The sequence below is a fragment of the Afipia sp. DC4300-2b1 genome, assembly GCF_049895725.1.
GTDB classification, from domain to species: Bacteria; Pseudomonadota; Alphaproteobacteria; order Rhizobiales; family Xanthobacteraceae; genus Afipia; species Afipia broomeae.
This window is the reverse complement of record NZ_JAFCSX010000005.1, coordinates 1-227,342: the sequence shown is the minus strand read 5'-3', so window position 1 is coordinate 227,342 and position 227,342 is coordinate 1. Positions and strand designations below refer to the sequence as shown.

Below are 227,342 nucleotides of genomic sequence, written 5' to 3'. Positions count from 1 at the left end.
TGCGGTCGCGACCGTTCCGTGATCGGCGGTCGCTGTCACGGTAAACGTATCAGCACCTGCATCGACATCGGACAAGGCGATACCCGTCACCTTTGTGACTCCGCCGCCCAGTTCGAGGGTCGACACGTTGTCCCCGTTCAAGACCGGATCATCGTTGGTGCCGGTCAGCGTCACCACGATGGTCTGGGTGGCCGGCGTGCCGCCGTGCTGGTCGTCGATGGTCACCGTATAGGTCTGCGTCACTACCTGCCCGACGGCGAGCTGCTGAAGCAGCGCATTGTTGGCCGCAAAGCTCCAGCTCACCGTGCCGGTGTTGTCGGTATCGGTGGTCGATTCGGATTTGGTCAGCGTCAGCGTGCCGAACTGGTCGTGCGCCGGATCGAAACCCGGCAGCGTCGAGCTGATCGATCCCGACGTCAGGGCCTGGGTAACCAGGTGACCGTCGGTCAGATCGACATCCTTGAACGTGATCACACCGCTGGCCGACAGCGTGCCGTCTTCCGTCAGGGCCGGATGATCGTTGGTCGAAGCCGTGATGAGAGGATCATCGTTGGTGCCGGTCAGCGTCACCACGATGGTCTGGGTGGCCGGCGTGCCGCCGTGCTGGTCGTCGATGGTCACCGTATAGGTTTGCGTCACTACCTGCCCGACGGCGAGCTGCTGAAGCAGCGCATTGTTGGCCGCAAAGCTCCAGCTCACCGTGCCGGTGTTGTCGGTATCGGTGGTCGATTCGGATTTGGTCAGCGTCAGCGTGCCGAACTGGTCGTGCGCCGGATCGAAACCCGGCAGCGTCGAGCTGATCGATCCCGACGTCAGGGCCTGGGTAACCAGGTGACCGTCGGTCAGATCGACATCCTTGAACGTGATCACACCGCTGGCCGACAGCGTGCCGTCTTCCGTCAGGGCCGGATGATCGTTGGTCGAAGCCGTGATGAGAGGATCATCGTTGGTGCCGGTCAGCGTCACCACGATGGTCTGGGTGGCCGGCGTGCCGCCGTGCTGGTCGTCGATGGTCACCGTATAGGTCTGCGTCACTACCTGCCCGACGGCGAGCTGCTGAAGCAGCGCATTGTTGGCCGCAAAGCTCCAGCTCACCGTGCCGGTGTTGTCGGTATCGGTGGTCGATTCGGATTTGGTCAGCGTCAGCGTGCCGAGCTGGTCGTGCGCCGGATCGAAACCCGGCAGCGTCGAGCTGATCGATCCCGACGTCAGGGCCTGGGTAACCAGGTGACCGTCGGTCAGATCGACATCCTTGAACGTGATCACACCGCTGGCCGACAGCGTGCCGTCTTCCGTCAGGGCCGGATGATCGTTGGTCGAAGCCGTGATGAGAGGATCATCGTTGGTGCCGGTGATCGTGATGGTGACGGTTTGTGTCACAGGGACGCCGTTGTCGTCCTTGATCGTGATCGTATAGATCTGCGTGATCGTCTGACCTTCAGCCAGCGATTGCAGCGTGGGATCGTTGTCGTCCAGCGAGAAGTGCCAGCCAACCGAGCCCTGATTGTTGGTGTCGGTGGTGCTCTCGGAGACCGGATCGATGGTGAATGTTCCGATCTTGGTCGTTGTCGGGGCATTTCCGACGCCGCTGACAAAACCTGGCAGAGTTGAGGACGTCGATGTCAATTCGGCGGTCGCCGTGTGTGCATCGGTCAGATCGACGTCCTTGAACGTGATCGTCCCGTTCGTCTCGATATGGCTCGACGCGACCTGTACGTCTTCCTTGACCATGCCGGTGATGGTCGTCACAGCGCCTACCACGATCGTCGGCGCGTCGTTGGCGCCCGTAATCGTGATCGGGATTTCGACCAAGCCGGTATCCGGCCCCGATGTCGCGGTCACCTGAATCTTGAAGGTGACGGTCTGGCCGTCATCCAGGAAATTAAACTGCTCGCGGTCAAAGGAGACGACGCCCGTCGTCTGGTTAATGTGAATCAGCGGCTTTAGAAAGCCTTCGGTGAGATATGGAATCGTGCTGACCGCGCTCTTGATGATGGCGCTGCCGGCGACGAACGGAACTCCAACATCGTAGAACGGTGCATTGCCGACATCCGGATCGTCGATCTGGACAACATCCTTGAAGAAAAAAACTCTGATCGTTGGATCAAATGCCTGATCCGCGAAGACAGGGAGTGCCGAGAACTGCGCCTTGGTATTGTAGAAAGTCCTCGGAGGATTTGGCTGCCCGGTAACGGGATCGTAGCCGACACCCGGGATTGTAATGACCTTGGGCGGCCCGAGGTCCTGTAGCGGCTTGTAGAATGCGAAGGGATTTAAGTTGTCGCCGGGAGAGCCAAATCCGTTTTTCTGCGACTTCGGATTGGCGTTGTCCGGATTGTAGTTCGGGAAGTAAAGCTTGAAGACTTCCTGAATCAGTGTCTTCGCGGATTCCTGATCCGCAAGCGTCTTGAGCTGTTCGATCGCTGTCGGAGGCTGGCCAACGCCGCTGACCGACACGTAGGTCACCTGCCCGGCCTGCGATACCGTTCCGATCAACTGGCCGGTTGTCTTGTCGTAGAGATTGTATGAGCCGGTATGCCCGTCCGGCTCGACCAGCACCGAGAACTTGGTTGGTCCGTCGTTCGCGCCGATTTCCACCAGTACGGCGGTGCCGCGAATACCCATCGTGGCAACCGGCGTCTCGACGCGCATGTTGCCGTTCTTGGCGGTCTGTCCCGCAACGAATGTAATGGTGCCCTGAACCAGGCTGATCAGCGATGAATTCGACGATCCGTTCGGATCGAAGATCATTTCGTTGAGCACCATGCGCGCATTCGCGCTCATGCCGAACGCGCTGCCATCGACGAACGTCATGCCGACCGACGAGTTCGATCCGGTCTGGACCACGTCGCCCTTTTGCACGGGATCGCCGATATTCAGCTCAACCGACACGCCGTTCCGGATCACGGAGGCGCTCCCGGACATCTTCAGGACGTGTCCGATCACTTCTCCGGCCTGTGCCGGCGCGGTAGCCTGCGCGTAGTGGACGTGACCGGTCAGCGCATCCACGATGTGACCGGAAAGGGTTGCCCCGTCCTTGGTGGTAAGGACTGGCCTTGCTTCGCCCTTGAAGTAATTGCCGATCACAAATTTCTGGCCGTTACCCGAAATGATCAGGTCGCTGCCGATCCGCATATAGTCGCCGGAAAAAAGCAGATGCGCGTCAGGTACGACGACTTGGTTGTCCGACACATGATGCTGGACGAAATTCGGTTTCGAATCGAAAGAGAAACGCTCCCCACCCAGTGAAACTGGGGAGTCGTGCATCAGCCCGGCATCAAATGGTCCGGAAAAATTCAAACCCCTGCCCGCCCGTCAAAAGTTATTATTAAGAAATTCAGAATTCGCAATTCATAGCATCAAAGACCGTGGGCCCATAGTGAATTGAACCACACAGCGTGGTTTTACATGCCCTCGTTAAGTACAATTGGACGGCGATGACTTGGTTATTCCGCTACTGCTTCCTAAGACTATGGGACAAAATCGATAATCCGTGCTGCTCCGCAAAATGATCGGCCGATTAACGGAAGCGAATTGAGCCTAAAAGCCGCCGAAAGGGTGCATTCGAAATCGATCAATAACCAATCTATACAGTCTATTCATCCAGCTATATTTGATAATCCATCACATAGTTCGACCGAATACTTAAATCTTAACCTTTTATACATCAGCGCCTGCGCATTAGCCCTATCTACAATTTTAGACAATGTGGTCAGCGCTAGTTCCACATATTTGAATCCAAATGGCTGATTAGCCGCCGCTTTAAGCGGTCAAAAAGGGGACGCGCCTAATCCTTGTGGCCAGATGATCTGGTCACGAGCCTGCATACGTTGCGAGCCGATGTCCGGACAAGGGGCGTCAGATGTCGGCTTTCAGCGTTCTGCGCGCGGGCGCAGTGTCATTTATGTTCACTCTCAATGTCTTGGGCGGAGCGGCTCATGGGGCAGCTCACTCGCCGAGCGATCCAGCCATCGGGGCAACCGAGGGCCCGCAAAGTCCGGCTTCCGAGCCGTTCGGGCTTGCGACCTCGATGCTGGCCGACGGCCCTCTTCGCGCCAAATGGCAGACCGTCGAGCGCGCCATTACGGCCGAATCCGAGATCATCGCCGCCTGCGCCAGCGATCCCGGACATTGCACGTCCCAGCCAGCCCAGCGTTTCCTGGAAATCGTGAAGACGGCCTCCGCCCGCGAGGGCATTGCCCGATTCGGCGAAATCAACCGCGCTTTCAATCTTGCCATACGGCCGGTCAGCGACCGTGCGCAATACGGTGTCGAAGATTACTGGTCGTCACCTCTGGCCACGCTGGCGGCAGGCGCCGGCGACTGTGAAGATTATGCGATTGCCAAGCTCGTTGCGCTGCGCGCCGCCGGCGTTGCGCCAGCCGATCTTCGCCTCCTGATCATTCGCGAAACCGCGACCGGAGACGACCACGCCGTGGTCGCAGCCCGGTTCGAGGGCCATTGGCGGGTGCTCGATAACCGCACCTTCCTGATGCTCGAGGACAACGGGTTCGACAAATACCGCCCTCTCTTCGCGATCGATGCGGAAGGCGCGAAACGCTTTGAACAGCCGATGTTCGCGAACACCGCGCAGATCACACAGGCCCGCCCTGCCGAGATCACTCCGCGTGAGGCCGTCGCCGGCGCCGGAACTTCGGCGGCCACGTTGGGCATGGACAGTTCTGCGTTCGACGCGTTCTGTCAGACCCTCGCGATGTAACCGACATCTGACAAGGTTCGGCCGGATTGGTTCACGGTCCGACGAACTGATCTGTATCCACCGCTCAGATCTTGGCGATGGTTTGAATGGTCGCGACGAACAACAAAGCCGCGATCGTAACGAGCACCCAGCCGGGGTTGTCGCACAGCACCGTTCCCTGGCGGCATACTTCGTCGGCCAGGGACCAGCCGCGGTTCCGGGTGGCGCCGGCGAGCAGGAAGATCCCGCCCGCGCCCGTGATTGCGAGAATAAGCTGACGCATGGGTCCACTCCTTTCCACTGCCGATGTTCGGCGCGAAGGAGTGAATCAATGCTTGTCCCGATTGCTGAAACCCGGGTGCTTCGTGCGAAAATCACCCCACATCCATGGGCCGTCGCCTTGTCCATGGCCGCTCCGATGGCAGCAAACCGCTCCTCAGCACGCTCGCCGCTGGCAGCGTCGGTGACGTCGCAATCGATGCCGCGCACATCCGGGCCGACGTTATGAAGGCTTTTGATACCGGCCGCTCATGCGTCTTTCTCGATGTCGGCGAGCATCACCTTCGCCCGTCACAAATGCCGTCTTGCCGGCGAGGTCCTGCATGCTTTTCCCCAATGATTGTTCTTGTTGTCGATGCATCGTCTCACAATCGGGTGAGCCAGAACCAGCGATGACGAACGATCATCGCAAATACCGATTCAAACGAGAAATGTGAATTTGCGAATGTCTTAAAATGGACACGCGCGAGCGTCTTAATTTGATTGTTATCCGTCGCGTCCGGATGGAACCGCTGAACACGCGTTGCAGCCGGAACATTTTTATCGCGGAAGGATTTTTGCCGATGGCAACACGTGTCCAAAGACTTGCAGAATTTGACGGCAATGGCGAACCGTCCCCCGATGAGGCGGTTCAGGTTTTATGCGAGGACAAGAGCGGGACCTATCAGCTTCCCTTTGCATGCCGCCGGGTCAACGGTGAATGGCGCAACAGCGAATCCGGAAGTCTCGTTGAAGCAATGGTGGTCGGCTGGCGGCGGCCCAGAGAAGCACGATCCTGATCCGAAGAGCCGCATTTGCATAAAGCGCAAACCGGTCTCCGGATCAGATCATGCCTGACAGAGTTGGTGCTTACTTCTTCGTCTTGGATGCGGCGTAACGTGCCTTGGTCTCGGCATTCATCGGATAGAGGCCGGGCAGTTCCGCGCCGTTGTTGACCTCGTTGACGATCCAGCCCTCCATTGCCTCCTGCTCCGGACCTTCCGTCAGGATCAGTTCAAGGAATGCCTGCGGGATCAGCACCGCGCCGTCCTGATCGGCCACGATCACGTCATCGGGAAACACGGCAACGCCGCCGCAGCCAATCGGCTCGCCCCAATTGACGAACGTCAGCCCGGCGACTGACGGAGGGGCAGCCGCGCCGTTGCACCACACCGGAAGTCCGGTGCCGAGCACGCCCTCCAGATCGCGCACCACGCCATCCGTCACCAGCGCGGTGACGCCGCGCTTTGCCATGCGCGCGCACAGAATGTCGCCGAAGATACCTGCATCGGTGATGCCCATCGCATCGACCACGGCGATGCAGCCTGCCGGCATCGCCTCGATGGCGGTACGGGTCGAAATCGGCTTCGACCACGATTCCGGCGTCGCAAGATCTTCCCGTGCGGGAACGAAGCGCAGCGTGAACGCCGGACCGACCAGACGCTCCTGCCCCGGACGCAACGGGCGTGACCCGCGCAGCCAGACGTTGCGAAGCCCCTTCTTGAGAAGGATGGTCGTAATGGTGGCGGTCGTGATCTTCTTGAGCGTTGCGATGGCTTCGGGCGAGAGCGACATAAGGGAAACTCCGGGTGTGGTTGCCAGCCTTTTTGCGAAAGCGCGGCATCGCGTCAAGGCGGCAATCGCGTGACCGGTAATGTCCGCTTATGCGTTGCGATAACGCCAACTTATTTGCCATTTTAGCGGGAGTGTCGGACAAAGGGAGTGTCCATCCTGAGATCTCCGGCCTGCCGATGACCACCCCGCCCCGCATCCTCCCGTCCGGAGACACTGCCCTGGCGGTCGAATTCGGCCGCAGCATTGATCCAGCGGTCAACCGGCAGGTCCTGGCGCTCGATCGCGAAGTCGCGAGCGCAGCCATTGCGGGAGTCCTGGAAACCGTTCCGACCTATCGCTCGCTGCTGGTTCACTACGATCCCTTGCTGATCGACTTCGCGACATTGTCGCAAAAGCTGCTGGCGCTCGCGGAGCGGCCTGTTCCAGCACAAACCAACATCCGGCGCTGGCGCGTGCCGGTGGTCTATGGCGGCGAATACGGCATCGACCTCGACGACGTGGCGCGCGCGCACAGTATCTCGACGGCTGATGTCATCGCAAAGCACACCGGCAGCGAGTATCGCGTCGCGATGATTGGCTTCACACCCGGCTTCGCTTATCTGAGCGGCCTCGATCCCGCCATCGCCACGCCGCGGCGCGAGAACCCGCGAACCGAAACACCGGCCGGCACCATTTCGATCGGTGGTGTGCAGGCGTGCGTGCAGTGTCTTGCCGCGCCGAGCGGCTGGCATCTGCTCGGGCGAACGCCAGTCCGCACCTTCCATCCGCATCGCGATCCGGTGTTTCTGATGGAACCCGGCGATGCCGTCACCTTCCATGCCATTGCGGCCAGCGAGTTTGCTTCGCTTGATCGCGCCGCTGAACGCGGCGAAGCTGTCGCAGAGTTGATCGCGTCATGAGCAAGCTTGTTGTCGTCACAACCGGGCCCGCGACATCAATTCAGGATGCCGGCCGGTTCGGCGCGCAACGCTATGGTCTCACCACCAGTGGTGCGATGGATCGCACGTCGCTGGCGATGGCTAACACCCTTGCGGGCAATTCTCCGCTCGCCGCCGCGATCGAAATCGGACCATTCGCGACCGCGTTTACGGCACGCAACGGGGCCGTGCGCGTTGCCCTTTCGGGCGCAGCACGTGTTGCGGATGTTGCAGGCTCGCCGCTGCTTATGAGCGAAACGGCGTTGATTGCGGACGGCGAAACGCTCAGGCTCGGCGCGGCCCGCAGCGGCGTGTTCACTTATCTCGCCATCGAAGGCGGCATCGCGGGAGAACCCGTGTTCGGAAGCCTGTCGGTCAATGCGCGCGCCGATCTCGGCAGTCCCTTCCCCCGGCCGCTGCAAGCCGGCGATGTACTCGACGTTGGAACCGCGCAATTCACTTCGCATGAGCGCGCGCTGGACACCTTCGATCAGCCGCAGTCCCCGATCCGCGTCGTCATGGGACCGCAGGACGACGAGTTCGGCGCGGCATGCGATGTATTCCTTACCAGCGAGTGGCGCATCTCGGCGACCAGCGACCGGATGGGCTATCGGCTGGAAGGCCCGAAGGTTGTTCACCCCGGCGGCCATAACATTGTTTCTGACGGCGCGGTCCACGGCAGCATTCAGGTGCCGGGCAACGGCCAGCCTATCGTGCTGATGGCGGATCATGGCACGACCGGCGGCTATCCGAAGATTGCGACCGTCATCAGCGCCGATCTGGGACGGTTCGCGCAGATGCAATCAGGTGCGATAGTCCGCTTCAAGGCAGTCACCGTTGAAGAAGCCCAGAACGAGGCGCGCAAGCTGGCCGAATTCATTCAAGCGCTGCCGGGCCGCATTCACATCGCGGGCGGCTCGAGCCTCAATCTCGTCGAACTGCAAAAGGCCAATGTCGCGGGCGTTGCGGTAAACGCCATCGACGACCCCTGAATCTTCAAGAGGCGCATCCATGACTATCGATCTCAACAGTGATCTCGGCGAAGGTTTCGGTGCGTGGGACATGGGCAACGACGACGCGATGCTTGGCCTCGCCAGCAGTGTCAACGTCGCGTGCGGCTTTCATGCGGGCGATTCCGACATCATGCTGAAGACCGCGAGGCTCGCGAAAGAGCGCGGTGTCAGCATCGGTGCGCATCCCGGCTATCGCGATCTGCACGGGTTCGGACGGCGGCCGGTCCCCGGACTGAAATCATCCGAAATCGAGACCATGGTCGCCTACCAGATCGGAGCGTTGCAGGCGGTCGCGTCTTTGGCCGGTCACAAGGTGACCCACGTCAAGGCGCACGGTGCGCTTTCAAATGTTGCATGTGCCGACGACATGACCGCACGCGCCATCGCGACCGCGATCAAGGCTGTCGATCCCAATCTGTATTTCGTGGTGCTGCCGAACACGGCGCTGGTACGTGCCGGTGAAGCCGCCGGGTTGAAACTGATCCATGAGGTGTTCGCCGACCGAGCCTACGAGGATGATGCGCAACTGGTGGCACGCAGCAAACCCGGGTCGGTGCTTCATGACGGCGACCAGATCGCGCAGCGTGTGATCCGTATGGTTCAGGACAACGCTATCACTGCCGCTTCCGGGAAGGTCATCCCGGTGAAGATCGACACCGTCTGTATTCACGGCGACACGCCCGGCGCGGTCGAGATCGCGCGCAAGGTGCGGGCGGGGCTTGAGAGCAGCGGCATTACCGTCGCGCCGTTCAGCTCGCGGCGCTAGCTTCCATCGGTTGCGCGACGCCGGTCTGCGCGATCAGCCGCTTCAACTCCGGAATGCAGGAGCCGCAGTTGGTGCCGGCCTTGAGCTTCGCGCCGATCTCGGCAACGGTTCGCGACCCTTCCGCAATCGCGCCGCAGATCGCGTTGCGTCCGACGCCGAAGCACGCGCAGACCACGGGGCCGTCGTTCGCTACGCCATCGGCGGACTTGCCCGACAGCAACAGCCCGCGCTGCTCGTCGCTGATCGTCTCTGCAGCGAACGCCATCTTCACCGCTTCCCAGCTGGGTGTGTCCTTCGCCGGCCCGATGAACACGCAGGCTTCAAGCCTGTCGCCGGAGAACTGCGCTGCGCGATACACGCCGCGGGCGGCGTCTTCGTACTCTGCGATGTGTCCTGCTTCTCCTTGCGGCGACAGGAAGGTTCTCCAGGCAGCAACGTCCAGATTGCTGGCGATGAGATAGCCATAGCCGCCCGTAACAGCGACGCGCGACCACCCCACGTCCTTCGGAAACGACATCGGCCTGCGCGAGAGAACGAAACCACGCTGCCCGAACGTAACCGCCTCAATGGCAACAGGCGTGGCCTTGTTTTCCGGCTGCCCGGAGAACGGATCGGTGAATGGCGCGACCAGCGCTCCTACCCGCCCCGATGCCGAGTTTTCCTGGCTCCAGTGAATCGGCGCGAACAGCATGCCGCGCTGCTGGCGCTCGCTGACGACAACTTTGAGAATGCACTGGCCGAGATCGGTCGCAAGCCGCGCATAACCGCCATCGACAACGTCCGCCTGGGCGGCGTCGGCCGGATGAATCTCCACATAAGGTTCAGGCAGATGCTGGCCGAGGCGCGGACTGAGACCGGTGCGTGTCATGGTGTGCCACTGATCGCGGATGCGCCCGGTATTGAGCCGCAGCGGACGTGCCTCCGAAACAGCGCCGCGCAGCATCGGAACGTCAGGCGCAACGAAATGACCCTTGCGATCCGATGTATAGTAGCGGCCCTCGGCGAAGAAACGCTGCGCCGCTTCGCGTTCGCCCCTCGGCATCGGCCACATGAACGGCGGCATTGAATCGAATTCGTCGTCGGCTACTGATGCCATCGCGCCGATATCAAAATCCCGGCTACCGCCGTTCTCGAACGCAGACAGTTCGGCATGCTCGCGGAAGATGTCGGCGGCAGAATGATAGGCGAATGCCGCGCCGTAGCCGAGGCGCTCGGCGACTTCGCTCATGATCCACCAATCCGGCTTCGCCTGACCGGGTGGCGGCAGGAATGCGCGCTGCCGGGAGATGCGCCGCTCGGAATTCGTCACGGTGCCGGACTTCTCGCCCCACGCGTGCGCAGGCAGCAGCACGTGCGCGCCGGAATTGATGCTGTCGTTCGACTGCACATTTTCCGAGATCACCAGCAGATCAAGCTTGCGCATTGCCGCGCGCACAGCATCTGCGTTCGGCAGAGACACGGCGGGATTGGTGCCCATCACCCACAGGGCCTTGATCTCGCCGCGGCCGATCGCCTGGAACATCTGAACGGCCTTGAGGCCCTCATGGGTGGCGATGTGAGGCGCCTTCCAGAACCGGCGAACGCGGTCGATGTCCGGCGGTGTGAACCCCATATGTGCCGCAAGCTGGTTGGCCAGGCCACCGACCTCACGCCCGCCCATCGCATTCGGCTGGCCGGTGAGAGAGAACGGCGAAGCCCCCGGCTTGCCGATGCGGCCGGTCGCGAGATGACAGTTGATGATCGCGTTGACCTTGTCGGTGCCCTGCGCCGACTGGTTGACGCCTTGCGAATAGAGCGTCACCACGCGCGGCGTTTTCGCGAACATCTGGAAGAACGTCGCAACATCCGTTTCCGCAAGACCCGTCGCGAGCGCCGTCACGGCAACGCTGCCCGCGATGCTGCGCGCTTTCGCCAAACCGTCGGCGAAGCCGCTGGTATGTTTATCGATATAGGAGTGATCGAGCGCACCGCTGTCTGCGAGGTAGGTCAAAAGCCCGCTGAACAGCGCCGTGTCGGTTCCGGGTTTAAGGCCGAGAAACAGATCGGCGTCGCCCGATGTCTCGGTCTGTCGCGGATCGATCACCACGATGCGCGCGCCGCGCTTCTGCTTGTTGGCTATCATCCGCTGGAACAGGACCGGATGACACCACGCCGCGTTCGATCCGACCAGCACCAGCAGGTCGGCGTGATCGAGATCCTCATAGCAGCCCGGCACCGTGTCGGAGCCGAAGGCGCGGCGATGCCCCGCGACCGACGAGGACATGCAGAGCCGCGAGTTGGTGTCGACATTCGCCGTGCCGATGAAGCCCTTCATCAGCTTGTTGGCGACATAGTAGTCCTCGGTGAGCAACTGCCCCGAAAGATAGAAGCCGACCGAATCGGGTCCATACTTTGCAATGATGTGTTGAAGCCGGTTGGCAACGTGATCGAGCGCATCGGTCCACGCGACCTCTTCGAACTTGCCGTTCGAGCAGCGGATCATGGGATGCAACAATCGTTCGCCCAGACCCAGCGTCTCGCCGAGCGCCGACCCCTTGGAGCACAGCCGCCCGAAATTGGCCGGATGCTCGGGATCGCCCGCGATGGTCGCGCCGCCCTTGCCGTCTGGCGTCGCGATGACGCCGCAGCCGACGCCGCAATAGGGACAGGTAGTCTTTGTGGGAGCGACGGATGGATCGACGTTCGTCATGCGGTCCCCCGCACGACGAACGGACCAGATATCAGAACGGATGGTAGGAGAGCGTGCCGAACACGATGGCGGCGATCAGCGCGAAGGCGCCATAGACGGCGAGCGTGTGCATGCGATCTTCCGCTTGGGCGGAAGTCACCCGGGCATGGGCTTCTGACACAATATCGCTCATCGCCGATCTCCAATCGATCACGTGATGGGATATTGAAGTGCTTCGTCAGTGACTTACAAGGCGCCCCGGAAAAAGACGATAAAGTTGCCCCCGTCCGCATCGGGAGAGAGAAATATCCTACCCGGGACCCCTGCGGAGAATGAACAGCCTCCGGCGAAACCGGCGATTTGCGCCCTTCCCGCATCAATAGACGTCCTGCTGGTAGCGGCCCTTCTTCTTCAGATCGGCTACGAACGCGATCGCCTCATCCGTCGACCGCGCGCCGAACTGGGCGGTGATATCCACGAGCGCGCGCTCGACATCCTTCGCCATCCGCTTGGCATCGCCGCAGACATAGACGTGCGCGCCGTCGGCGAGCCAGTTCCACAACTCGCGGCCAACCTCGCGCATGCGGTCCTGCACGTAGAACTTCTCTGTGCCGTCGCGTGACCATGCCAGCGACAAACGCGTCAGCAGACCGGATGCCTTCATCGCGTTCAGTTCGTCTGAATAGAAGAAGTCATACGCGCTGCGCTGATGACCGAAGAACAGCCAGTTGCGGCCCGGCGCCTTGGTGGCCTGACGGTCGTGCAGGAACGCGCGGAACGGCGCGATGCCGGTGCCCGGGCCGATCATGATGATCGGCGTGTTCGGATCCTGCGGCAGCCCAAAGCCGTGCGCCTTCTGCACATAGACGGAGAGCTGTTCGCCGGGTTTGATCCGTTCCGCGAGAAAAGTCGACGCAAGACCGAGCCGCTTGCGCTTGCCGATCACGTAGCGCACCGTATCGACGGTGAGCGACAGCTTGCCCGGCGTGGCGTTGTGCGAAGATGAAATCGAATACAGGCGCGGCTGCAATGGTTCAAGCGCCTCGATGAAAGCTTCCGGATGCGGGCGCACGCCGGAGAACTTCTGCAGCGCCGCCAGCACGTCTAGGTTGGCGGCATCGCCATCCGGATCGTCGCCGGACGCCAAGGCCCGTGCTTTCTCGCGTTGTGCGCCGCCAGTGACGAACGAGATCAGTTCAAACAGGGTGTCCGGCGCGGGCGACAGCGACACGTCGTTGAGCAGCACTTCACGCAGCGTCTTTCCGTTGACTTCGGTCGTGTGCGACGCGCCGAGCATGGCGATGATCTGATCGACAAGGCCGAGATCGTTGGCGGCAAACACCCCGAATGAATCGCCGACGACGTAATCGAGACCAGCCTGCTCCAGATCGAACTCGATATGCCAGGTCTCCTTCTCCGAGCCGGGCTTGGTGACCTGACGGCGCGAGAGGAACAAGGCTTTCGCGGGATTGTCGCGCGAGCGGCCGGGCTCTGTTGCCGGAGCCGCAGCAACAGGCGCGGTCGGCGCGATGGCGGGTGATGAAACAGCAGCAGGTGCTTTTTCAAGGTCCTCATAAAGAGCCTTCAGCATCCGCGCGGTTTCCTTGCCGCCCGGAACGCAGAGATTGAGCCGCGCCTCGGACTTGTCGGCAATCGCCTCGGAATAGTCGTGGCAGTTGTAGCCGCACTGGCCGCAGTCCTGCTGCGCCATCGCCGCCATCATCTTGCGGCGGATCGGGCGGCCTTCGGCCAGTTTCATGCGCTCCGCGATCGGCATGGTCTGGTCATGCCATGGCGCTTCGCCGTCATCACCGTCGCCGGCAGCGCCCTTCATCACGGCAGCGCCCTGCTCTGGCGACAACGGCGTCACGGCATTGTCGAGCGAGACGAGACCGGCGAAGAAGCCGTTGAGCCACGAGCGCTGCTCCTGCGAGAACGGCGCGGTTTCCGGGATGATCTCAATCTGTCCGGGCGGAGTTCTCTGGTTCATCACACAGACTCCATTTCGGTCATGCGCTTGAGGGCATCGATCTCGGTTCGCTTGGCGAAAGCGATGAAGGTCTCATCTTCCGATGAGCGATGATTGACATAGGCCTTCAGGACGCGCTCGACGATGCGCGGCGCATCTTCGGCCTTCACGTTCTGGAACAGTTCGCGTCCCATGGTCGCTTCGGTGCCGAAGCCGCCGCCGACCAGCAGGTGGTAGCCATCGACGGTGTCGCCATCGTCGTTGATCGGAACGCGCGCGCCGATCAGGCCGATGTCGCCGATGTAATGCTGGGCGCAGGAATGATGGCATCCGGTGAGATGAATGTTCACCGGTGTCTCAAGCGGCACACGCTCCTCGCACCAGGCAGCGATCTCGTCGGCATTCTCCTTGGTGTGAGCCGCGGCGAAGCGGCAGCCGGTTGCGCCTGTGCATGCGATCAGGCCGGCGCGGAGCGCTGAAGTTGTCGTTGAAAGTCCCAGCGCCTCGATGGCGGCGGTGACGGTCGCGACGTTGGCATCGGCCACGCCGGAGATCAGCAGGTTTTGCCAGACCGTGAGACGGATATCGCCATCGCCGAAATCTGCCGCGAGCTTCGCAAGTCCACGGATCTGCTCAAGCGACAACCGGCCCAGCTTGAGCGCGACGCCGATCCAGTTCAGGCCGGCCTGCTTCTGCGGATGCACGCCGATATGGGCAAAACGGTCATAGACCGGACGTGGCGCAATGGCTTCAGCCGGCACGCGCGCCAGCTTGCGGCCGAGCTTCTCCTCGACGGCGGCGAGAAACTTGTCGAAGCCCCAGGAGTCGAGCACATACTTGAGCCGCGCCTTGTTGCGGTTGGTCCGGTCGCCATTCTCGATGAAGACACGGATAATCCTGTCGGCAACTTCGGTCGCTTCCTGCGGCGTGAGAATGACGCCGGTATCGCGGGCGAAGTCCTTGTGGCCGGTGATGCCGCCCAGCGCCAGCCGAAAGTAAATTCCCGGCTCGACGTCATGCCCCTCAAGGACCTCGACAGCCTGAAAGGCGATGTCGTTGGTTTCCTCGAGTGTGGCGATGCGCCCTGCTCCATCGAACGCCACATTGAACTTCCTCGGCAGCCCGTAGAGCGAGCGGTCATTCAGAATATGGAAGTGCCATTCGCGGGCATAGCGTCGCGTATCCAGAATTTCCTGCGGATCGATGCCCGCGGTCGATGTGCCGGTGACGTTGCGGATGTTGTCGGCGCCGGACCCGCGCGAACACAGTCCGAGATCCTGAAGGCCCTCGATGACGTTGATGGCGTTCTTCGGCTCGATCTCGCGAAGCTGAAGATTGGCGCGTGTCGTCACGTGGGCATAGGGACCGCCGAAATTCTCCGCGAGGTCGGCGACGCCTGCGAACTGCCAGTGCTTGAGGATGCCGTTCGGAATCCGCAGGCGGCACATATAGGACGTCTGCGTCGGCGCCACGTAAAAAATGCCGTAATAGCGCCAGCGGAAATTGTCCGGCGGCTTCGGCGCCTCGTTGTTCTCCGCCTGCTTGACCAGCCGCGGATAGGCATCGAACGGATGCTCGTCGCGCTTGAACTTCTCCTGATCGTTGAGCTTGCCGCCCGCAGCAACCGTTCGATCCTGCGCTTTCAGGTGAATGGCATCAGGTCCAACGGGCTCCGACTTCGAAGGCGCGTTGGTGCGTGCGACACGCGAGGCCGAAAGCCCCGACACGAATCCTTCGAGATATCGCTTCTGGTCCGGAGAAAAATCGCTGGACATGTCTCATGCGGCCTTCGGTTGTGCGAGAGCGCGGCCGAACATCATGTCGCCGCGGATCGCTTCGATGGACGCCGTTGTCCTGATCAGTTCGAGGTACCAGAGCGCATCCTGCGTATCGCCGACCAGGACCGCTCCCTTGAGGCGGCCGTCGGCCACCACAAGTTTCTTGTAAGTGCCACGCCGTTCATCATTGAACACCAGCGTGTCGGTGTCGGTTTCACCGAGAAAATCGCCAGCCGAAAACACGCTGACGCCCGAGACCTTGAGATTGGTGGAAACGACACTGCCGTCGTAAAGCGCCGGACGCCCTGCGAGATGATCCGCCAGCACACGGGCCTGCTCATAGGCGGGCTCGACGAGCCCGTAGCACGTGCCACGATGTTCGGCGCATTCGCCGAGCGCAAACACATCGGCGCTGCCCGTCCGCAATTGATCATCAACGACGACGCCGCGATTGACCGGAACGCCGGCATCCTTCGCCAGCGCGACATTCGGCCGGATACCTGCAGCGAAGACCACAGCATCGGCGGCGATCACCCGCCCATCCGACAGTTCGACGCCCTGTGGCGTGTCTTCGCCGAGGATCTGTTTGGTATTGGCGCCCAGTAAAACCTCAATGCCCTTGCTCTCGACCAGCCGCTTCAACAGCGACGCTGCCGGCGCATCGAGCTGCCGCTCCATCAGGCGGTCCATCAGATGCAGCAGCGTCACCTTCGATCCCGCCTTGGCGAGGCCGTAAGCGGCCTCGAGACCCAGCAATCCCCCGCCGACCACAACGACACGTTTTTTCTCGCGGGCGAGTTTCAGCAGCAGGTCCACATCGCGGCTGTCGCGAAACGTGTGGACACCCCGCAGGTCCGCGCCGGGCACGTTCAGCCGGATGGCCGTCGAACCGGTGGCAATGACCACCTTCGAGAATGGAACGTCAGCGCCGTTCGCGAGATGGATCGTACGGCCGTTGAGGTCGATCGAATTGGCGGCGCAGCCGTAGGTCAGCGTTACACCGCGGTCGCGCCACCACGACGCCGACCGCAGCTCTATATCCTGTGAGGTGGTCTCGCCCGCCAGCACCGAGGACAACAGCACGCGGTTGTAGGCCAGCCGCGGCTCGTCACCGATCACGGCGATGGCGTAACGGCCGAGTGCGCGCTTCGCCAACTCCTCGACGAAGCGAGCGGCGGCCATTCCGTTGCCGATGATGACAAGAGGTTCGCTCAATGCCGCTGTCCTATTCCGCTGCGGCCTGCTGGCCGTAGGCTTCCGCCACCATGAATCCGGACAGTGTGCCGTAGGCATCCGTCCACGCCGCCGCGACGTCGGGCGTCCAGGCCTCGCCGAGGCCCTTTTCCAGCGTCCACAGCAACGCCGCGCCAACGATCGGATAGTGCGCAGCCTCGACACCGTAGTTGACGTGCTTCTTGGCTAGCGCACTTGCCGCTGGCAGCACCGACGGCAGGTTCGACAGTCCGTTCACCACGACACCGAGCGTGCCCATCAGCGCGCGGCGCTGCTTCGCCATGTCTCCCCTGAACAGCGGCTTGACCTGCGGTGCGATGTCAAAAAGACGGTCGTAGAAAATCACGGCTGCTTGATCGGCGATTGGAACGACCTTCGCAAAGCTGTCCTGAACAAGTGAAACCTGAGAGGGAGTCATGGTGTCCGCTCCTTTCGCTTCAGTCCTGGTTAAGCCGCCTCGACGAAACGATGACGCTCATAGAGGAACTCAAGCACGCGCTGCCGGCACTTGAGGTAAATCGGGTTGGACGCCAGTTCGAGCCGCTTGCGCGGGTGCGGCAATGGCACCTCCAGCACTTCGCCGATCCGTGCGCTAGGGCCATTGGTCATCATCACGATGCGGTTGGAGAGCAGCACAGCCTCATCGACGTCGTGCGTGATCATCATCACCGTGTTGTTGAGCTTCTGGTGCAGCGCCATCACCGAGTCCTGGAGATGGGCGCGGGTCAGTGCGTCGAGTGCGCCGAACGGCTCGTCGAGCAGCAGCACCTTCGGCTCCATCGCCAGCGCGCGGGCGATGCCGACGCGCTGCTTCATGCCGCCGGAAATTTCGGACGGACGCTTGTCCTTGGCGTGGGTCATCTGCACGAGGTTGAGGTTGTGCAGCACCCATTCATCGCGCTCGGCGCGGGTTTTGGTCGATCCGAACACCTTGTCGACGCCAAGACGCACGTTGTCATAGACCGTCAGCCAGGGCAGCAGGCTGTGGTTCTGAAACACCACGGCGCGATCCGGGCCCGGCGAATTCACTTCGCGGCCTTCGAGCAGAACGCCGCCCTGGGTCGCATTGGTCAGCCCGGCGACGATGTTAAGCAGTGTGGACTTGCCGCAACCGGAGTGACCGATGATCGAGACGTAATCGCCCTGCTCCACAGTAAGATTGATGTCTTTCAACACCTCGCTCTGAGTAGAACCGCGGGTGAAGACCTTATCGACATGATCGAGCTTGAGATAAGCCATTGTCATTCTCCCTCAGCTTGCCTGAACGCCGCGGGTCGCGATGTTACCGACGAAGGCAACCATGCGATCGAGCACAAATCCGACGATGCCGATGTAGGCAAGCGCCACGAAGATGTCGGACAGCCTTGATGAATTCCACGCGTCCCAGATGAAGAAGCCGATGCCGACGCCGCCGGTGAGCATTTCAGCCGCGACGATCGCGAGCCATGACAGGCCGATGCCGATGCGAAGACCGGTGAAGATGTAAGGCGCCGCCGACGGGATCATGATCTTCCAGAAGAACTCGATCGGATTCAGCCGGACCACAGCGGCGACGTTGCGGTAGTCCTGCGGAATATTGCGGATGCCGACCGCGGTGTTGATGATGATCGGCCAGATCGAGGTGATGAAGATCACGAAGATCGCCGATGGATTGCTGTCACGGAAGGCCGCGAGCGAAATCGGCAGCCACGCCAGCGGCGGAACCGTGCGCATCACCTGGAAGATCGGATCGAGGCCGCGCATCGCCCAAACTGATTGGCCGATAATTGCGCCGACCAGCACTCCGACCACGCTTGCAAGACCGAAGCCGACAGCGACGCGCTGAAGTGATGTGAGGACGCGCAGGCCGAGCCCGATGTCCTGCGGTCCGGTGACAAAGAACGGATCGAGGATGAGGTCCTTGGCATCGGCCCAGATGCGGGACGGCGACGGCAGCGTCGCGCCCGGCTTCATGCAGAGGATCTGCCAGACGCCGAAGATCAGGACGAGCATGATGAACGGCGGGACCACACGGGCCGCCAGCGCACGTAAATTCGGAAACAGCTTGTCCGTCAGAAAACTGCGTGATGACTTCGGCAGCGGGACGACCGCTGCGGTCGCAGCCGGCGACGGCGCCGGTGCCGGGAGAGTGCTGGTTGTTTTTGCGAGCGGCATGTTCATGAGATCGCCTCGGTTGTGTTAGGTGCGGGGCCGCCCCTGCGTGGGGCGGCCCGCAGGGTCTCAGGCATCGATACGCTTGATCGACAAACTCTTGAGGTACGCCGACGGATTTTCAGGATCGAAGACCTTGCCGTCGAAGAAGGTTTCCTTGCCGCGCGACGTGCTGGCCGGAATATCGGCCGCGGCGACGCCGAGCGCCTTGGCTGCCGACTTCCAGATGTCTTCGCGATTGACCTTGTCGACCAGCGCCTTGACGTCCGTCGTCGGCTCGAACTTGCCCCAGCGGATGTCTTCGGTGACGAACCAGGCGTCATGACTCTTGAACGGGTAGGACGCGTGGTCCTGCCAGAACTTCATGAACTGCCTGGTGCCCTTCTCCATCCGGCCGTTGCCGTAATTGATGTCACCGTTGGCGCGGCCGATGATGTCGGCGACCGGAACGTTGAACCACTGACGGCGGCCGACGATCTCGGACATTTCGGCGCGGTTCGCGGGCTTGTCGCACCACTGCTGCGCTTCCATCACGGCCATCAGGATGGCCTGCGTCGCCTTGGGATATTTGTCCACGTAGTCGGCGCGCAGGCCGAGCGCCTTTTCCGGGTGCTTCGACCAGATTTCGCCGGTCGAGCAGGCCGTGTAACCGATGCCCTGGTTGACGAGCTGTTCGCCCCACGGCTCGCCGACGCAGAAGGCGTCCATGTTGCCGACCTTCATGTTCGCCACCATCTGCGGCGGCGGAACGACGATGGTCGAAACGTCCTTGTCGGGATCGATGCCGCCGGCGGCGAGCCAGTAGCGAATCCACAGGTCATGGGTGCCGCCGGGGAAGGTCATGGCGACCTTCACTTCCTTGCCTTCGGCCTTCTTCTTGGCAAAGGCTTCCTTCAGCGCGGATGCGTCCGCGGTGACCTTGAGATCCTTGTAGTCGTTGGAGACCGAGATCGCCTGCGCATCGAGATTGAGGCGCGACAGGATGTACATCGGCGTCGGCACGTTGTTCTGCGTCACCTTGCCCGCCGAAATCAGATACGGCATCGGCGTCAGGATGTGTGCGCCATCGATGCCGTTCTTCTCGCCGCCGAGGACGAGGTTGTCGCGCGTCGCGCCCCAGGACGCCTGCTTGGTGACTTCAACGTCCGGCACGCCGTGCTTCGCGAAAATTCCCTTTTCCTTTGCGATCACCAGCGGCGACGCGTCCATCAGCGCGATGTAGCCGAAGATCGCCTTGGTCACTTCCGGTCCGGCGGTCTGCGCGAATGCGCCGCCGGGAAAATTCAGTCGCGCCGCAGCCAGCAGCGCCGCCGTTCCCGCACCGGCCTTGAGCAGCGCGCGGCGGCTCATCTTGCGGTCCGCCAGTCCCTGTTTGGTGGTCTTGGTCATCGTGTCTGTCGTCCTTTCGACCGTGTCGCTGTTTGACTGCCGTTCAATCGCCCTACGCACAGGTTTCCTGCTGCCCAAAAACAAAAAAGCCGCCAGCTCGAGACCCACCCATGAGGCTCTCGAGACAGCGGCATTGCTGTTTGGGCCATCGGTGGACCCGGCAGGCCTTCGTTCGGCCTGCCCTAGCTATTCAAGGATCGTGCCAGCCGCGTGCGACGCAGCAAGTTCATATTTTTCAATGAGTTGGAGAGGTGCCTTGATATGAAGCAGGCTGCCGTCGCGGCCTCTCCAAACGGCAAATGCACACTTCTTGCGCGGCGCACAAGAATTGGGCAGGCGTCAAAATGAACCGGGAATCGCTATTAGAGCTGACGCCGCTTGATGGTCACGGAAGCAAGATGCGCCGGGATGTCATTAGGATCGAACAAGGGGCCGTCAAAGGCGCCCACGCTGTCCTGAATAGCCCGTACGGGCGTCTTCGGTGCGCCGAGCGCGGCGTCATAGAGATCGGGCCGGAAGACCTTCCTGGCGGTCTCCAGCGCCTCCCGTGAATAAGCCGCCTGCCCCCAGCGAACCATCTGGGCGTAAAGCCAGGCCGCCTGCACGGGATCGGGCCGCGCGGCACCTTCCCGGCCGATCAGCAGATAGCGCCCGCTTTCGCGGATTGTCCCGCCAGGAGAGATTTTCAGGCGACCGTCGAGGGTTCGCCGGATCACCTCGGGATCGACCCCGATCCGTTCCGGGGCCCCGAGGATGCGGGACACTTCGGTCCGATTGTCCGGGTTCTCGATAAAGTCTGCCGCGTGGCCATGCGCGCGCGTCAGCCGGGCAAGGACTTCCGAATTCTTCAGCGCCCACGTCTCGCGCACCGCGAGCACCTTTTCAGCCGCGCGCTCGAGAATGTCCGAGACGTAATGCAGAATGTGTCCGACGCCGAGATCGACCGCGACCGAGTTCCACGGCGCACCGACGCAGAAGGCATCGACATGGCCGTTGGCGAGACTGTCCACCATGTAGGGCGGCGGCAGCACCACAAGCCGCACGTCCTCGTCGGGATCGACGCCGCCGGCGGCCATCCAGAACCGGAGCTGATAGTTGTGGGTCGAGAACGGAAACGTCATGCCGAAGGTTAGCGGTTCGCTGCCGCTCTTGCGCCTCGCCGCCACGACCCGCGCCAGCGCTTTCGCCGTCACCATCGGATTGGCCGGATCGCCGTCAGCCTCTCCTGTGATTGCCGCGTACAGAGCGGGCGAGACCGTGATCGCGTTGCCGTTCAGCCCGAGATTAAAAGGCGCGATGATCGGCACCTTGACCTGCGACAAGCCGAGTGTCGATGCGATGGCGACCGGCGCCAGCAGATGTGCGGCATCGAACAGGCCGATATTGAGCTTGTCGCGAACGTTCGACCACGACACCTCACGCACGAGTGTCACGTCAAGCCCTTCAGCGGCGGTGAAGCCCTTGTCTACGGCGACCAGCAGCGCGGCCGCGTCCACCAGCGGAATAAATCCAATCCTGAGCGGTGTACCTGTCATTTCAACAACTCCGCCGCAGTAATGATCGATTGGGCGATTTCGCCGATCTTCTTCTTCTCGCGCATCGCGGTGGATCGGATCAGCACATAGGCCTCTTCTTCTGTCAGCCCCTTTGCCTTCATCAGCAGGCCCTTGGCGCGATCGAGGATCTTGCGGTCTTCCAGCGCCGATCTGGTGCGGTCCAGTTCGTCCTGCAGTTTGGAGAAGGCGTTGAACCGCGAAATGCACAGGTCGAGGATCGGCTTGATCCGTTCCTTTTTCAGGCCATCGACGATGTAGGCTGAGACACCGGCCTCGACCGATTGCTGGATCGAGGCTGCGTCGCTCTGGTCCACGAACATGGCGATCGGCCGCCGCACCGCGCGGCTGACCTGGAACATCTGCTCCAGAATGTCGCGGCTGGGGTTTTCAAGATCGATCAGGATGACGTCGGGATCGATGCGATAGATCCGCGCGAGGAGATTGTGCATCTCCGTAATGTGCTCAACGCTGGTAAAGCCCGCGTCGCGCAGTCCCTCCTTGAGGATTGCCGCTCTGATCGGGCTTTCGTCGACGATAACTATCTTGAACGACGAATCCGCAGCCATTCAGTACTCGCATTCCGGCAAATCAGTCCTAGCATAACCGCCAGCACTGCTTAAAGCCTTGTAATTGGGGCTGATCAGGGATAGCTCCTGCATTCTCCCAACAGGTGTGGTCGTATGGAACAGGGCGTCGCCCCAAAAGTCAGTTTTGTGTCGCTTGGATGCCCTAAGGCTTTGGTGGATTCCGAGCGGATCATCACGCGCCTGCGCGCCGAGGGTTATGAACTGGCGCGCAAGCATGACGGCGCCGATCTGGTCATCGTCAACACCTGTGGCTTCCTCGACAGCGCCAAGCAGGAGTCGCTCGGCGCCATCGGCGAGGCCATGGCCGAGAACGGCAAGGTGATCGTCACCGGTTGCATGGGCGCGGAGCCCGAGCAGATCGAGAAAGCCTACCCGAACGTGCTCTCGATCACAGGGCCGCAGCAGTATGAAAGCGTGCTTGACGCCGTGCACCGCGCACTGCCGCCGCTGCACAATCCGCACATCGATCTGGTGCCGCCGCAAGGCATCAAGCTGACGCCCCGCCACTACGCATATCTGAAAATTTCAGAAGGCTGCAACAACCGCTGCACCTTCTGCATCATTCCTAAGCTGCGCGGCGATCTGGTCTCACGTCCCGCCAGGGAGGTTCTGCTCGAAGCCGAGAAGCTTGTCGCGGCCGGCGTCAAGGAATTGCTGGTGGTGTCGCAGGACACCTCGGCCTACGGTGTCGACATCAAATATGCGACCAGCATGTGGAAGGACCGCGAGGTCCTCGCGAAATTCTTCGACCTGTCGCGCGAACTCGGCGAACTCGGCGCGTGGGTGCGACTGCAGTACGTCTACCCCTACCCGCATGTCGATGAAGTCATCAGCCTGATGACCGAGGGCAAGGTGCTGCCCTATCTCGACATCCCCTTCCAGCACGCCTCACCTGAAGTGCTGAAGCAGATGCGCCGCCCGGCGTCGCAGGACAAGACACTCGGCCGCATCAAGAAGTGGCGCGAGGAATGTCCGGATCTCACGCTGCGCTCGACCTTCATAGTCGGCTTCCCCGGCGAGACCGATTCCGATTTCCAGTATCTGCTCGACTGGCTCGATGAAGCGCAGATCGATCGCGTCGGCTGCTTCAAGTACGAGCCGGTCGCGGGCGCGACCTCGAACACCATCGAGAACCCGGTGCCGGAAGAGATCAAGACCGCGCGCTGGAATGCGCTGATGGCACGGCAGCAGAAGATTTCCGCGCAGCGCCTCAAGCGCAAGGTCGGCACCCGCCAGCAGGTCATTATCGATGAAGTCGGACCGACCGTGTCGAAGGGACGCTCGAAGGCCGACGCACCTCAGATCGACGGCGCGGTTTACGTCTCAAGCCGCCGGCCGCTGAAAGTCGGCGAAATCGTCACCGCGAAGATCGACCGCGCGGATCAATACGACCTGCACGGGACCGTGGCGGGGTTCTGATTTCTCTGTCATTCCGGGGCGCGAGCTTTTGCGAGCGAACCCGGAATCCAGCAGTTATTTCCGATGAACTCTTCGGGATTCCGGGTTCGCGCGAAGAGCGCGCCCCGGAATGACCGCGATAATTTACGGCTTCAAAATCCCCGATCCCGTCGTGACGCGGCTCTCGAGATCGCGATGCGCCTTCTGCGCATCCTTCAGTGCGTAAGCATGATTGATCGGCACATGCAGCGTGCCGCTGATGACCGCCGCGAACAGCGTATCCGCCCCCTCCATCAGTTCCTTGCGCGTCCCGACATAATCGTTCAGCTTCGGCCGTGTCGCGAACAGCGAGCCATGATTGTTCAACTCGGCGATGGAGAACGGCGGAACCGGTCCCGACGCGTTACCGAACGACACGAACAGGCCTCGCTTCCTGAGTGACTTCAGCGATCCGGCGAACGTGTCCTTGCCGACGCCGTCATAGACCACGTCGCACAATTCGCCGCGGCTGATCTGCTTCACGCGCTCAGCAAAATCTTCCTGCTTGTAGAGAATGACGTGATCGCAGCCGTTGGACAGCGCCAGCTTCGCCTTCTCCTCGGTGCCGACAGTGCCGATGACATTCGCGCCCAGCGCCTTGGCCCACTGGCATGCGAGCAGACCGATGCCGCCGGCTGCGGCGTGGATCAGCACGCGATGGCCGGGCTCGACCTTGAAGGTTTTGTGCAGCAGGTACCAGACCGTCAGTCCCTTGAGCATCAGCACCGCCGCCTGCTCGTGCGAGATGTGGTCCGGCAGCTTCACCAGCTTGTCGGCGGGAATGTTGCGCTCGGTCGCGTAGCCGCCGAGATTGAAGTAGTACGCCACGCGGTCGCCGGGGTGAAAATTGGTCACGCCCGGCCCTGCGGAGATCACTTCGCCGGAGGCCTCGTTGCCGACAACGAACGGCAGGCCCGGCGCTTTATAAAGACCGGTACGGTAATACGTGTCGATGAAGTTCAGGCCGATGGCGTGCTGGCGGATGCGGACCTCGCCAGGACCGGGCGGAGGCACCTCGACGTCCTCGTAGATCATCACTTCCGGACCGCCCACCTGGTGGACGCGCACAGCCTTGGTCATGGTTTCTCCCGGCCTTTTCTCAAGCAATCTCAACCGGGAGCCAAGTCCATCGGCAGCAAATTGTCAACGCGGACCAAAGCCGCGTCCGATCAGCCCTTTTGCAGGCTCGTCCGCTTCTTGCGGTTGCGCTTGGCGAGAATGTTGAAGAACTCGACTGCCGCCGAGAAACAGATTGCCACATAGATAAACGCGCGCGGAATGTGGAAGTGGAATCCGTCAGCGACCAGCGCAACGCCGATCAGCACCAGGAATGCAAGCGCCAGCATCTTTGTCGTCGGGTGCTCCTTCACGAACGCGGCAACAGGCCCGGACGAGACGTACATCACGCCGACGGCGATGATGACAGCGGCGACCATGATCTTGATATCGTCCACCATACCGATCGCGGTGATGATGGAATCGATCGAGAACACCAGATCGATAATGATGATCTGGATGATGACCCAGAAAAACGCGCTGGGTGTGGCCTTGGCGGTTTCCTCGACCTCCTTGGCTTCAACCTCGGCATGAATTTCATGGGTCGCCTTGGCGATCAGGAACAGGCCGCCGACGATGAGGATAATGTCGCGCCACGACAGTGCGAACTTGCCGACAGTGATCACCGGCTGGGTAAGACCGATCAGCCAGACCAGGATGCTCAGCAGCGCGATCCGGAAGATCAGCGCAAGCGCGAGACCGATCTTGCGGGCGCGCTCTGCCTGTTCGGGCGGAATGCGCGAGACGATCACCGACAGGAAGATCACGTTGTCGATCCCGAGCACGATTTCAAGCGCGGTGAGTGTCAGCAGCGCGGCCCAGGCTTCGGGGCTCGTCAATAATTCCATCATGTGCGGTTTCCACCAAACAGTCTGATCAACACGTCACTCAGAAGAATGTATGCGCCGATGGCGCACAGCCCGGCTGTGACCCACCACGACACCTCGAAATTGGCGGCGATCGCGATCACTGCCAGTACCGCCCAGATGACCAGCAACGCGATGTTTAGCTCGCGGAACCGGGTGGTCCGCAGCGGATGCATCACATTGAACGGCACGAAGGTCAGCGCGACCAGAATGGCGAGCGCGATGCTGCCGACTGCCGCCGGAGGCTTGAGCAGGAACAGGTAAAACGCTGCTGCATTCCACAGCGCCGGGAAACCGCGGAAGTGATTGTCGTCGGTCTTCATCCGCCGGTCGGAAAAATACAGCGCACCGGAAATGACGATGGCCGCGCCAAGCACATATGTCGCCAGCGGTATCAGCAAGCCGCTGGCGGTGATTGCATAGGCGGGAACGAACACGTAGGTCAGAAAATCCACGACCAGATCGAGCGTGTCACCGGACCAGTTCGGCAGCACGTCGCCGACATTGAGCCGCCGCGCCAGCGGCCCGTCGAGACCGTCGATCAGCAGCGCCAGCCCCAGCCAGCCGAACATCCCGGCCCAGTGTTCCCTCACCGCCTCCAGCATGGCGATCAGCGCGACCGCGCCGCCCAGCGCGGTGAATATATGAACCCCGAACGCGCGCATGCGCATTCTGGCGGGAAACGGGGGCTGGTCCTGCGGGCTGGGCGCGCTCATGTGTTCACGTGACTAACAGGATTCCCGGCATTTTGCATATCCGGTGTTGCCTCCTTACTTTGTGACAAAGCGCGAACCGGATTTGCCTAAAATGCCCCTTAGGAAGACAACCCGAAATCCATTGTGACGCCGGAAAATTCCGGCGATAGATACCCGATGACCGAAACCCGACCTGCATCGCAAAACTATCACACCGCCGTTGTGGGCGGCGGACCTGCCGGGCTCGCCGCAGCCATCGCGCTGGCCCAGGCCGGCGTCGACACAGCCCTGATCGCGCGGCGCTCGCCCTATGCCGACAACCGAACGACCGCCCTGCTCGGCGGCTCGGTGGATTTCCTGCAATCGCTGGACGTCTGGCGGCGCTGCTGCGATGACGCGGCCGCGCTGCGCACCATGCGTCTGGTGGACGACACGCGACGCCTGATCCGCTCGCCGGAGGTGAAGTTCTCGTCGGATGAGATCGGCATGGAGGCGTTCGGCTACAACATCGAGAATCGTTTGCTGATGGTCGCGATGGAAGCGCGCGCGGCCGAATTGCCGAACCTCGTTCGTATCGATGACGAAGCAGAGACCATCGCTACCGGCGAATCGTCAATCGCGATCACGACGAAACAAGGCCAGACGCTCACCGCGGCTCTGGTGGCCGGTGCGGACGGCCGGCATTCGCTCTGCCGGGAGGCCGCGGGCATCGGCGTCAAGCGCCGCGACCTTGGCCAGTCGGCGCTGACCCTGAACGTGACCCACACACGTCCGCACGGAAACTGCTCGACTGAATTTCACACCGAGTCCGGCCCGTGCGTTTTCGTCCCCCTACCCGGCGAGAGATCCAGCATCGTCTGGGTGCTGAAGCCGGACGAGGCCGAGCGGCTGAAGAGCCTCGATGACCAGGCGCTCGCGATCGCCGCCGAGAAGCAATCGCATTCGATCCTTGGAAAACTCACCGTCGCCCCGGGCCGTCATGTGTTTCCCCTGGCGATCGAGAACCCCGATCATCTCGCAGCGAAACGCATCGCGCTGGTCGGCGAAGCCGCGCATGTGCTGCCGCCGATCGGCGCACAGGGTCTCAATATGGGACTTCGCGATGCTGCCGATCTGGCGGAGATCGCGCGGGATGCACTCTTGACGGGTACCGATCCCGGCGATGACGCAGTGCTGCAACGCTACGCCCGCGCACGGCGCGCCGATGTCTTCAGCCGGACCTTCGCGGTGGACATGGCGAACCGCACGCTGCTCAGCGATTTCCTGCCGGCGCAATCGCTTCGCGCCGCCGGCATGCATATGCTGAATTCGGTCGGCCCGCTCCGCCGGCTCGCAATGCGCGAGGGCTTATCGCCGTCGTGGCGCGGACGGTAGTGGCCGCGAGGTATCGGCCTTACCGGACCGGCACCAGATGAACGCGATCGATCGTTCCGCCGCTGGCGGCGAAACTCTTCATCGCGGCTTCGATCAACGCATCGACCTTGGCAACATCAAAAGCCGGAGCCGCAGCATTCAGTTCGAGATCGGTTTCGACAACCAGCACCGTCTCCACACCGTCCTTGTCGATTTCAATCGTCGTCCGGATGCTTTTGGCATTGGGATGATTAATCGTCATTGGAGCGCTCCTGCGTTCCGCCGCAGCCTATCACAGCCGCGGCGGTTACGGGGCGCCGATGTCTTCGGCCGTACGCGCCGCGACGGACTATCGCCGTCCCGGCGGGAGCGTCAGGGGTTAGCTGTCGAAGCCCACGAACACCGTGGCTTCTTCGACTGACTTTCGCTCAGACACCACCGCATTTGCCGGGAAAGTTTCATCCGGCCATCCCAATGCGATGCTTTTCATGATGATTTGATCGTCGGCTATACCGGCATGCTCACGGACCACCGGTGACTGCATGATGCCCTGGCTATTGATCACAGCTCCCAGTCCGCGAGACCAGGCGGCATTGACCAGGGCGGTCGCCACCGCGCCGCAATCGAACGGCGTATCGTCGCTGCCGTCCAGCACGCGATCGTAAGTCACGATGATGCAGACAGGCGCGTCGAACTGACGGAATCCGCGCAGAACCCAGTCCTGGCGCATATCCTTGTCATCGCGTGCGATCCCCATTGCGGAGAACAATTGCTTGGCGACGCCAACCTGCCGGTCGCGGTGCGCGCCTGAGAATGCTTGGCCTGTCCGGAATTCGCGCGACTGCGGTACGCCTGCCAGCATTCTCTCGGTATTTCCGGCCCGGATTCGATTGAGCGGCTCGCCGGTGACGACGTAGAAATTCCAGGGCTGGGTATTCATCGACGACGGAGCCCGCATCGCCAGATTGATGATTTCCTCAATCAGTTTTCTCGGCACAGGATCCGGTTTATAGCCGCGAATGCTCCGCCTGCCGAGGATAACGTCATCGAACTGCATTGGCCTGAAATTCCCTGGTGGTGATTGAAGGAACTTCATTACTTGCGGTTCAGCAGCCGTCAAGCAAGACGCAGGATGTGGCACATAGGCGGTATGCCCGGCGCGGAAACCGCCTGCGCAAACCGGCCTCAACATCCCTTGCAGATGCTTTTCACCTTCTTGTCGACGTCCCTGTCTTTCTTGTCGACCTGAGGATCGCCGGTGCCCGTCGCGGCCGAACCTGTCGTGCCAGATCCTGACGGCGCCGCCGTGCCCAGCGAGTTTGTGCCGGGCGAACCTGCGCTGGTGCCGAGCGATCCGCCGCTTGCTGCGCCGGGCGACGATGCACCGGTTGATCCGCCGGAACCACCGCCAACTCCGCCTGATGCTTGCGCGAGAACAGCGGTGCCGCCGCCGACCTGCGCCAGCACCAATACAACTGCGATCAATCTCATTACGACCTCCGATGTCTGAACTCAGCAGTCAATCGGCGGATCGCAAAGATGTTCCGCAATCATGGAACCTGAAGTTTCGTTGCCGGTTGTCGGAACGTAACGCTTCAAGGACCTCGTCATGTCAATTCTGAAATGGGCTTTGATCTTCTTCCTGATCTCCGTCGTCGCAGGTGTCTTCGGTTTCACCGGCATTTCAGCCGCGTCGGCCGACATCGCACGCGTGCTGTTCTACATCTTCGGCGTGATCTTCCTGATCCTGCTGATACTCGGTTTCACGATCTTTCGAGCGTGATGCTCACTGAAATATCACGCCGTTCTTGATCATCCACATCACGCTGGTGAGTGTCACCACGGACACGAACGTGCCGATCAGGACCAGCGTCGAGGCCGGTTCGATCCAGGTGTCGTACTGGCGCGCGATCACGAACACGTTGAGCGCCGGCGGCAATGAGGCCAGCAACAGCGCGGTCGCCGCCCACTCCATCGGGAACGGACCGAGCAGCAGCAGAAGCCCGAGCACGATCAGCGGGTGCAGGATCAGCTTGACCGCGATGACACCCGGCACTTCCCATGGCACCCGCTCGAACGGCCGCAGCGCCACGGTTACGCCAAGCGCGAACAGCGCGACGGGCGCCGCGGCGCTTTGCAGAAACTGAAACGTGTTGTCCAGCGCCACGGGTACCGGAACATGGAATGCCGCGACCAGCACGCCGAAATAGGATGCAATGATGAGCGGATGCAGCAGAATTTGTTTGACCACGAGGGCGATGGTCGGCAGTACGGGCCGGCGCTCGCCGTCGGTCAGCACCATCAGCAGCGGCACCGTGGTGAACAGAAAGATGGTGTCGAAGCAGAAGATCAGGGCCACGGGTGCTGCGGCCTTTGCGCCGAGCGTCGCGAGCGCCAGTCCCGGTCCCATATAGCCGATGTTGCCATAGCCGCCGCCGAGGCCCGCCATCGCAGACTCGCGCGTCGACAGCTTTGCGATGAATTTCGTGCCGAACATCGACAGGAAGAAAGCGCTCGCGGTCGCCAGCGTGGTGGCGATCACGAACGGCGGATTGTTCAGTTGCTCGAACGGGGTCCTTGCAAGCGTTCTAAAGAACAGCGCCGGCAGCGACACGTAGAGCAGGAAAAAATTCATCCACTCCAGGCCGGCTTCCGGCAGGCGTTTGTACTTCCCGCAGGCGTAGCCGATGAAGATCAGCCCGAAATACGGAAGGGCGAGATTCAGAATATCGATCATTGGGATACGCTTATTATGCCGCGCGGCACCAGAGAACCGACTGCGGCGCAGAGGAGACCCTCACCCGCCCGATTCAGGCGTAAACCCCTAGCATCGGCCACAATCATGGTCTATTCGACGGAGGATGATTAAAGCACGCACCGCCAAGTTTCAGATCGGCCAGATCGTCCGCCACCGGATTTTTTCGTTCCGGGGCGTGATTTACGATATCGATCCGGAATTCAACAACACGGAAGAATGGTGGCTTTCGATTCCGGAAGAGATGCGGCCCCACAAGGACCAGCCGTTCTACCACTTGCTGGCCGAGAATTCGGAATCCGAGTACGTCGCGTACGTGTCGGAACAGAACCTGCTGCCTGACGAGTCAGGTGAGCCGATCCGCCATTCGCAGGTCGCCGAAATCTTCGTCAAGGACAAGTCCGGCAGCTATCGTCCCCGCAATCCGTCACTGAACTGACGGTTGGCTTCGGCCTAGCCCCGCTTCCGCCCATCCCTCTCCTTCACCAGCGCTTCAAGCTCCTCGGTCTGCTGCGCGATGCGATCGGCATTGCGCTCCTCGTTCTGACCGCCGGACACAGCCGCCGCCTGCTCGATCAGTTGCCGGATATTGTCCCGCACGATGGCGATGCGGTCTTCGAGTTCGGAAAGCGAGAGTGCACTGTAGTCGGACATGAAGTTCTCCTGTGGCGGTGCGCAATGCATCGCTCATTCTGCAACGCGCAGGGAACTATGCCCGTTCCGTAGCCAACAAAAAAGGCGCGCATTGCTGCGCGCCCTTTGTTCGTCTGCGAAAGACCGCGTTACTTCGCGGCGGGATTGGCGGGCGGAGCCGCGTTTTCCAGCTTCTGGCGGGCTTCCGCCGCGCGCTTCTGAAGCTCTTCCTGCAACTTCTTCTGGGTCTCTTCGAAGACCTTCGGATCGGTCGGCGGACCGTCGTAAGCCTTGGGGAATTCGGCAAGCGGAAGCGCCAGCGTCAGCGGCGCGCCGTTGGCATTGATCGCCTGCACGACCAGGTTCTGGCCCTTCTTCATCTGGCCGAGAAGGTCCGGGGTCACTTCGTAGTCCGACATACAGCCGTTGGCGAAGCAGATCACGTACGGGCTCTGCAGCGGCGCATTGGCGTCGACGATGATGCGGGTGCCGTGCACGAGCTGCATGCCGAGCGGCAGGGTGACGCGAAGCAGCTTCTTCGGCTCGCCTTCCGGCTCGATGATCACGGCGGCGACGACAGGCTGCCCGGACTCGATGCGGCCGTCCTTGCCGGTGAAACACACCTGCTTGGCGTTGGCGTCCTGGCCCTTCATGCAGAACTTGGTCCAGGGCTGATAGATCAACTGGACCTGCTGGTCGGCAGGAGGCTGCTGCGGAGCACCGTTGGCGGCGGGAGCCTGCTGCTGGGCAGCGGGAGCCGGGGCTTTCGGCGCAGCCTTCGGAGCAGCCTTGGGCGCAGCGGCCTTCGGAGCCGGAGCGCCGGGCGCTGGCGCGGGTGTCTGAGCCTGGGTGCCGGTAATGGTAGCAGCAGCCAAAAAGGCGCCGGCGGTCAAAGCGGCGAACACCCGGCCGCGCGGCGAGGCCTGCGCGGCCAAGATACGGAAATTCATTGTGGAAAACCCTTTCTGAACCTTAACGCCCGCTCCCGCTCGGGGCCCGGACGCCTGTTTGTTCGGCGGCTGTCTCGGAGCCAATTGAGGCGGATACGTGACAGTGCCCGCAGCCTCCCTCGAATAGCCCGCCTTCAATACAACGGCGGACGAAAAGATCAATGCCAACAGTGATATTTGCGGGTTGCAACCCGCATTATCGTGGCCAGACGTGGTAAATTTTCGCGTGAAGTCAGCCGAATCAAACCGGGTGCCATCCGCGGTGCGCCGCAGCGGTCAAAGCTGGGCGCGGAAACTCCGCTGCGTGGCCTTGGTCTGGACGGGACTGACGGCAACGCAGGTCCAGGCCCAGCCAAGTGCTCAACCGGAACGCCACGCGCCGGTTCCGCTCCACGGTATCGCCATGCACGGGACCCCCGCCCTGCCTGCGAACTTCGCGCAGATGCCGTACGTCAATCCCGACGCCCCTAAAGGCGGCCGGATCATCTTCGGCCTGCTCGGCGCGTTCGACAGCCTCAATCCATTTATCGTCAAAGGCATCGCGGTTCAGCAAGTCCGCGGCTACGTGACCGAAAGCCTGTTGGCGCGCGGCCACGACGAGCCGTTCACGCTGTACGGCCTGCTCGCACAGACGGTCGAGACCGACAACGACCGGACCTACGTCACGTTCCGGCTCAATCCGCTGGCGCGGTTCTCGGACGGCAAGCCGGTGCTGGCCGCTGACGTGCTGTTCTCGTGGCAATTGATGCGCGACAAGGGCCGCCCCAATCACCGCCTCTACTACGCAAAGATCGAAAAGGCCGAAGCGCTGGATGAGCGCACCGTGCGGTTCGATTTCGGCGGCGCGAAAGACCGCGAATTGCCGCTGATCCTCGGTCTGATGCCGGTCTTCCCGAAGCATGCCATCGATACAGCGACCTTCGAGGAGACGTCCCTCACCGGCCTGATCGGCTCGGGGCCCTACCGGGTCACCGTCGTCCGCGCCGGTCAGAGTGTAACGTTGACGCGCAACCCGGACTATTGGGGCCGCGACCTGCCGATCAACCGCGGTGTGTGGAATTTCGACGAGGTCCGTCTGGACTATTACCGCGAAGCCAACGGCGCGTTTGAAGCGTTCAAGCGCGGCCTCTACGATTTCCGGATCGAGAACGAGCCGCTCCGCTGGCACGAGGGTTACGATTTCGCGGCGGCCCGCAACGGCGAAGTGGTGCGGGATACGGTCAAGCCCGGCACACCGCAGCCGTCGGAGTATCTGATCTTCAACACGCGCCGCCCCGTGTTCGCGGACATCCGCGTGCGGCAGGCGCTTACACTGCTGTTCGACTTTGAGTGGATCAACCGCAACTACTTCTTCGACCTGTACGCGCGCTCTGCGGGCTTCTTCGCAGGGTCCGAACTCTCCGCCTATACCCGTCCGGCGGACGCACGCGAAAAGACACTGCTTGCGCCTTACGCCGCCAGCATCCGCCCCGACATCATGGACGGCAGCTATCGCCTGCCGGTCACCGATGCGTCCGGCCGCGACCGGGTGTCGCTGCGCGCGGCACTCACATTGCTGGCGCAAGCCGGATACCAGCTCGATGGAACAGTGCTGCGGCAGAAAGCCAGCCGCAAGCCGCTGACATTCGAGATCCTGGTCACCACCCGCGATCAGGAGCGCATCGCGCTGGCCTATTCCCGCGATCTCAAGCGCGCCGGTATCGATGTGTCGGTGCGCGCGGTGGACGGCGTGCAGTTCGACCAGCGCCGGCTCGCCTTCGATTTCGACATGATCCAGAACCGCTGGGACCAGTCGCTCTCGCCGGGCAACGAACAGGCTTTCTACTGGGGCAGCGCCGCTGCCGACAATCAGGGCACCCGCAACTACATGGGCGCGAAATCCCCAGCCGTCGACGCCATGATCGCCGCGCTGCTCAAGGAGCGCGAGCAAACCGCCTTCGTGTCCGCCGTCCGCGCCCTCGACAGGGCGCTGATCTCGGGCTTCTACGCTATCCCGCTTTATAACGTACAGCAGCAATGGCTCGCACGGTGGAATCGGATAGAACGGCCAAGGGTGACCGCGGTCTCGGGCTTTCTGCCGGAGACGTGGTGGTCCAAGCCGGGCACGAAAGCGCCGTAAGCCCAAGATCGATACAGTAACGCAGTGAGCGAGACCTTGCAGACCGCACCGACCTCAGCAGCGACCTCGTCCGGCGCGCCGCTGACGCTCGACGATCTGTTCCGGCGCACGGTGCTGCGTCAGCCCGATGCCATTGCGTTGATCGATCCGCCGAACAAGCATCGCGTCACCGGCACCCAGCCGCAGAAATTGACCTTCGCGCAGGCTGATCAGGCGGTCTCAGCCATCGCCGCACGTTTTGTCGAGGCAGGGTTGCCCCCGGGCTCGATCATCGCCTTGCAGATGCCGAACACCGTCGAGTTCGCGCTGACGGTACTGGCGGCGCTTCGTGCCGGTCTGGTGGCGGCATTGCTGCCGCAGCTCTGGCGGCAATCGGAACTGACCGGGGCGCTGAACCGGATCGGTGCGCGTGCCATTGTCGGCGTCAGCCGCATCGAGATCGTCGATCATGCCGAACTGGCATTGAACGCAGCCGTTGAAGCCTTTTCGATCCGCCATGTGTTCGGCTTCGGCAACGATCTGCCCGAAGGCATGTCGCCGCTTGAAATCACAACGAGCGGCATGAACGGCTGGCTGCCGCCCGCGGCGCCGGATGCGCGCAGACCGGCGATCGTTACGTTCGACGTCACGGCGGACGGACTTCGCGCGATCCCGCGCAACCATCTGCAGTTGATTTCCGGCGGTCTTGCGATTTTTCTCGAAGCGGGCCTCCCGCAGGGCGCGCGACTGTTGTCCGCCATTGCGCCGGCCTCGTTCGCCGGTTGCGTCTCGTCCGTGGTGACCTGGCTCCTGAGCGGTGGATCGCTCGCGCTGCATCACCCAGCTGATTTGCAGGTTCTCGAACAACAGATCGTCGACGAGCGTCATGACACCCTGATCGCGCCTGCCCTGCTTGCGATCCGTCTGGCGGAGAGCGGCACGCTCGCGCGGCCCCAGGTTGCGATCAGGAATGTCGTCGGCCTGTGGCGCACGCCGGACCGCGTGATGGCGAGCGAGGACTGGCAAGACACCGGCACAACGCTCACAGACGTCTACCTGTTCGGCGAGGCCGGATTGTTCGCCGCGCGCCGTCTCAGCGATGGTTCGCCCGTGCCCATCAAGCCCGGATCGTTCAGCGCACCACGTGGTGCGGCAAGTTCGAAAGCCATCGGCGAGATCATCGTCACGCCGAAGGCGACGCTCGCGCTGCGCGGAACGATGGTGCCGGTCGCAGCCTATCGTCCAGCGCCGGGAGAGTCTCTTGTGGAGACTGCCGCTCCCGACTACGTCGATACAGGATACGCTGCGCATCTTGATCGCACGACAGGTGCCATCGGCATCACCGCACCGCCTGTCGGTCTCGTCGGCGTCGGCGGCTATCGCTTTCTCGCGCAGGATCTTGAGTCATGGGCGAAGCGGCTCGCGGCTGGCGCGATGCTGACCGCATTGCCTGATCAACTCAACGGCTTTCGCCTCGCCGGACGCGCCGGCGACAACCGCCGCGCGCGCGAAGCGCTTGGCCAGCTTGGACTTAATCCGCTCATGGTCGATGCGTTTCGCGACCGGTCCAGCGGAACCTGAGTCCGCCGTTTCATCGGTCGTATTGACCTGCCATTAACAGCCGCGGCCTAGGGTGACGGTTCGCGGGTCCGCTCAGTTTGCGGCGCTGTTCCACGGTTTCTGTGAGTCACTACGCTATGTCACAGCAAGGCCCGATCGTCACTGTCTCAAATCGGGAAGGCCGGACCCTCGCCGACGCGATCGCGCAGGTGAAGACGTTTCCGCTGGTGGATGTCTCCTGGGCTGACGCAGCCGACGCCGTCGCAAGGCTGCGGCCGGCGGCCGTGCTTGCCGCGGATACCGGCGGTCACGAGGCCGCATTGGCGCATCTGGCAAAACAGGCCGCGCAGGCTGATCCCTACGTACCAGTCATCGCCGTCGATCCCGGCAACGTGTTGCCGCAAAATGTTCTCCCGTTCACGCAAACCGGCCACAACGCCGAGCGGCTGGTCAGCCGTCTCAACGCTGCGTTGCGCGTGCGCGCCCTGCACGTCACGCTGCTGCGCCGCATGGCCAATGACCGTTCCACGTCCACCCGTATGCCGACGAGCGATCCGATCAACGATGCGACGGTCCTGCTGATCGGACGCGGCGCGGGGTATCCCGCCCTGTCGGTCGCGCTCGGCGAACAGATGGGCGTCGTCGGCGCGCTCAGCATCGAGGCTGCCGCCAAGCATCTCAATGCACGCGAGCTCGACGGCATCATCATCGGTGACGGTTTCACGCTGCGCGTGCTCGACGCCTTTCTGACTGTGCTGTCGGAAGATTCCCGGTTCCGCAATCTTCCGGTTCTGGTCGGAAGCGGATCGGGGCTGACCACGGGCTACGACCTGCCCAATCTTGAAATCTCCAACGGCGATCCGCAAACGGTCGCGGCCCACGCCGTTCCGCTGATCCGGCAACAGGCGTTCGAGTCCCGCATCGGGCGCGCGCTGAAATCGATCGATGTCGGCGGCCTGCTCGATCCGCGCACCGGATTGCTCAACGAAGACGCCTTCACCCGCGATTTCGAGACTGCCGTGACCGACACCCAGACGCGCGGCGCAGGATTGTCCGTCGCCCGCATCACCTTCGCGCACGGTTCGATCTCCGAACGCATGCGCCTCGACGCCGCGCGGATACTCAGCCGGCTGATGCGGCGGATGGATTTCGCGACGCTGGACGAAGAAGGCGCAATCGTTGTCGTCTTCGCCGAAACCGACCTGCGCAACGCACACGCCATCGCGCGGCGGCTGACCAGCGTTCTGAAGCACACCATGTACAGCACCAAACGCGACCAGCGGCTCGATCCGCAGGTGACGCTGGCGACGCTGATGCCCGGTGACACGGCGGCCGCGATTCTCCGCAGGCTTCGGGCCGAGGCACACCGGGTCGCGTCCTAAAGAATTTTACTTTCGATATCGTCAGGAACAATCGCACCGGCTTTGCATTGGTGAGCCTCTATTCCCTTTGGAGGATACCATGAAGAAGATTGCACTCGTCGCCGCGTCGCTGGCCGTTCTCGCCGGTCCGGCACTCGCCCAGACCAGCGGAACTGCTCCCGCTGAAGCCAAATTCTCGACCGTCGCGAAGGACGAGATGTTCAGCTCGAAGCTCAAGGGTCTGAACGTCTACAACCAGAAGGATGAAAAGGTCGGCGAAATCACCGATCTTGCCATCGGCAAGGGCGAGCAGATTCAGGCCATGATCCTGTCCGTCGGCGGGTTCCTCGGCGTCGGCGAGCATTACGTCGCTGTGTCGCCCTCGTCCGTACGTGTGAGCTACAACAAGGACAAGGACACCTGGACTGCGAAGATGAACACCACCAAGGAGGCGCTGAAGGCAGCGCCTGAGTTCAAGTATCCGAAGTAACGGTTCCTGCCAGATAGCTCTTCGTCATTGCGAGGAGCATTTGCGACGAAGCAATCCATTCCTTTGTTATGCAAAGATGGATTGCTTCGCTTCGCTCGCAATGACTGTATGACGCTGTCGTTCAAATCGCGCTGTCTTTTGCCACCTAGGCCGCCTTCTTGCCCTCGGCCAGATTGGCGAGATCGCGCAGGATCGTGGTCGTGCCTTCGACGCGCTCTTCCGCCGTCTCCCACTCCTGGAAGAACACTACCTTCATGTCCGGGCGGACCTTGGCGGCCTTGCCGTGGCGGCTGATGAAGAACATGAGCCGGTCCGGATGCGCGAATGAGTTGTCGCGGAACGTAATGACCGCGCCCTTCGGCCCGGCATCGACCTTCTCAATATTGGCGCGGCGGCAATAGGCCTTGATCGCTGCAATCTTGAACAGCCAGCGCACCTCGTCCGGCAGCGGACCAAAGCGATCGCGCAGCTCCGCGCCGAAATTCTCGATCGCGTCGTCTGTATCCAGATCCGCAAGGCGGCGATACAGCGACAGCCGGATTGACAGATCCGCAACGTAGTCCTCAGGAATGAGCACCGGCATACCGAGCGTGATCTGCGGCGACCAGCGATCCGCCACCGGCTCGGAGATGCCGGCCTTGAGCGACAGGATCGCCTCCTCCAGCATCGATTGATACAGCTCGAAGCCAACTTCCTTGATGTGACCCGACTGTTCCTCGCCGAGCAGATTGCCCGCGCCGCGAATGTCGAGATCGTGCGACGCAAGCTGGAAGCCCGCGCCGAGGTTGTCCAGCGACTGAAGCACCTTGAGGCGGCGTTCGGCCTGCACGGTGATCTTGTGCGTGGACGGCAGTGTGAACAGCGCATAGGCGCGCAGCTTGGAGCGGCCGACGCGTCCGCGCAACTGATACAATTGCGCAAGGCCGAACATATCGGCGCGATGCACGATCAGCGTATTCGCGGATGGAATGTCGAGACCGGACTCGACGATCGTCGTCGAGAGCAGCACGTCGTACTTGCCGTCGTAGAACGCGGACATGATGTCCTCGATCACGGTGGGCGGCATCTGGCCATGCGCAACCGCGACCTTCATTTCCGGCACATGCTTGTCGAGGAAGTCCTTCACTTCGGCGAGATACTCGATGCGCGGCACGACATAGAACGCCTGACCGCCGCGATACCGCTCACGCAGCAAGGCCTCGCGTATCATCAGCGGATCGTGCGGCGCGACGAAGGTGCGCACCGCAAGGCGATCAACCGGCGGGGATGCGATGATCGACAATTCGCGGACACCGGTCAGCGCCAGTTGCAGCGTGCGCGGGATCGGCGTTGCGGAAAGCGTCAGCACGTGAACTTCGGCGCGGAGTTGCTTCAGCCGCTCCTTGTGAGACACACCGAAATGCTGCTCCTCGTCGACGATTAAGAGGCCGAGGTCCTTGAACTTGATGCTCTTGCCGAGTAGCGCATGGGTACCGACGATGATGTCGATCTTGCCCTCGGCGAGGTCCTTCTTGACCTGCGTCATCTGCTTTGGCGCGACGAGGCGCGAGGCCTGAGCAACGTTCACCGGGAACCCCTTGAAGCGCTCGGTGAAGGTTTTGGTGTGCTGCCGCGCCAGCAGCGTGGTCGGCACCACGACCGCGACCTGCTTGCCGTCCAGCGCCACGGCAAACGCCGCACGCAGCGCCACTTCCGTCTTGCCGAAACCGACGTCGCCGCAAATCAGGCGGTCCATCGGACGTCCGAGATCGAGGTCATGCAGCGCGGAATTGATCGCGCCGAGCTGGTCCTCGGTTTCCTCGTAGGGGAACCGCGCACAAAATTCGTCGTAGGTGCCCTGATGCACCGGGAATTTCGGCGCCTCGTGGATATGCCGCTCGGCTGCGATCTTGATCAGTTCGCCCGCGATTTCGCGGATGCGGTTCTTGAGCTTGGCCTTGCGCGCCTGCCATCCGCCGCCGCCGAGCTTGTCCAGTTCGACATTTGTCTGGTCGGAGCCGTAGCGCGACAGCAGTTCGATGTTCTCGACCGGGAGAAACAGCTTGGTCTCGTTGGCGTAGTGCAGTTCGAGGCAGTCATGCGGTGCACCGCCCACCTGCAGCGTCTGCAAGCCGACGAACCGTCCGATGCCGTGCTCGACGTGAACGACGATGTCGCCGGTCGCCAGCGACGTCACTTCGGAAATGAAGTTGTCGAGTTTGCGGCTCGCCTTGCGCGGACGCACCAGCCTGTCGCCGAGAATGTCCTGCTCGGTGATGAGCGCGATGTTCTCGGTCTCGAAGCCGGATTCGAGGCCGATCACCGCCAGCATGGTCTCGTTGCGTGGCGTCGCCTGCACCGCGCGCCAGGAGTTGACGCTGGTGGTGTTGAGCAGCTTGTGGTCCTTGAGCATGCTCGCCATACGGTCGCGCGACCCCTCCGACCACAGCGCGACGACGACTTTCTTGCGCGCGGCCTGCAGGCCGTTGATATGCGCCACCACGCCTTCGAACACGTTGACCTTGCTGTCCCCGCGCTCCGGCGCGAAGTCGCGTCCCTGCCGCGCGCCGACGTCGATCACGCCCTCCCCCTCGGGCAGCGCGAACGGTGTCAGCCGCGCCAGCGAGCTATCGGCAAGCAGCGAAGTCCATTCGGGTTCGGTGAGATAGAGCCGGTCCGGCGGCAGCGGGTTGTAGATCGCGCCGCCACCCGGCGTGTCCATCGCCTCGCGCCGCGCTTCGTAATAGTCGTTGATCTGGGTGAAGCGTTCACGTGCGGCATCCTCGGCCAGCGGCTCCATCACGATGGGCGCCGCGCCGAGATAGTCGAACAGCGTGTCCATCCGCTCCTGAAACAGCGGCAGCCAGTGCTCCATGCCCGGATGCCTGCGGCCTTCGCTCACCGCCTCATAAAGCATGTCGTCGCGGTCCGGCGCGCCGAACTGCGCGACATAGCCCATGCGGAAACGCTTGATGGTTTCCGTGACCAACTGGAATTCCGAAACCGGCACCAGATCCAGTCCGCGCATGTCGAGCAGCGTGCGCTGGGATTCCGCGTCAAAGGTGCGGATCGATTCCAGCGTGTCGCCGAAGAAGTCGAACCGCACCGGCTGGTCGAGCCCAGCCGGAAACAGATCGAGGATACCGCCACGCACGGCGTATTCACCCGGCTCGCGCACCGTCGACGTGCGGTTGTAGCCATTGTGCTCGAGCCAACCTGCGATGTTGTCCATCGGGACCCGATGCCCCGGCGCGACCGACAGCGCCTGTGCTGCGACCACCTCCCGCGCCGGCACGCGCTGAACGATGGCGTTGACCGTGGTCAGCACGATCAGCGGCTTCTCGCTGCCCTGAAGGCGTGAAAGTCTGGCCAGCGTGGTCAGCCGCTGCGCCAGAATGCCGCCGTGGGGCGAGACGCGGTCGTAGGGCTGGCAATCCCATGCCGGAAACTGCATCACCGACAGGTCGGGCGCGAAAAACTCCAGCGCGCGCGCCAGTTGCGCCATGCGCGGGCCGTCGCGGCAAACCACGGCAAGGCTGATCGCGGGCGGATTCGGCTTGGCCGCGACCGCGCGCGCCATATCCGAGACGACCAGACCTTCCGCGCCCTCGGCAACGTTCGACAGCGTCAGCGCGTGGCCGGCGCGAAGCAGTTGCGCGGGCGATCGCGTCGGTGACTTCATGAGCGCTGGCCTGCGTCGAGGAACTGCTTGATGCGCACGAAGATGCCGTTTGCATAGTCCCCCGGCAGCGACTGGCTGCCGCTGAACGCCGCATACAGATCGGGATCGGGCAGTTCGATCAGACGTTCGAGATCGGCAATGTCCCCGTCGCTCAGATCGGCAATCCGGGCATCGGCGAAGCCGCCGAGGATCATATCCATCTCGCGCGTGCCGCGATGCCAGCAGCGAAACAGCAGCCGCTTGCGCCGATCATCGAGGCCATCGCTCGATCGTGTCGTTCCCGTCATGTCCGTCACTTTCTCCAACGCAAAAAGCCCGGACGGTGCCGGGGAGGCTGATATAGCTGTCAGAATTGATGCTGTCAGTAATTTCCTGCGCGTGCGTGTTGCGCTTGGACGTCATAGCGGGGCGGCGGGCCCTCGTGGCCGTCATTGCGAGGAGCTCTTGCGACGAAGCAATCCAGTTCTTCATGTATGATACAAGGGAATCTGGATTGCTTCGCTTCGCTCGCAATGACGTGGGGCGGCGATTCGGACTGAAATTCCGCTTTAGGTTCTTTAATGCGCCCGTCCCTGCTCAATCCCCTGTTCGCGCCGGTCACGAGCCTTACAGGCGTGGGGCCGAAGCAGGACAAGCTGTTTCGCTATCTGCTTGACCGCAGCGAGACACCGCGGCTGGTGGATCTGCTGCTGCATCTGCCGACCAATGTGATCGACCGCCGCACGCGGCCGACCATCGCCGAAGCTGTTCCTGGAACCGTGGTGACGCTGGAAGTTACCATCGATCGTCACCGCCCCGCGCCGCCCGGCCGCTCGCGCGCGCCGCATCTGGTCTACGCCAGCGACGAGACTGGCGACGTGGTGCTGACCTACTTCCGCGCAAAGCCCGAATACATCGAGAAGCTGCTGCCGAAGGGCGAGAAGCGTTTCGTGTCCGGCACCGCGCAGATGTTCGACGGCACCTTGCAGATCGTGCATCCCGACCGGGTGGTGGACGAGGAAGGCCTCGCCAAACTGCCGCAGATCGACACGGTGTATCCGCTGACCGAAGGCCTCGCCATCGGCTCGATCCGCCGCGCCATGGCGCAGGCGCTGCAAAAACTGCCCGACCTGCCGGAGTGGATCAGTCCCGAAGTGCTCCGCCGCTGCAAGTTTCCGCCGATCGCAGAAGCGCTGCACCGTGTTCACGAGCCTGTAGAACTTACCGACATCCTGCCGCAGAACCAGTTCTGGTCACGGCTCGCGTTCGACGAACTGCTCGCGGGACAACTCGCGCTGGCGCTGGTGCGTGCGCAGCTTCGCCGTCCTGCCGGCGTGCGCAATGCCGGCGACGGACACCTGCGCCACAAGATCATCGATGCCCTGCCCTACGCGCTGACCAGTTCGCAGCAGGAAGCGGCGAAAGCCATTGCCAGCGATCTCAACCAGCCGGTCCGCATGTTGCGTCTGCTGCAAGGCGATGTCGGCTCCGGCAAAACCGTCGTCGCGCTGCTTGCTGCCGCTGCCGTGGCGGAAACCGGCAAGCAGGCGGCGCTGATGGCGCCGACGGAAATCCTTGCGCGGCAACACATCAAGACCATTGCTCCGTTGGCGGAGCGGGCCGGACTACGCGTCGCTATTCTCACGGGGCGCGAGAAAGGCAAGGAACGGCGCGAGATCATCGCCGGACTTGCGGACGGCGAGATCGATCTGCTGGTCGGCACCCATGCGCTGATCCAGGACGACGTGATCTTCAAGGATCTGGCGCTCGCCGTGGTCGATGAACAGCATCGTTTCGGTGTGCGCGAGCGTCTGGCGCTCACCGAGAAAGGCGATGCCGTCGACGTGCTGGTGCTGAGCGCCACGCCGATCCCGCGCACGCTGGTGCTCACCTACTTCGGCGACATGGATATTTCGGAACTACGCGAGAAGCCCGCAGGCCGCCAGCCGATCGACACCCGCGCGGTCGCCAAGAGCCGCATTCGCGAAGTCGTCGATGGCCTCGACCGCGCCCTGGAGTCGGGCAAACGCGCCTACTGGATCTGTCCGCTGGTCGAGGAATCCGAGGCGGAAGGCCACGATCACCTCACCAACGCAACGCAACGGTTCGAGAGTTTGCAAAAGCGGTTCGGCGATCGCGTCGGGCTGGTGCACGGCCAGATGAAAGGCGCCGACAAGGATCGCGTCATGGCGCAGTTCGCAGCCGGTGAAATCCAGCTTCTGGTGGCGACAACGGTGGTCGAAGTCGGCGTCGATGTCCCGCAGGCAACCATCATGGTGATCGAGAACGCCGAGCGCTTCGGGCTGGCGCAACTTCATCAGTTGCGCGGGCGTATCGGCCGAGGCTCGGAAGCCTCGACCTGCATCCTGCTCTATCATGAACCGCTGACGGAAATGTCCGGCGCCCGGCTCAAGGTGATCCGCGAGACCACGGACGGTTTCCGCATCGCCGAGGAAGATCTGCGCCTGCGCGGCGAAGGCGAAGTGCTCGGCACGCGGCAGAGCGGCCTGCCCGGTTATCGGATCGCGCGGCCCGAAGTCCACGCGCAATTGATCGCACAGGCGCGCGACGAGGCGGTGCGGATCATGCAGGATAACCCGAAGCTCAAGGGCGAGCGCGGTGAAGCGCTGCGATGCCTGCTGTACCTCTATGAACGCGACGAAGCATTGCCGTTGATCGGCGCGGGTTAGTCGACCTTCGCCGGGTCCGGTGTTTGCGATGCCGTCGCCACGCGCGCGGCATTAGCCATCTCGGCCAGCGCGTTGACCTTCTTCTGCGCGTCGCTGCCCGGTTGCACCACGCCCGCCGACATAATCAACGTCGCAGCAGCATCGGTGCTCATGTCGACTTCGATCAGCTTCGACTTCGGAACGTAGAAGAAGAAGCCGGTGGTCGGGTTCGGCGCGCAAGGCAGAAACACCGAAATGAACTCATCGTTCTGCGGAAGCTTGTTCGCGATCTCCACACTTGGCGGCTGGGAGATCAGCACGATCGACCACATGCCCGGCGACGGGAATTCCACCAGACCGACCTTGCGGAAGCTGGAGCCGTTCCCTGAGAACAGCGTTTCGAACACCTGCTTGAGGCCGCGATAGATCGCGCGCACCACCGGCATGCGGCCGAGCAGCCCCTCGCCGAATTCGACCAGCGTTCGCCCGATCAGGTTGGCGGCGAGAAATCCGAGAAAGGTCAGCGCAAAGAACGCGACGATCAGGCCATAGCCCGGCAGGCCGAACGGCAAATAGGTCTCCGGACGGTACGCAACCGGCACAAACGGCCGCACGATCCCGTCCACCCAGGTTACGAACCACCAGATCAGATATATCGTGATCGCGATCGGGCCGGCGATGATCAAGCCGGTCAGAAAATAGCGGCGCAGCCGCGCCATGGCACCACGCGGCACGTCTGGCGGCGGCACGGGCGGAAGGCCTCCCGGAAGCATGTTGGGCGAAGTCTCATTCATCGCAAAACCGAGCCATCTTCATCCAGAATGGTGGAACACCATCGCAAATCATTGCGACAGCACTGTATCAGACTTTTCCCGGTGCAACCGGCTCGCGTTGCGACCGATTGTCTGATCGGTTGCCTATTCGACAGTCACCGACTTCGCGAGGTTCCGGGGCTGGTCGACATCCGTGCCCATCACCACAGCGGTGTGATAGGCCAGCAGTTGCACCGGAATGGCGTAGACCAGCGGCGTCACAGTGGCCGGCATGTCCGGCAGGATGATCGTCACCAGCGAGTCCACGGTCGCATTCTTCGCGCCCTGCGCGTCGGTCATCAGGATGATCCGGCCGCCCCGCGCCGCGACCTCCTGCATGTTCGAGACCGTCTTCTCGAATACGCGATCGTAAGGCGCGATCACGACCACGGGCATCTTCTCGTCGATCAGCGCGATCGGGCCGTGCTTGAGTTCGCCGGCGGCGTAGCCTTCGGCGTGAATGTAGGAGATTTCCTTGAGCTTGAGCGCGCCTTCCAGCGCCAGCGGGTAGTTGGTGCCGCGGCCGAGATAGAGCACGTCTTGGCTCTTGGCGATGTCGCGGGCGAGCTTTTCGATCTGCGGCTCGAGGGCGAGCGCCTGCGTCATCAGGCGCGGCACTTCAATCAGCGCGTGGACGAGTTTGGTTTCATCGGTCTCGGAGAGTTCGCCGCGCGCCTTGCCCGCAGCAATCACCAGCGCCGCAAGCGCGGCAAGCTGACACGTAAAGGCTTTTGTGGAGGCGACACCGATTTCAGGTCCGGCCAGCGTCGGCAGCGCGGTCTCGCTTTCGCGCGCGATGGTCGATGTCGGCACGTTGACGATCGAGATGGTGTGAAGGCCTTGCGACTTGGCGTAACGCAGCGCAGCCAGCGTGTCGGCGGTTTCGCCGGACTGCGAAATGAAGATCGCAAGATCGCCCTTGCGCAGCGGCGCTTCGCGGTAGCGAAACTCGGAAGCGACATCGAGTTCGACCGGCAGCCGCGCGAGGCGCTCGAACCAGTACTTGGCAACGAAGCCCGCATAGCTTGCCGTGCCGCAGGCCGTGATCGACACCCGCTGAATGTCCTTGAAATCGAACGGCAGCTTGACCGGCATCGACACCTTCTCGGTGGCCATGTCGACATAGTGCGCCAGCGTGTGGCCGACGACTTCGGGCTGCTCGTGAATTTCCTTCGCCATGAAGTGGCGGTAGTTCGCCTTGTCCACCAGCGCGGATGCGGTGTTGTGCTTGACGATCTCGCGTTCGACCACGGCGTTCTTGTCGTCATACACGGTCGCATCGGCACGGGAGAGAACGACCCAGTCGCCGTCATCGAGATAGCTGATAGTGTCGGTGAACGGACCGAGTGCGATGGCGTCCGAGCCAAGGTACATCTCGCCGTCGCCGTAGCCAACCGCGAGCGGCGAGCCCTTGCGGGCGCCGATCATCAGATTTTCTTCGCCCTTGAAGATGAAAGCCAGCGCGAATGCGCCGTGCAACTGCGGAAGCGTCGCCTTCACGGCATCCACCGGAGACAAACCCTTGGCGAGGTACGAACTGACCAGATGCGCGACGACCTCGGTATCGGTCTCGCTGGAAAACTTCGCACCCTGCGCTTCGAGTTGCGTGCGCAGGTCGCGGAAATTCTCGATGATGCCGTTGTGAACCACGGCGACGTTGTCGGTCGCATGCGGATGCGCGTTATTCTCGGTCGGCTTGCCGTGCGTGGCCCAGCGCGTATGTCCGATGCCGATGTGCCCCGCCAGTGGCGAGGTCTTCAGCACCGCTTCCAGATTCTTCAGCTTGCCCTTCGCACGGCGGCGATCGAGCTGGATGCCTTCCAGCGTCGCGACGCCCGCGGAGTCGTATCCGCGATATTCAAGCCGCTTGAGGGAATCGACCAGTTGCTCCGCAACCGGCCCACGTCCAAGAATTCCGACAATTCCGCACATGCGGTTTGTGATCTCCAGCCGCCCCAATGCGGCCTTATGTACCGAGGAATAACACGGTTCTGCCTCAACAATTGTTGCGGATTGAGACAGGGTAAACCGTTAACGAAATCAGTCCGGTAAACGGAATCGCCCTACTTCGGGCTTTTCGGCTTCCGATTGAGCATTTTCATGTCCCGGAAGCGCTTTGCCCAGCCCTCACGAACGGTCTGATCGCTGCGTTCGATGGCCAGCGAATCGTCCGGCACATCCTTGGTGATGACCGAACCCGATCCGATAAAGGCGCCCGCGCCGATCTTCACCGGCGCCACCAGCGACGAGTTTGAGCCGACAAAAGCCCCCGCACCGATCTCGGTGCGGTGCTTGTCGAACCCGTCGTAGTTGCAGGTGATCGTGCCCGCGCCGATGTTGGCATTCTGGCCGATATGGGTATCGCCGATATAGGTCAGGTGATTAACCTTCACCCCGGCCTCAAGATCCGCGGCCTTGGTCTCGACGAAGTTGCCGATGCGAACACCTTCGCCCAGCACCGTGCCTGGCCGCAGCCGCGCGTAAGGACCGACAGATGCGCCCTTGCCGACGCGCGCGCCGACGATGTTCGAGAACGAATGGATGACCGCCCCATCGTCGATCGCAACGCCCGGGCCAATGACAACGAACGGCTCGATGGTGACATCCTTGCCGAACGTTGTATCCGCCGACAGGAAAACCGTCTCAGGTGCGATGAGGGTGACGCCGGCATCCAGTGCCGCCCGCCGCAGCCGCTGCTGCATCACCTGTTCCGCTTCGGCAAGCTGGGCCTTGGTGTTGATTCCGCGCACTTCGTCCTCACCGGTTTCGATCACGGCGGCGCGCAGACCGAGCTCCCGCACGATCGTCACCGCATCGGTCAGATAGTACTCGCCCTTGCTATTGCCATTGCCGATGCGATCCAGAATCTTCAGTGCAGTGCTGCCCGCAAAAGCCATGACGCCTGCGTTACAAAGGGTGACGGCGCGTTCGGCTTCGCTGGCATCGGCCTGCTCGCGGATCGCAACCAGTTGTCCATCCTCTACCAGCAATCGTCCATAACCAGTCGGATCGGCGGCACGAAAGCCGAGTACCGCCATTGCTGCGCCGTCCTTCAACGCGGTCCGCAAGCGCTCGAATGTCACTGCATCGATCAGCGGTGTGTCGCCGAAAGCGACCAGGATGTCGTCCGCTCCATATGCAATGGCTTCCCGCGCCGCGAGCACCGCGTGGGCGGTACCGAGCCGCTCCCGCTGCACAAAGGTTTTGGCCTCGGGGCGTGAACGCTTGATCTCATCGACCACCGCCTGGTGGTCAGGGCCGACAACGACCGCAATCGTATCGTTCTTGCCGCCCGGCGCGGCCGCAAGCACATGCGCGATCAGCGGCTGTCCCGCGATCGGATGCAGCACCTTCGGCAGGCTGGAGCGCATTCGCGTGCCCTCGCCGGCTGCAAGTACGATCGTAAGGGTTGTTCTGCCGGACATGCGCTTTTCCTGTACCGCACGCGAAGTCGCGCCGGCGTCGTCTTACCCGAGAGCACCGAGGGACAAAAGTGTTTTGGACACGCCCACCGCGCGCACAAACCCTAGCTTCTGTTAATCTTTACACAATGATTCGCAGGGCCGCGGGAGGGCCCGACAGTCCCATGGCCAAGGATCGCAACCAATTCCGCGATGATCTGACGGACGATGACGGTGCCGGCTGGATCAATCGCTTTCTCGCGGAAGAGGACGAATTCGGCGGACCTTCGATGTGGCGTCTGGCGTCCTGGGGCGTCGGCACGGTCGGAGCGCTGATCGTTGCGATCCTCGCGACGCGGTCACCGGCAGCGATGAACCGCGATCAATTGGCATCCGCCGAACTCGCCCGGCAATCCCAGCAGGTTCAGTGGATCGCAAAGGAAAGCCAGAACAAGGCGCGCGAACTTGCAGCGGCGGTCGATACGCTCAACGGCGATCGGGATCGCCTGTATGCGCGCTTGACGATGCTCGAACAGGGTCTGGACTCGGTGACTGGCGCGCTGGCACGGCCAGCGGCTTCCTTACCACCTGCAACGCAACCGGCATCACCTGCGGCCTCAGCTCCCGCACAGACGTCCCTCCCACAGGCGACCGAGGCTGATCCCATCGGTCCGGTCAAACCAACGGAGGCGAAAGCCGAATCCGTCACCCAGCTTCCCAAGATCGCGCCGGTCGCCACCGCCCCGGCAGCAACCTCTCCGCCCGCCAAACCGGTTGAGCAGAAAGCCGAAACGTCCACGGCCGATCAACCTCCCGCTCCGACCCTGACGGCGGCTATCGCCCCGCAGAACCCGGCGGCGGTTGAAACGCCACCAGCAGCGATCGTGCGGAAGACGGAGTTTGGCGTAGACCTCGGCGGCGCGAATTCGATCGAGGGTCTGCGCGCTCTTTGGCGCGGTGTGATCAAGGGCAATCTGCAACAACTCGCATCGCTGCAACCGATCATCGTGGTGAAAGAACGTCACGACGGTTTGGGAATGCAACTGCGGCTTGTTGCCGGACCGCTGTCAGATGCCGCGGAAGCTGCGAAAGTCTGTGCGGGCGTGCTCACCGAGAGCAACCGCGCCTGCGAGACCACCGTGTACGAAGGTCAACGCCTCAGCATGTTCAGCGAAAAGCAGCCGGAGGCAAAGAAGCCTGAAGGCCAGGGTTATCGTTCGAAGCGGCGAAGCAGGCAGCGCAGCGAGCCCGTTGCTGAAGAACGGCCCAAGACGTCGGCCTTCAGCTCCTTCTTCGGTAACAAATAACCGATCAACTTTTGTGCCATTCGGGTTGTGTCGCAATCCGTTCCGAACCATATTCGGCGCATGAAAAAAGAGCCGTTCAGACTGACCCCCTACCAGGTGCAATGGATCCTGATCGTGGGATTTCTCACCATCGGATACGCACTCTATCTGCGTTACATGGCCATCGAGTTTGCGCAGGTTCGGCTCGAATGCGAGGCTGGTCTGCAGACCATGTTGTGCAAGACCCGACTGACGATGACCTATCTGTTCAAGAACTATGTTTTCGGAATAGCCGCGCTGGTGATTGCCACCTTGCACTTCATCCGGCCGTCGATCGTCACCCTTACCGCCGGGCTGATCGCCGCGTGTTTCGGCATCGTGCTCTACAATATCGGTTTGTCGGGCGTCGCGATCGCGCTGCTTATTCTTGGATTTGCGCGACCCGCGCCCGCGACAGCGTAAGCGCCAGAAGCAGATACAATCCGCATGTCCAGAGCGACTGCCAGTTCGCCGGTCCCTCGTTGAACCCGATATAGACCGCCGAGAGCGCCAGCGCGCCCGCAAAAACAGACTCGGTAATCGGGCGCGTGCCCTTTGCCGGCCTGTTAAGCGCCGTCAGCAGCACAAACGGCACAACGGCCATTGTCAGTGCCGCAAACTGAAAATCGCGATAGCGCGGGTCGAACACGAATCCGAGCGCGGTCTGAGTGGCGAGCACCGTCGTGATCAGCAGCACGATTCCAAGAATGGTCTGCATGCGTGAACCGGTGCGGTATTCCCGCGGCCCGACAAGCTCCATGAATGTCGGAAGGCTGCGCCCGTACATCACAGTATTGGCGACGACCAGCGGCGACAACACCGCGGCGCCGAACAGCAGGATGCCGACGGTCCATCCGCCGATGCCGAGGCTTTCGACGATCAGCTTGTCGTACGCCACGCCCAGGAGCGCACCGCCCGCAGTGGCACAGATCGCCACCGTGACCCACGAACTCAAATGCGGTGACCACGGCCTGCGGCGCAGCGTCAGCAGCGCCACACCAAACACGAGCGCCGAGAAAACCATGCCTGCGCCGGCGTAGATCTTTGCACGCGGGAAGTTGGTGATCGGCTCGCCCGCTGGATATTTAAGATCTCGGCCGCCGGCAGCGTCGAACAGACCCCAGTGACCTCCGACAGTGCCCTCCCACATCCGCTTCCAAGGCTGGTCATAGGCCTCGATCAGGTTGACCCGGAATTTTTCCTGACGAGCAAGCTGGAGGATTTCAGAGACCACACGGGCTTGATTGGCCCGCGACGGCAGCGCGCCTTCGCGCATGCGGCCCGCGCTTGGCCAGCCAGTTTCGCCGATCAGGATTTCCTTGTTCGGAAATGCGACCGCCATCCGCTTACGGATTACGTCCACGTGGTTCGCCGCATGACGCGCGCGAATCGGGAAGTCCTCCCAGTACGGCAGGATGTGAATCGTGACGAAATCGACGGCGTCATAGACGTCGCGGTTCTTGAGCCAGAACTCCCAGACGTCGGCATAGGTGACCTGGATCGTACCGACTTTCGATTTTACGTAGCGGATATTAGCCGTCAGGTCGGCTGCGGTCATTTCGCCGCGCAGGAGCACCTCGTTACCGACAATGACCGCGCTGATCACGCCTGGATATTTCTTGGCGAGCGCGATGGCTGTTTCCATCTGCGCGCGATTGTCGATTCGGTTGGTGCCGATCCAGATCCCGAGCATCACCTTGAGCCCGGCCTTTTCGGCGAGCTCCGGGACCCTGTCGAGGCCGTTGCCGACCGAATAGGTGCGGACGCAATCGGTAACCTTGGCCAGTTGCGCGAGGTCCTGCGTCATCTGCTCCGGCGAGATCACCAACCCCGGCTGCAAAGGATTCTGACCATCCCGGAATGGTGCATAGGAGACGCATTCCAGCTTGGCCGCAGGGTCGATCGGCGCGCGCGCCAAAACGATTGGCGTGGCTAACCACCACCAAATTGCAGCAATAGCGCTCAGGGATATGACCAGAAGGGCCAGGGGCGTACGAAGCGAAATGGGTTCCGTCCTCCAGGAGGCACGTCGATAACCGGTCCGCGCCGGTCTGCCAAGACCCCAGCGCGCGGCTACCCCCGGTCTTCTCGTCGCACGCCTTTACCACAAGGCCATCAAACTTCCGCCTTGCTGGACAAAAACGTAAATGTCCTTCATGTGAATCAGGCAGTTGCGGTAGAGGCAATCTTCTGCCGCATTAGCAGGGCACCTGTGCAGGCGCGGCGAGCGGCCGGCTGGCACGCCATCAATCGGGGATTTCATGCTTCGGGTTCGTACCGGGTTTCGAGTTGCGGTTTTTCAGCGAGTGGCCGTTCCGGCCCTCGCTTTGTTTGTCGGGATCGGAGCCGCAATCGCTCAAAGCGGCGACCTCCGGGCTCAGGACACGGCCCCTAAACAGGCGGCTCCCGCTGACGCAGCCAAGGAAAGCAAGCGCAAGGCCGACGAGTTCGTCGAGGCGGCCCAGGCAATCAACGGCCCCGCCGGCAATCCCGAATGCGTCTGGCTGGGACGGCGGGTGGTCGGGCTGATGTGGCGCGACGATCTCGATACGGCCTTCCGCCATCTTGACCTGTACGAACGCTTCGGCTGCCCCGGCGGGCACATCCAGGCGACTTTCCGCTGTGTCGTGCGGTTCGGCGCCACGATCGATCCCAAGGTGGCCGAGACCCTCAACGGCCGCGTGCACGCCTGCTGGATCAATCCGGCTTCCCAGCCGCAAGCAGCAGCCGCGCCACCGCCGCCACCGGCCCCTGCGGCAGCGACACCGCCAGTACCCGCTCCGGCGGCGCCGACACCTGCAACACCTGCCAAGTAAGTGCCAAAGCGCTGGCGGAACAGGAACGAACCGCTCCCGCATTCATTGGGTATTCATTCGGTCTCGGCTACGCCCTCAAAAGGCCATGTCGCCGTATGAGTTGTTAAGCCGCGCAGCATAGATAAGCTGCCATTAACGCTGACGAACCGAGGGGACAGGTTCGCGATCCTGCCACGTTTGGCCCCGTATGGTTTTCCTTGATGCGCGCCATCGTTGCTGTCCTCCTCTGCGTTACTGCTGTCCACGCGGCCATCTGGGGCCTCCTGAGGGATGAGCAGAAGGCACCCGATTTCAACGGAATGTTGCCCAGCTTGTCCTACGCCCCGTTCGAAGGCGCGGGGCACCCGGACGTCGACAACATTCCGAACAAGGAAAAAATCCGCGCGGACCTCAAGAAACTCGCGACGATGACCAAGGCCATCCGCCTGTACTCGTCGACGGGCGGCGTTGAGCTGGTTCCCCCGATTGCCGCCGAATTCGGCCTCAAGGTCACGGTCGGCGCCTGGATTGACAAGAACGCGGAGCGAAACGAACGCGAAATCGCCGCCGCCCTGGATCTCGCCAAACGAAACAGCAACGTCATCGGCATTGTTGTCGGCAACGAAACGATCTACCGCGGCGAACAAAAGGCCGCTGACCTGATCGAGCTAATCCAGCGCGTTAAGAGACAGACTAATGTTCCAGTTACGACTGGTGAAATCTGGAACATCTGGCGAGACGATCTCGAACTGGCAGCCCAAGAGGGCCGCCCATCGCTCGCGTCGTCCGTCGATTTCATCGCCGCACATATCCTGCCGTACTGGGAAAATTTCACCGACAGGCAGGCTGTCGATCAGGCCATGTATATCTATGGCCTGCTGCGGGATACCTTCCCTGGCAAGCGTATCGTGATCGCCGAATTCGGCTGGCCGAGCGCCGGCTACAACCTCAAGAATGCCAACCCTGGCCCATTTGAACAGGCATCCGTGCTGCGGAACTTCGTCACCCGCGCCGATGCGATCGGCATGGACTACAACATCGTCGAAGCGATCGACCAGCCGTGGAAGTTTTTCGAAGGCGGCGTTGGACCCTACTGGGGCGTTCTTAATGCTTCACGCGAACCGAAGTTCGCCTGGACCGGTCCCATCGTCGATCCGGACTACTGGAAAATAGCAGGCATTGCCCTGCTGATCGGTGTGCTGCTGTCATTACCGATTCTGCGTCTGGCACATCCGACGGTGATGCAGTCCATCATGCTGGCCGCTGCGGCCAATGGCGTCGGCGCGTGGTTCGCAACCGTGTTCGCCTACTGGAACACGCACTACTTCGTCTTCGGGTCTGCCTTTGCGCTGACGCTGGGTCTCATCCTGCTGGTGCCGCTGGTCCTGATCGCGATGGCCCGGATCGAGGAGATTGCGACCATCGCGTTCGGACGCAAGCCAATGCGCCTTATCTCTGAAGCTGTACCCTCGCCCTCTGAAGGCTACGCGCCAAAGGTCTCTATTCACATCCCGGCGTATTTCGAGCCGCCGGAGATGCTGAAGCTGACGCTCGATGCGGTCTCTCGCCTCGATTACCCGAATTTCGAATGCGTGGTGATCATCAATAACACGCCTGACCCGGCCTTCTGGCAGCCGATCCAGGACCATTGCCGCGCACTCGGCGAACGATTCATCTTTATCAACGCCGAGAAGGTCGAGGGCTTCAAGGCCGGCGCGCTGAAGATCGCGATGGCGCGCACCGCCGCCGACGCCGAAATCATCGGCATCATCGATGCCGACTATGTGGTCACGCCGGATTGGCTCAAGGATCTGGTCCCGGCTTTCGCCGACCCGCGCGTGGGTCTCGTGCAGGCCCCGCAGGACCATCGCGACGGCGACCGCTCGCTGATGCACTACATCATGAACGGCGAATACGCCGGTTTCTTCGACATTGGCATGGTGCAGCGGAACGAAGCCAACGCCATCATCGTCCATGGCACGATGTGTCTGATCCGCCGCGCGGCGATGGACATGGCGGGCGGTTGGGCCGGCGATACGATCTGCGAGGATACGGATCTGGGCCTCGCCGTGATCGAACACGGCTGGATCACCCACTACACCAACAGGCGGTATGGATACGGCCTGCTGCCGGACACCTACGAGGCCTTCAAGAAACAACGCCACCGCTGGGCCTATGGCGGCTTCCAGATCGTCAAAAAGCACTGGCGGCGGTTTCTTCCCAATGCGAGCCGGCTTTCACCCGATCAAAAGCGCGAGTTCGCACTCGGCTGGCTGAACTGGCTCGGCGCGGAAAGTCTCGGCGTGGTCGTTGCGATCCTCAATCTGATCTGGGTACCGATCGTTTCGTTCGCCGACATCGCCATTCCCGACAAGATCCTGACCCTGCCGATCATTGCAGCGTTCATCGTGTCGCTAGCCCACTTCCTGACGCTCTACAGGCTGCGCGTACCCGTAAAGGTCGGCCAGATGCTCGGTGCAATGGTGGCGGCGATGTCGGTGCAATGGACCGTGTCGCGCGCCGTCGCCAACGGCCTGATAACCGACCATCTCCCCTTCGCCCGCACCTCGAAGGGCGGCCTGTCGCGGATGTCGGTGGAATTCCAGGCCTTCTGGGAGGCCGTGATCGGCATCCTCCTCATCATCGGCGCTATCGTGCTGGTTGCGTTCAACCAGAAGGAAGTTCGCGAGATCAACATCTTTGCCGGCGTGCTTGTGCTCCAGAGCCTGCCGTTCCTGTCGGCTGTCGCGATCGCAATCCTTGAGAACTCGCGGATCAACGCCTTTGGCTTCTGGAGTTCGTCAACGGTGCGCGCCGCCGAGTTGATCGGTCTTCGCCGGGAAACGACGCCGACGAACATGACGGTTCAACAGCCGGTCACATCGGACGTCCGCTCGGATATCAAGTGATGGCTGGCATGGGGTTCGTTCGCTTCAGGCGGGCGACCGAGGGCAACAGAAACAGATTGCGTCGGCTTACTTGATGCTGACGAATGTGCCCCATGCCGCGGCTATTCCCGCCCCGACCAAAACGTAGACGGGATGCCGGCAAAACGTTTCCCCGTAGTTGCACATGGTTTTTCCAAGGCTACCGATCTGACCGTGATCGGCTGCGTAGAAGAGCCCGGACAGGGCAACCAGGATACCGGCGACGACATACATTCTCGTTTGCCCTTTGTGCTGCTCGCACCCAAAAGGTTCGCGACCCGCAACAATGCGAATCTTCGCGGATTGTAACCGCAGGGATGCGGTTTGACATGGATGTCATGGTGAGCGCGGAGGGACTCGAACCCTCGACCCCATGATTAAAAGTCACGTGCTCTACCGCCTGAGCTACGCGCTCACGTGTCGCGGTGTGTAGGTGGCGGGTGGATGTGGGTCAAGTGCGCCCCGGCATCCTTGTTCAGGCTGTGGAATTCGCCGACCTTGGGTTCGAGATTCCACCCCGAGGATAGCCATTGACAATAGAACAAAGAGGGAACACAATCTCCGCCTATCACAGCCGGAAAGTCCGATGGCCGATATCTCCTACTATGTTGCCCTTCCGTTCAGCGAAGACGATGAAGGCTCCGTCGTGACGGGAACCGCCGAGGAATTCCAAAGCGCATCCACAGCGATTCGGCGTGCCGAAACGTTGTCTCGCACCTCCGGCATTATCGGCGCAGTCGCCTTCACCCGCTCGGGCGATCCGATGACAGGTGATTTCAAGGATGCCATGGTGCTGAAGACCTTTGGCAACGTCCCGACGGATCTGAGCAGCCTGTAACCCGGGCCCTACGCTTTCACAGCCCATATCCGTCAGGATCTGCGGTCTTCCTGCTCTTTCAGTTCGTCCTCGCTGAGATCAATCCTCGGCGTCGCAAAGTCGTCGCTTTCGGGATCGACCTTGAACGGCGCATTCTTGGTGGGGTCCGGGCGTTTTTTCACCTTACCCGCATCGGCGGCATCGCCCCTTTTCTGCTTTCCGGCCATCGCTGGTTTCCTTACCCGCATTGCCGGTATGACCGGCATGGTTCCCTTGAATATGGCTGAGGCGAGTCGCATCTGCTACGCCTACTTCGTCACATTTCGAGGACATGCGCCATGACGGATTCGCCTGCGGCCCCCGAGGACGTCGTCCAGGAGTTCGATGTGCCCGTGCCGTACATGCAGCGGACGCGCGACTACTACCTCGCCATCGGGTACGACACTCCCTATCGCTGGGCGCACAATGTCGCCGCTCCCTTTCAGCCGCTGACAAAACCGCTGGCGCAGTCGCGGGTGGCCATCGTCACCACGGCGGCCCGCTTCGACCCCACGAAAGGCGATCAGGGACCGGGCGCGGCCTACAACGGCAGCGCGAAATTCTATCAGGTCTACGATGGCGACAGCGCGAAGCAGCACGACCTGCGGATCTCTCACGTCGCCTACGACCGCGCGCACACGTCCGCGACCGACATGAACTCATGGTTTCCGCTGGCACAGATGCATCGGCTTGCCCGCGAAGGCCGGATTGGCGCGATCGCCCCCCGCTTCTTCGGCGCGCCGACCAATCGCAGCCACCGGGTGACGATTGAGATCGACGCCCCGGAAATCCTGGCGCGGTGCAAGGCCGACGACGTCGATGCCGTCGTGCTGGTCCCAAATTGTCCCGTGTGTCACCAGACCACGGCGCTGGTGGCTCGGCACCTCGAGGCCAATGGAATTGCAACCGTGGTGATGGGCTGCGCCAAGGACATCGTCGAGCACGCAGCCGTACCGCGGTTCCTGTTCAGCGATTTTCCGCTCGGCAATTCCGCCGGCAAGCCGCACGATGTGGCGTCGCAGGCATTTACGCTGGAACTGGCGCTGAAGGTGCTTGAAAGCGCACCAAGTCCGCAGACGACGGTTCAGTCACCGCTGCGCTGGAGGGCAGATGCTTCGTGGAAGCTCGACTACAACAATGTCGAGCGGATGTCGCCGGAAGAGCTTGCCCGGCGGCGACGCGATTTCGATGCGCAGAAAGAAGCCGCGCGTGTCAATCGCGTGGCGTGATCAGTCGGACATCCCTGCCGCCTTCCTCAACGCGGCATTGATGCGGTCCTGCCAGCCGGGACCGCCTTCCTGGAAATGCTCAAGGACGTCCTGATCGATCCTGATCGAGACAAGCTCCTTCACACCGGGGATGGCAGCTTTCCTTGGAACGGCTTCCGGCACCTTGGCAGTGACGGATTTGAACGCCGCCTCGGCTTCGGTTTTTGCGTCACTGAGCGTGCGGGGCCGCCGCGGAGGAGATGCCATTTCAAATTCCTTCAAACAACGCCGTGGACAAATAGCGCTCCGAGAATGACGGGATGACCGCGAGAATGGTCTTGCCGGCATTTTCCGGCCGCTTGCCGAGTTCGAGCGCTGCCGCAATAGCTGCGCCCGACGAGATGCCGCCCGGAATGCCTTCCACACGTGCGAGTGCGCGCGAAGTCGCAATCGCTGTCGCGCTATCGACCTTGACGATCTCGTCGATCACGGACCGATCGAGAATATCCGGCACAAAGCCGGCGCCAATGCCCTGAATCTTGTGCGGCGAATGCTGGCCGCCCGACAGCACCGGACTTTCCACGGGCTCGACGGCAACAATGCGCAGGGATGGTTTGCGCGGCTTCAGAACCTGCCCGACGCCGGTGATCGTGCCGCCCGTGCCAACGCCGGCCACGAATACGTCAATATCTCCGTTGGTGTCGTTCCAGATTTCTTCGGCCGTCGTGCGGCGGTGAACTTCGGGATTGGCCAGGTTCTTGAATTGCTGCGGCATCACCGAGTTGGGCGTGTTACGGACCAGATCTTCCGCAGTTGCAATCGCACCTTTCATGCCTTGTGCCGCCGGCGTCAGGACAATTTCGGCGCCCAGAAACGCCAGCATTTTGCGCCGCTCGATCGACATCGATTCCGGCATCACGAGCTTCAGCCTGTAGCCGCGCGACGCGGCGACGAACGCAAGCGCGATGCCCGTGTTGCCGGATGTCGGCTCGATCAGTACGGTGTCCGGATTGATGACGCCGGCGTTTTCCATCGCGATGATCATCGCCGCACCAATGCGGTCCTTCACGCTCGCGGCGGGATTGAAATATTCAAGTTTGGCGAGAACTTTCGCCTTTACTCCGTTCTGTTCCGGCAGACGGTGAAGCCGAACGATCGGCGTATCGCCGAATGCATCAACGATGCTGTCGTAGATTCGTCCGCGCCCGGGCTGACGTGTCTGTGAAGCAGTTGGGTTTGACTTGGTATCCATGCCCGGTCCTCCTGAATCGATCCGTGCGCACCATGGGAGAAAGCTGCGCAAAACGAAAGGCTTCCGCCATTAATGGCGGTCGCGACCGCGCGTGCAAGAGCAATCGTCTGCCGGCATGCATTGCGTTGCAAAAACAGTATTTCGCAAAAAGAACGTATTTGTGTTGCGACAACTTCAAACTTGCATGAGTATATTCTGCGCGAGCTCGAACCCGGAAGGGAGGTCACGATGCCAGCACTTGCTGAACTTCTGTCGACCACACCGTCACTCCTGCCCCCTCGGATCACAGACCGGCCCATTTGCACGATCTGCGCGGACTCGATGGTTGCCGCAGAAGCATCCGCGTTCCTGGCTGATAACGTCATCAGCTACCTCTGGACTTGCGACAATTGCGGATACGGCTTCGTCACGAAGCACTCAACGCACTCAACGAAAATCGTCTGCAACTAAGTCGCAGACCTGCTTGGCTTAGCGCGGCGCGATATCGCCCCGCGCCCATCCTGCACGAACCGATGCGCGGTAATCGTCGAACGTCCCGGCAGCAATTGCGGCGCGGGCGCCGCTCATCAGGCTTTGATAGTACGCGACGTTGATCTCGGACAACAGCATCGCGCCCAGCGCCTCCTCGGACTTCACGAGATGGTGCAAGTAAGCCCGTGAATAGCCACGCGTCGAACGCCAGCCGCTTTCCTCGTCCAGCGGACGGGGATCGTCGGCGTGGCGGGCATTTCGCAGATTGATAACGCCATGGCGCGTGAAGACATGACCGTGACGGCCGTTCCGCGTCGGCATCACGCAGTCGAACATGTCGATGCCGCGGGCGACAGCCTCCAGCATATCGTCCGGTGTCCCGACGCCCATCAGATAGCGCGGACGCTCCTGCGGCAGGAGTGGCGCGACCTCCTCGATCATCGCCAGCATGACCTCCTGCGGCTCTCCCACGGCGAGACCGCCGACGGCGTAGCCATGGAAGCCGATGTCGATCAGTGCGCGGGTGCTTTCACGACGCAATTCCGGAACGTCTCCGCCTTGCGCGATACCGAACAACATGTAGCCGGGAGGTGCAGTTTCGAACGCCCGCTTGCTGCGCTCTGCCCAGCGGATCGATAATTGCATCGCACGTTCGATTTCGGTGCGTTCTGCCGGAAGCCTGACGCATTCATCGAGTTGCATCGCAATGTCGGACCCCAGCAGCCGCTGCACTTCGATCGCGCGCTCTGGCGACAGCTCCACCTTGGTACCGTCGATGTGCGAACTGAACGTCACGGCATGCTCGGTAACTTTGCGAATCTTGGCGAGCGACATGACCTGGAAGCCACCGGAGTCGGTGAGCATCGGGCCATTCCATGTGGTGAATGCCTGCAATCCGCCAAGCGCGGCGATGCGCTCCGCGCCCGGCCGCAGCATCAGATGATAGGTGTTGCCAAGGACGATATCGGCCCCAGTTTCGCGAATGTCACGCCAGTGGATGCCCTTCATGGCACCGGCCGTGCCGACAGGCATGAATGCAGGCGTGCGCACAACCCCATGCGGGGTGGTGAGTTCGCCGGTCCGCGCCTCGCCGTCGCGGCCGAGAAGCTTGAAATGATTGGGAACACTCATGAGCGAGTTTATCGGTCAGGTTGATTTGCGGAACAACAGGGACGCATCGCCATATGAATAGAAGCGATAGCCGGTCTCTATGGCATGAGCATAGGCTTTCTGCATGGTCTCCAGCCCGCTGAAGGCCGAAACAAGCATGAATAGCGTCGACCGCGGCAGGTGAAAGTTGGTCATCAGAATGTCCACGGCCTTGAAGCGATAGCCGGGCGTGATGAAAATCGCGGTGTCATCGGAGAACGGCTGGATAGTGCCGTCATCCGCAGCAGCGCTTTCCAGCAGCCGCAACGATGTCGTCCCGACGGCGACGATACGGCCACCCTTGGCGCGGGCCTGGTTAAGTGCGGCGGCGGTCTCACTGGACACCGTGCCCCATTCGGAATGCATCTTGTGGCCAGCCGTGTCGTCTGCCTTAACCGGAAGGAACGTTCCTGCCCCGACATGCAGTGTCACACAATTCAGTCCGATGCCGCGATCCCGCAAAGCCGCCTCAAGCGCCGGTGTAAAGTGCAGTCCAGCGGTGGGCGCGGCAACCGCGCCCTCGCTGACGGCAAACATGGTCTGATAGTCCGCTGCATCGCGTTCGTCCGGCGTCCGGCGCGAGGCGATATAGGGCGGCAACGGCGGCGCGCCGACGTCGGCAATGGCCTGATCCAGGATCGGGCCGTGAAACGAGAATGCCAGCGTCACCTCGCCGTTCTCGCCCTTGCTCTCAACTTCGGCATCGAGATTTCCGAGCAGACAAACACGGCCCTCGTTGCCGAAGCGGATAGCGTCACCAGCGGTAAGTTTTTTTGCCGGTTTCACCAGTGCCTGCCAGCGTGATCCGTCGAGCCGCTTGATGAGCGTCGCTTCGATCTTCGGCTCAGTTTCACGACCGATGCGGCGGCCGGTCAGTTGTGCCGGGATGACCTTGGTGTCGTTGACCACGAGTTGATCGCCGGGCTGAAGAAACAACGGCAAATCGGAAACAGTGGAATCCGTCAGCGGCTGACCCGGCTTCACCACGAGCATGCGCGCCGCATCGCGCGGGCTGACAGGCCGCAGCGCGATATTGCCTTCCGGGAGTTCGAAGTCGAAAAGATCAGTACGCATGATGCTCAAATGTCGATGGCCGGGACATGCCCGGCCATCCATCCGCAAAGGCAGACTATAGCGTCAATCAGGCGGCGTCAGCCGCGATATGAGCCTTGACGATCTTGTCCGGATTTTGCACAGGCTCGCCGCGCTTGATCTTGTCGACGTTTTCCATGCCTGACGTCACCTTGCCCCACACAGTGTACTGCTTGTCGAGGAAACGTGCATCGTCGAAGCAGATGAAAAACTGCGAGTTGGCCGAATCGGGATTGGCCGCGCGTGCCATGGATGCCGTGCCACGCACATGCGGTTCCGCATTGAATTCGGCCTTGAGGTTCGGATACTTCGATCCACCGGTGCCGGTGCCCTGCGGACAGCCTGTTTGCGCCATGAAGCCCTCGATCACCCGGTGAAAGACGATGCCATCGTAGAAGCCTTCGCGGACGAGCTTCTTGATATGCTCGACATGACCCGGCGCGAGATCTGGACGCATCTCAATCGTGACCGGTCCCTGCGTCGTTTCCAGGATCAATGTGTTTTCTTTGTCTGCCATGATGTTTCCTTTGCAGATTGGGAAACCCGCTGTGGCCAGGACGGCCGCGGATCGCCTGAGGTTGGTTACTTGATGTCTGAAGCGACCTGCACCTTCACCATCTTGTCAGGGTCCTGAACCGGCTCGCCGCGCTTGATCTTGTCCACGACGTCCATGCCGGACACCACTTCTCCGACAACGGTGTACTTGCCGTTCAGGAACGATGCGTCGGCGTAGGTGATGAAAAACTGCGAGTTCGCCGAATTTGGTTCGCTGGAACGCGCCATACCCACAATACCGCGCTTGAACGGCACATTCGAGAATTCCGCCGGAAGGTTCGGATACTTCGATCCACCGGTGCCGTTGAAGCGCTGGCCGTCGCCGGTCTGCGCCATGAAGCCCTCGATGACGCGGTGGAACGGCACGTTGTTGTAGTAGCCGTCGCGGGCGAGCTGCTTGATGCGCTCGGCATGTTGTGGAGCCAGATCGGTGCGCAGCTTAACGATGACGCGCCCCTTCGTGGTGTCGATGACAATCGCGTTGGCCTTGTCGAGCCCGGCCGGAAGCGCCTGGGAAAAGGCAGGCGTTGCAAAAACGATGGCCGCGAGAACGGCAAATATGCGGATCATGAGAACTCCGGAGCGAGGAAGTTATTTGCCGGCAAACTTTGTCTTCAGGCGCGCGGCGACCGCCTTGGGCACGAAATGCGAAACGTCTCCACCCATACCAGCGATCTGACGCACCAGTGTGGCGGTGATCGGGCGGACGGTAGCTGAGGCTGGCAGGAACACGGTGCGAATTTCAGGCATGAGCGTCTGATTCATGCCGGCAATCTGCATCTCGTAGTCGAGATCGGTGCCGTCACGCAGGCCGCGGATCAGGATCGTCGCGCCCGCCCGGTGAGCGGCGGTCACGGTCAAATCGCTGAACGTCACACAATCGATCTCGCATTTGGCACTCGCCGCGATCGGAGCGAACACCTCACGGATCATGTCTTGCCGTTCCTCGACCGGAAACAGGGGAGCCTTGCCGGGATGAATGCCGATCGCAACGACCAGCCGGTCGACCAGGCTGCAAGCCTGCCGAACCACATCCAAATGACCATTGGTGACGGGGTCGAACGACCCCGGGTAAAGCGCAATACGGGACATGTCCCCTCCTAACCCGGCCCGGCGAGCGCCGCAAGCTGCCCGGTTCCACTCAGGTATGAGGGTCGGCGGCTAAAAATTTTAAGATCTCGTGAACCTTTAGGTGCCGCTGAGAGTCATCCCTCCAAGCGGCCCGCAAAGGCTGGCATCACAGGGGACGGACCATGATCAAGGCACTCTCGGCAGTGATGATCGCGGCTTTCGTTGCAGCAGCGATGACAATTTTGCCCAGTTTTGCGCCTCCGGTAGAGGCAAGCGTGCCGCACGCACTTGCGAAAACCGACCGGTTGCCCATCCGGACGGTTAGCGTGCCTTGTTCGGCCCAGCACTGGCCGACCATGGATGCGGCCTGTCTGCATCGCAGCAACTGGAAGACCGGAATTCAGCCGGTCCGGGTCGTGACCACAGACCGCAAGTAAGCCCCATCCTAGTGTACCCCCGTTCGCATCGGCAGGACGGTGGAGCCGTCACCTCGCGCCATCAATAAAATCAATCCCGCGGCCATGGCAATTTCTCGCTACCGGTAGCAGACTACGGCAAGCTGTCTACGGCGTTTCCCAGGGCGATGGGGGTAGCAATTGACTGCCATGCATACTGAGGCTTCCGGCCGATCCCCCACACTTCCGATGACGGCAACGATAGGAGCGCTTGGCGTCGTCTATGGCGATATCGGGACCAGTCCACTCTATGCCTTGAAAGAGGCTGCCAAGGCGGCAACCCATCACGGCGGCGGCGCCCTTACCAACGAAGCCATTCTTGGCGTGGTTTCCCTGATCTTCTGGGCGCTGATCCTCATTATCTCCTTCAAGTACGCCATGTTAATCATGAGGGCTGACAACCGCGGCGAAGGCGGAATCGTTTCGCTTCTGGCGCTTCTCCATGCCCGCAATGCGCAACCCGGAACATGGCGCGCGAAATTGCTGATCATCGGACTGATCGGTGCCGCGCTGTTATACGGTGACGGCGCCATCACACCCGCGATCTCGGTTCTCAGCGCGGTGGAAGGATTGAAGGTGGACGCTCCTACGCTCGCGCCTGCGGTGGTGCCCATCACAGTCGTCATTCTGATTGGTGTCTTCCTGATGCAACGCAAGGGCACGGGTTTCATCGGCGGGATATTTGGTCCCTTTATGCTGGTCTGGTTCCTCGTGCTCGCACTGCTCGGCATTCACGGCATCGCGAAAAATCCGGATGTTCTCTGGGCCCTCAGTCCGACGTATGCTGTTACGTTTCTCCTCAGCCAGAATTTCCACATCTCGTTTGCGATCCTGGGTGCAGCTTTTCTCGCTGTGACGGGCGGCGAAGCCATGTATGCGGATATGGGTCACTTCGGCCGCACACCGATCCGGCTCGCGTGGTTCACCATCGCGCTACCAGCGCTGGTTCTCAACTACTTCGGCCAGGCGGCATTGCTACTCAGCGATCGCGGAGCTCTGGAAAACCCGTTCTACCAGCTCGCCCCCGATTGGGCGCATTATCCGCTCGTTGCCTTTGCCACCCTCGCCACGGTGATTGCATCTCAGGCAATCATCACCGGTGTCTTTTCCCTCACACAGCAGGCCATTCAACTGGGGTTCCTGCCCCGCATGCATATCCAGCACACGGCGAGTGACGAGAAGGGCCAGATCTACGTCCCGTTGATCAACTGGATGCTGGCCGCAGCAACGCTTGGAGCCGTCATCGGCTTCGGCACCTCGGATGCACTCGCTGGAGCCTACGGTATCGCCGTATCGCTGCTGATGGCGATTACAACGCTGCTGGCTGCGCTCGTCGCCCTCCAATGGGGCTATCCGCCGGTCGTTGTCATTGCGGTCAACGGGTTCTTCTTCGCGATCGATTGTATTTTCTTCGCAGCAAATTTCGCCAAACTGTTCGAGGGCGGCTGGTTTCCGCTGCTGATCGCAGCGGTCATCGCATTCCTGATGCTGACATGGCGCAGCGGAGTGAAACTCGTCGAAGCCGCGCGAGGTGCACTACGTCAGCCGGAAGAAGACCTGATCGAAACCGCAGTGAGCAGGTGCCATGCGCGGCTTCCGGGGACCGCAGTGTTTCTCGCCTCCGCAGCCAACGGGGTCCCTCTCGCACTCACGCAGTTCGTCAAACACAACCATGTGCTGCATCAACGCGTTCTTCTCGTGACCGTCTTGATTGCGGAAGCGCCGCGCATTCCCGACGAGGACCGGGCTGAAGTGATCGAGGTTATCGAGGGCATCACGCGGGTGATCCTGCACTTCGGTTTCATGCAGTACCCGGTCATCCTGGAAGGACTCCAGCTTGCCTGCGCGCAGGGCAAGCTGCCTGGCATCGACCTCAGCAACATCACCTATTACATCGGCCGCGAGACGATCATCCCCAGCGAGAAAATCGCAGGCATGTGGGTATGGCGCGAGACGGTGTTCGCGTTCCTGCAACGAAATGCGGAACGGACAGCCGCCTTCTTCGGCGTGCCGACCAAGCAGGTCGTCGAGTTCGGAACCGAAATCGAGATTTAGCGCGGCGCTCTTAACCGCCGTTGCCGTTCTCCGACTCGTCTTCCGAGATGTGCTCGACCGACACCACGTGCTCGTCTTCGGCCGTATCGAACACGATGACGCCCTGGGTTGAGCGGCCTGCGACGCGAATTCCTTCCACAGGGCAGCGAATGAGCTGCCCCTTGTCGGTGACCAGCATGATCTGATCGCTGTCCTCGACCGGGAACGACGCCACAAGCTTGCCGTTGCGGTTGTTGACGGACATTGCGACGATGCCCTTTCCGCCGCGGCCCGTGGTGCGATACTCGAACGACGAACTGCGCTTGCCGTAGCCATTCTCGCTGATGGTCAGCACGAACTGTTCGGCAGCGGACATTTGCGCATAGCGCTCCTGACTGAGTTGCACTGTCGCCGATGTCTCTTCGGCATCCGAATCGCCGCTCTCCTCGGCAGCCGCCTCACCGGCAACCGCACGGCGCATTTTCAGATACGCAGCGCGCTCGTCTGACGACGCCTCAAGATGGCGGAGGATCGTGAGAGAGATTAGCTTGTCGCCATCGCCAAGCGCGATGCCGCGCACGCCCATCGAGGTGCGGCCGCTGAACACGCGCACATCTGTTACGGGGAAGCGGATGCACTGCCCGCCGGCGGCGGTCAGCAGCACGTCGTCGTTTTCAGTGGCGATCTGTACGTCGACGATGGCCTCACCCTCGTCGAGCTTCATCGCGATGATTCCCGAGCGGCGAACATCGACGAAATCCGAGAGCTTGTTGCGCCGGACGTTGCCGCCTGTGGTGGCGAACATCACGTCGAGATTGCTCCACGACGATTCATCTTCCGGCAGCGGCATAATGGTGGTGATGCGCTCACCCTGCTCCAGCGGCAGAATGTTGATCAGCGCCTTGCCGCGTGAATTCGGAGCGGCCATCGGCAGACGCCAGACCTTCTCCTTATAGACCTGGCCGCGAGACGAGAAGAACAGCACCGGCGTATGGGTCGACGCGATGAAGAGCCGGCTGACGAAATCCTCGTCGCGCGTCTGCATGCCCGAGCGGCCTTTGCCGCCGCGCTTCTGTGCGCGATAGGTCGAGAGCGGCACGCGCTTGACGTAGCCCGCGTGCGAAACGGTCACGACCATATCTTCGCGCTGGATCAGGTCCTCGTCTTCGACCTCGCCTTCCTGATCGATGATCTGGGTCCGGCGCGGCGTGGCGAACTCGTCCTTCACGGCCGTGAGTTCGTCCTTGATGATGGATTGAATCCGGGCGCGCGAACGCAGGATGTCGAGATAATCCGCGATCTCCGTGGCGAGCTTGTTCAACTCTTCGGAGATTTCCTCGCGGCCAAGCGCGGTCAGGCGCTGCAGGCGCAAATCGAGGATCGCTTTCGCCTGCTCCAGCGACAGGCGCGCGGTTCCGTCCTCGGCGATACGATGGCGCGGATCGTCGATCAGCGTGATCATCGTCGCCATGTCCTTGGCGGGCCAGTCGCGCGCCATCAAGGTTTCGCGTGCAGTGTTCGGATCAGGCGACGTCCGGATTACACGAATGACTTCATCGATATTTGCAACGGCGATGGCCAAGCCGACCAGGATGTGAGCACGGTCGCGTGCCTTGCCAAGCAGAAATTTGGTGCGCCGTGAAACCACGCTCTCGCGGAACGCGATGAACACGGTCAAAAGATCCTTCAGGTTCATCACCTGCGGGCGACCGCCATCGAGCGCCACCATGTTGGCCCCGAAATTGGTCTGTAGCGGTGTGAATTTATAGAGCTGGTTCAGCACCACCTCCGGCACCGCGTCACGCTTCAGCTCGACGACCACGCGATAACCGTCGCGGTCGGATTCGTCGCGCAGATCCGCGATGCCGTCGATCTTCTTCTCGCGCACCAGTTCGGCGATGCGCTCCACCATGCCCGCCTTGTTCACCTGATACGGGATTTCCGAGACGACGATCGCCTGACGGTCCTTGCGGATATCTTCGATCTCGACCTTGCCGCGCATCACGATCGAACCGCGGCCGAGATGGTAAGCCGCGCGGATGCCCTGACGGCCGAGAATGATGCCGCCGGTCGGAAAATCCGGTCCGGGAACGATGTTGATGATGTCGTCGATGCCGAGCGCCGGATCGTTGATCAGCGCGATACATGCGTCGATCACTTCGCCGAGATTGTGCGGCGGAATGTTGGTCGCCATGCCGACTGCGATGCCGCCGGCGCCGTTGACGAGAAGATTGGGAAACTTCGCGGGCAGAACCTTCGGCTCGCGCTCCGAGCTGTCGTAGTTCGGCTGGTAGTCGACCGTGTCCTTGTCGATGTCGTCGAGCAGCGAATGCGCGACCTTTTGCAGGCGCGCTTCGGTGTAACGCATCGCAGCCGCCATGTCGCCGTCGACCGAGCCGAAGTTGCCCTGCCCGTCGATCAGCGGCACGCGCATGGAAAAATCCTGCGCCATGCGCACCATCGCGTCGTAGACCGACTGGTCGCCGTGCGGATGGTATTTACCGATCACGTCACCGACGGTGCGTGCCGATTTGCGGTACGGTTTGTTCCACTCAAAGCCGTTTTCATACATCGCATAGAGAATGCGCCGATGAACCGGCTTCAAACCGTCGCGCGCATCCGGCAGTGCACGTGCCACGATCACGCTCATCGCGTAATCGAGGTAAGAGCGCTTCATCTCATCCGTAATCGAGACGGGACGGATATCAGCCGCCTCGGGTGGGCCGGACGGCGGATTTTCTTGGTCGGACAAGGTGCGAATCCTGGGTGCGAAATGCTCGTTTTATATAGGCGAATTCACACCGCAACGCCAACCGCATTTGGCGTCAAAATCGACGCAAATTCACCGGCCATTACAATGACTTACGTTGAGAGAAAAATCGATTTCAACCAGCGATTCCGGGAGGTGGAAAACTCTGATTCCAGAGCCGCCAATCACTGTCCAAAAGCGACCGCATGCATGATCCGGCCAGGGACGAAAGTGAACAGGCCAGCGATGACCAAACCGCCTGTGAAAATCGAGATCATCGTGATCCGGTGACCTCTCACACGATGGCTGTGCGCGTACCAAATGCCGAGCGGAAGCATGATGAGGCTGAAGATCGACAACAGATGAATGGGGCTCCATGGCTCGCCAAGCTTGATCTGGCGGCCATGTATCCAGAACGAACTGACCGCGACAGTCGCCATCAGCGCGACCCAGACCCAGCCCATGGTGCGGTGAGGAAGAGTGCCTTTTGGCAGCGAGAACTGAACAAGGCCTAGTGCAAGCGCGCCCATCGCGGCGAACGCATGCAGTTGAATGATCGACGGTGCATTGAGCAGCGGCGCGAAGCTCATTCTTCTCCCCACGGTACAGGCGTAAGACGCGATCAAAGCTGCGACCATCCGAATGCATGTTAATATCATTAACATTCGGCCAAGGCAATGTCGTACCCGGTCATTCGCGCAAAAAGCGCAGACTGTTCGCTCTCCTGTCGATTGCTTGATGACGCGGTCGTATCGCGCGCGTGGTCCGTGCGCGATCAGGTCAGATCAGCGCTGCAATACGGAGACGGTGAATTCAACACCGCCTCCGCAAACCTGATAGCATTCCGGCTTAGAAGGGAATGTCGTCGTTCATGTCGTCGTTGCGGCCACCGCCGGCGGCCACCCGGCGCGGAGGTGCAGAGCGCGAAGGTCCGGACGATCCGAAATCACCGCCCTCATCCGCTCCAAACGAGCCGCCACTGCTCTTGCCGTCGAGCATCGTCAGCGTCGAATTGAAGTTCTGCAGAACGACTTCGGTCGAATAGCGATCCTTGCCGTCCTTGTCCTGCCATTTGCGAGTCTGGAGCTGGCCCTCGATGTAAACCTTGGAGCCCTTCTTCAGATACTGCTCGGCAATCTTGCAAAGACCTTCGCTGAAGATCACGACACGATGCCATTCCGTCTTTTCTTTCCGCTCGCCGGAATTCTTGTCCCGCCAGGTATCCGAGGTCGCGATGCTCAGATTCGCGATCGGGCGGCCGTCCTGCGTGCGCTTGATTTCAGGGTCGGCGCCGAGGTTTCCAACCAGAATGACTTTATTGACGCTTCCCGCCATTACCGTTCTCCACTTTGGCGCACCGATACGGCGCGCCGAATCTGTCAGGATTTATGTACGCGGAACGACAATCCCACCTTGGGAGACGTCCGCCCTGCAAATGACCCTATACTTTCCGGCTCCCGGGATGAGGCCGCCGCGCCGGTTATCCACACGCAACCGGCATTGTCGCACAGACATAATACGTACTCTTTTTGTTCCCATGCAAGTGTTCCCGCAAAAGCAACCCTTTGTAGGACAAAACATTATCTGCGCGTGTTCCATTGAATGTGACGAAAACGTGATCAAATCATGGAACCCGCAGGCCGAATATCCCAAACAATTCCTTACGTTAGGAGCTTTCACTTCCCATCCGAGTGTTGCATTTCGGAGACGGCTTTTTCGGCGGAAGCCGGTATATTCGCGGCCATGAGATCGAGAATCCCATTGCGTTCGCGCCTTGGATAACTGCTTCGAAAAATCGGGGCGGACTTAAAACTGGAGAAGATGAAATGAAGAAGTTCTTGCTCGGCACCGTGGCACTCGTTGCCCTCGGTACTGCTTCGGCGGTCGCCGCTGATCTGCCAGCCCGCACCTACACAAAGGCGCCGGTTTATGCTGCGCCGATCTACAACTGGACCGGCATCTACGTGGGTGCGCACATCGGCGCCGCCTTCGGTGGTGATGATGGCTTCGCCACCACCGACCCGACCCTCGTCGGCAGCAACCGTGACGCAGCCTTCCTCGGCGGCGGTCAGATCGGCGCTGACTACCAGTTCGCTCCGAACTGGCTGGTTGGTATCGAAGGCCAGATCTCCGGCCTCTCGAACAGCGATCGTAATTTCACCAGCGGCGTGAACTCGTTCCGTGACCGCTCCGACTGGCTCGCTTCGGTCACCGGTCGCCTCGGCTACACCTGGGGTCCGGGACTGATCTACGCCAAGGGCGGTGTTGCGTTCCGTGACGACAACGGCCTCGCAGCGACCGCTGGCTTCCTGCCGGCTGTGACCGATCGCAACTCGACCGGCTACACCGTCGGTGGCGGCCTCGAATACATGTTCGCTCCGGCCTGGTCGGCGAAGGTTGAGTACCAGTACTACAACTTCGACACCACCAACGTTGCCTACACCAACGGTGGCGCTCAGGCTCTGTCCTACAAGGACGACCTCCACACTGTGAAGGTTGGCGTGAACTACCGCTTCAACTGGGGTGGCCCGGTCGTCGCGAAGTACTAAGCTTCGCTTCACCTGAGTCTCTCGGGAACACGGAAAGGCCGGCTCTTGAGCCGGCCTTTTTGTTTGGTGGTCACGACCCTATATCTCTCAAGTCCCACGAGACACCAAGCAGTTGATGGATCGCGAACAGGGCTGGAAATCCAGCCGCGTTCTCACTATGTTCTGCGGACAAGAATCTGATCGAGAATGAGAGCCGGCGAACGGTCATCGCGTTTTCCGGAACAGCGCCCTAGCTGCGCACCACGCGCTACCGGAACTCCCTTATGGATGAAGTGATCAAGGCAAACCGCAAACCGTCAGCCGGATCGAACTCGCGGGCCATTACGATTCGCGGCGCGCGCGAGCACAATCTCAAGAATATCGACCTCGCCATTCCGCGCGACAAACTGGTCGTTTTCACCGGCCTGTCAGGTTCCGGGAAATCCTCCCTCGCCTTCGACACCATCTACGCAGAAGGCCAGCGCCGCTACGTCGAATCGCTATCGGCTTACGCCCGTCAGTTTCTGGAAATGATGCAGAAGCCGGACGTCGATCAGATCGACGGCCTGTCGCCAGCCATTTCCATCGAACAGAAAACGACCTCCAAGAATCCGCGATCGACCGTGGGTACGGTCACTGAGATCTACGACTACATGCGCCTGCTCTGGGCGCGCGTCGGCATTCCCTATTCACCGGCGACGGGGCTCCCCATCGAAAGCCAGACCGTGTCGCAAATGGTGGATCGCGTGCTCGCGCTGCCCGAAGGCACCCGCCTCTACCTGCTGGCGCCGGTCGTTCAGGGCCGTAAGGGCGAGTACCGCAAGGAATTTGCCGAATATCTCAAGAAGGGATTCCAGCGGATCAAGGTCGACGGCAAGTTCTACGAACTGGCGGACGCGCCGACACTGGATAAGAAATTCCCCCACGACATCGACGTCGTGGTCGATCGTATCGTCGTGCGTCCCGATATGGCGCAGCGGCTTGCCGAATCGTTCGAGACCGCTTTGAAACTCGCCGAAGGCCTGGCCGTCGTCGAATTCGCCGATGCACCCGCAAGCGACGCTGCGTCAGAGAAGAAAGCGGAAAAGAAGACCGCAAAGATCCACGACAAGAGCGGACCCGAGCGGATTCTGTTCTCGGAGAAATTCGCCTGTCCGGTCTCCGGATTCACGATCCCGGAAATCGAGCCGCGCCTGTTTTCGTTCAACAACCCTTACGGTGCCTGCCCGAAATGCGGCGGCCTCGGCGTCGAACAGCATATCGATGCCGAACTGGTGATCCCGGACAAGGAACTAACCCTGCGCAAGGGCGCGATCGCGCCGTGGGCAAAATCGTCATCGCCTTACTACGTGCAGACACTGCAAGCGCTGGGGAAGTTCTACAAGTTCACACTCGACACCAAGTGGAAGGATCTGCCGAAGAAGACGAAAGACGCAATTCTGTTCGGCTCCGGTGATGACGAAATCAAGTTTTCCTATGAGGATGGCGTTCGGTCCTACGACACCAAGAAGCCGTTCGAGGGCGTGGTCACCAATATCGAGCGCCGCTTCCGCGAAACCGAAAGCGAGTGGGCGCGGGAAGAACTCGGCAAATACTTCAGCGACGTTCCGTGCGAAGCGTGCCACGGTTATCGCCTGAAGCCGGAAGCGCTTTCCGTCAAGATCGGCGGCAAGCATATTGGCGAAGTCGCCGAGCTTTCGGTTCTGCGCGCCGGGGAATGGTTCGAGAACGTTCCCAAGCAGTTGAACAAGCAGCAGAACGAGATCGCGACGCGCGTGCTCAAGGAAATTCGCGAGCGGCTATCGTTCCTGCTGGACGTCGGCCTGAACTACCTCACGCTGTCGCGATCATCCGGGACCTTGTCGGGCGGCGAAAGCCAGCGTATCCGCCTTGCCTCGCAGATCGGCTCAGGCCTGACCGGCGTGCTCTACGTGCTGGACGAACCTTCAATCGGGCTGCACCAGCGCGATAACGCGCGCTTGCTCGACACGTTGCGGCGGCTGCGCGATCTCGGCAACACGGTCATTGTCGTTGAGCACGACGAGGATGCCATCGAAACCGCGGACTATGTGGTGGACGTCGGCCCCGGTGCCGGCATGCATGGCGGCAACATCGTCGCCCAGGGCACACCGCAACAGGTGAAGAGCAATCCGAAATCGATGACCGGAAAGTATCTCACCGGTGAAATGTACGTGCCGATTCCCGAGCGCCGGCCGCCCAATCACCGCCGGACCATCAAGGTCGTCAACGCGCGCGGCAACAACCTCAAGAACGTGTCGGCGGAAATCCCGCTCGGGCTTTTCACCTGCGTCACCGGCGTCTCGGGCGGCGGCAAATCCACGCTGCTGATCGATACGCTGTACAAATCCATTGCGCGCAAGCTCAACAATGCCTCGGAAGGTCCCGCCCCTCACGACCGCATCGAGGGGCTCGAGCATATCGACAAGATCATCGACATCGACCAGTCGCCGATCGGGCGGACGCCGCGCTCAAATCCCGCGACCTACACCGGCGCCTTCACGCCGATCCGCGAATGGTTCGCCGGTTTGCCGGAATCCAAGGCGCGCGGTTATGAGCCGGGCCGTTTCTCGTTCAACGTGAAGGGCGGCCGCTGCGAGGCCTGTCAGGGCGACGGCGTCATCAAGATCGAGATGCACTTTCTGCCCGACGTCTACGTCACCTGCGACACCTGCAAGGGCAAGCGCTACAACCGCGAAACCCTCGAGGTGCTGTTCAAGGGCAAGTCGATCGCCGACGTGCTGGACATGACGGTGGAAGAAGCCGCCGAGTTCTTCAAGGCGGTGCCGCGTGTGCGCGAGACCTTCAAGACGCTCCATCGCGTCGGGCTCGACTACATTCATGTCGGCCAGCAAGCGACCACGCTCTCCGGCGGCGAAGCGCAACGCGTCAAGCTCGCCAAGGAACTCAGCAAGCGTGCAACCGGGCGGACGCTCTACATTCTCGACGAGCCCACAACCGGCTTGCATTTCCATGATGTCGCGAAACTGCTGGAAGTGCTGCATGAGCTGGTCGCTCAAGGCAACACCGTGGTCGTCATCGAGCACAATCTCGAGGTTATCAAGACCGCGGACTGGGTGATCGATCTTGGCCCGGAAGGTGGTGACGGCGGCGGAGAAATCGTCGCTTGGGGACCGCCGGAGGACATCGTCAAAGCGCCGCGCAGTTACACCGGGAAATTCCTCGCGCCGGTTCTGAAGAAGGGCCGCGCCGGAAAAATTCACGACACCGGCGAGGCCGCGGAGTAAAGCGGTCTCTCGCTGCCCGGAATGAGCCGTTACCTCACCCCGGTGCCCTTGCATCGCTGACAGGTAACGACCTTATCGCCTTTCTTAAGCAGGCCCTTGCCTTCGCAGTTTTTGCACTTCTGCTTCTTCTTGATGTTCGGGCCTTTCTCATTCGCCATGACGTTTTCCAATATGATGCGTTTCGATGAGCGAAGAAAATGGCTCGCCTGATTGCAATCGTGAGGCCAGCTTCGCTTGGGGCGCGATCATAGCATGGTCCCGCAGGGATCCGATTAAGTAAAAAAGCGGCGCACGGATCATACCGCGCGCCGTCGTTCGGCGGGTTGACCACATCATCCTGACGCGAAAGCGAGAAGCGTCAGGCGAAAGACATCATTGCCCGTGGTTGGCAAGCTCCTGGTCTGTCAGATTCCAGTCCTGCCACAACTTCAGAACAGCCAGCAGGAACACAACGCCACCGATGCCGGTGTGCCAGAACCTGAGCATGCCGCTGGCCGAATAGCCCAGCAGGTACGGCGCCGCGATCAGCCAGAGACCGAGCGCCATCTCACCTGCCTCCTCCCAGCGCTGGAGCGCGATGTACTCCATCTGGGCAAGGCCAAATACGAAAACGCCCGCAAGAACCGTGCACAGGATCGCGAATCCCGGCTCCGACAGCGTACCAAACCCGTAATTTGGCTGTCCCGTAAGCCAGGGCGACAGCACGATCAGCAGGCCCAACAGCATGCCGAACCAATCTTCCCATTTGCGATGAGTGTCGAAAAACCGAAAACCAGACATGTAAGACCTCCATTGAAAGAGGCATACGTCGGCGGGCCCGGTGTCGTCACATTCCGACTTGAAGACGACCATTCGGCCGCATCGGAGTATGTCCATTTCTAAACGTATGAAACCCCGGGGTTCCTGCAAGGTCCCAAGGACGGAATTTGTTGCTTCACCGGCGTATGAGGTGCGGTGCGGCGGACGGCTCGCCTTGCCCCATGGAATGTTGATAGACTCGCCGAATCTGACACCCCGAAGCGGAAGCCGACAATGACCGATGTACGGAACAACCCTGCCAAGAAGCGCTACGAACTCGACGTCGAAGGTCATATCGCGGCGACCTATTACGAACTGTCTGATGGCGTAATCACGTTTGTCCACACCGAAGTACCGGAGGCGCTCGGAGGCCGAGGCATCGGTTCGAAACTCATCAAGGAAACGCTCGATCAGGTGCGCGCCGCCGGGCTGAAAGTCATCGCCCAATGCCCTTTTGTGAAGGCGTACATCGGCAAGCATCAGGAATATGCCGATCTCCTGAAGTAAGTTCGCACCACAACAGGTCAACAGCAGAACGCAGGCGCCATGGATCAAGGCATCGTCCGCAACAACAAGTCCCTCAACCGCTACGAACTCGATGCAGACGGAGCGACCGCATTTGCCGATTATCGGCTGGCGCCGGGAAAGGTGATCATCACCCACACCGAAACGCCTCGCCCGTTGCGCGGCCGCGGCATCGCCTCAAAGCTGGTGCAAGGCGCGCTGGAGCAAATCCGCGCCGACGGCCTGAAGGTCGTGGCGGGATGCGGTTTCGTCGTGGACTATCTGGAGAAGCATCCAGAGTTCGCGGACGTTGCGGCTTAGTCCCCTCGTCGATCGCAAAAAAAGCCCGCCGGACGGCGGGCTTTCTATTTGCTCGACAGCGAACCGTGCCGCTCGAACAGCGTCAGACGATCTTGATCGACATATCCGGCAGGCCCTCCAGTTTGCAAAGGATGACGTCACCCTTCACAACCGGTCCGACATTCTCCGGCGTGCCGGAATAGATGATGTCGCCGGCCTTCAGCTCGCAGGCCTCGGACAACTTCGAGATTTGTTCGGCCACGCTCCAGATCATGTTGCTGAGATCGGAGCTCTGCTTCACCGTTCCGTTCACGGCGAGCGAGATCGCGCCTTTGGCAAAATGGCCGGTCTTGGTCACGGGGTGAATCGGGCCAATCACGGCGGAATTATCGAAGCTCTTGCCGATTTCCCACGGTTTCTTCTGGTCACCCATCGCGCGCTGAAGATCGCGGCGCGTCATATCGAGACCGAGAGCGTAACCGTAAACGCACTCGAGTGCTTTCTCCGGCGAAATATTGGAGCCGCCCGATTTCAGCGCGGCCACCAGTTCGACTTCATAGTGATAGTTCTTGGTCAGCGGCGGATACGGATGGTCTGCAATGGTTCCGATCGCGACGTTCTGGATCGCGTCGGTCGGCTTCTGGAAAAAGAACGGCGGCTCACGAGTCGGATCGGATCCCATCTCGCGCGCATGCGCCGCGTAGTTGCGGCCGATGCAATAGATGCGGCGAACGGGAAAAACCTCTTTCAGACCGACAATAGGGATCGTCGCCTGTGCGACGGGAAAAACTGCCTTCAGGCCGATTTCAGCGCTTGCCGTCTCGCTAAGTGCTGCGGTGCCGGCAAGGGCTGCCGCTCCGCCAGCCAGGATGTGTCTGCGGTTGAGTTTGGTCATGGTCGTTTCCCGTTTTGCTTTGTTGGCTTTGGCGCACTTGCCGCTCGTAAACGCGCGGCCGCGAACAACGGTTCGGAAGCGCTGGTATTTTGTATGCCGACGACGATGGTTTGAACAGAGGCCTCGTGCGCAAACGCAAGTGTGCGGCGCAACGAAAAAGGCCCGCCAACGGCGGGCCTTTCCAAATCCGGCACAAGGTCGCTGGATTAGTGCTTGAGATCGTCCGGCAGCTTGCCGCCGTTCGCAGCAAGCTTGGTCATGACCTGCTTGTGCAGCCAGATGTTCATCTTGGCCGAGTCGTTGGTGTCGCCATCATACTTCAGTTCCTTCGCAAGCTCCTTGCGAGCGGACAGGCTTGAATCGATGTCGAGGGCCTTCATCAAATCCACGATCGACGTGCGCCATTCGAGCTTTTCCCCCTTGGCAGCAACGGCCTTGTCGAGAATTGGCGCGACATCCACCATGGGGACGCTGCCGCCACCGCCTGCAGCCGATCCAGCACCGCCGGCGGGCTCAGCAGCTTCGGCCTTTGTGCCGAAAATCGCTCCCATGATCTTTCCAAAAATGCTCATATGTAAAACTCCCGATAGCCCGTCGATTGACTGGTGGATCTGATTGGCGCTTCCCCGCTCCGGCAGCACCGCACCGGTATCATGCAAGAGTGTAGACGGCTGGTCAGGGCTTGCCAATGCAGCAGCTCAACATTGCGCCGCGGCGATTTGAATTAAAGCTGTCAAAAAGACGCCACAATGACTCGGGTGTGACAACACTGATTGTTTGCAAAACCACAATCCATTTCATTCCTTTGCAGAACCTTGCTCTATCTGCCTGCTCATAAATTGCAGGCGATCGTGATGTTTCCGCAGATGACCTTTGACCAGCACTGCGTGCCCAGTCCGTCGGGCGTGGTTGCCTGCCGCGCCGCGGTTTGGCATGGATGCACGCCTCAAGGTGAGTATTAGTAGACGGTTCATGTTCGACGCGGTGGTTTTTGCAGGCGGTGGCAACCGCTGTTACTGGCAAGGCGGCTTCTATGAGGCTGCGGCTGCACGTCTTGGCCTGTCACCGAAACTCGTGGTCGGGGCAAGTGCTGGTGCATTTGCGGCAGCCTATTCGTTGCTCGAAGCCGGACCGGCTACCCGCGCGCGTGTGATAGGTGCCTGCGACCCGAAACTGAAAAATTTCGATTTCGCCGCGTGGCGCGCGGGCAAACCACTTTGCCCTGTCGGTCCGATGTTCCGCGAACTACTCGACCAGACCATTGACGCGAAAGCCTTCAGGCGGCTTCAGAACATGACCGACTTTCGGATCGCAGTCTCGCGGCTGCCGCGGGGCCTGTCCCCACCGATCGGCGCGGCCATCGGTATCGGCGTATATCAGTTGGAGAAGCAGCTTTTTCATCCGGTGCACCCGCGGTTCGGGCGCGCGCTTGGTTTCAGGCCAGAGTTCGTCGCGGCTGCCTCCCTTAACGACCCGCAACAGCTTCGCGAGGCACTGATGGCCAGCAGCGGCGTTCCGCCGTTCATGCCGGTCACCAATGTTGCGGGGCGGCCGGCCTTCGATGGCGGGCTCGTAGATAACGTTCCGGTTGAGCCGCTGGCGCCGATTGAGGCCGCCGGAGGCCGCTCGCTGGTGCTGCTCACCCGTGTCTACAAGACAATCCCACAGGTGAACGGACGCATCTACGCGCAGCCCTCGCAAAAGATCGGCGTCGGGCAATTCGACATTCGAAACCCGGACGGCATTCGGGATGCCTACGAACTCGGCCTTAAGGACGGCGACGCCTTTGCCTCCTCGCTCAATCGATGAAGCCGGTCTGACCCGGAAAGCGACACTTTTTAGCCGCGGTTGCGGGCAAGATTCGCGATAGGCTCATGTTCGCAGCAGGCGTTCAGATGACCGTTAGTTTTTTCCCACGCGCGGCCTTCGCCGCCTTTATCGTCCTTGTGCCGGCTTCATGGGCATCCGCCGCGACATGCGGCACCGGCAGTTTCGAGAGCTGGCTCGATAACTTTAAAAGGGAAGCCGCGGCGGAAGGAATCTCCCAGCAGGCAATCTCCCAGGGGTTGAACGGCATCACCCTCGACAACACCGTCCTCTCGCGCGATCGGTCGCAGCATGTCTTCCGCCAAAGCTTCGAGGAGTTTTCCGGCCGGATGGTGGCGCCGCGATTGGCCGTGGGCGCCAACAAGATGAAGCAGTTCGGTTCTGTGTTGTCCCGCATCGAGCAGCGCTATGGCGTTCCCGGCTCCGTTCTTGTCGCGATCTGGGGGCTCGAGACAGACTACGGCGTCAATATCGGAAAATTTCCGACCATTCGCTCGGTCGCAACGCTTGCTTACGATTGCCGGCGCTCCGAAATGTTTCGCGCGGAGTTGAAGGATGCCCTGCGCATTGTCGATCAGGGCGATCTGTCGCCCGCAGACATGCGCGGTGCCTGGGCCGGTGAAATCGGGCAAACGCAGTTCATGCCGTCGTCATACATCAAATTTGCCGTCGACTTCGACGGCAACGGACGGCGCGATCTGCTGCGAAGCGCACCCGATGTGCTGGCCTCGACCGCGAACTTCCTTGCCAGTCACGGCTGGAAGCGCGGTCAGCCCTGGGATCCGGGCAGCGAGAATTTTGCGGTGATCCAACAGTGGAACAAAAGCGAAGTCTACTCGAAGACAATCGCCTATTTCGCGAGTCAGCTTGATCGCGCACCCTGAGCGATGATGCGGCAGCAAAGTTACTGCCGCATCACCACGTCCTGGCTGTCAGTGCTTATGAGCAGGCTCGCTGGTTGCTCCCATCGCATTGACGTCGAAACTGACGTCGAGCTTGCCCGCCTTTTCGAACGCCAGCGTGGCCTTCAGCTTGTCGCCCTGCTTCAGCGGCTGCTTGATGTCCATGAACATCATGTGGAAGCCGCCGGGCTTAAGTTCGACGGTCTCGCCGGGCTTGATGGTCAAGCCGTCAGTCAGCGGCCGCATCTTCATCACCCCGTCGGTCATCGACATCTCGTGAATCTCCACGCGGTCGGCACCAGCCGAGATCGCGCTGACAAGACGGTCGGCAGACTTGCCGTTGTTGGTAATCTTGAGATAGCCGCCGGCAATCTTGGCGCCGCCCGGCGTCGCGCGAGTCCATGGCGCGGCGACAATCAAATCACCGGCCTTGAAGGTGTCACTGCCTGACTTGGGCGCTGCCATCTTCCCATGGTCCATTTGACTGTGATCCATTTGCGCCTGCGCAACTGTCGCCGTATCAGCAACGATCCGCAGCACGGGAGCCGGTGATTTCAGGGTGTGTGGATTCTGCCCTTCTGACGCGATCTGATCCCAGCGAACCTCACCCTTGGCGCATTGCTGGACCGTGGGGAATGCAATCGCCTGCCCCGATGGAAAATCCGTGATGAAGCTGGTGAACACGAACTCGTCGTAGTTGTCGTCCGCCAGCGATCCGCCCGACCAGACGATCTCCTTTGGACCTTCGGCGACGGTCTTGCCGTGATTCTGGTAAGACTTGGCGTAGGCGCCACGGGTAATGCTGAGGGTCCATCCCGCCTTCGGCATCGGCTTTACGCCGATGACACCTTCCGGGATCTGGACACGGACGGTCTGCGTGGCCGCGCCATCGCAGCCGTGAGGTACCTGGAACACTGCCTTGTAGTACGTGTTGGCGCGCGCCTCTCCGGTCGCGAGCGTCACATGGGCGGATGCAGATGGTTGCGAAGCGATGACGGCCGCTGCCGTCAGGCCAGCGCCGGTCAGCAGCCGCTGAAGGCCGCGGAAGTTGATAATCATGTTGTCCTCGAATGATGCTGAAAGAGAGTTCTGAACGAAGGTCTCAAGTCAGCTTCGGCGGAGCCCTTGCCGAAAAAGCCAGTTGCCGTTCAATTTCCGGCAGCGCCAACTGCCGGGAAGCTGACATTCGCTCATAGGCTGTGGCGTGCGTCCGGAGCACCATGCGATCGGGTGGTGCAGCGATCTGACCCGCCAGGCAGGCGCTAAAGCAATCGTGAGGCGCGCTCGGCTGTCCTGGCTCAGTCCCGCCCGGCGTTATCTTGCCAGAGCAAATGGCGCTGACGCCGCCCGCTACCCCGGCCGCAGCCTGAGCGCCGCTCCAGACCACCAGGAGAGCCTGAATCACCATCGCCTGCGACAGCGCAAGGGTCAGGAGCAACCGGCGAACTGAATAGCGATCTCGCATCCAGCGGCTATGCCACGCCGCCGGTTGGACGTCCACAATTCGGCGTCGCGCGCCTTGGGTCACGGGATACATCGGTCGGGATCGACATGATAAAATGAATTATTGTTCGCTATTAGTAGATACTCGGAACTATACGTGAGTAGCCGTAGGAAGCTTTCGGTGCCATTTATCCAGCACATGGCTTAGCGTAGCCACTTATTCCAATACCGTCGTGACGGCCGAGCAGAATTTATGTCTCCTTTGCGTCAACTCAATGAAATACAGAGCTAAAATTGGCTTTTGCACGAAGACAGGCCGATTAAATCTGAACAATCTTAGCTGAAAGATTAATCACTTCTTACTTTAGATATGCACTATACGATTAGCTGCATCGCAACATTTGCGGTGTTGCAGCGCAGAATCGTCCCCTATATTCAGTCTCAACGATGACGCTACTCCAAGAGCTGAATCGGGATTACGAAGGAGACTAACTATGCTGCTCTCATTTATCCGCGCTATCCAGGCGTTCCGTGACTATCAGCGCAATGTCGCTGAGCTGTCCCAGTTGAGCGATCGGGAACTGGCCGATATCGGACTCGATCGGTCCGACATCCAGCGGGTCGCAGCGGGCGCCTACAACGGCTAAACGCCGCGAACTGCATCACCAACGGATTACGCCCGCATCTTGCGGGCGTTGTCGTATCTGGCGCACGACACAGACGGCCGCCCCGGCATCAAGCGTTGCGTCGGGGTCCTGTGAGCTTTAGTTGTGAGCCATGACAGCTCACACCAATCATGAAACAGACGCCGTCCACGTGATCGGCGGCGGACTGGCCGGCTCGGAAGCCGCGTGGCAGATCGCCAATGCCGGCGTCAACGTCGTGCTGCACGAGATGCGCCCGGTCCGCACGACCGATGCCCATCGCACCGACAGCCTTGCCGAACTCGTCTGTTCCAATTCGTTCCGCTCCGATGACGCGGCCAATAACGCCGTGGGCCTACTGCACGCGGAACTGCGCAAGCTGAACTCCCTCATCATGCGCAGCGCCGACGCCAATCAGGTGCCCGCAGGCGGCGCGCTTGCGGTGGACCGCGACGGCTTTTCGGCAGCCGTCAGCGCAGCGCTCACCGCACATCCGAAAATCGAAATTCGCCGCGAGGAAATCGCCGGATTGCCACCCGCCGAATGGCAGAACGTGATCGTCGCGACCGGCCCGCTGACATCCCCCGCGCTCGCCGACGCGATCCGGGGACTGTCCGGCGAAGATGCCCTCGCCTTCTTCGATGCGATTGCGCCCATCGTTCATCGCGACAGCATCAACATGGACGTCGCGTGGTTTCAGTCGCGCTACGACAAGGTGGGCCCCGGCGGCACCGGCGCCGATTATCTCAACTGTCCGATGACACGCGAGCAATATGACGCTTTTGTCGACGCGCTCATCGCGGGCGAGAAAACCGACTTCAAGGAATGGGAAACCAACACGCCCTACTTCGACGGTTGTCTGCCGATCGAAGTGATGGCCGCGCGCGGCCGCGAGACGCTGCGTCACGGGCCGATGAAGCCGGTCGGACTGACCAACCCGCGCGATCCCACGGTCAAGCCATATGCGATCGTCCAGCTTCGACAGGATAACAAGCTCGGCACGCTCTACAATATTGTCGGCTTCCAGACCAAGCTGAAACACGGGGCGCAGACGCACGTGCTTCGCGCCATTCCAGGCCTTGAGAACGCGGAATTCGCGCGGCTCGGCGGCCTGCATCGCAACACTTTCCTGAACTCGCCGAAACTCCTCGATCCGCAATTGCGACTGCACGCCCAGCCACGTCTGCGGTTCGCGGGACAGATGACGGGCTGCGAAGGCTACGTCGAATCTGCAGGTATCGGTCTGCTCGCGGGGCTGTTCGCAGCGGCGGACATCAAGCGCAGCAGCATCGCGCCACCCCCGCCAACAACCGCGCTCGGCGCGCTGCTCGGCCACATCACCGGCGGCCATATCGAAACCATCGACGCCGGGCCGCGCTCATTCCAGCCGATGAACATCAACTTCGGATTGTTTCCGCCGCTGGCGTCGCCGCCGACCAAGAAGCCGGACGGCACGCGGCTGCGCGGTAATGAAAAGACAATCGCGAAGAAGCAGGCGATCAGCGCGCGCGCGCTGTCGGATCTTGATCGCTGGATCGCAGATACGCTCCATGTGGCTGACGCAGCGTAACGGCAAAACAGCGGCAAACTTCTCCGCAAAAGGCGAAGTGGTGACTGAATGATGTCGCTCAGACGGATCGGGATCCAGTGGGCGCAAAGGCGCGGAATTAACTTGACTGACCCCGCCTGAACGCAGCTTCACGCCTTGAAAGACGTCCCGCTTACCGCGCGTGGCCGTGTAAGCGTTGCACATTTCCGTAGCGGCTTAGTCAATCGACTTCAAATTCTCGAATATCCGGTTTCTATCGGGTTTGGATGGTGCGGCATTTTCAACGCGAGCAGCCAGCGCAAGCATTCCGAGAGTCATGACTATGATCAGTGCTATCGCCGTCCAATGAAGTTTGCCAATCGGCTCGACGTGCCTGTCCTTGTCCGATACGGCCATGTCATCACCTCGAAAATCGACACCTCGAATTCGCGTGATTCCTGACAGACTCCCCAATCCTTCACCATTTGGAAGTTACGTGGGCAGCCTTCTGCTTAACCGAAGGCAGAAAGCAAGGGGACCAAGCTACGTCGGCTTGATGCTTAAGCCTTGAACGGCTTCGCACTGGCCGCGCGCCAGGTCGTCCAGAGGATGCCCAGCCGCGATAGCAACGGCGGCGCGAACGGCTCGGATGACTCAAGCCGCGTCAGATTTTTTCCGATGACCGCAAGCGGAAGAAATGCAGCACGCGCGGAAAGCGGCGCGCTGGCAAGCATCGCTATCGCTTGCTGCAGTTGGGAGGCTGCCTCGCGGCGCAAATGCGCCAGCGCCTCCCTGAGCGGCTGGCTTGCCTGCCGCAGAAAGAACTCTTCGGCGATCACGCCGTGAAGATTCATCAGATCGCCTGGCAGATAAAGCTGACGGCGCGCGGCGTGGCGCGGCATCGCCAGCATGACATCGACCAATCCTTCCGCAATGCCGGCATGTTCGGCGATGCGTACGGCCTCCGGTGACTTCAGGCCCAGCACCTTTGCACGCAAGCCGTAGAGCGCCGCCGATGTATCCCGGCAATGTGCCTCCAGCGCGGCCATGTCAGGCATGGGGTCGTCATAGACATCGAACACATGGGCGTCGATCAGGCGCACGAAGGTCTCGATCGGCAGATTGTGGTGCGTAATGGCGCGCAGCAATTCCGCCGCGACCGGATTGGCCTCGGCTTCGCCGCGAGACCCCTGCCCCTCACCGGTCAGAACATCGCGCCACCATTGCAGCCGGATTTCACCGGGCAATGGCTGGCTGACGTGATCGCGGACATGAGCGACTTCGGCATTGAACGCCGCCAGCGCAAGCCAGGCCCGCCGCGCTTCCGGCGATACGAACAGGCTTGCGGCATAGGTTCTGAAATCCCGCGCGCGCACCAGATCGGCGCAAAACGCTGCGGCGTCATTGCTGGGCGCGTTGCTCATGGCACGGCAATCAGCGCCGCCGCGACGCGCCGCCGTTCGCCCATCATGACGTTGTAGGTGCGGATCGCGGGTCCCGTCTGCATGGTGTCCAGTACGATATGGACCTGCCGCAGCGCATTGCGCAGCGGCGCGGGGGCGATCCAGACACCGCTTCCCGTCCCGATCAGCAGCGTATCGATGTCATTGGCATGCTCGAACACGCGTTCCAGCGAATACCGGTCGATGTCCTTGGGGTCCGTGACCGGCCACGCCCAGATCGCATCCGGCAGGCACAGCAGCGAGCCGCGATGCGACATGTCGGCGAACCGAAAACCGCCGTTGCCGTAGGCTTCGATCAGCGCTGACCGCGGAAGGTGCAGTCCTTCGGGCGCGTGATTACCGGATTTCTGAAGTTCGTGATCCATCTCACCACCGCCTGCAATAAGATGGCCCTACCTTCGTCATTGCGAGCGAAGCGAAGCAATCCATCTTGACCATAACAAGAGTGGATTGCTTCGTCGCAAGGGCTCCTCGCAACGACGATTACGGCTTCGACGGCTTGTCCTCACCGCCCCGGTTTTCGCCGACGCCGAGATAGATCAGGATCGGCGCTGCGATGAAGATCGACGTATAGGTGCCGACCAGAACCACGCCGAACGTCATCGTCGCCGCGAAGCTGTGGATCGCCTTGCCGCCGAACAGCAGCAGCGCAAGCAATGCCAGCGTCACCGTGACGTGGGTGATGATCGAGCGCGACAGCGTCGAGTTGATCGACGTGTTGAGCAGTTCCGGCATCGGCATTTTCTTGTACCGCCGCAGCATTTCACGAATACGGTCATAGATGACGACCGTGTCGTTCAGCGAATAGCCGAGAATGGTGAGCAGCGCGGCGATGCTGGTCAGGTCGAATTCGATCTGGGTGATCGACATGAAGCCGAGCGTCAGCACGATGTCGTGGACGTTGGCGATCATCGCGCCAAGCGAGAACTGCCACTCGAACCGGAACCAGAGATAGATGAAGATGCCCGCGATCGCGAGCATCAGGCCGACCGTGCCGTAGGCGAGCAGTTCGCTCGACACGCGCGGACCAACGACTTCGACACGGCGATACTCGACGCTGTCACCGAACAGCTGGCGAACCTTCTGCACCGCAGCCTGCTGCGCCTGATCGCCGCCCGGCTGTTCGGCGATACGAATCAGAACGTCGGAGGGACCGCCAAACTGCTGAAGCTGGACGTCGCCGAAATTCAGCGTCGTTAGCTGCGCGCGCAATGCCGCGATGTCGGCGGGGCCGGACTTGGTCTGGATTTCAAGCAGCGTCCCGCCCTTGAAGTCGATGCCGAAATTCAGCCCGTGGACGAAATAGAGGCCGATAGCCAGCAGCGACAGCAACGCGGAAATCGGAAAGCTGATGCGGCGGAAGCGCATGAAGTCGAACTTCGTATCGTCCGGGACGATGCGAAGCGCGGGGATCACGCCATAGATGCTGAGGCCTGTCAGAACGACAATGAAGATGGCGAGTGCGACGATGATGGTATGAGTCACGGCTTATACAATCCTCAAATCGGCACGGTCTTGGGCCGCTTCCACGCCACCCACATCGCAACAATCAGCCGGGTCACGGTGAAAGCCGTGAACACGGTGGTCAGAATGCCGATGCCGAGGGTCACGGCGAAGCCGCGCACCGGTCCGGTGCCGATGTAGAACAGCACTGCCGCCGCGATGAACGTTGTGATGTTGGAGTCCAGAATGGTCGCGAGCGCGCGCGTGAAGCCCGCATCGATGGCGGAGATCGCGGTTCGCCCGGCGCGCAATTCCTCGCGGATGCGCTCATAGATCAGCACGTTCGAGTCGACCGCAATGCCGACCGTCAGCACGATGCCGGCGATGCCGGGCAGCGTCAGCGTGGCGTTGAGCAGCGACAGGATGCCGAAGATCATGGCGACGTTGATCGCGACCGCGACGTTGGCGAAGAAGCCGAACAGCCGGTAGGTCAGCAGCATGAATACGATGACCAGCACCGAGCCGACATAGGACGCGAGTTCGCCGGCGGCGATCGAGTCCTGTCCGAGTCCCGGCCCGACCGTGCGCTCTTCAATGATGGTCAGCGGCGCAGGCAGTGCACCCGCGCGCAGCAGGATCGCCAGATCGTTGGCGCCCTGCACCGTGAAGCTGCCGGAAATCTGGCCGGAGCCGCCGGTGATCGGCTCACGGATGACGGGCGCGGAAATTACTTCGTTGTCGAGAACGATGGCGAACGGCTGTCCGACGTTCTCAAGCGTGGCCTGCGCGAACTTGCGCGCACCCGATGTATTGAAGCGGAAGCTGACGATCGGCTCGCCGGAGCGCTGGTCAAAGCCGGGCTGCGCGTCGGTCAGGTCGCCGCCCGAGACCAGCACCTGCTTCTTGATGACATAAGGCACCTTCGGAGAGGACGCGCTCATCAGGACTTCAGAGTCCGGAGGCACCCGCCCCTGCTGCGCCTGATCCGCCGGCACAGTCGTATCGACCATGCGGAAGTCGAGCTTCGCGGTCTTGCCGAGCAGTTCCTTGAGGCGGGTCGGGTCCTGCAGGCCAGGCACCTGCACCAGAATGCGATCGACGCCCTGACGCTGGATCAGCGGCTCGACGGTTCCCAGTTCATTGATGCGGCGTTCGACGATCTGGATCGACTGCTCGACCGACTGGCGGATGCGTTCCGTGATCGCGGCCGGAGGAACGGTCAGGCGGATCAATCCGCCGCCGGCATCACTGACTTCGACGCTGCGTTGTCCGCTCGAGCCGAGCAATCCGCCGAGCGGCTGCGAGAGTTCGCGCAGCTTGGCGAGCGCGGCGGTCAGATCTGTATCCTTGACGCGGACCTCGACGGTTTCGCCGCGAACCGCAAGGCCCGTGTAGCCGATTTTGGCGTCGCGCAGCGTGCGCCGCACGTCATCGCGAACCTGATCGAGCTTGTCCTTCTTGACCGAGTTGGAATCGACTTCGAGCAGGATGTGCGAACCACCCTGCAAGTCGAGACCGAGCACGACATGACGCTGGGCCCACTTCGGCCAGCTCTTGACGGTCGCTTCGGGAAAGAAGTTCGGAACCGCGCAAAGGCAAACGATCAAGGCGGTCAGGATGACCGCCAGTGCCTTCCACCGCGTGAAATACAACATCGATGTAAGTCCGTCAGATTGATGAAACCGCGGCGATCAGCGCGTCAGCTCGCGGCTGTCTCTTCCTTGGAATCCTTGGCGGGCTCGCCTTTGGTGCGAACGCCCGAGATCATCCCACGCATCTGACGAATGCGCACGCCGTCGGCGATTTCGACTTCGATCTGGTCGTCATCGACCACCTTGGTCACCTTGCCGACAAGGCCGCCATTGGTGACGACGGTATCGCCGCGACGGATGTTCTTCACCAGTTCCTGATGGTCCTTCAGCTTCTTCTGCTGCGGCTTGAGGATCAGGAAGTACATGATGACGAAGATCAGCGCGAACGGCAGCAACGACATCAGCATGCTGTTGGTGTCAGCGGCACCGGCAGCCTGAGCAAAGGCAGGAGTAATGAACATACGAAAAGTCCTCGGGAAGGCGCCCGCCATCGGGCGAAACGCGTCGTGTTGTGGCCGTTTTGGCCGAATTTGCGCGGACTATAGCGGCCAGCGTCCCAATTGCAACGGGACCGGAGGTGCCGATTTTGCCATGCATTTGTGGCGCTTGCGGGTATTGGCGCGCCTCGCTAAGGGTGCCTCCCAAGGGGGCTGAATCATGTCCAAAAAACCCAGTAAAAAGGCCTCTCGGGCCGCCGCGAAGTCACGTCCCGGCAAGGCGATCAAAACCGCGACAAAACGCCCTGCCGCAGCAGCCAAAACCGAGACCGGACGCATCGCGCGGGCGCTCGAGAGCATCGCCGCGAGCCTGAACGCATCCGCGGCCAAGCCGTCGAGCGCTGATTCCCTCAAAAGCGCCGCTGCGTTCGTCTGGCAGCCCAACGGCCGACTGGTACCGGTTCCGAAAGTGAACCGCGTCGATCTCGGCCTGCTCCGGGGAATCGACCGGATGCGCGACATCCTGATCGAGAACACCGAGCGCTTCGCCAAGGGCCTTCCTGCCAACAACGCCCTGCTCTGGGGCGCGCGCGGCATGGGCAAGTCGTCGCTCGTGAAGGCGGCACATGCCAGCGTGAACGCCATGCCCGAAGTGAACGGCCGGCTGAAGCTGATCGAAATTCACCGCGAGGACATCGAGAGCCTGCCGCTGCTGATGTCGCTGCTGCGCGAATCCGATTTCCATTTCATCGTGTTCTGCGACGACCTGTCGTTCGATGGCAACGACGCGTCCTACAAGTCGCTCAAGGCGGTGCTTGAAGGCGGCATCGAGGGCCGCCCCGAGAACGTCATCCTCTATGCGACCTCGAACCGCCGCCATCTGCTCTCGCGCGACATGATCGAGAACGAGCGCTCGACCGCGATCAACCCGAGCGAGGCCGTCGAGGAAAAGGTCTCGCTGTCGGACCGTTTCGGCCTGTGGCTCGGCTTCCACAAGTGCAGCCAGGACGAATATCTCGAGATGGTGCGCGGCTACTGCAAGCACTTCGGCGTCAGGATGGCTGACGATCAGCTCACGCGCGAAGCCCTGGAATGGTCCACCACACGCGGATCGCGCTCGGGCCGCGTCGCCTGGCAGTTCACGCAGGAAATCGCCGGACGGATGGGCGTGAAGCTGGCCGCGAAATAGCGTCTCGCAATATCCCCGCAAAGAAAAACCCCGGCCTCGCAGCCGGGGTTTCGTTTTGGATTCTGACGGCGGCGATCACGCGCCGTTCAGGAATTGAAGCGGGTCGACGGCTGAAGATCCCTTGCGGATCTCGAAGTGAAGCTGCGGCGACCCCACCTCTCCCGTCTGACCCGATTTGGCAATGATCTGGCCGCGCTTGATCGTATCTCCGCGCTTCACCATCAGTTCACTCGCGTGGGCATACGCGGTGACATAACCGTTGGAGTGCCGCACCAGGATCAGATTGCCATAACCCTTAAGTTCGTTGCCCGAGTAAGCAACCACGCCGTCTTCCGCGGCCTTGACCGGCGTGCCTTCGGGAACGGCGACATTGATGCCGTCGTTCTGTTTACCGTTGTTCTTCGCTCCGTAAGCGGCGATGACGCGTCCACGCACCGGCCAGCGGAATGTCGGCAAGGCATTGGTCGCATCAGCCGCCTTTACAGGCGACGCTTCAGGCAGGTCGGCCGCAGGGGCTTCAGCGGCGACACGCGCCTTCTGCTGAGGCTCGGCGGATGCAACAGTCACCGGCTTCGCAGCAGGCGCAGGCGCGGCAACCGCAGGTTTCGGTGCTTCCGCGATAACCTGCGGCGCCGGTGCTGCCGCGACGGCCTTGCCGCCGGGAATGTTGATCTTGGAGCCGATCTTGAGCTGGGTCGTAACCGGAATGTTGTTGGCCGCGGCAAGCTGCGCGGGTGCGATGTTGTGACGGCGCGAGAGGTTCATCAGCGTGTCGCCGGACTTGACGACATGAACGCTTGCGGGAAGCGCAGCAGCAACCTTCGTACCCGGCGCGGTCGACAGCGCCGGCGGAGCGGCCTGCGCCATGCGGCGCGGAATGACGAGCTGCTGCCCCGGCTGAAGGACGCGAGGTCCGCCGTAGCCGTTCGCTTTCAGGATTTCGGATGACGGAACATTGTAGCGCTTCGAGATGACATCGAGCGTGTCGGCGGTGCCGACGATGATCGTGGTGCCGCCCTCGCGGCTCCATCCTGAGGTCGCGGCAACGGAGCGTGGCGCAACCGATGCCGTGGTTTCGATCGGCGAAGACGACGGAGGCGCGTAGGACGCCATGCCCCTGCCACCGCCCGACGTACCGACAGCGGCCGGTGCAGACAACGGCGCGGAGATGACCGGAGCAGAATGCGGGCGCGCGTATTGCGGAAGCTCGCGGGGCTGCTGCTGATAGGATTCCTGCTGCGGGTGAGCCTGATAAGGCGCGCCGCGATAATTGCTCGGGACCGAGCCGGTCGCGTCCGCACTGCGCGACGCAAACGGGTTGGAGAACGATGTATCGGAGAACCGTGTCGAGGTATCGGCGCTACATCCGCCAAATCCGACAGAGACGAGCGCCAGAACCACGAAATGCGGCGCGTGACGCGAGTTGATCAACTCGACAAAGCGGGACATGGTTACTCACTCGTACGCAACTAACACAAATTTGAGTAAACACAGTCCGAGTAAATAACTCTTTAAGGCTCGAATTCCGCCTTACTTCCTAACGCGTAACGCCGCTCACAACTCGCGCGCAATGCCGGGCAGCGCCGGCACGAAACGCACCGCGACAAGCTCCTCCCGGTTGAAACTGTCGCCGTTCCGGACCATGCGGATCAGCACCTGCCGGTCGTCCACTGGCCCAACAGGAGCGATCAGAATGCCGCCTGGCTCCAGCCGCCCGAGCAGCGCGTCGGGAATTTCCTCCATCGCCGCGGTTACGATGATCCGGTCGAACGTGCCGAGCGTTTCCGGCAGGTCGAATCCGTCGCCGAGTTTCACGTCGACGTTGCGGCAACCGAGTTCGGTCAGGACCAGCTTCGCGCGATCCGCCAGCGTGCGAAACCGCTCCAGCGACACCACGTCACGGCACAACTTCGAGAGGATCGCGGCCTGATAGCCCGAGCCTGTCCCTATCTCCAGGACGCGGTTTTCCGGCCTCAGATCGAGCTGTTCGGTCATGTAGGCCACGACGAACGGCTGGCTGATGGTCTGCCCGCAGGCGATGCCGAGAGCGGTGTCGCGGTACGCGTAGGCGCGGTCCATCGCCGTCACGAACAGTTCGCGCGGGACATCCTCCATCGCTTTCAGCACGGCCTGATTGCTGATACCGCGCTGCCGCAAGTTCAACTGAAACATCATCTTGTCGTGCGGCGTGGGCTGGGACGACGGCATGCGTGATCAACGTTGAAAGCGGGAACGGGCTGTATACGACGCATGCTCTGACAGGAGTCGCGGCATGCGCCACCTTCGTGTTAGCAATCCAGATACGTTTTGCGCAATAACCGCCTACAGCCCAAGCGTGCCGAGACCCTCATGACGCTCCCCCTTCCCGAACCATTTCACGCCTCCTTTGCCGGATTGGAGGAGCAGATCCTCTCCGGCGGGTCGGACAACAGCTTTCATCAATGTTTCGGCTGCGGGCCATCGCATCCAACGGGCCTGCATGTCCGCACTTTCAGGACAGACGAAGGCGTTGCCTCGCCGATTCTCATTTCGCGGCAATACGAAGGGCCTCCGGGGGCCGCTCACGGCGGCATCGTCGCCGCCTATCTCGACGAGGTGCTGGCGGCCACGGTTCTCCGGTTCGCGGGGCGGCTGGGCGTGACCGGCGAATTGACCATTCGTTACATGAAGCCGGTGCCGACCGAGACGCCGATCGTCGGGCGCGGGTCGCTGGTTGCCGACCACGGCCGCTATGTGGATGTCGAAGGCCGGTTGGAAAACCTCAGCACCGGGGTCGTGCTGGCGACCGGACGGGGACGGTTTTTCCCGTTGCCCGCATGAAAACGGCTCTTTTGCCTGCCGGATCAAGTTCCTCCCCGTGGAACTTTGCCCCCTTGGCTGTGAACTTGTGCGCTCAATAGTTATATGGTTCCACTAGCAAAGCAGTCCAGATTTGTCGTTTGGGGAACGAATGCCGGGCAATTTCAAACCAGGATCGCGCACGTCGGTTTTGCTCGTCGAGGACGAAGTCATGATCCGCATGATGGTTGCCGACATGCTGGAGGAGCTTGGCTATACGATTGCCGCTGAAGCGGGCGACATCGACGAAGGCGTCAGACTCGTTCAAGCCACCGACTTTGACATCGCTATTCTCGACGTGAACGTCAACGGGAAGGTGATTACGCCTGTTGCCGAAGCCGTTCAGATGAGCGGCAAGCCGTTCGTGTTCGCAACCGGCTATGGCGCACAGGGGCTGCCGGAAAAATTCCGCGACCGCCCGACCCTGCAAAAGCCCTTCCAGATCGAAACGCTCGCGCGCACCATCGAGACCGTGCTGAAGGGCATCGCGGCATAGAGCGCGGTCGCCCCCGACAACCTCAACGTGAGGAGCGAGGAGCAATCTCCTCGCTCGTCCCGGCGAAGGCCAGGACCCATAATCGCTGAGTCAAACCAGTCAGGAAAAAGCCCGACAGCTTCTTCCTTCGCTCTATCTGCATAGAGGGGTGATGGGTCCCGGCCTTCGCCGGGACGACGTACAGAATTACTTCAGAACGCCTTTCAGCTTTTCCGAAAACGCCTCATCGGTGCGATCGAGCCGCAGCGGCGTGACCGATACGAGTTTCGCAGCGAGTGCTGCGAGATCGGTCCCCTCCGCCGGCGTTTCCAGCATCGCCGCCCTCTCGAACCCGATCCAGTAATACGGATTGCCGCGCCCATCCTGGCGGCTGTCGATCTTGAGAAAGCCCAGATTACGCTTGCCCTGCCGGGTGACCGCGATGCCCTTGACCTCGTCGGGCATGCAGGACGGAAAATTGACGTTGATGACGGTGTTACGCGGCACGCCGAGTTTCATCACGTTGCGGATTACATCGGGGCCGAACCTCAGCGCGGTGTCCCACAGCGGCTTGGTGCGCGTCTCCATGGAGAATTCCTGCGACAGTGCGAACGACGGCAAACCGAGAATGGTGCCTTCCAGCGCGCCGGCGATGGTGCCCGAATAGACAACGTCTTCGGCGACGTTGCGGCCCTTGTTGACGCCGGACAGCACGATGTCCGGCTGCTTGTCCTTGAGGATGTGCCGCGCGCCCATGATGATGCAGTCGGTCGGCGTGCCGCGCACAGCGAAGTGGCGCGGCCCGACCTCGCGCAGACGCAGTGGATCGTTCAGCGACAGCGAATGCGAGACGCCGGACTGGTCGAGTTCGGGCGCAACCACCCAGACGTCATCGGAAATCTGCCTTGCGATTTCCTCGATGACTTTCAGTCCCGGCGCGTGAATGCCGTCGTCGTTGGTGCAGAGAATTCGCATATCGTATCCTTATCGTCCAAAGTCATGGATCAACGTCACCCTGAGGTGGCAGCGCGAAGCAACAGGCGTTCGCAAGAACGCCGTTCTTCGAACGGCTATTGCCTCGAAGGCGACGTTGTTTGCCCGCATCCTTCGAGGCTCGCCGCAAGCACGGCTCGCACCTCAGGATGACGGGCTGGGAGTCAACTATCCTTCGCGATCACTTTGAGGCCGCCCATATACGACTGCAGCACATCCGGCACGGCAATGGAGCCGTCCTCCTGCTGATAGGTTTCCATCACGGCGATCAGAGCGCGGCCGACCGCCGTGCCCGAGCCGTTGAGCGTGTGCACGAAGCGCGGCTTGCCGTCCGGCCCGCGCGAGCGCGCATCCATGCGCCGCGCCTGGAAGTCGCCGCACACCGAGCATGAGGAGATTTCGCGGTACATGCCGCCCTCGCCCTGCCCCGGCATCCAGACCTCGATGTCGTAGGTCTTCTGCGAGGCAAAGCCCATGTCGCCGGTGCACAGCGTCATGACGCGGTAATGCAGGCCGAGGCGCTTCAGCACTTCCTCGGCGCAGGACAGCATGCGCTCGTGCTCGTTCTTCGATTCTTCCGGCGTCGTGATCGAGACCAACTCAACCTTGGTGAACTGATGCTGGCGGATCATGCCGCGCGTGTCGCGTCCCGCAGCGCCCGCTTCCGCGCGGAAACACGGCGTCAGCGCTGTGAGCCGCATCGGCAGTTCTCTTTCGTCGAGAATGGATTCGCGGACGAGATTGGTCAGCGGCACTTCTGCGGTGGGGATGAGCCAATAGCCCTGTCCTTCAGCGTCAAGCGAACCGGCCGCAAACTGATCGTCACGAAACTTTGGCAACTGCGCGGTGCCGAACATTGCATCGTCGCGCACCAGCAGCGGCGGATTGACCTCGGTGTAACCGTGCTCGCCGGTATGCAGATCGAGCATGAACTGACCGATGGCACGTTCAAGCCGCGCGAGGCCTTTCTTCAGAACGACGAAGCGCGCGCCCGACATCTTGGCCGCGGCCTCGAAATCCATGAACTTCAAACCTTCGCCAAGCTCGACATGCTCCTTCGGCTTGAACGCATAGTTGCGCTTCGCGCCATAGTGATGATGCTCGACATTGCCGTGCTCGTCGGCACCGTCCGGCACTTCATCGAGCGGCAGGTTTGGAATCTGCGCGAGTTCCTTCTTGAGTTCTTCTTCGGCTTCTCTCACCGCTGCTTCAAGCTCAGGCAGTTTGGTCTTGAGTTCGCCCACCTCCGCCATCAGCGCGTCGGCACGCGCGTTGTCCTTGTTCTTCTTCGCTTCACCAATTTCCTTGGAGGCTGCGTTGCGGCGCGCCTGCGCCTGCTCGGAGGCCTGAATGACAACGCGGCGCTTCTCGTCCAGCGCGATCAAAGACGACGACAACCCATCCAGACCCCGGCGCGCGAGCGCCTTGTCGAAAGCCTCGGGATTATCTCGAATCCAGCGAATATCGTGCATGAGAACTATCCTGCGTCATGACCGGGCTTGTCCCGGCCATCCACGTCTTTTGCTGCTGCGTTAGAACAAGTCGTGGATGCCCGGGTCAAGCCCGGGCATGACGAATCGGGCGCATGGAGGCCACAATACCCGAACACCGGGTAACGAGGCCGTCATCCTGAGGTGCGAGCCGCTTGGCGAGCCTCGAAGGATGACGAGTCGGATGTAAGGCCGTCGCCCTTCGAGGCGCGCAAGAGCGCGCACCTCAGGGTGACGGATCAAAACGAGAAACGGGGCGGCTACTCCGCAGGCGTCGTAGCTGGCGGGGTCGGCGGCGCGTCCGCGGGCGGGGTCGTGCCGGTGGCCTGTTTGGCGGCCTTTTTCTCCACCATCGCAACCGCGATGATCGAGCCCTCGTAGAGGATCAGCAGCGGGACCGCGAGCGACATCTGGCTGATGACATCCGGCGGGGTCAGCACTGCGGCGATGATGAATGCCACCACGATGAAATAGCGCCGCTTTTCCTTGAGCTGCTTCGAGGTCAGGATTCCGATCCGCCCCAGCAGCGTCAGGATCACCGGCAACTGGAACGCGATGCCGAATGCGAAGATCAGCGACATCATCAGCGAGAGATATTCGCCGACCTTGGGGAGCAGCGCGATCTGCGCGGTCTCCGCGCCGCCGACCTGCTGCATGCCGAGCGAAAAGCGGATCAGCATCGGCAGCACGAGGAAATAAACCAGCAGCGAGCCGAGCGCGAAGAAGATCGGCGTCGCGATCAGATATGGCAGGAACGCGCCGCGCTCGTGCTTGTAGAGGCCGGGCGCGACGAACATGTAGATCTGCGCCGCAATCACCGGGAACGAAATGAATCCTGCACCAAACATCGCGAGCTTCAACTGCGTCAGGAAATATTCCAGCAGCGCGGTGTAGATGAACTTGGAATTTTCAGGCCCCGCGACCCAGACGAACGGCCAGACAAGCACGTTGTAGATCTGCTTGGCGAAGACGAAGCAGAAGATAAAAGCAACGCCGAACGCGAGCAGCGCCTTGATCAGCCGCGAGCGCAGCTCGATCAGGTGGTCCATCAACGGGGCCTTGGTGGCTTCGATGTCCTCTTGACTCATGACGCTTTGGCGTCCGGTACGGCAGGCTTCGGGGTCTCAACCGCCGGCGCATGTGCCTCGGCTTCGGCGAACGTCGCCGGTGTCGGCGGCTCGGGTGTGGTCGGCGTCATCACCGGCTGGTCGATCTTCATGGCATCCTCGACGTCCTTGTTGAGGGACGTCAGCAGATTGGTCGGCGACAGATCCTTGGCAGCGGACGAGGCGTCATCGAACGTCTTCTTGATGTCCGCCATTTCGGCTTCGCGCATCGCTTCGTTGAACTGGCCCTGAAATTCAGCGGCCATGCGGCGCGCCTTGCCCATCCACTGCCCGACCATGCGCAGCACGCCGGGCAATTCTTTCGGGCCGATGGCGATCAGCGCCACGACGCCGATGACGACCAGTTCACTCCACCCGATGTCGAACATGGAAGATTCCGTTTGCGGGGCCTCAATTGCCCCGCACCTCAATCAAGAAAGCGCGGCCTGAAATCAGACCGCCTTGCTGCCGACGTCGGTCCGCTGCGATGTGGATGCAGAAGGCGCGCTGTCGATGGTCTTGACCGGCTCGGGCTTCTCGGCCGGCTTGTCATCATCGGCCATGCCCTTCTTGAAGGCCTTGATGCCCTGCGCGACGTCGCCCATCAGGTCCGAAATCTTGCCGCGGCCGAACAGCAGCAGAACAACGGCGATCACGACGATCCAGTGCCAGATACTCAACGAACCCATACTGCCATCCTCCAAAACACGGGGCCGGGATTTCCGGCCAAATCTGACCGGAAAGTAGGCCCCGGAGGTGTCAAAAACAAGGATTAACCCCGCGCCAGGATTGCGCAAAGCGGCGCATTGACATGAGAGTTAATGTTCACTCGGGACCGGGCGCGGCTGTCCGCGCCGCACGCGAAAATCAACTTTCGCCGCTCTTTTCCGGCTCCACGGCAGGCGCCAGCGCCAGTTCGAGATCGCCGGGCTCCAGCGGATCTTCGTCCTCGCGCAGCGCCGGATCGTCCGACGGCGATGGAACAGCGAACCCGCCAGGCAGCCGCGTGTCCAGAAGGCCTGCACCTTTCAGCTCGTCGAGCCCGGGCAGATCGCCCAGCGCTTCCAGGCTGAACTGCGACAGGAAGGCCTCGGTGGTTCCGAAAGTCAGCGGACGGCCCGGAGTCTTCCGGCGGCCGCGCGGGCGGATCCAGCCGGTTTCCAGCAGCACATCGAGGGTTCCCTTCGAGGTGACCACGCCGCGGATTTCCTCGATCTCGGCGCGTGTCACCGGCTGGTGATAGGCGATAATCGCCAGCATCTCGATCGCGGCCCGCGACAGGCGGCGCGTCTCGACGCTTTCACGCGTCATTAGCCAGGCAAGATCGCCCGCGGTGCGGAAGGTCCATTTGTTGGCGACGCGAACGAGATTCACGCCGCGCATCGCGTAGTCGGCCTGCAACTGTGCGAGTGCGACTTTCACATCCACGCCGTCGGGCATGCGTTTGGCGAGCGCAGATTCTTCGAGCGGTTCGGTGGAGGCAAACAACAAGGCTTCGAGAAGACGGAGTTCCTCGGGACGCGCAGCCGCCTCGCTGGACGATTCCTGCTCGGACTCCACAACAGAGGTCTCCACAACAGACTCCTCCACGGAATGCTCTACCGGAGCGATGTGGGCAGTCGTTCTCGCCGGACTTGCCATGGCCCTGTCTCCTTCTTCCACTTACTCTACCGGCACTTCCGGCGCTGCCTGAGCGTCGGGCGGCAAATGCGCCACGTGCTTACGAAAATACAACGGCGCGAACGCTTCTTTCTGATGCAGGTCGAGCGTGCCTTCGCGCACCAGTTCCAGCGCTGCAGCAAAGCTCGATGCGAACACTGTCGCGCGCTGGGTCGGATCGACCACATAGCGCATCAGATGCTCATCGAGGCTCGCCCAGTCCTCGGTTTCCGCCGCGCCCACCAGCCGTTCGAGCGAAGCGCGCGCCTCCGACAGCGACCACACGGTGCGCTTGGCCAGATGCACGGTCGCGAGCACGCGCGACTGACGCTGGGTCGCGTAAGCGGTCAGCAGGTCATACAACGTCGCGGTCCAGCGGGAGTGCTTGACCTGCGCAATCTGTTCCGGCTGACCGCGCGGGAAAATATCGCGCCGCAGTTGCGGCCGCGTCATCAGCCGGTTCGACGCCTCGCGGATCTGCTCGAGCCGGCGCAGCCTGTTGGCCAGCGCGGTCGCAAGATCCTCGGCGCTCGGCCCTTCGGCTTCGGGAGGCTCCGGCAGCAGCAGGCGCGACTTGAGATAGGCCAGCCAGGCCGCCATCACGAGATAGTCCGCCGCCAGTTCGAGCCGCAGCTTGCGCGCCGCCTCGATGAACACGAGGTACTGATCCGCCAGCGCCAGAATGGAAATCTTGGCGAGGTCGACCTTTTGCTGACGCGCAAGCGCGAGAAGCAGATCGAGCGGGCCTTCATATCCCTCGACGTCGACAACGAGTGCCGGTTCGTCCTCGGCGTGCTCCGCGGGCAAACCTGTCTCGAAGGAAAGGATTTCCGCGCTCATGAGGTGAGACTCCCTGTCTCGCCGATCAGGCGTTCGAGTTCGGCCCGCGCCGCTCCGCGATCGAAGGGCTGCGGTGTTCTGCGCGACGCCAAGGCACGCTCCGCACGGGCCAGAGCCACGCCGGCGAGTTCAGGGGCTTCACCCGCAACCTGACTCATTTCGTCGAGCTTGCCATTGCAATGCAGGACGACATCGCAGCCGGCTTTGAGGCTGGCGCGTGTCCGCTCCGCAATCGATCCCTGCAAGGCATTCATGGACACGTCATCACTCATTAACAGACCCTGGAATCCGATCGTTCCGCGAATCACCTGTTCGATGATTGTCGCAGATGTCGTCGCCGGTTGGGCGGGGTCGAGGGCGCTAAACACAACATGTGCCGTCATGGCCATGGGCAGATCGGCAAGCGGTTTGAACGCCGCAAAGTCGGTTTTGGCGAGTTCCGCCGCGGGGGTATCGACCGTCGGCAGCCGAAAGTGGCTGTCCGCTGTGGCCCTTCCATGGCCGGGAATATGCTTGAGGACCGGCAAGACACCGCCCTGCGCCAGTCCATCGGTCACGGCCCGGGCGATCTCGGCCACCTTCGCCGGGGTCGTGCCATAGGCCCGATCGCCGATCACCGAGTCCGCGCCGGGAACCGGGACGTCAGCCAGCGGCAGGCAGTCCACGGTGATCCCGAGATCGGCAAGATCGGCCGCAATCAGCCGGGACGACAGGCGCGCAGCCTCAAGCCCGGTCGCCCGGTCAACCTCGTACAGCGCGCTGAAGACCGCTCCGGGCGGATAGACCGGCCACTGCGGCGGCTGCAGCCGCTGAACCCGCCCGCCTTCCTGGTCGATCAGGACAGGTGCATCGGGCTGGCTCACAGCGGACCGCATTTCCTCAACCAGTCGAATGACTTGGTCAGGGGTTTCGATATTGCGCTTGAAAAGGATAAAGCCCCACGGCCGCTGGTCGCGCAAAAACGCGCGCTCATCGTCGGTCAGAGCGGTTCCGGAAACGCCGGTAATGAATGCGCGCGCGGCCATAGATCGGCGATTAGCCCGCGCTTGGCTCCAGGGTCAAGGAAACCGGGCAAAATCACACGTGATTGTGGGCGTCATCCACAATCGCAAACGCAATCGTTCCAATGATTTGGCGAAGCTCCGAACAGCTTTCGCGATGCCGGTGTCACGCGGACACCAGCGCGGGCTCCGACATGGTGATCCGGTTCCTGACGCTGGAACGCTCCTGCATCCGCGCGTACCAGGCTTGGAGAGCCGTGCACTCTGCCGGTATCTCCACTTCGACGAACTCCGAAAAGATCAGACCGCCGATCACTGTGATATCGGCCATCGAGAAGACCTCGCCCGCCACGAACGGCTGCCTTTTCAGAACGGCGTCGAAATAGTGCATCCCTCTCACCGCCTTTTCGCGCTGACGAAATCCCCATTCGGCGTTCTGGTAAATCTCGACATCCGGGCCGAGCCCCGGCGTGGCGTGATGGAAATAAACGCTGATGGCGTCGAGCAATTCCAGCTCGGCTCGCTTGCTCATCATGTGGATCACACCCTTTTCGCGAGCAGTCCTGCCGGTGAGCGTCGGAGCGCCGTCAAGGTTGTCGAGGTATTCGGTGATGGCCGTGCACTCGGCAATGAGAGTTCCGTCTTCGAGTTCGAGCACCGGCAGCGTGCCTGAGTAGTTCTTGGCAAGAAACTCGGGCTTCTTATGCTCGCCTTTCCACAGATTGACTGACACGAACTGGACCCGCGATTGCAGGTTCTTTTCCGCCAACGCGATGCGGACGCGCGCCGGGTACGGGCCGGTATGCCAATCGTAAATCTTCATCGCGACTTCCTTTACCATGAACCTACCTATCACTTGGTAGTCTAAAACTACCATTTATATCCGCACCGTCAACGTCTATCTACCACTTGGTAGATCTTTTGAGGGTAAGGGCGTCAGATGAGTTCAAATTCCAGGGAAGCCATTCTGGCAGCGGCCAAACAGACCGCACAGGCGCATGGATATGGCGGCCTGAATTTCCGCGAGCTTGCGGACGAGGTCGGCATCAAGGCGGCGAGCATCTACCATCACTTCCCGAGCAAGGCTGATCTCGCTGCGGCGGTCGCGAAGCGTTACTGGCAGGACTCGGCGGCGGCTCTCGATGCACTGCTGGCGGCGTCACCAGATCCTCTCGGTTGCCTGCGGCAGTATCCCGACACATTTCGCAAAGCGCTCGAGAACGGTAACCGCATGTGCCTCTGCAGCTTCATGGCTGCCGAGCACGACGACCTGCCGGAGGCAGTGCGGAACGAAGTTCAAGCCTTCGCCGATGTCAACGTGGCGTGGCTGAGCAAAGTTCTGTCCGCTGCAGGCGTGGTTGGGGCCCCCGACTGCGAACAGCGCGCGCGCGCCATCTTCGCTGCGATAGCCGGGGCTCAACTGGTTGCGCGGAGCCGTTCTGATATCTCGGTCTATGATGCATTGATCGAAAGCTACCGCGCGGCAGGTCTGCTGCCGGCGTAGTCGCCTCGACGATCACAAGGACCGAGGCCTAGCGCCGCTGCACCACGCACTGCCCGCCGGCCGTTTTCAGGTTGCCGCAGAACGCCGCGGCTTCCTCATTGGTCCCGAACGGCCCGACCATGGCGCGGTAGAACGTGCCCTTGCCGGCGATCTCGGCCTTGTGGATCGTCGCCGTGCGTGAGCCGAGGATCGAGGCATATTTGCCCTGAATCGATTTGAACGACGCCTTCGCATCGGCTTCCGACTTCTGCGACGACACCTGCACATAGGCGCCGCCGCCCGTGACAGCCGCAGGACTGATTGCTGCTACCTTCTGCCGATCGGCAGGAGCCGCCGGAGGCTGTGCCTGCGGCGAGAGTGAAACGGGTGCGTTGGCGGACGGTGCCGCTGTCGAAGCGGTGCTCGCCGGTGCCGTCGTCGACGTCCGCTGTGCCGGAGGCTGCGCACGCGCTGGCGCTGCCGGTGCGGCAGCCGCCGAATCCGGCTGATCCGGCCGGATGCTCAGGGTGCGGATTTTTCGCGGCTCCTCGCCGCCGGTCAACGTGCCGTTGCCGACGCCCGCGCCGGTCGGCCGTGCGCTAGTGGACGCACTGGCGACCGATGGCGGGTTGGCATTCTGGGTCAACGGCGGAAACACCACGCGTGGACCGGTCCTGGCATTGACGTCGACGGGTTGTTCCTCGCGGGACACCACGCGCTCGGGTGACTTGTCGCCGACGCGATCAGTGATCTGCTTGCTTGAACCATCGCCAGCGCCGGGAGGAATAATCTTGTTCGGGCCTGCGTCCGCCCGGATGACCGGTGGCTCGCCGCTGCGCGGAGAACCAACGAACGTTCTGTAGGCGAAGGCCGCGCCGGTGCCGACAACCGCGAGCAGCAGAACGACGACAACTGTCATCATACCGCCGCGCCGGGCCTTCGGGGCTTCCTGCTCGAAATCTTCGCCATAGGGCGGCCGGTCGTAACCGCCCTCGTCGTAATGTCCGCCCTGAGCGGTAAAGTCATCGCGGCCGGGATCGTGATCGGGCCGCCCGTACAGGACGTCATCGTAACGGTCGCTGGCAACCTGCTGACCTCGGCCCTGCCCGGTCAGCACGGGATCGTAACCGCTGTGATCGAACTGCGGGGCATGCTGGCCGTAAACATGATCCTGGCTCTGATGATGCCGTTCGTCCGCATAAGGCGGATCGTAACGCTCTGGCTCGCGATAAGGCTCTTCACGATAAGAGTCCTCGCGATAAGCCGGCTCCTGCGACGCCTGACGCGCGGCAGCCAAATTCTGCAACCAGGACGGCCGAACGGCGGGCACGTCTTCTTCCTCGGCGGCGGGCTCATGGGCGGCGTACTGATCGCGCGGCTCATGCCGGGCCGGCTGCGCCTGCTGCTCGCGTCCAAAATTCGAGAATGGATCGGCCTGCCCGATCAGTCGCGCCAGTTCCGCCAGCGGGTCGCTCTCGCCTTGCGGCTGGGCCATGCGGGATTGATCCCGGCTATATTCATCGTCCGCCGGAAACGGTCTGTCGCGATATTGGTTCGCCATTGCGATGTTGCATCCCCTTCGGGAAAGCGCCTCGCCCGTCATTCAAACGAACGCCGCTTCTCACACACCGCCACCCGTCCCCGTGGCGGTCAAATCCCCAATTATCGCATCTCGTCCGGAGCATGGACGCCGAGCACGGCGAGACCGGAAGCCAGAACCGAGACAACGCCCTGAACCAGGGCAAGTCGCGCGATTGTTACTTCTGCATCATTCTGGATAATGAAGCGTAAATGAGGCATATCGCGCCCCTTGGTCCAAAGCGCGTGAAATTCGCTCGCGAGATCATACAGGTAAAACGCGATTCGGTGCGGTTCATGTGCGACCGCCGCCGCCTCGACGATCCGCGGATAAATCGCGATCTGCCGGATCAGGCTCAGTTCGACCGGATCGCTGAGCCGCTCGATCTTCGCGCCGCGCAGGAACGCGACACGTTCCGCCGCGCCTTCCGGCAATGACGGAACCGTCTCGCGTGCATTCTTGAAAATCGAATGTCCGCGCGCGTGTCCGTACTGCACATAGAAAACCGCGTTGTCCTTGGACTGCTCAATCACCTTGGCAAGATCGAAATCGAGCACCGCATCGTTCTTGCGGAACAGCATCATGAAACGCACGGCATCGGAACCGACCTCGTCCACGACCTCACGCAGCGTGACGAAATCGCCGGAGCGCTTCGACATCTTCACCGGCTCGCCGTTGCGCAGCAGTTTCACAAGCTGGACGATCTTCACATCCAGCGTCGCCTTGTCATCGGTGACGGCCTTGATCGCCGCCTGCACCCGCTTGATGTAGCCGCCGTGATCCGCGCCCCACACGTCGACCATGTTGAGGAAGCCGCGGTCGAACTTGGTCTTGTGATAGGCGATGTCGGACGCGAAGTAAGTGTACGAGCCATCTGATTTCTTCAGCGGACGGTCGACGTCGTCGCCGAACGCGGTGGCGCGGAACAGCGTCTGCTCGCGATCCTCGTAATCCTCGACCGGCGCGCCCTTCGGCGGCGGCAAACGGCCCTCATAGACATCGCCCTTCGCGCGCAACTCTGCAATCGTCGCCCCGACGCGGTCATTGCCGTTTTCGTTGAGCGAGCGTTCCGAGAAAAATACGTCGTGACGGATGTTGAGCGCGGCGAGATCACCCTTGATCATCTCCATCATCATGGAAATGGCTTTTGCTCGTACCACCGGCAGCCACTCTGCTTCGGATTGCTTCAGCAGCTTGTCGCCGTATTCGCTGGCAAGCGCCTTCCCCACCGGCACAAGATAGTCACCCGGATACAGCCCTTCGGGAATCTCGCCAATGGTTTCGCCAAGCGCTTCGCGATAGCGCAGGAACGCGGAGCGCGCGAGCACATCCACCTGCGCGCCGGCGTCGTTGATGTAGTATTCCTTGGTGACGTCGTAACCGGCGAACGACAAGAGACTCGCCAGCGCATCTCCGAACACGGCGCCACGGCAATGGCCGACATGCATCGGCCCCGTCGGATTGGCGGAGACGTATTCGACATTGACCTTCTCGGCCGCGCCGACGCTGCTGCGGCCATAACTGTTGCCCTGCTCCAGCACGGACCGCAATGCGCCGAACCAGGCGGATGTCTTCAGCGTCAGATTGATAAAGCCAGGTCCAGCCACATCGACGCGCTCGACAATCGGATCGGCGCGCAATTTGTCCGCGATCTTGTCGGCAAGCTCGCGCGGCTTTGCCTTCGCGTCCTTGGCCAGAACCATCGCCGCGTTGGTCGCCATGTCGCCATGAGTAGCGTCGCGCGGCGGCTCGACCACAACGCGCGACAGATCGAGACCTGCGGGAAGAACACCCTCGCCGCCGAGCGCCGCGCACACGGCATGCACGCGCGAAAGCACGTCGGCGAACAAATGCTGGGACTGGGCGGGCGAAGTCATTAGGAAGTCCTGTGTCGTGTACAAAATAGACAGTTCAGATCGTCATTGCGAGCGGAGCGAAGCAATCCATCTTTGAGACCAAAGGAATGGATTGCTTCGTCGCAAGCGCTCCTCGCAATGACGGAGTAAGCCCTTGGGCTTGCTGCCAAGGCCGGATGCCGCCGCCTAACGTAAATCCGGGGTCGAGTCAAAAAGCCGCTGATGCTCGACAATGGCGTACCGGTCGGTCATTCCCGCAATGAAATCGCCGATCCGGCGGGCCCGGCCAGCCTCGTCATGCTCGCCCTCGTCGGGCAGCCATTCGGCGGGCAGATCGCCCGGTTCGGCCTGATAGCGCGCGAACAGATCGCGGACCACCGCCTCCGCGTCCCGCATCACGCTCATGACCCGCTCGTGGCGATACATCCGCGTCCTGAGAAAGCGCTTGATCGCCGCTTCCGTTTTCTCGGCTTCGGCCGAGAAGCCGACCAGCGTTGCGTTGTGATTGCGTACATCGACCGCGCTGCTTAGGCGCGCGGCACCAAGCCGCCGGCGCGTTTCCGAGAACACATCCTCGATCAGATAGGAGATGAGTTCGCGCACCAGTTCCGCGCCGCGCCGCGTCTCGTCGAGGACGGGATAGCGCGCGGTGATGACCGCGTTGATGTCGGCGATCAGCGGGATGGCGCCGAGATCGTCCACGGTGAACAGCCCTGCCCGCAATCCGTCGTCGATGTCGTGCGCGTCATAGGCGATGTCATCGGCCACCGCAGCGACCTGCGCTTCCAGCGAGGCGTAGCTCCACAACTCGAGATCGTGATACGCGACATATTCCGAGATGCCGACCGGCACGCCGTGCTCGCGATAGCGGCCGACGGGCTCGCCATTGCCGTCGATCAACGGGCCGTTGTGCTTGACGATCCCCTCAAGCGACTCCCACGTCAGATTGAGGCCGTCGAACTGCGGATAGCGCCGCTCCAGCAGCGTGACAACGCGCAGGCTCTGCGCGTTGTGATCGAACCCGCCATGATCCTTCAGGCATTCGTCCAGCGCCCGCTCTCCGGCATGGCCGAACGGCGGATGGCCGAGATCGTGGGCCAGCGCCAGCGTCTCGGTGAGGTCCTCGTCGAGGCCGAGTTGCCGCGCCAGCGCGCGGGCGATCTGGGCGACCTCCAGCGTATGGGTCAGGCGGGTGCGATAGTGATCGCCTTCATGGAACACGAATACCTGTGTTTTATGCTTCAGGCGGCGGAAGGCATTGGAATGAATGACGCGGTCACAGTCGCGGCGGAACGCACTGCGCCGCAGGCTCGGCGGCTCATTGAAGCGCCTGCCGCGGCTCTGGCTGGGGTCGCAGCCATAGGCTACGCGGGGTGCTGCCATTCCGACCGACATCGAATTATTCTACTTTCGGTGTTTGATTCTGGCGTTCAGCGCACTTAACTATGCCATACGGGGACATTCAAATACCCCGGTTTCGGAGACCTATTATGACTGCCACCGAACTCGCCTCAGCCGCCGGTGTGACCATTTCCGAACGGGCAGCGAAGCGAATCGGCGCCATCCTCAAGTCGGAAGGCGACGGCGCGATGCTGCGCATCAGTGTCGAAGGCGGCGGCTGCTCCGGCTTCCAGTACAAATTCGATGTCGAGCGTGCCAAGGCAGACGACGATCTAGTGATCGAACGTGACAGTGCCGTGGTGCTGGTGGACCCCTCATCCGTGCCTTTCCTGGCCGGCTCGGAAGTCGACTTTGTCGATGATCTGATCGGCGCGTCGTTCCGCGTGGTCAATCCGAACGCGACCGCGTCCTGCGGCTGCGGCACGAGTTTTTCGATTTAGTTTCTTTGAATTAGACACCTGCTCCGACACGAGCGCAGTCCAACTCCCTCTCCCGTGGGGAGAGGGTTGGGGTGAGGGCGTAGAATCTATCGAGAGAGCGTACCCCCTCACCCGGCGCTACGCGCCGACCTCCCCATGGGAGAGGTAAAGCAAACTCTCATGCTTTGAGTCTCGCCGGAAACGGCTCGCACCTCAGGATGACGCCAGAAAGCGCCGCTACTTATTCCCTGCGTTCTCCGCAAACAGCCGCTTCGCGTTGCCATGCGCGATCTGTTTGGTCAGCGCAGACCGGCTGGCAGGAGGCTTGCCGCGCAGACTCCTGCATCAGCTTAGCTGTTCGTGGATAAAAGAGCGTTGACTGGCCCGGTAACGGCCGGGCGATAGGCCGTAGTGCCGTTGGAACAGCTTGGAGAAGGCGGTGGCCGTTTCGTAGCCGACGCGATGCGCAACTCGCCCAATCGGCTCGTCGCTTGATTCAAGCAAAAACGCTGCCTCCCTCATCCGGCGCGCGATCAAATAGCGATGCATGGGCTGGCCGACGAGCTTCGTAAAACGGGCTGAAAACAATGATCGGCCGAGACCCACGCGCTGACCGAGTTCACGAAGGGTCCATGCGCGGTCCGGTTGCTCGTGGATGCACTGAAGCGCTGGCCCGATGTGCGGGTCGGCCATGGCTCCAAGCCATCCGCCTTCGCCGTGACCGAGAGATTTGATCCAGCTTCGGAGCACTTCGACGAACAGTATCTCTGTCAGTCGTGACAGTGCGATCTCTTGACCGGGAAGTTCGGTTGCAGCCTCGTCTAACATGCGTTGCAGGATCGCCTCGAGCCACCCATCGACCGTAGCTCCTTTCAGAAGAAGCACGGGCGGCAACAATTCCCGCAACGCGCCGGACAAAGGTTGCGACATAATGAAGTTGCCGCAGAGCATCGTCGAAACTTGCTCCGCTCCTTCCTGATGTCGAATGAGGTTCAGCCGGTCCGACGTCCGATCGATGTCCTGAATCGAGAAGGGCTTCGTCTGACAATCGGAATAGATCGCGTGGCGCTCACCGCGCGTGACGACAACAAAGTCGCCTGCGGTCAGATGAAGGTCTGGTCCTTTTTCGAGCGCGAGCGTCGCCGTGCCAGTGCTGAGATAGTGAAACAAAGCGTACGAACGCTCGGGCAATGACAAATTCCAGGGATGACCCAGCTCAAAATGAAAGAGCAAGCTTCCACCGAAGCGAACGCGGTCGAGCAACTGGGCAAGAGCATCCATGCGGCAATGATATTCGCGTGGACGCTCAAACACAATATTCGGACGGTTGAGCGCTACCGGCGAAAATAATCTCATCCTAGTTCAGAACGCGGCAGGCTGACGCGTCATGCGATCAACGGCAAATGGAAGAAACGCGATCCTGCCGGAGCGCCCGCCCATTCTCCGGACATAGGTTGTCCGGCTTTCCAACAGGAACAATAATCGATGCGAAATCTTTTTCTCTCAGCCGCCACGGTCCTTTTAGCCGGCGCCGCTTTCACCAATCACTCCCAATCGAGTGAACTGCCAAAGGGCGCAGCTCACAATATCGTGCTTGTTCATGGCGCATTCGTCGATCAAACAAGCTGGAAACCCGTCGCGGACATCCTCACGAAGAAAGGTTACACCGTCACGCTCGTTGAAAATCCACTCACATCCCTCACGGCGGATGTCGATGCCACCAAGCAGGCGCTTGCAAAGCAGAACGGAAAAACTGTTCTCGTTGGCCATTCGTGGGGCGGTGTAGTGATAACGCAGGCAGGCAACGATCCAAAAATCTCGGCGCTCGTGTACGTCTCCGCGTTTGCCCCCGACGTTGGGCAATCTCTGGCGACTTTGGCCAAGAGCGGACCACCAACCGAAGGCGCAGCTGCAATTCATCCCGACGACAAGGGCAACCTCTATATTGATCCGAAGGCTTTTCCTTCGGTGGTCGCCGCCGACCTCCCTCCGAAGATTGCAGAAGCCCTCGCCAACTCGCAGCTTCCACTCAATCATGCGGCGTTCGAAGCGCCCGTCGATACGGCAGCATGGCGCAACAAACCGACGTTCTACGTGATCAGCACGAAGGACAAGGTCATCGCCCCTGAGGTCCAAAAGTTGTTCGCCGCCGGAATGCATGCGCAGACGACAGAAGTTGCCGGTAGCCATGCATCCCTCGTCGTCCACGCAAAGGATGTCGCCGCCGCCATTGAGAAAGCCACGCTAGCGAAGTAACGGCAAAGCTCCCGGCGCTTGCGTGCCGGGAGCTTTACGCCCGCAAATATCTCACGGCGTTACCATCATCGACTCAAACAAGAGCGTGTTCAAAGGAACATGAGCATGAAAAAGCAATTCTTCGCTCTGGCCTTCAGCGTGGCTGTTCTATCTGCGCACTCCGCCGCCACAGCACCATCGTACAAAGATCCGGTGGATACACCGGCACTGAACACGATCAAGTCGCGGTTCGGCGAAGTCATAAATCTTGCGAACCGGCACGACATCAACGCACTGCATGAAATGTTCTGGCAATCTCCTTCAGCATTGCTGGTAGCAAAAAGCGCAATTCCGTCCGAAGGCAATTGGGCGGGATACTGGGGTAACCAAGCCATCGACCGGAAACTGCGGGACATTGCCGCATCCGGTCCCGTGGTGCTCTCACCCGACCTCTCCAGGCTTAAAGTCGTCGGACTGACTTCAGATGTGGCCGAATCGTACGCACCGGTCACTATCGCCGTCTCGTATGCGGGACAGGACGGTACGCCGAAGCCATTTCTGATGATCTTGACGTGGATCAATGTCTCGAACGAATGGAAGATTGCGTCCGAAATTATCCTGCCGGTGCCGCCAGCACCCGCGGCGAAGTAGTCATGCCGTCGATCCGCTATATGAAACTTGTCGCCGCGCCTCACGATCAGGTTCGCGCACGGCGCGCCGAATCTCCGCCGTTATGATAAATGCCATGCCTGGCGTCGCTATGAGCAAAGAGACCGCAGGCGCACCGCCCGGGCAAATCATTGTTTGGCGAACAGCCGCTTCGCGTTGCCATGCGCGATCTGTTTCGCGATCCCCGGCGGCAACTGCTTCAGCCAGCCGCGATACTCGGCCATGATCGAACCGTAGCTCGCCCAGCGCTCGCTGATCCATGTATCCGATCCCAGCAGGAACCGGTCCGGATATTTCTCGAACATCGCGCGCCATTCCGGCGTTAGCGCCCCGCCCGCGCCGGTAATGCCGCTGCGGTAAGACAGTTCGCCCCACAACTGCGGATAAGTTGCCAGCATCGCCGCGACCCGGCTCGGCGCGAGGCTGAAGCCGGTGTGTGCCCAGATGATCTTCGCGCGCGCGTTGTGACGCATCAGGATCTCGACGGCTTCATCGTCGGCGTGGGCATGAAGGTAGAGATCGTTGGCGACTGCGAAGTCCACGGCCTTCTTGACGCACTCGGTCGCGGCGGCCTTCCCCGACAGATGAAACTCTCCGATACCGCGGTAATAGCCGCGCTTGTACTCGTCCTGCACCAGATCGAAGATCGTCGGGTCGTTGAACCAGGTCTGGATGTCAGGACGGACGCGGTATGGGCGAATGAACGGAACGACCCACAATCCATCCGCCTTCGCGTCCATCAGCGCGTGGGTGCCGGTGTTGGGACGGCTGGTGGCGAGAATGCCGGTGACGCGGTGTTTCCTGAACAGCGCGAGCACCTCATCGACCTGAAAATACGGCTTCGGCTCCCAGTTGTAGTGCAGATGCGCGTCGAAGATTTCGATTGGCTCTTCAATGGCCCGTGCAGGCACAGCAGAAAGCAGCACGGCGGCGGCGATGAAGAAACGCCAGCCTGTTCGTGCGGATATGATCGACATTCGAAACTCTACTCAGCCGCCGCGACGCGCGGCGGCTCGACATCCGGCGTGTCCTGCAGCGTCGGGTCGAGGCGCCGCTTGAGACGGCGGTCGATCCGGTCAAGATAGATGTAGATCACCGGCGTGATGTAGAGCGTGAGCAACTGCGATACCAGAAGACCGCCGACCACAGACACGCCGAGTGGCTGACGCAGTTCGGCGCCCGCGCCCGCGCCGAGCGCAATCGGCAGCGTGCCGAAGATCGCTGCGAACGTCGTCATCATGATCGGACGGAACCGCATCAGCGCCGCCTCGCGAATGGCATGCTCCGCACTCAGACCCGCGGAGCGGCGTTCGATGGCGAAGTCGACCATCATGATCGCGTTCTTCTTGACGATGCCGACCAGCATGACGATGCCGATCATGGCGATCACCGACAACTCCATCTTGAACAGCATCAGAGTCAGGATCGCGCCGATACCTGCGGACGGCAGACCCGAGATGATCGTGATCGGATGGATGAAGCTCTCGTAGAGAATGCCGAGAATGACGAAGGCGGCGAACACGGCGGCGAGAATAAGAACGCCCTGCCCGCGCAGCGAATCCTGAAACACCTGCGCCGTGCCTGAGAAGCCGGTCGCAATGGTCGCCGGCAGATTCGAATCCTGCTCGATCTTCGTGATCTGATCGACCGCATAGCCAAGCGAGGTGCCGGGCCGCAGGTTGAACGAGATTGTCACCGCCGGCTGCTGGCCCTGGTGATTGATCTGCAAAGGCCCGACCGTCGGCACCATCTTCGCCACCGCATCGAGCGGAATGGTCTGGTTGTTCGTCGTCTTCACATACAGCTTGGACAGATCGGTCGGATCGACGCGAAACTTCGGCTGCACTTCCAGAATGATCTGGTAGTCGTTCGAGGGCATGTAGATGGTGCCCACCTGCCGCGCGCCGTAAGCGTTGAAAAGCTGGTTGCGGATCTGATCGGCGGTCACGCCATAGACCGCGGCTTTCTCGCGGTCGATCTCGACCGTGAGCTGCGGATTCTTGATGTAGAGATCGGTGGTGACGTCCTGCAATCCATCGACCTTGGCGATGCGGTCGCGCATCACCGGAGCTGCGTTGTAAAGCGAGTCCGTATCGCCGCTCTGCAACGTGTACTGATACTGGCTCTTCGACGGACGTCCGCCGATGTTCAGGTTCTGGATGCCCTGGAAGAACGCCTGAAGACCCGGCACCTGCAACGCCTTCTGCCGGAGCCGCGCCATCACCACGGGCGCGGGCTGACGCTCCTCCTTCGGCTTCAGGCCGATGAACAGGCGTCCGTAGTTCGCCGTCGGATTGGGCCCGCCGGATCCGACCGTGCTGTTGACGAATTCAACCGCGGGATCGGCGCGCAGAATATCGGCAAGAAGTTTCTGCCGTGCGCTCATCGCCTCGAATGACGTGTCGGTCGCGGCCTCCGTCGTGCCGCTAAGGAAACCGGTGTCCTCCTGCGGGAAGAACCCTTTCGGCACGATCATGTACAGCCAGATCGTGAGGCCGAGCGTCGCCAGCGTCACCACCAGCATCACCGACTTGTAGGCAAGCACGCGGTCGAGCGTCCATTCATAGGCGCGCAGCCAGGACTCGAACATGGCCTCGAACCAGCGCAGCACGAAGTTGGGCCGGTGATGCGGATCGTGCGCCTTGAGCACGCGCGCGCAGAGCATGGGCGTCAGGGTCAGCGACACGAAGCCGGACACAAGGATGGCTACAGAGATGGTTACCGCGAACTCGCGGAACACGCGGCCAACGATGCCGCCCATCAGCAGCACGGGAATGAAGACCGCGATCAGCGAGAACGTAATCGACAGAATGGTGAAGCCGATTTCGCGCGCGCCTTTCAGCGCCGCCTCATAGGGCTTCATGCCCTCCTCGATGTGACGCATGATGTTTTCGAGCATGACGATGGCGTCGTCCACCACGAAGCCCACCGACAGCGTCAGCGCCAGCAGCGTCATGTTGTTGATCGAATAGTCGAGCGCGTACATCACCGCGCAGGTGCCCAGCACCGAGATCGGAACCGCAAGCGCCGGAATGAAGGTGGCGGAGGCCGAGCGCAGGAACAGGAAGATAACGACGATCACAAGACCCACCGCGATCAGCAGCGTCTCTTCAACGTCGGTGACGGACTCGCGGATAGAGACCGAGCGGTCGAGGGTCACGTCCATGGTGATAGAGGGCGGGACCTGAGCCCGCAGCGACGGCAGCTTGGCCCGCACCGCGTCGACCACCGCCACGGTGTTGGCGTCTGGCTGCTTCTGGATCGCCAGCACGATCGAGCGCGTGCCGTTGAACCAGGTCGCGGCCTTGTCGTTTTCGACGCTGTCGTAGATCCGGGCGACTTCGTCCAGCTTGACCGGCGAGCCGTTACGCCATGCCACAACCACCTGCCGGTAATCGGCAGCCTTGTTGAGCTGCCCGGACGCCTGAATTGCGATGTCCTGCTTCGGACCGTTGAGCGTACCGACCGGCGTCGAGGAATTGGCGCGCGAAACTGCCGCGCGGATGTCCTCGAGCGACAATCCGCGCGCGGCTGCCGCCTCAGGATCGGCCTGCACCCGGATCGCAAACTTCTGCGGACCGTAGATCAGAACCTGCGCGACGCCGGGAATCTGCGAGAGCGTCTGGCCGATGGTGATGTCACCGTATTCATTGACGGTCGACAGCGGCAGCGTCTCCGAACTCAGCGACACGAACAGCACGGGGAAGTCGGCCGGGTTCACCTTCCGGAAGCTCGGCGGGACGAGCATCTCGACCGGCAAGCGGCGCTGCGCAATCGTCAGCGCGGTCTGCACGTCCAGGGCTGCGCCATCGATGTTGCGGTTGAGGTCGAACTGGATGGTGATCGAGGTCGTGCCCTGCGAGGAACTCGACGACATCGACGAAATGCCGGCAACCGTCGAGAGCTGGCGCTCGATCGGACCTGCAACGGAGGCCGCCATCGTGTCGGCGCTCGCGCCGGGCAAGGTTGCCGTGACCTGAATGGTCGGGAAATCAACCTTGGGCAGCGCGGAGACCGGCAGCAGCCGGAATCCGAACACGCCGAATGCAATAATCGACGCCGTCATCAGCGTCGTCATCACCGGTCTGCGGATACAGAGTTCCGACAGGTTCATCTATTAAGCTCCGGCCTTGCGGCTGCGAGGCGCGACGGGCGTGCCGTTGGACAGCAGCAATTGACCATCAACAACGATATCCTCTCCGCCTTCCAGACCACTGTCGACCACGGAAAACCCCTGGAACGTGCGGCTGATGGTAACGGGTTGAACCTGCGCCTTGCCGTCCCGGACCACGAACACGAAGTTCCCTGTCTGGCTGCGCTGGACGCCGACCGATGGCACAATGACCGCCTCTTCGGTCCGCACGGTGAGCGTGGTGTTGACCAGAATTCCCGGCCACAGCAATTCGCTCTCGTTGCCCATCATGCCGCGCACCGTCACCATGCCGGTGGTCGGATCGACGGTGTTCTCCACCATGGCGATGGTGCCGGTCTCCGACTTGCCGTTGCCGGGGATCGTCGCCGTCACCGACGACTTGCCGTCCTTCATCGCATCACGCAGATCGCTCAGCACGCGCTGGGGAATTGCGAAGGTGACGTAAACCGGCGCCATCTGGTTGATGGTCGCAAGTGGCGACGTATCCGCCGGCCGGACGAAGTTTCCAACCTTGACGGTCGCGGCACTGATCCGGCCGCTGATGGGGGCCGTAATCTTCGTGTAACTTTTCTGAACCTTCAGATTGTCCAGAATGGCCTGATCGGCCTGAATGGTCGCGGTCGCGGTGTCGGCTGCGGTCTTCGCATTGTCGACATTGACCTGCGTGGTCGCGCCCTTGCCGATCAGTTCGTTGAAACGCCTCATGTCGCGCTCGGCGGCGACGAGCTGCGATTGCGACCGCGCAAGATTGCCTTCCGCCTGTGCGATCTGCGCATCGATCTGGCGCGAATCAAGCGTGAACAGCAAATCGCCTTCCTTGACGCGGGCGCCGTCCTCGAAATGAACCCCGACGATGGTGGTCTCGACCCGGGATTTCAGCGCAACGCTCGAAATCGGGGTGACTGCGCCGATGGAATCCACATCGAGCGGCACCAGCTTCTTTTCAGCCTTCGCGACTTCGACGGAGACTGCTTGCCGCGGCGGAGCTTGCGCGGTGGTCGCGCCGCTCGTCCACATCGACCGGGTCGCATAGAGCGCGACGGCCGCAATAAGGATGCCCGCAATGAGCAAAGTACGCCGTTTGAAAAAATTTCCGTTCATGCCGTCTCTCAGGTTCAGGATTCAGGCTGCGCGAGCACGCCAGACAGCCGCCGTTTCCCAACCCCATAGTGCTGGTTTTCCAGCGTTAATTTGTATTCGGCTTATCACAGCCGCACCGCCCGTGGTACGGGATACCGGGGGATTCTTTGGAATAATGCCCCACGTAACTAACGGGATCGGACATGCGGATCGCCACCTGGAACGTTAACTCTATCCGTCAGCGGCTCGATCACCTGCTGACGTGGCTCAAGGAACGGTCCCCGGACATCGTCTGCCTTCAGGAGATCAAGTGCGTGGACGAGGCGTTCCCGCGCGAGCCGATCGAGGCGCTCGGCTACAACGTGGTGACCCACGGCCAGAAGACATTCAACGGCGTGGCGCTGCTCTCGAAGTACCGGTTCGACGAAACCACGCCGCGTCTGGGCGGCGACGCGGACGACCTGCACGCCCGTTTCCTTGAAGGCGTGGTCTCGCATGCAAACGGCTCGCTGCGGATCGCGTGCCTGTACCTGCCGAACGGCAACCCACCGGAAACCGAGAAATATCCATACAAAATCAAATGGATGGACAGGCTTCTTCAGTACTCGAAGGAGCGCATGAAAGGCGAGCAGCCGCTGGTGCTGGCGGGCGATTTCAACGTCATTCCCGCCGATGGCGACGTCTACAATCCCGCCGCCTGGGCGAACGACGCCCTGTTTCTGCCGAAGACGCGCGAGCGCTTCCGCGCCCTGCTGAACCTCGGCCTGACCGACGCGATCCGTGCGGTTTCGGACCAGCCCGGTCAGTACACGTTCTGGGATTATCAGGCCGGCGCATGGCCGAAGAACAACGGCATCCGGATCGACCACCTGCTGCTGTCGCCGCAAGCCAGCGACCGGCTGCTCGATGCCGGCATCGATCGCTACGTCAGGGGATGGGAAAAGGCGTCAGATCACGTTCCGGTGTGGATCGATCTGGATCTCAACTAAACACGTTCGCGACGCGAACAGATCAGTCCCGGCGACCCTGCACCCAGCGCTCGAGCATCTGCAGCGCCATCGCCCGGTCGTCCTCGGACGCCTTGGAGAGCGCGGTCTTGTAACTGTCCTTGATCCAGATCTCGTCCGGCCCCGCGCTGTCCTGCGCCAAGGTCAGCCACATCAAACCGCGGGCCGCCTGACGCTGAGAGCCGGTGCCGTTGAACAGCATCTGGCCGAGCAGCGCCTGCGCCTGATGCTGGCCCTTGCGCGCCGCCAGCCCGAGCCAGCGAATGCCGTACCTGATATCGCGCGGCATGCCGACGCCGTCGAGATACATCCGGGCCAGATTGTACTGCGCCTCAGCATTGCCGAAATACGACGCGGCATAGGAGAACATTTCCCGCGCCCGCTCCGGATCAGCCTTTACGCGGGTGTTCGGAATTCCGGAGACGTAATACCGGCCGAGCGCCACGAAAGCATTGGCAACGATCGTCGCCTGCGGCGCCGACGGGCTATCCTCGGCGTGCGCGTTCGCGATCTTGCTGAAATAGTCATAGGCGCGCAGATCGTCCTGCGCGACGCCGTCGCCCTTGGCGTACATGCGCCCGAGCTTCCACTGCGCCACCGGATGGCCGCCCTCGGCGGCATATTGCAGCGCCGACAACGTCGCCGGAGGCTGGGGAATGTCGGCCGGTGGAACCGGCTTCTTGATCACGGCAACGCCGGTGGGAGCGGCAACGACCGGCAGCGTGGCGTCCTGATTACCGGGAGTGGTCCCCTCGAACGCAAAGGCCGGGCCTGCCGCGAAAAACGCGACAGCCAGGGCAGCAACAACAACACCGATGCGCTCAGATGTCCGCATAACACACTTTCTCAGCCGCCCCGCCGGGATGGGTCACCGCGCCCTTGACCGCCGGTCCCACCTGCTGGGCATATTTCCAAAGCACGCCGGAACCGACCGAGGTTTCACGCGGCTTCCACGCCTTCCTGCGCTCGGCCAGTTCGGCATCGGTCAGTTTGACATTGAGCGTGCCGTTGACCGCATCAAGTTCGATGATGTCACCGTCGCGGATCAGGCCGATCGGGCCGCCGACGGCCGCTTCAGGCCCGACATGGCCGACGCAGAAGCCGCGAGTGGCTCCCGAGAAACGCCCGTCGGTGATGAGAGCCACCTTGCCGCCCATGCCCTGGCCGGTGAGAGCCGCGGTTGTCTGGAGCATTTCGCGCATGCCGGGGCCACCCTTGGGGCCCTCGTAGCGGATCACGATGACGTCGCCTTCCTTGTAGGTCTTGTTGTTCACGGACTCGAACGCATCTTCTTCGCAATCGAAGCAACGCGCGGGCCCTGTGAACTTCAACACCGACATTCCAGCGACTTTCACGATCGCGCCATCGGGCGCGAGATTACCCTTCATGCCGACAACGCCACCGGTCACGGTGATCGGCTTATCGGCTGGATACACCACGTCCTGGTGAGGATTCCATTTTACGCTCTTGAGGTTTTCGGCGATCGTACGACCGGTGACTGTCATGCAGTCGCCGTGCAAGTAACCGTTGTCCAAGAGCGTCTTCATCAGAAGCGGTATTCCACCAGCCTCGAACATATCTTTGGCCACATAACGGCCACCCGGCTTCAAATCCGCGATATACGGTGTCTTTTTGAAGATTTCGGCAACGTCAAAAAGATCGAACTCGATGCCGCATTCGTGCGCCATCGCCGGCAGATGCAGCGCAGCATTGGTCGAGCCGCCCGACGCCGCCACGACGGCTGCTGCGTTTTCCAAGGACTTACGGGTGACGATGTCGCGCGGACGGATATTCTGCGCGATCAATTCCATGATCTTTTCGCCCGCCGCCATGCAGAAGCTGTCGCGGATTTCGTAAGGAGCCGGCGCGCCGGCCGAGTATGGCAAGGCAAGGCCGATCGCCTCGGAGACGGTCGCCATGGTGTTGGCGGTGAACTGCGCGCCGCAGGCGCCCGCCGACGGGCACGCCACCCGCTCGATTTCGTCCAGATCCTCGTCGGACATTTCGCCGACCGAGTGCTTGCCGACCGCCTCGAACATGTCCTGGACGGTGACCTGCTGGCCCCGGAAGTTGCCGGGCAGTATCGACCCGCCGTAGATGAAGATCGACGGTACGTTGAGCCGCAGCATCGCCATCATCATGCCGGGCAAGGACTTGTCGCAGCCTGCGAGCCCGATCAAGGCGTCATAGGCATGGCCGCGGACGGTCAATTCAACTGAATCGGCAATGGTTTCGCGCGAAGGAAGCGACGACCGCATCCCCTCGTGGCCCATGGCGATACCGTCGGTCACGGTGATGGTGCAGAATTCGCGAGGGGTGCCGCCCGCCGAGGCGACGCCCTTTTTTGCGGCCTGGGCCTGACGCATCAGGGAAATATTGCAGGGAGCAGCCTCATTCCAGCAGGACGCCACGCCGACGAACGGCTGGTGGATCTGCTCGGTGGTGAGGCCCATGGCATAGAGGTAGGAGCGATGGGGAGCGCGTGCGGGACCCTCCGTCACATGACGGCTTGGGAGTCGCGACTTGATGTTGCTCTTCGCGTCCATCGTGAACCTTGTCCCGCAGCCGTCCCGAGAGCCAGAAAACCCCTAAAAATGGGAGGTTCTTCCAATGCCATCGCGAATGCCGTGGCGTTTCGCCTACGGAATAATGATCTCATGGAGGCGTGTGGCTAAATAGCGGCGCGCGCAAGTGCTTGCTGGGGCCACGGTTAAATGTTCACGAAGTGTTGTAGACACGCAACATTCGTTGCTGCGCGGCAACGATGCCGCGTGCGCTCATTCCGAAAGTCGCTGCTGGACTTGTTCAGTTACCTTCCGCGGATCATCCGCCAGGCAAACAGCAGAAGAACCGCGCCGATCGCTGCGGAAACGAGCGTCCGCCAGAAACCGAAGACTGGCACTTCCGCGATTTCGGCAAGCTTGGCGCCGACGAACGACCCGGCGATGCCGACCAGGATGTTGGTAAAGATGCCGTGGTTGGACGACGTCACCCGCTCGGCGATCCAGCCGGCGATGGCGCCGATCAGGAGCATGGTGAAGAAGCCGACTCCCGGCTGGCTGAAAAAGGCCTGTGCTTCGTTCATCGAACCCCCTGCCGTCGCTTCGCCCGGAATCGTCCGGCCACTCGGAAACTAGCCTATTTCAGTGACGGACCGAAGGTCCGGCGGGCTGGAAAGGTTCCAGCCTCACATGTTCAGCACGCGGCCATAGGCGTCGAGCACCGCTTCCTTCATCGTTTCCGAAATGGTCGGATGCGGGAAGATGGTGTGGAACAGTTCTTCCTCAGTGGTCTCGAGGTTCATCGCCACCACGAAGCCCTGGATCAGTTCGGTGACTTCCGACCCGACCATGTGGGCCCCGAGCAACTGCCCGGTCTTCTTGTCGAACACCACCTTGACCATGCCCTGATCTTCGCCCTGCGCGATGGCCTTGCCGTTGCCGACGAACGGGAAGCGGCCAACGCGGATGTCTTTACCCGCCTCTTTCGCCTTCGCCTCGGTGAGACCCACCGACGCGATCTGCGGATGGCAATAGGTGCAGCCCGGGATCAGCAGCTTGTCCATGGGGTGCGGATGCAGGCCCTTGATCGCTTCGACGCAGATGATGCCTTCATGCTCGGCCTTGTGGGCAAGCATCGGCGGACCGGCGACATCGCCGATGGCGTAGATGCCGGGCACGTTGGTCTTGCCGTATCCGTCGATGACGATGCAGCCGCGGTCGGTTTTAACGCCGAGCTTTTCGAGACCGAAGCCTTCGATGTTGCCGACCACGCCGACCGCCGAGATCACGCGATCCACCTCGATCTGCACCGGCTTCTTGCCGTCATCGATGGTGGCGACGACGCTGTCGGCTTTCTTGTCGAGCCTGGTGACCTTGGTATTGGACATCACCTTGATGCCCTGCTTCTCGAACTGCTTGCGCGCGAAACCCGCGATCTCGGCGTCTTCCACCGGCAAGATCTGCGGCAGCACTTCGACCACCGTCACCTCCGCCCCCATCGTGCGGTAGAACGAGGCGAACTCGATGCCGATGGCGCCTGAGCCCACCACCAGCAACGATTTCGGCATTTTGTCCGGGTTCATCGCCTCGAAGTACGTCCAGACCAGCTTCTTGTCCGGCTCCAGACCCGGCAGCACGCGCGGACGCGCGCCGGTGGCGACGATGATATGTTTGGCTGTATACGCGCCCTCGCCCAGCGATCCCTTCGGCGCTTCGGCCGCCGACTTCTTCACCGTGAACTTGCCCGGCGCATCGAGCGTCGCCTCGCCCCAGATGATCGAAATCTTGTTCTTCTTCATCAGGAATTCGACGCCGCCATTGAGGCGCTTCACCACGCCGCGCGAGCGCGCGATCACGGCCTTCGGATCGAACGAGACGTTGTCCGCCGACAGGCCGTAGTCCTTGGCGTGCTTCATGTAGTGATAGATTTCTGCCGAGCGCAGCAGCGCCTTGGTCGGGATACAGCCCCAGTTGTTGCAGATGCCGCCGAGATAGGCCTTCTCGACAATGGCTGTTTTGAAACCAAGCTGCGCGGCGCGGATGGCGGTGACGTAACCGCCCGGCCCCGATCCGATCACGACGACGTCGAAGGAATTATCAGCCATAGCTAAACGCTTTTCTTGCTTCCCTCTCCCCCTGTGGGAGAGGGTGGCGAGCGAAGCTCGCCGGGTGAGGGGGAATTTGACGCCGCAGCCAAAATGACCTCAGCGACGCCGCTTGGATTTTGAAGAATCTCGTTGTTCCAGAATCTCAATACACGAAAGCCCCGAGCCTCCAGATCGTGATCGCGAGCCGCATCTCGCGCGCTATCGGCGTGCTGGCTTCCATCGGCTTCGACAACAAGATGCCTGTCGAACGACACGAAATCTGCAATCCACTCGCCAATCGGCGCCTGCCGTCTGAATTTCATATCCGCCAGTCTGCGGGCTCGCAGCAATCGCCACAATGCAATTTCAGCGTCAGTCGCATTAACACGAAGCGTCTTTGCGAATATTCGCTTCGACTGCGTTACGCGTTGGCGCATGCCCCCTCACCCGGCAGCCTCCGGCTGCCACCCTCTCCCACGAGGGGAGAGGGAAAAGAAATTACACCACCATCATCACCGGATTTTCGATCAGCTTCTTGAACGCCGTGATCAGCTCGGCGCCGAGCGCGCCGTCGATGGCGCGGTGATCGCACGACAGCGTCACGCTCATCATCGACGCTGCGACGATCTGACCGTTGCGCACAACCGCACGCTCCTCGCCCGTTCCGACCGCAAGGATCGACGACTGAGGCGGATTGATCACCGCAGTAAAGTCCTTGATGCCGTACATGCCGAGGTTCGACACCGACGATGTGCCGCCCTGATATTCGTTCGGCTTGAGCTTCTTCGCCTTTGCGCGCGCGGCGAGATCCTTCATCTCGTTGGAAATCGCCGAGAGTGTCTTGATTTCGGCCTGGCGAATGATCGGGGTAATCAGGCCGAATGGCAGCGCCACTGCGACGCCGATGTCCGAATGCTTGTGGCGAAGCATCGCAGCTTCGGTCCATGACACGTTCGCCTCGGGGATTTTCTGCAGCGCTATTCCCATCGCCTTGATGACGAAGTCGTTGACCGAGAGCTTGTAGAGCGGCTTGCCGTCTGCATTCTTGCCCGCCGCGGCGTTGATCTCTTCGCGCGCCGCGTTGAGCTTGCCGAGATCGCAGTCCACCGTGAGATAGAACGTCGGCATCGAATTGGTCGCAGCCGTGAGACGCTGCGCGATGGTCCGGCGCATCGAGTCGTGCGGTATGCTCTCGTAACCGCCCTCCTCATACAGCGCGAGAATCTGCTGGTCCGACATCGCGGGTGCACTGACGGCACCGGTGGCCGCGGCGGGAGCGCCTGCGCTGGCTGCGGGCTTGAGGCCCTTGCCGGATTTCGCCTGATCGATGTCGCGCGCAACCACGCGGCCACGCGGCCCCGAACCGGTGACGCGGGACAGATCGATCCCGGCTTCCTTGGCAAGACGCCGCGCCAGTGGCGATGAGAACACACGCGCGCCGTTGCTTGGTGCGGGAGCAGCAGACGCGGCCGCTGCAGCGGCAGGTTTTGCGGGCGCGGGTGCAGCAGCCGGAGCCGGTGCTGCGGCAAGCGCAGCGGCTTTCGGCGCATCAGCTTTTTGTGCTTCGGATTTCGCAGCAGGCGCAGCCGATGCGGCTCCCGCTCCCGCAGCCTTCACGTCTTCGCCGTCACCGGCGAGAACTGCGATGACGTTGTTGACCGGAACGTCCTGGGTGCCTTCCGGTACGAGGATCTTCGCGATGGTACCTTCATCGACGGCTTCGACTTCCATCGTCGCCTTGTCGGTCTCGATCTCGGCGATCACATCGCCGGACTTGACCTTGTCGCCTTCTTTCTTGAGCCACTTGGCAAGGTTGCCCTTCTCCATGGTGGGCGACAGCGCGGGCATCAGAATGTTGATCGGCATGATCTTGTTCCCGCTCTCTCAGCGATACATCACAGCTTTGGCCGCGGCGACGACTTCCGCCACCGTCGGCAGCGCAAGCTTCTCCAGATTGGCCGCGTATGGCATCGGCACGTCCTTGCCCGAGACGCGCGCGACCGGCGCGTCGAGATAATCGAACGCCTGCTCCATGATGCGGGCCGCGATCTCCGCGCCGACGCCGGACTGCTGCCAGCCTTCCTCGACCACGACTGCGCGCGAGGTTTTCTTCACCGAGTTGATGATCGTCTCGGTGTCCATCGGACGCAGCGTGCGCAGATCGATGACCTCCGCCTCGATGCCTTCCTTGGCGAGTTCATCGGCGGCACCCAACGCATAGGTCATGCCGTTCGACCAGGCGATCAGAGTGACATCCTTGCCCGCGCGCACGATGCGCGCCTTGCCGATCGGAACGACATAGTCGTCGAGCTTCGGCACGTCGCCGGTGTGACCGTACAGAATTTCGTTCTCGAGGAAGATTACCGGATTCGGATCGCGGATCGCGGCCTTGAGCAGGCCCTTCGCGTCCGCCGCCGAGTACGGCGAGACAACCTTGAGGCCCGGAATCTGCGAGTACCAGGCCGAGTAATCCTGGCTGTGCTGGGCAGCCACGCGTGCCGCTGCGCCGTTCGGACCGCGGAACACGATCGAGCAGCCCATCTGGCCGCCGGACATGTAGAGCGTCTTCGCGGCGGAGTTGATGATCTGGTCGATCGCCTGCATCGCGAAGTTGAAGGTCATGAACTCAACGATGGGCTTCAGTCCGGCCATCGCCGCGCCGACACCCACGCCGGCAAAACCGTGTTCGGTGATCGGTGTATCGATCACGCGGCGCGCGCCGAATTCCTGCAACAGGCCCTGCGTTATCTTGTAGGCGCCCTGATATTCCGCGACCTCTTCGCCCATCACGAAGACGTCTTCGTCGCGGCGCATTTCCTCGGCCATGGCATCGCGGAGCGCTTCGCGCACGGTCATCTTGACCATCTCGGTGCCCGGCGGCACTTCGGGATCCGGCTCCACCGGGGCCGCAGGGGCTGCGACGGCAGGCGGCGCGCTGATCTGCGGCTTGCCTTCCCCGACGGGTGAGCGGGACTCTTCAACTTCCTGCTTAACTTCAACCGGGGTTTTTGCCGCTGCTGCAGCGGCCGGAGCCTTGCCCAGATCGGCGGCGCTTTCGCCGTCGCTCAGGATGGTCGCAATCGGGGTATTGACGGCAACGTCGTTGGTGCCTTCGGCGACGAGGATCTTGCCAAGCGTTCCCTCGTCGGTGGCCTCGACTTCCATCGTGGCTTTGTCGGTTTCGATTTCCGCGATGACGTCGCCGGACTTGATGGCTTCACCCTCTTTTTTCAGCCATTTGGAGAGGTTACCCTTCTCCATGGTGGGCGAAAGAGCGGGCATCAGAACTTGAATCGGCATGGTTGCTCCGCACTTATCGGTAGATGTCGGTGTAAAGTTCGGAGGCATCCGGCTCCGGCGCGTGCTGCGCGAAATCCGCCGCCGCATTGACGATCTCGCGCACTTCCGCGTCGACCGACTTCAATTCCTGCTCGCTCACCTTGAGATCAAGCAAACGCTGCCTCACCTGCTCGATCGGATCGCTGTCGTGGCGAACCTTGTCCACTTCCTCGCGGGTCCGGTACTTCGCCGGATCGGACATCGAATGGCCGCGGTAACGGTAAGTCTGCATCTCCAGGATGTAAGGCCCGTTGCCCTCACGGCACCACTGCACAGCCTTGTCGCCTGCGGCCTTCACCGCACGGACGTCCATGCCATCGACCTGCTCGCCCGGAATATTGAACGACGCGCCGCGCTTGGAGAAATCGGTCTGCGCCGATGAGCGGGAGACCGAGGTTCCCATGGCGTAACGGTTGTTTTCGATAACGAAGATCACGGGAAGCTTCCAAAGCTCCGCCATGTTAAAGCTTTCGTAGACCTGACCCTGGTTCGCCGCGCCGTCGCCGAAATAGGCAATGCTGACATTCTTGTTGCCGCGATAGCGATTGGCGAAAGCGAGACCGGTGCCGAGCGGAACCTGCGCGCCGACGATGCCATGACCGCCGTAGAAGTTCTTCTCCTTGCTGAACATGTGCATGGAGCCGCCCTTGCCCTTGGAGTAGCCGGCCTCGCGTCCCGTCAGCTCGGCCATCACGCCCTTGGGGTCCATGCCGCAGGCCAGCATGTGACCGTGATCGCGGTAGCTGGTGATGATCTGGTCGCCCTGCTCGAGGGCCATCTGCATGCCCACCACGACCGCTTCCTGTCCGATGTACAAATGGCAGAAGCCGCCGATCGCACCCATGCCGTAAAGCTGACCGGCCTTCTCTTCAAAACGGCGGATCAGCATCATCTCGCGAAACGCGTGAAGCTCCTGCTCCTTCGTGAACGTGAGATTGGTCTGCGGGCGGGAGCCGTTGCCGGCGTCCGGTGTGGCCGTTTTCTTCGCTGTTGCCATAACTTGTCCGGATAAGAGAGGCGGGTACCAACTTCTGTACCCCAACTCACATCGCAATGAAAAGGATCGCGTGCGCAAACGCTTCACGCATCTATGACGCAATGCAGCGACAGCAATTTTAGACTCGAAAGCGAACGATTTTTGAAATTTGAAACCTGGTGGGCGGTTCGCAAGGGAGCGCGCGGCGAAATCAGTCGCGTTGGGCTTTAGGATACTAGTTCTGACCGGTCATCCGCACGAGATCGCGCGGATGCACATAGTCGAGCTGGTAACGTGCGCGTTCGTCGAGCATATCGGGATCGACGCGGTCCGAACGGAGCAACGAAACGCGCTGTTCCGCCGCAGTACGCTCGGCTTTGAGCCGGGCAAGCTCAGCGGTCAGCAGCACGATTTCCTGATCAAGTTCCTGGCGCGCGTTCAGACCGTACTTGCCGGTATAGGCATTGACGCCGAAATAGGCGATCAGCGCCGCCGCAATCGCGTACAGCGCGAGGCCGGTCATGATGGCTTTGAGTCGCGTGCGTGAAACCATATCCGCACGATGCGACAGCCCGGTTAACCTATCACTAACAACCGGGCCGTCTTGAAACCTTCACGTCGCGGATAAAGTCATTTCTTGAGACGTTCGATCCATGCAGCGAACGCATCGATATAGGCCTTCAGAACCTTCTCCAGCGCTTCCTTGGTCAGGTTGCCCTTGTCGTCGAAGGCGTCGCCCACGCCGTTCAGGTAGATTTCGGGCTGCTGCAGAATGGGTCCGGTAATACCCGGAAGAATGGATTTCAGGTGCATGGCTGCGGCAACGCCGCCAAGCGGGCCCGGTGAATTGGCGACGATGCCCGTCGGCTTGCCAAGGAATGAACTCTTTCCGTACGGGCGCGAAGCGACATCGATCGCATTCTTCAACACGCCCGAGGTCGACCTGTTGTATTCGGGCGTCACGAACAGCACGGCGTCGGATGCCTGGATTTTCTCACGGAACGCGACCCAGTCCGCCGGCGGGTTCGGCTCAAGGTCCTGGTTGAAGAATGACAGACCGTGCAGCGTGATGATTTCCAGCTTCAACGACGGCGGCGCGAGCCTGGCGAGCGCATTTGCGATCTTGAGCGAAAACGACTCCTTGCGGAGGCTGCCGACAATCACTGCAACGGTATGGGCCATGAGAACATCCTTTCAAGGCAAACAAAACGCGGTAGAGCGGGCTTAGCCTCGCCCCTGAAAGGATGCAAGTGCATTAAATTTGGGTCGCGGAATCGTGTCCTGCGGGACTAGCCCCAAAGCTCGTCGTTGTGCTGACCCAGCCGCGGCGCGCCGGAATGCGGATGCGGACGCTGGCCGTCGAATGAAATCGGCAGGCCCACCACCGGCAACTCGCTGCCGGGCAACGTGCGCATCAGATCGGACGCCTTGAACTGTTCGGTCTGCTGCAACTCGGCGATGGTATTGACCGGACTGGACGGCACACCAGCTTTCTCAAAAGCGGCAAGCCAATCGGAGCGCTTCCTTGTCAGCAGCACCGGCTTCAACAGTCCGATCAGAATCTCACGATGGACAAACCGGTCCCTGCCCCGCGCGAACCTCGGATCGGTGCACCACTCAGGAAATCCGAGTACGACTGCGAGCTTGTGAAACAGCCGGTCATAACCGGCCGCGATCACCAGCGGACGATCCGCGGTGTCGAACACCTGATACGGCACGATGGTCGGCGTTGCGGCGCCGGTTCGTGGCGAAAGCTCTTGCGTAACATGATACGTCGCGAGCGATGAATCGACCCACGACGCCGCGCTGTCGAGCAGCGAGGTGTCGATCACGCAGCCTTTGCCGGTGACATGCCGTTGCTGAAGCGCGCCCAGCGCGCCGATCACGCACCACTGCGCGGTCGCTTTGTCGTTGATCGCCGGTGCGCAGAACGTTGGCGGATCTTCATGGCGGCCGGTCTGCATCATCACGCCGCCAAACGCCTGAAGCAGCGGATCGAATCCCGGTGCCTTCGACAGCGGTCCTTTCGGTCCGAACGCCCAGATCGAGCAGTAGATCAGTCGCGGATTAATGGCGCGCATGTGCTCGGGACCGATGCCGAGCTCGTTGACCACGCCCGAGCGCAGATTCTGGATCAGGATGTCCGCATCGCGCACGAGCGTCTTCAGCTTTTCGATATCGTCCGCATTCTTCATGTCGAGCGTCACCGACCGCTTGTTGCGGTTGGTGACATGGAACATGATCGATGCCTCTTCGATGAAGGGAGGTCCCCAACTGCGCGCATCGTCGCCGCCGTCGGGCTTCTCGATCTTGATGACGTCCGCGCCCATGTCGGCCATGATCGCGCCGGCCAGCGGGCCCGCGAGCGCCTGCCCGATCTCGATGACTTTGATTCCGGCAAGCGGACCATTCATGGCGTCGTTCTCCCGCAACTCGATCTTAGCGGACGCCACTCAAGCGAGTGCGGCCTGCCAAGGCAAGCCGCAACCGCGATGTGAAAACGAAACCCAGCGTTGCGTCGGCAAGACTTCCGACGAACCGTGGTTTACGCCAGCGCCCTGAGCGCCGAGCGGCCCGCGTAGATCGCCTGGTTGCCGAGTTCCTGCTCGATGCGCAGCAACTGGTTGTACTTCGCCGTGCGATCCGCGCGCGCCAGCGATCCGGTCTTGATCTGACCGCAGTTGGTGGCGACGGCGAGATCGGCGATGGTTGAGTCTTCTGTTTCACCGGAGCGGTGCGACATCACGGCGGTGTAGGCTGCCTTGTGCGCCATTTCGACCGCGGCGAGCGTCTCGGTGAGCGAGCCGATCTGGTTGACCTTCACCAGAATGGAATTGCCGAGGCCCTTTTTGATGCCATCCGCAAGGCGCGTGACGTTGGTCACGAACAGGTCGTCACCGACAAGCTGGCACTTGCTGCCGATCAGGTCGGTCAGTTCCTTCCAGCCATCCATGTCGTCTTCGGCCATGCCGTCCTCGATGGAGACGATCGGATAACGCGACACGAGGTCGGCGAGATACTTCGCCTGCTCCGAACGCGAGCGGGTTTTCTTCTCGCCTTCATAGACGTACGAGCCGTTCTTGAAGAATTCGGTCGAGGCGCAATCCAGCGCCAGCATGACGTCGCCGCCGGCCTTGTATCCGGCCTTGCCGATCGCGCTCATGACGAAATCGAGCGCTGCGTCCGCCGATGGCAGGTTCGGCGCAAAGCCGCCCTCGTCGCCGACGTTGGTGTTGTGACCGGCCTTCTTCAGTTCAGATTTCAGCGTGTGGAAAATCTCGGCGCCGCAACGCAGTCCTTCCGCGAAGTTCTTCGCTCCGACCGGCATCACCATGATTTCCTGGAAGTCGATCGGATTGTCCGCGTGCACGCCGCCGTTGACGATGTTCATCATCGGCACCGGAAGGGTGCGCGCCGAGGTGCCGCCGACATAGCGATACAGCGGCATGCCGAGCGATTCCGCGGCGGCCTTGGCGACAGCCAGCGACACGCCGAGGATGGCGTTGGCGCCCAGCCGGCTCTTGTTCGGTGTTCCATCCAGATCGATCATGGTCTGGTCGATCTGGACCTGCTGTTCGGCCTCCATGCCGCCGATGGCATCGAATATCTCTCCGTTGACCGCATCGACGGCCTTCTGCACGCCCTTGCCGAGATAACGGCCCTTGTCGCCGTCGCGCAGTTCGACGGCCTCATGCGCGCCCGTGGAAGCGCCCGAGGGAACGGCAGCGCGGCCCAGCGAGCCGTCTTCCAGCACCACATCGACTTCGACGGTCGGGTTGCCGCGGCTGTCAAGAATTTCGCGGCCGATGATGTCGACGATTGCGGTCATGTGCGCCCTTTCAGGATCAGGTTCTGAGGTTTGGGGCAGCTTCTACAGGAACGCGCCGCGCCGGAAAAGACCATCCGAAGCCTTTGATCCCGTGACGTTTTGATCAGGACCGGCTATCAGACGGCAAACGGAGACACCTATGTCCAGAAAGCCTCGCGCGGCCAAGGCCGCCGGAACATCGCTGCAACTCGGCCAGCAGGTCGAAGCGCCCGCTTCGCCCGATACGGCCAAACTCGACCGGGTGCCGAATCCGCATACCGACACGAATTATGTCGCACGTTTCACGATGCCGGAATTCACCTCGATCTGCCCGGTCACCGGCCAGCCGGATTTCGCCATTCTCGTCATCGATTACGTGCCGAACAAATGGCTCGTGGAATCGAAGTCGCTGAAGCTCTATCTCAACAGCTTCCGAAATGTCGGCTCGTTCCACGAGGACTGCACCGTGTCCATCGGCAAGCGGCTGACGAAACTATTGGCGCCGCGCTGGCTTCGGATCGGCGGATATTTCTATCCGCGCGGCGGCATGCCGATCGATGTGTTCTGGCAGGCCGGCAAGCTGCCGGCGACTGTGTGGGTGCCGGATCAGGGCGTCCTGCCCTATCGCGGACGGGGTTAGATATCCGTCATTTCCGCCGGCTTCTGGTGAAGCAGCCGCGCCGCAACGATCCCGAGCACAAGGATGGCGACTGCGCTGATTATCAGCGTGGGGATTTTGCCGGCGTGTGACAGTGCGAAGCCGTACAGGATCGGCCCGACCGCCTGCCCCATGAAGAAGCAGAACGCATGGAGCGACAACGCCGAGGCGCGCGCTTCGGGCGCTAGATCGCTCGAGAACACCTGCAACGACCCGTGCAGCGAGTAGAATCCCCAGCCCATCAGAAGAAAGCAGATGGCCTGAATTTCCCAACGCGGTCCAATAGCTACGACGAGAAACTGAAGCGCCACCACAATAGCGCCGCCGACCATCAACCCGTTGACGCCAAAACGCGGCAGCATCCGGGACACGCTCGCGGTGTAGAGCAGACCGCCGACAGCGAACGCGGCGATCACCACACCGGGGATCGAGGCGCGCGTCTCGCCGAGTTCGAACAGAAACGCGGCGACGAACGGAAGCAGCCCGAGAACGCAAATTCCCTCGATAAACACGGCAATGAAAACAACGCGCGCGTTCGGGTTTTTCAGGATGGTGCGATAGCCGTCCTTGAGCGATTTCAAGCTCACGCCGCTTCGCGGGCTGGTGACGCCGCCGCGGCGGAAGCCAATGAAGACTGCCACCGATGCAATCACCATGATCGCGCCGAGGACAGCCAGAACGCCGCGCCATCCCAGAAAATCGCCAATCACGCCTGCGGCCGTCGCACCCAGCAGGTTTCCGGTCATCGCACCGGCGAGCACCCGGCCCAGCGCCACCTGCCTTTGCGCCGTCGGCACGAGATCGCTGGTCAGCCCGAAGGCGATGGGAAATGTGCCCCCCGCCGCCATGCCGCACAGGACGCGCGACAGAAACAGCATCTCGAACGATGTCGCCATCGCGCCGACGATATTCGCCGCACCCAGCAGGATCAGACACGCGATCATCAGCCGCGCCTTGCCGAACATGTCGGCGGCCGCGCCGAGAATGGGCTGCACAATGGCAAATGTGAAAGCGACCACGGCGGACAGGCTTGCGGCGGTCGCGACCGTCACGCCGAAACTGTCGGCCACCAGCGGCAGCACCGGCTCCATCGCGCGCGATGACAAGGCAGCGGCGAACGTCGTGGCGGCGATGATGTTGAGGATCGGCAGCATCAGGACTTCGTTCGTTCCCTTCGCACCGCGCTGGCCCTGTCGGCCTCAGCGCGTTCCGCTCGTTCCTGTTTCCTTGGCGAGCGCGTCGAAAGCCATCAGGTTCTTCACCAGAGCCTCGAAATCCTTCAACGGAACCATGTTCGGACCATCCGACGGCGCGTTGTCCGGATCGGGATGTGTCTCGATGAACACCCCCGCGACACCCACCGCGACGGCCGCCCGCGCCAGCACAGGCACGAATTCGCGTTCGCCGCCGGATGAGGTCCCCTTGCCGCCCGGCTGCTGTACGGAATGGGTCGCATCGAAGATCACCGGCGCACCGGTGGTGCGCGCGAGGATCGGCAGCGCCCGCATGTCGGACACCAGCGTGTTGTAGCCGAACGATGCGCCGCGTTCGGTCACCATGACGTTGGGATTGCCCCCGCCAGTGACCTTGCCGACCACGTTGGCCATGTCCCACGGCGCAAGAAACTGGCCCTTCTTGACGTTGACCACCTTGCCGGTCGCGGCCGCGGCCAGCAGCAGGTCCGTCTGCCGGCAGAGAAACGCGGGTATCTGCAACACGTCGACCGCTTCGGCGACCTGCGCACATTGCTCGATCTCATGCACGTCGGTCAGCACGGGCAGACCGAGGGTTTCGCGAATCTCCGCGAAGATCGGCAGCGCTTTCTCAAGCCCCATCCCGCGCGCGCCGGACGCGCTGGTGCGGTTGGCCTTGTCGAACGAGGTCTTGTAGACGAGCCCGATATTGAGACGAGCGGCGATCTCCTTCAGCGCGGACGCGACTTCCAGCCCATGCGCGCGGCTCTCCAACTGGCATGGCCCGGCGATCACCGCCAATGGCAATGCGTTGCCGAATTTGACGTTGCCTGCGGAAACCACCGGGGCCGCGGAAATCTTGGCGTTCAAAGGGTATCCCTTTTCAGAAAATCGGGTGGACCATGCCGGTGAGGGAGTGCCCGATCAAGTCCGGCCCGTCAAATCTTCGACGGGGCCTCGAAGATCAGGGTTGCGCCAAAAGCTGCCCCGGACGGCACCACCAGCCGGCCGATATGGCGATGCGAGGCCACCCCGCCACTTTTGAGGACCCGTTCGGTAGCGTCGATGTCCGGCACCGCAAGGCGCAGGCCTTTGATCGAAGCGCCCTCGCCGTCCAGTTTCGGCAAGGTTCCAAACTGGTCGTGGAACGACACCGCCTGGATGATCTCGACATCGCCGCGCGGCGTGTTTGCGGTGACGCCGATCGAACTCGAATGGAGATCGCGCACCCCGGTCAGTGCACCGAGGAAAATATGATGGTCGCTCGGATTGTCGGCGACGAGGACGGCGCCGAGCACACCGCTCGCGCGATTGGCGTGCTGCTGATAGTCCGCATTCCAGAACGCGGCCGGATTGTGCTGCTTGCAGGTGAAGAACGTCGTGTGGGGCGACAGTGCATCACGCGCGAAGGCGAGCGAAAAACCGACAGTCGTGGAGCTTCCATCCGGTCGTTTTGCCTCACGCGAAAACGGCAGTGACTTGGATACACCAATGCCATGTCGCGCGAAGTCGGCGACATCGGCCTCGCTGTCGGTGCTCTCAAGCACCAGCATCGAAAAGCCGTCGCCGCGCGCGATCGCCTCGCGGTTCGGAACACCGAAATGCAGCGACAGGCCGTCGTCTCCGAGCTTCTCGGGTTCGGCGACCGTCAGAATCTCGATAAAGAAGCCGGGAAACTGCACGACATGATTATGTGTGCCCCACGGATGCCTGTTGCGCGCGCCGACCCTGAAGCCGGCACGGCGATAGAAGTCCGCCGCCGCATCGAGATCGCGGACGGCATGGACGATATGATCGAGACCGCGAGGCATGACCGGTGCGCGAGACGCGCCCTCACTTCACCGCGGAGAAGGCCGTCGGCGCCAGGAACTGGCTGGTGATGTTCTCGACGATCTGACCGTTCTTCTCGGTTTCGGCGCGCGTGGATATCCAGACCGGGTCGGTTTGGAACGCGCCCCATTTCTGCTCGCGCTCCGCCAGTGAATCCCACGCAAGGAAGTACGTCAGTTCCTGACTGGACTGGCCGACCACCGTGGTGAAAAAACCGGCCTGACGGATGCCGTGCTTTTCCCAGATCTTCAGCGTGTGATTCTCGAAGCGCTTCACCAGATCCGGAAGCCGCCCCGGGACACAGCGATAAACGCGCATTTCATAGATTTTGCTCATGGGCCCCTCTTGTTGATTGAACCGGCGTGCGAACCGCGCCGACTGTGATTATGCAGGCTCTCCAGAACCGGCATATAGTCGCCTGCGCGGTCCGTTATCAAGCGCTTCCCGGCGATGGGACCAATGCGAGAATTGTCATGCAAAAGACTGTGCGTTGTTTGACACTGGCCGTCATCGCATTCGGCTTGATGGCATCCGGCCCGGCACAGTCACCGGCAACGCGGCAAGCCCGCGGCCCGCACCGGCGACCAGACCTCGGGCTGTCCAAAATAACGATCAGCTTCCGGCGTAACGAGCCGTGACCAGATTGAGATCAAAGGCCTCTTTCTCCGTGAGCCAGCGGATGTCCTTGCTCGCAGTCATCGCCTGCATGATGGAAGGCGAAACGCCCATCTCCGTCATGTAATCGAGAATGATGCCGGTGGTGCGCTGGGTACGCGACACGATATCTCCCGCGGACTCTTCGCCTTTAGCTCCTGTGCTGCTGAACTGATGCACGCCGAGCATCGACCGCGGCATGGCCTCACGGATCTTGCCTCCCGCGAAAACGAAGACGCACGCGCTGGCGCAACGCGCAGGTTGCGGGCGTCCGCTGGAATCGACCTTGCCCACAATCGTGGTCAGTCCGCGCGAGCGGACCACCGCACCCATGATCAGGCCCTGATCGAGTGAGCCCCCCGGCGACGACAGAAACACAACATCGCCGCTGCTCAGCTTGGCCGCATCGAGCTGTTCGCGAAACCAGCCTGCGGCGGCAGGCCCGATCTGCCCCTGAATTGCGAGTCCCTTGCGGCCATCTGCCATGGTGACAGCCGTTGCCGTCATGCTGGGCGAGCCAAAATAGTCCTTCCAGTACGACCACGCACCCGGCGAAGACAGATCCTGATACGCACTCACGCCGTAGGTTGCGATCAGCAGCACCACGAACAGAACAGACCACAGCGATCTTCGGCTGCGCGGGACGGACTGGTTTTCCTGCGGAGGCGGCGCATCGCCCGCAGGCTTGCCCCACGGCCGCGCAGTTTGGTCGCCTTCAAGCCCCGGAGGTTTGATCTTCGGAATCATGCCGCTTCGATCTCGCCAGTTTCGCTGTTGTTCAAACGGCTCAGGAGAACCGCCCCCATGCGGCTTGCCGCGAAACGCCGAGCGCCTAGCGGACTTAAACCAGCCGGCTCTGAACCATCGCCGCCTGCACGAACGAGGCGAACAGGGGATGCGGCTCGAACGGACGCGATTTCAGTTCGGGGTGGTACTGCACCCCGATGAACCACGGATGATCCTCGTACTCGACGATTTCCGGCAGCACGCCGTCAGGCGACATGCCCGAGAAGCGCAGGCCATGCTGTTCGAGACGGTCCTTGTAGGCGGTGTTGACCTCGTAGCGGTGACGATGCCGCTCGGAAATTTCCAGCGCCCCGCCGTAAACTTCCGAGACGCGGCTGCCCTTCTTGAGCGAGGCGGGATAAGCGCCGAGCCGCATGGTGCCGCCTAGATCGCCGGCCTTGCTGCGCTTTTCAAGTTCATTGCCGCGCAGCCATTCGGTCATCAGGCCGACCAGGGGCTCCTTCGTCGCGCCGAACTCTGTCGAATTGGCATCCTCGATGCCGACCAGATTGCGTGCGGCCTCGATCACCGCCATCTGCATGCCGAAGCAGATGCCGAAATACGGCACATCACGCTCGCGTGCAAAACGCGCCGCCTTGATCTTGCCTTCCGCACCGCGCTGGCCGAAGCCGCCCGGCACCAGAATGCCGTTGACGTGTTCGAGGAACGGCGCGGGATCTTCGTTCTCGAAGACCTCGGACTCGATCCAGTCGAGATTGACCTTCACCTTGTTGGCGATGCCCCCGTGCGACAACGCCTCGATCAACGACTTGTAGGCGTCCTTCATGCCGGTGTACTTGCCGACGATGGCAATGGTCACCTGGCCTTCGGGATTGCGGACACGCTCGTTGATGGTGTGCCAGCTTTCCAGCTTGGGCGGCTTGATATCGACGATGCCGAATGCGGCGAGCACTTCGTCGTCGAGGCCGGCGGCGTGATAGGCCTCGGGCACCGCGTAGATGTTGTCGACGTCGCGCGCCTCGATGACGGCAGATTCGCGGACATTGCAGAACAGCGCCAGCTTGCGGCGCTCTTCCTTCGGAATCTCGCGGTCGGTGCGGCACAGCAGGATATCGGGCTGGATGCCGATGGAGCGCAGTTCCTTGACCGAGTGCTGGGTCGGCTTGGTCTTCAGTTCGCCAGCACTTGGAATGTAAGGCAGCAGTGTCAGGTGGATGTAGATCACTTCACCGCGCGGCAGGTCGTTCTTGACCTGACGGATCGCCTCGAAGAACGGCAGGCCTTCGATGTCGCCCACAGTGCCGCCGACTTCGCACAGCACGAAGTCGTAGCCTTCGTTGCCGCCGAGGATGAACTCCTTGATGGCGTTGGTGACGTGCGGAATCACCTGCACGGTCGCGCCGAGATAGTCGCCGCGGCGTTCCTTGTTCAGGATGTCCTGATAGATGCGCCCTGTGGTGATGTTGTCCTGCTTGGTCGCAGGACGGCCGGTGAAGCGCTCGTAGTGACCGAGATCGAGATCGGTTTCGGCGCCGTCATCGGTCACGAACACTTCGCCGTGCTGATACGGCGACATCGTTCCGGGATCGAGATTGAGATAGGGATCAAGCTTGCGAAGGCGGACCTTGTAGCCTCGTGACTGCAGAACAGCGCCGAGCGCTGCTGAAGCCAGACCCTTGCCGAGCGAGGAGACCACGCCGCCGGTGATGAAAATATACCGCGTCATGGGACTCTACCTTTAACTCCGCCGGTGTGATTCGCAAAACTAAACCCACGCGCACGCCGATAAATCGCGACGCTGTGGGTGACTTCGATATGTGAGTTCAGTCAGGTACTTGGAAGGCAACTCTAAGACTTGCAGGCAAGCAGCTTACGCATGGCTGCAAGTCTTGTCGTTGCAACAGCACTACTTCGACTGCGGGGCCTGCGGAGCGGACGGCGCTTCAGGCTTCTTGAGAGAGTCCAGCAGACCGCCAGCAGGCGCAGCCGGAGCACCAGGCTGCGAGATCGGCGCAGGGCTGGTGTTGAGGATCGAGGCAGGTTTGCGGTCGTAGCTCGCGAGCCACGACAGAACCAGGCTTGTCACGAAGAAGCCTGCCGCCAGGATGGCAGTGGTGCGTGTGAGCAGGTTGGTCGTGCCGCGGCTCGACATGAATCCGCCGCCGCCCCCGCCGCCGACGCCAAGGCCGCCACCTTCGGATCGCTGCAACAGTACGACGCCGATCAGGCCCAGCACGAGCATAAGATGAATGACGATAATGACAGTCTGCATCGTTACCTTCCGTCACAAGCCTCCAGCGCCGGGAACCGGTCGCGTCGGTGCTTGCGGGGGTTGAAGTTGCGCGGTCTGTACACGATTGCAGGGGTCATTGTCACCCCCGACGGACCGCTTCGAGATGATGGGATTTAGGGGCACGCAGCAGCAATCGCAAGGAAATCAGCAGCTTTCAGGCTGGCTCCGCCGACCAGCGCCCCGTCGACATTGGCGACAGCCATCAATTCGGCGGCGTTCGACGGCTTTACCGAGCCGCCGTAGAGAATCCGGACGGAATCGCCCTCGTCCTTGAACCGGTCTTTCAGCTTGCCCCGGATAAACCCATGGACTTCCTCGACATCTTTCGCTGTCGGGGTCCGGCCGGTTCCAATGGCCCACACCGGCTCATAGGCGACCACCAGATTGGCTGCGGTAGCCCCGTCCGGTAGCGATCCGGCCAACTGACGCCCGACCACATCGAGCGCCTGTCCGGCGTCACGCTCGGCCTGTGTTTCGCCGACACAGACGATGGCGACAACGCCCGCACGCCACGCCGCCATTGCCTTCTCGCGAACAAGCGCATCGCTCTCATGGTGATCCGTGCGGCGTTCGGAGTGGCCAACGATGATGGCGGTTGCGCCGGCATCTGCCAGCATCTCCGCCGAAATATCGCCGGTATGCGCGCCGGACGGCGCCGGATGACAATTCTGTGCACCAATTGCGACTTTCGATCCGGTGACCACTGCCGCGGCCGTGAAGAGCAGTGTCGCGGGAGGACAGATCAGAAGATCGGCCTTGCGCCACACCTTTTCAGCACCCTGTCCGATGGCGGCGAGTTCGTTCGCCGAGGCCTTGAGGCCGTTCATCTTCCAGTTCCCCGCGATCAGCGGACGGCGCTTGTCGGTCATGATTGATCTCGCATCAAATTTATCGGGATTATCGGGCAGTGCGGCCGATCTGCGCTAGCAGAGCGTTATCGGAGATGCCAGTTCCGAGGCCTTATTTCCACACGGCGGTTCCGGTTTTTCCATATCCGCGCCATTAACCGCGCTGAAGCGTCGCCTTCACCATGGTTGCTAGGGAACCAGCACCCCTTTATATGTTGGCGAAACAACGCGGTAATGCCTCTGCGGCCGGCCGCTCCACCCCCCGAACATCAAGTTGGACCCATGCTCCGAGGAATGCGCAAAGCCTCATCGAATTGGCTCGGCAAGACGGTGATGTCCGTCCTGTTCGGCGTGCTGATCATCAGTTTCGGTGTCTGGGGCATCGCCGACATCTTCAAGGGATTCGGACAGTCGTCGCTCGCCAAGATCGGCAGCACCGAAATCACCACCGAACAGTTCCGGAATCTGTTCACCGACAAGGTTCAGCAGATCGGGCGCCGGTTCGGCCGTCCGCTGACCATGGAGCAGGCACGCCAGTTCGGCCTCGACCGTCAGGTGCTTCAGGAAGTCATCTCCGACGCCGCGCTGGACGAGACCGCGCGCCGCATGGGGCTCGGCCAGTCGGATGCCGATATCGTGCGCGCCATCTCGAGCGACCCGACCTTCAAGGGGCTCGACGGCAAATTCGATCATGACCGGTTCCTGCAGACGATCCGCCAGGCCGGTTACACCGAACAGCGCTTCATTGCCGAGCAGCGCCGCATCGCAATGCGCCGCCAGCTCACCGGCACGATCGTTGCGGGCCTCGAGCCGCCGAAGACCCAGGTCGAGGCGCTGGTCCGTTTCCAGAACGAGCAGCGCTCGGCCAGCTACGTCAAACTGGCAGCCGCTCAGGCGGGCACCATCGCGCCGCCCTCACCCGAAGCGCTGGCGGCGTATTTCGACGAGCGCAAGCAACTGTTCAGGGCGCCGGAATATCGCAAGATTGCGGTACTCGCTCTGACGCCCGACGAACTCGCCAAGTCGATCACCGTATCTGACGAAGACGCGAAGAAGGTCTTCGAACAGCGCCGCGAGCGCTACGCGACTCCCGAGAAGCGTCAGGTGTTCCAGATCCCGTTCCCGAACGCCGATGAAGCCAAGGCGGCAAGCGATCGCATCAAGGCCGGAACATCGTTCGAGGACATCGCCAAGGAGCGCAAGCTGACCACGGCCGATATCGACCTCGGCAACGTGGCGAAGGCTTCGATCGGAGACTCCGCCATCGCCGACGCCGCATTCGCGCTCGCGCCGAACACTGTGAGCGAACCGGTCAAGGGCACCCTCATCACGGCGCTGCTCAAAGTCACCAAGGTCGAACCCGGCACCAACCCGACCTATGAGAACGTTGCACCGACGATCAAGCGCGAGATCGCGCTGGAGCGTGCGCGGGCGCAGATGCAGGATCTGCACAACAAGATCGAGGACGAGCGCGGCGGCGGATCGAACATTGCCGAAGCTGCCCAGAAGCTCGGGCTCAAGGCGACCACGATCGAAGCCATCGATCGCTCCGGTCGCGGCCCGGACGGCAAGCCGGTGGCCGGTTTGCCGCAAGGCATCGATCTCGTCTCGCCCGCATTCGCCAGCAACATCGGCGTGGAGAACGAGCCGGTACAGTACAACGGCGGCGAGCTTTGGTTCGACGTCCTCGGCGTGACGCCGTCGCGCGACCGTTCGCTCGACGAAGTGAAGGATCAGGTCGAAGCGCGCTGGCGCGATGAGCAGATCTCGGCCCGCCTGCGCGCCAAGGCCACCGAGATTGTCGGAAAGCTGGAAAAGGGTGCAGCCTTCGACGCCGAAGCCGCGGCTGCGGGACTCAAGGTCGAGACCGCCAAGCTGTTCAAGCGCGACACCGACGCCAAGGATATTCCCGAGCGGCTGGTGACGGCTGCGTTCCGCACGCCAAAGGACGGCGTCGGCCAGACCGAAGGTGGCGGCGGCAGCGAGTGGATTGTGTTCAAGGTGACCGACGTCGTCGTGCCGCCGGTCGATCTTGCGTCCGAGGATGTGAAGAAGCTGACCGAAAGCCTCCGCCGCGCGGAAATGGAAGAGCAGCTCACCGCCTATATCGCGAAGCTCGAAACCGAGATTGGCGTGACGATTAACCAGAACGCGTTTGCCGTGGCGACGGGAGCCGCAGCCGCTCAGTGATGTTGGAATAAAAGCTCATTTGAGCGGAAGTCACATGGACGATCTGAAAGCCATTATCGGAAAAGTCGCCACCGGCGCAGCCCTGTCGCGTGATGAGTCAGCGGCGGCGTTCGACCGCATGATGTCCGGCGAAGCGACGCCATCGCAGATGGGCGCCCTCCTGATGGGCCTGCGCGTGCGCGGCGAAACCGTCGACGAAATCACCGGCGCGGTCTCCGCGATGCGCTCCAAGATGCTGACCGTGAAAGCGCCTGCCGACGCGGTCGATATCGTCGGCACCGGCGGCGATGGCTCGGGATCGGTCAATGTCTCGACCTGCGCATCGTTCATTCTTGCCGGCGCGGGCGTCCCCGTCGCCAAGCACGGCAACCGGGCGCTGTCGTCAAAGTCCGGCGCGGCCGATGCGCTCGCGGCGCTCGGCGTTAACATCAACATCTCGCCGGAAGGCGTAGGCCGCTGCATCGCCGAGGCAGGCATCGGCTTCATGTTCGCGCCAACGCATCACCCGGCGATGAAGAACGTCGGCCCTACCCGCGTCGAACTCGCCACCCGCACCATCTTCAATCTGCTCGGACCGCTGTCCAATCCCGCGGGCGTCAAGCGGCAGATGGTCGGTGTGTTTTCCAAGCACTGGGTCGAGCCGCTGGCGCAGGTGCTGAAGAATCTCGGCGCGGAATCGGTGTGGGTCGTGCATGGCTCCGACGGCCTCGACGAGATCACCCTCACCGGCCCGACCTTCGTCGCGGCTCTCGAAAAGGGCAACATCCGCACATTTGAAGTCACGCCGGACGACGGCGGGCTGCCACGCGCCACCAGCACGGACCTCAAGGGTGGCGATGCCGAGGCCAACGCCAGGGCGCTTCGCGATGTTCTGGAAGGCAAACAGAACGCCTATCGCAACGTCGCGCTGTTGAATGCCGCCGCTGCCCTCGTGGTCGCCGGCAAGGCCAGGGACCTAAAGGAAGGCGTTGCGCTCGGCGCCAAGGCGCTGGACACTGGTGCGGCGGCGGACAGGCTCAAGCGCCTTGTCGCCGTCTCCAATGCTTGAGGAGCCAATACCCTTGTCGGACATCCTCGATAAAATCGAAACCTACAAGCGCGAGGAAATCGCCGCGGCCAAGCGCGCGCTTCCGCTCGCCGAGGTCGAGGCGCGCGCCAAGGCCGCATCCGCGCCGCGCGGCTTTGCCAAAGCCATTCGCGCGAAGCACGCCAACGGCGACTACGCACTGATCGCCGAGATCAAGAAGGCCTCGCCGTCGAAGGGACTCATTCGCGCCGACTTCGATCCGCCTGCTCTTGCCAAAGCTTACGAGGCGGGCGGCGCGGCTTGCCTCTCGGTGCTGACCGATACGCCATCGTTCCAGGGATCGCTCGCTTTCATGGTTGCGGCACGCGCGGCCGTCTCGCTGCCGGTGTTGCGCAAGGATTTCATGTACGACACCTATCAGGTGGCGGAAGCGCGGGCACATGGCGCGGACTGCATCCTGATTATCATGGCCGCGCTAGACGATGCTGCGGCGAAAGATATCGAGGATGCCGCATTCGCGCATGGCATGGACGTGCTGCTCGAAGTCCATAACCGCGAGGAACTCGACCGCGCCTTGAAGCTGAAGTCGCCGCTACTCGGCGTGAACAACCGCAACCTGCGCACCTTCGAGACGACGCTCGCCACCAGTGAAGAACTCGCTCCGCTGATCCCGAAGGATCGCATCAGTGTCGGCGAAAGCGGCATCTTTGTGCCGGAGGATCTCTCCCGTCTTGCGCGCGTCGGCATGAACACCTTTCTCGTCGGCGAGAGCCTGATGCGTCAGGCCGATGTGACGGCTGCAACGCGCACCCTGCTCGCCCGCAGCGATGCGCAACGCGCCACCGGGACGCGCTGAACCGTGGCAAAAAAGACATCAAAGACGAAAGCAGTCGCCGCCCTCACCCATATCGACGCCAAGGGTGAAGCACGCATGGTCGACGTCTCCGCCAAGCCGGATACCGAGCGCGTCGCGGTGGCCGAAGGCCAGGTCATCATGACCCGCAAGACGCTCGACCTCATTATCAAGGGCAACGCCGCCAAGGGCGACGTGCTCGGCACCGCGCGCGTCGCGGGCATCATGGCGGCGAAGCGGACCTCCGACCTCATTCCGCTCTGTCATCCGCTGGCTCTCTCAAAGGTCACGCTCGACATTACGCCCGACACCAAGCTGCCGGGTTGCCGCGTGCGTGCCACGGTGAAAGTGAAAGGCCCGACCGGCGTCGAGATGGAAGCGCTAACCGCCGTGTCGGTGGCCTGCCTCACCATCTACGACATGGTGAAGGCCGTGGAGCGCGGAATCCAGATCGACGCCATCCGTCTGGTCGAGAAAAAGGGCGGCAAGTCCGGCCACTATCTGGCGGACTATTGAGGATCGCACCATGGCGCTGATGCCGGTCGCCGAGGCCTATGCCGCCGTTCTCAAGGACGCCACTGCGTTGCCCGAAGAGACGGTTGCGCTCCAAGATGCGTTTCATCGCACGCTCTCTCGCGATATCGCAGCACTGCGCACCCAGCCTCCCGTCGCGCTGTCGGCGATGGATGGATACGCGGTGCGCGCGACGGATGCCGTGCCGGGCGCGCGGCTGAAGGTGATCGGCGAAGTCGCTGCCGGTCGGCCGTTCAATCAAAGCATCGGCGCCGGACAGGCTGCGCGCATCTTTACCGGCGGCGTTGTTCCCGGCGGCGTGGACGCGGTGGTCATTCAGGAAGACGCCGCGCGTGACGGCGAGTTCGTCCTCGTCAACGAAGCTATTACCGCAGGAAAAAACATCCGCCCCGCCGGTATCGATTTCCGCGAGGGCGACGTGCTCCTGCCGCGCGGCTCTCTGCTCAACGACCGCGCCCTTGCGCTGGCTGCCGGCATGAACCACCCGCGGTTGCCGGTGCACCGCCGTCCCAAGGTGGCGATCCTCGCGACCGGCGACGAACTGGTGCCTCCGGGCACGACACCCGGCCCCGGTCAGATCGTCTACAGCAATGTCTTCGCGCTGGCTGCACTCGCGCGCAGCGAAGGCGCGGACGTGATCGAACTCGGCATCGCGCGCGACACACTCGAAGAAACCTCCGGCGGCATCCGGCGCGCGCGCGATCTTGGAGCAGACGTTCTTGTCACCACCGGCGGCGCATCGGTTGGCGATCACGATCTGGTTCAGGCCGCGCTGACAACCGAAGGCTTCGACATGGCCTTCTGGAAGATCGCGCTGCGGCCCGGCAAGCCGATGATGAACGGACGGCTCGGGGCGATGCGCGTGCTCGGCCTGCCCGGGAACCCCGTGTCGTCCTACGTCTGCGCTTTCCTGTTTCTGGTGCCGCTGATCCGTTCGCTCTCCGGGCGAACCACGATCGATCATCCACTCGAGCAAGCCAGGCTTGGGCGCGAGCTGCCCGCCAACGACAAGCGGCAGGACTACCTGCGGGCGCGCGTCACAGCCGGCAGCGACGGTGTACCCGTCGCCACGTCGGTGGGCGCGCAGGACAGTTCGCTGGTGGCAAAACTGGTCGAAGCGAATGCACTGATCGTCCGTCCGCCATTCGCGCCCGCGGCCCCCGCCGGCTCGCCCTGCACGATCCTGCGGCTGCCGGACTGACAATCCCGATCACACGGGCCCCGTCGTTGACGTGAAATTAAGGGGTTGCGGAACACATATGGAACAGATAGTGTTCGTTCATGATTTGTTTCGAGTGACTCGCTACTCCTGAGTGTCCCTTTCCATTTGTTCTCGGTGGGGATCCAGAGAGGCGCGGCTTCGGATCAGAACGCGGGAATTCTTGAGATCCTTGGGATCGGGGACCAATTCAGATGCTGACACGCAAACAATACGAGCTTCTGCGCTTCATCAACGAGCGGCTCAAGGAAGCTGGTGTTCCGCCCTCCTTCGACGAAATGAAGGACGCGCTGGACCTGCGGTCCAAGTCCGGCATCCACCGGCTCATTACCGCCCTTGAGGAGCGCGGCTTCATCCGCAGGCTCGCCAACCGGGCCCGCGCCATCGAGGTCATCAAGCTTCCCGAAACGAGTGCCAGCCCCGGCGGCGCCCGCCGCGGCTTCACGCCAAGCGTCATCGAGGGCAACCTCGGCAAGGTCCGGTCGGCTCCGTCCCTCGGTCCTGATGAGGATGCCAGCTTCCCGGTTGCCGTGCCGGTCATGGGCCGGATCGCAGCCGGTACGCCGATCGAGGCGTTGCAGACCCGCAGCCACACCATCAGCGTGCCGCCCGACATGCTCGGCTCCGGCGAACACTACGCTCTCGAAGTGCGCGGCGATTCCATGATGGAAGCCGGCATTCTCGACGGCGACACCGTGCTGATCCAGCGCAACGAGACCGCCGACACCGGCGACATCGTGGTGGCGCTGATCGACGAGGAAGAAGCCACCCTGAAGCGCTTCCGCCGCCGCGGCGCGTCCATCGCGCTGGAGCCGGCCAACGCAGCTTATGAAGTTCGCATCCTGCCGCCCAACCGCGTGCGGATTCAGGGCAAGCTGATCGGGCTTGTCCGCAAGTACTGAGACTTTCGGGTTCCTTCATTCCAGGGCGCGAGCTTTTGCGAGCGAACCCGGAATCCAGAAACTTGCCCGTTGAATTTGCTGGCCTGTCCGGAATGATGGCTGGATCAATCGTCCGGCTGGAGATCGCTCTCTGCCGGCGTCGCATCGACAGGCTGCGCGGGACGGCTTGACCGTACAGCGGGTGTTTCGATGTCATCATCGGCATTTGCCGGTGACCACGGACGGTCGACGCCGCGCGGCTTGTTGGCCGTGATCGCGTAGCCGTCTGCGGTTTTGCGCAGGGCGAGTGTGCCGCGCCTGCGCAGCATCTCCTTATCCAGCACCATGGCCGCACAATCGGCGGGCGACTGACGCAGTGTCACGATGACCGCTGCGCGTACGCAATCATCCGCGAACGCATCGGGTTTCAGCGTCAGCGCGACGGTCGAGCCGTCCGCCGCCTGCACCACGCATCCAGATGGGTCGCACGAAACGCCATCGGTCAGCGACGCGTCGGTTGCCTTGCGCATGTCGGCGTCGGCTGCGAGCCATTCGCGTGACAGGAAAGCATCCTTTCCGGTGCGCATCAGGCGCAGCCTGCCGTCCTTCCCGCGCACCGCGACCGAGGTGCCGTCTCCCGCAACAAGGATGTCCGGCTGCGGCGTGGTCAGCGCCCAGATTGTTGCCAGTGCGATGAGCCCTGCTCCCGTCCATCGCAATGGCGTCCGCAACAAACCGAGCGCAATAATGCCTGCGCTCATCAAGGCCAGCGCCCCGGCGCCGAATGACGCGATCTGGCCGATCGCGCCGGGAAGCGCCGCCACCCATTGCGACACCGCCACCATCCATCCGATGCCGACATCCATCAGCCGCCAGAACACGCCGTCGAAGCCGAACGGCATCGCAAGCAGCCCGAGCAGCCCTGCGGGCATCACCAGTATCGAGACCACCGGCATCGCCGCGAGATTGGCCAGCACGCCGTAAGGCGTCACGCGATGAAAATGAAACGCCGCGTAGGGCATGGTCGCGAACCCGGCCACCAGCGACGCGAGCGCCAGCATGGTGATTTCGCGTCCACCCCAGAGCGCCGCGCGCGCCACCTGCGAATTGTCGGGCGAGGCAAACAGGTTCGGCATGCCGATCTGGATCAGCGCCACGAGGCCAAGCGTCGCCGCGAACGACATCTGGAAACTTGGGTGTACCAGCGCCTCCGGCGCGATCGCGAGCACGATCATCGCCGCCACGGCGAGCGTGCGGAACGTGATCGCGCGCCGGTCGACCATCACCGCGATCAGCACCACCGCCGTCATGAAGAACGAACGCTGCGTGGCGACCTCAGCCCCCGACAGCAGCAGATAGAAAGCGGCGGCGATCAGCGCTGCGGCGGCGGACCATTTCTTGATCGGAAATGTCACGGTGAGCGCGGGAAACAGCGCGAGCAGCGCGCGCACGGCGAAGAACACCACGCCCGCCACCACCGCCATGTGATAGCCGGAAATCGACAGCACATGGCCCAGTCCTGAAATGAACATCGCGTCGTTGACCGGCGCGGAAATCGCATCGCGCCGGCCGGTGAGCAGCGCCGTGGCGATGGCGCGGTTATCGCCGGAGACGACACTGCGAATGCGCGCGTCGATGGCATCCCGCATCCCCTGCATCGTGGCGGCGTAGCGCAGATAGGCGCCGCCGCTGCGTGGAGCATCAACCGTCCTGATCGCGCCCATGACAAAGCCCGACGCGCCGATGCCCTGAAAGTACATGTCGCGGCCGAAGTCGTAACTCCCCGGACGCAGCGGCGAGAGCGGTGGGAGCAATCGCGCGTTCAGTTCGACAAAGCTGCCGACGGCGGGCGCTGTCCCCTTCTTCACCGACAGCCGCACGCGCTCCAGCTTCATAACACCGCGCGGCGACTCCATCTCTTCCACACGCAGCACGAAACGATCGGTGCGCTCGCGCTCGTCACGGGTTTCGACAAATCCCTTCACTGTCACCGAAAACATTGGTCGCGCCAGCACGCCATGGGCGACGCGCGCAGTCTTCAGCGTGGCTGTGGCGAACCCCGCCGCCAGTGCGGCCAGCATCACCGCGAAAGGAAAGATGCGGCTTCGCCGCGCGAGGAATGCCGCCGCACAAAACACAACAGCCGTCGCGCCAGCAACCGACGCCACGGGTTCACGGTCAGCAGCGAAGTAGATCGCAATGCCCGCGCCGAACGCGACCGGCACCCATGGCAGCAACCGGCCCGGTCCGGCTTCCGCCGCGATCCAGCTTCGGGCTTTTCCGATGAGGAATGACGATGCGCTTTCCGTGAAGCCGGCGGCGGCAGGCACGGCACTGCGCGGCGGCCAAGAAACAGCTCGGCCGACGGCGCGCCCCGCCCGGCCTTGGGATCTCTCTCGGGATCGCTCCCGGTCTTCGCCGCCCCCGCCCGCCATCGCGCCGCTCCGGCATCGCCGAGACAATGCTAGCGGAAGCGATCAGGCTGGATAGCGGAACGGATGCAGAATGCGCTGTTCGATTTTGCCGGAAAACTGAGGCCGCCAGGCGGTGGCGGCCTCAGTCCCGGTTATTTGCCGCTGGCGGCGCGCTGCTTGCGGTATTCGAGCGCGGGCAGGCCGCCCCATCCCCAGTTGTCCGTGTCGACCTCCTCGATAACGACGAAGGTGGATTCAAGCGGCTTGTGGAGGACGTCGAGCAGAAGCTGGCTGGCGCCGGCAATCAGATGCGCCTTCTCTTCCGCCGTGACGGAGGTCCGGCCGGGGCCGGATCCCTCGCGCGTAACCTGGATCGTGACAATCGGCATGACAGCCTCCGTTAGTGACCGGCGCTCTGGCCACCGTCGACGTGCAGGATTTCTCCGGTCACGAAGCCAGCGGATTCAAGGTAGAGAACCGCGTCCACGATATCGCGCATCTCGCCCATGCGTTTCACCGGATGAAGGGCGGCAAGAAACTCGTGGGTCTCCGGGGCGTGCATCGGAGACTTGATGATGCCGGGCGACACGGCGTTCACACGAATGCCCTTGGTTGCGTATTCAACGGCAAGCGCCTTGGTCGCCGAATTGATGCCACCCTTGGTGAGGTTGGCGAGCACCGTGGGCACGATGGCGGTCGCGTTGTCGGTCAGGCTCGTGGTGATGCTGACGATATGACCGGAGCCCTGTTTCAGCATTTCCGCCGCGGCTTGCTGCGTGATGTGGAAGAAGCCGGCGAGATTGGTCGCGATCTTCGAATTGAAGTCCTCGGCCGTGTATTCGGTGAACGGCTTGGAGATGAAGATGCCGGCATTGTTCACCAGCGTGTCGACCCGTCCAAAGCGCGTGATGGCTTCCTTGACGACGCGCTCGGCTGTGGCGCGATCGCCGATATCGCCGGCGACGGCCACAACGTCGGGATCGCTGCCCTGCTTGATTGAGCGGGATGTCGCGACGACCCGATAGTTGCGTTCCCGGTAGGCCTTGACCAGGCTGGCGCCGATACCCTGCGATGCGCCGGTGATAATTGCGACCTTCTGTGCGTTGCTCATGGTGTGCCTCGATGATGTCTCCAGCGGCGATATTGCTGCTGGCTGGCCCGCGGGCCGTTGCTCATCGTTCTATGGCGTCCCATGAGGCGGCAGAATTGCCGACGTTCGGCAGACATCCTTCCGCCGGCCGAAAGAATGGCGAGGGTTCAGGAATTCATCGTTCCGGCTTCCGCAGACAGCCTGGCAAATTCGGCTTTCAGGCGGGGCGCTGCAAAATCAACGAATGTGCGCACCTTTGGCACCGTCAGCCGCCCCTGCGGCATCACGAGATTGACCGGCAGGACTGCGGGTTCGGCATCGCGCAGCAGGAGCTTCAACGATCCATCCTGGACGCGTTCGGCAACGTGATAGGTGTAGAGACGCGTCACACCATGGCCATCCACCGCAGCGCCAAGCGCTGCACGTACGCTGTTCACGAGAAACCGGGGCTTGAAGTGCACAGATCGCGCGATCGAACTCCCCGGAGATGGCGGAAAGACCCAGGTGTCCTGCCCCATGTGTGTTGTGGTGACAATGCTGTGTTTGGTCAGATCCGCGGGCTCGACGATGCGAGGATGGGCGGCGAGATAACGCGGCGACGCGGCGACCACCCGCTTAACGTCTCCCCCGACCCGTACCGCGACCATTGCGGAGTCCGGAAGTTCGGCAACACGAAGCGCGATGTCGATACCTTCTTCCACAAGGTTGGCATGGCGGTCGAGCAGCAGCAGATTCACCGAGACACCCGGAAACGCGTCGAGATAGGCGGTGATGATTGGGCGCAGGATTTCTTCGCCGCTGATCGGCGGCGCCGTGATCGTCAGCACGCCTCGCGGAGCGGCACGCTCACCCGCCGCGGACAGATCCGCCTCTTCAAGCTCAACGAGAACGCGCCGGCACGCCACGGCATAACGCTCACCGGCTTCGCTCAGCTTGATCGTACGCGTGGTGCGATGAAGCAGTTCAGCGCCGACATGCTGCTCAAGAAAGGCAATGGCCCGGCTGACCGCTGCCGGTGACCGCCCGAGCCGTCGTCCTGCACCGGCGAGGCTTCCCTCATCCAGCGCCGTGACAAACACCTTCATTGCTTCGAGACGATCCATCTGCAACCTGCCGTGCCGCTTCGTTATCGCTCCCGCAATGGTATCGGAAGCGATCCGGTGATGAACAGCGGAACGGATGCGGAATACGAGCTTCGATCAGCCCGCAGCCTTGGCGTAGCTGTCGCGCAGGCCGACGGTGCGGTTGAACACCGGCTTGCCGGGCGTAGAATCCTTGTCGCGAACGAAATAACCCTGGCGCTCGAACTGAAAGGCTCCGTCGAAATTGTCGCTGGCCAGCGCGGGCTCCAGCATCCCGGTCACGGTTTCCAGAGACTGCGGATTGATCTGCGCGGCGAAGTTCGCGGCCTCAGGCTGCGGTGTCGTGAACAGCAGGTTGTAAAGCCGCACCTCCGCCGGCACGGCATCCGCCGCGCTCACCCAGTGGATAGTGGCCTTCACCTTGCGTCCGTCAGGCGCGTTGCCGCCCTTGGTCGCAGGATCGTAGGTACACCGCAGTTCGACCACCTCGCCCGCCGCATTCTTGATGACCTCGCGGCAGGTGATGAAATAGCCGTAGCGCAGGCGCACTTCGCGGCTCGGCGCCATGCGGAAGAATTTCTTCGGCGGGTCTTCCATGAAGTCGTCGCGCTCGATGTAAAGCTCGCGGCCGAACGGAATCTGCCGCGTGCCCTGCGACGGATCGTCGGGATGATTGACGGCTTCGAGCGTTTCGCTCTGCCCTTCCGGATAATTCTCGATCACCACCTTGAGCGGATTGAGCACGGCCATGCGGCGCGGCGCCGTCTTGTTCAGGACCTCGCGCACCACGAAATCGAACATGCCGAGGTCGACGGTGCTGTTCGCCTTGGCGACGCCGATGCGCTTAACGAACTCGCGCAGCGCTTCCGCCGGAATGCCGCGACGCTGCAAGCCCGCAAGCGTCGGCATGCGCGGATCGTCCCAGCCGGACACATGGCCGCCGCGCACCAGTTCTGTGAGCACGCGCTTGGACAGCAGCGTGTAGGTCACGTTGAGCCGGGCGAATTCATACTGATGCGGCCGCGATGGCACCGGCAGGTTTTCAAGGCACCAGTCATAAAGCGGACGGTGATCTTCGAACTCCAGCGTGCAGATCGAATGCGTGATGTGCTCGATCGCATCCGACTGGCCGTGCGCAAAATCGTAGCTCGGATAAATCTTCCACGCGTCGCCCGTGCGCGGATGATGCGCGTGCAGGATACGATAGAGCACCGGATCGCGCAGATTGATGTTGCCCGACGTCATGTCGATTTTGGCGCGTAGCACGCGCGCGCCGTTCGGAAATTCACCCGCGCGCATCCGGCCGAACAGGTCGAGATTTTCCTCAACCGACCGGTCGCGGAAAGGGCTGTTCTGTCCGGGCTCGGTCAGGGTGCCGCGGGTCAGCCGGATCTCTTCCTGCGTCTGATCGTCGACATAGGCCTTGCCGGCGCGGATCAGGTGCTGCGCCCAGGCATAAAGCTGTTCGAAATAGTCCGACGCAAAATGGAGATGCTCGCCCCAGTCGAAGCCCAGCCAGCGTACATCGCGCTCGATCGCGTCGATGTACTCCTGTTCCTCCTTGGTCGGATTGGTGTCGTCGAAGCGCAGATGACAGCGCCCGCCGAACTCCTCGGCGATCCCGAAGTTCAGGCAGATCGATTTGGCGTGGCCAAGATGCAGATACCCATTGGGCTCAGGCGGAAAGCGGGTCACCACGCCCTTTGCACGGCCCGAAGCCAGGTCCTCGGCAACAATATCGCGGATGAAGTCGCGGCCTGCGGTCGAAGGCGATTCGTCGGTCATTGGTACCCTTTCAGTTGGGCCCTATGTGCCAAATCCGGGAGGCCCCGCCAAGTGCTGCCCGGCGCTGGCCAGACCGGGCTTTTTCGCTGGCGAAGCCCGCATCCGGGCTTTGGGCGCGTTTTAAATCCCCGGCAATTCGTGCTGAGACAGTCTGCCGTTGTTGTGATAAACGCCCGCCGATAACCCTCCCCGAGATCGATCGAACCGCCTGAAATGACCGAAACTGTCGTAACCCGCTTCGCGCCGTCCCCGACCGGCTTCCTCCATATCGGCGGCGCGCGCACCGCGCTGTTCAACTGGCTTTATGCGCGCAAGCGCGGCGGCAAGATGCTGCTGCGGATCGAGGATACCGATCGCGAACGTTCCACCGATGCGGCCATCGAGGCCATTCTTGATGGACTGAAATGGCTCGGCATCGAATGGGACGACGAGACGGTCTATCAGTTCACCCGCGCCGCGCGGCACCGTGAAGTCGCCGAGCAGTTGCTCGCCGACGGCAAGGCCTATCGCTGCTACGCGACGGCTGAGGAACTGGCGCAGATGCGCGAGGCCGCAAAGGCCGAGGGCCGCGCGATCCGTTACGACGGCCGCTGGCGGGACCGCGATCCGTCGGAAGCGCCTGCCGGCCTCAAGCCTGTCATCCGGCTTCGCGCGCCCCAGACTGGCGAAACCGTGATCGAGGATCAGGTCCAGGGCCGCGTGGTCTGGCAGAATGAAAATCTCGACGATCTCGTGCTGCTGCGCTCGGACGGCAATCCGACCTACATGCTCGCCGTGGTCGTGGACGATCACGATATGGGCGTCACCCATGTCATTCGCGGCGATGACCATCTGATCAACGCCGCTCGTCAGAAGCACATCTACGATGCCCTCGGCTGGACCGTTCCGGTGATGGCTCACATTCCGTTGATCCACGGTCCCGATGGCTCGAAGCTCTCCAAGCGGCATGGCGCGCTTGGTGTCGATGCCTACCGCGCCAAGGGATATCTGCCGGAGGCGCTGCGGAACTATCTGGTGCGGCTCGGATGGAGCCATGGCGATCAGGAGATTTTCTCGACCGAGGAGATGATCCGGGAATTCGATCTGCCGGCGATCGGTCGATCTGCGGCGCGGTTCGATTTCGCCAAGCTCGAAAATCTGAATGGCCACTACATCCGCAACGCCGACGACAAGGCGCTGCTGGCGAGCTTCGAGGACGTGCTCCAGTTCATTCCCGAAGGCGCAGCCATCCAGGCCAAGCTGAATGACACGACCCGTGCCCAGTTGCTGGCTGCGATGCCGGGCCTAAAGGAGCGTGCCAAAACGCTCCTCGAACTGGTCGACAGCTCCAATTTTATCTTTGCCGACCGCCCGCTCCAGATGGAGCCCAAGGCGGCGGCGGTGCTCACACCTGACACCCGCAAGCTGATCGGGGAACTTCGTTCGGCGCTGGAAAAGGTCGATCCCTGGACTGCGGAGACCGCCGAGACGGCCATGCGCCAGTTTGCCGAGCAGAACAACCTCAAGCTGGGGGCGATCGCGCAACCGTTACGTGTCGCCTTGACCGGGCGGACAACGTCACCCGGGATTTTCGACGTTCTGGCGGTGCTGGGGCGGCAAACCTGCCTCGAACGGCTGCAGGATCAGGCCTCGGGATAGCCCTGGAATAACAAACACCAACGCAGAGCTGCCCAAACTTTAGGTGCAGCCCACCTATCTTGCAGCGCACACAGCAATAAGCTACCCATTCCAGCCACTCTTCTGGAATAAAGCGCTTAGGCCCCTATATGGCCTTAAGCGTCACTCGCCCTGAGCAACACTCACCGGGGACTTCACGATGGATGCAAAGACCAACACCAAAAAAGCAACGCTGACGGTTGAAGGGAAGACCGTCGATCTCCCGGTTTTGTCCGGCACTGTCGGACCTGATGTCATCGACATCAGCAAGCTCTACGCCCAGACCGGGATGTTCACATATGACCCGGGCTTCACGTCGACGGGCAGCTGTGAATCCAAGATCACCTACATTGATGGCGACGAAGGCATCCTGCTGTACCGCGGCTATCCGATCGAACAGCTCGCCGAAAAGGGCGATTTCCTCGAAACCTGCTACCTGCTGCTGTACGGCGAACTGCCGACCAAGGCCCAGAAGGAAGATTTCGATAACCGCGTGACCCGTCACACGATGGTGCACGAGCAGATGGCCCGCTTCTTCCAGGGCTTCCGCCGCGACGCGCACCCGATGGCCGTGATGGTCGCCTCGGTCGGCGCCCTCGCCGCGTTCTACAATGACTCCACCGACATCTCCGATCCGACGCAGCGCATGATTGCCTCGATGCGCATGATCGCGAAGATTCCGACGCTCGCGGCGATGGCCTACAAGTACAACATCGGCCAGCCCTTCGTTTATCCGAAGAACTCGCTCGATTACGCCTCGAACTTCCTGCAGATGTGCTTCAGCGTGCCTTGTGAAGAGTACAAGGTGAATCCGGTGATGGCGGAAGCGCTGGACAAGATCTTCATTCTCCACGCCGACCACGAACAGAACGCATCGACCTCGACCGTGCGCATCGCCGGTTCGTCCGGTGCCAACCCGTTCGCCTGTATCGCCGCCGGCATCGCCTGCCTGTGGGGGCCCGCTCACGGCGGCGCGAACGAAGCCGCTCTGCAAATGCTGGCCGAGATCGGCACCGTCGACAAGATTCCTGAGTTCATCGCCAAGGTGAAGGACAAGAACTCCAACGTCCGCCTGATGGGCTTCGGTCATCGCGTCTACAAGAACTACGATCCGCGCGCGAAGATCATGCAGCAGATGTGTCACAAGGTGCTCAAGGAGACCGGGCACCAGAACGACCCGCTGCTTCAGGTTGCGATGGAGCTGGAGAAGATCGCGCTGAGCGACGAATACTTCATCCAGCGCAAGCTCTATCCGAACGTTGACTTCTATTCGGGCATCACCCTGAAGGCGATGGGCTTCCCGACCTCGATGTTCACCGTGCTGTTCGCGGTCGCCCGCACCGTTGGCTGGATCAGCCAGTGGAGCGAGATGATCCAGGATCCGCAGCAGAAGATCGGCCGTCCGCGCCAGCTCTACTCCGGCGCGACGTCCCGCGATTACGTCGGGATCGACAAGCGCAAGTAAGCGCTACGTCATTCTCAGCAAAAAGGCCGGTGCAGCGCACCGGCCTTTTTCGTTGAGCCTCATGACGCCTCTAGCGCAGCATCGCGATGACGTTGTCCGCCGCAAGCTCGCTGGGCCGCTTGCCGCCCGTGGACATGATATCTTCCAGCCGGGCGAACGCCTCCACCTGACGTTGCCGCGCCGGGGTATCTTCGACAATATCGCGCAAGGCAGGCGCGAGGTTTTCCGCCGTGAAATCCTGTTGCAGGAATTCCGGGATCACATTCTCGCCGAGAATGAGGTTCGCCAGAATGATCGACGAGGTCTGGATCACGCGCCGCGCGATAAAGGCCTCGATCTCGGTAACACGATAGGCGGTGACCATCGGCACGCCTGCCAGCGCCAGTTCGAGCGTCACCGTTCCGGATTTTGCGAGCGCCGCGCGTGCCGTCCTGAAAGCGGCCTTCTTGTCATCATCGCTGACCACGATGCGCGGCTGCACCGGCCAGTCCGCAGCGGCGGCACGCACGCTGTCGAGCAATCCGGGCACTGTCGGCAGCACCGGCTCGAACGCAACACCTTGCGCACGCAACAGGCGCAGCGTGTCGCCGAAGATTGCCATGTTGCGTTTGATCTCGCTGCGGCGGCTTCCGGGCAGCACCAGAAGCAGCGGCGGCGCGGCCGACCGGCGCGCCAGTTCCTGCTTATCCGGCCGCAATGTACCCAGTTCATCCAGCAGTGGATGACCGACATAGGTACACGGCGGGCCGCTCAACTTGCGATGAACCGCGGGCTCGAATGGCAGAACGGCCAGCAGCCTGTCGACATACGCACGCATTTTCCGCGCCCGTCCCGGCCGCCAGACCCACACCGTGGGCGAGACGTAGTCGACAATCGGGATCGAAGGGTCGCGCGCGCGGACACGCCGCGCCACCCGATGCGTGAAATCCGGGCTGTCGATGATGACCAGAACGTCAGGCCGCTGTTTCAGGACTTCGTCCGTCGCCTCGCGAATACGCCGAAGGATCACGGGCAAGCGCTTCGGAATTGCCATAAAACCGATGATCGCGAGTTCATCGATCGGGACGAGAGACCTCATCCCCTGCTCTGCCATGTGACGACCGCCGACCCCGACAATTTTCAATCCAGGTCCGAGCCGCTCCCGCAAGGCCCTGATCAGGCCTGAGCCGAGCCGGTCGCCGGATTCCTCGGCCGCGATCAGAAATATCGTCGGGGATTTGCGCGCATCGCTCTCGCCCGCGCTCACAGCGGCAGTCCCGTGACAAAGAGCCCGGCCTGATCCGCCTTCGCGGTCATCACATCTGCTTCGGCGACCAGTGTACGCCCGGCAACAATCCCGATGCCGGCCAACCCGGCGGCAATGACGCCCTCAATGGTCCTTGGACCGAGCGTCGGAAGATCGAAGCGCAAATCCTGCTGTGCCTTGGGCATTTTCACCAGCACGCCGCTTCCGGGCTTGGCTCGAATTCTTTTCTCCGCCCGCAACCGCGTCACCCGCGCCAGAAGTCCGTCAGTGCCCTCGATATCTTCAACAGCCACCACATGGCCATTGATCACGACAACGCCCTGACCGACGTCGAAAGGACTGATCGCCTGCATCAGTTCACGCGCCTTGGCGATATCGGCGACAGCCTCGGCATCGGGCGTGCGGCGTGTGAGACTGCCCTCCGGCATCAGCAGCTCGGGCGCGACATCCTGGATGCCGACGACGCGAATTCCATGGCGCTCGAAGATGCGGCTGACGCCTGTCAGCAGATGATCGTCGCCGCCGCGCAGTGCCGCCGCAATCGCGGGAATGGCGCGCAGCGTGCCCCAGTCGAGACGGATTTCCGACAAGGCCGGGCGCACCAGGCCGCCGATGAAAATAATGTCGCGGCAGCCTTCGGTTCGCATCAGCCGCGTCAGCCGGCCGACCTGTCCGAGTGCGACCCAGTGATGAGGATATTGCGCGACCCGCACCGGATCGCAGAAGCCCCGGATCGCGAACAGAAACGGCGCGACGCCCCGGGCCCGCAGCAGGTCGGCGACTGAAAACGGCAGCACTCCGCTTCCCGCAACGATGCCAACTGTCGAGGACAATGCGGGAGGTGTCATCATCGCTGTTCGAGGCGAGCGCGCTCGGAGGGCTTGTTGGGGTTGTTGTGCGCCATGCAGAGCGGCCGTTTGATGCCGTTGTCGATGAAGGTCAGTATCTCGGCGATCGCCGGATCGGCGCTTCCCATTGGCCGCAACGCTTGAAGCCGTTCGGCGAAGATACCGCCGCCATGAAACAGCTGCTGGTAGAAGTCGCGTACTACTTTGAGGCGCGAATGCGTAAAGCCACGGCGGCGCATGCCGACCACATTCATGCCTTCAAGATGCGCGAACTGGCCGCTCGCAAGTCCGTATGGAATGACGTCGTGACGCAGACCGGAAACCCCGCCGATCATGGCCTGATGCCCGATCCGGACGAACTGATGGGCCGCTGACAGGCCGCCGAAATAAACGAAATCGCCGATCTCGCAATGACCGCCCAGCGTCGCGCTGTTGGCGAAGATCACATTGTCTCCGACGAGGCAGTCGTGACCGATATGGGAATACGCCATGAAGAAACCGCGCTTGCCGACGCGCGTCTTGCCGCCGCCTTTAACGGTGCCGACATTCATGGTCACGCTTTCGCGGATGATGCAGCCCTCGCCGATGTCGAGCGTGGTCGGTTCGTCGCGATAGCCGAGATCCTGCGGCGCCATTCCGAGCGACGCAAATGGAAACACCGCGCAGCCGGCGCCGAGCGTGGTGCGGCCGCCGATGTTGACATGAGCGTGCAGCTTGCAGTCCGGGCCGATCGTCACGTTCGATCCCACGATGCAGTAAGGCCCGATCGAGACACCGTCGCCGATAACGGCTCCATCCTCAATTCGCGCCGTTGGATCGATCTTGCTCATCAGCCCCTCTTGTCAGCATACCTTTCGCTCAGCCGAAAACCGGACCGCGCAGACGATACGACACTTTTATAACGAACCCGATCCGCCATCCCGGATCAAAGATGGCGCGTTCGTGGTCATGAATTGTTACGCATGATGACAGAGCACGTCAGTCGGCCAGCATCGCACCGACATCGGCCTGCGCGACGATCTCGCCGTTGACCTTGGCGTCACCGTGAAACCACCACATGTCCCGCCGCCGCGTGACCAGCTTCATATGATAATGAATGATGTCGCCGGGGCCCGTCGGCTTGCGAAACTTGCACTTGTCGATGGTCAGAAAATACACCGCCGTCGGCCGGTTCGTCTCCGTCGACAGCATGCCGATCACGCCAGCCGTCTGCGCCATGCCTTCGATCATCAATACGCCAGGAAAAATCGGGCGGTTCGGGAAATGCCCCTGAAATACCGGTTCGTTGACCGACACGTTCTTGATACCGATGCCGCTGAAGTCCTTGCGGATGTCGATCACCCGGTCGATCAGCAGCATGGGATAGCGATGGGGCAGAGTCTTCAGGATCTGCCCGATGTCCACGGCCTCGATAGTGATTGGTGCCTGCTCGTCCATTATGTCTGTTCCCCGTCGCCCGACGGCTTCGATTTCAATTTCGCAATGCCTTCCCGGCCCAGACGCTCCACCTCGAACAGTTCGCGGAAGAACTGCTTGATCGGCTTGGCCGGAGAGCCACCCCAGCGCGCGCCGGCCGGCACCTCGCCGACGACGCTGCTTCGTGCCGCGATCTGTGCCCCGTCGCCGATGGTGGCGTGATCGCTCACGCCAATGCGCGCGGCAAGGACCACGCCGTCACCCAGCGTCGAACTGCCGGCGATCCCGCTCTGGCTGACCACCACACAGTTGCGGCCGATGACGACGTTGTGGCCGATCTGGACAAGGTTGTCGATCTTGCTGCCCTCGCCGATGACGGTGTCATTGAGCGCCCCGCGGTCGATGGTGCAGCCAGCGCCGATCTCGACCCCGTTCTGGATGATGACCCGTCCGGCCTGGGGCACCTTCACATGCCCCTTCGCACCCATCAGGTAGCCAAACCCGTCCTGGCCGATCCGGCAGCCCGGATGGATGATGACCTCGTTGCCGATCAGCGCACAGAGAACTGAGGCGTTCGCGCCGATATTGCAATCCCGGCCGATCCGGACACCCGCCCCGATCACCGCACCTGACCCGATCACGGTTCCGGCCCCGATTTCGACGTCCGGTCCGATCACGGCCAGCGGATCAACGATGACGTCGTCCTCGAGATACGCCGACGGATGCACAACTGCCGCGGCCGCGACCCCGCCGTTGTCGAACCATGAGGTCGGCCGCAACGTGTCGGGATAGAGGGCACGCATCGCCGCGACAAAGGCCTTGTAGGGCTCCGCGACGCGCAGAACCGCGACATGGGGAGGAACGCTGCCCTCAAGCTTCTCGTTCACCAGGCAGGCGCCGGCGTGGGTCTGCTCGAGCTGGGCGGCGTACTTCTTGTTTTCGCAAAATGTCAGGTGAGCGGGCCCGGCCCGATCGAGCGACGCTGCACCGGCAATGAGCCTGTCGGCACGCGCTTCATCGGCGAGCTGGGCTCCGGTCAGCGCGGCAAGGTCTGCCAGCGTCACCGGTGAAGGACGTTTAAAGAATGTCCTCTGCGTCATTCCATCCGCCGCGGTCAGGGAAATGCACTTTCCCGCGACTCGAACCCCGGACCGCATAAGGAAAATGCCTGCAACAAAATAACCGAGCGGGTTCCAACCGGATGGCTGGAACCCGCTATTTGAAGTGCGAGCTCTTTTATGAGCTCAGAATGACGTACCGCCACCGAACCGGAATTCCTGAGTCCGGTCGTACTGACTCTTGGACAGCGGAATTGCGTAATCGAAGCGCAGCGGTCCGAACGGCGACTGCCAGATCAGGCCCACACCCACCGACGTTCGGATCAAGCCATTGTCCGCGCCGACGGTCAGACACTGATTTTGAGCGTTCTGTATCGGTGTTCCGTTACAGGACCCAACAAGCGATGTCACACCCTCGTAACCGAACACCGAACCGGCATCGGCATAGATCGCGCCCTTCAGACCGACTTCCTTGGGCAGGAACCAGAACGGCATCTGCAACTCGGCCGAAGCGCCCCAGTACTTGGTGCCACCCAGCGCATCGCCATAACCAGTCGTTGCGAAGTTGCTGATGTCGCGCGGGCCGATACCAACCGGTGCGAAGCCGCGGACAAGATTCGGTCCCATCTGGAAGTGATCCAGCATGCGGATACCCTTGCCGGTGTCGGTGAGCACACCGCCCTGCAAGCGCAGCACGCCGACGATGTCCGCCACGACCGGCGTATAAAGCTTCACGTCACCCGTCGTCTTCAGGTAGCTCACGTCTCCGCCAACGCCCGCGAAATCCTGGTTGAGGGTCGCGAGGATACCGCTGGTTGGATCCTTGTTGTTGTCGAGCGTGTTGTAGGCGAGCGTATAGCCGACCGCAGAGGTAATGACCGGCCCGTTGGCAAGTCCCTGCTTCACAGCGACCGAAGCTTCGCCGTCAGCCAAACAGTTGCTTCCACCAAGCGCTCCGCTGAACGGGCCGGTGTAGAGACCTCCGGGCTGCGAATTAGGCGACCCACCCGCATTGATGTAACCGGGAGTCGGATAATAGGACAGGCTGCTTGGATCGTTGTTACAGTTCTGCAGATAGTACGGCAGCGTGATTTCCTGCCGCGAAATCGAGTAGCGCAGTTGCAGGTTCAGGTCTTCACGCAGCTGGAAGCCGAGTCGCGGGCTGAAGCCGATCGATTTCGAATCGTAGGACACGTAGTTCGAAGCGAGCTGCTTGCGCTGATAGAAATCGAGACCCAGCGCGACGCGGTAGCCGAGCAGATATGGCTCGACGAACGACAACGTGTAGCCCTGCGTACGCTGGCCGTACTGCACGGACGCCTTCGCATAAAGGCCGCGGCCCAGCAGGTTGCGCTCCGAGATGCTGACTTCGCCGAGGAAACCGTCCGCGGTCGAATAGCCGCCGGACACCGAGAAGTCGCCGGTCGACTTCTCTTCGAGATCGACGTTCAGAACCACGCGATCGGACGACGAACCTGGCTCGGAGTTGACCTTCACGGTCTTGAAGTAGTCGAGGTTCTTCAGGCGTCGCTCGGCGCGATCGACCAGCGCGCGGTTGTACGCATCGCCTTCCGAGATATCGAACTCGCGGCGGATAACGTAATCGCGGGTTCGCGTATTTCCGCGAACGTTGATTCGCTCGATGTAGACGCGCGGCCCCTCATCGATCGCAAACACGATCGAAACGGTGTGCGCTTCGAAATTGCGGTCGCCACGCGGCTTCACCGTCGCGAAAGCGTAACCGCGTCGCGATGCTTCGATCGACATTTCCTCGACCGACTTTTCAACGGCTTCGGCATTGTAGATTGAGCCCACGTTGACGCGAGAGAGGCTGCGGAACGAGTTGCCGTCGAGCGTGGCGATGCTGGACTGGAAGTCGACAGAACCGACGCGGTACTGCTGGCCTTCCTCGATCTTGAAGGTCACGAGGAAACCCTTGCGCTCGGGATCGTACTCCGTCAGCGCAGCGACGATCTGGACGTCGGCGTAACCGTTCTTGAGGTAGAACCTGCGCAGGATGTCGCGATCGGCCTCGATGCGGTCCGGATCGTACACGTCGTTGCCGCCGAGGAAGCTGAGGAAATTGCTTTCGCGGGTCTTGATCACGTCCCGCAGCCGGTAACCCGAATAGGCCTGGTTGCCGATGAACTCGATCGACTTCACGCCGGTCTTCGCGCCTTCGGTGATTTCGAAGACAAGATCGACGCGGTTGTTCGGCTGCTCGATGATCTTGGGCTCGACCTTGACGTCATAGCGGCCGTTGCGGCGATAGATTTCGGTAATACGCGCGGTGTCGGACTGAACCATCGCCCGCGACAGGGTTCCGCGGGCTTTGGACTGCACTTCTGCCGTGAGCTGGTCGTCCTTGACCTTCTTGTTGCCTTCGAAGGCGACCCGGCCAATGACGGGGTTTTCAACGACCACAACGACCAGCCGGCCGCCGGCCTGGTTGATCTTCACATCCTGGAACAGGCCGGTCTCGATCAGAGCCTTCAGGCCGTCGTCGATGCGTGCGCTGTCGAGGCGTCCGCTCGGGCCCGGCTTGAAATAGGAACGGATGGTATCGGCCTCAATCCGGCGGTTGCCTTCCACGCCAATGGAAGCCGCGGTCTGGGCAACAGCCTGCGACGATACGAGCGAGGCCGTCGCCACAGCGGCGACCGGCAAAGCAAACATGATCAGGGCAGCGGTCAAACCGCCCCGTAGCACTCGCAATCCAACCATCATGCGCCAGGCGCCCTTGTCATTCCAAAGCCGGCCCGTTTCCGGGCCGGGAGATTCCCCAAATATTGCACTGCTTGTAGCCAATTTTGCCTAACGGGCAAATGTCCTTTCGCAGCGCAATTCCAATTTCCCAACAAGACGTTGCTGATCGGCCACGCCTGTAAAAAAGCCGCAATCAGGACGCGGCCAGATGCAGAATGTCATTGTAGGTCGCGAAGATCATCAACATCAGCACGAGCGCCAGTCCGACCCGGAAACCCAGCTCCTGCGACCGCTCCGACAACGGCTTCCCCCGCACCGCTTCGACGGCATAGAACAAAAGGTGCCCGCCATCGAGAAGCGGGACCGGAAACAGGTTGAGAAGCCCGATCGAGACCGACAGGACTGCGGCGAGGTGAATCAGTGCCGCGAGGCCGATGGTGGCGACCTGACCGGAGATCTGGGCGATCCGAATCGGTCCGCCGACCTGATCCGCATTTTCCCGGCCGGTGAAGATTCCGCCGATATAGGCAACGGTCCGGTCAACGACGAACCAGGTCTCCTTGACGCCCAGCCAAACAGCGGTCGCCGGATTCACTGGTTTGGTGACGGTGTCGCCGGGGCCCGTTGCGCGGGTAATTCCGAGGATTCCGACCCGGTGGACGTTGCCGAAGGTATCCTTGATTTCACGAAGCTGAGGCGTTCCGGTCAGTTTCACGACCTCGTCGCCGCGTTTCACGGTGAAGACCAGCGGCGTGCCCGCCTTGGTGCTCACCAGCCGCTGCATGTCGGTGAAACTCTCGATCGCGTCGCCGTTGATTGCGGTCACGATGTCGCCCGGCTTGAACCCGGCCGCAGCGGCGGCGCTGTTTTCCTGAATGGAATCGACGCGAGCGGTCTGGCTCGGCTTGCCGAAGAACGTAAAGAGAGCCGCGAAAATAACGATCGCGAGCAGAAAATTCGCAATCGGACCCGCAGCCACAATGGCAGCACGCGGCCCAACCTTCTTGTGGTGAAAACTTACGCTGCGCTCTTCAGCGGTCATGGTCTGGAGTGTATCGGCGGACGGTGTGCTGGCCTCGGAATCGTCGCCGAAAAACTTGACGTACCCGCCGAGCGGAATCGCCGACACCTTCCAGCGCGTGCCGTGGCGGTCATTGAAACCGAACAGTTCCGGCCCGAAACCGAGCGAGAACGTTAAGACCTTCACCCCGGCCCAGCGAGCGACGAGGAAATGGCCAAGCTCATGGAAGAAGACAACGATGGTCAGGACGAACAGGAAGGGGATGATGTAGCCGATCAGGCCATGACTCAACGTATTGAAACCATTCAGGAAAAAATCCACAACGCAATCCCTCACCAGCGGGCCGCCGGGCCCGGTCCCAACGATCTAGGATGCCTTTAAGGCAATTTGAGGCAAGAGGGCGGCAGCACTATTTCGCGCATCATGGTCAACAGAAATCGCGTCATCGGCCGACGTCAGCGGCGCGAGATTCCCTGCCCTCACCCAGTTATTCAGGGTGGCTTCGACAAGCTGCGCGATGCCGCCAAACCGGATTCTCTGCGCAACGAAAGCGGCCACCGCGACTTCATTCGCCGCATTATAGACGGTGGTCGCCCCGTTGCCGGTGCGCAGCGCGTCGTAGGCGAGTTTCAATCCCGGGAACCGGTCGTAATCCGGCGCCTCGAAGGTCAGCGAGCCTATTTTGGCGAGATCCAGCGCCGCGGCGCGCCCTGTGATGCGGTCCGGCCAGCCGAGGCAATGCGCAATCGGCGTGCGCATGTCGGGCGTTCCGAGCTGCGCCATGACGGAACGATCGGAAAACTCGACCATGCCGTGGACGATGGACTGCGGATGCACCAACACGTCGATCTCGTCCGGTGATAGCGCAAACAGGTATGAGGCTTCGATGACCTCCAGCCCTTTGTTCATCATCGATGCGGAATCGATGGTGATTTTCTGGCCCATGCTCCAGTTCGGATGCTTCAGGGCTTGAGCAAGCGTGGCCTGCGCGATGTCGGCGGCCTTCCAGGTGCGGAACGGCCCGCCCGACGCCGTGATGATGACGCGAACAAGCTCCTCGCGATTGCCGGAGGCTAGCGCCTGAAACAGCGCGTTGTGTTCGGAATCCGCCGGCAGGATGCACGCGCCCGCTTTGGCGGCGCGATCCATGAAGAAATCGCCGGCGCAAACAAGGCACTCTTTGTTGGCGAGCGCAATCGTGGCGCCGCGATCGGCAGCCGCAAGCGCAGGCTTCAGTCCCGCCGCGCCACTGACCGCGGCCATCACCCAATCGGCAGGACGTTCCGCCGCTTCGATGATGGCGCTCTCCCCTGCACCAAACGCAATGTCGGTTCCGGCCAGAGCTTCGCGCAATTCACCAAGCTTCGAGGCATCGGCGACGGCGACAAACCGCGCATTGAATTCTTTCGCGAGTTTCGCCAGTCCTTCGACATTGCCGTTCGCGGTCAGCGCCTCGACCTGATAGCGCTCGGGAGACGCGCGCAGCAAATCCATCGTGCTGTCGCCAATCGAACCTGTGGCGCCGAGCACGGTAATGGTCCGCACGGCGGATGCCGCGGCCTTGTTGTTACGCAACGGAACAGCGTTCATCACATCACCAAACCATGAAACCGCGGCCGACGCCATCAAGGCCGCCGCGCATAAAGCCAATAAGGGCGGCGAAAACAATCGCCGCAACGAAACCGTCGAGCCGGTCCAGCAACCCGCCGTGACCGGGAATGATGTGGCTCGAATCCTTGACGTCGAAGCGGCGTTTGACGGCGGATTCGAACAGGTCACCGAACTGCGAAACAATCGACAGAACGGTGCCGAGCAAGAGCAGCGGAAGCATCTTGCCGAAACCGAGCAGCGCGAATCCCGCAGCGATCACGAGGCTGAGGACCAAGCCGCCAATCGCGCCGGCCCATGTCTTCTTCGGGCTGACGCGCGGCCAGAGTTTTGGCCCGCCGATGCCGCGCCCTGCGAAGTAACCGCCGATATCGGTCACCCACACGATGAGAAGAACGAACATCAGCGCGACAAACCCAATATCGGCATCGCGCCGGACGATAATCGCGGAAATCAGAGCCGCGGCGGCATAGACCAGTCCGCTTGCAACCCATCCGCGCCGTTCGCGCACGAGTGCCGCGGCCAGCACAATTCCGACAGCCACGATCCCGAACGCGAGGTCCATCCGTCGCATCATCAGGCAAACGCCGGCGACAGCCAGCGCAGCTATTCCTGTTGCCGCAGCAAGACGACTGCCGGAGAGGCCGACGATCATCAGCCACTCGAAATACAGCAGCGCAGCAGCCGCGATCACGATGCAGGCCCATGGCCAGCCGCCGATCCACGCGACGGCGATGGTTAGCGGTGCAAGCACAAGCGCCGCGACGACGCGCATGTAGAGATTGCTCGACCCTTTCGCGGCATCGGGTGTCGCTGGGATCTCCGGGGCCACGCGGCTCACGATCCGGTCTTGGCGACCAGCCCGCCGAAGCGGCGTTCGCGGGTCGCGTATTCGGCAATCGCGCCCTCGAGCGCAGCCTTGTCGAAGTCCGGCCAGTGAATCGGGACAAACACCAGTTCGCTGTAAGCCGCCTGCCACATCAGGAAATTCGAGAGACGCTGTTCGCCGCTGGTGCGGATGATCAGATCGGGGTCCGGAATGTCCGGCGCATCGAGGTAGCTGCCGAGCGTATCGGTGGTGATCGTCGCCGGATCGCGCTTGCCCTCGGCGACTTCGCGCGCAAGCCGCTGCGCCGCGTTGGCGATCTCCTGCCGCGATCCGTAATTGAAGGCCACGACAAGCGTGAGACGCGTGTTGTTCCGCGTCAGTTCCTCGGCTTCGTTGAGCAATGCGCAGATGTCGGACTCAAGTCCGTCGCGTTCGCCGATGACGCGAACCCGCACACCATCGGCATGCAGCGTCGCAAGATCGTTGCGGATGAAGCGGCGCAGCAGGCCGAACAGATCGCCGATCTCGCTCGCGGGCCGCGACCAGTTCTCGGAACTGAACGAGAAGATCGTGAGATAGGAGATTCCGAGTTCGTGCGAGGCCCGCACCACCTTGCGCAGCGCGTCGACGCCGCGGCGGTGTCCCTCGGCGCGCGGCAATCCCCGCGCCGCCGCCCAGCGTCCATTGCCGTCCATGATGATCGCGACGTGCCGCGGCGCATCGGCACGATCCGATTCTCCTGGCTTTGGCATGGCGCCGTTCGACATTCGCGATCTCTTAAACGGTGAGAATTTCTTTTTCCTTGGCCGCAAGCGCCTTATCGACGTCGGCGATGGCGGCATCAGTCACCTTCTGAACCTCGTTCGAAAGGCGCTTTTCATCGTCCTCGGAAATCTGATGATCCTTCTCGAGCTTCTTCAGCATGTCGAGACCGTCGCGGCGCACGTGACGAACCGCAACGCGCGCAGCCTCGGAATATTTGTGCGCGACTTTCACCAGTTCCTTGCGCCGCTCTTCGTTGAGCTCGGGAATCCGCAAGCGGATAACCTGGCCTTCGGTCGCCGGGCTGAGGCCGAGGTTCGAGTTCACGATCGCAGTCTCGACCGCCTTCACCATCGACTTGTCCCAGACCTGAACCGACAGCAGACGCGGCTCCGGCACACTGACGGTAGCGACCTGGTTGAGCGGCATATGGCTGCCGTAGGCCTCGACCTGCACCGGTTCAACCATCGAGATCGCGGCACGGCCGGTGCGCAATCCGCCCAGTTCGTGCTTGAGCGAACTGATCGCGCCTTCCATCCGGCGCTTGAGGTCGTTGATATCGAAATTCCCGGCCGCCATGCGATGCTACTCCTTCAAGTCTGATGCGGCTCAAATGATCGGCCGCATCGCGTATCTTATTGTTCTGGCGCGACTTTCAGTTCCGCGCCGCCGCCTCCGCCCTAGCCGGAAACGATCGTGCCCTTGCCCTTGCCGCTCAGGATGGCGCCGATCGAGCCTGCCTCGGCGATCGAGAACACAATGATAGGCAAGGACGTTTCGCGGGCAAGCGCGAAGGCCGTCGCGTCCATCACCTTATAGCCGCCTTCCACCGCCTGCGAATGGCTCAACCGTTCAAATCGCTTGGCGGATGGGTCTTTCTTGGGATCGGCACTGTACACGCCATCGACATTGGTGGCCTTGAGGACCGCCTGCGCGCCGATTTCGGATGCGCGAAGCACCGCCGTGGTGTCGGTCGTGAAGTACGGGTTGCCGGTGCCACCGGCGAGCAACACGATGCGGCCCTCGGCAAGATACCGGTGAGCCGCCGCGCGGGTGAAAAGTTCGCTGATCTGCGGCATCACGAACGCGCACAGCGTGCGGGCCGACTGGCCCTTGCGCTCAAGTGCCGATTCGAGCGCCAGGCAATTCATCACGGTGGCGAGCATGCCCATCGTGTCGCCGGTGGTGCGGGACACGCCGCGGGAAGAAACTTCGACACCGCGAAAGATGTTGCCGCCGCCGACGACGACGGCGATCTCGACGCCAAGTTCCCGCGCCCTGATCAGGTCGCTGGCGATGCGGTCGATAGTGGGCTGGTGAATACCGAAGGATTGGTCCCCGGCGAGATATTCGCCGGAAACCTTGACCACGACACGCCGGTAAGCAGGTTCAGCCATACGATCGCTCACTCATTCGAATTGAGCGCATTCCAGAGCAAAACAGGGTGTCTTGCCGAATGCGCCCAGAATCCCGATCGGCGCGCGTCGTCTCGTTACCCCTGACCGGCAGCGGCAGCGACTTCAGCGGCGAAATCGGATTCCTGCTTCTCGATTCCCTCGCCCAGAGCATAGCGCACAAACCCGGCAACCTTGATAGGCGCGCCGACCTTGCCCTCAGCTTCCTTCACGGCCTGCGCCACGGTCTTGGCGCTGTCGTGGATAAACGCCTGCTCCAGCAGGGTCACTTCCTTGTAGTAGGTCTTGAGACCCGATTCGACGATCTTGGCGATCATCGCATCCGGCTTGCCCTGCTGGCGGTACTTGTCCGCCATGACGTCCTTCTCGCGGTTCACCACCACAGGATCGAGACCGGCGGCGTCGAGCGCCTGAGGGTTGGATGCGGCGACATGCATCGCGATCTGGCGAGCCAGCGCTGCAAGCTCATCCTTCTTGCCGGTGGATTCCAGCGCGACGATCACGCCCATCTTGCCGAGACCATCGATCACGGCGCCATGGACGTAGCTGCCGACAACGCCATCGCTGACCGAAAGTTCGGCCGCGCGGCGCAGCGTCATGTTCTCGCCGATGGTGGCAATCGCGTCCGCGATGGCGCGATCGACGTTGTACTCGCCAACCTTGGCCGCCTTGATCTTCTCGACGTCGGCGCCTGCCTTGAGCGCAACCTGGCCGATCATCTTGACCAGGCCCTGGAACTGCTCGTTGCGCGCAACGAAGTCGGTCTCGGAATTGACTTCGACGAGAACGCCCTTGGTGCCGTCGGTCACGGCTGCGATCAGGCCTTCAGCCGCAACGCGGCCCGACTTCTTCGCAGCCTTCGAGAGGCCCTTCTTGCGCAGCCAGTCAACCGCCGCGTCGATGTCGCCGTTGGTTTCGGTCAGCGCCTGTTTGCAATCCATCATGCCCGCGCCGGTTTTCTCGCGCAGATCCTTGACCATTGCCGCTGTGATTGTTGCCATTGCCGGATGTCCTTTGCCTGTGCGGGCCGCGCGGCGCAGCGATTGCTGGCTAGCCGGATTCGACGCGCAGGAATTTTTCTAGTCGGGGAATGTCGCGGCCGGATGAACCGGCCGCGAATAGGTTTAAGGCTTATTCCGCGTCCGCGGTCAGCGCCTTGGACTGGGCAACCCAGCCATCGGCACGCGCCGGCAAGCCGACTTCTTCGCCAATCTTGTGAGCGGTGTCGTGGTCGAGCTCTGCGATCTGCCAGTAGTGGAAGACGCCGAGATCGTTGAGCTTCTTCTCGATCGCGCCGGACACGCCGCTCAGCTTCTTGAGATCGTCGGCAACTCCGCGCGGACCAGCAAGACCCTGGAAGCCTTCAGACTTGGCAGGTTCAACCGCTTCCGGCGTCGGGTTGGCCAGAGCGCCGATGTCGATGCCAGCGCCGCCCTGTGCGCGCGAAATACCGTCGATCGCCGCACGGGCGACGAGGTCGCAATAGAGAGAGATCGCACGGCCGGCGTCGTCGTTGCCGGGAACCACGTACGAGATACCCTTCGGATCGCAGTTGGTGTCGACGATCGCGGCCACCGGAATGTTGAGGCGCTGGGCCTCCTGGATCGCGATGTCTTCCTTGTTGGTGTCGATCACGAAGATCAGGTCGGGCAGACCGCCCATGTCCTTGATGCCGCCGAGCGAGCGGTCGAGCTTGTCGCGCTCGCGCTGAAGCGTCAGACGCTCCTTCTTTGTGTACTGCGCGCCTTCACCCGACGCGAGCATCTCGTCGAGCTGACGCAGACGCTTGATCGAGCCGGATACGGTCTTCCAGTTGGTCAGCGTGCCGCCGAGCCAACGGGAGTTGACGAAGTACTGCGCGGAACGCTTGGCGGCTTCCGCCACGCCGTCCTGCGCCTGGCGCTTGGTGCCGACGAACAGGATACGGCCGCCCTTGGCGACGGTGTCGCTGACAGCCTGCAGCGCGCGGTGAAGCAGCGGCACGGTTTGAGCGAGATCGATGATATGAATGTTGTTGCGGGCACCGAAGATGTAATCCGCCATCTTCGGATTCCATCGGTGAGACTGGTGACCAAAGTGCACGCCAGCTTCCAATAGCTGACGCATAGAAAATTCAGGTAACGCCATAGTCAATTCTCCGGTTGGTTCCTCCGGAAGCGTGTGAGCAACGAGCCGCAAACAAAAATGACTTGCGTCCCGGTTGCCACCGGACGGCTTTTTAGAGCCATGCTTCCGTGTGAGATGCGCGGCTTATAACCACGTAACCGGGGTTAAGCAAGCAAATCCGGCTGATTTTGCGGCAAAAGCCCCGCCTGATCTGGCGGAGCTTTTCCGTAGCCGTTGCAGATCAGCCCGGCGGCTTGGGAGCCGGTCTTGCTACAGGAGCCGGACGCGGCGGCGGTGCCGGGCGCGCAATTGGAGCCGGTCGCGGAGCCATTTGTGGCCGAGGCGCCATCTGAGGCCGCGGCGGCGGTGCGGCCGGCCGCTGGAACTGCGGCTGGGGACGCGGCGCCATCTGCGGCTGAGGCCGCGGAGCCATTTGCGGCCGCTGGAATTGCGGTTGCGGCCGAGGCGCCGCCTGCGGGGGCCGCTGGAATTGGGGCTGCGGCCGTTGAATCTGCTGTCGCGGAATCACCTGAGGCCGAGGTTCCGGCCTCTGGAACTGCGGCCGAGGCTGACCGGCAGGCCGTTCCGGACGGCCCGGTCTTGCCGCCGGGCCCGACGGAGCGGCAACGCCTGGCTGCGGAGATCCCGGCTGAACCGAGGGCCGCGCAAGGCCGGGGCGACCACCGGGCCCCCGGTCGGGACGGCCCGGACGGCCATCCTGTCCAGGCTGCGGACCTGTCGCGCCCGGCGCCGGCAAGGTGCTTGGCAAAGGCCGTACTCCCGGCCGGCCACCACCCGGCCCTGCTCCCGGACCCTGTCCCGGCAGCACGTTCCCCGGCTGAAGACCCGGCCTGACAACACCCGGTTGGACTTGGCCCGGCTGGACCTGTCCCGGACGGCCGGCGCCCGGCAGAACGCCCGGAGGTGCCGCGACCTTGCCCTGTCGAATCAGGTTTGCACGCCGCGTCGCCGACGGCGGCAGCGCCGGTGCAAATGCGGGGCGGGTTGTCGTCGCGCCGACCGGCCCACCGGGCCGTCCCGGCCTGAACTGACCGCCCGGCCCGAACTGGCCGCCGGGTCTTCCCGTTCCGATCACTCCAGGCGACGGACGCCGGTTGATGATGGTGTTGATCACGTTCGTGTTGTGAATATTCGTGAACAGGAAACGGTTGATCGGCGGACGCACATAAATCGGCGGCCGGATGAAGATCGGAATAGGCACGAACACCGGCTGCGGCAGGTAGTAGGCATCGTCGTAATAGTACGGCGGATCGAGCACGACGAAATCTTCCGGCGGCGGCGGCAGGAAGAAGATCGGCGTCGGCGGTGGCGGCGCGAATCCGAATACCGGATCGTCGAACATCAGATATGGCCGGTCGACATACTCGTATTCGTATTCCGGCGGCGGCGGCACATCGTAGGCATAGGCATCAAAGGCCGGCGGCGGCTCCAGCGCAGCGGCAATATTGGCAAGCCTGCGGCGCGCGTCGGCCGCATGCGGTCCCCTCGGATAACGCTTCAGATAGGACCAGTACGCCTGCTGCGTGTTCGCCCGATAGGTCTGCCGCCAGGTGATGGCCTCGCGGCGTGCGGCGATGATCGCCCTCACCCGCTTGGCCATCGGATCGTCGGGATAGGCCGCGAGAAACGCCTCGTAGTCGGCAATCGTGTCGCGCTCGAGCGCCGCCGTGTAGGCCTCCTGTGCGCTGAAATCACGAATCGGTTTCGAGCGCGCGGCAGCGTCCTGATTGGCCTGGAGCGGCGGAGCGTCCGGCGCGCGCTCGAAGAACACGAAGTCGCCTTCGAACTTCTGCGCGTCCCACGGCACCTGCGCGCCCTTGGTGACGTCATTCACGCGCAGCCGCACGCGGTTGAAAACCTCGGGAAGCGAAATGCCGCCGGTGCGCATCATCTCAGCGAGCGCCTGCGCATAAGGGCCGTAGTTGCCCGTGGGGTTCGGCGCTACCGTGCCCGGCGCGGCGTTGAACGCGATGAGACTTTTGGGGTCGGGTTCAATGAGCGCAAGGCCGCCCGCGAGCGGCTGGCCTTCTTTCGCAAACGGATAGTTGTACGCCGCATCGAGCACGACAACGGTGCCCTTCAGCGGCAGTGACGACAACTGGCGGATGTAATCGCCGACGCGCAGGCCTTCGACCGGAACGTCGGTATCGCGCACCATGTTGGCATCGACGGGCGCAAAGTAATTTTCGCCCGCGAGCTGAAGACCGTAACCTGCAAGATAGACAAATGCGACCGTATCCGGTCCGGCTGCCTGCGCCTTCCTGATGAAGTCGCCGAAGGTCTGGCGCAGCGTCTCGCCGTCGAGATCCCGCGCGCCGACCACATCGAAGCCCGCCGCCTGCAATGTCTGGGCGATCAGACCGGCGTCATTGGCGGCGGTCGCCAGCGGCGCCTTCTGGTAGTTGCCGTTGCCGATCACGAGCGCGATGCGGCTTTGCTGGCCCTGGGTGGGCGGCGGGGTTTGCGCGTGAAGGGGTAACGCCATGGCCGCGAAGGCCAGCACCACTGCGACGCCGAAGAGCCTGCTGATTCCGCGCATGACATTTTTCCCGTTCAGTCCAACGGTGCAGTCAACCCCGCGCCGCATGAACAGTGGTTGAACGAAAGATAGTCGGAATAAGGCGGCAGCCCCCGAGGTCACCGTCAGGGGCAACCGTCAGATCGTCTGCACATCCACCACGCCGGAGACCGCCTTGAGCGCGCCGGCAATCTGCGGCGACACCTTGAAACGGCCCGGAAGCTTCATTTCGACCTCGGTCTGAAGATCGAGCATCATGATCAGCGTGACCTCGCCGTCACCTGCGGGCGGGCCCGAAGACGGCCTTGGCGGCTGAAGCCTGTTGCCACCGGTCGCGGCCTGATGACCTTCGAGCCGCTTGGCAATCGACTCCAGCGGCTTGTCGTCGCGCACGAAGATGCGCAGGCCCTTCTGGGTTTTGGCGGCGGCATCGTCGAGCGGCTCGGCGTGCAGAATCCGCGCGCGCACGTCCTCGCCCTGTAGCTCCGCGCCGATCTGCATGAGCACGGCCGAGCCCGGCTCAAGCACGTCGCGGTATTGCGCGAGGCCTTCGGAGAACAGCACGGCCTCGAAATGTCCGGTCGGATCGGACAACCCGATGATGCCCATCTTGTTGCCGGTCTTGGTGCGCCGCTCCATCCGCGACACCACCGTCGCGGCAACGCGTCCTGCGGTCGCGCCGGTCTTCACCGCACGCGAGAACTCGGTCCACGACTGCACGCGCAAACGCTTCAGCGCGGTCGAATAATCGTCCAGCGGATGGCCCGACAGGAAGAAGCCGATGGCGTCGTATTCGCGCCGCAGACGATCCGCCGGGAGCCACGGTTCGAGATTCGGAAGTACGATGCTCGGCGCATCGGCCATGCCGCCGAACATGTCGTTCTGTCCGCTGGTGGCGGCTTCGTGACTGCGCTGGCAGGCGGCGACGATGGCGTCGGCACCGGCGAAGACACGCGCGCGGTTGGCATCGATGGTGTCGAACGCGCCGGCAGCCGCGAGGCTTTCGACCACGCGCTTGTTGATCGCACGCGGACTGACGCGGGCGGCAAAATCGGCAAGCGAGGTAAACGGCCGGTCGCCCCGCGCTTCCACGATCATCTCGACCGCCTGCTGGCCGACGCCCTTGAGCGCGGCGAGCGCGTAATAGATCGTGTTGTCGCTGACCTCGAATGTCGTGCCAGAACGGTTGATCGACGGCGGCTCGACCTTGATGCCAAGCCGCTGCGCCTCGGCGCGGAATTCGGACAGCTTGTCGGTATTGTTCATGTCGAGCGTCATCGACGCCGCGATGAACTCCACCGGATAATGCGCCTTCATGTAGGCGGTCTGGAAGGACACGAGCGCGTAAGCGGCGGCGTGGCTCTTGTTGAAGCCGTAGTCCGCGAACTTGGCGAGCAGTTCGAAGATCGTCTGCGCCTGCCCTTTCGGGACGTTGTTCCTGGTCGCGCCGGCCACGAAGATTTCGCGCTGCTTGTCCATTTCCGCGCGGATCTTCTTGCCCATCGCGCGGCGCAGCAGGTCGGCGTCACCGAGCGAATAGCCGGCCATGACCTGCGCGATCTGCATCACCTGTTCCTGATAGATGATGACGCCGAAGGTCTCCTTCAGGATCGGTTCGAGCATCGGATGCATGTAATCCGACTCTTCGTCGCCGTGCTTGCGCGCGCAGTAGGTCGGGATGTTCGCCATCGGACCCGGGCGATAGAGCGCAACCAGCGCGATCAGGTCTTCGAGCCGGTCCGGCCGCATGTCGACCAGCGCGCGCCGCATGCCCTGACTTTCAACCTGGAACACGCCAACCACTTCGCCGCGTGCCAGCATCTCGTAGCTGGGCTTGTCGTCGAACGGCAAATGCGCGAGATCGACGTCAACGCCGCGCTGCTTCAGCAGTTTCACCGCGACGTCGAGCACCGTCAGCGTCTTGAGGCCGAGGAAGTCGAACTTCACCAGTCCTGCGGGCTCCACCCATTTCATGTTGAACTGGGTGACCGGCATGTCCGATTTCGGATCGCGGTACATCGGCACCAGTTCGGAGAGCGGCCGGTCGCCGATCACGATGCCCGCGGCGTGGGTGGAGGCGTGGCGCGTCAAACCTTCGAGGCGCTGCGCGATGTCGAACGCCCGCGCGACCACCGGGTCTTCGTCACGGAACGCCTGCAGCTTCGGCTCGCTCTCGATGGCTTTTGCGAGAGTCACCGGCGCGGCCGGATTCTGCGGCACAAGCTTGGTCAGCCGGTCCACCTGCCCGTAAGGCATCTGCAACACACGGCCGACGTCACGAAGCACACCGCGCGCCTGCAAGGTGCCGAAGGTGATGATCTGGCCGACCTGCTCGCGGCCGTAGCGCTCCTGCACATAGCGGATCACCTCGCCGCGGCGGTCCTGACAGAAGTCGATGTCAAAGTCAGGCATCGAGACGCGTTCGGGGTTAAGGAAGCGCTCGAACAGCAAACCGAAGCGGATCGGATCGAGGTCGGTAATGGTCAGCGCGTAGGCAACCAGCGAGCCTGCGCCCGAACCGCGGCCCGGTCCCACCGGAATGCCATGCGACTTCGCCCACTTGATGAAGTCCGACACGATCAGGAAGTAGCCGGGATATTTCATGCGCGTGATGACGTCGATCTCGAACGCCAGACGCTTTGCGTAGTCTTCTTCCGTTGTGCCCGGAGCAAGACCGTACTTTTGCAGACGCCAGGCGAGGCCTTCCTCGGCCTGACGGCGCAGCTCCTCCGCCTCGGCATTTTCGCCGGCGGCGGCATTGTCGCCGCCCACTGTAAAGCGCGGCAGGATCGGCTTGCGTGTCTTGGGCCGGTAGGAGCACCGCTTCGCAATCTCGACGGTGGACGCCAGCGCTTCAGGCAGATCGGCGAACAGCACCGCCATTTCGGCGCGTGTCTTGAAGCGATGGTCCGGCGTCAACTGATAGCGATCGGTCTCCGACACCAGCCGCCCGCCCGCGATGCAGAGCAATGCGTCGTGCGCCTCGTAGTCGTCGGCGGTGGCGAAATACGGCTGGTTGGTCGCGACTAGCGGCAGACCCATGGCATAGGCCATGTCGATCAGCGCGGGCTCGACGCGGCGCTCGTTCTCGAGTCCGTGGCGCTGCAATTCGATATAAAGCCGGTCGCCGAACAGTTTCGCGAGAATGTCGCAGCGCGCCTGCGCCAATGCGGGCTGGTCCGCGTTGATGGCCTGCCCGATCGGCCCTTCCAGCCCGCCGGTCAGCACGATCAGCCCGGCGGTCTCGCCTTCCAGCCACTCGATCTTGATGTGAGGCGGCTGATTGACCGGCGTTTCCAGGAACGCACGGGAGTTGAGCTTCATCAGGCTGCGGTAGCCGTCCTCGCTGGTGGCAAGCAGGACAAGCCGCGCCGGCTGGAGCGCATTGCGTGCGCTGGCATCCTGATCGCCGAAATCGGTCGTCATCGCGCAGCCGGTAATCGGCTGGATGCCGTAACCGGCGAGTTTGTCGGAAAATTCCAGCGCGCCGAACATGTTGTCATTGTCGGTCAGCGCCAGTGCAGGCTGATGGTCAGCCTTGGCGAGTTCCAGCAGTTTGCCGATGGTTATCGACCCCTGCAGCAACGAATAGGCCGAATGCACGTGCAGATGAACGAATCCGGGATCCGACGCGACCGACTTCGGCGAAACAGTTTTGGACATGCTGACCCTGGCAACCTTCGCAAGCGCCGTTCATCGAACCGATGAACCGACTGCGATAAAAGAACGACTCATAAGCGTCGATGGTGGTGCCTTGTACTATGGGTGTCCACGCAGAAGACGGGGACCCGTCTGTTGAGGCCGGGTCCATCATCGTTTTCCCCAGCCTCGGGCGGTTCCGAGGCTGGGCAGGTCACTACATCTGCGGAATGACCTGCGCCCAGATCGCGATCATTCCGACGAAAAGCACAACCGAGGTCAGCGCAGCAGCTTCTTCAACGAATGTCTTCAACATGACCGAACTCCCTATCGACGCTCTATCGACTATCCGATACGACTCTATGAGAACGTAATAGGAACATTGTTCCTTTTTTGTTCTCAGAGTCAAGCGCCGGAAATCCGGCCAGGGCCGATGTTCTGGCCAATGCTAACGAAACGTAAACGGCCCGTGACTTTCGCAAATCCATCAACAGCTACTCGGGAACGTGAGTTGACGAAAACTGTTGGAAACGGTCTGGCTTCACCACATCAGGAATCCCGGGCATCGACCCGGCAGGAGAACATCATGCGCAGCACCCTTTTGGCCCTCGCCGTACTCGGCGCCGGCGTCGCTATCCAGTCCGCTCCGGCGCAAGCCCGGGATTATCCGTTCTGCCTCCAGGGACGGGATACGGCCGGTGGTCTCGGTGACTGCCGATACTCGACCTATCAGCAGTGCCAGGCGACGGCTTCAGGCACGTACAACAGCTGCTACGCCAATCCGTATTTCGCCTACAGCGAAGACCCCTACGATCAGCCGCGCCGCCGCACCCGGCGCTCGGCCTACTGATCCTGCCAAAGCGCCGCGTCAGTCCAGTTCGATGACGTGACCGTCCTGGAGCGAGACGCGGCGGTCCATCCGCGCAGCCAGGTCCATGTTGTGCGTCGCGATCAGCATCGCGACGCGCGTCGCCCGCACCAGCTGGGTCAAAGCTTTGAAAACGTGATCAGCGGTATGCGGATCGAGATTTCCGGTCGGCTCGTCAGCGAGCAGGACCCGGGGCGCGTTGGCCACCGCGCGTGCAATTGCCACGCGCTGCTGCTCACCGCCCGATAGTTCCGCGGGCCGGTGGGTCACGCGTTCCGCCAATCCGAGATAGGCCAGGATTTCCTTCGACCGCTTGACGGTTTCCTTTTTCGGCAGGCCGCGGATCATCTGCGGCAACATCACGTTCTCAAGCGCCGAGAATTCCGGCAGCAGGCGATGGGATTGGTAGACGAAGCCGATATCGGTGCGGCGGATCTGCGTTCGCTCGACGTCGGACAGTCCCGAGGTCGCAGTGCCTCCGACATAGACTTCGCCCTCGTCGGCCTGCTCCAGCAGACCGGCGATATGCAGCAGCGTCGATTTGCCGGTGCCCGACGGCGCGACCAGCGCGACCGACTGCCCTTCCCACAGCGCCAGACTGGCGCCGTCGAGAATGGTCAGCGTGGCTTCGCCCTGTTTGTAGCGCCTGCGGACGTCGTGCAGATAAACGACCGGTACGCCATTTTCCCCCTGCTCCATCTGTGCGCTCATTCGTACCTGAGCGCTTCGATAGGATCGAGACGCGCCGCCCGCCATGACGGGTACAGCGTCGCCAGGAACGACAGCGTCAATGCCATGATCACCACCGCGGCGGTCTCTCCGACATCGACTTCAGCCGGAAGCTTGGAGAGGAAGTAAAGCTCGGGCGAGAACAGTTCGGTGTTGGTCATCCAGGAGATGAACTGGCGGATGGTCTCGATGTTGAGACAGATCACGAGGCCCAGCAGAAAGCCCACAAGCGTGCCGACCACACCAATGGCAGCGCCGGTAATGAGAAACACCCGCATCACCGACCCCTGCGACGCGCCCATGGTGCGCAGGATCGCGATGTCCTGGCCCTTGTCCTTCACCAGCATGATGAGGCCTGAGACGATATTCAGCGCCGCCACCAGCACGATCAGCGTCAGGATCAGGAACATCACGTTGCGTTCGACCTGCAGCGCATTGAAGAACGTGGAATTTCGCTGCCGCCAATCGACCAGGAAGATCGGCCGCTGCGCCGCCTCCGTCACCGCCTTGCGAAAGACGTCGATCCTGTCGGGGTTGGTTGTGAAAACCTCGATGGCGGTGACGTCGTTGGCGCGGTTGAAATAGGCCTGCGCCTCGGTCAGCGGCATGAACACGAACGAGGCGTCGTATTCCGACATGCCGATCTCGAACACCGCCGCCACCTTGTAAGGCTTGATGCGCGGCGTCGTCCCCATCGGCGTGACTGCGCCGCGCGGCGACACCAGCGTGATGCTGTCCCCGGCCCGCAGCGACAACTGGTCGGCCAGCCGGCGGCCGATGGCGACGCCCTGACCTTCGTCGAACCCTTCGAGCGTGCCCTGCTTGATGTTCTTGGCGATCGACGTGACGGCGTTGAGATCCTGTGCACGGATGCCCCGGATAAAGACGCCCGCGGCATTGAACGGCGACGAGCCGAGGCCCTGTCCGTCGACCACCGGCGCCGCGAGGCGGATGCCGTCGGCCTTGCTGATGCGCTCGGCCACGTCCTTCCAGTCGGTCAGCGGCGATTCAAGCGGCTGGACAACGATATGGCCGTTCAAACCGAGAATCTTGTCGAGCAGTTCCTTGCGGAAGCCGTTCATCACCGCCATCACGATGATGAGCGTCGCCACCCCGAGCATGATGCCGAGAAACGAAAAACCGGCGATGACTGAAATAAAGCCCTCTTTGCGGCGCGCCCGCAGATAGCGGGTCGACAGCATCCATTCGAATGGCGCGAAAGGTGGGGTCCGAACTGGCTCGCTCATGTTGGTTCCATAGTCCGGATTTTCACACGAATCGGGCTAATTCTAGTCGCGGCCCGCAGCGATCGCGACCTTACCGAAGATTATTCAGTGGACGGATCAGGACTGGGTGAAGCGGTTGATCGCCTTATCCAGGCTCATGAACTCGCGCGATCCATCGCTGCGGCGCTTGATTTCCACCTTGCCCTCGGCGAGCCCCTTCGGGCCGATCAATACCTGCCAGGGGATACCGATCAGATCAGCAGTGGCGAACTTGCCCCCCGGCCGCTGGTCGGTGTCGTCGTAAAGTACGTCGACGCCCTTGGCATTGAGCGCCGCATAAAACTTCTCGCAGGCCGCCCCGGTCTCCGGGCTGTCCTGCTTGAGATTGAGGACCGCGACGCGGAACGGCGCGACTTCCTCCGGCCACTTGATGCCGTTCTCGTCATGACAGGCCTCGATGATCGCGCCGACAAGACGCGAGACGCCGACACCGTAGGAGCCGCCATGGATCGGCTTCTCCGCGCCGTCCGGGCCGGACACCAGAGCCTTCATGGTGTCGGAATACTTGGTGCCGAAGTAGAAAATCTGCCCGACCTCGATGCCGCGGGTCTGCACCCGCTTGTCGGCGGGCACTTCGCTCTCATAGCGCGCCGCGTCGTGAACATCCTCAGTGGCGGCGTATAGATCGGTCCACTGCTTGATGATCGGGGTCAGGTCGCCGTTGTAGTCCACATCGGCGCCTGGCACCGGCAGATCGAGAACGTCCTTGTTGCAGAACACACCGGACTCGCCGGTTTCTGCCAGAACGATGAACTCGTGGGACAGATCGCCGCCGATCGGTCCGGTCTCGGCCCGCATCGGGATCGCCTTCAGGCCCATGCGCGCGAAGGTGCGCAGGTAAGCCACGAACATGCGGTTGTAGGACAGCCTCGCCGCGGCCTCGTCGATGTCGAACGAATACGCGTCCTTCATCAGGAATTCGCGGCCACGCATCACGCCGAAACGCGGACGCTGCTCGTCGCGGAATTTCCATTGGATGTGATACAGATTGAGCGGAAGGCTCCGGTAGGACTTCACGTAGGACCGGAAGATTTCCGTGATCATTTCCTCGTTGGTCGGACCATAGAGCAACTCGCGCTTGTGGCGGTCCTGGATGCGCAGCATCTCCGGCCCGTAAGCGTCATAACGGCCGCTCTCGCGCCACAGATCCGCAAGCTGCAAGGTCGGCATCAGGAGTTCGATGGCGCCAGCGCGGTTCTGCTCCTCCCGCACAATCTGCTCGATCTTCTTCAACACCCGGAAGCCGAGCGGCAGCCACGCATAAATTCCCGCCGCCTCCTGCCGCATCATGCCGGCGCGCAGCATCAGGCGATGCGACACGATCTCCGCCTCCTTGGGCGTTTCTTTGAGAATTGGCAGAAAAAAACGCGACAATCGCATGGGAACACTCGGAGTTTCGGGATTGATCCGGGAATCGGAGGGAAAGCTTGGGAACCTTTTCAGTGAAAGCGGATCAAATGGCAAAACACAAGAGGAAGCATGGGTGTGGCTTTTGGGGGATTTGCGGTTCCCGCCCCCCATGGTAACAGCCTGATGGGGTTTCAAATGGCTGCAACACGGATCAGATCGATAGGACGATGGGCTGCGTTTGTCGCGGTCTATGCGCTTGTCTTCAACGTGATGCTGACCAGCGCCCTGCTGGCCTCGATCTCGCCGCTCAAGCTCAACGCCCTCCACGAACTCTGCCTCAACGGCAGTTCAGCGATTCCCGACGCAGACGGCAACAGCGATTCCGCCAAGCCGATCGTCCGCTGCCCGTTGTGCCTGTCCAGTGCGGTGGCGACGGCTGACCAGCCGCCGCAGACCCCTGCGCTGGCGATCCGCATCGCGCTGCGCGTTCTGTTCGAACCCGCGCCGAACGACCATGTCACTGTCCGCTTTGCGGAGAGCGATCACCAGCCCCGCGGCCCTCCCCACCTGAGCTGACGACCTCGCGCTTTCGCGCATCCGTTCAATCGTCAATGTCACAGGTGGGACTTAACCCATGTTTTCCGTTTCCATACGGGCGCGCAGCATCCTGCTGGCGTCCGCCGCGACCGTCTCCACGATCCAGCTCGCGCACGCTCAAACCGCGCCTCAGGAACTTCCACCCGTTGTGGTACAAACCGAGCGACAGCCGCGTCCGGTTAGGAACCGCGTCGCAACGCCGGCACCAGTCCAGTCCAGCTCAACCTCAACCGCGCCCACCGCTACACCTGCACCGCTCGGCGTGAAGACTGCGGATCAGGCGCGTCAGGAAATTCAGCAGACACCCGGCGGCGTCGCCGTCGTTGCGGCGGAAGAGTACAAGAACAGCTCTGTTGCCAGCACCATCAAGGATATTCTCGGCTACGTGCCCGGCGTGTTCGCACAGCCGAAATGGGGCGACGACACCCGTCTCTCCATTCGCGGCTCGGGCCTGTCGCGCAATTTCCATCTGCGCGGCGTCCAGCTCTACATGGACGGCATTCCGATCAACACGTCCGACGGCTATGGCGATTTCCAGGAGATCGACCCGACCGCCTACAAGTATGTCGAGGTCTACAAGGGCGCGAACGCACTGCAGTTCGGTGCAAACTCGCTCGGCGGCGCGATCAATTTCGTGACGCCGACCGGCCGCGATTTTAGCGTCAACAGCGCCGGCATCGACATGGGTTCATTCGGCTATCGCCGCTTCCAGGGCAGTGTCGGCGGTGCGAATGGTCCGTGGGACGCCTTCTTCACCGCATCGAACCAGAGCGCCGAAGGGTTCCGCGATCACAGCTACGGCCACAGTACGCGCGCGAGCGGCAATATCGGCTATCAGTTCTCGCCGGATTTCGAGACCCGCTTCTATATCAACGCCAATGACATCCGGCAGCGCATTCCGGGCTCGGTGACGAGGGCATCCGCGCTCACATCGCCCGAGACTGCGGCAGCCGGCAACGTCATCAACGACCAGCAGCGCAACATCGACAGCGGGCGGATCGCCAACAAGACGACGATCCGCTTCGACGCAACCACGGTGGAGTTCGGCGCTTTCGCGGTGGATCGCCACCTGATGCATCCGATCTTCCAGTGGCTGGACTATCAATACAAAGACTACGGCGGCTTCGGCAAAGTCACCGACGACCGGATCATCGGCGGCTTCCGCAACCGGCTGGTGGCGGGCGTCAACGTCGTCAACGGCGAGATCGACAACAAGCAGTATCAGAACATCGGCGGCTACAAAGGCGCGCTGCTGTCGTCATCGCTCGACAAGTCGAAGAATACTTCCGCTTATGTGGAGAACTCGTTCTACTTCCTGCCGAACGTCGCGGCCATCGGCGGCACCCAGTTCCTGTATGCGACGCGCGATCGCACCGCCCGGTTCGGTGCGACATCGAGCGGCTCGACGGAGTTCAACCTGTGGAGTCCGAAAGCCGGACTGCTCTGGAATATCGATCCGACGTGGCAAGCCTTCGCCAACATCTCGCGCAGCGCCGAGGTGCCGAGCTTCGGCGAAAGCTCGGCTGCTCCTGCGATTCCTTTTTACTTGATCCAGCCACAGACGGCGACGACCTACGAGATCGGGACACGCGGCAGACGTCCCGATCTGACATGGGAACTCACCGGCTATCGCGCCGAGATCAAGAACGAACTGCAATGCATGTATGGCGCGCCGGGACAGTGCAACGTGGTCAATGCTGACCGCACGGTCCATCAGGGGATCGAGGCTGGCCTCGGTGTCGCGGTGCTCAAGAATGTCTTCGCGCCTGACGCGGACAAGGTGTGGATCAACCTCTCCTACACCTACAACGACTTCCGCTTCGACAACGATCCGGTGTTCGGCAACAACCAGCTTCCTGGGGCGCCACGTCATTTTCTGCGTGCGGAGGTGCTCTACAAGCACGCCAACGGGTTCTACATCGGCCCGAATATCGAATGGGTGCCACAGGCTTACTACGTGGACAACTTCAATACGTTCACCACGGCGGCTTACGCGATCTGGGGCCTGAAAGCTGGCGTCGATGACGGCAAGTACTCAATGTATCTCGAGGCGCGCAACATCGCGAACACGGCTTACATCGCGAGCACGAGCATCACGCGACTCGCAAACGCCGCTTCGCCGCTATTCGAGCCCGGCACCGGCCGCGCGATCTATGCAGGAATGAAAGTGAGATGGTAGTTCCGCACCGTATTTGGGGCGCGCAATTCCGCGCGCTCCAAAACACATCCAGAACAGCCTGTTATTGGCTCGTTTTTGATCAATTGTGCACTGCCGCAAAAGTAGACATTTAATGCTGAAAAACGTGACAAGTCAGAATCCTTCCGCTACAAAAACGCGTCAGCGCGATACGGCTATTCGTCGCATCGTCTGGTGGTCCAAGTCTCGGGAGGAGCCCCTGACGCGCACAAGCAGCGTCGCCCCGTCTAATCAAGGATAAATCCAACCTTTTCGGGGAAAACAGGGTCGACACAATTTTTAGAGCAGGGCTTTGGCCCTGCTCTTTTTTCTTTAGGGCATGTTTGAATTTGCCCGCGCGATCATATCGAACGCAAACGCCGCGCAGTCAGGATGAAATATATCGCCGGTGCGCGGGACCGATGTTGCGGCGTTCGCTTCGCGAACCGCCAATACTAGAGCGGAATGCCCATGAGCTGCGTCAGGCGCTCGATATTCAGGTAACCGGCCCTGAAGGCCCACATCCCGATCGCGAAAATCACTGCCGAGATCGCCGTGGTCCACAGCAGCTTGCGTCCCATCCGCGCCACGCTGGGCGCGCCGGGATCGGTGCCGGCGATCTCTTCACCGCTCTCCATCTGGCTGCGCACGCCGAACGGCAGCACTGCGAACAGCACCACCCACCAGAGCACGAAGTAAATCGCGAAAGCGGTTGAGATCGAATAGACCATCTAAATTCTCAAGACTGTTCGATTTCGACGAGCGCGCCGGAGAAGTCCTTCGGATGCAGGAACAGCACCGGCTTGCCGTGTGCGCCGATCTTCGGATTGCCGTCGCCCAGCACGCGGGCGCCCTCCGCGATCAGCGTATCGCGCGCGGCGATGATCTCAGGCACCTCATAACAGATGTGGTGAATACCGCCGTCCGGATTACGCTCAACGAACTTCGCGATCGGCGAATCCTCGCCGAGCGGCTGGATGAATTCGATCTTGGTGTTCGGCAGCGTCGCGAACACCGTGATGACGCCATGCTCGGGCAGCGGCACCGCGCCGGAAATTTCCGCGCCGAAGGCCTTGCCATAGATCTGAGCGGCCTTCTCGGCGTCCTTCACCGCGATCGCCACATGATTGAGCCGGCCCAGCATATTTCGCTCCTTCAAACTATCGGGAATCAAACCATCAGCACATGAACGACGCAAAGCGGCTTCTTGCCCCACTGGTCGTTGATCTCGGCGCGCACCGCGCGCCGCACGGATTCGGCGATCGCATCGGGATCGCGCTTGCGCGCCCGCGGCAGGTTTTCCACCGTGGAGACGACGAGATCGAACACCTCATCCGCGATAACCTCGCCTGCCTTATTCTTTTCCGGAATGCCGACGAGATCAACCTCGGGATCGTCGGCCAGATCGCCCTTGTCGGTGACCGCGATGGCGACGAACGCGCAGCCCGCAAACGCCAGCCGCCGCCGCTCGACCACAGCGCGGGCCTTGTCGGGCTCAAGGATATTGCCGTCCTTGTAGATTCGCCCGTGTGGCAGTTCCTCGATGATCGCGGGATCGCCGGGGCCGAGCCGCACCAGATCGCCGTTCTTGCAGATCAGCACCTTCGGCACGCCGCACTCGCGCGCGAGCTTGGCATGCTCGGACAGATGCAGCGCCTCGCCATGCGCCGGGATCAGCAGTTGCGGCCGAACCCACGAGATCATGTCGCGCAACTCGTCGCGGCGCGGATGACCGGAGACGTGCACCATGTGAGTCCGGTCGGTGATGACCTCGACGCCCTGCATGATCAGACCGTTGATGATCGCACCGACGGCCTTCTCGTTGCCGGGAATGGTCCGCGACGAAAAGATCACGGTATCGCCCTTGTTCAGCGTCACCTGCGGATGATCGTCGTTGGCGATGCGGGCCAGCGCGGCGCGCGGCTCGCCCTGGCTGCCGGTGCACAGCGCCAGCACCTTGTCCGGCGGAAAGTTTCCATAGTAGTCGGCACTGCGAAACGCCTGCACGCCGTCGAGATAGCCGGTCTCGCGTGCGACCTGCACCACCCGCTCCATCGCGCGCCCGACCACGACGACCTCGCGGTCGGCCGCTTTTGCCGCGTCCGCGACGGCCCGCAGCCGCGCCACGTTGGACGCGAACGTCGTCACCGCGACGCGCCCCTTCGCTGCCTTCACCAGTTCGGTGATGTTCTTCGCGACTTCGCGCTCCGACGGCGAGCGGCCTTCGCGCACCGCGTTGGTCGAGTCACCGACGAGCGCCATGACGCCCTCATCACCAAGCTCGCGCAGCCGTTTCTCGTCGGTCGGTTTGCCGATGATCGGCGTCGGATCGATCTTCCAGTCGCCGGTGTGCAGCACGGTTCCGGCGGACGTGCGGATCGCCAGCGCGTGTGACTCCGGAATCGAATGCGCCACCGGAATGAACTCGACGCTGAATGGGCCGATCTGGACAGTGCCGCCCGACGGAATCACGGTGACAGGAATCTTCGGCGGATTGCGCTCGCTGGCGCATTTGGCCTCGAAAAGCGCCGCGCTGAACTGGGTCGCAAAGATCGGGCATTTCAGTTGCGGCCACAGATCGATGATCGCGCCGAAATGATCCTCGTGGGCGTGGGTCAGAACCAGCCCGACCAGGTTCTTCCGCTCCTTCACCAGGAAGCGAATGTCCGGCATCACCACGTCGATGCCCGGCAGATGCTCCTCATTGCCGAACGACACGCCGAGGTCGATCGCAAGCCAGCTTCGCTGCTGTCCCTTGCCGAGGCCGTAGATCGACAGGTTCATGCCGATCTCGCCGATGCCTCCGAGCGGAGCGAATGTGAGTTCGTCAGGTCGCGACATTTAAATTGCTCCGGACGATTTGGCTGAACCGAAATGGACATCGCCGGCGGCGATGGGCGTGCGCCTGCCGTCATGGCCGGCAATGATCATGCAGCCTGTATCGTCGATGGTTTCGAAGATACCTTCAACAGGCGCTCCGTTCGAGTGGATCGAAACGGTTTCGCCGAGCCCGGCGGCGCGCTCCAGCCAACGGCTGCGGATTTCGCCGAAGCCCCTGCCATTGTCCCAGATACCGCGGAATTCCGCCCACGCATCCGACAGCGCCATGAACAGGTCACCGCCACCGGCAGTAATGCCGAGCGCGGCCAGCGAGGTCGCCGGATACGGCGTCCCTTCCGGCGCGGAGATCACATTGGTTCCCATACCAACGGCGACGGCGAGATCACCGCCGATGGTTTCGGCCTCGAGCAGGATGCCCGACAGCTTCTTGCCGTCGGCCAGCACATCGTTCGGCCATTTCAGGAGGAAACTGGTGCTGGCCGATCCGCCGGATCGCATCCGCTGCTCCACGCTCACCGCCTGCAAGGCGGCTTCCAGCGAGAGACCTGCGGCAAACCCGAGCGTCGCCGCGACGGGAGGCGCAACGTCCAGCGTCTCGACAATGGTGGCGGCAAGATTGCCGCGCGGGGAAATCCATTCACGCTGGCGGCGGCCGCGTCCCGCTGTTTGCAGATCCGTCACCAGCCAGAGCGGCCCGCGTTCACCGGCCCGCGCCCGCACCAGGGCCTCGGCATTGGTCGAACCGATGCTGTCGAACGCCTCAACGCGATAGTTCTGGGCTCTGGCCCGTGGACCGAGCGCGAACGCCATTAAAACAGCGACTTCGCGGCCACCGTGGCAGCATTCACCAGCGGCGCGGGATAGACGAAGAACAGCAGATTGAAGATGCCGGCGACAGCCAGCACCACCCGAAGCTCGACACGCATCGGCTCCATCGCTTCCTTCGGCTCGTCGAAGTACATGACCTTGACGATGGTGAGGTAGTAGAAGGCGCCCACCACGCTCGTTACCACGCCGATCACCGCGAGGGTAAACAGCCCCGCCTTGATCGCGGCAAGGAACACATAGAACTTCGCGAAGAATCCGGCGAGCGGCGGAATGCCTGCGAGCGAGAACAGGAACATCGCGAAGAAGAACGCCAGCAGCGGATTGGTGCGCGACAGTCCGGCGAAGTCGCTGATGGTCTCGACAGCCCGGCCGTTGCGCTTCATGGCCAGGATGATGGCGAAGGTGCCGAGCGTCATGGCGACGTAGATCGCGATATAGACCAGCACGCCCTGCGCGCCCTGCTGCGTTCCGGCAGCGAGACCGACCAGCGCAAAGCCCATGTGGCCGATGGACGAATACGCCATCAGGCGCTTGATGTTCTTCTGGCCGATGGCCGCGAACGATCCCAGAGCCATCGAGGCGATGGAGACGAACACCACGATCTGCTGCCACTGCGGCACGATGCCCGGGAATGCGGTCAGCGCCACGCGCGTGAACACGGCGAGTGCGGCGACCTTCGGCGCGGACGCGAAGAACGCGGTAACCGGTGTCGGCGCGCCTTGGTAGACGTCGGGTGTCCACATGTGGAACGGCACCGCGGAAACCTTGAAGCACAGACCGGCCAGCAGGAACACCAGACCGAACAGCAGGCCGACGTTGGCGCTCTTCGCCTCAGCGGCGATGCCGGCGAAGCTCACGGTGCCGGTGAAGCCGTAAATCAGCGACGCGCCGTAAAGCAGCATGCCGGACGACAGCGCACCGAGCACGAAGTACTTCAGGCCGGCTTCCGTCGACCTGGTGTCGTCACGATGGCTCGCCGCCACGACGTAGAGCGCAAGGCTCATCAGTTCGAGGCCGAGATAGAGCATGATGAGGTCGCCGGCCGAGATCAGCACCATCATGCCGGTGGTGGAGAGCATCACCAGGATCGCATACTCGAAAATCTTCGCCTGCTCCGCGAGGTACGCGCGCGACAGGATCAGCGTAACGCCGGAGCCGATCAACGCCAGGATTTTCAGGAACCGCGCATAGTCATCGACGATAAAACTGCCGCCGAAGGTGGTCAGCTTGCCAGCCGGCAGCCACAGTTCGAGACCGCCCGTCACAACGAGCAAAACCACAGCGATGCCGGTCACCAGCGACGTCGTCTGCTGTCCGCGAAACGCGCCGAGCATCAGGAGCGCCATGGCGCCAGCAGCCAGCACCAGTTCCGGCAGCACGGGAAGCAGCGAATATCCTGCGAAAGTCATAAACCCGGTCCTGCCCCGTTGTTACTGAACCAGCGCCGCCGCTTTCACGGCGGTGATGGCGGTGTTGTAGTTCGTGACGAGTTGCTGCACCGACGCCGCCGACATGTCGAGGATCGGCTTCGGATACACGCCGAAGAGAATGGTGAGAATGACCAGCGGCGCGAGAATGATCCCTTCCCGCAGCGTCAGATCCTTGATGCTCGCCAGCGACGGCTTGTCGAGCACGCCGAACACCACCTTGCGGTAGAGCCACAGCGCATAGGCCGCCGACAGGATCACGCCAAGTGTGGCAATCGTCGCGGTCGGAATGCTGACCTTGAAGGTGCCGATCAGGGTCATGAACTCGCCGACGAATCCCGAGGTGCCCGGCAAGCCGACGTTGGCCATGGTGAACACCATGAACATGAAGGCATAAAGCGGCATGCGGTTCACGAGGCCGCCATAGGCGGCGATCTCGCGGGTATGCAGCCGGTCGTAGACCACGCCGACGCAAAGGAACAGCGCTCCGGACACGATGCCGTGCGACACCATCTGGAACACGCCGCCGGCGACGCCCTGCATGGTGCCTGCGAAAATGCCCATGGTCACGAAGCCCATGTGGGCGACGGACGAGTAAGCGATCAGCTTTTTGATGTCTTCCTGCATCAGCGCGACCAGCGACGTGTACACGATCGCGATTGCGGAGAGCGAGAACACGAGCGGCGCAAAATCATGCGACGCCAGCGGGAACATCGGCAGCGAGAAGCGCAGGAAGCCGTAGCCGCCCATCTTCAGCAGGATCGCAGCGAGCACGACGGAGCCCGCGGTCGGCGCCTCGACGTGCGCGTCCGGCAGCCAGGTATGAACCGGCCACATCGGCATCTTCACCGCGAATGAGGCGAAGAACGCCAGCCACGCCCATGTCTGGAGGTTGCGCGGCACAGCCGTGTTCATGAGCGTCGGGATGTCGGTGGTCCCGGCGTTCAGATACAGCGCCATGATGGCGAGCAGCATCAAGACCGAGCCGAGCAGCGTGTAGAGGAAGAACTTGAAGCTGGCATAGACGCGGCGCGGACCGCCCCAGACGCCGATGATCAGGAACATCGGGATCAGGCCGCCTTCGAAGAACAGGTAGAACAGCACGAGGTCGAGCGCCGAGAATGTGCCGATCATCAGCGTTTCAAGGAAAAGAAACGCCATCATGTACTCGCGCACGCGCAGTGTGACCGACTTCCAGCTTGCGAGAATGCAGAACGGCATCAGTGCCGTGGTCAGGATTACGAACGGCAGCGAAATGCCGTCCACGCCCATGTGATAGCCGATGCCGTTGGCGAGCCAGGCCGTCTTCTCGACGAACTGGAAGCCCGGCTGGGCCGGATCGAACCGCAGCACCAGAATGACCGACACCGCGAAGGTTATGATCGTGGTCCATAGCGCGATCCAGCGCGCATTGCCGCGCGCGGCCTCGTCATCACCGCGGCTGAGATAAATCAGGATCGCGCCGACGACCGGCAGGAACGTGACGACGGAAAGGATGGGCCAGGTTGTCATCATTGGCCCCCGAGACCGAAGATAAACCACGTGATGAGACCGGCCACGCCGATCAGCATCGCGAATGCATAGTGATAGAGATAGCCGGTCTGGAGCCGCACGACGTTGCGCGTGACATCGAGCACGCGCGCCGAGACGCCGTCAGGACCGAACCCGTCGATGATGAAGCCATCGCCCTTCTTCCACAGGAAGCGCCCGAGCCACTTGGCCGGCCGCACGAACAGGAAGTCATAGAGCTCGTCGAAGTACCACTTGTTGAGCAGGAAGCGGTACAGGCCCGGATGCTGGTTCGCGAGTTCGACCGGCAGATACGGCTTGCGGATGTAGAACAGCCACGAAAAGAAGAAGCCGACCACCATCATCACCGTCGGCAGGTAGGCAATCGCCGCCGGAATATGATGCATCTCATCGATGATCTTCGGGTTCATCTTCAGCGACTCGCGGAAGAACTCGTGAATGCCGTGGCCCGCGAACAGCTCCTTGAACGGGAAGCCTGCAAGGATCGAGCCCACCGACAGCACCGCGAGCGGAATCAGCATGGTGTACGGGCTCTCGTGCGCGGCCTCGTAGTGCTTCTGGTCGTGCGGCTCGCCATGGAACGTCTTGAAGATCAGGCGCCATGAATAGAACGAGGTCAGGCCCGCGGCGAGCACGGTGCAGAGGAAGCCGTAGAGCGCGAACGGATTGTTTGCCACGAACGCGGACTCGATGATCGCGTCTTTCGAGAAATAGCCGGCCGTCAGCGGGAAGCCGGTCAGCGCGAGCGTACCGATCACCATGGTGATGTAGGTGAACGGTATCTTGTCCTTCAGGCCACCCATGTTGCGGATGTCCTGCTCGTGATGCATCGCGACGATCACCGAGCCGGAGCCCAAGAACAGCAGCGCCTTGAAGAAGGCGTGGGTGAACAGGTGAAACATGCCGACCGAATAGGCCCCTGCTCCCATCGCCACGAACATGTAGCCGAGCTGCGAACAGGTCGAATAGGCGACGATGCGCTTGATGTCGTTCTGCACAAGACCGATGGTGGCGGCGAACAGCGCGGTGGTCGCGCCGATCAGCATCACGGCGGCCTGCGCGTTCGGAGCCAGCTCGAACAGCGGCGACAGGCGCGCCACCATGAACACGCCGGCGGTGACCATGGTCGCAGCGTGGATCAGCGCCGACACCGGCGTCGGGCCTTCCATGGCGTCCGGCAACCAGGTGTGCAGCAGGAACTGCGCGGACTTGCCCATCGCGCCCATGAACAGGAACAGGCAGATCAGGGTCAGCGCATCGATGTTCCAGGCGAAGAAGTGGATGGTCTTGCCGGTCAGGCCGGGAGCCGCGGCGAAGATCGTGTCGAAATCGACCGAGCCGACCATCATGAAGATCGCAAAGATGCCGAGCAGGAATCCGAAGTCGCCGACACGGTTGACGACGAACGCCTTGATGGCGGCGGCATTGGCCGACGGCTTCTGGAACCAGAAACCGATCAGCAGGTAGCTCGCCAGGCCCACGCCTTCCCAGCCGAAGAACATCTGCACGAGGTTGTCGGCGGTCACCAGCATGAGCATCATGAAGGTGAACAGCGACAGATAGGCCATGAACCGCGGACGGTTCGGGTCCTCGTTCATGTAGCCGATCGAATACAGGTGCACGAGCGACGACACCGAGGTAACCACCACCAGCATCACTGCGGTCAGCGTATCGACGCGCAGCGCCCAGTTGACGACGAGATCACCCGAGCCGATCCAGGTGAAAAGCTGAGCGCGCGTGTCGTGATGCAGGAAGCCGACATCGACCAGCGCCATCCATGACAGCGCGGCGGAAATCAGCAGCAGCGCGGTGGTGACGATTTCGGCGGTGCGTGAGCCCGCCGCGGCCGGCTCGACCGGACCGTGATCGTCATGCCCGTGATCGCCGTGGGCATGATCGTCATGCGCCGCATGAGCGTGAGTTACCCCGTGCCCATGGTCGTCATGCCCGTGAGCGTGATCCATCTCATCGCCGCTCGGATTGCGCGCATGAGCGCCGAACAGCGCCACCGCGCCCGCAATGAGCGCGCCGATCAGCGGCAGGAAAACGATGGCCTGAATCATGGCGTGATTCTCTCAAGACGCACGATCTGGTCCGAAAACCGGTGTCCACCCGCCGGGTCGTTGCCCGAGGGCATGCTTTTCGGGATCATGCGTTAACCCTTCATCAGATTGATGTCCTCGACCGCGATCGAACCGCGGTTTCGGAAGAACACCACCAGCACGGCAAGTCCGATCGCCGCTTCAGCCGCGGCGACCGTCAGAACCAATAGCGCGAACACCTGCCCCACGATGTCACCGAGGAACGCCGAGAACGCCACGAGGTTGATGTTCACTGCGAGCAGAATGAGTTCGATCGACATCAGGATGACGATGACGTTCTTCCGGTTGAGGAAGATGCCGAGAATCCCGATCGTGAACAGGATGGCGGCGACGGCGAGATAGTGACCGAGACCGATCGTCATCGCACCCACTCCCCGGAATCCGCGTCCTGAAGGCCCTGCCCCGACGCGACCTTGCGCACATCCATCGCCGCTGCCTTGGTGCGCGCGTTCTGCACATTGATGTCCTGCCGCTTGACGCTCGGCTTGTGCCGCAGCGTGAGCACGATAGCGCCGATCATGGCGACCAGCAGCACCAGACCCGCCAACTGGAAGTACGGCAGATACTTCGTATACAGCACGAGGCCGAGCGCTTCGGTGTTGCTGACCCCGCCCGGGATCGGCGACGTGATCGCCTTCGAGATCGCAGGATTCATGATCCAGCCGCCAGCCACCAGCAGCAGCTCGGCAAGGAACACCGCTCCGATCAGCAAACCGACCGGCAGATATTCGATGAAGCCCTGGCGCAACTCGGCGAAGTCGACGTCCAGCATCATGATGACGAACAGGAACAGCACCGCGACGGCGCCGACGTAAACCACGACGAGGATCATCGCGAGGAATTCCGCGCCGAGCAGCATGAACAGTCCCGCCGCATTCACGAACGCAAGGATCAGGAAGAGCACGGAGTGCACAGGGTTGCGGGACGTCACGACCATAATCGCGGACGCCACGCAGACACCGGCGAAGAGATAAAAGAAGAGCACGGGACCGATCATGAACGGAGCCCCCGCGAATTGATCACGGACAGCACCACATCGTTCCCTCCCCCCTTGCGGGGGAGGGTCAGGGAGGGGGGTGAAACGCGAGCACCTGGAACGGAGTATACCCACCTCTCCACCTCTCCCCCGCAAGGGGGGAGAGAGCCGATCATGCGCGCTGGAAATTCACAAAGCAACATATCCAACATCCTCACCGGTACGGCGCGTCGAGTTCGATGCTTTTCGCAATCTCGCGCTCCCAGCGGTCACCGTTGGCGAGCAGTCTCGCCTTGTCATAATAAAGCTCCTCGCGCGTTTCCGTCGCGAATTCGAAGTTCGGACCTTCGACGATAGCGTCGACCGGGCAGGCTTCCTGGCAGAGCCCGCAATAGATGCACTTCACCATGTCGATGTCGTAGCGCACGGTACGGCGCGTCCCGTCGTTGCGGCGCGGGCCGGCTTCGATGGTGATGGCCTGCGCCGGACAGATCGCCTCGCACAGCTTGCAGGCGATGCAGCGTTCCTCACCGTTCGGATAACGGCGCAGCGCATGCTCACCGCGGAAACGCGGCGAGATCGGTCCCTTCTCGAAGGGATAGTTCAGCGTGGGCTTCGGTTTGAAGAAGTATCGCATGGCGAGAATGAACGCCGAGACGAACTCTTTCAGCAGAAGCTGATTGGCTGTGCTTGCTATGCCCATGACGAAAACCTCATTTCGGTGCAAGCCCCGCGAATTGCAGAACACCGGCGACGATGACGACCATAGCCAGCGACAACGGCAGAAACACCTTCCAGCCCAGCCGCATGAGCTGGTCGTAGCGGTAGCGCGGCACGATCGCCTTCGCCATCGCGATCAGGAAGAACATGAAGAACAGTTTCAGCACGAACCAGATCACACCGGGCACCCAGGTGAACGGCGCGAACGGGATCGGCGACAGCCAGCCGCCAAGGAACAGGATCGTCGCCAGCGCGCACATGGTGGTGATGGCGACATACTCGCCGAGCATGAACAGCAGATACGGCGTCGAGCCGTATTCGGTCATGAAGCCGGCGACCAGTTCGGATTCCGCTTCCACCAGATCGAACGGCGGGCGATTGGTTTCCGCCAGCGTCGAGACGTAGAAAATCACGAACATCGGGAACAGCGGCAGCCAGTACCAGCCGAGAATGCCGAGTTTGGTGTCCTGCGCCGCGACCACAGCGGTCAGGTTGAGCGAACCGACGCACAGCAGCACGGTGATGATGACGAAGCCGATCGAGACTTCGTAGGACACCATCTGCGCGGCGGAGCGAAGCGCTGCGAGGAACGGATACTTCGAGTTCGACGACCACCCAGCCATGATGATGCCGTAGACCGACAGCGACGAGATCGCGAAGATGTAGAGAACGCCGACATTGATGTCCGCGATCACCCAGTTGAGGTTGACCGGGATCACCGCCCACGCTGCCAGCGCCAGCACGCACGAGACCAGCGGCGCCAGCAGGAACACGCCCTTGTTCGCGCCGTCCGGAATGGTCGGCTCTTTCAGCACGAACTTCAGCAAGTCCGCAAAGGATTGCAGCAGGCCCCACGGCCCCACCACGTTGGGACCGCGCCGGATCTGCACCGCCGCCCAAATCTTGCGGTCGGCCAGCAGGATGTAGGCGATGGCGATCAGCAGCACCACGAGCAGCAGCACGCTCTGCGCGACCATGATGATGATCGGCCAGAGATAGCCCGTCCATAACTCGCTTGCGAAGAATTCGGTCATCGGATCACGCTTACTCCGCCGCCGTCAGAAGTTGCCCGGAGGCAAGCTTGGAACATTCGGCCATCACCGCGGATGCCCGCGCGATGGGATTGGTCAGGTAGAAGTCCTCGACCGGGCTCTTGAAGGCGCCCTTCTCGACCGAGCCGCCGCGCGCCACAAGCGCTTTCACGCCCGCCGCATCGTTGCCTTCGATCTGGTCGATCCGCATCAGATGCGGCGCGGCCTTGAAGATCGCCTGGCGCAGTTGCCCGAGCGAGTCGAACGGCAGCTTCTTGCCAAGAACGTCCGACAGCGCGCGGATGATCGCCCAGTCCTCGCGCGCATCGCCGGGCGGGAACGCGGCGCGGTTGGCCATCTGCACACGTCCTTCGGTGTTGACGTAGAGACCGGCCTTCTCGGTATAGGCTGCGCCCGGCAGGATCACGTCGGCGCGGTGCGCGCCCTTGTCGCCGTGGGTGCCGATGTAAACCACGAACGTGCCGTCGGCCGGGCTCACATCGTCCGCGCCCAGCGAGAACAGCACATCGAGCGTGCCGAACGTCGTCATCTGCGCGACGTTCAGGCCGCCCGCCCCCGGCGTGAAGCCGATATCGAGCGCACCGACGCGCGAGGCGGCGTTGTGAAGCACCGCAAATCCGTTCCAGCCGTCTTTGAGCACGCCGAGATCGACGGCGAGCTTGGCAGCCTGCGACAGCACCGCCGCGCCGTCGTGACGGGCGGCAACGCCCGCGCCCACCAGCACGATCGGGTGCTTCGCGCCCTTCAGCACGTCGGCGAACGAGTGCTTGCCGGCGGCGAGATCGCCCAGCGTATCGGTACCTGCGCCGAGATGCTCATAATCGTAGGTCAGATCGGCCTTGTCGCCGATCACACCGATCTTGAGCGCACCCGTGCGCCAGCGCTTGCGGATGCGCGCGTTGAGAACGGCAGCTTCCTTGCGCGGATTGGAGCCGACGATCAGCAGCGCGTCGGCCTGTTCGATGCCCGCGATGGTCGGATTGAAGATGTACGACGCGCGGCCCGCCTTCGGATCGAACCCCGCGCCGTCCTGAGTGGCGAAATTGGCCGACCCAAACGAGGTGAGCAATTCCTTGAGCGCGAACATTTCCTCCACCGCGGCGAGATCGCCGGCGATGGCGCCGGTGCGCCGGCCGTCCGAGCGGGCAACCGCCGCGGCGATTGCCGCGAAAGCTTCGGTCCATGTGGCCGCGCGCAGCTTGCCGTTTTCGCGGATGTACGGCCGATCCAGACGCTGCGTGCGCAGACCGTCGACGATGTGGCGCGTCTTGTCCGAAATCCACTCTTCGTTCACGTTCTCATTGACGCGCGGCAGAATGCGCATCACTTCCCGGCCGCGGGTATCCACGCGGATCGCGGAGCCGACCGCATCCATCACATCGATGGACTGGGTTTTGCCCAGTTCCCATGGACGCGCGGCAAATGCGTATGGCTTCGAGGTCAGCGCGCCGACCGGGCAGATGTCGACGAGATTGCCCTGCAACTCGGACGTCAGCGCACTTTGCAGATAGGTCGTGATCTCGACGTCCTCGCCGCGTCCGGTCAGGCCCAGTTCCGGTACGCCGCAAACCTCGGTGGTGAAGCGGACGCAGCGCGTGCACTGGATGCAGCGGTTCATCGAGGTCTTCACCAGCGCGCCGATGTACTTGTCCTCGACCGCGCGCTTGTTCTCCATGAAACGGCTCGTGTCGACGCCGTAACCCATCGCCTGATCCTGAAGATCGCACTCGCCGCCCTGATCGCAGATCGGGCAGTCGAGCGGATGGTTGATCAGCAGGAATTCCATCACGCCTTCGCGTGCCTTCTTCACCATCGGCGATTTGGTCTTGACCGCCGGCAGTTCGCCGTTCGGACCCGGGCGGCAATCGCGCACGGCCCAGGCGCAGCTCGCGACAGGCTTCGGCGAGCCCGCGACCTCTACGAGGCACATGCGGCAGTTGCCGGCGATCGACAGCCGCTCGTGGTAGCAGAAGCGCGGAATTTCGGCGCCAGCCGCCTCGCACGCCTGAAGCAGCGTGTACTCGGCAGGAACGTCAATCTCTTTTCCGTCGACGAGAATCTTGGTCATGCCATTACTCCGCCGCGACCATGTTGACGGGATCGAGAACACCGACATCATCGATGGTCGACTTGCGTGTGAAATCGTCGATGCGCCGTTCGATCTCCGGACGGAAGGCGCGGATCAGACCCTGGATCGGCCAGGCCGCCGCGTCGCCGAGCGCGCAGATGGTGTGACCTTCGACCTGCTTGGTGACTTCCAGCAGCATATCGATCTCGCGCTTGTGGGCGCGGCCTTCGACCATGCGCGACAGCACGCGCCACATCCAGCCGGTGCCTTCGCGGCACGGCGTGCACTGACCGCAACTCTCGTGCTTGAAGAAATAGGAGATGCGCGCGATGGCCGCGACCACATCGGTGGACTTGTCCATCACGATGACGCCGGCGGTGCCGAAGCTCGACTTCACCGCGCGGGTGCCGTCGAAATCCATGATCAGATCCTGGCAATCAGCCGCCGGGATCAGCGGGCACGATGCGCCGCCGGGAATGATCGCCAGAAGGTTGTCCCAGCCGCCGCGAATGCCGCCGCCATGCTTCTCGATCAGTTCCCTGAACGGAATGCTCATCGCGTCTTCGACGACGCACGGCGTGTTGACGTGACCGGAGATGCCGTAAAGCTTGGTGCCGACATTGTTCGGACGGCCAATGGCGGCGAACCACGCCGCGCCCCGGCGCAGGATGTCCGGCGCGACCGCGATCGACTCGACATTGTTGACGGTGGTCGGGCAACCATAAAGACCGACGTTGGCCGGGAATGGCGGCTTCAGGCGCGGCTGGCCCTTCTTGCCTTCGAGGCTTTCGAGCAATGCGGTCTCTTCGCCGCAGATATATGCGCCGGCGCCGTGGTGAACGTAGAGATCGAACGGATAACCGTGAACGTTGTCCTTGCCGATCAGCTTCGCCTCATAGGCCTGATCAACCGCAGCCTGAAGATGCTCGCGCTCGCGGATGAACTCGCCGCGCACATAGATGTAGGCGACATGCGCGCCCATGGCGGCGCTGGCAATCAGGCAGCCTTCGACCAGCAGATGCGGATCGTGCCGCATGATCTCGCGGTCCTTGCAGGTGCCCGGCTCGGACTCGTCGGCGTTGACCACGAGATAGCTCGGACGCCCGTCGGCGTTGTCCTTCGGCATGAACGACCATTTCATGCCGGTCGGGAAGCCCGCCCCGCCGCGCCCGCGCAGGCCGGACGCTTTCATTTCGGCGACGATCCAGTCGCGGCCCCGGTCGATGATCGCCTTGGTGCCGTCCCACGCGCCACGGCGGCGCGCGCCCTCCAGGCCCCAGTCGTCCTGGCCATAGAGATTGCGGAAGATGCGGTCCTTGTCATCGAGCATAGTCGCTACCTTAAGACCCTGAACGCTTGGATTGCTGATAAGCGAGCCCGGCCGCCATCGCGCCGAAGCCAATGGCCCAGAACACGGCTGACTGAAGTTCGGTCTTCAGAATGTAGAAGTTCAGAAAGAAGATGAAGACAGCGGCGCAGACCGCATGAAGTGCAATGTAGCGAAGCGCGGCACCGGTCATGACTTGTCTCCTTTCGGAGGATTCGTCTTTGTGGAGTCGCCCATTGGCGGCTTCGGCGACGGGCGCTCCTGCACGTTGGCAGCCTCGGTCTGCTTCTTGGACTCGGCGTCCGTGAGCACAGGCTTGTTCGGTGCGGATACGCTGCCCTTGTTGTCGTTGCTCGCAGGGGTGGTGAGCGACGTCGGCCCGCCGGCCGGCGCGGCATACTGGCGATCAATCTGCGGGCCGGGCTTGGGCAAATTGCCAGTCTCGAAGCCGTCGAGCACCCTGTTCAGGCTCTCGGGCGTCAGATCCTCATAGGTGTCCTTCCAGATCATCACCATCGGCGCATTCACGCAGGCGCCGAGGCACTCGACCTCTTCCCACGAGAAGTTGCCGTCGGCCGATACGTGGAACGGATCATGATGGATGCGATGCTTGCAGACCTCGATCAGGTCTTTCGCGCCGCGCAGCATGCACGGCGTCGTGCCGCAAACCTGCACATGCGCCTTCTTGCCGACGGGCTCGAGCTGGAACATCGTGTAGAACGTCGCGATTTCCAGCACGCGGATGTAGGGCATCTCGAGCAGGTCCGCGACGGCACGGATCGCAACCTCCGACACCCAGCCGTCGTGCTGTTCCTGCACGCGCCACAGGATCGGGATCACCGCGGACTGCTGACGGCCCGGCGGGTATTTCTCGATCTGGGCTTTCGCCCACGCCAGATTCTCCGCGCTGAACGCGAAGCTTGCGGGCTGCACCTCTTTCGGAGCCAAACGGCGGACGGCCATCGTTTAAGTCTTTCGATCTTTCATTGCGCCAATTCTATTGCGTCAAGTCTTACTGCGTTAAGTTTCACTGCGTCATGGCGCGGCGCGCGTTGCCTGAATTCATGCTGTAGATACGCTGTTCCCAGAACGCGCTCGAGGTCGCGAACACGTTGTAGCCGACGTGCGAGGCGACCTTGATGCGGTCGAGCGTGGAGAGCTGGGTCAGCGCTTCGAAACGATCCGTTGCCGGATCGTGGATGATTGCCTTCATCGGCGTCTGTTCGAGAATGTAGCGCGACACGCTGTGGGTCGGATCGTTGCCGTGCTCCTCGCAGACCACGACCGAATCCGTCTCCAGAAGCCGTTTGCCGCCCTTCATGGCGTCGATCTCGACGCCTTCGACGTCCAGCTTGATGATGTACTTGCCCTGCGCCAGGATCTTGCCGTCCTCGATCAGGTTATCGAGTGCAAGCACCTGCACCTCTTCGCCTCCCGCATCCGCACCGCCTGCGATGCTGAACGCCTCGTGGCGGTTGCCCGACAGGCGCGCCGTGCCACGCGCGGAGCCGATAGCGGCATTGATCGCTTCGAACCGGCCGCCGTTGATCTTCGCATTGTGAGCGAGACGCGGGAAATTCCGCGATGACGGCTCCATCGCAATCGACGGACGCGAGCCGAAACGCTGGCTGGACACCATCACCGACCAGTAGCCGTAGTTCGCGCCGCAATCGATCAGCGTGTAATTCACGTCCTTGGAGTCGAGCAGAAACAGCTCAAGTTCGTCTTCGTACTTGAACGTCCGGTTGAGGAGCTTGCTCCAGTAACCGTCGCCGTAAGGAAATGAGAATGCAGCGTCCGGGTTGAGCATGACGTTGATGTCGCGCTCGGACAGAAACAGCGTCTTCAGGAGATTGGCCGCGCTGTTGTAACCGCGATGCGAGATGTACGCCCCGACCTTGGATCCAGCGAGCAGCGCGAAGCCGATGGTGCGCTCCCAGGGCGTTGCCCCGCGCATGTCACCGGTCGTGCGGTCGAACAGGATCGGCGGCTGGGTCATCAGCGATCCACCTCACCGAACACGATATCGAGCGAACCGAGGATGGCCGAGACGTCAGCGAGCAGATGGCCCTTGCAGATGAAGTCCATCGCCTGAAGGTGAGCGAAGCCCGGCGCGCGGATCTTGCACTTGTACGGCTTGTTGGTGCCATCGGCGACCAGGAACACGCCGAACTCGCCTTTCGGCGCTTCGACCGCGGCATAGACTTCGCCGGCAGGCACGTGAACGCCTTCGGTGTAGAGCTTGAAGTGATGGATCAGCGCTTCCATCGAGCGCTTCATCTCACTGCGGCGGGGCGGCGCGATCTTGTTGTCCTCGACGACAACCGGGCCCTGCCCTTCAGGCGCGCGCAGCTTCTCGATGCACTGCTTCATGATGCGCACGGACTGGCGCATCTCTTCCATGCGGATGCAGTAGCGGTCGTAGCAGTCGCCGTTCTTGCCGATCGGAATATCGAAATCCATCTCGGCGTAGCATTCGTAAGGCTGCGACTTGCGCAGATCCCACGCCGCGCCCGAGCCGCGCACCATCACGCCGGAGAAACCCCACTCCCACGCCTGATCGAGAGTCACCACGCCGATATCGACATTGCGCTGCTTGAAGATGCGGTTGTCGGTGAGAAGCGTTTCGAGATCGTCCACGACCTTGAGGAACGGATCGCACCAGGCCTCGATGTCGTCGATCAGCTTCGGCGGCAGGTCCTGATGCACACCGCCGACGCGGAAGAATGCGGCGTGCATGCGCGAGCCGGAGGCGCGCTCATAGAACACCATCAGCTTTTCGCGCTCTTCGAAGCCCCAGAGCGGCGGCGTCAGCGCGCCGACGTCCATCGCCTGCGTGGTCACGTTCAGCAGATGCGACAGGATGCGGCCGATTTCGCAATAAAGCACGCGGATCAACTGGCCGCGGCGCGGCACCGCGATGCCGAGCAGCTTTTCCGCCGCAAGGCAGAACGCATGCTCCTGATTCATCGGCGCGACGTAATCGAGCCGGTCGAAATAAGGGATCGCCTGCAGATAGGTTTTCTGTTCGATCAGCTTTTCGGTGCCGCGATGAAGCAGGCCGATATGCGGATCGACGCGCTCGACCACTTCGCCGTCAAGCTCGAGCACAAGGCGCAGCACGCCGTGCGCCGCAGGATGCTGCGGTCCGAAGTTGATCGTGAAGTTGCGCATGCCGGTCTGTTCGGCGTTGAGAACCTCGCTCATCAGCCACCTGCCTTTGGTGCCGGCGCCGGTGCGGGCGCAGCAGCCTTTTCATCACCCGGCAGCGTGTAGTCTGCGCCTTCCCACGGCGAGAGGAAATCGAACTTGCGGAATTCCTGATTGAGCCGCACCGGCTCGTACACCACGCGCTTTTCCGCGTCGTCGTAGCGGACCTCGACAAAGCCGGTCAGCGGGAAATCCTTGCGCAGCGGATGGCCGTCGAAGCCGTAGTCGGTCAGCAGGCGGCGCATGTCCGGATGGCCGACGAAGATCACACCATACAGATCGTAAGTCTCGCGCTCGAACCAGTCAGCGCCCGGAAACACCGAGATGATCGACGGCACCTGCGTGGTCTCGTTCGCCTCGCCGTGCAGGCGGACGCGCGCGTTCAGGACCGGCGACATGAGGTGATAGATCACGTCGAAACGGTTCTCGCGGCCCGGATAGTCCACGGCTGTCGCGTCGGTGAAGTTGACGAAGCGGAAGCGCGGATCGGTCTTCAGCACGCGAACGATGTCCACGATCTTCGCAAGATCGACCGAGATCGAGAGCTGGTTGAACGCAACCGAATGCCCGAGCGCCGCGCCTGGAAGCGCGGCCACGATCGTCTGGCCAAGAGCGTCTAGTTTCGCATCATCCATGTGCGATTACCGTTCAATCGTTCCGGTGCGCCGGATCTTCTTCTGCAACAGCAGCACGCCGTAAAGCAGCGCCTCTGCGGTCGGCGGACAGCCCGGAACATAAATGTCGACGGGCACGATGCGATCGCAGCCGCGCACCACCGAATAGGAATAGTGATAATAGCCGCCGCCGTTGGCGCACGAGCCCATCGAGATGACGTAACGCGGCTCCGGCATCTGGTCGTAGACCTTGCGGAGCGCAGGCGCCATCTTGTTGGTCAGCGTGCCGGCGACGATCATCACGTCGGACTGGCGCGGCGACGCGCGCGGCGCGAAGCCGAAGCGCTCGACGTCGTAGCGCGGCATCGACACCTGCATCATCTCGACCGCGCAGCATGCGAGGCCGAAGGTCATCCACATCAGCGAGCCGGTCCGCGCCCATGTGATCAGGTCGTCGGTCGCGGCAACGAAGAAGCCCTTGTCGGACAGTTCGCTGTTGATCTCCAAGAAATACTTGTCGTCCGCGCCGACCGGCTGGCCGGTGCGCGGATCGATAATCCCTGTCGCGGCCTGAGAGACGGCGGGCTGCATGATCGAAGGCGCCGGGTTCGGGCTCAATCCCATTCCAGGGCTCCCTTCTTCCACTCATACGCAAAGCCGACAGTCAGCACGGCGAGGAACACCATCATCGACCAGAACCCGGTGAGGCCGAGCTTTCCGAACGCCACCGCCCACGGAAACAGGAAGGCGACTTCCAGATCGAAGATGATGAAAAGGATGGCAACCAGATAGAACCGCACATCGAATTTCATGCGCGCATCGTCGAATGCATTGAAGCCGCATTCATAGGCAGAAAGCTTTTCCGGATCCGGCTGCTGATAGGCGACGATGAACGGTGCGATCAGAAGCGCAAGACCGATCACGGTCGCGACCCCGATAAACACCACAAGTGGCAGGTAATTCTGCAGAATTCCGCCCATCGGCGACCTCATGCTGCCCGATTTTGTCCCGCAGATTCGCGAAACATTGGAATGGTTCGAAAGGGATAGCGCAGCGCAACAGGGAGGGCAAGACAAGCTGTTTTGAGGCCTGATCCGCTGTTATTGCCGATCGGAAACCCCGCCTGCGCCGGCACCTCCCGCCACCAATAAGCTCCACCGATTGACCCATGCGCGGGGCTTATTGGCAGCAAAGCGAGACGGGGAAACGACGCAGGGAACAACGGGATATGCGACCTTCGGCGTAGTCCCTGATCCCGGGCGCCGTTTATGACAAGATGCGCGCGATTTCCTTGCCGCATGCAACCGTGTCGGCCTGTCCGCCGAGATCCCGCGTCCGCAGCTTCTCGTCTGCCAGAACGGTCTCGATCGCCGTCACAATCGCCTTGCCCGCTTCCGGCTCGCCGAGATGATCCAGCATCATTGCCGCCGACCATATCTGCCCGACCGGATTGGCAATCCCCTTCCCGGCAATGTCCGGCGCTGACCCGTGAACCGGCTCGAACAGCGAGGGAAACTTGCGTTCCGGATTGAGACTGCCGGACGGGGCGATCCCGATGGTGCCGGTACAGGCCGGACCGAGGTCCGACAGGATGTCCCCAAACAGGTTGGAGCCGACCACGACATCGAACCAGTCGGGATGCAGGACGAAGTTCGCGGCCAGAATATCAATATGATACTTGTCCCACTTCACGCCCGGATAGGCCTTGGCCATCTCCTCCACCCGCTCGTCCCAGTACGGCATGGTGATCGAGATGCCGTTTGATTTCGTCGCGGACGTCAGGTGCTTTTTCGGGCGGCTTTGCGCAAGCTCAAAGGCGAACTTCAGAATCCGGTCGACGCCTGTGCGTGACATGACGCTTTCCTGGATCACCACCTCGCGGTCGGTCCCCGGAAACATGCGGCCGCCGATGGACGAATATTCGCCCTCGGTGTTCTCGCGTACGACGAAAAAGTCGATATCGCCGGGCTTTCTGCCGGCCAGCGGCGACTTCACGCCGGGCATCAGGCGAACAGGCCGAAGGTTCACATACTGGTCGAACTCCCGGCGAAACTGGATCAGCGATCCCCACAGCGAAATGTGGTCCGGCAGGATAGATGGCATGCCCACCGCGCCGAAGAAGATCGCATCGTGGCTGCCGATCTGGGCCTTCCAGTCGTCCGGCATCATCTTGCCGTGCTTCTGGTAGTAGTCACAGGAGGCGAAGTCAAAGCTGTCGAGGGTCAGTTCAAAGTTGAACTTCTTGGCCGCCGCTTCCAGCACCCGCAGTCCCTCGGGGACCACTTCCTTGCCGATGCCGTCGCCGGGAATTACGGCCAGTCTGTACTTCCTGTTGGTCCCGGTGCTGGTGGTCGGCATTAAATGTTTCCCCACATGATTTTGAGCGCGGTCGATCCTGCGTCGCCGGGCAGCAATACAGGAGATAACGTCCCGGCTGAAATGACAATCGTGCTGGGTGGGGATGCCCGTGGCGCGGCCGTATGAGCGGTCGGTCCGGCCCCGTGCGGCACGCGCCGTCCGGGACCCGCCGAAGTCAGGCGGAAAATTCCGCCCGGTGGAGTTCGACGAACTCAGGAACCGTCAGAGGCGGACGGCCTGTGACACGCTCGATGATATCGTTGGTGCCGGCGAAGATGCCGTCCTGATAGTCCTGCGCCACCTCGCACAGGTGTTGAACCAGGTGCTGCGGCGCATGCAGGCTTTCAAGCTGCGCCTTGAAGTCCGGAATGGACTGCGCGGTGTAGCTGATCTTCTTGCCGAGCACCGTGCTGACCTGTGCAGCGATCTCATGGTGGTTCATTTCGGTGGAACCATAGAGAGGATAGGTCTTTCCGGCATGAGGTGCCGGGTCCCTCAAAATCGCAGCGATCAACCGCCCCTGATCTTCTCCCGCGATCGGCGCGTGACGCCCCTCCCCGAACGGCAGCACGATCTGGCCCGTCGAAGCTATCCTGCTGCCGCGGCCGAAATACAGAAGCCACTGGGCGAAGAAGGTCGGGCGCAGATGCACGACCGGAATGCCGTACCGATCCAGCATCCGTTCACAGACCCAGTGCTGGCGAGCCGCGTTGCTCTTGGCATCCGAACGCGCCGAAATCTGCGACATGTTCACGATGAACTTCACACCCGCTTCTGAAGCCGCCTGCGCGAAATACGCTGTCGCATCGACCAGTCCACTCCGGATCGGATAGACAAAATAAGCTGCCGTCACGCCCCTGGTTGCGGCCCGCACGGCAGCGAGGTCCAGCAGATCGCCGACCATCACCTCCGCGCCGAGGTCCCGCAACGCATCGGCGCGCGCGTCATCCCTGTGAACGAACGCCCGTACCCTGGCGCCCGCCTGTCTCAATTCGCGAACGGCGGCCTTCCCTGTCGATCCCGTCGCGCCCGTCACCAGCATCAAATCGCTCATTTTCATCTCCTCAGATATTAAGAGCATATGCTCCTATTATCCAAGCCGGTCTTTGGCAATGGCTTGACAAAAACAAGAGAATGTTCTCCTAATTTTTTGATCCCCGGCCGCGACGGCCGGAACTCTTGAAACAGGAATCGGACAGGTCATGGCGCAACCGGGACTGGACACGTGCAACTGCTTCGCCGTGCGCAAGGCGGCGCGCCGCATGACACAGATCTACGACGCCGCGCTTGCGCCCTCAGGCGTGCGGGTGACGCAGTTCATGCTCCTGATGGCGCTGAACAAGGAAGGCGGCCTGTCGGTGAACCGGCTGGCCGAACTGATGGTGATGAATCGCACCACGATGGGGAAGAATCTCCGCCCCCTCGAACGCGATGGCCTCGTCGACGTCAGGGTTTCAAAGGAAGACCGTCGCAGCCGCGACATCCTGCTCACGCGAAAAGGCCGCTCCCTCCTCGACAAGGCTTATCCGCTCTGGCGGAACGCCCACGACAGCTTCGAACAGAAGCACGGCGCGCGGTTTGCGGCGCAATTTCGCTCCGTACTCAGCGCGGTCACAGACTGATCGTGTAAAAAGTCTGCAGTGCTTGACTTGGCAGGGCGGCACCTTTAAGTCCGGGACCCTGCGGTCCGCTGATGCGGCCTTGCGGGAGTAGCTCAGTTGGTTAGAGCGCCGGCCTGTCACGCCGGAGGTCGCGGGTTCGAGCCCCGTCTCTCGCGCCAAATTATCTCATAAAAACAATCAGTTCCTACTTCGCACGGTCACGCCGGCTACGCCGTCCGTCCGGGATCGGGCCGACACGCCACGCCCGTTCCGAGGCCACATTTGCGAGGGTGTTGTTGCATTTCCCCTTGTGTGTCAGGCTCTTTTCCACCGCCGATTTAAATAAGGCGCTATTTACGGGCAAAACTCGTAGTCAGGACGCTCCCGAATCAAATAAGCCCTGATGTATCGTTAGTTTTGTGAAGCCTAGTATCCACGAGGAGGGCCAAATATGGCAAAGAAAGCAGCTACCCCAGCGACCGTCACTTTGAAGCACCTTGCCGCCGCTCTCGCCGAAGAGCACGAGTTGTCGAAGAAGACCGCTGAAACCATCCTCGGCGACCTCGTCACCAAGATCACCAAGCACCTCAAGAAGGGCGAGCGTATCCGCATCGTCGGCCTCGGAATCCTCCAGGTCCGCAAGCGCGCCGCCCGCATGGGCCGCAACCCGGCAACCGGCGAAGCGATCCACATCAAGGCGAGCAAGAAGGTTGCTTTCCGCGCTGCCAAGGAATTGAAGGAAGCCGTCTAAGACCGGCATCCAGACTTTAAAGGCCCTGACGCCATTCCGGCTCCGCCGGGATGGCGTTTTCTTTTGGGTGGCGCTTTTACATCTGTGGGTTAAGTAAACACAACAGCATTGCGTATCGCTCGCCGTCACCCTGAGGTGCCGTAGCGGAGCGAAGGCCTCGAAGGGCGACGGCGCGGCGCCCATGCCGCGCATCCTTCGAGGCTCGCAGCAAACGCGGCTCGCACCTCAGGATGACGGAGCAAATTTGGCGATCAATTTCTCCCACACCGTTCTCGACCGCTTCCTGCGCTATGTGCGCATCGACACCCAGTCGGACGCGTCATCACCCACCTGCCCGTCCACCGAGAAGCAGAAAGACCTCGGCCGCCTGCTCGCGCAGGAGTTGCGCGATCTCGGTCTGACCGACGCGCACATGGACGAGCATGGCTACGTCTATGCGACGCTGCCCGCCAATACCGGCAAGACCGTCCCTGTGATCTGCTTCTGCTCGCACATGGATACCTCGCCGGACTGCACCGGCAAGGATGTGAAGCCGCAGATCGTGCGCAACTACCAGGGCGGCGACATCGTTCTGCCCGCCGATCCGTCCCAGGTTATTCGCGCGGCGGACAATCCGGCGCTCAAAGACCAGATCGGCAGCGACATCGTCACCACCGACGGCACCACGCTGCTCGGGGCCGACAACAAGGCCGGCGTCGCCGAAATCATGGATGCGGTTCAGGTCCTGATCGCCAATCCACAGATAAAACACGGCGCGATCAAAATTCTTTTCACGCCGGACGAGGAAATAGGCCGCGGAGCGGACAAGGTCGATCTGAAGAAGCTCGGCGCCGCCTTCGGTTACACCATTGACGGCGAAAGCGCGGGCCACCTCGAGGACGAGACGTTCTCGGCGGATGGTGTGACCATCACCATCCAGGGCGTCAGCATCCATCCGGGCTTCGCCAAGGGGAAGATGGAGCACGCGCTCAAGATCGCCTCCCGCATCGTCGACCGGCTGCCGAAGGACCTTGCCCCGGAAACCACCGAGGGCCGTGAAGGCTTCCTGCATCCGGTCGGGCTTCAGGGCGGCCTCGACAGCGCCGTGCTGTCGCTGATCGTGCGTGACTTCACCGTGCAGGGCCTGAAAGAAAAGGAGGCGCTGCTGGAGGACATCGTGCGCGGCGTCATGAAGGACTTCCCGCACTCGTCCTATACCTTTGAGGTCAAGGAACAGTACCGCAACATGAAGGAAGTTCTCGACCGCCATCCGCAAGTGGTCGAGTACGCACTGGAAGCGATCGATCGCGCGGGGCTTCAGCCGGTCCTCAGCAGCATTCGCGGCGGCACCGATGGCTCGCGGCTGTCCTTCATGGGACTGCCCTGTCCCAACGTCTTCGCCGGTGAGCATGCCTTCCACTCGCGCCTCGAATGGGTCAGCGTTCAGGACATGGAAGCGGCGGTGCGGACCATCGTGCATCTCGCCGCGATTTGGGAGGAAAAGGCATGATCCGGATTGTGAACCGCCTCGCCGCGCTGCTCGCGTTCGCTCTCCTTGTGCCGCTCAGCGCACAGACGCAGGAGCCGCGCTTCGACATGACGGTCACGGCCGATGCTACCAAGGCCAACGGCAGCCCATGGGACGGTGTGCCGCGGCTTGGCAATTCAAAGCTCAATCTCAACGCCGCGCCCGACATCGCGGTCTGCCTCGTGCGCGCGAATGCCAAACCGGACTGCCTGTGGAAACCGCAGGGACGCCGTCTGCTGTCGCAATGTCAGAACGCATGGACCTGCAGGTTCGACAATGTGGCGCTCGCACCGCTGCCGATTGGTCTGGTCTTTATCGACATCGATGCACGCAACCACGACATCATCGATGTCGCTGTCCTCACCGACAGAACCGACGCCAGGGCGAACGACGAGATCGCGGATTCGCTGCGCACCGCGATGAGCGTGCTGACGCCGCACCGCTCCGAGGACACAAAGGAGCGTCTCGTCCGCAGCGCGAAGCTGCTGGCGCTGGCCGATTGCGCGGACGGCAAGCCGTGCCGGCTGACGCAATCGCAGTTCGTGCTGACCAAGAAATAGTGGGGCGGCGCTAACCCAAGATCAATTTGGCTCGTCAATCTGCGAGCGACACTCTTGTTTCGCTTCTGGTCATTTGATTTTATTTCAAACCGGGTTGAATTTGTTTGACTAATTCAGTGGGGATGTCCTTGAGCGAAAAACTCCAAATCGGCGATCTCGTGCAAATCAAATCCGGCGGCCCTCGCATGACCGTTTCGTCTCCGCAGGGCATCTACGGCTATGACAGCCAAGAGTCCGTCCATTGCGTTTGGTTCAATGGATCGACACGATTGGAGGAATTATTTGCTGCTGAATACCTCGAAAAGATCGAAAGCCGCAAATGACAACAATTGCCGAAGGCATTAGCGCGGTCAGCACCGCACTTGGAATTGTAAAGACACTGCGAGAGATCGACCGCGGAGTTCAAGAGGCAGAATTCAAGCTCCAAGTAGCTAATGTGACTTCTGCGTTAGCTGATGCAAAAGTTGCCCTTGTGGAAGCGCAGGAAGCAGCACGCCTTCAAAAGGAAGAGTTGGAAAAGCTGCGTTCAGCGGTGCGCTACCGTGAAGAAGAAACAATCAAAGTTCAAGGATTCTTGTTTCGCAAGCAGGATGATGGGCCAAGAGGAAAAGCATTCTGCCCCGTATGCAGTGATGAGGGGCGCTACATCCATCTTCGCATAGTGCCAACAAAGGACGGGAACGTGAACAAATGCCCGCGCTGCAACTCAAATTACGGCTGGCAAGTCCCAGAATTCACTGAGTAGCAGACGGGTTGGCAACCGCAGATACTCACCCCCGCATCCGCAACTGAAGCATCGGCAACACCTCATAACGTGCGCCGATGTTGGCCTTGACCATCGGGTCCTCCGCAACGATGGCGCGGACATCGTCGGCGCTCTCGTCGTCGGTCATTTCGAACAACGACATGCCCCAGCCGCCCGCCGGATCGGCCACCGGCCCGTGCGCGAGAACGCCGCCCTGCTCCAGCAAGGCCTGCAAGAACTCGCCGTGCGATTTCATCAGCACCTTTTGCTCGGGGGTCATGGTCTTGAGGAAGTCCGGCCCCGGAGGAACGAAGCGGCAAAGGAAGTACTTCATCTGAAACTCCGCAGTGGAAAAGAAACGAGGAATAGTCCGCTTGAAAGAATGTCTAGGCCGTCAAGATGGCGGCGCCATGACTCCGCTTCGTGACGCGATCCATCATGGCACTGCCGGCTGAGCGGCCGATGTCATGCGCGGCCGGCCAGTCAAACGGTGTCCAAGGCGATTAAAGGGCATTTCGATACAGGTCCACGAGATCCAGGCCACGGGAATGGTGCACGCGATGACGACGGCAGCGACAGCGATACCCGCCTCCAGAGGATGCGCCGCCGCCCACGGATATTGACGCACCCGGTCGCAAATCAACTCCAGGAACAACACGTTGAAAAGGTAGAAGCTGAAGCTGATCCTGCCGAGGAATTGCGAGATGCTGCCGGACAGAAACGCCTCGATCGCAGGGGTGCGGCGATAGTAAACCATCGCGACAAGCACGGCGATCGAAGCCTCCCGCAGCGGCCAGCGAAGAACAATCGCGCAGGCGATTGCGCCGATCCATGACCATGTCGGGAGCGCTGACGCGACCGCCCTGCCAGCTCTTGTCGGAATGAGAGCCCCCAGCGCGAAACAATACCAGGAGCCCCTGAAATACGTGAGATAACCGTCAAGCTGAGGTAATTCGAGCAGATACATCAGGCCGAAAGCGACAAAAGCCAGTCCCCATCCCCTGCTCGCCCGATACCCCAGATAGGACAGGAGCAGAAACAACGGCGCAATCATCTCGGCGTTCAGCGTCCAGGTCGCGCCATTCACCTTGAAATCATAAAGCAGCGCGTTGCTGATAAAATCGTCGAGTGTGATCCCGCGCCCGCCGGCCGCGAAAGCCAGTGAACAGGCGACAAGGCAGACAAACAGCGCCGGATAAATCCGGAAGACGCGGCGAACGTAAAACTTCACGGCGACACCGCCGATGCCGCCCTCCTCGCGCATCAGGCTGCGAAACAGAACCGCACCGCTCAAGACGAAGAACAGCATGACGGCTGCCTCGCCGTCGAAAATCTTCAGAAAGACTTTTGTTAATCCTTCGTAGGGATCAAAATTCGACCAGTGGCCGCGCAGGATTCTCTCGATCTGTGTCGCGTCCAATCCAAGAACCGAGTGAAAGACGACGACAACGATCGCGGCATAACCGCGAAGGCCGTCCAGCCCGGCATTTCGTTCCTCCGCCATGCTTGCCGCCATAGCTGGGCCTGCCGCTTTGAAAAGTGGCTGCTTCATTCGGGAAAGCCGCGAATAACTTGCGTGGGAACGGGTGTTGGAAAAACAGAATGGTAGGCGGCGACGGATTCGAACCGCCGACCCTCTCGGTGTAAACGAGATGCTCTAACCAGCTGAGCTAGCCGCCCTCAATGTTCGCCGAACGAGCGACGATGCCCGCGTGTTTTAGCCGGGCGGACACCTTCGGCGCAACCCGGCATCGCCGTCATTTGAGGGCATCGGACATAAAAAACGGCGCCCGAAGGCGCCGTTTTATCATCAATTCCGCGTATCGCTCAGTGCGCAGTGGTCAGGCCGCCTGTGGTCTCATCGGCCTCAGGCGTTGCCAGCGCCTTGACGTCCTCTTCCCAGACGATCGGGGTCGGAACCCGCACCAGCGCCTTGGCCAGCACTTCGTCCATCCGCGCGACCGGGATGATTTCCATGCCGCCCTTGATGGCGTCGGAAATCTCCGTGAGGTCCTTGGCGTTGTCCTCAGGAATGAAGACCGTCTTGATGCCGCCACGCGCGGCCGCAAGCAGCTTCTCCTTCAGACCGCCGATCGGCAGCACCCGGCCCCGCAGCGTGATCTCGCCGGTCATGGCGACATCGTGCCGGATCGGAATGCCGGTCAGCACCGAGACGATGGACGTCGTCATCGCGACACCGGCAGACGGACCATCCTTCGGCGTCGCACCTTCCGGCACGTGCACGTGGATGTCGCGGCGGTCGAACAGCGGCGGCTCGATGCCGTAGTTGATCGCTCGCGAGCGGACGTAGGACGCAGCAGCCGAAATCGACTCCTTCATCACGTCGCGCAGGTTGCCCGTCACCGTCATGCGGCCCTTGCCGGGCATCATGACGCTTTCGATGGTCAGCAGCTCGCCGCCCACCTCGGTCCACGCCAGACCGGTCACAACACCGACCTGGTCCTCGCTGTCGATCTCGCCGTAGCGATACTTCGGCACACCGAGGAACTCCTCGACCACGGCCGCGGTCACCTTCACCGACTTCTTCTTCGAGATCATGAGTTCCTTCACACCCTTGCGGGCCAGTGTCGAAATCTCACGCTCGAGGTTACGCACGCCCGCTTCGCGGGTGTAGCGGCGGATCAGGAACAACAGCGCTTCGTCGTCGATCGACCATTCCTTCGAGTTCAGGCCGTGCTTGGCGATCGCGTTCGGGATGAGATGCTTGCGGGCGATCTCGACCTTCTCGTTCTCGGTGTAGCCGGCGATGCGGATGATCTCCATGCGGTCCATCAGCGGTCCGGGAATATTGAGCGTATTCGCGGTCGTGATGAACATCACGTTGGAGAGGTCGTAATCCACCTCGAGGTAGTGATCGTTGAACGTGCCGTTCTGCTCGGGGTCGAGGACCTCAAGCAAAGCCGACGACGGATCGCCGCGGAAGTCGGCGCCCATCTTGTCGATCTCGTCCAGCAGGAACAGCGGGTTCGAGGTCTTCGCCTTGCGCATCGACTGGATGATCTTGCCGGGCATCGAGCCGATGTAGGTGCGGCGGTGTCCGCGGATTTCCGCTTCATCCCGCACGCCGCCCAGCGACACGCGCACGAACTCACGTCCGGTCGCCTTCGCGATCGACTTGCCAAGCGAGGTCTTGCCGACGCCCGGAGGGCCGACGAGGCACAGGATCGGTCCGGTCAGCTTGTTGGCGCGGGACTGCACGGCGAGATACTCGACGATGCGGTCCTTGACCTTCTCAAGCCCGTAGTGATCCGAGTCGAGCACTTCCTGCGCGGCAACGAGGTCCTTCTTCACCTTGGACTTCTTGCCCCATGGAATCGACAGCAGCCAGTCGAGATAGTTGCGCACGACCGTCGCCTCGGCGGACATCGGAGACATCTGCCGCAGCTTCTTCAGTTCATGCGCCGCCTTCTCGCGAGCTTCCTTCGAGAGCTTGGTCTTGTTGATCTTCTCTTCGAGATCAGCAAGTTCGTCGCGGCCTTCGTCGTCGCCGAGCTCCTTCTGGATCGCCTTCATCTGCTCGTTGAGGTAGTACTCGCGCTGGGTCTTCTCCATCTGGCGCTTGACGCGCGAGCGGATCTTCTTCTCGACCTGCAGCACCGAGATCTCGCTCTCCATCAGGCCCATCACCTTCTCAAGGCGCTGGGAGACGGACAACGTTTCCAGGATGGTCTGGCGGTCGGAGATCTTGACGGCGAGGTGCGACGCCACAGTGTCCGCGAGCTTCGCGAAATCCGTGATCTGCTGAACGACGCCCACCACTTCGGCGGAAATCTTCTTGTTCAGCTTCACATAGCTCTCGAAGTCGGAGACGACCGAACGCGACAAGGCCTCCGCCTCGACGCTTTTCGCATCGAGATCGGCAAGCGCGGTGACGCTGGCTTCATAGAAATCGGTACGGTCGGCGTACTTACCGGCCTTGCCGCGCTCCAGGCCCTCGACCAGCACCTTCACGGTACCGTCGGGAAGCTTCAGGAGCTGCAGCACGCTGGCGAGCGTGCCGATCTCGTAAATGGAGTCCGGAGCCGGATCATCATCGGACGCGTTCTTCTGCGTCGCGAGGAAGATCAGCGCATCGTTCTTCATCACCTCTTCGAGCGCCTTGATCGACTTCTCGCGGCCGACGAACAGCGGCACGATCATGTGCGGGAAGACGACAATGTCGCGAAGCGGCAGCACCGGATAGGAGTGGCTTTCGCCGTGAACGATGACTGGACGAGGCTTTGAGGCAGTTGTCATGCCCATATTCCTTTTGTTGCGCCCCCTTGCACGCAGTCCGCTGAACGCGACCGCCACAAGGTGCCTTGTGTGCCGGATAAAGAAAGAGCTCTTTTGAGCCAGTGGCCGTGGTGCGGCCTCTCCCTGCCCGGGTAGCTTTTGCTGCGACTCGGTCGACTGACGTTGCGGCAGCACATCATTAGGTGGCTATCGCATATGGGGGTGTCAAGAGAGCGGAAACCCCCGCCAGTCTTGGGTTTTTCCTGGATTGTTCTAATGTCGCAGAAGGCAAGAAACCGGCTGCCGAGGGGTCGGCAGCCGGTTTGTGTTGAAAACCTGGACGGTTCCGTCTGCCCGTTAGGCGCTTGCGCTGCTTTCCGCCTTGAGATCGGAACGATCTGCGTAGATGTACAGCGGACGCGCCGTCGCCTCGACCACTTCGCGCGAGATAACGACTTCTTCCACACCTTCGAGGCCCGGAAGATCGAACATGGTCTCGAGCAGAATGCTTTCGAGGATCGACCGCAACCCGCGCGCGCCGGTCTTGCGCTCGATGGCCTTGCGGGCCACCGCGCCAAGCGCCTCGTCAGCGAAGGTCAGTTCGATGTTCTCCATCTCGAACAGCCGCTGGTACTGCTTCACCAGCGCGTTCTTCGGATCGGTCAGGATCTTCTTGAGCGAAGCCTCATCCAGATCCTCGAGCGTCGCCACCACCGGCAGACGTCCGACGAATTCCGGGATAAGGCCGTACTTCAGCAGATCCTCTGGCTCGACCTCGCGGAAGATTTCACCGGTGCGGCGATCTTCCGGCGCCAGAACCTGAGCGGCGAAGCCGATCGAGGTGGTCCGGCCGCGCGAGGAGATGATCTTCTCCAGGCCCGAGAAAGCGCCACCGCAGATGAACAGGATGTTGGTCGTGTCCACCTGCAGGAACTCCTGCTGCGGATGCTTGCGGCCACCCTGCGGCGGCACGGAAGCCACGGTGCCTTCCATGATCTTCAGCAGAGCCTGCTGCACGCCCTCACCCGACACGTCGCGCGTGATCGACGGGTTGTCGGACTTGCGCGAAATCTTGTCGATTTCGTCGATGTAGACGATGCCACGCTGCGCCCGCTCGACATTGTAATCGGCAGCCTGGAGCAGCTTCAGGATGATGTTCTCGACGTCCTCACCGACGTAACCGGCCTCAGTGAGGGTCGTGGCGTCTGCCATCGTGAACGGCACATCGAGGATGCGGGCGAGCGTCTGCGCGAGCAGCGTCTTGCCCGAGCCGGTTGGGCCGATCAGCAGGATGTTCGACTTCGCCAGCTCAACATCGTTGTGCTTGGTCTGATGGTTCAGACGCTTGTAGTGGTTGTGGACTGCGACCGAGAGCACCTTCTTGGCGTGCTGCTGACCGATCACGTAGTCGTCCAGAACCTTGCAGATTTCCTTTGGCGTCGGAATACCGTCGCGCGACTTCACCAGCGACGACTTGTTCTCCTCGCGGATGATGTCCATGCACAGTTCGACGCATTCATCGCAGATGAATACCGTCGGGCCCGCAATGAGTTTGCGGACTTCATGCTGGCTCTTCCCGCAGAACGAGCAATAGAGAGTGTTCTTTGAATCGCTCGTACCGACCTTGCTCATTCCTATCTCCGTCCGCCGCTCGATCTTGTTTTAGGGGCTCGCCCCATCCCGGCACACACCGTGATGATGTGTAGATAGGAGCAAAAACCGTACCAAAAAAGACCCGTCACCTCAGTTACCGCACGAATCACGGCTCAATCGAATCCTGATCCTACGGTGCCTAGCCAACCATGGTGACACCCGACTATCAAGAATTCGCTAACCGCCCAATTACTCAACTCCGTGATCTTGGCGCAATTTTGCGCGTTTTCAGGAGCTTGGCCTGTCGAATTCATTGCAGCGTTGCGGGAATGACACGGGCTTTTGCCCGATGGAACTCCGCCGGCGGCCGCCAATGGGCAGTTATGTACCCAGGATACCTTTGAGGCCCGCATATATCGACCCGGCCGCTGTGGACAAGATGCCGAGCAGCGGACCTGCTGTGCGCATCAATTCCTGAATAATCCGCGCCCGGCGCCGGAGCTGATCCTCCCCGACATACGGCCCCAGGAGACGCGCGACACGGTAGGCCGCGATATTCGGCCGATCGACCTGGGAGAGCGAGCTGGCCAGAAGTTGAAGTATCAGAATTCCCAGGATGTTTCCGGTGAGGAACGCCAGCGCGATGCTCGCCGAGTATTCGAGCACCTCGCGCCATTCCACCCACCCCCTCGGCAGAATGGGAACATGATCGTTCAGGCCCGTCACGGTCAGCATGCAGAACACGCTGAGCAGCGCCGTGAGGATGCCGACGAGCGCGGCGCCGCGATATCCGATCTTCTGGATCGCGTAGATGGCAAAGCCGAACGGCAACGGAATGATCACCGAGGCGATGCGCAGATACAGCGGCGATACATTCAGCAAGATGGTCACGATGACATGCGCCGCGACCAGCAGGATCGCCGGGACCAGAATGTAGCCGATGCTGTGAACCGCGAACGATCTGACAGGATGACGCCGCCGGTAGAGCCGCGCACTGACGTTATCGAATTCGCGCCTGATCTTCTCGATATCCGCGACGATGCCTTCGATCTCGCGAAGCACCGGACGGACCACCCGCAGATCACGCGAGCAGTGCTTGCAGACCAGCGCTTCGTCTTTCACCTTCTCGGCGCAGAAAGGGCATTCCATCAGGATGCCGTCGCGTAAGATTTGGCCCCGGACATATCAGTTCCGCCGCAGTGTGAGGCGCTGGCGGAGCCGGAGCGCCTCGAGTTCCGCCTTCGCCTGCACAAGCTCTTCGCTGGCCAGCGCGCGCTTGCGCAGCAGGTCGTCGCGCTCAGCGATCAGCGATTCCGGAATCGTGATGTCACGCGAACACGAGCTGCACACCAGCGCCTCGGCTGCGGTGGGCTGTGCGCAAAAAGGGCAATGCGCCGGCATGCCGCTCAGGGAGCGACTTTGAGGGTGAAGCTGGTGCTCGCGGTGCGGCCTTCCGAATCCTTCACATCCACGCGAATGACGTGATCGCCGGCCGGCAATTCAGCATCGGGCATGTCGATCCCGTCCGGCTTCACGAATGGCTTCAGCCGCGGCGTCAGATCAACCGACGGTGTCTTGATATAAGTCACCTTGAGTGAATCGGTATCGATCCTGGAACCACCGAAGGACTCGAACTTCAGTTGCAGGCGCATCGGCGATTTCGCCGGATCGGCAGTCGCGACATAGGCAATCTTGGGTCCACGTGTGATGCCACGGGTGGCAACAGCGACCGCGCCTGCGGGCGGAGGAAGCTTGGCCTCATCGGCGGAAATAAGGACCGTGCCGGCGCTCGCCGGCATCGCAGCCGCCCAGGCAAAACCGCTAGCGAGGACCGCAACCTGCAACAGCGAGCGTCGCATCTTAAATCTCCTCAACCGCAATGCCGCAAGTCTACAGCACGGCATCTTCCTTCGAAAGACACTTTGCCTGCCCTTCCTTAACGCCCGCCGCCGTCACCGATGATGGAATACGGCGCCCAGAACAGCGGATGAGCATAGGCAAACTCCGTCTTGCCGTCCGCGCCGAGGTAACCCGGTCCGTCAGCCAGCGCCATCATCGCCTGCCGCAACGCCTCGCCGCGCGTCAGCTTCGGATCGGCGGCCTGCCGCCTGAACAGATCCGTGACGAGTTCGCGGGCGGACTGAGAATGCACCGACCAGTTGGTCACCAGCAGCGCACGCGTGCCGGCATAGAAGAATGCCCGGCCAAGACCCGACGCGGCTTCCGCGCCCGCCCCTGCTCCGGCCGCCGTGTTGCAGGCGGACAGCACGACCCAATCGGCATCGAGCTTGAGCGACAGGATTTCCTCCATCGTCAGCAGCCCGTCGCCATCGGAATCCGACACCGCCGGTGCGGACAGCGCCAGCGCCGGCTGCGTCAGGCCGTCGAGTTCACCGGGCACCAGCCCGTGGGTTGCGAAGGCGACAATCTTGAAGCCGGAGAGGTCCATCGACTTCACCTTCTTCTCGTTCGCGTCCTTGCCGAGGTTGAGAACCTTGGTGGGATCGGCCTGGAGCGCGAGCGCGATCGAGGTCAACTCGTCGGAGGTATCCGGCAGACGCGGCAACTGGCCGAGCTGCGCGCTGTCGACGCCCTCAAGCTGCGGACTGTTGCGCCGCTTCAGCGGCACTCCGCGGGTGACATTCGATGCATCCGCGACCTGGATCAGCTTGTCGGTCTTCGCCGCCTCATCCGCCTGCTCCTGGCTGAAGTAAGGATCGCCGAACGCAATCAGATCCTGCCGCGTCGCCTTGCCCGGCGGCAGCTTGCGAAGCGTCTGCAAGGCAGATGCCGACGGCACCAGCGTCACCGCATGGGTTCGCGCCAGCCATGGCACGCTGCGGTAACTCGCAAACAGCGGATCGTCGCCGGCTTTGACTTCGGAGGCGGCGGTCGGCAGCAGCGACAGCGGCAACAGACCGAGCGCGCCGTTGGTCACGACGATCAGGCTCTTCGCCGGCTTCCACCCGCTTTCCAGCGGCCTCAGCAAATCGTCGTAAAGCTGCGCCGCCAGCTTCACGTCGAATGCGGGAATGTCCGAGATCATCGCGGCCTTCGGCTCCAACGCCTCGCGCAGCTTGGTGACAGTCGCATTCAGATCGCCAAGCGTCATCTTGATGCGGGTAAACTGAGCCGGCGTCCCCTTCCGCACCACCCAGGCGAAGCTGTCAAAGCGACCGAAGTAAAATGACAACAGAGCTTCGTCGTCAGTGAGCTGCTTTTGCAGGTCGCCGGCATTCGGCGGTGGCGGGTTCACCAGATTGCCGTAGTCCGGAAACTTCTTTGCGATCTCGCTCATGGTCTGCGTGCGCGACGCCTGCAGCGCTGCGATTTCAGCCTGCGTGGTCTTCACCGCCTTCTCCTCGCGCTCGGCAGGCGGCAGCGTCAGCAGATTGTTGAGTGTCGCGATCGCGGCTCCGATTCGCTTTTCGGTGTCCTGCGAAGTACGCATCAATTTGGCAAGTTCCGGATTGCTCGTGGACGAACGGGCGGATGACGCCTGCAGCGCACGCTGCACCGCCTGTCCGCGCATCAAGTCTCCGAACGCAAAGGTTTCCTCGGCGACGTTCGGCGGGGCCGACGCCGGATTGAGCGCCAGCGTGCGCAGATAAGCCTCGACCACAAACCGGATTCGCGCCTCGCGCGCCGCGGCGGTCGATCCTGAATCGTCATCGCTGCCGCCGGATGGCGCCTGCAAGACCGGAATCGACTCCTTGAACGCCTGCAGCGCCTCGTTGGTCCTGCCCTTGCGCGCCAGCGCCATTGCATAGTAACCGCGCGCGACTGCCGTGTTGAAGCTCTTGTCGCCGGAGCGCCCTTTCTCGCGCTCATACGAGCGCTGCGCGATTTCGAGCGCGTTGTCGTAATTGCCCTGCGCCAGCATGATGGAGACGCGGGCGAGGCCGCCGTCCACGCGTTCGCGCCGTGACGGTTCCCATTTCGCCGTCCATGCATCGACCTGATCGTAGAGCTTCGCTGCCTCGTCGTACTTGCGGCCGAGGTTCAATATCTGCGCGAGGAAAACATTGGCATTGACCACCTGGTTGGTATCGTCGCCGTAGCCGAGGCCCTTGTAGATGTTGACCACTTCGCGCTGAAGCTTTTCGGCTTCGTCGTAACGGCCCTGCTCCTGAATCACATAAACGAACACTGACAGGATGCCTGCGGTATCGGCATGGTATTTCCCGGACTTGCTGAGGCGGCTCAGCAGTGCGCGGCGGACATCGGCTTCGCCTTCGCCGACACGCCCTTGCTTGACCTTCGTGCGCCCGTCAAACGCCGTCGCCCAATCGACATACCGCTCCATCTCGCCTTCCGGCGGCTTGCTTTCCCATTGCGACATGGTCGGGATCGCGTTGGCATAGAACACCGCCGACTTGTGATATGCGGCCTCGGCATCGGCGTAGCGCCCGCGTGCCTCCGCGACGCGCCCGATGCCATCTTCCAGCGTGGCTTGCCAGACCATCCCGTAGGTCGAGAACACCGGCCACTTGCGCGCCTCGTTCAACAGGTTGCGGTTTCGCGCGACATAGGACTCCGCGAGGTTCACATCCCCCGCCTGCAACGCCAGAATCGCCAGCGCATTGTGAAGCCCGAACAGACGTCCCTTGCCTCCCGGCGCAGAGAACGTGGCGACCTGCTTGTTGTACATCGCCATGGCGCGCTTGTGCTCGCCCTTCTCGCGCAGGCGGCGGATCAGAAAATCCTCATGACGGCTGGCCACGAGCTTGTAGTCGTCGTTCTTGCTGTTGTTGACCGCGATCTCGGCATCGGCCAGCGCATCGTTGCTGCGCCCGATCAGCACCCGCGCCTGTCCGCGCTTGTAGTGAAACGCGGCGAGTTCGCTCCCTTTCAGACCGGCCGGCACCGGAGCATCGGCGGTCGCGGTCAGTTCGGCGATCTTGGCAGGATCAGGTTTCTGCTGATCGAGAATGGCCGTGATGTCGGAAACCGTGCGCGGCGGCGCGACCAGCGGTGCATTGCCTTTCGCGAGCGCGGCGGCACCCGCGGCGATGTCCTCCTTCTTCGGCGCGGACACCTTCGCGGCGTCGAACAGCGCCGCCTTCGGCCGTGCGGCCATCATCGCATTGCGCACGCACGGCGTGGCAGCGGCTTTCGCGCGCGCCATGCAGGCTTCATGCGGTCCGCCGCTCTGCTTGCAGGCCATGTAGGTGGGACGGCCGATCGAGTTGCGGCAGCTTTCGCGCGCCTGCTCGAGTTCAAGGGCCGAGGCTGGAACAGTGGTGATGAACGAGCAGAGCGAAACGAGAAATGCGGCCACGCCGCTCTTTGCTGAAGTCATCATGGCCTGCTCCCGGACATTATCATAGCCACCGAAAATGCGGTGTGTCCGGAGTGCAATTGGAGACCGTCCAAAAAATACAGATCGAAATAAGACGGGCCAAAAGTCCCGGATCAATTGGGACAATTAGCGGCCAATAACAGATTGCGGTCAAGTACGGCCCGCGGACGAAACCGCAAAAACCACCTATCCAATTGGGTAGTGCCATCCAAACGAAAACGGACGCCCGAAGGCGTCCGCATGGACTGTCACGATAGGCCGGGAACCCGAGTTACGGCGCCTTCGGCGTCGTTTCCTCGGCGCGCTTGTCGATCACCTTGTCGACCAGGCCGAAGTCCTTCGCCATCTCGGCGGTCAGGAACTTGTCGCGCTCCAGCGCGTCCTCGATCGCCTTGTAGGGCTGGCCGGTGTGCTTGACGTAGATTTCGTTCAGCCGCTTCTTCAGGTTCAGGATTTCCTGAGCGTGCAGCATGATGTCGGTGGCCTGGCCCTGGAAGCCGCCCGACGGCTGGTGGACCATGATCCGCGAGTTCGGCAGCGAGAACCGCATGTCCTTGTGGCCTGCTGCGAGCAACAGCGAGCCCATCGACGCGGCCTGTCCCGTGCAGAGCGTGGAGACCGGCGGGCGGATGAACTGCATGGTGTCGTAGATCGCCAGACCCGATGTCACCACGCCGCCCGGCGAGTTGATGTACATCGAGATTTCCTTCTTGGGATTCTCGGCTTCGAGGAACAGGAGCTGCGCGACGACCAGCACCGACATGCCGTCCTCAACCGGACCGGTCACGAAAATGATGCGCTCTTTCAGGAGGCGCGAGAAAATGTCGTACGCCCTCTCGCCGCGGTTGGTCTGCTCGACCACCATCGGCACGAGGTTCATGTAGGTTTCAACGGGATCGCGCATTTATCACCTGAAGGTTAGTTGAGGCACAGCCGGACGACCGAGGGCTTGATGGGTTCCGGCAGACGAATCGCCTCGTGATGCAGAAGGGTCGGACCCTACAGATATAGCAGGAGAGCCCTGCCACAAGAGCGGGAAAAGGCAGTTGAAGCCGATTCGGCCGGAGGCGAAAAGCGACGCGGTCCCACCGGACGCGCTATTCTGGCGTGTATCGTTAATGGTTTTCGCCGTTTCCCGCCTATCCGGGAGGTAATGGCCAAGCGCAACCGGCCTGCTATCGTCGGCTGCTCCGCGCAGCCAGGAACCGGACCCTCATGCTTTACGCCGAAGATCTCACGGTCGGACAACGCTTTCCCTTTCGCAATTACCTGCTCGAGGAAGCCGAGATCATCGACTTCGCAAAGCGGTACGATCCCCTCTTCATTCATATGGACCCGGCCGCAGCCGCCAAAGGCCCGTTCAAGGGTCTGATCGCCAGCGGGCTGCAAACGCTTGCGATCTATCAGCGGCTGATTGTGGAAGCGATGTGGGAGCGGGTCGCAGGCGTTGCGGGCGCCGGGATCGAATCCCGGTTTATGAGGCCGGTGCGCCCAGGCATGACGCTCACGGGACACGCCGAAATCGCGGCACTGGTGCACAGGCCGGAGCGAAATAACGCGGTCGTCACGGTGAAAAGCCAGATCACGGACGGAACCCAGCAGGTCCTGTCAGTTTCGCTCGATGCGGTGATCCATTCGCGAGCCGGTCACCGCCAGCCCTGAGGCGGCGATGACCGATTGTCTCGCGGAGGCCGGTATCAGGCCGCGGTCTTGTCTTCTTCTTCCTTGAGCAGATCGTCGCGCGAGACCTTTTTCTCGGTCACGTTGGCAAGCTCGAGAATGAAATCGACGACCTTGTCCTCGTAGATCGGCGCGCGGAGCTGGGCCAGCGCGTTCGGATTGTTGCGATAGAAATCCCACACTTCCTTCTCGCGGCCCGGCGACTGGCGCGCGCGGTCGATCAGCGCACGGCTGACTTCATCGTCGGTCACGGTGATCTTGTTCTTCTCGCCGATCTCGGAGAGGACGAGGCCGAGGCGGACGCGGCGGTCCGCGATCTTCCGGTACTCTTCTTTCGCCTTCTCTTCGGTGGTGTCTTCGTCGGCAAAGGTCTTGCCGGTCGATTCCATCTCGGCCTTGATCGAGTTCCACATCAGGTTGAACTCTTCCTCCACCAGCGATGGCGGCGGACCGAACTTGTGGGTCTCGTCGAGCTTGTCGAGCAGCGTGCGCTTCACGCGCTGGCGCGAGGCGCCGGAGAATTCCTGCACGAGGCGCTCGCGCATGGCTTCCTTCAGCTTGTCGAGCGATTCCATGCCGAGGTTCTTGGCGAACTCGTCATCGACCTTCGACTCCTGCGGAGCTTCGATCAGGCTCGCGGTGGTCTCGAATTCCGCGTCCTTGCCGGCGAGATTCGGCGCGGCATAGTTCTTCGGGAATGAGGCCTTCACGTTGCGGGTTTCGCCCGACGCGATGCCGATGAGTTGGTCTTCGAAGCCCGGAATGAAAGTGTTCGAGCCGATCACGACCTGGATGTTCTCGCCGGTGCCGCCGTCGAACGCCACGCCGTCGATGGTGCCCTTGAAGGCAACGGTGACGCGATCGCCCTTCTCGGCCTTCGCGCCTTCCGCCTTTGCCTCATAGGGGCGGCTCTGGTCAGCGATGCGCTTCAGCGCTTCGTCGATGTCGGCGTCGGTCACTTCCGCCACCGGCTTCTCGACATTGAAGGTCTTGAAGTCAGCCAGTTCGATCGCCGGCACCACTTCGATCGCGACCGAATAGGTCAGGTCGGATTTGCCCGCGAGAATGTCTTCGATTTCCTTTTCCTCGGTCGGCATCGTGACCTTGGGTTCGGTCGCGAGACGGAAACCGCGCTCGGTGAAGATCCCTGCGTTGGTGTCACGGATCAACTGCTCGACGGTCTCGGCGGCGACGGAGCGGCCGTAGACCTTCTTGAGGTGAGCGACAGGCACCTTGCCGGGACGGAAACCGTTCAGCCGGACCTTGTCCTTCATGTCGACAAGACGGGCATCAACCTTGGCATCGATATCCGACGCGGGAACGCTGACCTTGAACTCGTGCTTCAATCCCTCGGCGAGGGTCTCGGTAACCTGCATGGCGTCAATCTTCTTCCGGCTTGACCCGGCGTCGCCGGGTCGTTGTAAATCTGTTGGATACAAACCATTCGGCCGCTGGGCCGTTCGGATGCATCGGTGGTGCGGCGGACACGTTCCCGCGAGGAACATCTCCTCCAGAATTTCGCGCAAACGAAAAATCGCGCCTGGTGCGCTCGGAGGGACTCGAACCCCCACATCTTTCGACACTGGAACCTAAACCCAGCGCGTCTACCAATTCCGCCACGAGCGCGCAGTGGTTGTCTGTCCCGGCACAGCCGCGAGCGGCGGGCTTATAACATGGTGTACCCGCTGCGCGAGCCAAAAAAATGGCTTTCGCAACGCGGCCTTAGGGCGCGCAGGCAGGTCCGCCGCCGCGGCCAAGCGCGCGCTGGACACGGGGTGCGGAAAATGGTCCGCATGGACCATGAAAACGACCATGACAAATCAGGTTTTTTCGCCCTCCAGACGGGTTTTGCTGGCCGGACTGGGCGGAGCCGCCCTTGCCTCCGCGCTGCGGCTGCCCGCTTTTGCTCAGGGAAAGGCATCGGCGCAGACCGGGGCCGCCGTGGCCCTGCGGGCCCGGCCTGCGGCGGCGATGCTGGGCGCAGGCCTGCCCAAAAGCCAGATCTGGGCGCTGGAGTCCGGCGCGTCAGGCCCCCTGCGATTCCCGAAGGGCGACCTCGCCGTTACGCTTTCAAATGAACTCTCCGCTCCTATCGCGCTGAACTGGCTCGGAATCGACGGCGCGCAGGCGGCATCCCCGCTGACCGGACAAGCCCCCGTCCCGCCGGGCGGACGGGCCACGTTCACCGTGTCCCTGCGCCAATCGGGAACGTGTCTGGTCAACACGCAGCTTGGCGAAACCTCAGGGCTGCCCGCGGCCGCCCGCGCGCTCATCGTTGAGGACAATCCGCCGGTCCCAGTGGACCGCGACGACGTCCTGCTGATCGAGGAATGGCGCGTGAAGCCGGACGGCAGCGCTATTCTTCCGGGAACCAGTCCGGACGGCACCACCCCCGCGTACACCGTCAACGGACAGCCCAGCCTCGATATCACCGCCAGGGTCAACGAACGGCTGCGGCTGCGTTTCATCAACGGCGGCGCGCGCTCGCCTATCGGCCTGCGAATCGAAAATCACGATGTGCGCGTGATGGCGATCGACGGCGCACCCGCTGAACCGTTCGCAGCCCGTGACGGACAACTCGTGCTTGCGCCCGGTTCCCGCATCGACGCGTTCATCGATGCGACCCGCGCGCCGGGAACAATCTCAAAGATCATCCTGCATGACGGCACCGGCCCGCGCACGATCGCGCAGATCACGATGTCGAACGATGCGCAGGTCCGCGCCGCGCCGTTGCCGCCGGCAGACGCCTTGCCGTCAGGCAATCTGCCCGCGCGGCTGAATCTTCAGGGCGCGCTGCGCAGCGATCTCTCGCTCGACCCGAAAGCGCAGTGGATCACGCCCGCCGGTTTCTCGGCGGCGACGCCAGCGGCCTATGCCGTCAAGCGCGGACGGACCGTCGTGATGGCGATCAGCAATCCTACCGCAACTCCCATCGCCTTCCGCCTGCACGGTCATCACTTCCGCCTGCTCGACCGGCTCGACGACGGCTGGAAACCGTTCTGGCTCGACACACTGATGCTCGACAAGGGCCAGACCCAGCGCATTGCGTTCCTGGCCGAATATCCGGGACGCTGGCTGATGGAAGCGACCGCAATCAACTGGGCCGCGCCGAAACTCGTGCGCAGTTATGCGGTGGAGTGACCTATCTGATCCAGGCGACTTGAAAACGCTTGCCCCCGACGCGGGGGAGATAGAACCCCCTCTCCCGTGGGGAGAGGTGAAAAGAACTCGCATCACGCTCTGATCAGTAAGCGATGCCGATTTCGTCGTAGAGATTGCGCAGCACCGCCGGCAGCATCTCCGGAAGATCCTCGGCGATCAGGCCCGGACCGAACTCCTGCCCCGCCTCGCCATGCATCCATGCGCCGATACAGGCGGCCTCAAAGGCCGGTACGCCCTGCGCCAGCAAGCCGCCGATGATCCCGGCCAGCACATCGCCCGATCCCGCCGTCGCGAGCCACGGCGGCGCATTCGCGGTGATGGCCGCGCGCCCGTCCGGCGCGGCGACAACCGTGTCAGCGCCTTTCAGCAGCACCACAGCGCCCGATTGAACCGCGGCTAGCCGCGCATGTTCAAGCTTCGACCCATGTGGATCATCAGATCGCAAGGCGCTGAACAGGCGTCCGAATTCGCCATCATGCGGGGTGAGGATAACCTGTGGATCGTTTTGTTTTTTGATCGCAGCAAACAGCGTTTCGGGGGCACCGGCGAAACTCGTCAGCGCATCGGCATCAAGCACCACGCCGCGATGCGCGGACAGCGCCGCATGCACGATCTCGCGCGTGCGCTCGCCGATCCCCGCCCCCGGCCCGATCACACAGGCCTTGAGCCGTTTATCGGCAAGCAGGTCACCGAACTGCTTCGGCGTCTCGGTCTCGCGAACCATCACCGACGTCAGCGCGGCGGCATTGACCGCGAGCGCATCGCGCGGCGACGCCACCGTGACCAGCCCCGCACCGGCGCGCAGTGCGGCCCGCGCAGCGAGACGCGCTGCGCCTGTCGAGACAACATCGCCGGAGACGACCACCGCGTGGCCGCGCGCATATTTGTGGCCGTCGGCCTGCGGAAACGGAAACACATCGGCCCACAGGTCCGGAACGTTCTCGAATGTCTTTGGTGCGATCCTGTCGAGCACGTCGGCGTCGATACCGATGTCGGCCACATCGACTTCGCCGCAGTGGACGCGCCCCGGCAGCAGCAGATGGCCCGGCTTGCGGCGGAAAAACGTGACGGTGGCGGACGCCTCCACCGCGATGCCCATCACTTCGCCGGTGTCGCCATTGATGCCGCTCGGCAGATCGACGCTCAGGATCGGAACGCCGCTGGCGTTCATCGCCGCGATCATCGCATGAGGGTCGCCCTTCACCGGACGATTGAGACCCGCGCCGAACAGCGCATCGATAATGAGGTTGGGTTTGCCGATCGCCTGCGGATCGCACGGCAGGACAGCGCCGTTCCACTCTTCGGCGGCGAACGCAGCGTCGCCCTTCAGGGAGGCGCGGTCGCACAGCAGAATGACCGAGACGTCCCGCCCGCGCGCCGCCAGTTCGGCTGCCGCAATGAACCCGTCGCCGCCGTTGTTGCCACGGCCCGCGACGACGAGAATCCGCCCCCGCTCCGCCATCGCCTCGGCCGCCAGCGCGACCGCCTGTCCGGCGCTTCGCATCAGGGCAAATCCGCTGGTGCCGCCCGCGATCGCGGCCTGGTCGGCGCTTGCCATCTCGGCGACTGTCAGGAGCTCCATTTGCTGTTCGCCTGTTCGGTTCGCCTCATCCAGAGGCACTCTGATAGGAGAGAGGTGGAAAGTATCAGTCTAATTTTTATGCAATTGCCTAATTCATAGCCTTCCACTCTTGCGGCATTAGCCGCACAAACAGGCACAGCACCCACTAACTGAATGATCTTGTTGCCCAATTCCACGTCTTAATAAATTGGCACAGACCCTGCTTTTAAGGGGAGGCTTTCGGATTGTCTCGCTCACCGGCAGAAGCCAGGCGGGCCAGCTATCGTTTTCCGGGTTGTTCACCTTCCCGCGGCCACGATGTGACGACGAACCGACGTGACGAGCGCGTCCATCGCGCGATATGGAAGTACAGACAGGCCAGTAGAAGTGCCGGGGAGACGTTCAGTGAAAAAGATCGAGGCCATCATCAAGCCCTTCAAGCTCGACGAGGTGAAAGAGGCCCTTCAGGAAGTTGGAATTCAGGGCATTACCGTCACCGAGGCCAAGGGCTTCGGCCGCCAGAAGGGTCATGCCGAACTTTACCGCGGCGCCGAATATATCGTGGACTTCCTGCCCAAGGTGAAGATTGAGATTGTGATCGGCGACGATCTTGTCGAGAAAGCCATAGACGCCATCAGGCGCGCCGCGCAGACTGGCCGTATCGGCGACGGTAAGATATTCGTATCCAACGTTGAGGAAGCCATCCGCATCAGAACGGGAGAGTCCGGCCTCGACGCCATTTGAAGCTGACCAGCCTCATCCGCCCTCACCTCGCCGGCAGCCTCCTGCTGGCCGAGGTTCCCGCCGTATCCAGACCATTCCACGACGACGCCAAAGCCAAAGCAGACATAAGGGGTATTCATGAAGACCGCCAAAGACGTCCTCAAGTCGATCAAGGACAACGACGTAAAATACGTCGACCTGCGTTTCACCGATCCGCGCGGCAAGTGGCAGCACGTAACCTTCGACGTCTCGATGATCGACGAGGACATCTTCGCCGAAGGCACGATGTTCGACGGCTCCTCGATCGCCGGCTGGAAGGCCATCAATGAGTCCGACATGACCCTGATGCCCGACCCTGCGACGGCGACGATCGATCCGTTCTTCGCAGAGACCACCATGGTCATCGTCTGCGACATTCTCGAGCCGTCGACCGGCGAGCCCTACAACCGCGACCCGCGTGGCATCGCCAAGAAGGCGGAAGCCCAGGTCAAGGCGCTCGGCGTCGGCGACACCGTGTTCGTCGGCCCGGAAGCCGAGTTCTTCGTGTTCGACGACGTGCGCTTCCAGACCACGCCCTACAACACCGGCTTCAGGCTGGACTCCTCCGAACTGCCGATCAACTCGGACACCGAGTACGAGGGCGGCAACCTCGGCCACCGCATCCGCACCAAGGCCGGCTACTTCCCCGTCCCGCCGCAGGACTCGGTGCAGGACATGCGCTCGGAAATGCTCGGCTCGATGGCCAAGATGGGCGTCAAGGTCGAGAAGCATCATCACGAAGTCGCTTCCGCCCAGCACGAACTCGGCATGAAGTTCGACACACTGACCCACATGGCCGACCAGATGCAGATCTACAAGTACTGCATCCATCAGGTCGCGCACATCTACGGCAAGACCGCCACCTTCATGCCGAAGCCGGTTTACGGCGACAACGGCTCGGGCATGCACGTGCACCAGTCGATCTGGAAGGACGGCAAGCCGACCTTCGCCGGCAACAAGTACGCCGACCTCTCCGAGACCTGCCTCCACTACATCGGCGGCATCATCAAGCACGCCAAGGCCATCAACGCCTTCACCAATCCGTCGACCAACTCCTACAAGCGTCTGGTCCCGGGCTATGAAGCGCCGGTGCTGCTCGCCTACTCGGCGCGCAACCGTTCGGCCTCCTGCCGCATCCCCTACACGACCTCGCCGAAGGCGAAGCGCGTCGAGGTGCGTTTCCCCGATCCGATGGCCAATCCGTATCTCGCCTTTGCGGCGATGCTGATGGCTGGTCTCGACGGCATCAAGAACAAGATCGATCCGGGCCCGGCGATGGACAAGGATCTGTACGATCTGCCGAAGGAAGAACTGAAAACCATTCCGACGGTGTGCGGTTCGCTCCGCGAGGCGCTCGAGAACCTCGACAAGGACCGTGCGTTCCTCAAGGCAGGCGGCGTGTTCGACGACGACTTCATCGACAGCTTCATCGAACTGAAGATGACCGAAGTCGCGCGGTTTGAGATGACCCCGCATCCGGTCGAATTCGAAATGTACTACTCGCAGTAAGCTGACTGCGGCTTATGCAAACGGAAAGGCGCTCCTAACGGGGCGCCTTTTTCACATATCGACCTGCATAAAAACGGCGCATGGAGCGACTTATGCTAGATCAAAGATTCTATCATGAGGTGCTGAGCCCTTATTTTCGTTTGCTGATTAGAAGTGCAGAAAATATCTGCGTGCAGCAAAACAACAGCGACATCATCGCGCTAGCGCAAGAAGCGGCGACATCCGCATACCACTTCCCGGAAACCATACGCGGAACCGGCGCATGGGCAGATCCCGCCGTTGAAACTCTGCGACAGATGCTGGGTGACGTTGTCGACACGAAAAAACACGGCGACAAGCTTCGGAATGCAGATCGAGTAGTAAAGCTATCGTCGTTTCTTGAGTTTGAATTCAACGATACGAACAAAATTCGCTATCTTGGAACAGGTGTGTCAGCAAAAAATACCCGGTTCGGTGAATTCTCTCTCATAAGCACGATTCGTGATTTTGTGAGAGCCAGCATCACTGAACTAAGCATTCCGTTGGATGCTACAATTACGCTCCCAAGGTATCCTTGGGAATGTCCCGAGCCGTGTTGAAATTCGCTCGGCAGGCGTCGCTGTTTGAACAGGCTACGCGGCCTTGGCTTGCTGTTCAAGATCGGGGTTGATGGAATGCTTGACCTGATGGGCAAG

208 protein-coding genes and 4 tRNA genes (1 of these 212 running past the window's edge) are annotated in these 227,342 nt (G+C 61.9%); 63 read left to right on the top strand and 149 right to left on the bottom strand.

The window, feature by feature from the left end; all coding sequences use genetic code 11:
• Positions 1–3,267: the 5' portion of a VCBS domain-containing protein gene (locus tag ACP7AL_RS20680; protein WP_425993874.1), read on the bottom strand. It extends 513 nt beyond the left edge of the window; only the first 3,267 of its 3,780 coding nucleotides appear in the window; its start codon is at positions 3,265–3,267; the stop codon falls past the left edge of the window.
• A gap of 595 nt (positions 3,268–3,862) precedes the next feature.
• On the opposite strand from ACP7AL_RS20680, the gene ACP7AL_RS20675 reads away from it, so the two are divergent.
• Positions 3,863–4,720 carry a transglutaminase-like cysteine peptidase gene (locus ACP7AL_RS20675; RefSeq protein ID WP_425993872.1) on the top strand — a complete coding sequence of 286 codons (858 nt, stop codon included), beginning with the start codon at positions 3,863–3,865 and terminating at the stop codon, positions 4,718–4,720.
• Positions 4,721–4,784: 64 nt separating this feature from the next.
• Here the strand turns inward: ACP7AL_RS20675 and ACP7AL_RS20670 are convergent, their stop codons facing one another.
• Positions 4,785–4,982 carry a hypothetical protein gene (locus ACP7AL_RS20670; protein ID WP_425993870.1) on the bottom strand — a complete coding sequence of 66 codons (198 nt, stop codon included), beginning with the start codon at positions 4,980–4,982 and terminating at the stop codon, positions 4,785–4,787.
• 559 nt (positions 4,983–5,541) lie between these two features.
• Between ACP7AL_RS20670 and ACP7AL_RS20665 the strand changes: the two genes are divergently transcribed.
• Positions 5,542–5,757 carry a hypothetical protein gene (locus tag ACP7AL_RS20665; RefSeq protein ID WP_425994455.1) on the top strand — a complete coding sequence of 72 codons (216 nt, stop codon included), beginning with the start codon at positions 5,542–5,544 and terminating at the stop codon, positions 5,755–5,757.
• A gap of 70 nt (positions 5,758–5,827) precedes the next feature.
• Here the strand turns inward: ACP7AL_RS20665 and ACP7AL_RS20660 are convergent, their stop codons facing one another.
• A complete protein-coding gene (locus ACP7AL_RS20660; protein ID WP_024919281.1) occupies positions 5,828–6,532 on the bottom strand; it encodes a ribonuclease activity regulator RraA in 705 nt (234 codons plus the stop codon).
• A gap of 176 nt (positions 6,533–6,708) precedes the next feature.
• Between ACP7AL_RS20660 and pxpB the strand changes: the two genes are divergently transcribed.
• The 3 genes from pxpB to ACP7AL_RS20645 are packed head-to-tail and all read left to right on the top strand — an operon-like array spanning position 6,709 to position 9,228.
• A complete protein-coding gene (pxpB, locus tag ACP7AL_RS20655; protein ID WP_425993867.1) occupies positions 6,709–7,431 on the top strand; it encodes a 5-oxoprolinase subunit PxpB in 723 nt (240 codons plus the stop codon).
• A complete protein-coding gene (locus ACP7AL_RS20650) occupies positions 7,428–8,441 on the top strand; it encodes a biotin-dependent carboxyltransferase family protein (RefSeq protein ID WP_425993865.1) in 1,014 nt (337 codons plus the stop codon). The genes pxpB and ACP7AL_RS20650 overlap by 4 nt, the downstream gene beginning before the upstream one ends.
• Positions 8,442–8,460: 19 nt before the next feature.
• Positions 8,461–9,228, top strand: a complete 768-nt coding sequence (locus tag ACP7AL_RS20645) for a LamB/YcsF family protein (protein WP_425993863.1) — start codon at positions 8,461–8,463, stop codon at positions 9,226–9,228.
• On the opposite strand, the gene ACP7AL_RS20640 is transcribed toward ACP7AL_RS20645, so the two are convergent.
• From ACP7AL_RS20640 to ACP7AL_RS20590, 11 genes are all read right to left on the bottom strand, one after another.
• Positions 9,212–11,917 carry a molybdopterin-dependent oxidoreductase gene (locus tag ACP7AL_RS20640; RefSeq protein ID WP_425993861.1) on the bottom strand — a complete coding sequence of 902 codons (2,706 nt, stop codon included), beginning with the start codon at positions 11,915–11,917 and terminating at the stop codon, positions 9,212–9,214. The genes ACP7AL_RS20645 and ACP7AL_RS20640 overlap by 17 nt on opposite strands.
• Before the next feature lie 31 nt (positions 11,918–11,948).
• Positions 11,949–12,089 carry a hypothetical protein gene (locus ACP7AL_RS20635; protein WP_425993859.1) on the bottom strand — a complete coding sequence of 47 codons (141 nt, stop codon included), beginning with the start codon at positions 12,087–12,089 and terminating at the stop codon, positions 11,949–11,951.
• 183 nt (positions 12,090–12,272) lie between these two features.
• The gene (locus ACP7AL_RS20630) at positions 12,273–13,886 is read right to left on the bottom strand and encodes a sulfite reductase subunit alpha (RefSeq protein ID WP_425993857.1); all 1,614 of its coding nucleotides are present in this window, start codon (positions 13,884–13,886) and stop codon (positions 12,273–12,275) included.
• Positions 13,886–15,640: a NirA family protein gene (locus ACP7AL_RS20625; RefSeq protein WP_425993855.1), complete on the bottom strand. Its 1,755-nt coding sequence runs from the start codon at positions 15,638–15,640 to the stop codon at positions 13,886–13,888. The genes ACP7AL_RS20630 and ACP7AL_RS20625 overlap by 1 nt, the downstream gene beginning before the upstream one ends.
• 3 nt (positions 15,641–15,643) lie before the next feature.
• Positions 15,644–16,858 (bottom strand): NAD(P)/FAD-dependent oxidoreductase, encoded by a 1,215-nt coding sequence (locus tag ACP7AL_RS20620; RefSeq protein ID WP_425993853.1) that lies wholly within the window; start codon positions 16,856–16,858, stop codon positions 15,644–15,646.
• A gap of 10 nt (positions 16,859–16,868) precedes the next feature.
• A complete protein-coding gene (locus tag ACP7AL_RS20615; protein WP_425993851.1) occupies positions 16,869–17,294 on the bottom strand; it encodes a globin family protein in 426 nt (141 codons plus the stop codon).
• 29 nt (positions 17,295–17,323) lie between these two features.
• On the bottom strand, positions 17,324–18,115 hold the full coding sequence (locus ACP7AL_RS20610; protein ID WP_006020597.1) for an ABC transporter ATP-binding protein: 792 nt from the start codon (positions 18,113–18,115) through the stop codon (positions 17,324–17,326).
• A 12-nt stretch (positions 18,116–18,127) separates the two neighbouring features.
• Complete coding sequence (gene ntrB, locus ACP7AL_RS20605; protein ID WP_425993848.1) at positions 18,128–19,036, bottom strand: nitrate ABC transporter permease; 909 nt, start codon at positions 19,034–19,036, stop codon at positions 18,128–18,130.
• A 60-nt stretch (positions 19,037–19,096) separates the two neighbouring features.
• Positions 19,097–20,416, bottom strand: coding sequence for a CmpA/NrtA family ABC transporter substrate-binding protein (locus ACP7AL_RS20600; protein ID WP_425993846.1), 1,320 nt, complete (start codon positions 20,414–20,416; stop codon positions 19,097–19,099).
• A 362-nt stretch (positions 20,417–20,778) separates the two neighbouring features.
• Positions 20,779–21,951 (bottom strand): CmpA/NrtA family ABC transporter substrate-binding protein, encoded by a 1,173-nt coding sequence (locus ACP7AL_RS20595; RefSeq protein ID WP_425993844.1) that lies wholly within the window; start codon positions 21,949–21,951, stop codon positions 20,779–20,781.
• Complete coding sequence (locus tag ACP7AL_RS20590) at positions 21,948–22,538, bottom strand: ANTAR domain-containing response regulator (protein WP_006020601.1); 591 nt, start codon at positions 22,536–22,538, stop codon at positions 21,948–21,950. The genes ACP7AL_RS20595 and ACP7AL_RS20590 overlap by 4 nt, the downstream gene beginning before the upstream one ends.
• A gap of 114 nt (positions 22,539–22,652) precedes the next feature.
• Between ACP7AL_RS20590 and rimO the strand changes: the two genes are divergently transcribed.
• Positions 22,653–23,978 carry a 30S ribosomal protein S12 methylthiotransferase RimO gene (gene rimO, locus ACP7AL_RS20585; protein WP_425993841.1) on the top strand — a complete coding sequence of 442 codons (1,326 nt, stop codon included), beginning with the start codon at positions 22,653–22,655 and terminating at the stop codon, positions 23,976–23,978.
• Between the two features lie 123 nt (positions 23,979–24,101).
• On the opposite strand, the gene ACP7AL_RS20580 is transcribed toward rimO, so the two are convergent.
• The 3 genes from ACP7AL_RS20580 to pcsA all read right to left on the bottom strand — a co-directional run bounded on the left by ACP7AL_RS20580 (position 24,102) and on the right by pcsA (position 26,634).
• On the bottom strand, positions 24,102–25,076 hold the full coding sequence (locus ACP7AL_RS20580; RefSeq protein WP_006020603.1) for a quinone oxidoreductase family protein: 975 nt from the start codon (positions 25,074–25,076) through the stop codon (positions 24,102–24,104).
• Between the two features lie 89 nt (positions 25,077–25,165).
• The gene (locus tag ACP7AL_RS20575; RefSeq protein WP_006020604.1) at positions 25,166–25,903 is read right to left on the bottom strand and encodes a TerC family protein; all 738 of its coding nucleotides are present in this window, start codon (positions 25,901–25,903) and stop codon (positions 25,166–25,168) included.
• Positions 25,900–26,634, bottom strand: coding sequence for a phosphatidylcholine synthase (gene pcsA / locus ACP7AL_RS20570; RefSeq protein WP_024919294.1), 735 nt, complete (start codon positions 26,632–26,634; stop codon positions 25,900–25,902). The genes ACP7AL_RS20575 and pcsA overlap by 4 nt, the downstream gene beginning before the upstream one ends.
• Before the next feature lie 156 nt (positions 26,635–26,790).
• Here pcsA and ACP7AL_RS20565 point away from each other — a divergent pair, with 156 nt between their 5' ends.
• Complete coding sequence (locus ACP7AL_RS20565; RefSeq protein ID WP_425993838.1) at positions 26,791–27,987, top strand: UbiH/UbiF family hydroxylase; 1,197 nt, start codon at positions 26,791–26,793, stop codon at positions 27,985–27,987.
• Positions 27,988–28,006: 19 nt separating this feature from the next.
• Here ACP7AL_RS20565 and ACP7AL_RS20560 read toward each other — a convergent pair whose 3' ends face one another.
• The 3 genes from ACP7AL_RS20560 to ACP7AL_RS20550 form a co-directional block, all read right to left on the bottom strand.
• Entirely contained in the window at positions 28,007–28,228 is a 222-nt protein-coding gene (locus ACP7AL_RS20560; protein WP_006020607.1) for a hypothetical protein, read from the bottom strand.
• 117 nt (positions 28,229–28,345) lie between these two features.
• The gene (locus ACP7AL_RS20555) at positions 28,346–29,023 is read right to left on the bottom strand and encodes a nitroreductase (protein ID WP_006020608.1); all 678 of its coding nucleotides are present in this window, start codon (positions 29,021–29,023) and stop codon (positions 28,346–28,348) included.
• Positions 29,024–29,151: 128 nt separating this feature from the next.
• Positions 29,152–29,457, bottom strand: a complete 306-nt coding sequence (locus ACP7AL_RS20550) for a hypothetical protein (protein ID WP_425993835.1) — start codon at positions 29,455–29,457, stop codon at positions 29,152–29,154.
• Between the two features lie 118 nt (positions 29,458–29,575).
• Here ACP7AL_RS20550 and ACP7AL_RS20545 point away from each other — a divergent pair, with 118 nt between their 5' ends.
• Positions 29,576–29,749 carry a DUF1328 domain-containing protein gene (locus ACP7AL_RS20545; RefSeq protein ID WP_006020610.1) on the top strand — a complete coding sequence of 58 codons (174 nt, stop codon included), beginning with the start codon at positions 29,576–29,578 and terminating at the stop codon, positions 29,747–29,749.
• A gap of 3 nt (positions 29,750–29,752) precedes the next feature.
• Here the strand turns inward: ACP7AL_RS20545 and ACP7AL_RS20540 are convergent, their stop codons facing one another.
• Positions 29,753–30,703 (bottom strand): AEC family transporter, encoded by a 951-nt coding sequence (locus ACP7AL_RS20540; RefSeq protein ID WP_425993833.1) that lies wholly within the window; start codon positions 30,701–30,703, stop codon positions 29,753–29,755.
• A gap of 124 nt (positions 30,704–30,827) precedes the next feature.
• On the opposite strand from ACP7AL_RS20540, the gene hspQ reads away from it, so the two are divergent.
• Positions 30,828–31,160, top strand: a complete 333-nt coding sequence (gene hspQ / locus ACP7AL_RS20535) for a heat shock protein HspQ (RefSeq protein WP_006020612.1) — start codon at positions 30,828–30,830, stop codon at positions 31,158–31,160.
• Between the two features lie 14 nt (positions 31,161–31,174).
• Here hspQ and ACP7AL_RS20530 read toward each other — a convergent pair whose 3' ends face one another.
• On the bottom strand, positions 31,175–31,375 hold the full coding sequence (locus tag ACP7AL_RS20530; RefSeq protein WP_006020613.1) for a hypothetical protein: 201 nt from the start codon (positions 31,373–31,375) through the stop codon (positions 31,175–31,177).
• 128 nt (positions 31,376–31,503) lie between these two features.
• Positions 31,504–32,304, bottom strand: coding sequence for an invasion associated locus B family protein (locus tag ACP7AL_RS20525; RefSeq protein WP_006020614.1), 801 nt, complete (start codon positions 32,302–32,304; stop codon positions 31,504–31,506).
• Positions 32,305–32,707: 403 nt separating this feature from the next.
• On the opposite strand from ACP7AL_RS20525, the gene ACP7AL_RS20520 reads away from it, so the two are divergent.
• The 4 genes from ACP7AL_RS20520 (at position 32,708) to ACP7AL_RS20505 (ending at position 37,813) form a co-directional block, all read left to right on the top strand.
• Positions 32,708–34,423 carry an extracellular solute-binding protein gene (locus tag ACP7AL_RS20520; protein WP_425994453.1) on the top strand — a complete coding sequence of 572 codons (1,716 nt, stop codon included), beginning with the start codon at positions 32,708–32,710 and terminating at the stop codon, positions 34,421–34,423.
• Positions 34,424–34,459: 36 nt separating this feature from the next.
• A complete protein-coding gene (locus tag ACP7AL_RS20515; RefSeq protein WP_425994451.1) occupies positions 34,460–35,983 on the top strand; it encodes an AMP-binding protein in 1,524 nt (507 codons plus the stop codon).
• A gap of 116 nt (positions 35,984–36,099) precedes the next feature.
• Complete coding sequence (locus tag ACP7AL_RS20510) at positions 36,100–37,344, top strand: GGDEF domain-containing protein (RefSeq protein ID WP_425993827.1); 1,245 nt, start codon at positions 36,100–36,102, stop codon at positions 37,342–37,344.
• A 79-nt stretch (positions 37,345–37,423) separates the two neighbouring features.
• Positions 37,424–37,813, top strand: a complete 390-nt coding sequence (locus ACP7AL_RS20505) for a PRC-barrel domain-containing protein (protein ID WP_006020618.1) — start codon at positions 37,424–37,426, stop codon at positions 37,811–37,813.
• A 145-nt stretch (positions 37,814–37,958) separates the two neighbouring features.
• On the opposite strand, the gene mfd is transcribed toward ACP7AL_RS20505, so the two are convergent.
• Entirely contained in the window at positions 37,959–41,474 is a 3,516-nt protein-coding gene (gene mfd, locus ACP7AL_RS20500) for a transcription-repair coupling factor (RefSeq protein WP_425993824.1), read from the bottom strand.
• Positions 41,471–41,761 (bottom strand): succinate dehydrogenase assembly factor 2, encoded by a 291-nt coding sequence (locus ACP7AL_RS20495; RefSeq protein ID WP_024919302.1) that lies wholly within the window; start codon positions 41,759–41,761, stop codon positions 41,471–41,473. Before ACP7AL_RS20495 ends, mfd begins: the two co-directional genes overlap by 4 nt.
• A 273-nt stretch (positions 41,762–42,034) precedes the next feature.
• Between ACP7AL_RS20495 and recG the strand changes: the two genes are divergently transcribed.
• On the top strand, positions 42,035–44,143 hold the full coding sequence (gene recG / locus ACP7AL_RS20490; protein ID WP_425993822.1) for an ATP-dependent DNA helicase RecG: 2,109 nt from the start codon (positions 42,035–42,037) through the stop codon (positions 44,141–44,143).
• Here recG and ACP7AL_RS20485 read toward each other — a convergent pair.
• From ACP7AL_RS20485 to glmU, 3 genes are all read right to left on the bottom strand, one after another.
• Entirely contained in the window at positions 44,140–44,916 is a 777-nt protein-coding gene (locus ACP7AL_RS20485; RefSeq protein ID WP_425993820.1) for a DUF502 domain-containing protein, read from the bottom strand. The genes recG and ACP7AL_RS20485 overlap by 4 nt on opposite strands.
• 123 nt (positions 44,917–45,039) lie before the next feature.
• Complete coding sequence (glmS, locus tag ACP7AL_RS20480) at positions 45,040–46,866, bottom strand: glutamine--fructose-6-phosphate transaminase (isomerizing) (RefSeq protein WP_425993818.1); 1,827 nt, start codon at positions 46,864–46,866, stop codon at positions 45,040–45,042.
• A 131-nt stretch (positions 46,867–46,997) separates the two neighbouring features.
• Positions 46,998–48,359 (bottom strand): bifunctional UDP-N-acetylglucosamine diphosphorylase/glucosamine-1-phosphate N-acetyltransferase GlmU, encoded by a 1,362-nt coding sequence (gene glmU, locus ACP7AL_RS20475; RefSeq protein ID WP_425993816.1) that lies wholly within the window; start codon positions 48,357–48,359, stop codon positions 46,998–47,000.
• Between the two features lie 161 nt (positions 48,360–48,520).
• Here glmU and ACP7AL_RS20470 point away from each other — a divergent pair, with 161 nt between their 5' ends.
• Positions 48,521–49,642, top strand: coding sequence for a hypothetical protein (locus ACP7AL_RS20470; protein ID WP_425993814.1), 1,122 nt, complete (start codon positions 48,521–48,523; stop codon positions 49,640–49,642).
• Between the two features lie 60 nt (positions 49,643–49,702).
• The gene (locus ACP7AL_RS20465) at positions 49,703–50,083 is read left to right on the top strand and encodes a hypothetical protein (RefSeq protein ID WP_006020626.1); all 381 of its coding nucleotides are present in this window, start codon (positions 49,703–49,705) and stop codon (positions 50,081–50,083) included.
• Here ACP7AL_RS20465 and ACP7AL_RS20460 read toward each other — a convergent pair.
• On the bottom strand, positions 50,043–51,578 hold the full coding sequence (locus ACP7AL_RS20460) for a beta-(1-6) glucans synthase (RefSeq protein WP_425993812.1): 1,536 nt from the start codon (positions 51,576–51,578) through the stop codon (positions 50,043–50,045). The two genes, ACP7AL_RS20465 and ACP7AL_RS20460, sit on opposite strands and share 41 nt — an antisense overlap.
• A gap of 343 nt (positions 51,579–51,921) precedes the next feature.
• On the opposite strand from ACP7AL_RS20460, the gene ACP7AL_RS20455 reads away from it, so the two are divergent.
• Both ACP7AL_RS20455 and ACP7AL_RS20450 read left to right on the top strand, forming a co-directional pair.
• A complete protein-coding gene (locus tag ACP7AL_RS20455; RefSeq protein ID WP_024919309.1) occupies positions 51,922–52,476 on the top strand; it encodes a hypothetical protein in 555 nt (184 codons plus the stop codon).
• 200 nt (positions 52,477–52,676) lie between these two features.
• Entirely contained in the window at positions 52,677–55,364 is a 2,688-nt protein-coding gene (locus tag ACP7AL_RS20450; RefSeq protein ID WP_425993810.1) for a glycosyltransferase, read from the top strand.
• Between the two features lie 66 nt (positions 55,365–55,430).
• On the opposite strand, the gene ACP7AL_RS20445 is transcribed toward ACP7AL_RS20450, so the two are convergent.
• Together ACP7AL_RS20445 and ACP7AL_RS20440 are read right to left on the bottom strand one after the other, a co-directional pair.
• Positions 55,431–55,616, bottom strand: a complete 186-nt coding sequence (locus ACP7AL_RS20445; RefSeq protein ID WP_425993808.1) for a hypothetical protein — start codon at positions 55,614–55,616, stop codon at positions 55,431–55,433.
• A gap of 105 nt (positions 55,617–55,721) precedes the next feature.
• Positions 55,722–55,797, bottom strand: a tRNA-Lys gene (locus tag ACP7AL_RS20440).
• Positions 55,798–55,968: 171 nt separating this feature from the next.
• Between ACP7AL_RS20440 and ACP7AL_RS20435 the strand changes: the two genes are divergently transcribed.
• The gene (locus tag ACP7AL_RS20435; RefSeq protein WP_006020632.1) at positions 55,969–56,220 is read left to right on the top strand and encodes a hypothetical protein; all 252 of its coding nucleotides are present in this window, start codon (positions 55,969–55,971) and stop codon (positions 56,218–56,220) included.
• Between the two features lie 32 nt (positions 56,221–56,252).
• On the opposite strand, the gene ACP7AL_RS20430 is transcribed toward ACP7AL_RS20435, so the two are convergent.
• Complete coding sequence (locus ACP7AL_RS20430; RefSeq protein ID WP_425993806.1) at positions 56,253–56,426, bottom strand: hypothetical protein; 174 nt, start codon at positions 56,424–56,426, stop codon at positions 56,253–56,255.
• Between the two features lie 111 nt (positions 56,427–56,537).
• On the opposite strand from ACP7AL_RS20430, the gene ACP7AL_RS20425 reads away from it, so the two are divergent.
• Entirely contained in the window at positions 56,538–57,467 is a 930-nt protein-coding gene (locus ACP7AL_RS20425; protein ID WP_425993804.1) for a glycine/sarcosine/betaine reductase selenoprotein B family protein, read from the top strand.
• Here the strand turns inward: ACP7AL_RS20425 and ACP7AL_RS20420 are convergent, their stop codons facing one another.
• Positions 57,468–57,713 (bottom strand): BrnA antitoxin family protein, encoded by a 246-nt coding sequence (locus tag ACP7AL_RS20420; protein ID WP_006020635.1) that lies wholly within the window; start codon positions 57,711–57,713, stop codon positions 57,468–57,470. It lies immediately after the preceding gene.
• 1 nt (position 57,714) lies between these two features.
• Positions 57,715–58,698, bottom strand: a complete 984-nt coding sequence (cysK, locus tag ACP7AL_RS20415) for a cysteine synthase A (protein WP_425993802.1) — start codon at positions 58,696–58,698, stop codon at positions 57,715–57,717.
• Between the two features lie 228 nt (positions 58,699–58,926).
• On the opposite strand from cysK, the gene ACP7AL_RS20410 reads away from it, so the two are divergent.
• Positions 58,927–59,148 (top strand): hypothetical protein, encoded by a 222-nt coding sequence (locus ACP7AL_RS20410; RefSeq protein ID WP_425994449.1) that lies wholly within the window; start codon positions 58,927–58,929, stop codon positions 59,146–59,148.
• 18 nt (positions 59,149–59,166) lie between these two features.
• On the opposite strand, the gene tgt is transcribed toward ACP7AL_RS20410, so the two are convergent.
• The 5 genes from tgt to coaD all read right to left on the bottom strand — a co-directional run bounded on the left by tgt (position 59,167) and on the right by coaD (position 63,057).
• Positions 59,167–60,300: a tRNA guanosine(34) transglycosylase Tgt gene (tgt, locus tag ACP7AL_RS20405; protein WP_425993800.1), complete on the bottom strand. Its 1,134-nt coding sequence runs from the start codon at positions 60,298–60,300 to the stop codon at positions 59,167–59,169.
• Between the two features lie 15 nt (positions 60,301–60,315).
• Positions 60,316–61,392: a tRNA preQ1(34) S-adenosylmethionine ribosyltransferase-isomerase QueA gene (gene queA / locus ACP7AL_RS20400; RefSeq protein WP_425993798.1), complete on the bottom strand. Its 1,077-nt coding sequence runs from the start codon at positions 61,390–61,392 to the stop codon at positions 60,316–60,318.
• A 67-nt stretch (positions 61,393–61,459) separates the two neighbouring features.
• On the bottom strand, positions 61,460–61,927 hold the full coding sequence (locus ACP7AL_RS20395) for a peptidylprolyl isomerase (RefSeq protein WP_006020639.1): 468 nt from the start codon (positions 61,925–61,927) through the stop codon (positions 61,460–61,462).
• Positions 61,928–61,992: 65 nt separating this feature from the next.
• On the bottom strand, positions 61,993–62,535 hold the full coding sequence (locus tag ACP7AL_RS20390; RefSeq protein ID WP_006020640.1) for a peptidylprolyl isomerase: 543 nt from the start codon (positions 62,533–62,535) through the stop codon (positions 61,993–61,995).
• Positions 62,536–62,556: 21 nt separating this feature from the next.
• Positions 62,557–63,057 (bottom strand): pantetheine-phosphate adenylyltransferase, encoded by a 501-nt coding sequence (gene coaD / locus ACP7AL_RS20385; protein ID WP_006020641.1) that lies wholly within the window; start codon positions 63,055–63,057, stop codon positions 62,557–62,559.
• A gap of 161 nt (positions 63,058–63,218) precedes the next feature.
• Between coaD and ACP7AL_RS20380 the strand changes: the two genes are divergently transcribed.
• Both ACP7AL_RS20380 and ACP7AL_RS20375 read left to right on the top strand, forming a co-directional pair.
• Entirely contained in the window at positions 63,219–63,473 is a 255-nt protein-coding gene (locus ACP7AL_RS20380; protein ID WP_425993794.1) for a hypothetical protein, read from the top strand.
• Between the two features lie 207 nt (positions 63,474–63,680).
• Positions 63,681–65,546: a potassium transporter Kup gene (locus ACP7AL_RS20375; RefSeq protein WP_425993792.1), complete on the top strand. Its 1,866-nt coding sequence runs from the start codon at positions 63,681–63,683 to the stop codon at positions 65,544–65,546.
• Positions 65,547–65,556: 10 nt separating this feature from the next.
• Here the strand turns inward: ACP7AL_RS20375 and gyrA are convergent, their stop codons facing one another.
• The 3 genes from gyrA to ACP7AL_RS20360 form a co-directional block, all read right to left on the bottom strand.
• Positions 65,557–68,277 (bottom strand): DNA gyrase subunit A, encoded by a 2,721-nt coding sequence (gene gyrA / locus ACP7AL_RS20370; RefSeq protein ID WP_425993790.1) that lies wholly within the window; start codon positions 68,275–68,277, stop codon positions 65,557–65,559.
• Between the two features lie 182 nt (positions 68,278–68,459).
• Complete coding sequence (locus ACP7AL_RS20365) at positions 68,460–68,864, bottom strand: DUF2306 domain-containing protein (RefSeq protein WP_425993788.1); 405 nt, start codon at positions 68,862–68,864, stop codon at positions 68,460–68,462.
• A 259-nt stretch (positions 68,865–69,123) separates the two neighbouring features.
• A complete protein-coding gene (locus ACP7AL_RS20360; protein ID WP_006020646.1) occupies positions 69,124–69,609 on the bottom strand; it encodes a single-stranded DNA-binding protein in 486 nt (161 codons plus the stop codon).
• Positions 69,610–70,100: 491 nt separating this feature from the next.
• Here ACP7AL_RS20360 and ACP7AL_RS20355 point away from each other — a divergent pair, with 491 nt between their 5' ends.
• Positions 70,101–70,823: an outer membrane protein gene (locus ACP7AL_RS20355; RefSeq protein ID WP_425993786.1), complete on the top strand. Its 723-nt coding sequence runs from the start codon at positions 70,101–70,103 to the stop codon at positions 70,821–70,823.
• 263 nt (positions 70,824–71,086) lie between these two features.
• Positions 71,087–74,068, top strand: coding sequence for an excinuclease ABC subunit UvrA (gene uvrA / locus ACP7AL_RS20350; protein WP_006020648.1), 2,982 nt, complete (start codon positions 71,087–71,089; stop codon positions 74,066–74,068).
• Positions 74,069–74,440: 372 nt separating this feature from the next.
• Here the strand turns inward: uvrA and ACP7AL_RS20345 are convergent, their stop codons facing one another.
• Positions 74,441–74,848, bottom strand: coding sequence for an SPW repeat protein (locus ACP7AL_RS20345; protein WP_425993783.1), 408 nt, complete (start codon positions 74,846–74,848; stop codon positions 74,441–74,443).
• 252 nt (positions 74,849–75,100) lie between these two features.
• Here ACP7AL_RS20345 and ACP7AL_RS20340 point away from each other — a divergent pair, with 252 nt between their 5' ends.
• Both ACP7AL_RS20340 and ACP7AL_RS20335 read left to right on the top strand, forming a co-directional pair.
• The gene (locus ACP7AL_RS20340; RefSeq protein ID WP_425993781.1) at positions 75,101–75,373 is read left to right on the top strand and encodes a GNAT family N-acetyltransferase; all 273 of its coding nucleotides are present in this window, start codon (positions 75,101–75,103) and stop codon (positions 75,371–75,373) included.
• Positions 75,374–75,412: 39 nt separating this feature from the next.
• A complete protein-coding gene (locus ACP7AL_RS20335; protein ID WP_425993779.1) occupies positions 75,413–75,691 on the top strand; it encodes a GNAT family N-acetyltransferase in 279 nt (92 codons plus the stop codon).
• 82 nt (positions 75,692–75,773) lie between these two features.
• Here ACP7AL_RS20335 and ACP7AL_RS20330 read toward each other — a convergent pair whose 3' ends face one another.
• The gene (locus ACP7AL_RS20330; protein WP_425993777.1) at positions 75,774–76,565 is read right to left on the bottom strand and encodes a fumarylacetoacetate hydrolase family protein; all 792 of its coding nucleotides are present in this window, start codon (positions 76,563–76,565) and stop codon (positions 75,774–75,776) included.
• Between the two features lie 206 nt (positions 76,566–76,771).
• Complete coding sequence (locus ACP7AL_RS20325; RefSeq protein ID WP_006020654.1) at positions 76,772–77,137, bottom strand: DUF3597 domain-containing protein; 366 nt, start codon at positions 77,135–77,137, stop codon at positions 76,772–76,774.
• 361 nt (positions 77,138–77,498) lie between these two features.
• On the opposite strand from ACP7AL_RS20325, the gene ACP7AL_RS20320 reads away from it, so the two are divergent.
• Both ACP7AL_RS20320 and ACP7AL_RS20315 read left to right on the top strand, forming a co-directional pair.
• Entirely contained in the window at positions 77,499–78,374 is an 876-nt protein-coding gene (locus ACP7AL_RS20320; protein WP_425993774.1) for a patatin-like phospholipase family protein, read from the top strand.
• Positions 78,375–78,460: 86 nt separating this feature from the next.
• Entirely contained in the window at positions 78,461–79,276 is an 816-nt protein-coding gene (locus ACP7AL_RS20315; RefSeq protein ID WP_425993772.1) for a lytic murein transglycosylase, read from the top strand.
• A gap of 48 nt (positions 79,277–79,324) precedes the next feature.
• Here ACP7AL_RS20315 and ACP7AL_RS20310 read toward each other — a convergent pair whose 3' ends face one another.
• Complete coding sequence (locus tag ACP7AL_RS20310; protein ID WP_425993770.1) at positions 79,325–80,353, bottom strand: DUF1775 domain-containing protein; 1,029 nt, start codon at positions 80,351–80,353, stop codon at positions 79,325–79,327.
• Between the two features lie 878 nt (positions 80,354–81,231).
• On the opposite strand from ACP7AL_RS20310, the gene ACP7AL_RS20305 reads away from it, so the two are divergent.
• Both ACP7AL_RS20305 and trmFO read left to right on the top strand, forming a co-directional pair.
• Positions 81,232–81,384, top strand: coding sequence for a DUF1127 domain-containing protein (locus tag ACP7AL_RS20305; RefSeq protein WP_002711692.1), 153 nt, complete (start codon positions 81,232–81,234; stop codon positions 81,382–81,384).
• A gap of 130 nt (positions 81,385–81,514) precedes the next feature.
• Positions 81,515–82,951, top strand: coding sequence for a methylenetetrahydrofolate--tRNA-(uracil(54)-C(5))-methyltransferase (FADH(2)-oxidizing) TrmFO (gene trmFO / locus ACP7AL_RS20300; protein ID WP_425993768.1), 1,437 nt, complete (start codon positions 81,515–81,517; stop codon positions 82,949–82,951).
• A 195-nt stretch (positions 82,952–83,146) separates the two neighbouring features.
• On the opposite strand, the gene ACP7AL_RS20295 is transcribed toward trmFO, so the two are convergent.
• The 6 genes from ACP7AL_RS20295 to yajC form a co-directional block, all read right to left on the bottom strand.
• Positions 83,147–83,326: a hypothetical protein gene (locus tag ACP7AL_RS20295; protein ID WP_006020659.1), complete on the bottom strand. Its 180-nt coding sequence runs from the start codon at positions 83,324–83,326 to the stop codon at positions 83,147–83,149.
• Between the two features lie 143 nt (positions 83,327–83,469).
• Entirely contained in the window at positions 83,470–84,333 is an 864-nt protein-coding gene (locus ACP7AL_RS20290; RefSeq protein WP_425993765.1) for a phytoene/squalene synthase family protein, read from the bottom strand.
• Complete coding sequence (locus tag ACP7AL_RS20285) at positions 84,330–84,737, bottom strand: Mth938-like domain-containing protein (protein WP_425993763.1); 408 nt, start codon at positions 84,735–84,737, stop codon at positions 84,330–84,332. The genes ACP7AL_RS20290 and ACP7AL_RS20285 overlap by 4 nt, the downstream gene beginning before the upstream one ends.
• 118 nt (positions 84,738–84,855) lie before the next feature.
• Positions 84,856–85,857 (bottom strand): protein translocase subunit SecF, encoded by a 1,002-nt coding sequence (secF, locus tag ACP7AL_RS20280; protein WP_006020662.1) that lies wholly within the window; start codon positions 85,855–85,857, stop codon positions 84,856–84,858.
• 14 nt (positions 85,858–85,871) lie between these two features.
• Positions 85,872–87,470, bottom strand: a complete 1,599-nt coding sequence (gene secD, locus ACP7AL_RS20275) for a protein translocase subunit SecD (protein WP_425993761.1) — start codon at positions 87,468–87,470, stop codon at positions 85,872–85,874.
• A 44-nt stretch (positions 87,471–87,514) separates the two neighbouring features.
• A complete protein-coding gene (gene yajC / locus ACP7AL_RS20270) occupies positions 87,515–87,868 on the bottom strand; it encodes a preprotein translocase subunit YajC (RefSeq protein ID WP_006020664.1) in 354 nt (117 codons plus the stop codon).
• A gap of 196 nt (positions 87,869–88,064) precedes the next feature.
• On the opposite strand from yajC, the gene ACP7AL_RS20265 reads away from it, so the two are divergent.
• Positions 88,065–89,033 carry an ATP-binding protein gene (locus ACP7AL_RS20265; RefSeq protein ID WP_425993759.1) on the top strand — a complete coding sequence of 323 codons (969 nt, stop codon included), beginning with the start codon at positions 88,065–88,067 and terminating at the stop codon, positions 89,031–89,033.
• Between the two features lie 75 nt (positions 89,034–89,108).
• On the opposite strand, the gene ACP7AL_RS20260 is transcribed toward ACP7AL_RS20265, so the two are convergent.
• Positions 89,109–90,482 carry a peptidoglycan DD-metalloendopeptidase family protein gene (locus ACP7AL_RS20260; RefSeq protein WP_425993757.1) on the bottom strand — a complete coding sequence of 458 codons (1,374 nt, stop codon included), beginning with the start codon at positions 90,480–90,482 and terminating at the stop codon, positions 89,109–89,111.
• 105 nt (positions 90,483–90,587) lie between these two features.
• Positions 90,588–91,241, bottom strand: a complete 654-nt coding sequence (locus ACP7AL_RS20255; RefSeq protein WP_425993755.1) for a protein-L-isoaspartate(D-aspartate) O-methyltransferase — start codon at positions 91,239–91,241, stop codon at positions 90,588–90,590.
• Positions 91,242–91,382: 141 nt separating this feature from the next.
• On the opposite strand from ACP7AL_RS20255, the gene ACP7AL_RS20250 reads away from it, so the two are divergent.
• Both ACP7AL_RS20250 and ACP7AL_RS20245 read left to right on the top strand, forming a co-directional pair.
• Positions 91,383–91,853: a PaaI family thioesterase gene (locus tag ACP7AL_RS20250; RefSeq protein ID WP_006020668.1), complete on the top strand. Its 471-nt coding sequence runs from the start codon at positions 91,383–91,385 to the stop codon at positions 91,851–91,853.
• A gap of 130 nt (positions 91,854–91,983) precedes the next feature.
• Entirely contained in the window at positions 91,984–92,367 is a 384-nt protein-coding gene (locus ACP7AL_RS20245) for a response regulator (protein WP_024919338.1), read from the top strand.
• 186 nt (positions 92,368–92,553) lie between these two features.
• Here ACP7AL_RS20245 and surE read toward each other — a convergent pair whose 3' ends face one another.
• The 9 genes from surE to ACP7AL_RS20200 all read right to left on the bottom strand — a co-directional run bounded on the left by surE (position 92,554) and on the right by ACP7AL_RS20200 (position 100,258).
• Positions 92,554–93,321 (bottom strand): 5'/3'-nucleotidase SurE, encoded by a 768-nt coding sequence (surE, locus tag ACP7AL_RS20240; protein ID WP_425993752.1) that lies wholly within the window; start codon positions 93,319–93,321, stop codon positions 92,554–92,556.
• Between the two features lie 182 nt (positions 93,322–93,503).
• Positions 93,504–94,811, bottom strand: a complete 1,308-nt coding sequence (gene serS / locus ACP7AL_RS20235; protein WP_425993750.1) for a serine--tRNA ligase — start codon at positions 94,809–94,811, stop codon at positions 93,504–93,506.
• Between the two features lie 278 nt (positions 94,812–95,089).
• On the bottom strand, positions 95,090–95,917 hold the full coding sequence (gene tatC / locus ACP7AL_RS20230) for a twin-arginine translocase subunit TatC (RefSeq protein WP_425993748.1): 828 nt from the start codon (positions 95,915–95,917) through the stop codon (positions 95,090–95,092).
• Complete coding sequence (tatB, locus tag ACP7AL_RS20225; protein WP_006020673.1) at positions 95,914–96,324, bottom strand: Sec-independent protein translocase protein TatB; 411 nt, start codon at positions 96,322–96,324, stop codon at positions 95,914–95,916. The genes tatC and tatB overlap by 4 nt, the downstream gene beginning before the upstream one ends.
• Positions 96,325–96,387: 63 nt before the next feature.
• Positions 96,388–96,624, bottom strand: coding sequence for a twin-arginine translocase TatA/TatE family subunit (locus tag ACP7AL_RS20220; RefSeq protein WP_024575378.1), 237 nt, complete (start codon positions 96,622–96,624; stop codon positions 96,388–96,390).
• A gap of 178 nt (positions 96,625–96,802) precedes the next feature.
• Positions 96,803–97,576 (bottom strand): SMC-Scp complex subunit ScpB, encoded by a 774-nt coding sequence (gene scpB / locus ACP7AL_RS20215; RefSeq protein ID WP_425993745.1) that lies wholly within the window; start codon positions 97,574–97,576, stop codon positions 96,803–96,805.
• Between the two features lie 21 nt (positions 97,577–97,597).
• Complete coding sequence (locus tag ACP7AL_RS20210; protein ID WP_006020676.1) at positions 97,598–98,434, bottom strand: segregation and condensation protein A; 837 nt, start codon at positions 98,432–98,434, stop codon at positions 97,598–97,600.
• On the bottom strand, positions 98,431–99,459 hold the full coding sequence (nagZ, locus tag ACP7AL_RS20205) for a beta-N-acetylhexosaminidase (protein WP_425993743.1): 1,029 nt from the start codon (positions 99,457–99,459) through the stop codon (positions 98,431–98,433). Before nagZ ends, ACP7AL_RS20210 begins: the two co-directional genes overlap by 4 nt.
• A gap of 142 nt (positions 99,460–99,601) precedes the next feature.
• Complete coding sequence (locus ACP7AL_RS20200) at positions 99,602–100,258, bottom strand: glutathione S-transferase (protein ID WP_425993741.1); 657 nt, start codon at positions 100,256–100,258, stop codon at positions 99,602–99,604.
• A gap of 117 nt (positions 100,259–100,375) precedes the next feature.
• On the opposite strand from ACP7AL_RS20200, the gene ACP7AL_RS20195 reads away from it, so the two are divergent.
• Positions 100,376–100,939 (top strand): TetR/AcrR family transcriptional regulator, encoded by a 564-nt coding sequence (locus ACP7AL_RS20195; RefSeq protein WP_425993739.1) that lies wholly within the window; start codon positions 100,376–100,378, stop codon positions 100,937–100,939.
• Between the two features lie 28 nt (positions 100,940–100,967).
• Here the strand turns inward: ACP7AL_RS20195 and ACP7AL_RS20190 are convergent, their stop codons facing one another.
• The 3 genes from ACP7AL_RS20190 to ACP7AL_RS20180 all read right to left on the bottom strand — a co-directional run bounded on the left by ACP7AL_RS20190 (position 100,968) and on the right by ACP7AL_RS20180 (position 105,748).
• Positions 100,968–102,479 (bottom strand): SPOR domain-containing protein, encoded by a 1,512-nt coding sequence (locus ACP7AL_RS20190; RefSeq protein ID WP_425993737.1) that lies wholly within the window; start codon positions 102,477–102,479, stop codon positions 100,968–100,970.
• Positions 102,480–102,580: 101 nt separating this feature from the next.
• The gene (gene argS, locus ACP7AL_RS20185; protein WP_425993735.1) at positions 102,581–104,374 is read right to left on the bottom strand and encodes an arginine--tRNA ligase; all 1,794 of its coding nucleotides are present in this window, start codon (positions 104,372–104,374) and stop codon (positions 102,581–102,583) included.
• A 165-nt stretch (positions 104,375–104,539) separates the two neighbouring features.
• Positions 104,540–105,748, bottom strand: a complete 1,209-nt coding sequence (locus ACP7AL_RS20180; RefSeq protein ID WP_425993733.1) for a deoxyguanosinetriphosphate triphosphohydrolase — start codon at positions 105,746–105,748, stop codon at positions 104,540–104,542.
• A gap of 95 nt (positions 105,749–105,843) precedes the next feature.
• Between ACP7AL_RS20180 and erpA the strand changes: the two genes are divergently transcribed.
• Entirely contained in the window at positions 105,844–106,194 is a 351-nt protein-coding gene (erpA, locus tag ACP7AL_RS20175) for an iron-sulfur cluster insertion protein ErpA (protein ID WP_006020683.1), read from the top strand.
• Positions 106,195–106,518: 324 nt separating this feature from the next.
• On the opposite strand, the gene ACP7AL_RS20170 is transcribed toward erpA, so the two are convergent.
• Positions 106,519–107,454 carry an AraC family transcriptional regulator gene (locus ACP7AL_RS20170; RefSeq protein WP_425993730.1) on the bottom strand — a complete coding sequence of 312 codons (936 nt, stop codon included), beginning with the start codon at positions 107,452–107,454 and terminating at the stop codon, positions 106,519–106,521.
• A 204-nt stretch (positions 107,455–107,658) separates the two neighbouring features.
• On the opposite strand from ACP7AL_RS20170, the gene ACP7AL_RS20165 reads away from it, so the two are divergent.
• Both ACP7AL_RS20165 and ACP7AL_RS20160 read left to right on the top strand, forming a co-directional pair.
• Complete coding sequence (locus tag ACP7AL_RS20165; protein WP_425993728.1) at positions 107,659–108,429, top strand: alpha/beta hydrolase; 771 nt, start codon at positions 107,659–107,661, stop codon at positions 108,427–108,429.
• Between the two features lie 105 nt (positions 108,430–108,534).
• Entirely contained in the window at positions 108,535–109,059 is a 525-nt protein-coding gene (locus ACP7AL_RS20160; RefSeq protein WP_425993726.1) for a hypothetical protein, read from the top strand.
• 146 nt (positions 109,060–109,205) lie between these two features.
• On the opposite strand, the gene ACP7AL_RS20155 is transcribed toward ACP7AL_RS20160, so the two are convergent.
• From ACP7AL_RS20155 to ACP7AL_RS20145, 3 genes are read right to left on the bottom strand one after another with little or no spacing between them, the layout of a single operon-like run.
• The gene (locus ACP7AL_RS20155; protein ID WP_425993724.1) at positions 109,206–110,054 is read right to left on the bottom strand and encodes an amidohydrolase family protein; all 849 of its coding nucleotides are present in this window, start codon (positions 110,052–110,054) and stop codon (positions 109,206–109,208) included.
• Between the two features lie 8 nt (positions 110,055–110,062).
• A complete protein-coding gene (locus ACP7AL_RS20150; protein ID WP_425993722.1) occupies positions 110,063–113,191 on the bottom strand; it encodes an efflux RND transporter permease subunit in 3,129 nt (1,042 codons plus the stop codon).
• A gap of 3 nt (positions 113,192–113,194) precedes the next feature.
• Positions 113,195–114,331 (bottom strand): efflux RND transporter periplasmic adaptor subunit, encoded by a 1,137-nt coding sequence (locus tag ACP7AL_RS20145; RefSeq protein WP_425993720.1) that lies wholly within the window; start codon positions 114,329–114,331, stop codon positions 113,195–113,197.
• Positions 114,332–114,513: 182 nt separating this feature from the next.
• Between ACP7AL_RS20145 and xth the strand changes: the two genes are divergently transcribed.
• Positions 114,514–115,299 (top strand): exodeoxyribonuclease III, encoded by a 786-nt coding sequence (xth, locus tag ACP7AL_RS20140; RefSeq protein ID WP_425993718.1) that lies wholly within the window; start codon positions 114,514–114,516, stop codon positions 115,297–115,299.
• Positions 115,300–115,321: 22 nt separating this feature from the next.
• Here xth and ACP7AL_RS20135 read toward each other — a convergent pair whose 3' ends face one another.
• From ACP7AL_RS20135 to eno, 12 genes are all read right to left on the bottom strand, one after another.
• Positions 115,322–116,152 carry a tetratricopeptide repeat protein gene (locus tag ACP7AL_RS20135; RefSeq protein WP_425993716.1) on the bottom strand — a complete coding sequence of 277 codons (831 nt, stop codon included), beginning with the start codon at positions 116,150–116,152 and terminating at the stop codon, positions 115,322–115,324.
• Positions 116,139–117,863 (bottom strand): dihydroxy-acid dehydratase, encoded by a 1,725-nt coding sequence (ilvD, locus tag ACP7AL_RS20130; RefSeq protein ID WP_006020689.1) that lies wholly within the window; start codon positions 117,861–117,863, stop codon positions 116,139–116,141. Before ilvD ends, ACP7AL_RS20135 begins: the two co-directional genes overlap by 14 nt.
• A gap of 263 nt (positions 117,864–118,126) precedes the next feature.
• Positions 118,127–118,402 (bottom strand): GlsB/YeaQ/YmgE family stress response membrane protein, encoded by a 276-nt coding sequence (locus ACP7AL_RS20125; RefSeq protein ID WP_024919353.1) that lies wholly within the window; start codon positions 118,400–118,402, stop codon positions 118,127–118,129.
• 102 nt (positions 118,403–118,504) lie between these two features.
• Entirely contained in the window at positions 118,505–119,923 is a 1,419-nt protein-coding gene (gene lpdA, locus ACP7AL_RS20120) for a dihydrolipoyl dehydrogenase (protein WP_425993713.1), read from the bottom strand.
• 2 nt (positions 119,924–119,925) lie between these two features.
• Positions 119,926–120,342, bottom strand: coding sequence for an endonuclease domain-containing protein (locus tag ACP7AL_RS20115; protein WP_041711615.1), 417 nt, complete (start codon positions 120,340–120,342; stop codon positions 119,926–119,928).
• Between the two features lie 61 nt (positions 120,343–120,403).
• Positions 120,404–121,771 (bottom strand): pyruvate dehydrogenase complex dihydrolipoamide acetyltransferase, encoded by a 1,368-nt coding sequence (locus ACP7AL_RS20110; protein ID WP_425993711.1) that lies wholly within the window; start codon positions 121,769–121,771, stop codon positions 120,404–120,406.
• Between the two features lie 18 nt (positions 121,772–121,789).
• Positions 121,790–123,205, bottom strand: coding sequence for a pyruvate dehydrogenase complex E1 component subunit beta (locus ACP7AL_RS20105; protein ID WP_425993709.1), 1,416 nt, complete (start codon positions 123,203–123,205; stop codon positions 121,790–121,792).
• 13 nt (positions 123,206–123,218) lie between these two features.
• Positions 123,219–124,241 (bottom strand): pyruvate dehydrogenase (acetyl-transferring) E1 component subunit alpha, encoded by a 1,023-nt coding sequence (gene pdhA, locus ACP7AL_RS20100; RefSeq protein WP_425993707.1) that lies wholly within the window; start codon positions 124,239–124,241, stop codon positions 123,219–123,221.
• A 214-nt stretch (positions 124,242–124,455) separates the two neighbouring features.
• Positions 124,456–124,773 carry an FtsB family cell division protein gene (locus ACP7AL_RS20095; protein ID WP_024921855.1) on the bottom strand — a complete coding sequence of 106 codons (318 nt, stop codon included), beginning with the start codon at positions 124,771–124,773 and terminating at the stop codon, positions 124,456–124,458.
• Positions 124,774–124,850: 77 nt separating this feature from the next.
• The gene (locus tag ACP7AL_RS20090) at positions 124,851–125,402 is read right to left on the bottom strand and encodes an NADPH-dependent FMN reductase (RefSeq protein ID WP_425993704.1); all 552 of its coding nucleotides are present in this window, start codon (positions 125,400–125,402) and stop codon (positions 124,851–124,853) included.
• Between the two features lie 107 nt (positions 125,403–125,509).
• Entirely contained in the window at positions 125,510–126,634 is a 1,125-nt protein-coding gene (locus ACP7AL_RS20085) for a CaiB/BaiF CoA transferase family protein (protein WP_425993702.1), read from the bottom strand.
• Between the two features lie 131 nt (positions 126,635–126,765).
• A complete protein-coding gene (gene eno, locus ACP7AL_RS20080) occupies positions 126,766–128,049 on the bottom strand; it encodes a phosphopyruvate hydratase (RefSeq protein WP_425993700.1) in 1,284 nt (427 codons plus the stop codon).
• A gap of 139 nt (positions 128,050–128,188) precedes the next feature.
• Here eno and queF point away from each other — a divergent pair, with 139 nt between their 5' ends.
• A complete protein-coding gene (gene queF / locus ACP7AL_RS20075; protein ID WP_425993698.1) occupies positions 128,189–128,668 on the top strand; it encodes a preQ(1) synthase in 480 nt (159 codons plus the stop codon).
• On the opposite strand, the gene ACP7AL_RS20070 is transcribed toward queF, so the two are convergent.
• The 8 genes from ACP7AL_RS20070 to tpiA all read right to left on the bottom strand — a co-directional run bounded on the left by ACP7AL_RS20070 (position 128,665) and on the right by tpiA (position 136,272).
• The gene (locus ACP7AL_RS20070) at positions 128,665–129,840 is read right to left on the bottom strand and encodes an MFS transporter (RefSeq protein ID WP_006020706.1); all 1,176 of its coding nucleotides are present in this window, start codon (positions 129,838–129,840) and stop codon (positions 128,665–128,667) included. The two genes, queF and ACP7AL_RS20070, sit on opposite strands and share 4 nt — an antisense overlap.
• 45 nt (positions 129,841–129,885) lie before the next feature.
• Entirely contained in the window at positions 129,886–130,749 is an 864-nt protein-coding gene (gene kdsA / locus ACP7AL_RS20065; RefSeq protein WP_425993695.1) for a 3-deoxy-8-phosphooctulonate synthase, read from the bottom strand.
• A gap of 68 nt (positions 130,750–130,817) precedes the next feature.
• Complete coding sequence (locus tag ACP7AL_RS20060) at positions 130,818–131,690, bottom strand: VOC family protein (protein WP_425993692.1); 873 nt, start codon at positions 131,688–131,690, stop codon at positions 130,818–130,820.
• Between the two features lie 22 nt (positions 131,691–131,712).
• The gene (locus ACP7AL_RS20055) at positions 131,713–132,045 is read right to left on the bottom strand and encodes an NIPSNAP family protein (RefSeq protein WP_006020709.1); all 333 of its coding nucleotides are present in this window, start codon (positions 132,043–132,045) and stop codon (positions 131,713–131,715) included.
• A 276-nt stretch (positions 132,046–132,321) separates the two neighbouring features.
• Complete coding sequence (locus ACP7AL_RS20050; RefSeq protein WP_425993690.1) at positions 132,322–133,110, bottom strand: hypothetical protein; 789 nt, start codon at positions 133,108–133,110, stop codon at positions 132,322–132,324.
• Positions 133,111–133,204: 94 nt separating this feature from the next.
• Entirely contained in the window at positions 133,205–134,836 is a 1,632-nt protein-coding gene (locus ACP7AL_RS20045) for a CTP synthase (protein ID WP_425993688.1), read from the bottom strand.
• A 180-nt stretch (positions 134,837–135,016) separates the two neighbouring features.
• On the bottom strand, positions 135,017–135,382 hold the full coding sequence (secG, locus tag ACP7AL_RS20040; RefSeq protein ID WP_006020712.1) for a preprotein translocase subunit SecG: 366 nt from the start codon (positions 135,380–135,382) through the stop codon (positions 135,017–135,019).
• A gap of 134 nt (positions 135,383–135,516) precedes the next feature.
• Positions 135,517–136,272 (bottom strand): triose-phosphate isomerase, encoded by a 756-nt coding sequence (gene tpiA, locus ACP7AL_RS20035; protein WP_425993686.1) that lies wholly within the window; start codon positions 136,270–136,272, stop codon positions 135,517–135,519.
• 273 nt (positions 136,273–136,545) lie between these two features.
• On the opposite strand from tpiA, the gene ACP7AL_RS20030 reads away from it, so the two are divergent.
• The 6 genes from ACP7AL_RS20030 to lexA all read left to right on the top strand — a co-directional run bounded on the left by ACP7AL_RS20030 (position 136,546) and on the right by lexA (position 142,976).
• Entirely contained in the window at positions 136,546–138,441 is a 1,896-nt protein-coding gene (locus ACP7AL_RS20030; RefSeq protein ID WP_425993684.1) for a SurA N-terminal domain-containing protein, read from the top strand.
• Positions 138,442–138,475: 34 nt separating this feature from the next.
• Entirely contained in the window at positions 138,476–139,489 is a 1,014-nt protein-coding gene (trpD, locus tag ACP7AL_RS20025) for an anthranilate phosphoribosyltransferase (protein WP_425993682.1), read from the top strand.
• Between the two features lie 13 nt (positions 139,490–139,502).
• Positions 139,503–140,324 carry an indole-3-glycerol phosphate synthase TrpC gene (trpC, locus tag ACP7AL_RS20020; protein ID WP_425993680.1) on the top strand — a complete coding sequence of 274 codons (822 nt, stop codon included), beginning with the start codon at positions 139,503–139,505 and terminating at the stop codon, positions 140,322–140,324.
• A 3-nt stretch (positions 140,325–140,327) separates the two neighbouring features.
• A complete protein-coding gene (gene moaC / locus ACP7AL_RS20015) occupies positions 140,328–140,837 on the top strand; it encodes a cyclic pyranopterin monophosphate synthase MoaC (protein ID WP_425993678.1) in 510 nt (169 codons plus the stop codon).
• Between the two features lie 10 nt (positions 140,838–140,847).
• Positions 140,848–142,056 carry a gephyrin-like molybdotransferase Glp gene (glp, locus tag ACP7AL_RS20010; protein WP_425993676.1) on the top strand — a complete coding sequence of 403 codons (1,209 nt, stop codon included), beginning with the start codon at positions 140,848–140,850 and terminating at the stop codon, positions 142,054–142,056.
• A 212-nt stretch (positions 142,057–142,268) separates the two neighbouring features.
• Entirely contained in the window at positions 142,269–142,976 is a 708-nt protein-coding gene (lexA, locus tag ACP7AL_RS20005; RefSeq protein ID WP_006020719.1) for a transcriptional repressor LexA, read from the top strand.
• 104 nt (positions 142,977–143,080) lie between these two features.
• Here the strand turns inward: lexA and ACP7AL_RS20000 are convergent, their stop codons facing one another.
• From ACP7AL_RS20000 to ACP7AL_RS19980, 5 genes are all read right to left on the bottom strand, one after another.
• Positions 143,081–145,390 carry a ComEC/Rec2 family competence protein gene (locus ACP7AL_RS20000; RefSeq protein WP_425993674.1) on the bottom strand — a complete coding sequence of 770 codons (2,310 nt, stop codon included), beginning with the start codon at positions 145,388–145,390 and terminating at the stop codon, positions 143,081–143,083.
• A 131-nt stretch (positions 145,391–145,521) separates the two neighbouring features.
• Complete coding sequence (locus ACP7AL_RS19995) at positions 145,522–145,758, bottom strand: tautomerase family protein (protein ID WP_425993672.1); 237 nt, start codon at positions 145,756–145,758, stop codon at positions 145,522–145,524.
• Between the two features lie 11 nt (positions 145,759–145,769).
• On the bottom strand, positions 145,770–146,480 hold the full coding sequence (locus ACP7AL_RS19990; RefSeq protein WP_425993670.1) for an SDR family NAD(P)-dependent oxidoreductase: 711 nt from the start codon (positions 146,478–146,480) through the stop codon (positions 145,770–145,772).
• Between the two features lie 146 nt (positions 146,481–146,626).
• The gene (locus tag ACP7AL_RS19985; protein WP_425993668.1) at positions 146,627–147,562 is read right to left on the bottom strand and encodes a LysR family transcriptional regulator; all 936 of its coding nucleotides are present in this window, start codon (positions 147,560–147,562) and stop codon (positions 146,627–146,629) included.
• Positions 147,563–147,658: 96 nt separating this feature from the next.
• Positions 147,659–149,326: a glutamine--tRNA ligase/YqeY domain fusion protein gene (locus ACP7AL_RS19980; RefSeq protein ID WP_425993666.1), complete on the bottom strand. Its 1,668-nt coding sequence runs from the start codon at positions 149,324–149,326 to the stop codon at positions 147,659–147,661.
• A gap of 213 nt (positions 149,327–149,539) precedes the next feature.
• Here ACP7AL_RS19980 and gltX point away from each other — a divergent pair, with 213 nt between their 5' ends.
• Positions 149,540–150,964 carry a glutamate--tRNA ligase gene (gene gltX / locus ACP7AL_RS19975; RefSeq protein WP_006020725.1) on the top strand — a complete coding sequence of 475 codons (1,425 nt, stop codon included), beginning with the start codon at positions 149,540–149,542 and terminating at the stop codon, positions 150,962–150,964.
• 178 nt (positions 150,965–151,142) lie between these two features.
• A complete protein-coding gene (gltA, locus tag ACP7AL_RS19970; RefSeq protein ID WP_425993664.1) occupies positions 151,143–152,447 on the top strand; it encodes a citrate synthase in 1,305 nt (434 codons plus the stop codon).
• 70 nt (positions 152,448–152,517) lie between these two features.
• On the opposite strand, the gene lpxB is transcribed toward gltA, so the two are convergent.
• From lpxB to dnaE, 16 genes are all read right to left on the bottom strand, one after another.
• A complete protein-coding gene (gene lpxB, locus ACP7AL_RS19965) occupies positions 152,518–153,693 on the bottom strand; it encodes a lipid-A-disaccharide synthase (RefSeq protein WP_425993662.1) in 1,176 nt (391 codons plus the stop codon).
• On the bottom strand, positions 153,690–154,544 hold the full coding sequence (locus ACP7AL_RS19960; protein WP_425993660.1) for an LpxI family protein: 855 nt from the start codon (positions 154,542–154,544) through the stop codon (positions 153,690–153,692). Before ACP7AL_RS19960 ends, lpxB begins: the two co-directional genes overlap by 4 nt.
• Positions 154,541–155,371, bottom strand: a complete 831-nt coding sequence (gene lpxA / locus ACP7AL_RS19955) for an acyl-ACP--UDP-N-acetylglucosamine O-acyltransferase (protein WP_425993658.1) — start codon at positions 155,369–155,371, stop codon at positions 154,541–154,543. Before lpxA ends, ACP7AL_RS19960 begins: the two co-directional genes overlap by 4 nt.
• A 148-nt stretch (positions 155,372–155,519) precedes the next feature.
• Complete coding sequence (gene fabZ / locus ACP7AL_RS19950) at positions 155,520–155,978, bottom strand: 3-hydroxyacyl-ACP dehydratase FabZ (RefSeq protein ID WP_006020730.1); 459 nt, start codon at positions 155,976–155,978, stop codon at positions 155,520–155,522.
• Positions 155,978–157,057, bottom strand: coding sequence for a UDP-3-O-(3-hydroxymyristoyl)glucosamine N-acyltransferase (lpxD, locus tag ACP7AL_RS19945; RefSeq protein ID WP_425993656.1), 1,080 nt, complete (start codon positions 157,055–157,057; stop codon positions 155,978–155,980). Before lpxD ends, fabZ begins: the two co-directional genes overlap by 1 nt.
• Positions 157,058–157,201: 144 nt before the next feature.
• A complete protein-coding gene (gene bamA / locus ACP7AL_RS19940) occupies positions 157,202–159,742 on the bottom strand; it encodes an outer membrane protein assembly factor BamA (protein ID WP_425993654.1) in 2,541 nt (846 codons plus the stop codon).
• Between the two features lie 172 nt (positions 159,743–159,914).
• Positions 159,915–161,063: an RIP metalloprotease RseP gene (gene rseP / locus ACP7AL_RS19935; RefSeq protein ID WP_425993652.1), complete on the bottom strand. Its 1,149-nt coding sequence runs from the start codon at positions 161,061–161,063 to the stop codon at positions 159,915–159,917.
• Between the two features lie 45 nt (positions 161,064–161,108).
• Positions 161,109–162,332 (bottom strand): 1-deoxy-D-xylulose-5-phosphate reductoisomerase, encoded by a 1,224-nt coding sequence (gene dxr, locus ACP7AL_RS19930; protein ID WP_425993650.1) that lies wholly within the window; start codon positions 162,330–162,332, stop codon positions 161,109–161,111.
• A 4-nt stretch (positions 162,333–162,336) separates the two neighbouring features.
• Positions 162,337–163,125 carry a phosphatidate cytidylyltransferase gene (locus tag ACP7AL_RS19925; protein WP_425994447.1) on the bottom strand — a complete coding sequence of 263 codons (789 nt, stop codon included), beginning with the start codon at positions 163,123–163,125 and terminating at the stop codon, positions 162,337–162,339.
• A gap of 62 nt (positions 163,126–163,187) precedes the next feature.
• Positions 163,188–163,946, bottom strand: a complete 759-nt coding sequence (locus ACP7AL_RS19920) for an isoprenyl transferase (protein WP_425993648.1) — start codon at positions 163,944–163,946, stop codon at positions 163,188–163,190.
• Between the two features lie 10 nt (positions 163,947–163,956).
• Complete coding sequence (gene frr / locus ACP7AL_RS19915; RefSeq protein WP_024921829.1) at positions 163,957–164,520, bottom strand: ribosome recycling factor; 564 nt, start codon at positions 164,518–164,520, stop codon at positions 163,957–163,959.
• Between the two features lie 101 nt (positions 164,521–164,621).
• The gene (gene pyrH / locus ACP7AL_RS19910) at positions 164,622–165,338 is read right to left on the bottom strand and encodes a UMP kinase (RefSeq protein ID WP_006020738.1); all 717 of its coding nucleotides are present in this window, start codon (positions 165,336–165,338) and stop codon (positions 164,622–164,624) included.
• Between the two features lie 95 nt (positions 165,339–165,433).
• Positions 165,434–166,357 carry a translation elongation factor Ts gene (gene tsf, locus ACP7AL_RS19905; protein ID WP_006020739.1) on the bottom strand — a complete coding sequence of 308 codons (924 nt, stop codon included), beginning with the start codon at positions 166,355–166,357 and terminating at the stop codon, positions 165,434–165,436.
• A 130-nt stretch (positions 166,358–166,487) separates the two neighbouring features.
• On the bottom strand, positions 166,488–167,483 hold the full coding sequence (locus ACP7AL_RS19900; protein WP_006020740.1) for a 30S ribosomal protein S2: 996 nt from the start codon (positions 167,481–167,483) through the stop codon (positions 166,488–166,490).
• 220 nt (positions 167,484–167,703) lie between these two features.
• Positions 167,704–170,022 carry a caspase family protein gene (locus ACP7AL_RS19895; protein ID WP_425993646.1) on the bottom strand — a complete coding sequence of 773 codons (2,319 nt, stop codon included), beginning with the start codon at positions 170,020–170,022 and terminating at the stop codon, positions 167,704–167,706.
• A 117-nt stretch (positions 170,023–170,139) separates the two neighbouring features.
• Positions 170,140–173,664, bottom strand: coding sequence for a DNA polymerase III subunit alpha (dnaE, locus tag ACP7AL_RS19890; RefSeq protein WP_425993645.1), 3,525 nt, complete (start codon positions 173,662–173,664; stop codon positions 170,140–170,142).
• A gap of 487 nt (positions 173,665–174,151) precedes the next feature.
• Between dnaE and ACP7AL_RS19885 the strand changes: the two genes are divergently transcribed.
• Positions 174,152–174,490, top strand: a complete 339-nt coding sequence (locus ACP7AL_RS19885) for a DUF3551 domain-containing protein (RefSeq protein ID WP_425993644.1) — start codon at positions 174,152–174,154, stop codon at positions 174,488–174,490.
• A gap of 18 nt (positions 174,491–174,508) precedes the next feature.
• On the opposite strand, the gene ACP7AL_RS19880 is transcribed toward ACP7AL_RS19885, so the two are convergent.
• The 3 genes from ACP7AL_RS19880 to proS form a co-directional block, all read right to left on the bottom strand.
• A complete protein-coding gene (locus ACP7AL_RS19880; RefSeq protein ID WP_024921826.1) occupies positions 174,509–175,207 on the bottom strand; it encodes an ABC transporter ATP-binding protein in 699 nt (232 codons plus the stop codon).
• Between the two features lie 8 nt (positions 175,208–175,215).
• On the bottom strand, positions 175,216–176,484 hold the full coding sequence (locus ACP7AL_RS19875; RefSeq protein WP_006020746.1) for a lipoprotein-releasing ABC transporter permease subunit: 1,269 nt from the start codon (positions 176,482–176,484) through the stop codon (positions 175,216–175,218).
• 96 nt (positions 176,485–176,580) lie between these two features.
• Positions 176,581–177,903 (bottom strand): proline--tRNA ligase, encoded by a 1,323-nt coding sequence (gene proS, locus ACP7AL_RS19870; protein WP_425993643.1) that lies wholly within the window; start codon positions 177,901–177,903, stop codon positions 176,581–176,583.
• Between the two features lie 165 nt (positions 177,904–178,068).
• Here proS and ACP7AL_RS19865 point away from each other — a divergent pair, with 165 nt between their 5' ends.
• Complete coding sequence (locus ACP7AL_RS19865; protein ID WP_425993642.1) at positions 178,069–178,449, top strand: hypothetical protein; 381 nt, start codon at positions 178,069–178,071, stop codon at positions 178,447–178,449.
• Positions 178,450–178,507: 58 nt separating this feature from the next.
• On the top strand, positions 178,508–180,649 hold the full coding sequence (locus tag ACP7AL_RS19860) for a TonB-dependent receptor family protein (protein ID WP_425993641.1): 2,142 nt from the start codon (positions 178,508–178,510) through the stop codon (positions 180,647–180,649).
• A gap of 452 nt (positions 180,650–181,101) precedes the next feature.
• Here the strand turns inward: ACP7AL_RS19860 and ACP7AL_RS19855 are convergent, their stop codons facing one another.
• The 22 genes from ACP7AL_RS19855 to ACP7AL_RS19750 form a co-directional block, all read right to left on the bottom strand.
• The gene (locus ACP7AL_RS19855) at positions 181,102–181,377 is read right to left on the bottom strand and encodes a DUF1467 family protein (protein ID WP_425993640.1); all 276 of its coding nucleotides are present in this window, start codon (positions 181,375–181,377) and stop codon (positions 181,102–181,104) included.
• A gap of 8 nt (positions 181,378–181,385) precedes the next feature.
• Positions 181,386–181,790: a methylmalonyl-CoA epimerase gene (gene mce, locus ACP7AL_RS19850; protein ID WP_006020751.1), complete on the bottom strand. Its 405-nt coding sequence runs from the start codon at positions 181,788–181,790 to the stop codon at positions 181,386–181,388.
• Between the two features lie 26 nt (positions 181,791–181,816).
• Positions 181,817–183,487, bottom strand: coding sequence for a ribonuclease J (locus ACP7AL_RS19845; RefSeq protein WP_425993639.1), 1,671 nt, complete (start codon positions 183,485–183,487; stop codon positions 181,817–181,819).
• Positions 183,488–184,297 carry a biotin--[acetyl-CoA-carboxylase] ligase gene (locus tag ACP7AL_RS19840; protein WP_425993638.1) on the bottom strand — a complete coding sequence of 270 codons (810 nt, stop codon included), beginning with the start codon at positions 184,295–184,297 and terminating at the stop codon, positions 183,488–183,490.
• Positions 184,297–185,724: an NADH-quinone oxidoreductase subunit NuoN gene (gene nuoN, locus ACP7AL_RS19835; RefSeq protein WP_006020754.1), complete on the bottom strand. Its 1,428-nt coding sequence runs from the start codon at positions 185,722–185,724 to the stop codon at positions 184,297–184,299. The genes ACP7AL_RS19840 and nuoN overlap by 1 nt, the downstream gene beginning before the upstream one ends.
• A gap of 21 nt (positions 185,725–185,745) precedes the next feature.
• The gene (locus ACP7AL_RS19830; protein WP_425993637.1) at positions 185,746–187,254 is read right to left on the bottom strand and encodes an NADH-quinone oxidoreductase subunit M; all 1,509 of its coding nucleotides are present in this window, start codon (positions 187,252–187,254) and stop codon (positions 185,746–185,748) included.
• A complete protein-coding gene (gene nuoL / locus ACP7AL_RS19825) occupies positions 187,254–189,335 on the bottom strand; it encodes an NADH-quinone oxidoreductase subunit L (protein WP_425993636.1) in 2,082 nt (693 codons plus the stop codon). The genes ACP7AL_RS19830 and nuoL overlap by 1 nt, the downstream gene beginning before the upstream one ends.
• Positions 189,336–189,427: 92 nt before the next feature.
• Positions 189,428–189,736 (bottom strand): NADH-quinone oxidoreductase subunit NuoK, encoded by a 309-nt coding sequence (gene nuoK / locus ACP7AL_RS19820; RefSeq protein ID WP_006020757.1) that lies wholly within the window; start codon positions 189,734–189,736, stop codon positions 189,428–189,430.
• Positions 189,733–190,371: an NADH-quinone oxidoreductase subunit J gene (locus tag ACP7AL_RS19815; protein WP_425993635.1), complete on the bottom strand. Its 639-nt coding sequence runs from the start codon at positions 190,369–190,371 to the stop codon at positions 189,733–189,735. The genes nuoK and ACP7AL_RS19815 overlap by 4 nt, the downstream gene beginning before the upstream one ends.
• Before the next feature lie 193 nt (positions 190,372–190,564).
• Positions 190,565–191,053, bottom strand: coding sequence for an NADH-quinone oxidoreductase subunit NuoI (nuoI, locus tag ACP7AL_RS19810; protein WP_006020759.1), 489 nt, complete (start codon positions 191,051–191,053; stop codon positions 190,565–190,567).
• Between the two features lie 10 nt (positions 191,054–191,063).
• Positions 191,064–192,104 carry an NADH-quinone oxidoreductase subunit NuoH gene (gene nuoH / locus ACP7AL_RS19805; protein ID WP_006020760.1) on the bottom strand — a complete coding sequence of 347 codons (1,041 nt, stop codon included), beginning with the start codon at positions 192,102–192,104 and terminating at the stop codon, positions 191,064–191,066.
• A gap of 10 nt (positions 192,105–192,114) precedes the next feature.
• On the bottom strand, positions 192,115–194,190 hold the full coding sequence (nuoG, locus tag ACP7AL_RS19800; RefSeq protein WP_425993634.1) for an NADH-quinone oxidoreductase subunit NuoG: 2,076 nt from the start codon (positions 194,188–194,190) through the stop codon (positions 192,115–192,117).
• 4 nt (positions 194,191–194,194) lie between these two features.
• Positions 194,195–195,520, bottom strand: a complete 1,326-nt coding sequence (nuoF, locus tag ACP7AL_RS19795) for an NADH-quinone oxidoreductase subunit NuoF (RefSeq protein WP_024921819.1) — start codon at positions 195,518–195,520, stop codon at positions 194,195–194,197.
• Between the two features lie 10 nt (positions 195,521–195,530).
• Complete coding sequence (locus tag ACP7AL_RS19790; RefSeq protein ID WP_425993633.1) at positions 195,531–195,710, bottom strand: hypothetical protein; 180 nt, start codon at positions 195,708–195,710, stop codon at positions 195,531–195,533.
• Positions 195,707–196,480, bottom strand: coding sequence for an NADH-quinone oxidoreductase subunit NuoE (gene nuoE, locus ACP7AL_RS19785; protein WP_425993632.1), 774 nt, complete (start codon positions 196,478–196,480; stop codon positions 195,707–195,709). The genes ACP7AL_RS19790 and nuoE overlap by 4 nt, the downstream gene beginning before the upstream one ends.
• Before the next feature lie 64 nt (positions 196,481–196,544).
• Positions 196,545–197,516: an FkbM family methyltransferase gene (locus ACP7AL_RS19780; protein ID WP_425993631.1), complete on the bottom strand. Its 972-nt coding sequence runs from the start codon at positions 197,514–197,516 to the stop codon at positions 196,545–196,547.
• A complete protein-coding gene (locus tag ACP7AL_RS19775) occupies positions 197,516–198,724 on the bottom strand; it encodes an NADH-quinone oxidoreductase subunit D (protein ID WP_425993630.1) in 1,209 nt (402 codons plus the stop codon). The genes ACP7AL_RS19780 and ACP7AL_RS19775 overlap by 1 nt, the downstream gene beginning before the upstream one ends.
• Positions 198,724–199,362: an NADH-quinone oxidoreductase subunit C gene (locus ACP7AL_RS19770; RefSeq protein WP_006020767.1), complete on the bottom strand. Its 639-nt coding sequence runs from the start codon at positions 199,360–199,362 to the stop codon at positions 198,724–198,726. The genes ACP7AL_RS19775 and ACP7AL_RS19770 overlap by 1 nt, the downstream gene beginning before the upstream one ends.
• 6 nt (positions 199,363–199,368) lie before the next feature.
• Positions 199,369–199,965: a NuoB/complex I 20 kDa subunit family protein gene (locus ACP7AL_RS19765; RefSeq protein ID WP_024921816.1), complete on the bottom strand. Its 597-nt coding sequence runs from the start codon at positions 199,963–199,965 to the stop codon at positions 199,369–199,371.
• Positions 199,956–200,321, bottom strand: coding sequence for an NADH-quinone oxidoreductase subunit A (locus tag ACP7AL_RS19760; RefSeq protein WP_425993629.1), 366 nt, complete (start codon positions 200,319–200,321; stop codon positions 199,956–199,958). Before ACP7AL_RS19760 ends, ACP7AL_RS19765 begins: the two co-directional genes overlap by 10 nt.
• Before the next feature lie 286 nt (positions 200,322–200,607).
• Positions 200,608–201,699, bottom strand: coding sequence for a tartrate dehydrogenase (locus ACP7AL_RS19755; protein ID WP_006020770.1), 1,092 nt, complete (start codon positions 201,697–201,699; stop codon positions 200,608–200,610).
• Between the two features lie 175 nt (positions 201,700–201,874).
• Positions 201,875–202,753 carry an NmrA family NAD(P)-binding protein gene (locus ACP7AL_RS19750; RefSeq protein ID WP_425993628.1) on the bottom strand — a complete coding sequence of 293 codons (879 nt, stop codon included), beginning with the start codon at positions 202,751–202,753 and terminating at the stop codon, positions 201,875–201,877.
• A 148-nt stretch (positions 202,754–202,901) separates the two neighbouring features.
• Here ACP7AL_RS19750 and ACP7AL_RS19745 point away from each other — a divergent pair, with 148 nt between their 5' ends.
• From ACP7AL_RS19745 to ACP7AL_RS19715, 7 genes are all read left to right on the top strand, one after another.
• Positions 202,902–203,321 carry a MarR family winged helix-turn-helix transcriptional regulator gene (locus tag ACP7AL_RS19745; protein ID WP_006020772.1) on the top strand — a complete coding sequence of 140 codons (420 nt, stop codon included), beginning with the start codon at positions 202,902–202,904 and terminating at the stop codon, positions 203,319–203,321.
• A gap of 81 nt (positions 203,322–203,402) precedes the next feature.
• Positions 203,403–203,479 (top strand) — tRNA-Asp (locus ACP7AL_RS19740).
• A gap of 272 nt (positions 203,480–203,751) precedes the next feature.
• On the top strand, positions 203,752–204,051 hold the full coding sequence (locus tag ACP7AL_RS19735; protein ID WP_006020773.1) for an HU family DNA-binding protein: 300 nt from the start codon (positions 203,752–203,754) through the stop codon (positions 204,049–204,051).
• A 244-nt stretch (positions 204,052–204,295) separates the two neighbouring features.
• Positions 204,296–205,540 (top strand): peptidase T, encoded by a 1,245-nt coding sequence (gene pepT / locus ACP7AL_RS19730; RefSeq protein ID WP_425993627.1) that lies wholly within the window; start codon positions 204,296–204,298, stop codon positions 205,538–205,540.
• Positions 205,537–206,118: a hypothetical protein gene (locus ACP7AL_RS19725; RefSeq protein WP_425993626.1), complete on the top strand. Its 582-nt coding sequence runs from the start codon at positions 205,537–205,539 to the stop codon at positions 206,116–206,118. The genes pepT and ACP7AL_RS19725 overlap by 4 nt, the downstream gene beginning before the upstream one ends.
• A gap of 128 nt (positions 206,119–206,246) precedes the next feature.
• Positions 206,247–206,441, top strand: coding sequence for a YodC family protein (locus ACP7AL_RS19720; protein ID WP_425993624.1), 195 nt, complete (start codon positions 206,247–206,249; stop codon positions 206,439–206,441).
• Positions 206,438–206,863, top strand: a complete 426-nt coding sequence (locus ACP7AL_RS19715; RefSeq protein WP_425993623.1) for a hypothetical protein — start codon at positions 206,438–206,440, stop codon at positions 206,861–206,863. Before ACP7AL_RS19720 ends, ACP7AL_RS19715 begins: the two co-directional genes overlap by 4 nt.
• A gap of 25 nt (positions 206,864–206,888) precedes the next feature.
• On the opposite strand, the gene ACP7AL_RS19710 is transcribed toward ACP7AL_RS19715, so the two are convergent.
• The 10 genes from ACP7AL_RS19710 to ACP7AL_RS19665 all read right to left on the bottom strand — a co-directional run bounded on the left by ACP7AL_RS19710 (position 206,889) and on the right by ACP7AL_RS19665 (position 218,898).
• A complete protein-coding gene (locus ACP7AL_RS19710) occupies positions 206,889–207,197 on the bottom strand; it encodes a YciI family protein (RefSeq protein ID WP_425993622.1) in 309 nt (102 codons plus the stop codon).
• Between the two features lie 102 nt (positions 207,198–207,299).
• Entirely contained in the window at positions 207,300–208,367 is a 1,068-nt protein-coding gene (locus ACP7AL_RS19705; RefSeq protein WP_425993621.1) for an acyltransferase family protein, read from the bottom strand.
• A 99-nt stretch (positions 208,368–208,466) separates the two neighbouring features.
• A tRNA-Val gene (locus ACP7AL_RS19700) sits at positions 208,467–208,543 on the bottom strand.
• 147 nt (positions 208,544–208,690) lie between these two features.
• Positions 208,691–211,120, bottom strand: a complete 2,430-nt coding sequence (gene lon / locus ACP7AL_RS19695) for an endopeptidase La (RefSeq protein ID WP_006020778.1) — start codon at positions 211,118–211,120, stop codon at positions 208,691–208,693.
• A 336-nt stretch (positions 211,121–211,456) separates the two neighbouring features.
• Entirely contained in the window at positions 211,457–212,731 is a 1,275-nt protein-coding gene (clpX, locus tag ACP7AL_RS19690) for an ATP-dependent Clp protease ATP-binding subunit ClpX (RefSeq protein ID WP_006020779.1), read from the bottom strand.
• A 342-nt stretch (positions 212,732–213,073) separates the two neighbouring features.
• A complete protein-coding gene (locus tag ACP7AL_RS19685; protein ID WP_425993620.1) occupies positions 213,074–213,841 on the bottom strand; it encodes a hypothetical protein in 768 nt (255 codons plus the stop codon).
• A gap of 36 nt (positions 213,842–213,877) precedes the next feature.
• Complete coding sequence (locus ACP7AL_RS19680; RefSeq protein WP_245258739.1) at positions 213,878–214,042, bottom strand: hypothetical protein; 165 nt, start codon at positions 214,040–214,042, stop codon at positions 213,878–213,880.
• A gap of 56 nt (positions 214,043–214,098) precedes the next feature.
• Positions 214,099–214,551 carry a hypothetical protein gene (locus ACP7AL_RS19675; protein WP_425993619.1) on the bottom strand — a complete coding sequence of 151 codons (453 nt, stop codon included), beginning with the start codon at positions 214,549–214,551 and terminating at the stop codon, positions 214,099–214,101.
• A 77-nt stretch (positions 214,552–214,628) separates the two neighbouring features.
• Positions 214,629–217,997, bottom strand: coding sequence for a CHAT domain-containing protein (locus ACP7AL_RS19670; RefSeq protein WP_425993618.1), 3,369 nt, complete (start codon positions 217,995–217,997; stop codon positions 214,629–214,631).
• A gap of 268 nt (positions 217,998–218,265) precedes the next feature.
• Positions 218,266–218,898, bottom strand: coding sequence for an ATP-dependent Clp protease proteolytic subunit (locus ACP7AL_RS19665; RefSeq protein WP_006020786.1), 633 nt, complete (start codon positions 218,896–218,898; stop codon positions 218,266–218,268).
• A gap of 311 nt (positions 218,899–219,209) precedes the next feature.
• Here ACP7AL_RS19665 and ACP7AL_RS19660 point away from each other — a divergent pair, with 311 nt between their 5' ends.
• The gene (locus ACP7AL_RS19660; protein WP_425993617.1) at positions 219,210–219,656 is read left to right on the top strand and encodes a MaoC/PaaZ C-terminal domain-containing protein; all 447 of its coding nucleotides are present in this window, start codon (positions 219,210–219,212) and stop codon (positions 219,654–219,656) included.
• 35 nt (positions 219,657–219,691) lie between these two features.
• On the opposite strand, the gene tig is transcribed toward ACP7AL_RS19660, so the two are convergent.
• On the bottom strand, positions 219,692–221,050 hold the full coding sequence (gene tig / locus ACP7AL_RS19655; protein WP_425993616.1) for a trigger factor: 1,359 nt from the start codon (positions 221,048–221,050) through the stop codon (positions 219,692–219,694).
• Between the two features lie 165 nt (positions 221,051–221,215).
• A tRNA-Leu gene (locus ACP7AL_RS19650) sits at positions 221,216–221,300 on the bottom strand.
• Positions 221,301–221,486: 186 nt separating this feature from the next.
• On the opposite strand from ACP7AL_RS19650, the gene ACP7AL_RS19645 reads away from it, so the two are divergent.
• Entirely contained in the window at positions 221,487–222,815 is a 1,329-nt protein-coding gene (locus ACP7AL_RS19645) for a multicopper oxidase family protein (RefSeq protein ID WP_425993615.1), read from the top strand.
• Between the two features lie 103 nt (positions 222,816–222,918).
• Here ACP7AL_RS19645 and ACP7AL_RS19640 read toward each other — a convergent pair whose 3' ends face one another.
• Positions 222,919–224,418, bottom strand: coding sequence for an NAD(P)H-hydrate dehydratase (locus tag ACP7AL_RS19640; RefSeq protein ID WP_425993614.1), 1,500 nt, complete (start codon positions 224,416–224,418; stop codon positions 222,919–222,921).
• A gap of 384 nt (positions 224,419–224,802) precedes the next feature.
• Here ACP7AL_RS19640 and ACP7AL_RS19635 point away from each other — a divergent pair, with 384 nt between their 5' ends.
• The 3 genes from ACP7AL_RS19635 to ACP7AL_RS19625 all read left to right on the top strand — a co-directional run bounded on the left by ACP7AL_RS19635 (position 224,803) and on the right by ACP7AL_RS19625 (position 227,246).
• Complete coding sequence (locus tag ACP7AL_RS19635; RefSeq protein WP_006020791.1) at positions 224,803–225,141, top strand: P-II family nitrogen regulator; 339 nt, start codon at positions 224,803–224,805, stop codon at positions 225,139–225,141.
• Between the two features lie 117 nt (positions 225,142–225,258).
• Positions 225,259–226,668, top strand: a complete 1,410-nt coding sequence (gene glnA, locus ACP7AL_RS19630) for a type I glutamate--ammonia ligase (RefSeq protein WP_425993613.1) — start codon at positions 225,259–225,261, stop codon at positions 226,666–226,668.
• Between the two features lie 92 nt (positions 226,669–226,760).
• Positions 226,761–227,246: a hypothetical protein gene (locus ACP7AL_RS19625; RefSeq protein WP_425993612.1), complete on the top strand. Its 486-nt coding sequence runs from the start codon at positions 226,761–226,763 to the stop codon at positions 227,244–227,246.
• The last annotated feature ends 96 nt before the right edge of the window (positions 227,247–227,342 follow it).

Excerpts from the sequence above, each read along its gene's own strand:
- secG (WP_006020712.1), bottom strand. The coding sequence starts at position 135,382 with ATGCAGACTGTCATTATCGTCATTCATCTTATGCTCGTGCTGGGCCTG.
- ACP7AL_RS20640 (WP_425993861.1), bottom strand. The coding sequence starts at position 11,917 with ATGACGAACGTCGATCCATCCGTCGCTCCCACAAAGACTACCTGTCCC.
- ACP7AL_RS19900 (WP_006020740.1), bottom strand. The coding sequence starts at position 167,483 with ATGGCGTTACCTGAATTTTCTATGCGTCAGCTATTGGAAGCTGGCGTG.
- ACP7AL_RS20485 (WP_425993820.1), bottom strand. The coding sequence starts at position 44,916 with ATGAATGAGACTTCGCCCAACATGCTTCCGGGAGGCCTTCCGCCCGTG.
- ACP7AL_RS19710 (WP_425993622.1), bottom strand. The coding sequence starts at position 207,197 with ATGAAGTACTTCCTTTGCCGCTTCGTTCCTCCGGGGCCGGACTTCCTC.
- ACP7AL_RS20050 (WP_425993690.1), bottom strand. The coding sequence starts at position 133,110 with ATGATTCCGAAGATCAAACCTCCGGGGCTTGAAGGCGACCAAACTGCG.
- ACP7AL_RS20420 (WP_006020635.1), bottom strand. The coding sequence starts at position 57,713 with ATGGCATCTCCTCCGCGGCGGCCCCGCACGCTCAGTGACGCAAAAACC.
- ACP7AL_RS20200 (WP_425993741.1), bottom strand. The coding sequence starts at position 100,258 with ATGAAGATTTACGATTGGCATACCGGCCCGTACCCGGCGCGCGTCCGC.
- ACP7AL_RS20170 (WP_425993730.1), bottom strand. The coding sequence starts at position 107,454 with ATGGATGCTCTTGCCCAGTTGCTCGACCGCGTTCGCTTCGGTGGAAGC.
- recG (WP_425993822.1), top strand. The coding sequence starts at position 42,035 with ATGCGCCCGTCCCTGCTCAATCCCCTGTTCGCGCCGGTCACGAGCCTT.
- ACP7AL_RS20375 (WP_425993792.1), top strand. The coding sequence starts at position 63,681 with ATGACGGCAACGATAGGAGCGCTTGGCGTCGTCTATGGCGATATCGGG.
- ACP7AL_RS19735 (WP_006020773.1), top strand. The coding sequence starts at position 203,752 with ATGGCAAAGAAAGCAGCTACCCCAGCGACCGTCACTTTGAAGCACCTT.
- ACP7AL_RS20095 (WP_024921855.1), bottom strand. The coding sequence starts at position 124,773 with ATGGTTTCACGCACGCGACTCAAAGCCATCATGACCGGCCTCGCGCTG.
- ACP7AL_RS19990 (WP_425993670.1), bottom strand. The coding sequence starts at position 146,480 with ATGAGCAACGCACAGAAGGTCGCAATTATCACCGGCGCATCGCAGGGT.
- ACP7AL_RS20320 (WP_425993774.1), top strand. The coding sequence starts at position 77,499 with ATGGATGCACGCCTCAAGGTGAGTATTAGTAGACGGTTCATGTTCGAC.
- ACP7AL_RS20310 (WP_425993770.1), bottom strand. The coding sequence starts at position 80,353 with ATGATTATCAACTTCCGCGGCCTTCAGCGGCTGCTGACCGGCGCTGGC.
- ACP7AL_RS20610 (WP_006020597.1), bottom strand. The coding sequence starts at position 18,115 with ATGGCTTATCTCAAGCTCGATCATGTCGATAAGGTCTTCACCCGCGGT.
- ilvD (WP_006020689.1), bottom strand. The coding sequence starts at position 117,863 with ATGGACGCGAAGAGCAACATCAAGTCGCGACTCCCAAGCCGTCATGTG.
- ACP7AL_RS20260 (WP_425993757.1), bottom strand. The coding sequence starts at position 90,482 with ATGTCCCGCTTTGTCGAGTTGATCAACTCGCGTCACGCGCCGCATTTC.
- ACP7AL_RS20530 (WP_006020613.1), bottom strand. The coding sequence starts at position 31,375 with ATGTCCGACTACAGTGCACTCTCGCTTTCCGAACTCGAAGACCGCATC.
- ACP7AL_RS19625 (WP_425993612.1), top strand. The coding sequence starts at position 226,761 with ATGCTAGATCAAAGATTCTATCATGAGGTGCTGAGCCCTTATTTTCGT.
- ACP7AL_RS20030 (WP_425993684.1), top strand. The coding sequence starts at position 136,546 with ATGCGCAAAGCCTCATCGAATTGGCTCGGCAAGACGGTGATGTCCGTC.
- ACP7AL_RS20445 (WP_425993808.1), bottom strand. The coding sequence starts at position 55,616 with ATGTATGTCGTCGCCGGTATCCTGGTTGCCCTGTCCGGGCTCTTCTAC.
- tatB (WP_006020673.1), bottom strand. The coding sequence starts at position 96,324 with ATGTTCGACATCGGGTGGAGTGAACTGGTCGTCATCGGCGTCGTGGCG.
- ACP7AL_RS20290 (WP_425993765.1), bottom strand. The coding sequence starts at position 84,333 with ATGAGCAACGCGCCCAGCAATGACGCCGCAGCGTTTTGCGCCGATCTG.
- ACP7AL_RS19715 (WP_425993623.1), top strand. The coding sequence starts at position 206,438 with ATGACAACAATTGCCGAAGGCATTAGCGCGGTCAGCACCGCACTTGGA.
- xth (WP_425993718.1), top strand. The coding sequence starts at position 114,514 with ATGCGGATCGCCACCTGGAACGTTAACTCTATCCGTCAGCGGCTCGAT.
- ACP7AL_RS20670 (WP_425993870.1), bottom strand. The coding sequence starts at position 4,982 with ATGCGTCAGCTTATTCTCGCAATCACGGGCGCGGGCGGGATCTTCCTG.
- ACP7AL_RS19685 (WP_425993620.1), bottom strand. The coding sequence starts at position 213,841 with ATGGAATGCCCTTTCTGCGCCGAGAAGGTGAAAGACGAAGCGCTGGTC.
- dxr (WP_425993650.1), bottom strand. The coding sequence starts at position 162,332 with ATGAACGCTGTTCCGTTGCGTAACAACAAGGCCGCGGCATCCGCCGTG.
- ACP7AL_RS20635 (WP_425993859.1), bottom strand. The coding sequence starts at position 12,089 with ATGAGCGATATTGTGTCAGAAGCCCATGCCCGGGTGACTTCCGCCCAA.
- ACP7AL_RS20250 (WP_006020668.1), top strand. The coding sequence starts at position 91,383 with ATGACGCTCCCCCTTCCCGAACCATTTCACGCCTCCTTTGCCGGATTG.
- ACP7AL_RS19755 (WP_006020770.1), bottom strand. The coding sequence starts at position 201,699 with ATGCCGACCACCAGCACCGGGACCAACAGGAAGTACAGACTGGCCGTA.
- surE (WP_425993752.1), bottom strand. The coding sequence starts at position 93,321 with ATGCGAATTCTCTGCACCAACGACGACGGCATTCACGCGCCGGGACTG.
- pyrH (WP_006020738.1), bottom strand. The coding sequence starts at position 165,338 with ATGGCTGAACCTGCTTACCGGCGTGTCGTGGTCAAGGTTTCCGGCGAA.
- lpdA (WP_425993713.1), bottom strand. The coding sequence starts at position 119,923 with ATGGCTGATAATTCCTTCGACGTCGTCGTGATCGGATCGGGGCCGGGC.
- ACP7AL_RS19675 (WP_425993619.1), bottom strand. The coding sequence starts at position 214,551 with ATGCGACGCTCGCTGTTGCAGGTTGCGGTCCTCGCTAGCGGTTTTGCC.
- ACP7AL_RS20520 (WP_425994453.1), top strand. The coding sequence starts at position 32,708 with ATGCACGGGACCCCCGCCCTGCCTGCGAACTTCGCGCAGATGCCGTAC.
- nuoG (WP_425993634.1), bottom strand. The coding sequence starts at position 194,190 with ATGACCAAGATTCTCGTCGACGGAAAAGAGATTGACGTTCCTGCCGAG.
- ACP7AL_RS20265 (WP_425993759.1), top strand. The coding sequence starts at position 88,065 with ATGTCCAAAAAACCCAGTAAAAAGGCCTCTCGGGCCGCCGCGAAGTCA.
- yajC (WP_006020664.1), bottom strand. The coding sequence starts at position 87,868 with ATGTTCATTACTCCTGCCTTTGCTCAGGCTGCCGGTGCCGCTGACACC.
- ACP7AL_RS20245 (WP_024919338.1), top strand. The coding sequence starts at position 91,984 with ATGCCGGGCAATTTCAAACCAGGATCGCGCACGTCGGTTTTGCTCGTC.
- lon (WP_006020778.1), bottom strand. The coding sequence starts at position 211,120 with ATGACAACTGCCTCAAAGCCTCGTCCAGTCATCGTTCACGGCGAAAGC.
- erpA (WP_006020683.1), top strand. The coding sequence starts at position 105,844 with ATGACTGCCACCGAACTCGCCTCAGCCGCCGGTGTGACCATTTCCGAA.
- ACP7AL_RS20395 (WP_006020639.1), bottom strand. The coding sequence starts at position 61,927 with ATGGCAGACAAAGAAAACACATTGATCCTGGAAACGACGCAGGGACCG.
- pcsA (WP_024919294.1), bottom strand. The coding sequence starts at position 26,634 with ATGAGCGCGCCCAGCCCGCAGGACCAGCCCCCGTTTCCCGCCAGAATG.
- ACP7AL_RS20575 (WP_006020604.1), bottom strand. The coding sequence starts at position 25,903 with ATGATGGAATTATTGACGAGCCCCGAAGCCTGGGCCGCGCTGCTGACA.
- glmS (WP_425993818.1), bottom strand. The coding sequence starts at position 46,866 with ATGTGCGGAATTGTCGGAATTCTTGGACGTGGGCCGGTTGCGGAGCAA.
- uvrA (WP_006020648.1), top strand. The coding sequence starts at position 71,087 with ATGGATGAAGTGATCAAGGCAAACCGCAAACCGTCAGCCGGATCGAAC.
- ACP7AL_RS20105 (WP_425993709.1), bottom strand. The coding sequence starts at position 123,205 with ATGCCGATTCAAGTTCTGATGCCCGCTCTTTCGCCCACCATGGAGAAG.
- ACP7AL_RS19750 (WP_425993628.1), bottom strand. The coding sequence starts at position 202,753 with ATGAGCGATTTGATGCTGGTGACGGGCGCGACGGGATCGACAGGGAAG.
- ACP7AL_RS20160 (WP_425993726.1), top strand. The coding sequence starts at position 108,535 with ATGAAAAAGCAATTCTTCGCTCTGGCCTTCAGCGTGGCTGTTCTATCT.
- ACP7AL_RS20555 (WP_006020608.1), bottom strand. The coding sequence starts at position 29,023 with ATGCAGTTCGATGACGTTATCCTCGGCAGGCGGAGCATTCGCGGCTAT.
- ACP7AL_RS20650 (WP_425993865.1), top strand. The coding sequence starts at position 7,428 with ATGAGCAAGCTTGTTGTCGTCACAACCGGGCCCGCGACATCAATTCAG.
- tsf (WP_006020739.1), bottom strand. The coding sequence starts at position 166,357 with ATGGCAACAATCACAGCGGCAATGGTCAAGGATCTGCGCGAGAAAACC.
- queF (WP_425993698.1), top strand. The coding sequence starts at position 128,189 with ATGTCCAGAAAGCCTCGCGCGGCCAAGGCCGCCGGAACATCGCTGCAA.
- scpB (WP_425993745.1), bottom strand. The coding sequence starts at position 97,576 with ATGGCAAGTCCGGCGAGAACGACTGCCCACATCGCTCCGGTAGAGCAT.
- ACP7AL_RS19770 (WP_006020767.1), bottom strand. The coding sequence starts at position 199,362 with ATGGATGATGCGAAACTAGACGCTCTTGGCCAGACGATCGTGGCCGCG.
- rimO (WP_425993841.1), top strand. The coding sequence starts at position 22,653 with ATGGAACAGGGCGTCGCCCCAAAAGTCAGTTTTGTGTCGCTTGGATGC.
- argS (WP_425993735.1), bottom strand. The coding sequence starts at position 104,374 with ATGACTTCGCCCGCCCAGTCCCAGCATTTGTTCGCCGACGTGCTTTCG.
- lpxD (WP_425993656.1), bottom strand. The coding sequence starts at position 157,057 with ATGACGCAGAGGACATTCTTTAAACGTCCTTCACCGGTGACGCTGGCA.
- nuoN (WP_006020754.1), bottom strand. The coding sequence starts at position 185,724 with ATGACTTTCGCAGGATATTCGCTGCTTCCCGTGCTGCCGGAACTGGTG.
- ACP7AL_RS20435 (WP_006020632.1), top strand. The coding sequence starts at position 55,969 with ATGGCCGATATCTCCTACTATGTTGCCCTTCCGTTCAGCGAAGACGAT.
- ACP7AL_RS20545 (WP_006020610.1), top strand. The coding sequence starts at position 29,576 with ATGTCAATTCTGAAATGGGCTTTGATCTTCTTCCTGATCTCCGTCGTC.
- clpX (WP_006020779.1), bottom strand. The coding sequence starts at position 212,731 with ATGAGCAAGGTCGGTACGAGCGATTCAAAGAACACTCTCTATTGCTCG.
- ACP7AL_RS20550 (WP_425993835.1), bottom strand. The coding sequence starts at position 29,457 with ATGAGATTGATCGCAGTTGTATTGGTGCTGGCGCAGGTCGGCGGCGGC.
- ACP7AL_RS19745 (WP_006020772.1), top strand. The coding sequence starts at position 202,902 with ATGGCGCAACCGGGACTGGACACGTGCAACTGCTTCGCCGTGCGCAAG.
- ACP7AL_RS19765 (WP_024921816.1), bottom strand. The coding sequence starts at position 199,965 with ATGGGATTGAGCCCGAACCCGGCGCCTTCGATCATGCAGCCCGCCGTC.
- fabZ (WP_006020730.1), bottom strand. The coding sequence starts at position 155,978 with ATGGACGAGCAGGCACCAATCACTATCGAGGCCGTGGACATCGGGCAG.
- ACP7AL_RS20600 (WP_425993846.1), bottom strand. The coding sequence starts at position 20,416 with ATGACCAAGACCACCAAACAGGGACTGGCGGACCGCAAGATGAGCCGC.
- ACP7AL_RS20190 (WP_425993737.1), bottom strand. The coding sequence starts at position 102,479 with ATGGCGAACCAATATCGCGACAGACCGTTTCCGGCGGACGATGAATAT.
- ACP7AL_RS20525 (WP_006020614.1), bottom strand. The coding sequence starts at position 32,304 with ATGAATTTCCGTATCTTGGCCGCGCAGGCCTCGCCGCGCGGCCGGGTG.
- nuoE (WP_425993632.1), bottom strand. The coding sequence starts at position 196,480 with ATGGCCGTCCGCCGTTTGGCTCCGAAAGAGGTGCAGCCCGCAAGCTTC.
- ACP7AL_RS20195 (WP_425993739.1), top strand. The coding sequence starts at position 100,376 with ATGAGTTCAAATTCCAGGGAAGCCATTCTGGCAGCGGCCAAACAGACC.
- ACP7AL_RS20330 (WP_425993777.1), bottom strand. The coding sequence starts at position 76,565 with ATGACCAAACTCAACCGCAGACACATCCTGGCTGGCGGAGCGGCAGCC.
- ACP7AL_RS20355 (WP_425993786.1), top strand. The coding sequence starts at position 70,101 with ATGAAGAAGTTCTTGCTCGGCACCGTGGCACTCGTTGCCCTCGGTACT.
- ACP7AL_RS19880 (WP_024921826.1), bottom strand. The coding sequence starts at position 175,207 with ATGGAGCAGGGGGAAAATGGCGTACCGGTCGTTTATCTGCACGACGTC.
- ACP7AL_RS19985 (WP_425993668.1), bottom strand. The coding sequence starts at position 147,562 with ATGGATCGTCTCGAAGCAATGAAGGTGTTTGTCACGGCGCTGGATGAG.
- ACP7AL_RS19980 (WP_425993666.1), bottom strand. The coding sequence starts at position 149,326 with ATGACCGACGAATCGCCTTCGACCGCAGGCCGCGACTTCATCCGCGAT.
- ACP7AL_RS19660 (WP_425993617.1), top strand. The coding sequence starts at position 219,210 with ATGCTTTACGCCGAAGATCTCACGGTCGGACAACGCTTTCCCTTTCGC.
- ACP7AL_RS20540 (WP_425993833.1), bottom strand. The coding sequence starts at position 30,703 with ATGATCGATATTCTGAATCTCGCCCTTCCGTATTTCGGGCTGATCTTC.
- ACP7AL_RS20425 (WP_425993804.1), top strand. The coding sequence starts at position 56,538 with ATGACGGATTCGCCTGCGGCCCCCGAGGACGTCGTCCAGGAGTTCGAT.
- ACP7AL_RS19645 (WP_425993615.1), top strand. The coding sequence starts at position 221,487 with ATGACAAATCAGGTTTTTTCGCCCTCCAGACGGGTTTTGCTGGCCGGA.
- ACP7AL_RS20560 (WP_006020607.1), bottom strand. The coding sequence starts at position 28,228 with ATGACGATTAATCATCCCAATGCCAAAAGCATCCGGACGACGATTGAA.
- gltA (WP_425993664.1), top strand. The coding sequence starts at position 151,143 with ATGGATGCAAAGACCAACACCAAAAAAGCAACGCTGACGGTTGAAGGG.
- pdhA (WP_425993707.1), bottom strand. The coding sequence starts at position 124,241 with ATGGCAACAGCGAAGAAAACGGCCACACCGGACGCCGGCAACGGCTCC.
- eno (WP_425993700.1), bottom strand. The coding sequence starts at position 128,049 with ATGACCGCAATCGTCGACATCATCGGCCGCGAAATTCTTGACAGCCGC.
- ACP7AL_RS20390 (WP_006020640.1), bottom strand. The coding sequence starts at position 62,535 with ATGATCCGCATATTTGCCGTTCTCGCGGCCATCGTTTTTGCAACGCCT.
- ACP7AL_RS20590 (WP_006020601.1), bottom strand. The coding sequence starts at position 22,538 with ATGGCTGCGGATTCGTCGTTCAAGATAGTTATCGTCGACGAAAGCCCG.
- ACP7AL_RS20305 (WP_002711692.1), top strand. The coding sequence starts at position 81,232 with ATGCTGCTCTCATTTATCCGCGCTATCCAGGCGTTCCGTGACTATCAG.
- ACP7AL_RS19815 (WP_425993635.1), bottom strand. The coding sequence starts at position 190,371 with ATGATCGGTCCCGTGCTCTTCTTTTATCTCTTCGCCGGTGTCTGCGTG.
- ACP7AL_RS20665 (WP_425994455.1), top strand. The coding sequence starts at position 5,542 with ATGGCAACACGTGTCCAAAGACTTGCAGAATTTGACGGCAATGGCGAA.
- ACP7AL_RS19790 (WP_425993633.1), bottom strand. The coding sequence starts at position 195,710 with ATGACCGGTGCCGCGCTTCGCTACATTGCACTTCATGCGGTCTGCGCC.
- tgt (WP_425993800.1), bottom strand. The coding sequence starts at position 60,300 with ATGAGTGTTCCCAATCATTTCAAGCTTCTCGGCCGCGACGGCGAGGCG.
- ACP7AL_RS20220 (WP_024575378.1), bottom strand. The coding sequence starts at position 96,624 with ATGGGTTCGTTGAGTATCTGGCACTGGATCGTCGTGATCGCCGTTGTT.
- mce (WP_006020751.1), bottom strand. The coding sequence starts at position 181,790 with ATGCTGGGCCGGCTCAATCATGTGGCGATCGCGGTGAAGGACGCCGAG.
- ACP7AL_RS19960 (WP_425993660.1), bottom strand. The coding sequence starts at position 154,544 with ATGATGACACCTCCCGCATTGTCCTCGACAGTTGGCATCGTTGCGGGA.
- queA (WP_425993798.1), bottom strand. The coding sequence starts at position 61,392 with ATGCGTACTGATCTTTTCGACTTCGAACTCCCGGAAGGCAATATCGCG.
- ACP7AL_RS20510 (WP_425993827.1), top strand. The coding sequence starts at position 36,100 with ATGTCACAGCAAGGCCCGATCGTCACTGTCTCAAATCGGGAAGGCCGG.
- ACP7AL_RS20360 (WP_006020646.1), bottom strand. The coding sequence starts at position 69,609 with ATGGCGGGAAGCGTCAATAAAGTCATTCTGGTTGGAAACCTCGGCGCC.
- nagZ (WP_425993743.1), bottom strand. The coding sequence starts at position 99,459 with ATGGCCGCGCGCGCATTCATTACCGGCGTTTCCGGAACCGCTCTGACC.
- ntrB (WP_425993848.1), bottom strand. The coding sequence starts at position 19,036 with ATGAACATGCCGCTCGCAAAAACAACCAGCACTCTCCCGGCACCGGCG.
- proS (WP_425993643.1), bottom strand. The coding sequence starts at position 177,903 with ATGCGATTGTCGCGTTTTTTTCTGCCAATTCTCAAAGAAACGCCCAAG.
- ACP7AL_RS20465 (WP_006020626.1), top strand. The coding sequence starts at position 49,703 with ATGAAAAAAGAGCCGTTCAGACTGACCCCCTACCAGGTGCAATGGATC.
- ACP7AL_RS20070 (WP_006020706.1), bottom strand. The coding sequence starts at position 129,840 with ATGCTGCCGATCCTCAACATCATCGCCGCCACGACGTTCGCCGCTGCC.
- nuoH (WP_006020760.1), bottom strand. The coding sequence starts at position 192,104 with ATGACCGAATTCTTCGCAAGCGAGTTATGGACGGGCTATCTCTGGCCG.
- ACP7AL_RS20155 (WP_425993724.1), bottom strand. The coding sequence starts at position 110,054 with ATGTCGATCATATCCGCACGAACAGGCTGGCGTTTCTTCATCGCCGCC.
- ACP7AL_RS19920 (WP_425993648.1), bottom strand. The coding sequence starts at position 163,946 with ATGTCGAACGGCGCCATGCCAAAGCCAGGAGAATCGGATCGTGCCGAT.
- ACP7AL_RS19845 (WP_425993639.1), bottom strand. The coding sequence starts at position 183,487 with ATGTCGCGACCTGACGAACTCACATTCGCTCCGCTCGGAGGCATCGGC.
- ACP7AL_RS20180 (WP_425993733.1), bottom strand. The coding sequence starts at position 105,748 with ATGTCGGTCGGAATGGCAGCACCCCGCGTAGCCTATGGCTGCGACCCC.
- ACP7AL_RS19725 (WP_425993626.1), top strand. The coding sequence starts at position 205,537 with ATGATCCGGATTGTGAACCGCCTCGCCGCGCTGCTCGCGTTCGCTCTC.
- ACP7AL_RS19780 (WP_425993631.1), bottom strand. The coding sequence starts at position 197,516 with ATGACCCAGCCGCCGATCCTGTTCGACCGCACGACCGGTGACATGCGC.
- glp (WP_425993676.1), top strand. The coding sequence starts at position 140,848 with ATGGCGCTGATGCCGGTCGCCGAGGCCTATGCCGCCGTTCTCAAGGAC.
- nuoF (WP_024921819.1), bottom strand. The coding sequence starts at position 195,520 with ATGCTCGATGACAAGGACCGCATCTTCCGCAATCTCTATGGCCAGGAC.
- ACP7AL_RS20470 (WP_425993814.1), top strand. The coding sequence starts at position 48,521 with ATGGCCAAGGATCGCAACCAATTCCGCGATGATCTGACGGACGATGAC.
- ACP7AL_RS20045 (WP_425993688.1), bottom strand. The coding sequence starts at position 134,836 with ATGACGCGGTATATTTTCATCACCGGCGGCGTGGTCTCCTCGCTCGGC.
- ACP7AL_RS20055 (WP_006020709.1), bottom strand. The coding sequence starts at position 132,045 with ATGAGCAAAATCTATGAAATGCGCGTTTATCGCTGTGTCCCGGGGCGG.
- ACP7AL_RS20145 (WP_425993720.1), bottom strand. The coding sequence starts at position 114,331 with ATGAACGGAAATTTTTTCAAACGGCGTACTTTGCTCATTGCGGGCATC.
- bamA (WP_425993654.1), bottom strand. The coding sequence starts at position 159,742 with ATGATGGTTGGATTGCGAGTGCTACGGGGCGGTTTGACCGCTGCCCTG.
- ACP7AL_RS20295 (WP_006020659.1), bottom strand. The coding sequence starts at position 83,326 with ATGGCCGTATCGGACAAGGACAGGCACGTCGAGCCGATTGGCAAACTT.
- ACP7AL_RS19895 (WP_425993646.1), bottom strand. The coding sequence starts at position 170,022 with ATGCGCGGAATCAGCAGGCTCTTCGGCGTCGCAGTGGTGCTGGCCTTC.
- ACP7AL_RS20625 (WP_425993855.1), bottom strand. The coding sequence starts at position 15,640 with ATGTCCAGCGATTTTTCTCCGGACCAGAAGCGATATCTCGAAGGATTC.
- serS (WP_425993750.1), bottom strand. The coding sequence starts at position 94,811 with ATGCACGATATTCGCTGGATTCGAGATAATCCCGAGGCTTTCGACAAG.
- secD (WP_425993761.1), bottom strand. The coding sequence starts at position 87,470 with ATGTTGTATTTCACGCGGTGGAAGGCACTGGCGGTCATCCTGACCGCC.
- nuoL (WP_425993636.1), bottom strand. The coding sequence starts at position 189,335 with ATGATTCAGGCCATCGTTTTCCTGCCGCTGATCGGCGCGCTCATTGCG.
- cysK (WP_425993802.1), bottom strand. The coding sequence starts at position 58,698 with ATGGATACCAAGTCAAACCCAACTGCTTCACAGACACGTCAGCCCGGG.
- trmFO (WP_425993768.1), top strand. The coding sequence starts at position 81,515 with ATGACAGCTCACACCAATCATGAAACAGACGCCGTCCACGTGATCGGC.
- nuoK (WP_006020757.1), bottom strand. The coding sequence starts at position 189,736 with ATGACGATCGGTCTCGGTCACTATCTCGCCGTCGCCGCCATCCTGTTC.
- glmU (WP_425993816.1), bottom strand. The coding sequence starts at position 48,359 with ATGTCCGGCAGAACAACCCTTACGATCGTACTTGCAGCCGGCGAGGGC.
- ACP7AL_RS20255 (WP_425993755.1), bottom strand. The coding sequence starts at position 91,241 with ATGCCGTCGTCCCAGCCCACGCCGCACGACAAGATGATGTTTCAGTTG.
- ACP7AL_RS20135 (WP_425993716.1), bottom strand. The coding sequence starts at position 116,152 with ATGCGGACATCTGAGCGCATCGGTGTTGTTGTTGCTGCCCTGGCTGTC.
- glnA (WP_425993613.1), top strand. The coding sequence starts at position 225,259 with ATGAAGACCGCCAAAGACGTCCTCAAGTCGATCAAGGACAACGACGTA.
- ACP7AL_RS19775 (WP_425993630.1), bottom strand. The coding sequence starts at position 198,724 with ATGAGCGAGGTTCTCAACGCCGAACAGACCGGCATGCGCAACTTCACG.
- ACP7AL_RS20450 (WP_425993810.1), top strand. The coding sequence starts at position 52,677 with ATGCGCGCCATCGTTGCTGTCCTCCTCTGCGTTACTGCTGTCCACGCG.
- ACP7AL_RS20125 (WP_024919353.1), bottom strand. The coding sequence starts at position 118,402 with ATGAACGAAGCACAGGCCTTTTTCAGCCAGCCGGGAGTCGGCTTCTTC.
- lpxA (WP_425993658.1), bottom strand. The coding sequence starts at position 155,371 with ATGAGCAAGATCGATCCAACGGCGCGAATTGAGGATGGAGCCGTTATC.
- tpiA (WP_425993686.1), bottom strand. The coding sequence starts at position 136,272 with ATGACCGACAAGCGCCGTCCGCTGATCGCGGGGAACTGGAAGATGAAC.
- ACP7AL_RS20325 (WP_006020654.1), bottom strand. The coding sequence starts at position 77,137 with ATGAGCATTTTTGGAAAGATCATGGGAGCGATTTTCGGCACAAAGGCC.
- ACP7AL_RS19875 (WP_006020746.1), bottom strand. The coding sequence starts at position 176,484 with ATGAGCGAGCCAGTTCGGACCCCACCTTTCGCGCCATTCGAATGGATG.
- ACP7AL_RS19995 (WP_425993672.1), bottom strand. The coding sequence starts at position 145,758 with ATGCCGATTGTCACGATCCAGGTTACGCGCGAGGGATCCGGCCCCGGC.
- ACP7AL_RS20285 (WP_425993763.1), bottom strand. The coding sequence starts at position 84,737 with ATGGATCACGAACTTCAGAAATCCGGTAATCACGCGCCCGAAGGACTG.
- ACP7AL_RS20580 (WP_006020603.1), bottom strand. The coding sequence starts at position 25,076 with ATGACCAAGGCTGTGCGCGTCCACCAGGTGGGCGGTCCGGAAGTGATG.
- trpD (WP_425993682.1), top strand. The coding sequence starts at position 138,476 with ATGGACGATCTGAAAGCCATTATCGGAAAAGTCGCCACCGGCGCAGCC.
- ACP7AL_RS20455 (WP_024919309.1), top strand. The coding sequence starts at position 51,922 with ATGCTTCGGGTTCGTACCGGGTTTCGAGTTGCGGTTTTTCAGCGAGTG.
- ACP7AL_RS20565 (WP_425993838.1), top strand. The coding sequence starts at position 26,791 with ATGACCGAAACCCGACCTGCATCGCAAAACTATCACACCGCCGTTGTG.
- pxpB (WP_425993867.1), top strand. The coding sequence starts at position 6,709 with ATGACCACCCCGCCCCGCATCCTCCCGTCCGGAGACACTGCCCTGGCG.
- tatC (WP_425993748.1), bottom strand. The coding sequence starts at position 95,917 with ATGAGTCAAGAGGACATCGAAGCCACCAAGGCCCCGTTGATGGACCAC.
- ACP7AL_RS19865 (WP_425993642.1), top strand. The coding sequence starts at position 178,069 with ATGGCTGCAACACGGATCAGATCGATAGGACGATGGGCTGCGTTTGTC.
- ACP7AL_RS20430 (WP_425993806.1), bottom strand. The coding sequence starts at position 56,426 with ATGGCCGGAAAGCAGAAAAGGGGCGATGCCGCCGATGCGGGTAAGGTG.
- ACP7AL_RS19670 (WP_425993618.1), bottom strand. The coding sequence starts at position 217,997 with ATGATGACTTCAGCAAAGAGCGGCGTGGCCGCATTTCTCGTTTCGCTC.
- ACP7AL_RS20645 (WP_425993863.1), top strand. The coding sequence starts at position 8,461 with ATGACTATCGATCTCAACAGTGATCTCGGCGAAGGTTTCGGTGCGTGG.
- frr (WP_024921829.1), bottom strand. The coding sequence starts at position 164,520 with ATGGCGGCCGGGAATTTCGATATCAACGACCTCAAGCGCCGGATGGAA.
- ACP7AL_RS20115 (WP_041711615.1), bottom strand. The coding sequence starts at position 120,342 with ATGCGCCAACGCGTAACGCAGTCGAAGCGAATATTCGCAAAGACGCTT.
- ACP7AL_RS20660 (WP_024919281.1), bottom strand. The coding sequence starts at position 6,532 with ATGTCGCTCTCGCCCGAAGCCATCGCAACGCTCAAGAAGATCACGACC.
- ACP7AL_RS20000 (WP_425993674.1), bottom strand. The coding sequence starts at position 145,390 with ATGGCGGGCGGGGGCGGCGAAGACCGGGAGCGATCCCGAGAGAGATCC.
- hspQ (WP_006020612.1), top strand. The coding sequence starts at position 30,828 with ATGATTAAAGCACGCACCGCCAAGTTTCAGATCGGCCAGATCGTCCGC.
- lexA (WP_006020719.1), top strand. The coding sequence starts at position 142,269 with ATGCTGACACGCAAACAATACGAGCTTCTGCGCTTCATCAACGAGCGG.
- ACP7AL_RS20165 (WP_425993728.1), top strand. The coding sequence starts at position 107,659 with ATGCGAAATCTTTTTCTCTCAGCCGCCACGGTCCTTTTAGCCGGCGCC.
- ACP7AL_RS19760 (WP_425993629.1), bottom strand. The coding sequence starts at position 200,321 with ATGGGCGGAATTCTGCAGAATTACCTGCCACTTGTGGTGTTTATCGGG.
- ACP7AL_RS20110 (WP_425993711.1), bottom strand. The coding sequence starts at position 121,771 with ATGCCGATCAACATTCTGATGCCCGCGCTGTCGCCCACCATGGAGAAG.
- ACP7AL_RS19640 (WP_425993614.1), bottom strand. The coding sequence starts at position 224,418 with ATGGAGCTCCTGACAGTCGCCGAGATGGCAAGCGCCGACCAGGCCGCG.
- ACP7AL_RS19855 (WP_425993640.1), bottom strand. The coding sequence starts at position 181,377 with ATGGTCTATTCGATCTCAACCGCTTTCGCGATTTACTTCGTGCTCTGG.
- dnaE (WP_425993645.1), bottom strand. The coding sequence starts at position 173,664 with ATGTCCAAAACTGTTTCGCCGAAGTCGGTCGCGTCGGATCCCGGATTC.
- ACP7AL_RS19925 (WP_425994447.1), bottom strand. The coding sequence starts at position 163,125 with ATGCGCGTCGTCGCGGCGCTTGTGCTTGCACCGCTAACCATCGCCGTC.
- ACP7AL_RS19840 (WP_425993638.1), bottom strand. The coding sequence starts at position 184,297 with ATGGCGTTCGCGCTCGGTCCACGGGCCAGAGCCCAGAACTATCGCGTT.
- ACP7AL_RS20335 (WP_425993779.1), top strand. The coding sequence starts at position 75,413 with ATGGATCAAGGCATCGTCCGCAACAACAAGTCCCTCAACCGCTACGAA.
- tig (WP_425993616.1), bottom strand. The coding sequence starts at position 221,050 with ATGCAGGTTACCGAGACCCTCGCCGAGGGATTGAAGCACGAGTTCAAG.
- ACP7AL_RS20365 (WP_425993788.1), bottom strand. The coding sequence starts at position 68,864 with ATGAGCTTCGCGCCGCTGCTCAATGCACCGTCGATCATTCAACTGCAT.
- ACP7AL_RS20615 (WP_425993851.1), bottom strand. The coding sequence starts at position 17,294 with ATGACTCCCTCTCAGGTTTCACTTGTTCAGGACAGCTTTGCGAAGGTC.
- ACP7AL_RS20085 (WP_425993702.1), bottom strand. The coding sequence starts at position 126,634 with ATGAATGGTCCGCTTGCCGGAATCAAAGTCATCGAGATCGGGCAGGCG.
- ACP7AL_RS20060 (WP_425993692.1), bottom strand. The coding sequence starts at position 131,690 with ATGCCTCGCGGTCTCGATCATATCGTCCATGCCGTCCGCGATCTCGAT.
- ACP7AL_RS20090 (WP_425993704.1), bottom strand. The coding sequence starts at position 125,402 with ATGGCCCATACCGTTGCAGTGATTGTCGGCAGCCTCCGCAAGGAGTCG.
- ACP7AL_RS20345 (WP_425993783.1), bottom strand. The coding sequence starts at position 74,848 with ATGTCTGGTTTTCGGTTTTTCGACACTCATCGCAAATGGGAAGATTGG.
- ACP7AL_RS20150 (WP_425993722.1), bottom strand. The coding sequence starts at position 113,191 with ATGAACCTGTCGGAACTCTGTATCCGCAGACCGGTGATGACGACGCTG.
- ACP7AL_RS19705 (WP_425993621.1), bottom strand. The coding sequence starts at position 208,367 with ATGGCGGAGGAACGAAATGCCGGGCTGGACGGCCTTCGCGGTTATGCC.
- mfd (WP_425993824.1), bottom strand. The coding sequence starts at position 41,474 with ATGAAGTCACCGACGCGATCGCCCGCGCAACTGCTTCGCGCCGGCCAC.
- ACP7AL_RS20630 (WP_425993857.1), bottom strand. The coding sequence starts at position 13,886 with ATGAACCAGAGAACTCCGCCCGGACAGATTGAGATCATCCCGGAAACC.
- ACP7AL_RS20380 (WP_425993794.1), top strand. The coding sequence starts at position 63,219 with ATGATCAAGGCACTCTCGGCAGTGATGATCGCGGCTTTCGTTGCAGCA.
- ACP7AL_RS19860 (WP_425993641.1), top strand. The coding sequence starts at position 178,508 with ATGTTTTCCGTTTCCATACGGGCGCGCAGCATCCTGCTGGCGTCCGCC.
- ACP7AL_RS19830 (WP_425993637.1), bottom strand. The coding sequence starts at position 187,254 with ATGACAACCTGGCCCATCCTTTCCGTCGTCACGTTCCTGCCGGTCGTC.
- ACP7AL_RS20675 (WP_425993872.1), top strand. The coding sequence starts at position 3,863 with ATGTCGGCTTTCAGCGTTCTGCGCGCGGGCGCAGTGTCATTTATGTTC.
- ACP7AL_RS20210 (WP_006020676.1), bottom strand. The coding sequence starts at position 98,434 with ATGAGCGCGGAAATCCTTTCCTTCGAGACAGGTTTGCCCGCGGAGCAC.
- ACP7AL_RS20410 (WP_425994449.1), top strand. The coding sequence starts at position 58,927 with ATGCCAGCACTTGCTGAACTTCTGTCGACCACACCGTCACTCCTGCCC.
- ACP7AL_RS19665 (WP_006020786.1), bottom strand. The coding sequence starts at position 218,898 with ATGCGCGATCCCGTTGAAACCTACATGAACCTCGTGCCGATGGTGGTC.
- gltX (WP_006020725.1), top strand. The coding sequence starts at position 149,540 with ATGACCGAAACTGTCGTAACCCGCTTCGCGCCGTCCCCGACCGGCTTC.
- ACP7AL_RS20505 (WP_006020618.1), top strand. The coding sequence starts at position 37,424 with ATGAAGAAGATTGCACTCGTCGCCGCGTCGCTGGCCGTTCTCGCCGGT.
- coaD (WP_006020641.1), bottom strand. The coding sequence starts at position 63,057 with ATGTCCCGTATTGCGCTTTACCCGGGGTCGTTCGACCCCGTCACCAAT.
- ACP7AL_RS20595 (WP_425993844.1), bottom strand. The coding sequence starts at position 21,951 with ATGACAGGTACACCGCTCAGGATTGGATTTATTCCGCTGGTGGACGCG.
- ACP7AL_RS20340 (WP_425993781.1), top strand. The coding sequence starts at position 75,101 with ATGACCGATGTACGGAACAACCCTGCCAAGAAGCGCTACGAACTCGAC.
- ACP7AL_RS20315 (WP_425993772.1), top strand. The coding sequence starts at position 78,461 with ATGACCGTTAGTTTTTTCCCACGCGCGGCCTTCGCCGCCTTTATCGTC.
- ACP7AL_RS20495 (WP_024919302.1), bottom strand. The coding sequence starts at position 41,761 with ATGACGGGAACGACACGATCGAGCGATGGCCTCGATGATCGGCGCAAG.
- nuoI (WP_006020759.1), bottom strand. The coding sequence starts at position 191,053 with ATGGGCATAGCAAGCACAGCCAATCAGCTTCTGCTGAAAGAGTTCGTC.